We start from the raw sequence: 224,784 nt of genomic DNA, 5'->3' as shown, positions 1-224,784 counted from the left end.
TGTCGCCAGTGGACTGATCGGCCGTCCCGCCGCGGCGGGCACTGTATAGCGACGAGACCACTCTGCCTCGGCCACCCATATCGGAACCTTAGCCGTTGCCGGGCGCATCCGAAAGGTGCGCGCGTAGTGCGTACGGTGCCCGCACGCGGGCATCATCCCCGATGCCCAGCGCTAGGCGTTCAACGCCCGGTCACCTGGTAGACGGTGAGGACCGCCGCGCCGCCAAGCCCGAGATTGTGCTGTAGCGCGGTGCGCGCCTTGGGTACCTGTCGGGCGCCCGCGGCGCCTCGTAGCTGCCAGCACAGCTCAGCGCACTGGGCGAGTCCGGTAGCACCGAGCGGATGGCCTTTGGAAATCAAGCCACCCGACGGGTTCACCACAGGTCCGTTCCCGCCGTAGGTGGTGGCTCGCGTCTCGACCAGCTTGTGCCCCTCGCCTTCCGGCGCGAGGCCGAGCGCCTCGTAGGTGATCAACTCGTTGGTCGAGAAGCAGTCGTGCAGCTCGATCACGTCGAGATCACTCGGCTCGATCCCGGCGGCGGCGTAGACGTTGCCGGCTGCCTCTAGCGACATGTCGTAGCCCACCACGGTGCGGCAGTTCGCCGTCGTATCGAACGTCGATGTGGTGTCGGTGACCATCGATTGCGCGGTGATCTCGACGGCATTGGCCCACAGGTCATTGGCATCGACGAAGCGTTCCGAGGCCAGGACCGCGCAAGCCGCGCCGTCCGAGGTTGGCGAGCACTGGAGTTTGGTCAGCGGGTCGTGAATGACCTTGGCCTGCTCGACTTCCTCCAGCGTGTACTCCTGCTGGAACTGCGCGTAGGGATTGTGCACCGAATGCTTGTGGTTCTTCCAGCCGATCCAGGCGAAGTGGTGCGGCGCCGAACCGTACTCTCGCATGTGTTCGCGTCCCGCGTTGCCGAACATCTGGGGAGCAAACGGGACATCCTCCGGAGTGACAAGGCGTTGCAGCGCCTCAATGTGCCGATCCATCGGGCTGGCGCGGTCCGGGAACTTGGCGCCCAGTGAGCCACGCTCCATCTTCTCGAACCCGGCGGCCAGCGTACACTCGGCAAGCCCGTACTGGACGGCTTCGCGCGCCAGGTACAGCGCGGTCGAACCGGTGGCGCAAGCGTTGTCGACGTTGATGATGGGGATACCCGTCAGCCCCAGCCCGTACAGCGCCCGCTGTCCGCTGGGCGAGTCGCCGTAGACATAGCCGACGAAGGCGCGTTCGATCTGCTCGTACCGGATCGTGGCCTCGGCCAGTGCGGCGGTGCCGGCCTCGGTGACCCAATCCGGGTAGTCACCCTCCTTGGTGCCCGGCTTGGCGAACGGGCTCATGCCCACGCCGATGACGAATACTCGATTACTCATGATGCGCTCCAGGAATCGCTGCGGTACGGATCTCGTGCACGGTGCGCGGGACACTCCTGCTCAGGCGGTCATCCCCAGCGGCAGGCCACCGCCGACATTGAGTACTTGCCCGGTGACGTGGTCGCTCCACGGCGAGCACAGGAACGCGATCCCGCCGGCGGCCTCCTCCGGGGTGGCGCTCCTGCCCAGTGGCACGAGTGAGCTCATCATCGAGCGCAGCTGCTCGGGCACGCCCACGTGTACCTCTTTGTCACCGATCGCGATGACCGAGTCCTTGGTTTTGGCTTGGGTAAGCCGGGTATCGACCAGTCCAAAGGCGACGGCGTTGACGTTGACCTTGAACGGTCCCCACTCCTTGGCCAGCGTCTTGGTCAGGCCGATGACGCCGGATTTGGCCGCGGAATAGTTGGCCTGGCCCGCATTGCCGTAGGCGGCCATCGAGGTCACGTTGACGACCTTCCGGAACACCTCGGTCCCTTCTGCCTTCTCCCGCTTCGCGGGTTCGCGCAGGTGTGGTGCGGCGGCGCGCAGGACCCGGAAGGGCACGACCGTATGAATGTCGATCATGTCCTGGAAGTCCTGGTCGCTCAGCTTGTGCAGGGGGCCGTCGGTGATGTACCCGGCGTTGTTCACGACGATGTCGAGCTTTCCCCACTCGTCGATCGCGGCCTGGATCAGCGCATCTGGTTCGCCCTCGTCGCACAGGTTGCCGGCATGAGTCGCGGTCTCGCCCGCGATCGCCTCGGAGGCAGCCTTCGCGGCGTCCGCGTCGAGGTCACTGATCAGTACCTTGGCGCCGCCCGCAGCGAGCGTCTCGACCGCCGCCCGACCGATGCCGCGTGCGCCTCCTGTCACGACGGCCACCTTGCCCTCAAACATCGATGCTCCGTTCTGTTGCCTGGCGGATGCCGGCACCGTAACATAAAAATCCATCCGGATGGATTTTTTAGGAGGATCGATGGTCGACACTGGAATCGTCGGCCGGGAGTTGGGCACGGTCCGCTTCCCGGTCGAACGCAGCAAGCTCGCCGAGCTGGCGCGCTCCTTCGGTAGCACGGACCCGTTGTGGAGCGACCACGATGCCGCCGCCGAGGCGGGTTTCGACGATATTCCGGTGCCACCGACGGTCACGGTGCTCGCCGACCTTTGGCGGGAACACGGCGCGTTGGACGGTGCGGTACGGCTGGGCCTGGACCTCGCCCGGCTACTGCACGGTGAGGCCAGCTGGACAATGCTGCGACCGATTCGCTGCGGCGACGAGCTCACGGCACGCAGCTCGGTGCTCGATGTCGCCGAACGCGTGGGCAACCGCGGCGGGTCGATGACGCTGGTGACGATCGAGACCGGTTTTACCAACCAGCACGGCGACAGCGTGGCCACACGCCGCGACGTGGTGATCGAGACCGCAGGACCGACAGGGAAGGAGCAGTCGTGACCGTCGCAGGTAGCAAGATCCCAGTAGCACCGGTACCGATGGCCGAGGGCGACAGCATGGCCGAGCACGAGTTCGGTCCACTGACCAGGACGCATATCGTCCGGTACGCCGGAGCGAGTGGCGACTTCAACCCCGTCCACCACGACGAGGAGTTCGCCAAGGAAGCGGGACTACCGGGCGTATTCGGCATCGGCATGATGCACGCCGGGATACTCGGGCAGCGGCTGGCCGCCTGGGTGGGTCCGGAGAACGTGCGATCCTTCTCGCTGCGGTTCACCGGCCAGGTGTGGCCGGGCGACGTGCTGACCTTCCGCGGGGTGGTCACCGGGGTGGAATCCGCCGAGAGCGCGGACCCGGTCGCACGCATCGATCTCACCGTGACACGCCAGGGCGGTGGGTGTGTACTCACCGCGGCAGCGACCGCGCGAGTGGCGCCGGCGGGCGATGTACCCGCCGGCGACAGGTGAACCGTGGTCGGACAGGTGCGGCTAGGATCGGTGGTCCGATGTCCATCCAGTTAGGCTCGAACCAGGAGCCCCCTAAACAAGAGCGCAGCGCGGAAACTCGCAGGCAGCTGCTGGACGCTGCCGCGGACGAGTTGCTGGACGGTGGTTTCGCGCGGTTCACCACACACGGTGTGGCACGCCGGGCGGGCATCTCCCGAGGCGCGCAGCAGCATCACTTCCCGCACAAGCATCGCCTCGTCACCGCGGCGGTGCATCACCTGGCCGAGCGCAGCCTGCAGCAACTGGAAGGCATCACCAGCGACGGCAGCCTGAACTCAACTCGCCGGGTTCTCGACGCCCTGTTCGAGCAATACGCCGGCCCGCTGTTCGCGGCGATGCTGGATCTGTCGCTCGCGGCGCGTGCCGATGAACAGCTCCGCGACGCGGTGCAGCGCGAAGAGCACACGGTCAACCGCATGATCGACGAGTGGGCGCATCGCAGGCTGACAGGATGCGACGATGCGCCGGCGGACTTCGATGAGCTGTTCGCCATGGCGATCAGCACGGTGCGCGGGGTGGCGGTCCTGCGGCTGCTCGGACACTCGCAGGAAAGCGTCCAGCGGCAGTGGAAGTACACGCGTGATCAGCTGTTACGACTGCTGGTCGAGAACAGGAGTTGAGTGTGGTTGCGCCGCGAATCATCGTTCCAGCGCGAACGCGCCCGGTCGCGGATGCGGCGGGACGAGTGCGTGCCTGCCCAGTCGATCCGCGACCGAAAAAGCCGGAGCGACTCCGCTGAGGGCATGTCCTTGCCTGCCGGATTCCACGCCAAGAACGGCCGTCCGGCGACCCGGTGGCGCGTCATCCACCTCATCGAGAGACACCGACCACGCCTGGATGTCACGTTGCTGCGCAAGGAGAACGCCTTGCCGAAGGTGCGGCTCCGCGTCGCCGAAAGCGATGGCATCTGCTGTACCAACTCGCCTGGTTCCTGCACTTCAACTTCTCTCCGAGTACGTCCTGCCGAAAGACGTGAAGACGTTCGTCATCGGCGGCTCCCTTGGGAGCCCAAAGCAGGCGAAGGCTGCTCGCGCAGCTTTGCATGAGTGATGCGAACAGGTCGGAGACGGCCGCGACTCCGTACTCTGCCGGTGGGAGAGCAAGGTCAACTAATGTGGGAATTTCTCACAAACTGCCGGGTGTGGTCGGAGAGCTCGTCGGTGGCGTGTTGCTCTGGTCCACCTAGTTCGGCGAGGCGCATTCCGGGTTCCTCCTTCCCGCCCACATCCTCCCCCCTGCTCAACGCGCTCGCCAACGTCGGTATCGCGTTGTTCATGTTCCTCATCGGGTTGGAGCTCGAACGGCGGCTCGTGCGGGAGCGCGGGCGGGGCGTCGTGAGCGTGTCGCTCGGATCCGTGCGCGTAGCCTTCGCGCTCGGTGTGCTGCTCGCGCTCGGGTTGTACGACGACAGCGATCGGCTCGTCTTCACGCTGTTCCTCGGCGTCGCCATGTCCGCGACCTCCTTTCCCCGTCCTGGCAAGGATTCTCGCCGATCGCTGGCTCAGCGACAGTAGGCTCGGCGGCCTTTCGATCGCCAACGCCGCCGTCTGCGACAGGACCGTCATCGTCGCCGGGGTGCTCGCCTCGTCGGCGCTCACCGAGTGGATGGGACTGCGCCTCGTCTTCGGGGCTTTCTGTTCGGCCTCGCGCCCCCCGCACGGCGGCCACGCCGGACCTCACCACCAGGATCAGTCACATCGACGGGCTCCTGCCCGTGTACTTCTTCGTCGTCAACATGAAGTCGGCTTGTCGACATTTGCTCTCGCAGCACTGCTCGGGCTGCTGTGCTTGTCGCGGTTGATGGCAAGTTCGCAGGCCTCTACGGCCCCGCGCGCCTGCATCGCATCGACCGCCGCGAGTCCGCGTCACCGTCCGCGCGGATGAACACCAGGGGACTCACCGAGTTGGTTTGAAATCGGCGTGCTCGACCAGCACTTCTACTCGCTCATGGTGGTCATGGCCATCCTGACCACGTTGATGACCGGCCCGCCGCTCAATCTCCTCGGCACGAGAACCTTGACAGTCGCTGACAGGGTTTCGGCGTAGCGTCCGCACCCATGGCCACCTGGAAAGAGTTCGCTGACGCCGCACCACGGACCGCCGGGGTGTTCGCCCGCCGCCACGCCGCCACCGGAAACCTCTGCCTGCTCGCGACGCTGCGTTCGGACGGGTTCCCCCGCATCAGCCCGCTGGAGCCGCGGTTCTTCGAGGGGCAACTCTGGCTCGTCGGCATGCCCGGCACCACCAAATTCCGCGACCTCGCCCGCGATCCCCGCTTCTGCCTGCACACCGCGACCGTCGACACCGAGGTCAAGGAGGGCGATGCGAAGCTATGGGGCGTGGTCGAGGACGTCCGTGACCGGGACCTGCACCAGCGCTGGGCCACCGCGCTGTACGAGGAGACCGGGTTCGACCTGCGTGGCCAGGAGTTCGACCACTTCTACGCGGCCGACATCGTCGGCGGCTCGGCGGTAGAGGTTCGCGGCGACCACCTCGAGATCACGGTATGGAAGCCCGGCGAGCAGGAACGGGTGGTCGAAAAGCGGTGAAACCGCGGTGAATCCAGCCCGCCCATCCTCGTTCCCGTCGTGGCCGCCAGAGGCCACCGGACGAGACGAGGAGACCATGACCACCGTTTCTACCCAGCGGCGATCGCGGTGAGCGCGCTGCGCAGGTCGTACGGCGAGCACCGCGTGCTCGACGGCATCGACCTGCACGTCCTAACGGGCACGACCTTCGCGCTGCTCGGCCCCAACGGACCCGGCAAGAACACCACGGTCCAGATCCTGTCCACCCTGATCGGCGCCGACGATGGCACCGCACCCGGCGCAGGCAGCGGGCCGCGGCACTGCTGGAGCGCTTCGAGCTCACCGACGCCGCGTGGAAGCCCGTCGCCACGTCCGCTTCGAGCACCGCGCGCTGCCGAGTGCGTCGGCGGAGCCGCCCGGCATCACCATCGGCTAGGGCGGCGCTGGAGATCGGCAGCCCCGTGCGGCTCGGGACAGGCTGACCGGCCCCCAAGGCCACCTTTGTTGCGTTCAACGCAACAAAGGTGGCCTTGGGGGCCTAACGAACCAGGTGGCGGTGGTGGCGCGGCTGAACAAGTCCGAAACGTCCTTGAAGCTCTCTCAGCACAACCGCGCTCCACGATCCAGGCGCAAAGCGCCACGGGTGGGTCGACGAGCCCGTAGCCGATGGTCTGCGGCTTGATGGATATCTCCGCCGCGTAACCGGACTTCCGCCGGCGGCGCGCTCCGGTGCGGGAAGCGAGGCCCGCCTACGGGCAGGTCGATTCCCGCGGAACGGCTTCGACCTCACCATGAAGGCGAGGCACCAGAGGAGGATCCCATGAAATACGTGCTGATGATCTACAGCTCCCCGGCGTCGTGGAATGCCCTTTCGCAGCAGGATCGGGACCGGGTCGGGCGGGAGCACGCCGCGCTCGGCGAGGAGCTGCGGGAATCCGGTGAGTGGGTGGGCGGCAACGCGCTGGCCGACCCCTCGCGTTCGGTGGCCGTCCGCGTGCGCGGCGACGTGGTGACGGCGACGGACGGGCCGTTCGCCGAGGTCAAGGAGCACATCGCCGGCTACTACGTCGTGGAGTGCGAGACCCTCGACCGCGCCGTGGAGATCGCGGCGAAGATGCCCGACTCGAAGCTGTGCCACGTGGAGGTGCGTCCCGTGATGCGCCCCGGCGGGCTGGAGATGTGACCGCTCAGCGGTGGTGCACGGGCTCGCCCGTGTGGAGGGTGGGCTCCGACCTCGCGATCCGGCGAGCTGCTGGGCAGCTGGGCACTAGGCCTTGTCCGAGTCGCCGTTGCCGGTAAAGCGGCCCCAGACCTTGCCCGCCGCACCGGACACGGCCTCGCCGACGTCGGCGAACACCTTCGCGAGCGGGTCGGCCGATGCGGTGAAGGTGTCCTTGTACGACCTCGCGGCCGACTTGACGTCGGAGGCCCAGGTCGCCTGCGGCTCGTCGCCGTCGCGCCTCGGGTAGTCGCCGCCCAGAACCGCGCGGTACTCCGGCGACGCCGCCCACTTCTGCAGCTCCGCAGCGCGGACAACGGCGAGCGGGTGGGACATCAGCTCGATGTTGCGCAGCTTGAGCAGGCTGTCGCGAATGCCCTCCACGTTCTCGTACTCGGCCGCCTGCTGCAGGAACGACGGCACGTCGACCTGCGCGGGGTCCACACCACCGGCCAGCAGGACGTGCGCCCGCAGCGCGGCCTGCGGGTCCTGCCCGCACAACAGCCCCGCCCGGTCGCACGAGAGCTCCGCCTTGCGGAACCACTCGTTGAGCGCGGCGACCACCGCGCGCAGACCGAGTGCGCTCACCGGCGTCCACGACATGCTCAGCTGCAGCTTGATGAGGCGCAGCAGCATGGTCCGGTACACGGCGTGACCGGAGAGGACGTGCCCCATCTCGTGCCCGATCGCGAACCGCAGGCCTTCGGCGTCGAGCAGCTCGACGAGCCCGGTGGACAGCACGACGAACGGCTCGTCCATGCCGATCGTCATGGCGTAGGCCTCCGCGCCCCGCGCGACGAACACCTGGGGCACCGGGTCGACATCGAGGGCCTCCGCGCACTCGCGGCGCAGCCGGTCGATCTCGGGGTACTGCGCGGATCCCACTCGGATGGCCGAACCGAGCGCCATGAGCCGCTCGCCGCGCTCGTGGAAGAACCCCGCCATCGCCTTGAGCACCTCGGCGAAGCCCGGCGCCATCCGCAGGGTCGCGAGCGCGCCGCGGTCCACCGGGTGCTCGTAGGCCCTGGGACTGATCCCCGGAAAGCGCACTCTGCCCGTCGAAGCGGAAACCTCCGCGCTTTCCTCCACCCCAGCCCCTTTCGTTGTGGCGTCAGCGTAACGGACATTCCTGACACACAGCCATCAGGCGCTGGCGGAAACGGTGCTCCCACGAATCGACCCCGGCTGCGACGTCCAGGACACCGCGCTGATCAGCGAGCCGTCGCGGCGAAAGGGCAGCGAGACGACGTGCGAGGCGGCGCAACGCCTCGTGGCTGGTGCTACCAATGGCAGCGCCAGCCGTTCATGCAATCCGGATGGAAGCCGACCCTGCCAGGCGCGGCCGGTCACACCAGGCCCTGGCGGGCCGCCCACACCACGGCCTCGATGGGGGTGCGGAACCCGAGCTGGTCGCACATCGCCCGCAGCCTCCTGCGGATGGTGCGTTCCGAGAGCTGGAGTCTTCTTGCGATGGCCTCGATGGGCAGCCCACTGGCCAGCAGCCGGAGCAACGTCAGTTCATCTCTGCTCAGCGCAACGCCTTCGTTGGCAATCACCACGCCGCTCTCCCTGGCCGAGTCCGCTAAATCGTTTCAAACTCGCGCTGCAAGCCTGCGGTGTGCGCTCCCGGGTGTCAAGGGTTCCGGCTCGTGAACGTCCACTCGCCATGCCCGGCGGAGTACACCGCAAAGCCGGGTTCTGTCCGCGCGAACCGGGTCCTCGCGGCGCATGAACGTCGTCGCGGGCCGCCGGGGGCACGTGCGCCCCGGCCGTCACGCCCACCGGCAGGACCACGGTGAGCCGTAGCTCGCCGTCGAGGCGCGCCCATCCCGCGCTCACCTCACCGCGCACGGTCTCGAGGGACGTGCGCGCCCACGGCACGCGCGTGCGCCCGGCCGAACCATGAACCGCGCGTAGCCCGCGTCGCCTGGCAGCAAGCCGCCCACGTTCTCGTGGAGTCACTGCGAGCTGAGTCGCGATGGCGTGCGCGACCTCGGCGTGGCCGTGCCCGCTGAGCACCCGCAGCAGCACACTCGTGCCGAGCACGCCGGTGTTGAGATGGTCGCCGCGGGCGCGGATGTCGACGGGGAGGCTCGCCACCACGGACGCCTCGCTGCCGGGCGGCACGAGCCCGAACACGAGCGGGCACCGCGTTGAGCGTCTGCCGGCAGTCCGGATCCTTCGCGGTGCGGTAGTGACCCTCCGGCGAGGAACGCGGTGTTGAGCGCGGCCTTCAGCCCGTCGGCGACGGCCGGCAGCGCGTCGCCACGTCGCGCTGCCCGAGCAGGTCGCCCAGCTCGGCCGTGCCGAGCAGCGCGTTACAGGTAGGCGGCGGTGAACCGCGTGTCCTCCGGCGGGTTGCCGCCGTAGCCGGGCGGCAGGAGTCACCGAGCGCGGTCACGGCGAGCCACCTCGATGGGCCAGTGGTCCTGCGCGCAGCACGCCCGTCGGCGCGGCCGACAGATCGGGCGGCGCCTGCCAGTCGCCGTCGTCGAAACCGGGCTCGGTCCAGCCCCTCGGCGGGAGGCGGCGAAGCCGGGGTCGAGCACCTGGGCCTCGTAGCAGGCAAGCCCCACGAGAGGCGCGGCTCGGCGGGATCGGCGCCCGCCAGGGTGGGCGCGTACTCCACCGTGGTGCACTCGACCCGCGGCCCGCAGGGCGGCGCGGCTTCCGCCTGCGCGGCGGGGAGCGTGAACGCCGCCGACGGCCGAGCCCGTGGACGAATTCCTGCGGCTCGAGGCTTGAATCTGAATCGTTTCAAGTCTGTCACGTGCCGGAGGTTGGTCCGACTTCCCCACAGGACCGCCGAGACACGCACCGAGCCCGACAACAGAATCAGTCTTGACAATAAAAGTTGTCGGTGCGACAGTTCTCGTGTCCGACACGACAGGAGAGCTGACATGGGCCACCGATTCGAGAAGCACGACGAGGTCACGCTGGACGCGACGCCGGAGCAGGTCTGGGACGCGATCGCGACCGGCCCCGGCATCGACTCGTGGTTCATGGGCCGCAACGACGTCGAGCCCGGCGAGGGAGGCACCGTCCGCACGCTGTTCGGCGGGTACGCGCCCGAGTCGCCGATCACCTCGTGGGAGCCGGGCAAGCGGCTGGCCTACGGAGGCGAGCAGGCCGAGGACGGCCGGTTCGTCGCCTACGAGTTCCTCATCGAAGGCCGGGGCGGCGGCAGCACCGTCCTCCGCATGGTGACGAGTGGCTTCATCCCCGGCGACGACTGGGCCGACGAGTTCGAGGCCATGAGCAAGGGTGGCGCACTGTTCTTCAGCACCCTGGCCACCTACCTCACGCATTTCGCGGGCCGCGTCGCGACCCCGCTCACCGTCTTCGGCCCTCCGGTCGGCGACTGGGAGCGCACCTGGAGTGCCGTGCGCGCGGCACTCGGCCTCGGTGAGCACGTCTCCGAAGGCGACGCGGCGCGGTTCACTGTGGACGGAGAAGTCGTCGAAGGCGTGGTCTACTCCGTGAACTCGCAGACGCTCGGCATCCGCACCCCCGACGCGCTGTACCGCTTCCTCCAGGGCTTCCACGGCTCGCTCGTGGCGGGCCACCACTATTTCTCCACTGTGGACACCACACGTACCGAAAACGTCTGGCAGGCCTGGCTGGCCGGCCTCTCCCAGGAAGGCAACGACAGATGAGCACCGTGACCTCCGCCGACGGCACCAGAATCGCCTACGACCGGATCGGCGGCGGCGAACCGCTGATCCTCGTCGACGGCGCCATGTGCTACCGGGGACAGGGACCCATGACGGCACTCGCCAAGGAGCTGGCGCCCTCGTTCACCGTCTACACCTACGACCGCAGGGGCAGGGGCGAGAGCGGCAACACCGAACCGTACGCCGTGGAGCGCGAGCTGGAGGACCTCGCGGCACTACTGAAGGAAGCGGGCGGATCCGCGCACCTCTTCGGCGCCTCGTCGGGCGCGATGGTGGCACTGGAGGCGGTGAACAGCGGCCTGCCGGTGCGCAGGCTGGCGATGTACGAGCCGCCGCTGATCGTCGACGGCAGCAGGCCGCCGATCCCGGCCGACCTCGCCGCGCAGTACGAACGGGCGCTCGCGCAGGGCAAGCCCGGCGACGCCGTCGCGAACTTCATGCGCCAGGTCGAGGTTCCCGGTTTCATGATCGCGCTGATGCGGCTGATGCCGGTGTGGCGCAAGCTCAAGGGCGTGGCGCCGACGCTGCCCTACGACGCCGCGTTCGTGACGCCGTACCAGCAGGGCGAACCGCTGCCGGAGAACCGGTGGACGGGCGTCGGAGTGCCCACGCTCGTCGCCGACGGAGGCAAGAGCCCGGCGTGGATGCGAAACGGCGTCAAGGCGCTGGCCGACCTCCTGCCCGGCGCCGAGTACCGCACCCTCCCCGGTCAGACCCACATGATCAAGGCAAAGGTCCTGGCCCCGGTGCTCGCCGACTTCCTCTCGAAGCCCTGACCAACCGCAGTGAAGGCCACCTTCACTGCGTGGAATCAGACACAGCGGCGCGCAGCGCCTCCGCTTGGGCGGCGGTGGGAGACGGGCGGGCGCAGTGAAGGTGGCCTTCACTGCAGCCGCGGCACCGGGCGGCGTCGCCGCTTCCGTAGGATCGCGGGGGTGACTTCCCCCGAGGTGTCCGAGACGCTGCAGGTACTCAACCGGGTCTTCGGCTACGACTCGTTCCGGCAGGGTCAGCAGGAGATCGTCGACCACGTCACCTCCGGTGGCGACGCGCTCGTGCTCATGCCCACCGGCGGCGGCAAGTCACTGTGCTACCAGATCCCGGCACTCGTGCGGCAGGGCGTCGGCGTGGTCATCTCACCGCTCATCGCCCTCATGCAGGACCAGGTCGACGCGCTGCGGGCGCTCGGCGTGCGGGCGGGATTCCTCAACTCGACGCAGGATCCCGACGAGCGTCGCATGGTCGAGGCCGAGTTCCTCGCCGGTGAGCTGGACCTGCTGTACCTCGCGCCGGAACGGTTGCGGGTGGAGTCCACGCTGCAGTTGCTCGACCGCGGCAAGGTAGCGCTGTTCGCGATCGACGAGGCGCACTGCGTCTCCCAGTGGGGGCACGACTTCCGGCCCGACTACCTCGCGCTGTCCGACCTGCACGAGCGCTGGCCCGACGTGCCGCGCATCGCACTCACGGCCACGGCCACCAAGGCCACGCACGCGGAGATCGCGTCGCGGCTGAAGCTCGAGGACGCCCATCACTTCGTCGCGAGCTTCGACCGCCCCAACATCCAGTACCGCATCGTCCCCAAGAACGAGCCCAAGAAGCAGTTGCTGGACCTGCTGCGGAGCGAGCACTCCGGCGACGCGGGCATCGTCTACTGTCTCAGCCGCAAGTCGGTGGAGGAGACCGCGGACTTCCTGGTACGCAACGGGATCGAGGCGCTGCCCTACCACGCCGGACTCGACGCGCGAACCCGCTCCGAGCACCAGGCGCGGTTCCTGCGGGAGGACGGGCTCGTGGTGGTCGCCACGATCGCGTTCGGCATGGGCATCGACAAACCGGACGTCCGTTTCGTCGCCCACCTCGACCTGCCGAAGTCGGTGGAGGGCTACTACCAGGAGACCGGGCGCGCCGGGCGCGACGGCCTGCCCTCGACGGCGTGGCTGGCCTACGGCCTGCAGGACGTGGTGCAGCAGCGCAAGCTGATCGACGGCTCCGAGGGCGACGCGGCACACCGGCGCAAGCAGAGCGCCCACCTCGACGCGATGCTCGCGTTGTGCGAGACCGTCGAGTGCAGGCGGGTGCAGCTGCTCGCCTACTTCGGTCAGGACGGCGCCGCGTGCGGCAACTGCGACACCTGCCTGGCGCCGCCGGAGTCGTGGGACGGCACGGTGGCGGCGCAGAAGCTGCTGTCGACGGTCGTGCGGCTGCGCCGCGAGCGCAGGCAGAAGTTCGGCGCGGGCCAGATCATCGACATCCTGCTCGGCCGCAAGACCAGCAAGGTCGTCCAGCACGACCACGACTCGCTGAGCGTGTTCGGAGTCGGCACGGAACTCGCCGAGAGCGAGTGGCGCGGCGTGGTGCGGCAGCTGCTCGCCAAGGGCCTGCTCGCCGTGGAGGGCGACTACGGGACGCTGGTGACCACGCCGGGCAGCGACGAGGTGCTTTACCAGGGCCGTCAGGTACTCCTGCGCCGCGAGCCCAAGCGGGCGGCGAAGGCGTCCACGCGCACGCGCCGGGCCGAGACCGCCGAGTTGCCAGAGGAGGCGGCACCGGTGTTCGAGAAGCTGCGCGCGTGGCGGGCGGCGACGGCGAAGGAGCAGGGCGTCCCGGCGTACGTGATCTTCCACGACGCGACCTTGCGGCAGATCGCCACGGAACGGCCGAGCACGCTCGCCGAGCTGGGCGGCGTGAGCGGGGTCGGCGAGAACAAGCTGGCCAAGTACGGGGAGCAGCTGCTCGAGGCACTCAGCGCGTAGCGTCCCCCGCGTCCTTCGTCTCCCGGGTTCTGGCCCGCCTGCGCCGGACCACGATCACCACGGCGGCCACGGCCACGACGACGCCGAGCACGATCCAGCCGCCCGCGCCGACAGCCTTCTCGATCTGCCTGGCCGCCTCGCCGGCGGCGACCCCGATGCCGATGTGCAGCGCACACCAGGCCGCCGCGCCGACCACCACGGCAGGCAGGAACTTGCGCAAGGAAAGCCTGGCCGCGCCCGCGGCGGCGGGCATGAGCGTGCGCAGCACGGGCAGAAAGATCGCGATCAGCACGGCCCACGCACCACGCCTGCGCAGCACGTCGGTGGTGCGGTCCCAGCCGTCGGCTCCGTGCCTGCGCACGACCTTGGTCTGCCGCAGCTTCGGGCCGAGCTTCCAGCCGATCAGGTAGCCGACCGAATCGCCCGCGATCGCGCAGGACGTCGTCACCGACCACATCAGAAGGAACTCGGGCACGCTGCCGACGGTGGTGCCCAGGATGAACAGTCCGGTCTCGCCCGGTGCGACGAAGCCGAGCCCAAGGGTGCACTCCCCGAACACGAGCAGGCCCGCGGCGGCGACCAGCCCGGCGGGGGGAAGGCCCCGCAACCAGTCGAGGACGTCGGTCAGCAATGGCGATTCCCCTTCGAATCGGGACCCGGAAGTCGCATTTCTTCATCCTATCGGGCCATTTGGCGTGTCGCCCTTTATTACCCCTTGCTCACCCGCCACCACCAATGCAGGTGGCCACCCCATTCACGCGCTGGCAATGACCCACACCCAGAGTGAACGACTGAAAATGGCGTTGTCGCTCCTCGTCGGATTAGGCGGGCACTAAACATCGATCATATGTGATCTGAATCACAACCAAGTCGGGTGAGAAGATCCGCAAATGCGCCGCTGTACACAGGCTCGCCAACGAGTAACTTCGTCGCCGGTTGCGGTGATCACGCGGCCGAAGCAAAACCGAAACCGAGTCGATTGGAATGGTTGAAGTGTTGAAGAAATCTGCATTTGTCGCCGCGGCGGCGGCCGGACTGATGATGATCGGCTCGCCCGCGTTCGCCGGCGGTGAGATCGACAAGGACAAGGAGCAGAACCACACTGGCCAGATCGGCCTCGTGAACGTCAACGATGTCCTCAACGACAACAACGTCGGCGTCTGCGACAACCACGTGAACGTCCTCGGCGTCCAGGTCGCCGACGCGCTCAACGGCCTCGGCGTGCCGCTTCTCTCCCCTGCGGCCGAGACCGAGGCGGCTGCCAACGACATCTGCGTCGCCGAGTCCGAGGACTGATTCGCCGGAACTTCAGCGCGAACACACACATACACACACTCGAGCGCGGGTGGGGCGGACGCCCCGCCCGCGCTCGATGCGCTTTCTTGATCCTTTTTGGATTCGACAATAGGGCGACTCGACGGCCGATCGTTGTCGAAAGCCGGACGGGGTCAATCCAGCAGCGCGGAATCCGTCGCGACGGAACGAAGCCGGACCAGTAACGCGGTCCGCACGCGGTCATACAGTTTTGGATCATCGTGCAGCAGCGCGTCCTGGCCGCCGCCCCTGGCCAATGCGTCGAGTTCGAACGCCAATTGCGCGGCATCGGTCTCCGGCGTGATCTCCCCGAGTTCCCGAGCCTCGTGGATGGTCCGTTCGTAAAGGCGCTGCCAGTCGCGGCGCGCCGCGGCCACGGCGTCACGAACCCGGCCCGGCCTGGCGTCGAACTCGGCCGCCACCGACAGGAAGAAACAGCCACCGGGAAACACCGGTTCCGTGGCGTACGCGAGCCAGCACTCGCACAGCGCGCGCACCCGCCGGATCCCCGCTGGCGCCCTCCGCGCCGGCCGGACGACCTTGTCGACGTAGACCTCGACCGCGGCGCGCACCGTCGCGAGCTGCAGCTCCTCCTTGGATCCGAACTGCGCGAACACACCGCTTTTGCTGAGTTCCAGCTCGGCGGCGAGGCGCCGGACGGACAGGCTCTCGAGCCCTTCGACAGAGGCGATGTCCATGGCCCGGTCGAGGATCGCCCTGCGGGAGTGCTGCCCGCGCTCGACGCGCTTGTCGACCCGCGGCCCGGCCATCACGACACCTGCCCTTCGCTTCTCGCCCCAGCCTAAAGCATAGGACGACCGTCCAAGAAGTGAAGCTCCATTGGACGAGACATTGACTCTTCAACTGGGAAAGTTTTACTGTACGACCGTCCACCTACTTCGAGGTGATGAGATGAGCCTGAGCGAGCACACCGATCCGCACTGCCTGACCGACGAGGTCCTGTTCCCCCTGCTGTCCGGCGCGCCGTGGCGCCGGTTCGCGGTGCTGGGCGACAGCGTCGCCGAAGGCGTCGGCGACCTGCTCGACGGCTACCCGCCGGTGCCGTGGGCCGACCGGGTCGCCGCCGCGCTGCGCGCGCACAACCCCGTGCTGGAGTACCTCAACCTCGGCAAACGCGGGCTGCTCGCCGAGGAGGTGAGCCGCTTCCAACTGTCCCCGGCACTCGCGTTCGAACCCGACCTTGCGGTGGTGGCGTGCGGCGGCAACGACATGCTGCGCCGCTCGTACGACCCCGGCGCGGTGGAGGTGGTGCTCACGGGCATCGTGCGCGCGCTGCGCGAGTCGGGCCGCGCGGTGGTGACGGTCGGCCTGTTCGACATCACCAGGTCACCGGTGCTGGCATCCGAGGTGTCCGGTGGGCTCGAGGCTCGGCTGCACGACCTTTCCGACCGCACGCGCGCGATCGCCGAGCGCGAGGGCGCGTGGCATGTGGACCTGACCTCACACCCAGCCTCGGCGGATGCGTCGATCTACAGCGCCGACGGCATCCACGTCAACGGCAGGGGCCACGCCATCGCGGCCACCGAGACCGTCCGCCTCCTTGCCGCCCACTTGCAGTGAAGGTGGGTGAGCTTGACTGCCCAAGGTTGACTGCCCCCCAAGGCCACCTTTGTTGCGTTGAGCGCACCAAAGGTGGCCTTGGGGGCAGTTGCAGCGGCAGTGAAGGCCACCTTCACTGCGTTGAACGCAGGCAGGGTGGCCTTCACTGCCGTCGGGCATCCAACCGGATCGCCTTCAGGAGCCGGTCGGCGAGTTCGGGCCTGCTGATCACCAGATCGGGCAGGTACGGGTGGGACTCGTTGTAGCGCAGGGGAGAACCGTCCACGCGGGACGCGTGCAGCCCGGCCGCTAGCACGACGCCGACGGGCGCGGCGGAGTCCCATTCCCACTGCCCGCCGGCGTGCACGTAGGCGTCGGCCTCGCCGCGCAGCACCGCCATCGCCTTCGCTCCCGCCGAGCCCATCGGCACGAGGTCGGCGTCGATCCGTTCGGCTACCGGCGCGGCGAACGCGGGGGGCCTGCTGTCGCTGACGAGCACCCGCGTGCGCCCGGCGTGCCCAGGTCCGGACGAGGCTTCGTCGCTGGCATGGACCACTCCGAGCGCAGGTTGGGCGACGGCGGCCGCCGTGATGCCCCTGTCCCGTTCCCACAGCGCGACGTGCACCGCCCAGTCGGCGCGGCCCGGCTTGCTGAACTCGCGGGTGCCGTCGAGCGGGTCGATGATCCACACGCGGTCGGCGTCGAGGCGCGCCGGGTCGTCGGCCGACTCCTCGGAGAGCACGGCGTCGCCGGGTCGCTCGGCCGCGAGCCTGCGCAGCAGTAGCGCGTTGGACTCCGCGTCACCCCGCTTGCCGAGCGCTTTCGGGTCCAGGTCCGCCCCGTTCTCCCGCACGGAGAGCAGCAGGTGTCCGGCTTCGTCGGCGAGCTGGGCGGCGAGTCGTGCGTCGGTGGTCACCGGTCCAGCAAAGCAAGAACGTTGCCGGCGAGTGCGGCCGGGTCGCCGTCGCCGGGGTGGAGGACGAGGTCGGGGGCCTGCGGGGGCTCGTAGGGGGCGTCGATGCCGGTGAAACCGGTGAGTTCGCCGGCGCGGGCGCGGGCGTAGAGGCCCTTGGGGTCGCGGGCCTCGCAGACCTCGAGCGGGGTGTCGACGTAGACCTCGACGAAGGGCAGCCCCGCGGCCTCGTGTGCGGCGCGGACGCGGTCACGGCCCGCGCGGTAGGGACTGATCAGTGAGACGACGGCGACCACACCGGCGTCGGCGAACAGGCGGGCGACCTCGCCCGCGCGGCGGACGTTCTCGGTGCGGTCGTCGGCGGTGAAGCCGAGGTCGGCGTTGAGGCCGTGGCGGAGGTTGTCGCCGTCGAGCAGGTAGGCGGGGCGGCCGATCGCGACGAGCCTGCGTTCCAGCTCGACGGCGATGGTGGACTTGCCGGAGCCGGACAGGCCGGTGAGCCAGATGGTGGCGCCCTGGCTGGGCCGCTGCTCGCGGGTGACGGCGGCGGACTGCCACACCACGCCCGCGCCCGGCTGCCGCGGGCCGGTGATCATGCCTGCGGCGACGGTGTCGTGGGTGGCCGGGTCGATGAGCACGAAGCCGCCGGTGGCGCGGTTGCGGCGGTACGGGTCGAACAGCAGCGGTTGCCGGGTGCGCAGCCGGACGCGGCCGATCTCGTTGAGGGCCAGCCCGGTCGCGGTCTCGTCGCGGTGCAGCGTGTTGACGTCGAGCCGGTAGTCCAGCTCGGTCACCGTGGCGGTGGTCTCGCGGGTGGTGTGGCGCAGCAGGTACCGCCCGCCGGCGTCCAGCCCGGCGCGCTCGGAGAACCAGCACAGCATCGCGTCGAGGTCGCTGCCGGCGTGCGGGCGGTTGCCGGGGCGGCAGAGCAGGTCACCGCGGCCCACGTCGAGCTCGTCGGCGAGCTCGACGGTCACCGCCTGCGGAGGGAACGCCTCCGCCACCGGCGTCCCGCCGGGGCCCCACACCGCGCGAACTGTGGTGGAGAACCCCGAGGGCAGGACCAGCACCTCGTCACCTGGCTTCAGCACGCCGCCCGCCATCGTGCCCGCGTAGCCGCGGAACTCGCCGTCGCGGATCACGTACTGCACCGGCAGCCGCACGTCGATGAGGTTGCGGTCGGAGGCCACGTGCACCTGCTCCAGGTGGTGCAGCAGCGACGGACCCTCGTACCACGGCATCGCCGCACCCCGGTGCACCACGTTGTCGCCGTGCAGCGCCGAGATCGGCACGAACGTCAGATCGTGCACGTCCAGCCGGGTCGCGAACCGGGCGAAGTCGTCCTTGATCTCCTCGAACCGCTCTCGCGACCAGCCCACCAGGTCCATCTTGTTGACGCACAGCACCAGATGGCCCACCCCGAGCAGGCTCGCCAGGAACGCGTGCCGCCTGCACTGCTCCACCACGCCCTTGCGCGCGTCAACCAGGATCAGCGCCAGGTCCGCGGTGGACGCGCCGGTGACCATGTTGCGGGTGTACTGCACGTGCCCTGGCGTGTCGGCGAGGATGAACTTCCGCGCGGGCGTGGCGAAGTACCGGTACGCCACGTCGATCGTGATGCCCTGCTCGCGCTCCGCGCGCAGCCCGTCGGTCACCAGCGCCAGGTCCGGCCCGTCCCCACCACGTTCCCGGCTCGTGCGCTCCACCGCCGCCAGCTGATCGGTGAACAACGCCTTCGAATCGTGCAGCAACCGGCCGATCAGCGTGGACTTGCCGTCGTCCACACTGCCCGCCGTGGCCACGCGCAACAACGGAGGCACTAGAAGTACCCCTCCTTCTTGCGATCCTCCATGCCCGCCTCGGAGATCCGGTCGTCCGCCCGCGTCGCGCCCCGCTCGGTCACCCGGCTCGCCGCCACCTCGGCCACCACCTGCTCCGGCGTCGCCGCCGACGACTCCACACACCCCGTGCACGTCGCGTCCCCCACCGTGCGGAACCGCACCACCGCCTCGTACGGCTCCTCCCCCGGCCGCGGAGCCAGGTGCGGCGAGCACGCCAGCAGCATCCCATCCCGCTGGAACACCCGCCTGCGATGCGCGAAGTACAGCGACGGCAACCCGATCCGCTCCGCCGCGATGTAGGACCACACGTCCAGCTCGGTCCAGTTCGACAACGGGAATACCCGGATGTGCTCGCCCCTGCGGTGCCGCCCGTTGTACAGGTTCCACAGCTCCGGTCGCTGTCTGCGCGGATCCCACTGCCCGAACTCGTCGCGGAAGCTGAACACCCGCTCCTTCGCCCGCGCCTTCTCCTCGTCCCGGCGCGCCCCGCCGAACACCGCGTCGAACGAGTGCTCCTGGATCATCCGCAGCAACGTCACCGTCTGCAGCCGGTTGCGGCTCGCTCCGGGTCCGGTCTCCTCCACCACCCGCCCGGCATCGAGGTCGTCCTGCACGCGCCCCACCAGCAGCCGCACGCCCAACTCCCGCACCAGCCGGTCCCGGAAGTCGATCACCTCGGCGAAATTGTGCCCCGTGTCCACGTGCAACACCGGGAACGGCAACGGCGCGGGCCAGAACGCCCGCACCGCCACGTGCAGCATCACCACGGAGTCCTTGCCGCCCGAGAACAACAGCACCGGCCGCTCGAACGTCGCGGCCACCTCACGGAACACATGCACGGCCTCGGCCTCGAGCACACCCGACTGCGAGAGCTCGTAGCCCGTCATTCGAGAAAATTAGAACAAGTTCTTGAATCTGGTCAAGGGTGCGCGGAAGCTGAAGGCCATGGACATCGCCAGCCTGGAAGAGATCAAACGCGTCAAGTACCGCTACCTCCGCTGCGTGGACCTCAAGCGCTGGGACGAACTGGAGGACGCGCTCGCCCCCGACGCCACGGCCCAGTACGGCACGCCGTCGGGCGGCGGCCCGCTCCGCTTCACCGGCCGCGACGCGATCGTGGACTTTCTGCGCAACACGCTCGGCCCCGGCATCATCACCGTGCACTCGGCCGGGCAACCGGAGATCGAGATCGACGGCGACACGGCCGAGGGCACGTGGTCCTTCGAGGACACGGTGCTGGCCACTGAGCACAACCACACGATGATCAAGGGCGCCGCGTTCTACGAGGACCGCTACACGCGTGGCGCCGACGGCGTGTGGCGGATCCAGCACACCGGCTACACGCGCACCTACGAGTACCTGGTGCCGCTCGGCGACCTGCCCGGCTTCAAGCTCACGGCCAACCGCTGGACGGAGGACGCTCCGTCGACGTCATTGACCGGAAGATAGAACACGTTCTACTCTCGGTCGGTGCTCACCCAGCCGTTCGCCGACGCCGTCGTCGAAGCAGAGAAGGTCATCGCCGAGGCGCCGCACATCCAGACCGAACAGGATCTGATCGAGGGCTACGACTACCTCGCGGGCAGCATCAGGGCGTCACTGCAGCTCGCCTGGGCCTACGAACGGGACTTCCCGTACTTCGTCACGTCCACGGGGCCCTACACGAAGATGGGCCTCGACAACCCCGACGCGCTGTACTTCCATTCGTACCTGCGCGACGACGCCGAGTACGTCGTCACCGGCACCCGTGGCACCACGCGGGATCTGAGCTTCCAGGTGCTGAACGGCGACTACTCGCCGGTGGAGGTGCCCGACAGCCTCGCGGCGTTCGACGACCGTGAGCTGGAGATCGGCGACGACGGGCGGTTCGAGCTGCGGTTCGGCCCCGACCGAGGCAAGGCCGGACCCGGCTACTTCGTGCTGGGCAAGGGATCGGCGATGCTCGTGGTGCGCGAGGTGTACAGCGACTGGGCCACCGAACGGCGCGGCACCCTGCGCATCCACCGGGCGGACCGCCTCGGCGCCGCGCCGGAGCCGAAGGACCGCACGGCCCTGGAGAAGCGCTACGGGGTGGCGGGCAAGATCCTGCTCAGCAGACTGCGGACGTTCCTCGCGTTCCCGGAGTGGTTCTACCTGAAGCTGCCCGTCAACACGATGACCGAGCCGAGGCGCACGCCCGGCGGGCTCGCGACACAGTTCTCCTCGGCAGGCCACTACGACCTGGCCGACCACCAGGCGATGATCGTCACCGTCCCCGCGTCCGACGCTCCGTACCAGGGCATCCAGCTCGGCAGCCGGTGGTACGTCTCGCTCGACTACATCAACCACCAGACGAGCCTCACCGCCGATCAGGCGCGCGTGGACCCCGACGGCAGGCTGCGGTTCGTGATCAGCGAGCGCGACCCCGGCGTCGCCAACTGGCTGGAGCGGCTCGGGCACGCCCGCGGCTACGTGCAGATCCGCTGGCAGCGGCTGTCGCGCGACCTCACGCCGGAGGACGGTCCCGAGGTGGAGGTGGTGGACGTGAGCGAACTGCCCGCGAAGCTGCCCTTCTACGAGCACGCCAGGGTTTCGCCCGAGGAGTGGACCGCGCGCATCGCGGCAAGGCAGAGCGCCGTCGCGACGAGGATGCTCGGCTGATGTTGTTGCGGGACAAGGTGGTGGTGGTGTCCGGCGTCGGGCCGGGCCTCGGCCGCTCGATCGCGATCCAGTGCGCGAAGGCGGGCGCCGACCTGGTGCTAGCGGCCAGGACGGAGAAGCGGCTCGACGAGGTGGCCAAGGAGGTCACCGAACTGGGCAGGCGGGCCGTGACGGTGCCGACCGACATCACCGACGACGACTCGGCGCAGCGGCTCGCCGAGACCACAGTGGACGCCTACGGGCGCATGGACGCGCTCGTCAACAACGCCTTCGCCATTCCGCCCATGACCGACCTGCTCGACGTCGACCTCGACGCGGTGCGGACCGGCTTCGAGACCAACGTGCTGGCGGCACTGCGGCTCACCCGCCTGTGCACGCCCGCGCTCGCCGAGACCGGCGGCGCCGTCGTGATGATCAACTCTGCGGTGCTGCGGCACTCCCGGCGCACGTTCGGCGCGTACAAGATGGCCAAGTCGAGCCTGCTGTCCCTCGCGCGGAGTCTGGCCACCGAACTCGGCCCGCGCGGCATCCGCGTCAACTCGGTGGCGCCCGGCTACATCTGGGCGGGCTCGCTCAAGTGGTACTTCTCCCACCTCGCCAAGGAACGCGGGGTGGACCCGCAACAGGTCTACGACGAGACCGCGGCGACCATCGACCTGCGCAAGCTGCCCGAACCCGACGAGATCGCCGATGCCGTGGTGTTTCTGGCCTCCCCGCTCGCACGGGCGATCACCGGCCAGTGCCTCGACGTCAACGGCGGCGAGTACCACCACTGAGGGGAACCCGATGAGCGTTGGCACCGTCGCCGATCTGCACGCCTCGGCAACGAAGATCACCGGACTCGACGACTTCGGCACCGACGACTACACCGACGGACTCGCGGTGCTGCTTGAGTCCTACGAACGCGAGGCGGGCCTGACCCCGCTGGGCCGCAAGGTGAAGCGGGCGTTCCTGCGCAGCGCGCTCGTGGCGCGGCTGCTGAGCGAGGCCGCGTGGAAGGCCCGCCCCGAGCACGCCGACGTCGCGATCGAGCGGCCGATCTTCGTGACCGGCCTGCCGCGCACCGGCACGACCGCACTGCACCGGCTGCTCACGGCCGACCCCGCCCACCAGGGGCTGGAGGTGTGGCTGACCGAGGTGCCGCAGCCGAGGCCGCCCCGGGAGACGTGGGCGGACGACCCGGTGTTCCAGCGCATCCAGGCAGGCTACGAGCGGTACCACGTCGAGCACCCCGAGTTCCTCGGCGTGCACGCGATGTCGGCGGACGAGGTGGAGGAGTGCTGGCAACTGCTCCGGCAGTCGCTGCGCTCGATCTCGTACGAGTGCCTCGCGCATGTCCCGACGTACTCGGCGTGGCTGTCCGAACAGGACTGGACACCCGCCTACCGCAGACACCGGCGCAACCTGCAGCTGATCGGGCTGCCCGACGCGGGCAGGCGGTGGGTGCTCAAGAACCCCAGCCACCTCTTCGCGCTCGACGCGCTACTCGCCGTGTACCCGGACGCGCTCGTGGTGCAGACCCACCGCGCCCCCGAGGTCGCGGTCGCCTCGGTGTGCAGCCTCAACGCGCAGGCGAGCGCGCAGTGGTCGGAGACCTTCCGCGGCGAGACGGTGGGCCGCGACCAGCTCGAGTTGTGGGCGCGCGGGCTGGAGACGTTCACCGCCGAGCGGGCCAGGCACGACCACTCGCAGTTCTTCGACGTCGACTACGACGACTTCGTCGCCGACCCGATCGGCACGGTCGAGTCGCTGTACGCCCACTTCGGGCTACCGTTCACCGATGGGGCTCGGGCGGCGATGCGCACGCTGCACGCCGAGAGCACCACGGGAGCCCGCAAACCGGCCCACCGCTACCGCCTCGCCGACTTCGGACTGTCCGAAGGGGACGTCGCCGAACGGTTCAGCGCGGTGGGCATGGCCCCCTGAGCCTCCCGCGAGCACCGCACCGGGCCCGCTGGCTGCGCCCAGCTTGCGCAGCGCCACGGCTCCGACCCGCCCGTTCCAGCCCGTGGGCAGGGACGTCGCACCACGGGCAGCACGAACAACCGCCCGGTCAGCGACACGAGCCTCCCGCCGCCGAGCGCGGCACCGCACCGAGACCGCGGCCGACGAGCGCGGCCACGGCCGGAATCGGCGCCGACGCGAGCTCGTACGGCACACCGTCGGCAAGGGAGGGCCACGGCGCGATGGGCGCGGCCGGTCGCCCGCGAGCACGCCGGGCTCGACGGCGTGACCGCGCGCGAGCGTGGGGTGCTCACCCTCGTCGCGACCGGGCCGTCCAACACCGAGCTGCCCGTCAGCCTGGCCACGGTGAAGACCACGTCGGCGGGTTGCTCACCAAGCTCGCCGCGTGCGACCGGGCGTAACCGGTGATCGCGGTCCACGAGAGCGGCATCGTCTGCGAGGTAGCGCCTTGCAACTAAAATTGCCTCGTATATCATTGACGCAACCAAGGGAGGCAATCTCAGTGATCAGGCACTCGGCGACCCTGGCGATCAACGAGAAGCTGCAGGCGAAGCGGGCTGCGGGCGAGCAGGTGCTGCACCTCGGCTTCGGGGAGGCCGGGCTCCCCGTCCTGCCCGACGTCCGGGACGTGCTGGCCGGGGCAGCGCACCGCAACGAGTACGGCGCCGTCGTCGGTTCGGCCGAGGCCCGGCAGGCGGCGGCCGGCTACTTCAGCAGGCGCGGTCTGCCGACCGAGGCGGACGACATCGTGCTGGCCCCCGGCAGCAAGGCGCTGCTCTTCGGACTGCTGGCCGTCCTGCCCGGCGACGTCGTACTCCCGCGGCCGTCCTGGGTGAGCTACGCCGCGCAGGCTGCCCTGCTGGGCAGGCGGGTGCTCGGCGTGCCGGTGCCGGGCGACGCGGGCGGCGTGCCCGACCCCGAGCAGCTCGACCGGGCGTTGACCAGCGCGCGCAAGGACGGCGCCGAGCCGGGCGTGCTGATCTTGACCGTGCCCGACAACCCCACCGGCACCCTCGCCGGTGCCGAGCTGGTCAAGGAGGTCTGCGCTGTCGCCGGCGCGCACGGGCTGACCGTGCTCTCCGACGAGATCTACCGCGACCTCGTCCACGACTCGGCGGCCGTGCACAGCCCGGCGGCCGAACTGCCTGAGCACACCGTTGTCACCGCCGGGCTGAGCAAGAACATGGCCCTCGGCGGTTACCGCATCGGGTTCGCACGGGTGCCACTGCCCGAGCAGCGCGCCGCGCTCGTCGGCGCGGCGAGCGAGGTGTGGTCGAGCCTGCCCGCCCCCATGCAGGAGGTCGCCGCATACGTGCTGGCGGAGCCGCCCGAGGTCCGCGCGCACATCGACGCGAGCAGGGCGCTGCACGCCGCCGTCGCGCGCGCCGTGCACGCCGAGTTCACCGCGGCAGGGGCGGCCTGCCGCGCACCGCGGGCGGGTTTCTACCTGTACCCGGACCTGGAACCGTTGCGCGCCAAGGGATTCGCCACCGGCGCCCAGCTGGCCGAACACCTGCTCGACCGGCACGGTGTCGGTGTGCTGGCTGGTGCCGAGTTCGGTGACGACCCCGCCGCGCTGCGGTTCCGCGTGGCCACGAGCCTGCTATACGGCGACGACGCCGAGCAGCGCTGGACCGCGCTGCGCAGCCCCGATCCCGTCACGTTGCCGTGGATCGCGCGATCACTGGGGCACCTGCGTGACGCGCTGTCCGCCGTTTTCGACGGCGAGTAGCCGTAGGAGGGCCCCCGGCGGCACTTCGAGCACCTCCTCGAGGTACCTCAGTGCGGCCAGGGAACCGGGGCGCTCTGGGCGGCAACGGCCGGACTGCCAATGGCTCAGCGTCGCCAGACTCACCGGCACGCCGCGCCGGCGCAACCGGTATTGGATCCGCTCGAGCCCCAGGCCCCTGGCACGTATCGCCGCTCGTAACGCCACGGCGAAAGGTCCGGTCGCCAGTAGCGACTCCACCTCGCGCGTAGCGCTCTGCCCCCGGTCCATCTGTTGTGTTCTCTGACCGGTCATCGCAGCTCCGCTCATCGAGGAACCGGTGCAGCGTATGGGCAAGGCGCGAGGCGCAGGAAGAGGCAAAGGTCCCTTGTCAGCGTTCCCGCGCGAGTCCCCCGCTCTCGCCCGCGAGTCCCCCGCTCTCGACGCCGAGTTGCCCGCTCTCGCCCGCGAGTTCCCCGTTCCCGACGCCGAGTCGCCCCTTCCGGACAACGCTCCCCGCGCCGGAACGCACCATCCCGCTGTCCTGGACGCAAGACTCGGCAGCCGGAGCGGGCAACTCGCGCGCCGCAGCGGGCAACTCGCGCGCCGCAGCGGGCAACTCGCGCGCCGCAGCGGGCAACTCGCGCGCCGGAGCGGGGGACTCGCGCGCGGCGTCAGCGGACGGCTACCGACAGCGCCTGCGCGATCTCCGTGCCCAGTGCGTGGGTCTCCGCACGCGCCGGAGGGCCCACCTTGACCACCACCGGGCCACCGAAGGGCTGCCGCTCGACCACCTCGATCCGGTCACCCAGGGTGATCGAACGCTCCGCCAGGTAGCGCAGCAGATCCGGATCGGTGTCCCACACGCGCACGATCTCGCCGACGGATCCGGCGGGCAGCTCGTCGAGCAGGCGGGTCGACAGCTCCTCGACGCTGCCGTCCGCCGCGGGAATGGGGTCGCCGTGCGGGTCGCGCACCGGGTTGCCGAGCTTCGCCGCGATCCGCTCCACGAGGAGGTCGGACACCACGTGCTCCAGCAGATCGGCCTCGCTGTGCACCTCGTCCCAGGTGTAGCCGAGCTCGGAGACCAGGTACGACTCGATCAGCCGGTGCCTGCGCAGCACCGACCTCGCCAGCTGCCTGCCCGCGGGCGTGAGCTCGATGCCGCGGTACGGCACGTGCGCCACCAGCCCCTGCTGCGACAGCTTGGTCACCATTCCGGACGCCGAGGACGGGCTCACCTCGAGCCGCGCCGCCAGCGACGTGTTGGTGACCGGCTCACCCCGCTCGACCAGGCCATAGATAGCCCGCACGTAGTCCTCGATCGAGGACGAACGCCGGTTGGAGCCATCTGCCATGCCCTCCACGATACGGACCTCACTTCACGCACCATCAGGCCAGGTCAGGACGCCAACGATACCGAATCCACCCGGGCACGGGCTCCGCGCCGAGATCCGCGTAGAACGCCGCCGCCCGCTCGTTGCCCTCCTGCATGTCCCACTCGACGCGCCCGCTGGTGCGCTTGCGCAGCTCGTTCAGCAGCTCCCGGCCGAGGCCGTGCCGCCGGAACGCCGGCCGCACGAAGATGTCGTCGAGCCAGATGCCCGGCCGCGCCTCCCACGTCGAGAAGTTCCACGAGCAGAACGCCATCCCGGCCACCTCGCCGCCGGACTCGGCCATCAGCACCCACGCCTTCGGGTCGGGCCCGAACAGGTGCCGCGCCATGTCCGCGCGGTCGAGCACGAGTTCCTCGTTGCCCTCGTAGCGCGCGTGCTCCTCGATGAGGGCGCAGATCTCCTCGACGTCGGCGGCCTCCGCATCACGAACCGGCATGCAGGAAGACTATCGATCGATCGATCGGTTCGTCTAGACTCTGGGCCATGGGCACCGTGGAGCTGACCGTCGCCGAGGGAGTCGCTCTCGTCTGGTTGAACCGGCCCGACCGGCTGAACGCCGTGTCGCCGGAGCTGGTGGACGATCTGCTGGGTGCGCTCGACGCGATCGCCGCCGACGAGAACGCCCGCGCGGTGGTGCTGGCCGGACGCGGCCGGGCCTTCTGCGCGGGGCACGACCTCAAGGAGCCCGCGGGCGACGGCGACTCCCGGGTGCGACTGGAACGGCTGCAGGACGTCACGCGCAAACTGCGGGGCCTGCCGCAGCCGGTGATCGCCGCCGTCCACGGCTACGCCATCGGCGCGGGCGCGGAGTTCGCGCTCGGTTGCGATCTCGTGGTCGCCGCCGACGACGCCGTGTTCGCCTTCCCAGAGGCGACGCTGGGACTGAGCGTCACGGGCGCGGCGTCGCGCCTGCTCCCGCTGCTGATCGGGCCCGCGAAGGCCAAGGAGCTGGTGCTGCTCGGGGAGCGGGTCGACGCCGCGGCGGCGAAAGGTATGGGCCTGGTCAACAAGCTCGTGGCCCGCGACGAGCTGCTGGAGTTCGCGTTTGCCTGGGCGAGGAGGCTGGCCGAGCAGCCGCCCGCCGCGGTGACACTCGCCAAGCGCGCCATCGACCGGGGTGTCGACAGCGCGGTGGAGACGGCGCTGGAGCTGGAGATCAGCCACGCCCTGCTCACGGAGCACACCCCGGAGGTCGCCCGCACCACGGCGGAGTTCCGGACCCGTGGCTGATCTCGTCGCACTCGTCACCGAGGCCGCGCGGCGGCGGCCCGGCCGCACGGCGTGGGTGTTCGACGCCACCGGCGAGCGGCTGACTTTCGCCGACGTCGACCGCCGCAGCGACGAGCTCGCCTCCGCACTCGCCGCACTCGGCACGCGCCGGGGCGACCGGGTGGCGGTGATGTTGCGCAACCAGCCCGAGTTCCCGTTGCTGTGGCTGGCGCTCGCCAAGCTCGGGGCGGCGCTGGTGCCGGTCAACACCAACTACCGCGAGCTGGACGGGGAGCACGTGCTCGCCCACTCCGGCGCGCGGTTCGCGGTCACGACCGAGGAGTTCACCGGCCTGCTGACCACGATCGCCCCTCGAACGTCGGTGGAACGGGTGCTCACGGTCGGCGAGCTGCGCCCGGCAGGACCGCCACCCAAGCCGGAACGCGCACCGGAGCTGCCCGTGAACATCCAGTACACCTCGGGCACCACCGGTGCGCCCAAGGGCTGCGTGCTGCCGCACCGGTACTGGACGACGCTCGCCGAGGGCCTCGTCACCGAGTTCCCGCACTTGAGTGACGACGACGTCCTGCTCACGGCGCAGCCGTTCCACTACGTCGATCCACAGTGGAACGTGGCTGCCGGGCTCGCGAGCGGCGCTACCCTCGTGGTGCTCGACAGGTTCCATCCTTCGACGTTCTGGGCGAAGGTGCGCGAGCACGGCGTCACGTGGTTCTACTGCCTCGGCCTGATGCCGACGCTGTTGCTGCGTCAGCCGGAGTCGCCGGAGGACCACATGCACCGGGTGCGGGCTGTCAGCGCGTCGGCCATTCCGCGGGAGCTGCACGCCGCGCTGGAGAAACGCTGGGGCGTGCCGTGGTTCGAGGCGTTCGGCATGACGGAGACCGGCGGCGACCTGCGGGTCGGCCCCGCCGACCACGACGAGCTGGTGGGCACCGGTTGCATCGGCACGCCGACGCCCTCGCGCGAGGCGATGATCGCGGACGAGGACGGGAAGCCGTTGCCCCGAGGGGAGACCGGCGAGCTGCTGGTCAGGGGCGTCGGCCTGATGCACGGCTACCACGACGACCCTGAGGCGACGGCGAGTGCGTTTCGCGGCGGCTGGTTCCGCACCGGCGACCTGGCCTGGATGGACGAGCACGGCCGGGTCTTCTACGCCGGTCGCACCAAGGACATGATCCGTCGCAGCGGCGAGAACGTTTCCGCCGACGAGGTGGAGCGGGCACTGCTGCTGCATCCCGCGGTGCGCTCGGCGGCCGTGCTCCCCGTGCCGGACGCGTTGCGGGGCGAGGAGATCCGCGCGTACGTCGTCGCTGACGGTGAGCCCGATCCCGAGGAACTGGCCGGGTTCTGCGGCGAACGGCTCGCCTACTTCAAGGTGCCCCGCTACTGGTCCTTTGTGGACTCGTTGCCCATGACGCCGTCGGAGCGGGTCGCCAAGGGCGAGCTGCGCAAGGCCGCCGAGAAGCTCACCGGATCCTACGACCGGGTGGAGCGCACATGGCTGTGAGCACCGGCGAACGCGTGCGCCGCGCGGCGGTGAAACTGTTCGCCACCAAAGGTTTCCACGGTACCGGCATCAGGGACCTGGCGCAGGCCGCCAAGCTCTCGTCGGCCAGCCTGTACCACTACATGGGCACCAAGGAGGAACTGCTCGCCGGGATCATGCGCGACTGCCTGCAACGCCTGCTCGACGACGCGACCAAGGCCGTCGACGGCGTCACCGATCCGGTCGAGCGCATCCGCAGGCTCGTCACACTGCACGTCACCGCGCACGCCAGGCAGCCGAACGAGACCAGGGTGGTGGACGACCACGTCGAGGTGTTGTCGCCCCGGCTGCGCAAGGACGTGGTCCAGCTGCGGGACGCCTACGAACAGCTGTGGTCCGACACGATCGAGGCGGGCCGGGAAGAGGGGGTTTTCGACACCGCTCAGCCCGCCGTCACGCGGATCGCGGTGCTTGACATGTGCAACGGAGTGGCCCGCTGGTACTCGCCTCGAGGTGCGTTGACCCTGCATCAGGTGGCCGACCACCACGTCGAACTCACCCTGCGTGCGCTGGGCGTTCCCGCCCCCGGACGCTGTGGTCTGGCGAACTCCTGACACCCCCAAGCTTGCCCCGGAGCCGCCGCTGAGGGACGCTCGTGGGGTGAGTGAGGAAACAATCCAGCTGGAACTCGACGACGCGGGTCTCGCTCCGGGCCTTCCGACGCCCTCCGACCCACGGGATCAGGTACAGGACGTGCCCTACCGCCCGGTCGAATTCCGCGATGACGATCTCCCGGCCGCGCTGGAGCGCTGCGCCGGCTGGCTCCGGCAGGCCCAGCAGTGGCTCGGCGAGCCGGTGGACGTGCTCGCAGTCCACCTCGACTATGACGAACGGGACGGCTTTCCGTACTACGACCTGAAGATCCTCTGCAACGAGGAGGACCTCGCAGGCGTGCCGCTGGCACTACGGCAGAAGGGCGACACCGCCCGTTCCTGAGTAGAACCACCCCGCTGTGGTGGCAGGGCTTCGCGCCCTGCCACCACAGCGCGAGCTCGCGGGCCGGCCTCAGCCAAGGGCTCCTCCCAGCTTCACGTGGCCCCGCAGCAGGTTCCGGGCGATGGTCCTGCGCTGGATCTCGTCGGTGCCCTCGTAGATGCGCAGCAGCCGCAGCTCGCGGTACCACCGCTCGATCGGCAGCTCCCGCGTGTAGCCCATGCCGCCGTGGATCTGCAGCACGCGGTCGACGATCTCGTTAGCCTTCACGCCGCCGTACAGCTTGGCGATCGACTGCGCGTGCCGGGAGTCCATTCCGGAGTCCACCTGCCACGCGGCGTGCAGCACCAGCCAGCGCAGCGCCTCGAGCTCCACGCCGGAGTCGGCGATCATCCACTGGATCGCCTGCCGGTCGGCAATGGGCGCGCCGAACGTCTCCCTGGTGTTGGCGTGCTCGATGGCCATGGACAGCAGCCGCTCGCACGAGCCGATGGCGCGGGCCGGCAGCAGGTAGCGGCCGCGGCCGATCCACTGCATGGCGAGGTTGAACCCCTGGCCCAGCTCGCCGAGGATCTGACTCTCGGGCACCCGGACGTCCTCGAAGACCAGCGCCGCGGGACCCCATTCGCCCATCGTGTCGATGTACTCGGAACGCCAGCCCATCTCGCGGTCGACGAGGAAACACGTCACCCCGCCATTGGCGCCCTTCTCGGGGTCGGTGATGGCGAAGACCATCGTGAAGTCGGCCTCGTTGCCGCCCGTGATGAACGTCTTCTCGCCGTTGATGACCCAGTCGGCGCCGTCCTTGCGCGCGGTGGTCCTGATCGCCTTCGCGTCGGAGCCCGCGCCCGGCTCGGTGATGGCGAAGCAGGACTTGCGCTTGCCTTCGATGGTCGGCAGCAGGTATCGCTGCTTCTGTTCCTCGTTGGCGTAGAAGAGGATGTTGTCGGCCGCGCCGCCGAAGCGGAAGGGCACGAACGAGCGGCCGAGCTCGGCCTCCAGCAGCGCCGTCATCACCGCGGAGAGGCCCATGCCGCCGTACTCCTCGGGTGTCTGCACGCCCCAGAAGCCGGAGTCACGCGCCTTCAGCTGGAGCTCCTCCAGCTGGTCGGAGGGCAGTCCTGGCTGCCCGGCCCGCTCCCTGCGCAGCACCTCCTGCTCCAGCGGGACGAGTTCCCGCTGCACGAAGGTACGCACCCAGTCACGAATCTCGCGCTCCTCGACGCTGAGACTGAAATCCATCGCCGCCGACTCCCTCGTTACTAAGCGGTTGCTTAGGACAAAGGTAACGCACGAACGGCCTGGCGGCACCTGCCGGGCGCCCCGTAGATTCGCTACGTGATCGACTGCGCGGTGTGGTGGGCGACCCCGCTCGCCGAGAGCGGCGAGCACCTGTCGCTGCTCGGCCCGGCCGAGCGCGAGCGGCACGCCGCGTACCGCCGCGACGAGGACAAACGCCGGTTCCTGACGGGCAGGGTGCTCGCCAAGACCGTCGCCGCCGGGCACCTCGGCAGCACGCCCGCCGAGGTGGAGTTCGACGCGACGTGCGACGACTGCGGCAAGCAGCACGGCCCGCCGCGCGTTCCCGGAGCGAAACTGGCGTTGTCGATCTCCCATTCGGGCGAGCGGATCGGCGTCGCGCTCACCGGTGGCGCCGCGGTGGGCCTCGACGTCGAGAGCGCGACGAGGAAGGCCGACGACTCGCTGCTGGATTACGCGCTCAACGACGCCGAGCGCGCCGCGCTGGAGGACCTGTCCGAGCGGGAGCGCGCCGACGCGTTCTTCCGGTACTGGACGCGCAAGGAAGCCGTCATGAAGGCCACCGGGCGTGGCCTTCGGATCCCGCTGACGAGCCTCACGATGTCTCCTCCCGGCGAACCCGCGCGGCTTGCGGGTTCGGCCGACCCCGCGCTGTCGCCGGAGCGCACCCGCATGGCCGACCTCGACCCCGGCGACGGCTACCGCGCCGCGGTGGCGGTGCTGACGGCCTTGCCGGGCGAGGAGATGGAGGTCACGCAGCACTGGTGGTCTCCGGGCCGCTGAACAGGCGGACAATAGTGCGATATGGACGCCGCGCGACTGCTCGAGGACTACGCGCGAGGGGACTTCTTCCTCGCCACGGCGCACCGCACGATCCTCGGCTCCGGCGCGGACACCGAGCTGACGGGCACCGACGAGGCCCGGCTCGCCGAGCGCGTGCGCAGGGCGCTGACCGACGCGCGGACCCCGATCGCCGCGGGCGTGCTGCCGTTCGACAGCGCCGCCGGCGGCGGAACCCCGGCCCGCATCGTGATCCCCGAGGACGTGCGTTTCGCGGGCAGGCCACACCCCGCCGTCGACCGCCTCCCCCGCCGCCACGTCGGCCTCCCCGAGCGGGTCTCCCCGGTTCCCGAAGGGCGACGGCACGTCGAGGCCGTGGCCGACGCCGTGCGGAAGCTCGGCGAGCGGGGCCTGCGCAAAGTGGTGCTCGCGCGAGCGCTCGACCTGGAGTTCACCGAGCCGGTGCCGCCGGAGGCGGTCCTGCACAACCTGGTCAAGGACAACGACCGCGGCTACACGTTCGCGGCCGGCCTGCCCGGCGGTCGGACGCTCGTGGGCGCGAGCCCCGAGCTGCTGCTCTCGCGTCAGGGCGACCGCGTGGTGTCGCACCCGCACGCGGGGTCGATGCCGAGATCGGCCGACCCGGTGACCGACCGGGACAACGGCGAGGCGCTACTCGCCTCGCGCAAGGACCACATCGAGCACGCGGTGCTGGCCGAGGCCGTGGTGGAGGCGCTGCGGCCGTTCTGCCGCAAGCTGGACGCGCCGGAGGAGCCGGAGCTGGTCTCGACGCCGACGATGTGGCACCTGGGCACCACGATCACGGGAGAGCTGGCCGACCGGGACGTCACCGCGCTGCACCTCGCGGCGGCATTGCACCCGACGCCCGCCATCTGCGGAACGCCGACCGAGTCGGCACGCGAGCTGGTGACGGAGCTGGAGCCGTTCGAGCGCGGGTACTACGCGGGCGCGGTCGGCTGGGTGGACGCCGAGGGCGACGGGGAATGGGCGGTGACGATCCGCTGCGCCGAGGTGGCCGAGCGGTCGCTGCGGCTGTACGCGGGGGGCGGGATCGTGCCGGAGTCGGACCCGTGGGCAGAGCTGGACGAGACGTCCGCGAAGTTCGCCACCCTGGCCGAGGCCATGGGGCTACCGCGTGGGTGGCTGGCCGAGTTCTGACCCGGCCGGCCACCCACGTCGGGTGAGCAGCCCGGAGGAGCTACTTGAGCGCGTTGATGAGGGCTTCGCGCTGACGCTCGCCGAGGCCGGCGGCCCGGCGGTCCGGGTCGATGCCTGCCTGCTCGAGCAGCGCGGCCACCTTGACGGTGCCCAGGCCAGGCACGGCCTTCAGCAGCTGCGTGACCTTGGTCTTGCCGACCGTCTTGTCTTCCTTCGCCCGGTTCAGCACCTTGTCGATGCTCTCCTTGCCGGACTTGATCGACGCGAGCAGCTCCGAGCGCGCCTTGCGAGCCTCGGCCGCCTTGGCCAGGGCTTCCGCCCGCTGTTCCGGGGTCAACGTAGGCAAAGCCAACGTACTAATCCTTTCTTCTCGGGTGCCGCGTGAGAGCGGCGACAACCCGGGTCCCCAGGTGCTTGCCCGAGCAAGCGCTGGCCAGGCCGTCACTTACCACGGGCCCCAGTAAACGCCAAGAGGACCGAGACCGCGAAATCGACACGCAATGTCCCCTCAACCGGGTCATGCAGGTCAGGGGGCCACTACCGCGGTGAGGGGGCCCAGCGGGGGTGCGTAACGGTTGTGCACTCAGCACATGCCGATGCCACTTTTCCCGCACTAGGCTCGCGCGTAATCCAGTTCACAGTCGAGCGGACCCGCGGGAGAGAACACGATGTTGAGCACCATGCAGGACGACCAGCTTTCCCTCGCCGACCTGCTCCGGCACGGCTCCACGCTGCATTCCGAGAGCGAGGTCGTCACGTGGACCTCCTCGGGCCCTAGGCGGGCGACCTACGGCCAGGTCGGCAAGCGCGCCGCCCAGCTCGCGAACGCGCTGCGCGGCCTCGGTGTGACCGGTGACCAGCGCGTGGGCACGTTCATGTGGAACAACGCCGAGCACCTCGAGGCCTACCTCGCCATCCCCGCGATGGGCGCCGTGCTGCACACCCTGAACATCCGGCTGTTCCCCGAGCAGCTGGTGTTCGTGGCCAACCACGCCGAGGACCACGTGGTGATCGTGGACGGCACGCTCGTGCCGTTGTTCGCGAAGCAGCTGCCGCAGCTGAAGACCGTCCAGCACGTGATCGTCGCGAACGGCGACCCCGCGTCGCTGGAGGCCCCGGAGGGTGTGCAGGTGCACGCCTACGACGAGCTGCTCGCGGCCCAGCCGGAGACGTTCGACTGGCCCGTCGTGGACGAGCGCTCCGCGGCCGCGATGTGCTACACCTCCGGCACCACCGGCGACCCCAAGGGGGTCGTGTACTCGCACCGGTCGATCTGGCTGCACTCGATGCAGGTGTGCATGAGCGACAGCATGCGGCTCGACCAGTCGGACAAGGCGCTGGTGATCGTGCCGATGTTCCACGCGATGTCGTGGGGCATGCCGTACGCGGCGTTCATGGTGGGCGCCTCGATGATCATGCCGGACCGCTTCCTGCAGCCGGAGCCGATCGCGCAGATCCTCGCCGCCGAGCGGCCGACGTTCGCGGGCGCGGTTCCGACGATCTGGCAGGGCCTCCTCCAGCACCTCGACGCGAACCCGCAGGACATCTCCCACCTGCGCGAAGTCGTGGTGGGCGGCTCGGCGGCGCCGCCGGCGATGATGCACGCGTTCGAGGAGCGCTACGGCGTGCCGATCCTGCACGCGTGGGGCATGACGGAGACGTCGCCGCTCGGCAGCGTCGCCCGCCCGCCCGCGTCGGCGACCGGCGAGGAGGCGTGGCAGTACCGCTACACGCAGGGCCGCTTCCCCGCCTCGGTGCGGGCGCGGCTCATCGACGACGACGGCAACGAGGTCCCGTGGGACGGCGAGAGCGTCGGCGAGCTGGAGGTGCGCGGCCCGTGGATCGCGGGCGGGTACTACGGCGACGCGGACCCGGCGAAGTTCCACGACGGCTGGCTGCGCACCGGTGACGTCGGCAAGATCACCCCGAACGGCTACCTGACGCTGACCGACCGCGCCAAGGACGTCATCAAGTCCGGCGGCGAGTGGATCTCGTCGGTGGATCTGGAGAACACCGTGATGTCGCACCCCGCCGTCGCCGAGGCGGCGGTGATCGGGGTGCCCGACGAGAAGTGGGACGAGCGCCCGCTGGTGGCCGTCGTGCTGCGCGAGGGCGAGCAGGTGAGCGCCGACGAGCTGCGGACGTTCCTGCAGGACAAGGTGGCCAAATGGCAGCTGCCGGAGCACTGGACCTTCGTCGAGGAGGTGCCGAAGACCAGCGTCGGCAAGTTCGACAAGAAGCGCCTGCGCGCCGCCCACGCGGAGGGCAAGCTCGACGTCGCCCACTTCTGACGCCGACGCTCCCCAAGGCCACCTTTGTTGCGTTGGACGCAACAAAGGTGGCCTTGGGGAGCGTTACCCCCGAGGTAATCGACTCCGCGTTCCCGGTGCGAAAGGGTGGGTGGCATGGACGCTGAGGGCACCGAGTTGTTCCACAAGACCATGCCGTTCACCGAGCGGCTCGGGCTCGAGGTGCTCGCACAATCCAGGGAGCTCGTGCGCAGCCGCCTCGCGTGGGACCCGACGCTCTGCACGCTCGGGGACACCATGCACGGCGGCGTGCTCATGTCGATCGCCGACTCCACTGCCGCCGTCTGCGCGTTCCTCAACCTGCCCGAAGGCGCGCAGGGCACCACGACGATCGAGTCGCGCACGAGCTTCCTGCGCCCGATCCGCGGCGGCCACGCCACCGCGTCGGCGAGCCCGCTGCACGTGGGCCGCAGGGTGATCGTGGTGGAGACCGAGGTCCACGACGACGACGGCCGTCTCGCAGCCAAGGTCACCCAGACCCAAGCCGTGATCTGATCGGACGAAAGCGGTTTACACGCAGTCCAGCCGAAGGCGAAAATCTTTTGCCATGCGTGGACGTCTCTGCACGGTCGTACTGGCGGTCATCGCGGCTTCCACGGTCGCTCAGCCGCCCGCGGTGGCCCAGGAGGACGAACGGATCGACTACCACTCCTGGGATGCCGACCGCGGCTTCGCGGGCGAGCTCACCGGCGTCGAGGCCGGTGAGAACGGCCTGCGGATCGGCACACCCGCCGGCGTCGACGACGGGTACGAGTACGGGCGCTGGACCTCGCCGGTGCGCTCACCCGGCTTCGACGCGAGCGAGCTGATCGCCTCCTGGACCGCCGACACCCCGCCGAGGACATGGCTGCGGGTCGAGGCCAGGGCGCGGACGGCGTCCGGCGCCGACACGGCCTGGTACGTCCTCGGCGACTGGGCGCACGACGACGCCGACCTCCGGCGCACATCGGTGCCGGGACAGGACGACGCGCACGCGAGCGTCAACGTCGACACCCTCGTGGCCAAGCCGGGCGTGCGCCTGCGGTCCTACCAGCTGCGGGTCAGCCTCTACCGCGAGCGCGGCAGCTCGGCCACGCCCGTGCTGCGCACGGCGGGAGCGATGACGTCGCTCGTGCCCGACCGCTTCGAGGTGACCGTCTCGCGGCCGGGCCCGGCCCGCGGGATCGAGCTGCCGGTGCCGCGCTACGCCCAGAACGTGCACCGGGGCAGCTACCCCGAGTACGGCGGTGGCGGCGAGAACTGGTGCAGCCCCACGTCCACCGCGATGGTGCTGGAGTTCCTGGGCAGTGGTCCGGGCGAGCGGGAGCTGTCCTGGCTGCCGAAGGACTATCCCGACCGCGCCGTGGCGCACGCCGCGCGCTTCACCTACGACTACGCCTACGAGGGCACCGGCAACTGGCCGTTCAACACCGCCTACGCCGGGAACTACGGGCTCGAGGGCCACGTCACGCGGCTGCACTCGCTGACCGAACTGGAGGACTACGTCGCCCGCGGCATCCCCGTGATCACGTCGCAGTCGTTCCTCGCGAGCGAGCTCGACGGCGCCGGGTACGGCACGGCGGGCCACATCATGGTGGTCGTCGGTTTCACCGAAGACGGCGACGTGATCGTCAACGACCCCGCGGCCGACAGCGCCGAGGGTGTCCGAAAGGTCTACGACCGCGCGCAGTTCGAGACGATCTGGCAACGCACCAAGCGCCACGACGCCGACGGCAACGTCGCGAGCGGGCCCGGCGGCGTCGTCTACCTCATCACACCCTGACCCATGCGCAAGTCGCGATGAGCGCATGATCCGTGGCAAGCTGCGGCTCTGGGCAACGCTGCGGAAAGGACGAGGAGCCAATGCCGTACGAGGTGCAGGGCGTGGTGTCGCGCGCGCAGGGTGAGCCGGTGTCGCTGGAGACGGTGCTCGTGCCGGATCCGGGGCCGGGCGAGGCGGTGGTGTCGGTCAGGGCGTGCGGGGTGTGCCACACCGACCTGCACTACCGCGAGGGCGGCATCAACGACGAGTTCCCGTTCCTGCTCGGCCACGAGGCGGCCGGCTACGTCGAGCAGGTCGGCGAGGGCGTGACGGGCCTGGAGCCCGGCGACTTCGTGGTGCTGAACTGGCGGGCGGTGTGCGGCACGTGCCGGGCGTGCGAGAAGGGCAAGCCGTGGTACTGCTTCTCGACGTTCAACGCGCGGCAGCCGATGACGCTCGCCGACGGCACGGCACTGAGCCCCGCGCTCGGCATCGGGGCGTTCCTCGAGAAGACGCTCGTCCACAGCGGACAGTGCACGAAGGTGAACCCGGCCGCGGAGCCCGCTGTGGCCGGTCTGCTCGGCTGCGGCGTGATGGCGGGTATCGGCGCGGCCGTGAACACCGGCGCCGTGACGCGCGGCGACTCCGTCGCCGTGATCGGCTGCGGCGGCGTCGGTGACGCCGCGATCGCGGGCGCGCGCCTGGCCGGGGCGACCACGATCGTCGCCGTCGACATGGACGACAAGAAGCTGGAGTGGGCCAAGGAGTTCGGCGCCACGGCGACCCTGAACGCGCGCGGCAGGAGCCAGGACGAGATCGTCGAGGCGATCCAGGAGCTGACCGGCTCGTTCGGCGCCGACGTGGTGATCGACGCGGTGGGCAGGCCCGAGACGTGGAAGCAGGCGTTCTACGCGCGCGACCTCGCGGGCACGGTGGTGCTCGTCGGCGTGCCGACTCCGGACATGCGGCTCGACGACATGCCGCTCATCGACTTCTTCTCGCGCGGCGGTTCGCTCAAGTCGTCGTGGTACGGCGACTGCCTGCCGTCGCGGGACTTCCCGATGCTCGTGGACCTCTACCTGCAGGGCAGGCTGCCGCTCGACAAGTTCGTCACCGAGCGCATCGCGGTGGACGGCGTCGAGGAGGCGTTCGCCCGCATGCACAAGGGCGAGGTGCTGCGCAGCGTGGTGGTGTTCGACTGATTCTGTTCACCGACGAGGAGTTCCCCGAGAACCCCTACCCCGGTGCGCGACCGGATCGTTCGTTCGTGCACCGGGACGGGGCGGGGTACGCGCTGGGCACCGCACCGGCCGGCTGGCGCACCGGGCGCGTTCCGGTGCTGGCCTACGGCTCCAACGCGTGCCCCTCGAAGATCACGTGGCTGCGCGAGAACCTGGGGCTCGGCGCGGAGCCGGTGGTGGTGGCGCGGGCGGAGTGCCACGGTGTCGCCGCGGTGTGGGCGGCCGGTCTGCGCGCGCGGGACGGCCAGCGCACCGCGACGCTCGCGGCCGCGCCGGGGGTGACGGAGTGGCATGCCGTGTGGTTCGCGACGCCCGAGCAGGTCGAGGTGCTCGACCGGTGCGAGGGCCGGGGCGTGCGCTACGACCTCGCGAGGCTGCGCACGGGCCGGGTGCGGCTGGAGGACGGCTCGGTGGTCGAGGACGTGCTCACCTACGTCGGCGCGGGGCCCGCGCGGATGCCGCTGCTGGTGGACGGCGCTCCGGTGCGCACGGCCGACGTCGCCCAGCACGAAGCCATCCGGCTGGAGGGCACCCCGGCCGGCACGCACGGCCTCGACGCGGAGCCGATCCCGCTACTGCAGTGAAGGCCACCTTCACTGCGTTGAACGCAGTGAAGGTGGCCTTCACTGCGGCTGGGGTGGCAGGAGTTTGCCCGGGTTGAGGATGCCCGTGGGGTCCAGTGCGGACTTCGCCGCTCTGAGCACGTCCACGCCGAGTTCGCCGATCTCCGCCGCCAGGTAGGGGGCATGGTCGGTGCCGATGGCGTGGTGGTGGGTGATGGTGGCGGGCACATCGCCCGCGATCGCCTCCGACGCCGCGCGTTTCGCGCGTTCCCACTGGCCGATCGGGTCGGCCTCGTCGCGCGTGGCGAGCACCGTGAAGTACAGCGACGCGCCGGTCTCGTAGGCGTGCGAGACGTGGCACAGCACGTGTGGCCGGTCGAGCGCACCGTGCAGCGCGGCCCGCACCCGCTCGTACAGCGGCCCGAGGTCGCCCCAGTGCGCCGCCGTCTCCAGCGTTTCGACGCACACGCCGAGGTCGAGCAGCGCGTCCCGCTGCCTCGGGCCGGCGAACCGGTTCCTCAGCCACGCGTGTCCCGGCGCCGTGCCCAAGCCGACCGCGCCCGCCGCCCTGAGACTGCGCACGGCCTCCCTGCGCCGGTGCACGGCGTCGCCGTACCAGCCGAGGATCAGCAGGCACGGATCGGCGATTCCGCGCGCGCCCAGGTACCGGCGCAGCAGGGCCGTCTTCCAGCTGCCGGCCAGCGCGAGCGTCGACGCCGTCTCGTCCACATCGGATAGCCGCGTGACGTCGGCGAGCAGCCCGCGCTGGGCGAGGTGACGGACCGCGAGCGTGCCGCGCTCCCAGCCGTCGAGCGCGAACGCCTCGAACCGCTCGCGCTCGGGCAGCGGACGCACGCGCACGGCGACCTCGGTGATCACGCCGAGCGTGCCCTCGCTGCCGATGGCGAGCTGCCGCAGGTCCGGCCCCGCCGCCGACGCGGGCGCGACGCCGAGCCGCCACTCGCCCCGCGGTGTCGCCAGGCGCAGCCCGGTCACCATGTCCTCGAAGCGGCCGTACCCAGACGACGCCTGGCCCGCGGAACGTGTCGCGGCGAACCCGCCGATGGTCGCCCGCTCGAACGACTGCGGCACGTGGCCGAGCGTGAGACCGTGCACCGACAGCAGGCGCTCGGCGTCGGGACCGCGGACCCCGGCCTGCAGCACGGCGACGCGCGAGACGGGGTCGACGGACACGAGCCGGTCGAGCCGCTCCAGGTCGAGCACGAGCACGCTGTCCTTGTCGCCGCGCAGCGCGGTGACCCCGCCGACGACGGAGGTCCCGCCACCGAACGGCACCACGCCGATGTCGTGCTCGACGCACACGTCGAGCACTCGCTGCACCTGCTCGGGATCGCCGGGCAGCACCACCGCGTCGGGCACGGCGGGCGGTGAGGACGGGTACCGGCGCCGCAGGAGGTCGAGGTAGGACAGGCCGCCGCTGCGCCCGAGCCGTTCGGCCGCCTCGTCGAGCACGTGCTCCTCGCCGACGATCGCGACGAGTTTGGCGTGCGCGGCCTCGGGTATCCGGGACGGCGCCACCGCCATGGCCGAATCGGGTGCGACAGGAGCGTTCGCGGTGCATTCGCCGATACGCTGCGCGAGCCAGCGCACGGCCTTGGGAGCGAGTTCGATCTCGCTCGCGCCCTCGGGTGTCCACGAACCCCGCAGCCGGTGGTCAACACTGTCGTTCACCACTAAAGTGTGACACATGAAGGCCGAACGTCACACTGCCGTGCGGGTCAGAAGCGCGCTCGCCGAGACCCGCGACCGGCCCGCCGCGAGCCGCGTGTCCGACGACGACCTGCTCGACGCCGCCAAGCAGTGCGTCCTCGCGAGCGGCGTCCGGCGCACGACACTCGCCGAGATCGCCCGCACCGCGCACGTCAGCCGCATGACGCTCTACCGAAGGTTCCCCGACGTCCGCAGCATCCTCGCGGCGCTGATGACGCGGGAGTTCGGCGCGCTGCTCCACGCGGTCGCCTCGGAGGTGCGTCCTGCGAGCTCCGCGCGCGAACGGCTGGTGGACAGCGCGGTCGGGGGCGTGCGCGCGCTCGTGGCCGACCCGCTCATGCGCACAGTGCTCGACCTCGACGCCGACCTGCTGCTGCCCTATGTCACGCAGCGGCTCGGCGCGACGCAGCGGCTGGCGGAGGACGTCGTGCGCGCGCTGGTGGAGACGGGGCAGCGCGAGGGCTCCGTTCGCCACGGTGACGTCGCCGCGCAGGTTCGCGCGGTCCTGCTCGTCGTGCAGTCGTTCGTGCTGTCGCTGCGCCCGGCGACCGTCGACGTCGGTGAAGAGACCCTGCTCGCCGAGCTGCGGCACGTCCTCGACGCGGCGCTGGCGCCGTGATCAGGGCGTCGCTGTCCGCGCGCAGGCGGACGAGGGAGCTGGCCGAGCTGGCTACGGGCGAGCGCGTGGACGTGCTCGTGGTCGGCGGCGGCGTCACCGGGGCGGGCATCGCGCTCGACGCGGCGTCGCGCGGGCTCTCGGTCGCACTCGTCGAGGCACACGACCTCGCGTTCGGCACCTCGCGGTTCTCCAGCAAGCTCGTGCACGGCGGGCTGCGCTACCTCGCGCACGGCGACGTGGCGCTGGCCAGGGAGAGCGCGGTGGAGCGCGGCATCCTCATGACCCGCACAGCGCCCCACCTGACCCGGCCGCTGGCGCAGCTCTTCCCGCTCTACGCCACGACGCCGCGCTCGGCGAGGCTCCTCACCGCCGCCGGCCTGCACGCTGGCGACGCACTGCGCAGGACCGCGGGCACGCCGTCGTCGTTGCTGCCGAGGCCCCGTTCGATACCTGCCGCGGAGGCGCTGGCGCTCGCACCGGGACTGCGCCGCACGGGCCTGCGCGGCGGGCTGCTGTCCTTCGACGGCGCGCTGACCGACGACGCCCGCCTGGTCGTCGCACTGGCCAGGACGGCGGCCGCGCACGGCGCCCGCATCCTCACCAGGGTGCGGGCGACGGACCTTCGTGCCGACCACGTGCTCGCCCGCGACGAGCTGAGCGGCGACGCCGTGGAGCTGCACGCCCGGCAGGTGATCAACGCGGCCGGGGTGTGGGCGGGCGCCCTCGTGCCGTCCGTGCGGCTGCGGCCGTCCCTCGGCTCGCACCTCGTGCTCGACGCTGGCCGCACCGGGCTGGGCGAGACATCGGTGATGGTGCCCGTTCCCGGTTCGCACAGCCGGTTCGTCTTCCTGCTTCCCCAGCAGGACGGGCGGATCTACCTCGGGATCACCGACGAGCCCCTCGCCGGTGACCCGCCCGACGTCGCGGAGGCCCCGCAGTCCGATGTGGACTTTCTGCTGACGGTCGCCTCCGCCGTGCTGGAGCGGGAGCTGCGGCCCGGCGACGTGCTCGGCTCTTTCGCCGGGCTCCGCCCGCTGCTGGCCGCCGACGGCACCACCGCCGACCTCTCCCGCAGGCACGCGGTGCTCACCGACCCGGCAACGGGCGTGCTCACGGTGGTCGGCGGCAAGCTCACGACGTACCGGAAGATGGCCGAGGACGCCGTGACCGCGGCCGTGCGTGCCGCGACTTTGCCCGCAGGCCCGGCGCGCACCGCGAACCTGCCACTGCTCGGTGCCGCCGACCGCGCCGCGCTGTCCACAGTGGAGGCGCCGCCCCGGCTGGTCGCCAAGTACGGCACGGAAGCGCCGCGCGTGGCCGCGCTGGCCGAGGTGGACGACGAGCTCGGCAGGCCGCTGTTCCCGGGCTGTGAGGTCACCGGGGCGGAGGTGGTCTGGGCCGTCCGGCACGAGGGCGCCCTCGACGCCGACGACGTGCTGCACCGGCGCACGCGGCTGGGCCTGGTCCCTGGCGAGGCCGCCGCCGCGCGCGAGCGGGTGGAGGACCTGGTCGCGCGCACCCTGCATGGGCTGGCCGAGACGGCCTGACGGCAACCGGCACACCGCGTACCCTCTCCCGTGAACGTGGGGAAGAGGGGAAGCAGGCATGGGCGAGGGGACACTGGAGATCGACCGCGTGTCGAAGCGCTTCGGTGATGTCGGGGCCCTCGACGCGGTGACGTTCGACGTCCGTCCCGGGGAGCTGTTCGGCTTCGTCGGCAGCAACGGCGCAGGCAAGACCACCACCATGCGGATCGTGCTCGGCGTGCTCGCCGCCGACGCGGGTGAGGTGCGTTTCGACGGCGGCCCGGTGACTCACGAGACCCGCACCCGAATCGGCTATCTGCCCGAGGAGCGCGGCCTCTACCCGAAGATGAGGGTGCTCGACCAGCTCGTCTACCTCGCCCGGCTGCACGGCGTGCCCGCGATCGAGGCGCACCGAAGCGCGGAGCTGTGGATCGAGCGGCTCGGCCTCACCGAGCGACGACGGGACGAGGTGCAGAAGCTGTCGCTGGGCAACCAGCAGCGCGTGCAGCTGGCGGCCGCGCTCGTGCACGATCCCGACGTGCTGGTGCTCGACGAGCCGTTCTCCGGGCTCGACCCCATCGCCGTGGACGTGATGAGCGACGTGCTCCGCGAGAAGGCGGCCACCGGGGTGCCCGTGGTGTTCTCCAGCCACCAACTCGACCTGGTCGAGCGGCTGTGCGACCGCGTCGGCATCATCCGCAATGGACGGATCGTCGCGTGCGGTTCGGTGGCGGAGCTGACCTCGGGCGCGGCGGTGCGGATCACCGTACGGGCACCCGCGGCCACCTGCGGCTGGGCGGCGGCGCTGCCCGGCGTTCGTGTGGTCGCCGAGAACGGCGACGACACGGTGGTGGAGCTCGCGCCCGGCACCGACGACCAGGACGTGCTGGCCGCTGCGCTCGCCACCGGACCGGTCCGCGAGTTCACGCGGCACCACCCGTCGCTCACCGAGCTGTTCCGCAGTGCGGTCACCGAAGGAGCTGACAAGTGAGCGGCCTCCGCCGTCCCATCTCCCCCGCCGCGGCGGTGCGGCTCGTGGCGCAGCGGGAGCTGGGCGCCCGGCTGCGCACGCGCGGATTCCTGATCGGCACGGCCGTGATCCTGGCCGTGCTGGCCGGCTACCTGCTCTTCCAGACCGCGCTGGTGAGCAACGCGGAACGCACGACGGTCGGACTCACCGGACAGGCGGCCGCGATCGCGGAACCGCTCCGGGCCGGCGCCGAGGGGCTCGGGCTCGACGTCGAGACGCGCCGGGTCGCCGACGCCGCGGAGGGCATGGCCGACGTCGAGTCCGGTGACCTGGACGTGCTGGTGTCGGGCAGCCCGGCGAGCCTGCGGGTGCAGGTGAAGTCCGAACTGGACCAGCAGCTGGAGGCGGTGCTCACCGGGATCTCGCGGCAGGAGGTGCTGAGCGCCAAACTGGTGCAGGCGGGGCTGAACCCGGCCGAGGTGATGCGCGACGTCGACGCGGCGCGGATCCAGGTGACCTCGTTCGAGGAGCACGACCCGGCGCAGGGGCAGCGGATCGTGATCGCGCTGGTGATGATGTTCCTGCTGTACATGGGCATCACGGCGTACGGCTCGCTGGTGGCGCAGGGCATCGTGGAGGAGAAGTCGAGCAGGGTGGTGGAGATCCTGCTGTCCACCGTGCGGCCGTGGCACCTGCTGCTGGGCAAGGTGATCGGGCTCGGGCTGACGGGCCTGGTGCAGCTGGCGATCCTCGGCGTGGCCGGGCTCGCGATGGCGAGCGCGACCGGGGCGCTGACGATCACCGGGGTCGCGACGACGACCCTGCTGTGGGGCCTGGTGTGGTATGTGCTGGGCTTCTTCCTCTACGCGACCGTGTTCGCGGCGGCGGGCTCGCTCGTGTCGCGGCAGGAGGACGTGCAGACGGTGCTGACGCCGGTGTCCATGGTGCTGCTGGTGGGCTTCATCGCGGGCTTCACGGTGGTGCAGGAGCCGGAGGGAACGACGGCGACGGTGCTCTCGCTGCTGCCTCCGCTGTCGCCCATCCTGTTGCCGAGCCGGATCGCGACGGGCTCGGCAGGCGCATTGGAGATCGTGGCCGCGCTGGTGCTGACCCTGGCCGCTATCGCGGCGCTGACGTGGCTCGGCGGGCGGGTGTACCGGGCGGCGATCCTGCGCACGGGCAGCCGCATCCGCCTGAAGGACGCCCTCCGGGCGTGACGCCCCTCGCGAGTCCCCCGCTCCAGCCCGCGAGTCCCCCGCTCAGGACCGCGAGTTCCGCGGTCCCGACCGCGAGTTCTGCGCTCAGGAGCGCGAGTCGTGCGCTCGGGACCGCGAGTTCTGCGTTTCCGGCAGCGCGGAAGGGAGCAAGGGAGCTTTACTACCGGAAAACGGGAGTAAAGCTCCCTTGCTCCCCTCGAAGCGCCGGGCCGGGGCGAGCCGGTCAGCTCGCCGGAGCCATCCGGCCCGGCTCGGGAGCCGAGACCGGCGAGCGGGCCTCCAGGTACCGCCACAGCGCGTCGCCGCCGTTGAAGCTGCTGCGGTCCTGGTTGCGCGCGGTGAACAACGCCGTGAAGCTCGGCGTCGCGTTCTTGGCGAAGAAGTTGTTCGCCAGCGTCGCGATCCGGTAGTCGGCGTTCGGTCGCAGCGGCCTGCCGTCGAGCCGGACGTCACCGGGGTCGACCCGCGACCCGACGGGTTTGGCGAGGTCGTACGTGTAGCGCACGTTGCCCGAGAAGGCCAGCGGCCGGAACGTCACCGACCCGTCGGCGGCACGCTGCCACTGGCTCTCGATCAGCTCGTCGACCTGCCTGCCCTTCACCGAGCCACGCACGAGCCCGACGCCGATGCCGCTGTCGTAGACCGTCCCGACCGCCAGCTCCGAGAACAGCACCCGCCCGTCGGCGTCGGCCGGGCTGCCCGCCGCGGCGGCGTGGGTGACGTCCCTGCGCAGGATGTCCGGCATGGCAACGGCGAGGTCCGCGCGGCCGTCCCGCCTGGCCGCCCAGAGGAAGGCGTCGGCCGTGAGGTTGTAGAGGCTCGACTCGCCCGCGGCGTCGCGAGTGCGCGTCAGGTCCTCGGTCACCGTCGCGACCGGAGTGTTCGCGCGCTCGGCGAGCCGCTCCTTCCAGTACGCGGTCATGCCCAGGATCTCCGGGTCGGGCGGCACGTCCCGCGTGTTCGGGTGGTTCACCGACCGGGTCAGCTCCCGCACCACCTCACCGGTACGCGCATCCAGCCGCAGCTCGATCTCGTTGATCAGCTTGCCCGCATCGCCCGCCTCGACCACCGGCCTCGGGTTGCCGGCAGGGTCGGGCAGCATGCAGTTGACCTGCGCGTGCCAGTGCCCGGTGACGATCGCGTCCACGGCCGGATCGATCTGCTCGTTCAGCTCCACCACGGGACCGGACGGTGAGTCGCAGTCGTTGTAGCCCGCGCCGCCCCGCTGGCTGAAGCCCTCGTGCACCACCGCCACGATCGCCGAGACACCCTGCCTGCGCAGGATCTTCGCGTAGGCGTTGATCGGCCCGGCCTCGGGCAGGTACTCGATACCGCGCGGGGTGTATGACATCTGCTCGCTGGAGGTCAGGCTGGTCGTGGTGTGCACGAAGCCGACGGGCAGCTTCCGCCCGCCGCCCGCGTCGACGTACTCCACGTGGTACGGCCGCACCACCGGCGACGCGGTGTGCTCGCGGACCATGTTCGCCGAGTAGTACTCGTAGTCGGCGCCCCGGAACCGCCTGCCCGTGGAGTCGGTGAAGCACAGGTCGTCGTCTGGCCTGCCCTCACACGTGCCGTCCATCATGTGGCGGAGGAACTCGATGCCCCGGTCCATCTCGTGGTTGCCCACCGTGGAGAAGTCGAGCCCGATCCGGTTGAGGTACTCGACCGTCGGCTCGTTCCAGAACCACTCCGTCTCGTCCGGCCAGCCGGAGAAGTCGTCACCCGCGGAGAAGAGGATCGAGTTCCGTTCGCCCTCGCGCAGCCGGTCGAGGTGCGTGGCCAGGTACGCACCGCCGCCGACGGTCTCCGCGGGCGCGCCGGCAGTCGGGCGCACGGTGGCGGTGTACTCGCCGAAGTAGCCGTGCAAGTCGGTGATGGACAGCAGTTGCACCGGCACGGTCGAGGCCAGCGGCTCGGCGGTGGCGGCAGGCGTGAGCGTGCCGAGCAGTACGGCAGCGCTCAACGCGGCGGTTAGGCGGGGAAGCCGGGGACGAGGCACGGACGCGTTCCTCTCGCGATGTGCGGCCAAGATCGACACATCGTTACCCGCTCAGGCGGCTCCCGCCGAACGCCCAGTTGAACACCAGGCGACTTCTCACCCACCCCCGGACGCAGTGAAGGCCACCTTCACTGCGTTGGATCAACACAGTGGCGCGCAGCGTCTCCGTTTGGGTGGTGGTGGGAGACGGGTGGGCGCAGGCAAGGTGGCCTTCACTGCAGAGGGACCGGCCTGAGGGATCAGCGCTCCGTGACCGGCTTGTAGTCGCGCTGCTTCTCGCCGGTGTAGATCTGGCGCGGGCGGCCGATCTTGGTCTGCGGGTCCTGGATCATCTCCCGCCAGTGCGCGATCCAGCCGGGCAGGCGGCCCAGCGCGAAGAGCACCGTGAAGTACTTCGTCGGGAAGCCCAGCGCCCGGTAGATCAGACCGGTGTAGAAGTCGACGTTCGGGTAGAGCTTGCGCTCGACGAAGTAGTCGTCGGAGAGCGCGCGCTCCTCCAGCGCCTTCGCGATGTCGAGCAGCTCGTCACCGCCGCCGATCTTGGTGAGGATGTCGTCGGCGGTCTTCTTGATGATCTTCGCGCGCGGATCGTAGTTCTTGTAGACCCGGTGCCCGAAGCCCATGAGCCGGACGCCCTTTTCGCGGTTCTTGACGCGGTTGACGAAGTCGTTCACGTCGCCGCCGTCGGCCTTGATGCCGTCGAGCATCTCGAGCACCGCGCTGTTGGCGCCACCGTGCAGCGGGCCGAAGAGCGCCATGATGCCGGCCGAGATGCTGGCGAACAGGTTGGCCTCGGACGAGCCGACGAGCCGCACCGTCGACGTCGAGCAGTTCTGCTCGTGATCGGCGTGCAGGATGAAGAGCAGGTCCAGCGCCTTCGCGACGTCCGGGTCGATCTCGTACGGCTCCGCGGGCAGCCCGAAGGTCATCCGGAGGAAGTTCTCCACGAGCCCGAGCGAGTTGTCCGGGTAGAGGAACGGCTGGCCGATCGACTTCTTGTAGGCGTAGGCGGCCAGGGTCGGCACCTTCGCCAGTAGCCGGATGGTGGACAGCTCCACGTTCGGTTCGTCGAACGGGTTGAGCGAGTCCTGGTAGAAGGTGGACAGCGCCGAGACGGCACTGGAGAGCACCGGCATCGGGTGCGCGTCACGCGGGAAGCCGTCGAAGAACCGCTTGAGGTCCTCGTGCAGCAGCGTGTGCCGGTTGATGCGCGTCGTGAAGTCCTCCAGCTGGGCGGCGGTCGGCAGCTCGCCGTAGATCAGCAGGTAGGAGACCTCGAGGAAGTTCGAATGCTGAGCCAGCTGCTCGATCGGATAACCGCGGTAACGCAGCACACCCTGGTCGCCATCGATGTAGGTGATGGCCGAGGACGTCGACCCGGTGTTCACGAACCCGGGGTCGTAGGTGATGTAGCCGGTCTGGGCCAGCAGCTTCCCGAGCTCGATTCCGGGGGCGCCCTCGACGGCGCGGACGACCTTCAACTCGTGTTCGCCACTCGGCAGGCGGAGCACGACGTTCTCGCCCCCGGACTGCGCCGCAGTCGCGTCGGACATGCACATGCCTCTCACGGTCACACGGGCCGGTGGTGACAGCAGGTTTCGCTGGTCACCGCATTCGTACGCGAAGGGCCCTTGAGCCTCGTCGCACACCGCCCCGCTGGGGTATTTATTCCTCCTTACGCTAGTCCAGAGGACGCCTTCTTCGCAGCCGTGGTGTTACCCACAGCTAATCGTTTGCGATCAGGTTCACACGGTCATCGGGGTCTGCCGTGACGAATACCTCATGCGGTTACAGAAATTGCGCGAGCTCGTCCGCGGTGGGCGGCTCCGCGCCGCTCCGTGACACCGTGATGGCGGCCGCGCGCGCGGCGTAACCGAGCGCCTGGCCCCAGTCCGCGGGCTCCAGGTCCGAGGGCCGCTGAGTGTCCTGCTGGACGAGCCAGGCGAGCAGCGCGCCCTGCACGGTGTCGCCGGCACCGATCGTGTCGACGACATCGACCGGCACGGTCGGGGCGCTCGCCACCTCGCCATCGGCGGTGACGACCGAGAGCCCGTCGCCGCCCTTGGTGAGCACGACGGCCTCCACCCCGGCGTCGAGCCAGCCCTTCGCGGCCTCCAGCACGCCGGCGCCCTCGGCCAGCCACTCGGCGTCGTCCATCGACAGCTTGAGCAGCCGCACGTACGGCAGCCACGACGCGAACCGTGCCCGGTAGGCGACGGCGTCGGTGATCATGTCCGCACGGATGTTCGGGTCCAGCGCGGTCAGCACGCCCCGTTCCGACTCACGCCGCAGCACCGCCTCGTACGCGCTCGCGCCGGGTTCGAGCACCATGCCGAGCGTGCCGAGCGACAACGCGGTCGTGTGCTCGGGCAGCGGGCCGGGGTCTGTCACGAGCCGGTCGGCCGTGCCCTCGGTGTAGAAGCTGTACCGGGCGCTGGAGTTCTCGTCGAGCGCCACCACGGCCAGCGTCGTCGGCTCGGGCCCGCGCTGCAGCAGCGAGGTGTCCACGTTGGACGCCTCCAGTCGCTCGACGAGCGCGTCGCCGAACCGGTCGGTGGAGATCCGGGAGAGGAACGCCGTCGGCACGCCGAGCCGTGCCGACGCGAGCGCGACGTTGTAGGGCCCGCCGCCGAGCCGGGGGGCGAGCAGGTCCACTGTGGACTCGGCAGGGACGAGGTCGACGAGGGCTTCACCGCCGGAGACAATCACGGCCGCGATGCTATCCCACCCGCCGCTGTATCCCTCCCAACAGGAGTTCTGCGAGCGCCGTGAACGCCTCCGCGTCCGAGACCCCGGTGCGGGCGCGCACCACACCGGTCTGGATGCCCTCCACGAGCAGGCTGGCCAGCTCGGCGACGAGCGTCGCGTGGACCTCCCGGAAGACGCCGTCGGCGACACCCTTGGCGATGAACGACCGGATCCGGGCCGCCGCGGCCTGCGAGTTCATGCGGTACGTCGCCCGAGCCGGCTCGAACGCGGCAACGTCGGCCATGAACCGGTCGGACGCTCGCTTGAGCTCGTCGGCGACGCCGGCGAGGTAGACCTCGATGATCTTGCGTGCGTCGTCGATGCCATCGATGCGCTGCTCGATGCGGTCGGCGGCGCCCTTGAAGAAGTGGGCGACGACCTTGACCGCGAGCTGTTCCTTGCTGGCGGCGAGCGTGTAGAGGGTCGACTTTGAGCAGCGCAGGCGGGCGGCGAGGTCGTCGAGCGTGAACTCCACGAAGCCCTCCGCGAGGAACAGCTCCTCCAGCTCACCGAGCAGCGCGCGCTGACGCGCGGTGGGCTGCTTGCGGGCGCGGAGCTGTTTCGGGGGCATCCTGCTACCGTATATTAGTACTGCGAATGCCACCACAGTACTGATTTCAGTACGGAAGCCGGAGACGACGATGCCTGCGGAACGACTGCTGCCCACCACCGAGGCCGAGGACCTGATCTCGCTGACCAGGGAGATCGCCCGGGACGAGCTGGCTCCGCTCGCGGCGGAGTACGAGGAGGCGGAGCGCTTCCCGCGCGAGCAGTTCCGGCTGCTCGGCAAGTCGGGCCTGCTGGGCCTGCCGTACGCCGAACGCTGGGGCGGCGGCGAGGTGACCTACGAGGTCTACCTGCAGGTGCTGGAGGAGATCTCGAGCGCGTGGATGTCCGTGGGCGTCGGGCTCTCGGTGCACACGATGTCGTGCTTCGCCCTCGCCCACTACGGCACCGAGGCGCAGCGCGAGCGGTGGCTGCCCGCGATGCTCGGCGGTGACCTGCTGGGGGCGTACGCGCTGTCGGAGACCCACGCCGGCTCCGACGCCGCCGCGCTGTCGACGCGGGCGCGCCGCGAAGGCGACGCGTACGTCGTCAACGGCGCGAAGGCGTGGATCACGCACGCCGGACAGGCGGACTTCTACACGACGATGGTGCGTACGTCCGACGAGCCGGGCGGCGCCGGCATCAGCTGCCTGCTCGTCGACGGCGCGACGCCGGGCCTCGCGGCCGCCCCGCCCGAGCGCAAGATGGGCCTCACCGGGTCCACCACGGCGCAGTTGCTCTTCGACGACGCGCGCGTGGAAACCGACCGGCTCATCGGCGCGGAGGGTGAAGGACTCAGGATCGCGCTCGCGTCGCTCAGCTCGGGCAGGCTCGGGATCGCGGCGTGCTCCGTGGGGCTCGCGCAGGCGGCGCTCGACGAGGCCGTCACCTACGCCAAGGGCCGCAACCAGTTCGGCAAGCCGATCATCGAGTTCCAAGGCGTCGAGTTCCTGCTCGCCGACATGGCGGCGGCGGTGGAGTCGGCGAGGGCGACCTACCTCGAGGCCGCGCGGCGGCGTGACCGCGGGCTGCCGTTCCAGCGTCAGGCGTCGATCGCGAAGCTCGTGGCGACGGATGCGGCGATGAAGGTGACCACCGACGCCGTCCAGGTGCTCGGCGGCGCCGGCTACACCCGCGACTTCCCCGTCGAGCGGTACATGCGCGAGGCGAAGGTGCCCCAGATCTTCGAAGGCACCAACCAGATCCAACGCATGGTGATCGCCCGCGAACTCCGAAAGGGGTAGCCACCTTCCCCCAAGGCCACCTTTGTTGCGTTGAACGCACCGAAGGTGGCCTTGGGGGACGTTACGGCGGTTACTCGCGGTAGCGGCGGTCGGCGACCACGCCCTCGCCGGTGGCCTCGTCGAAGTGGTAGACCTCGCGGCCGCGGACGAACACCCGCATCGCCCGGTTCATCACGTCCAGCGGGTCGCCCGACCAGATCACCACGTCGGCGTCCAGGCCCGGCTTCAACGCGCCGATCCGGTCGTCGAGGCCCAGGATCGACGCCGGGTTGACCGTCAGCGACCTTAGCGCCGTCTCCGGGTCGAGCCCCTCCTTCACCGCGATCGCGGCCTGGTAGACGAGGAAGTTGATCGGGATCACCGGGTGGTCGGTGGTGATCGCGATCTTGACGCCCGCCCGCGCCAGGATGCCCGCCGAGCGCAGCGTGCGGTGCCGCACCTCCACCTTCGAACGGGACGTGAACAGCGGACCGAGGATCACCGGCACGTCGCGCTCGGCGAGGAAATCGGCGATCAGATGCCCCTCGGTGCCGTGGTTGACCACGAGCTTGTAGCCGAACTCCTCGGCCAACCGCACGGCGGTGACGATGTCGTCGGCGCGGTGCGTGTGCTGGTCCCAGTACAGCTCGCCGTCGAGCACCTTCGCGAGCGTCTCCAGTGTGAGGTCGACGTCGTGTGGCTTGCCCTCGCTCAGGGCGTGGTCGCGCTGTGCGGCGTAGTTGCGGGCCTTGGTGAACGCTTCCCGCAGGATCGCCGCGACGCCGAGCCGGGTCGCCGGTGTCTTCTTCTGCTCACCCCAGATGCGCTTGGGGTTCTCGCCCAGCGCGCTCTTCACGCTGATGCCCTCGGCGAAGAGCATGTCGAGCACCGTGCGGCCCCACGTCTTCACGCCGACCGTCTGCCCGCCGATGGGGTTGCCGGAGCCCGGTTTGATCACCACGCTCGTGACGCCGCCCGCGAGCGCGTCGTCGAAGCCGACCTCGTACGGGTCGATGCCGTCGATCGCGCGGAAGCGGGCACCGTTCGGATCGGTCATCTCGTTGGTGTCGTTGCCCGACCAGCCCTCGCCCTCCTCGTGGACGCCGAGGTGCGCGTGAGCGTCGATGAAGCCGGGCAGGACCCACGAGCCGGACGCGTCGATCAGCGTCGCGCCGTCCGGTATGTCCACATCGGCCTCGGAGCCGACCGCGACGATCCTGCCACCGTCCATGAGCACCGTGCCGCCGTCGATCGGATCACCATCAACGGGCACCACGTAGCCACCGGTGATTGCCTCAGCCATGGTTCGTCAGCCCCTCCCGTCGCCCGGCCACCGCCCCCAACGAGGCGCTTCCCCCCGTTGTACTTGATTGTCCCGGACCTGAATGCCCCAGCTACCCTGCCATTTCTCACCCGGCTCCAGGATGATGAGGTCGGTGCCCGAGTTGAGCGCGTCGGCGGGACACGTCATGGGCTCGATCGCAATGGCCCGGCCCCGCCCGGTGAGATCGGTGGGCGTGAACACCTGCACCCAGCGGAAGTCCGCCTCCGTCCACACGTCCAGCGTCGTGGTGCCGTGGGTGAGCAGCACGTGGTGCCTGCCCTCCTCGTCCGCCGTGAGCCCACCGAACGCCGTGTCGAGGTCGAGCTCCCCGACCACGCGGCCGGAGCGCAGGTCGTACTCGGTGCCCTCGACGTCCCGTTCCTCGGCGTAGGGCAGCTGCTCCTCCTCGGCGTATGGCCGCACGCGCGTCGCCGGAAGCGTCAGCGTCAGCTCGTCGGTCGGCACGTCGCCGATGCGGAAGTAGGGGTGCGTGCCCACGCCGAAGCCGATCGCGCGATCCCCCTCGTTGCTCACCTCGTGCGTGACGGTCAGCTCGCGGGGCGCCAGCTCGTAGACGATGCCGGTACGCAGCGGCACGGGCCAGCCGGGCTCGTCGGCGATGTCGCAGGCGAGCGTGATCGAGCACTCGGCGTGCTCCAGGAGTTCCCACTCCTTGTGCCGCGTGAGCCCGTGGATGGCGTTGCCACGCTTGGCCTCGGTCACCTCCAGCTCCTGCGGCTCGCCGTCGAAGGTCCATCGAGCGGCCTTGGTGCGGTTGGGCCACGGCACGAGCACCTGACCGGCACCCTTCGGCGGCTCGTCCTCGGCGGCGAACGGCTCCAGGTACGGCACGCCGCCGATCTCGAACGCGCGCAGGCCGGCCCCGATCTCGGTGACGACGGCGCGCGCGTTGCCGCGGATGAGCTCGAACTGTTCCCCAGTCGGATTGACCATGGCCGCACTGTATCCCTCCCAAGCGGCGGGGCACAGCTCGCGGCCGAGCTGCTCGCCATCCCCGGCGGACGCCTGCACGACGTGCTGCGGCAGATCTGGAGGCGGCGGACGGGCCCGGTGCCGGCGATCGAGAACCCCGTCGGCCACCACACCGAAATCCCTGCCGTTTCGGATTTCCATCGCGGCCGTCCACTGTCGACGGTCCCACGGTTCAACGCAGTGAAGGCCACCTTCACTGCGTTGAACGCAGGCAAGGTGGCCTTCACTGCAGCCGGCCTCACGACCGAGCTGGCTCGCCTACTCTGCCAAGGCCTTCTCGTCCAGTTCCTTCTGCTCCGCACCACGCATGAAGAACCAGTTGACCACCCACAGCACCAGTCCGACGGCGAGCAGGATCAGCGCCACGACGTAGTCCCTCGCGGGACGGCCGGACAGCGGGCTCGCCAGGTAGATGCAGAAGATCGCCGCCAGCACCGGAATCACCGTCGGCGCCCTGAAGTGCTTGTGCTCCACCTTCTCCTTGCGCAGCACCAGCACGGCGATGTTGACGACGGCGAACACGGCGAGCAGCAGCAGCGCCGTGGTGCCACCGAGCACGCTGATGTCCACGGTGGACACCAGGACGATCGCGATGGCGCTGGTGAACAGGATCGCCACCCACGGGCTGCGGCGGAACGGGTGCACGGTACCGAGCTGCTTGGGGATGATGCGCTCGTTGGCCATGCCGTAGATGAGCCTGCTCGCCATGAGCATGTTGATCAGCGCGGAGTTGATCACCGCGAAGAGGCCGATCGCGGAGAAGATCTCCCTCGGCATGCCAGGGGCGCCGATGTCGATGACCTTGAGCAGGGCGCTGCTCTCGGCGGCCTCCAACTCGTTCGCCGGCACCAGCAACGACGACGTCACCGACACGAGAATGTAGATCGTGGCCGCGATGACCATGCCCCACAGCATCGCCTTCGGGAAGATCCGCACCGGGTCCTTGCACTCCTCGGCCATGTTGACCGAGTCCTCGAAGCCGACCATCGCGAAGAACGCGAGCGAGGTGGCCGACGTGATGGCCACCAGCCACGTCTGGTCCTGGGTGTTGAACTCGACCAGCCGTGAGGGCTCGCCGTCGCCGTTCAGCACGGCCCACACACCGACGCCGATGATGATCAGCAGGCCGGCCAGCTCGATACAGGTGAGCACCACGTTGGTGGTGACCGACTCCTTGACGCCGCGGAAGTTGATCGCGGCGAGCATGAGGATGAACAGGATCGCCACGAGCGGCATCGGCGAGGTGATGAACTCGGCGAGGTAGGTCTCGCCGAACGCGACGGCCGCCGACGACGCCGACGTGATACCGGAGCACATCACCGCGAACGCCACGAGGAACGTGAGGATTCGGATGCGGAATGCTCGGTTGGCGTACAGCGCGGCCCCGGCCGCCTTCGGGTATTTGCCCACCAGCTCCAGATAGCTGAAGGCGGTCATGAACGCGACGATGAACGCCAGCAGGAACGGCAGCCACAGCGCGCCGCCGACGCGCCCGGCCACCTGGCCCGTGAGCGCGTACACCCCCGTGCCGATGATGTCACCGACCACGAAGAAAAGGAGAAGCTTCGAGCCCATGACCCTGCGCAGCGCAGGCTGCCCGCTGCCCGAGGTGTCGGGTGTCGTCGTTGTCGCATCCGCCATGCGGCGAGTGTGCCGCATCACGTCGGTGACGGAAACACCACCATGCCTAGCGTTGTGTTAAGACTTCTCCCCCTCGGCTCCAGCCGCCCGGTAGTACCAGAACGCGGGCAGCAGCAGGGTCGCCACGACGACGAGGACGATCACGAGCAGGCCCCCGCCCGTGGCGGCGACCGCGGTGCCCGTGCCCGCCGCGACCCAGCCGTGCGCGAGGTCGGCGATACGCGGCCCGCCCGCGACGACGACGGTGAACGCCCCCTGCGTGCGGCCGCGCATCTCGTCCGTCGCGGCGGACTGCAGGATCGCCATGCGGTAGATCGCACTCACCATGTCCGCGGCTCCCGCGATCGCGAGGAACACCACCGCGAGCCACAGCGACGGCGCCAGCCCGAACCCGGCCACCGCCGCGCCCCAGACGCAGATCGCCACCACGACCGCGACACCCTGCCTGCGCACGCGGCTCACCCAGCCCGACGTGAGCGTGATCAGCATGGCGCCCAACGGGATCGCGGCGTACAGCCAGCCCAGAGCGAGCCCGCCGCCCGGCGGGTCGCCGAACGTGCGCTCGGCCATCTCGGGGAACAACGCGCGCGGCATCCCGGCGACCATCGCGACGATGTCCACGACGAACGACGCCAGCAGCACCTTCTGCGCGCCCATGTAGCGGAAGCCGTCGACGATGTCGCGCAGCCCGGCCCTGCGCACCTGCCCGGACAACGGGGGCAACGGCGGCAGCCGCCACACCGCCCAGAGCACCACCACGAGTGCGACGGTGTCCACTAGGTACAAAGTGGACAATCCGACCACTGGCATGAGCGCGCCGGCGGCGAGGGGGCCGAAAACGGCGCCGAAGGTGTTCATCGTGCCGGTGAGGGCCGCCGCCGATGGCAGCAGGTGCTCGGGCACGAGCCTGGCGACCACGGCGTTGCGGGTGGGCATGTTGACCGCGTAGAACGCCTGGTTCACCGCCAGCAGACCGAGCACGAGCCACACGGAGTTCAACTCGAGGAACGCCTGCGCCCACAACACAGCCGCGGTGACGGCGATGCCGGTGTTGGAGACGATCAGCAGCTTGCGGCGGTCGACGGTGTCGGCGATCGCGCCGCCCCACAGCCCGAAGACGAGCAGGGGCACGAGTCCGAAGGCGCCGGTCAGCCCGACGTAGGCCGACGAGCCCGTGATGTCGAAGACCTGCTTCGGCACGGCGACCGCGGTGAGCTGGCTGCCGATGGCGGTGACCATCGAGCTGACCCACAGCCTGCGGAAGCCGGCGATCCGCAGCGGGCGGCCGTCGACGACGATCGAACCGAGGAGCCTGCGCCCTTTCGACGGGGCCTCCTCGGTTCGGTCGCTCACGACCATTTAGCTTAGGCGCGCTAACGAACTGCGCGCATGTGAGTTTCACCGTCGAGCCCCACCGAGCCCGACTGTGCCCCACCGAGCCCGACCGCAGTGAAGGCCACCTTCACTGCGTTGAACCACGCACAGTGACGCGAAGCGTCTCCGTTTGGGCGGTGGCGGGAGACGGGTGGGCGCAGGCATGGTGGCCTTCACTGCAGTTCTTCCCTGCAGTTCGTCACTGCGTTGGGGCGGAGACGGCGCCTACGGCGCGACGCGGTCGATCCGCCAGCCGTCCTCGGTGCGCACGTAGCGGAGCCGGTCGTGTAGGCGGTCCTGCCTGCCCTGCCAGAACTCGACCGTGTCGGGGCGGATCCGCCAGCCGCCCCAGTGCGGCGGCACGGGCACCTCGTCGACGCCCTCGAACCGGCGCTCGATGGCGCTCAGCGCGTTGTCCAGCGCGCGGCGGCCGTCGACCACCCGCGACTGCGGGGAGGCCCACGCGCCGAGCTGCGAACCCCTCGGCCGGGAGGCCCAGTACTCGGCGACCTCGGCCAGGTCGACCTTCTCGACCTCGCCGCGCACGGTGACCTGCCGGTGCAGCGTGTACCACGGGAAGGTCACCGAGGCGTAGCGCGTGACCGTGAGGTCGTGGCTCTTGGCCGAGGTGTAGTTGGTGTAGAAGACGACGCCGCGCTCGTCGAGGCCCTTGCACAGGACCGTGCGCGAGGACGGCAGCCCCTGGGCGTCCGCCGTGGCGAGCACCATGGCGTTGGGCTCGGGCAGCCCGGCGGAAACGGCCTGGTCCAGCCACCTCTGCAGCTGCTCGGTCCAGGTCTCGGCGAGCGAGGACTCGTCGAACGCCTCGCCGTTGTAGGCGACCCTCATGCCGGGCAGCCGGACGGTGACGTCCGCGCTGCCCGCTACCTCGTTGTCCAGTTTGTCGAGTTCCGGCATGCCGCAACCTCCGCGCGCCCTTGTGGGGCCTCACCCCGCCTGATTCAGCCGACGTTAGGGGTTCCGTGAACGGGGCGAAACCGTCTGATCGGTGACGGCCGCCACTGGATCGTGACACCCGGGCACCCATCCTGTGTGGCGCCGCGTGGCGACCGCCAGTTCGGCCGCCGCGGCGACGGCGCCGGGCGCGGGCGTGGTCACCAGCCAGCAGCCCGGTGCGCTCCTGAGGGCTCAGCCGCGGGGACGGATGTGGATCACCGGGAACACGCGGGCCCGGCCACCGGAAACAAAGGATTTACGCGAGGGACGGCCGTCTCGCTGAATCGTTCTCGTAATCGTGACCGAAACCACCGCATCTTTCGATTGATACCGGCGGTTAACAGGAGGAAAGTTGCCCCAACACCGTGCGAGGAGGCACCCGTGCGTGGGCCTCGTACGGGTTGAGACCTGTCGGGGAACGCGCTTGGAAAGGTCCATTCCGGTGACATCGACGATCAGCAAGGCCCAGACCCCCTCCGAACAGCCCGACGACGGTTTCCGCCCCGGTCTGGAGGGCGTGGTCGCCTTCCGCACGGAGATCGCCGAGCCCGACCGCGACGGCGGCGCCCTGCGCTACCGCGGTGTCGACATCGAGGAGCTCGCGGGCAAGGTGAGCTTCGGCGACGTGTGGGGGCTGCTCGTGGACGGCCACTTCCGCAACGGGCTGGCGCCCGCGGAGCCGTTCCCGATCCCCGTACACACCGGTGACGTCCGCGTCGACGTGCAGGCCGCGCTCGCGATGCTCGCCCCGATCTGGGGGTACCAGCCGCTGCTGGACATCTCCGACGAGACCGCGCGCGAGCAGCTCGCCCGCGCCTCGGTGATGGCGCTGTCCTATGTCGCGCAGTCGGCGCGCGGCGTCGGCGTGCCCGCGGTGCCGGAGTCGAGGGTCGACGAGGCGAAGACCATCACCGAGCGGTTCATGGTCCGCTGGCGTGGCGAGCCGGACCCGGCGCACGTCAAGGCCGTGGACGCCTACTGGGTTTCGGCCGCCGAGCACGGGCTCAACGCCTCCACGTTCACCGCCCGCGTGATCGCCTCGACGGGCGCCGACGTAGCGGCGTCGCTCTCGGGGGCGGTCGGCGCGATGTCCGGCCCGCTGCACGGAGGCGCGCCCGCGCGGGTGCTGCCGATGATCGAGGAGGTCGAGCGGACCGGCGACGCGCGCGCGTACGTGAAGGGCCTGCTCGACCGCAAGGAGCGGCTCATGGGCTTCGGTCACCGCGTGTACCGCGCGGAGGACCCGCGCGCCCGCGTGCTGCGCCGCACCTGCCGCGAGCTGGGCGCGAGCCGGTACGACGCGGCGGCGGCGCTGGAGGGGGCCGCGCTCGCCGAGCTGCGCGAGCGGCGTCCCGACCGGGCGATCGAGACCAATGTGGAGTTCTGGGCAGCCGTGATCCTGGACTTCGCGCAGGTGCCGCCGCACATGATGCCCGCGATGTTCACCTCGGCCCGCACGGCGGGCTGGGCCGCGCACATCCTTGAGCAGAAGCGCACCGGCAGGCTCGTGCGACCATCGGCCAAGTACGTCGGCCCCGCCCCGCGCAAGCCCTCCGAGGTCGAGGGGTGGGACGCACTCGCGAGTCGTTCGTGAGTCGTTGACGGGGGCAGGCCAGCCGTCCCGAGCCCGAGGCGCCGCATGTCGGCGCTCGAAACCGATTCTCGTTCGTGCCCGTGTGCGCGAACGGGCGCCCTGCGAAGCGCTGCGCTGAGAACTCACTCAGCCAAACTTGTCACTGCCTAAATCTGGCGCGCATACTTATCTAGTCACCGTAAAGATTGGAGCGCGCCATGGAACCCTTGATCGCACTTGTCGTCGTCACCTCGGGCGTCCTCGTTGTGGGCAGGCTGTGGGTACCCCGGCTGCGGCCGCTGCCCGTGGGCCTGCGCGGCGGCATCGCCGCGATGTTCCTGCTCACCGGCATCGCGCATTTCGTGGGCATGCGCGAGGAGCTGATCGCGATGGTCCCGGACGCCCTCCCGGCGCCAGGCCTGCTCGTGACGGTCACCGGCGTGCTGGAGCTCGCGGGCGCGCTCGCGATGCTCTACCGGCCACTCGCACACTGGGCGGCAGCAGGGCTATCCACACTGCTGGTCGTGATGTTCCCCGCCAATGTCAACCTCGCGCTGAACGGCACGGACCTGCCATGGGACGACACGCTGCTGCCGCGCACGCTGATGCAGGTCGTGTTCCTCGCGGCGACGGTCACGGTCGCCGTGCACGGGTTCCGCGCGCGGGCCGGGCGCGCTACTACCGCCGATCCGGTTCCGGCCGGACGGTGATGGCGAACTTCCGGAAAGTCGCCCAGCACCGCGTCGAGCTGACTGTCCCTGCAGGTCAGAGTCCGGGCGCCGGGCCCGGACGTGCACGGCGCCGCCCGCCTCGCCGAGCCTGCGCGCCGCGTCGCCAGCGATGGTCTCCAGCGTCGCGTCGTCGGTGCGGACCTGGCCCGCCTTCTCCGAGCAGGGCCGGCGACAATGTCGACAATGTCAAGGACGCCGTCGCGCCGGATGAAGAGCCGACGAAACAGCGGTGTCCGGATCGTGTCGTTCGGTGGCGCCGATCATGGCGACGAGCTGATCGACGAGCCAGCCGTCGAGTTTCCCTTGCTCGAGGCCGCCTTCTCGCAGCCACGTGAGCAGCGCTCCTTCGACCACCACGGTCCAGCAGCGCAGCGTGGTCAGCAGCATCGGTGACGGGTCGGTGATCCCCGCGTCGGCCAGGATCACCCGCACGGCGGCCTCCCTGACCTCGTCGACGATCGCGTTGGTCTCCGGTGTCGCGATCGCGGAGCCGCTGCGGACGAGCGCGACGTAGCCGGCCCGGTGTTCGGCGGCGACCTCGGCGAGCGCGCGCACGGCCGCTCGGAGCCGCTCGTGCGGCGTGCCCTCGGCGCGCGCGGCGAGGCGGGCGAGCAGCCCGTCCACCACCGACCGCAAAGCGGCGACCTGCAGCTCACGCACACTCGGGAAGTACCGGTAGAACAGCGCCCGCGACACGTCGGCCCGCGTGGTGACGTCCTCGACGGAGACGTCCTCGGGCGCGCGCGTGCTGAACAGCTCCAGCGCCGCGGCGATGAGGTCGTCCCTGCGCGCCTCGCGGGTCATCCGGCGCGGCTTGCGCTCGGTCACCGCGCGATCGCCCGCAGCAGGCCGGGAGTGAGGCGGGACAGCGCCAGCGTCACCGAAGCCTCCGGAGTGGACGGTGCGAGCGCGACGTCCCGCTCGACGGCGCGCAGGATGTCGGCGGCCACGCGCTCCGGCCCGAAACCGCGCCGGGCGAACAGCTTGGCGCCGTTACGCCTTCGCTGTGCTTGTTCCTGCTCGCTCGCCCCGGCGAACACGGTGCGCTCGGCGATCGGGGTGCGCACGATGCCGGGGCACACCGCGGTGACGCCGACGCGGTGGCTCGCGAGCTCGGCGCGCAGGCACTCGCTCAGCATCAGCACCGCGGCCTTCGTCGTGGAGTACGCGGGCAGCACCTTGTTCGGCACGTACGCCGCCATCGACGCGAGGTTGACGATGTGCCCGCCCTCGGCGCGCTCGGTGAGCATCGGCACGAACGCGCGGCAGCCGTGGATCACGCCCCACAGGTTCACGTCGATCACGCGCTCCCAGTCGGCGGCGCTGGTGTCGGCGAAGGTGCCCGCCACTCCGATCCCGGCGTTGTTCACGACGATGTCGGGCACCCCGTGCTCGGCCCGCACGGCGGCGGCGAACGCGTCGACGGCCGCGCCGTCACTGACGTCCACTGTGTACTCCGCGGCGGCCGAGCCCGTGGCCCTCACCAGCTCCGCCGTTCGGGCGGCGGCCTGACCGTCGATGTCGGCGACCACCACGTCCGCGCCCTCCTCCGCGAACGCGAGCGCCGTGGCCTGCCCGATGCCGCTGCCGCCACCGGTCACCACCACGAGACTGCCGGGGAACCGCTGGGGCGACGGCGGGTTCACGCGCGCGCGGCGCAGCCCCCTCGCCTCCGGCCCGCCCTCGACGTGGTCCACCAGCTCGGCGACGGCGTCGGCGACTACACCGGGCCGCTGCCTCGGCAGCCAGTGCCTGCCCGCGACGTGCCGGACGCGCAGGTCGGGCACCCAGTCGGCGAGCTCGGTCTGCAGCGGTGCCGTGACATAGGCGTCGCCCGTCGGTGCGAGCACCTGCACCGGCACGTCGGTGTGCGGGCGCGTCGGCGTGCCCAGGCGGGTGAGCATGTTGGCGCGGTACAGCTCGAGGCCGTACCGGCCGTCGGAGGCGTTCGGCCTGCCGACGCCCGGTTCGAGCCTGCGCAGGACCCGGGGCAGCAGGCCGGTGCGCCAGACCAGCTCGGGAATGCGGGGCAGCTGGAAGAACGCGATGTAGGTGGAGTGCAGGAGCTGACGCAGCGCGTTACGCAGGCGGCGCGGCGTGGGCTTGCACAGCTGTGCGCGCAGCCAGTGGGAGGCATGGTCGAGGCTGGGCCCGGAGATCGAGGTGTAGGACGCGACGCGTCCGTCCAGCCACCCGCCGGTGACGGCGTGCCAGGTCTGGATCGAGCCCCAGTCGTGGGCAAGCAGGTGGACCTTCCCTTCCGGCCGCACCGCGTCGACGACGGCCGTGAGGTCGGCGGCGAGCCGGTCGAGCCGGTAGGCGGCGCGGTCGGCCGGTTTGTCCGAGGCGCCCGCACCCCGCACGTCATAGGTGACCACGCGGAACCGCTCGCCGAGGCGCGCCGCGACGTCGTCCCAGAGCGCCGAGTCGTCGGGGTAGCCATGCACGCAGACGAGCGTGGGCGCGTCCGCCCTGCCGCTGCTGCGCACGGAGAGGCGGACACCGTCACCGGCCGTCACCCACTGATGAGACATCTCGTCATGGTAGACAATTTGTCAATAGCGATGCCGCCTCCACAGCACGCTGCCCCAGGTCCACACCGTGTCGGCGAGGAAGACGTAGCACCAGATCCGGCTCACGTCGCGCAGCCAGTGCCCGGTGGAGTTCACGAACCAGTTGACGTCGTGCGGCCCGCCGAACACCGCCTCGACCGGCCAGCCGTAGCCGAGCAAGGCAAACACCGTCTGCGCGAGCACGAACACACCGACGTGCACGTACCAGTTGCGCAGGCCGGAGCCCTTGGACTCCTTGGATTCCTCGGGCTCCGGTTCCGGCTCCGGCTCTGGCTCCGGTTCCGGCTCGGCCGGGTACTCCACCACCCCGAGCGCACGCACCGCGGGCCGCACCAGCGCCGCGCCCGCCAGCAGCAGCGCCCCCGCGCCGATGCAGGCGATCTGCCACCCGCTGCCCGCCGAGTACAGCAGCCCCGCCGTGAACGTGCCGACGGTCGCACCCAGCAGCGTCGCGCTCTCGTAGATGCCCATCCCGCGCCCGAGGCTCACTCCCGCCGCCTCGGCCACTATCGACTGCTGCACCGGGATCGCCGCCGCGAACGCCACGGCCGAAAGCACCCACATCCCCGCGAGCACGAACGGGTTCGGCGCGAACGACAACCCCGCCGCGAACGCCGCGCTGCACACGAGAGCCACCGACAGCACCCGTGTCCGGCCCATCCGGCGCACGATGCGGTGCAGGTAGTCGGGCAGCGTGCTGTAGACGATGAACCCCGGCAGGAACACCGCCGCGATCTCCCCCAGTTCCAGCTGATGCCCGCGCTGCAGGTGCAGCAACAACAGCAACGCCACGCCCGCCTCGGCCAGCGCCGTCAGCGCCACGAGCCCGAGTACCGGCCGCATGCGCCTGCCGAGCTCGGTGAGCTTCGGCGCCCGCTCGCCGGCTGCCGGGCGCCGCCCCGACGGCACCAGCAGCACCGCGGCGGCCACAGCGCAAGCGGCCGCGCCGAGCCAGAACACACCCCGGTAGTCGATGCGCGACACGAGCGTCATCGCGACGACGAACGCGATCCACGTACCGGCGCCCTCCGCGGCGAACAGCTTGCTGAACACCCCGCTGTCGTCGGCGAGGCCCTCGCCGACCCGCGCTCGCAACGCGACCCAGAACAGCGCTCCGCCCGCGCCACCGAGCACGGCCGCCCCGAACGCCGGGCCGATTCCCGGCGTCACCGCGTACCCGGCGAACGACAGTCCATAGAGGACGGCACCGAGCGCGGCGAGCCTGCCGCGGTCGAACCGGTCGGCCAGCACCCCCGAGACCGGCCGCACCAGGAGCGACACGAGCGTCTCGAGCGCGGTCAGCGCACCGACCTGCGCCGGCGTCGCCCCGAGCGCGCTGCCGGCCCACAGCGGCAGGAAGAAGTCGAGCACCTCCACCGGCCCACGCGCGAGCGCCGCCGCGAGCTCGTTCTGTCCCCTGCGCCGCTTCGCGGCCTCGGTCGCCACCATCAGACCCCCCTTCCCGACAGGGAGCGTAGAAACGGACCCGACGCGTGGCGTCATCCTTTCGACGGACACCCGGTTCCACCGCCCGGTCGTCCCGCCGTCCCAGCGGAAGCGGCGATGATCGAGAACGTGAACGCGGTTGAGGTGCACGGGCTGCGCAAGGACTACGCCGGCGTGAGCGCCGTGGCGGGGATCGACCTCGACATCAGGCGGGGCGAGATCTTCGCCCTGCTCGGCCCCAACGGCGCGGGCAAGACCACCACGGTGGAGATCCTCGAGGGGCATCGAAGGAGGACCAGCGGGGAGGTCCGTGTGCTCGGCGAGGATCCCGGCCGCGCGGGAGGGGCGTGGCGGACGCGGATCGGCATCGTGCTGCAGACAGCCTCCGACGCGGCCGAGCTGACCGTCGCGGAGAGCCTGCGGCACTTCGCCGGGTACTACCCGCACCCGCGCGACCCCGGCGAAGTCGTGCACCTCGTCGGACTGGAGGAGAAGGCGGGCTCGCGCATCCGCACGCTGTCCGGCGGTCAGCGCCGCAGGCTTGACGTGGCGCTCGGCATCATCGGCAGGCCGGAGTTGCTGTTCCTCGACGAACCGACCACCGGCTTCGACCCCGAGGTCCGGCGCCGGTTCTGGGCACTGATCGAGCGGCTCGCCGCCGACGGCACCACGATCCTGCTCACCACGCACTACCTCGACGAGGCCGAGGCGCTCGCCGACCGCGTCGCGGTGCTCGCGGGCGGGCGCGTGGTAGCCGAGGGCACTCCGGCCACGCTCGGCGGGAGGGCCGAGGCGGAGGCCGTCGTCCGCTGGACCGACGCCGAGGGCGTGCACGAACGGCGCACACAGCGGCCGACCACGCTCGTCAACGAGCTCTCCGCTGGGGGTGGGGAGCTCGCCGGGCTGACGATCACGCGGCCGAGCCTGGAGGACACCTACCTGGAGCTGATCGGGGAGCGCTCATGACCGCGGTGACCGCTCGCGGCGCCCTCGCCATCGGGCTCGCGCGAGGCGCCGTGGAGCTCAGGCAGTTCTTCCGGCAGAAGGAGACCGTGGTCTTCACGTTCTCGCTGCCCGTGCTGCTGCTGGTGCTGCTCGGGTCGGTGTTCGGGGACGTCTACCCCGAGACCGGTCTGCCAGCGAGCCAGCTCTTCGCCGCGGGCATGATCGGCGCGGGGATCATCTCCACGTCGTTCGTGAGCATGGGCATCGGTGTCGCGCTCGACCGCGAGGACGGCACGCTGAAACGCCTGCGCGGCACGCCGATGCCCGCGCTGTCGTACTTCCTCGGCAAGATGGTCCTGGTCGCGGTGTCGAGCCTCGCGCAGGCGGCCCTCATGCTGGCGATAGCCGTGTGGTTGTTCGACCTCACGCTGCCCACGGCGCCGGGGAAGTGGCTGACCTTCGCGTGGATCTTCGTGCTCGGGGTCACCGGCTGCGCCGCGCTGGGCGTGGCGGCCAGCTCGCTGGCTCGCTCGGTGAACGGCGCCGCCGCCGGGATGAACATCGTCTACCTCGCGCTGCAGTTCATCTCGGGCGTTTTCATCACGCCCGTGTCGGCCCTGCCCGCGGCTATGGTGAGCGTGTCGTCGTTCTTCCCGGTCAAGTGGATGTGCCAGGGCCTGCGCTCGGTGTTCCTGCCGGACGAGGCGGCCCGATACGAGATTGCGGGGCAATGGGAACTCGGACTGACGGCGCTGGTGCTGGGCGCCTGGTGCGTGGCGGGGCTGCTGCTGTGCCGGCTGGTGTTCCGGTGGACCAACCGCCGCGAGTAGGCTTCGAGGCGCTGGTCACCCGCGGGATGCTGCGGTACTGGGAGCTGTTCTACCTCCTGGTCTACACCGGCGCGATCGTCACCGTGTGGGTGCAGCGCGACGACCCCACGTGGGCCAAGGCGGCGTCGACCGCGCTGCTCGTCGCGCTGGGTGCCTGGTACCTCGGGCACCGGCCGCACCACGACGGCCATCCCGAGCTGCCCGCCGGTGTCGCGCTGCGCTGGCTCGCCGGTGAGCTCGTGCTGTTCCTCGGGGCCATCGCGTTCGTCGGCGACGCGGCCTGGGTGACGCCAGCCGTGATCTCGCAGACGTTCTGGCTGCTGCCGCCGCGCTTCGCGGCGCCGGCCGTGGTGGCGTTCAGCTTCGCGCCCGTGGCGCGCGACGGGCTGCTCAGCGACGACTCCTTCGGCACGGTGGTGCGTGAGCTCGGCCCGTCGGCGGCGGTGTTCTGCGTGATGGGCCTGCTGCTCGGCTACATCATCACCAAGCTGGGAGAGCAGAACGAGCGGCAGGCGCAGCTGATCGCCTCGCTCGAGGCAAGCCGCGCCGAGGTGGCCCGGCTCTCGCACGAGGCGGGCACCTCGGCCGAACGCGACCGGCTGGCCAGGGAGATCCACGACACGCTCGCGCAGGGGTTCACCAGCATCGTCGCGCTCACCCAGGCCGCCGAGTCCGAACTGGACACCGACCCGCCCGCCGCGCGCAGGCACCTCGAACTGGCCACCACGACGGCGAGGGAGAACCTCGCCGAGGCCCGCGCGATGGTCACGGCGCTCACCCCGTCGGCCCTGCATGCCGGTTCGCTCACCGACGCCGTCCGCCGCCAGGTGGAGCGTTTCGGCGAGGAGACCGGCATGGGCACGGCATGTGAGATCGAACCGCTGCCTCGCCTGGTCACCGCCGTAGAGGTGGTGCTCCTGCGCGCGACACAGGAGGCGCTCGCGAACGTGCGCAAGCACGCGGACGCCACGGCGGTGACGGTTCGTTTGTCCACTACGGACTCTGGTGTCCGGCTGGCGGTCACCGACGACGGCGCGGGGTTCCGGCAGGGAGCGGCCGAGGGCTTCGGGCTGCGCGGCATGCGGGCGCGGGCAGAGGACGCGGGCGGCACCCTGAGCATCCACACCGGACGCGGGGAGGGGACCACGGTGGAGCTGGAGGTACCCGCGTGATCCGGATCGTGCTGGTGGACGACCACCCGGTGGTCCGTGAGGGCCTGCGCGGGATGCTGGAGGCGGAGGCCGATCTCACCGTGGTGGGCGAGGCGAGCTCCGGCGACGAGGCCGTCGCGCTCGACCGCGTCAAGGAACCCGACGTGATCCTCATGGACCTGCGCATGCCGGGGCTCGACGGGGTCGGCGCGATCAGGGCGATCCTCGCGACCACGCCGGGGCGACGGATCGTGGTGCTCACGACCTACGAGACCGACGCCGACATCCTGCGTGCCGTGGAGGCCGGGGCGGCGGGCTACCTGCTCAAGGACGCCTCGCGCACCGAGCTCGCGGAGGCGGTAAGGGCGGCGGCGCGAGGCGAGACCGTGCTGGCGCCGTCGGTGGCGGGACGGCTGATGAACCAGGTGCGCGCTCCCGCCGCCCAGCCCCTGTCCCCGCGTGAGCGGGAGGTGCTGCGACTGGTCGCGAAGGGCGGCACCAACGCCGACATCGGCAGGGCGCTGCACATCAGCGAGGCCACCGTGAAGACGCATCTGCTGCGGGTGTTCAACAAGCTCGACGTGTCCGACCGGACCGCCGCGGTGACCACCGCGATGGAACGGGGCCTGCTCACCTAGCCGCCCACCCAACCGCAGTGAAGGCCACCTTCACTGCGTTGAACGCAGTGAAGGTGGCCTTCACTGCGGGCTGGCTAACATGGCCGCCATGCTCCCTACCACCGAACTCGTCCTCCTCCGCCGGATCGCGACCGAGCAGGTGAGCGGCCGCGCACCGTCGCTGGCCGCCGCGGTGGTCCGGGACGGCGAGATCGTGTGGTCGGGCGCGCGTGGCGCCGTCGACGGAACGCCGCCCGACAACGCGACGCAGTACCGCATCGGCTCGATCACCAAGTCGCTCGTCGCCACCGTGGTGCTCCGGCTGCGCGACGAGGGCAGGCTCGACCTCGCCGACCCGCTCGACAAGCACGTGCCCGGCACAAGCTTCGGCGGGTCGACCATCGCCCAGCTGCTCTCGCACACCAGCGGACTCACCTCCGAGTCGCCCGGCGCGTGGTGGGAGCGCTCGCCCGGCGGCACGTGGACCGACCTGAGCGCGAGCCTCACCGCGGAGGAGGTCAAACACCGGCCCGGCCGCCGATTCCACTACTCCAACGTCGGGTACGGCACGCTCGGCGAGCTGGTCGCCAGGCTGCGCGGCACGAGCTGGCTCGACGCGCTACGCGCCGAGGTGCTCGAACCGCTCGGCATGACCAACACGACGGCGGCCCCCAGCGGCAGGCACGCGGAGGGCTGCGCGGTACACCCCTTCGCCGACGTCGTGCTGCCCGAGCCCGCGTACGACGCCGGGGCCATGGCGCCGGCGGGACAGCTGTGGTCGTGTCTCGACGACCTCGCGAGCTTCACGGCGTTCGTCGGCGGACGCACCGGCGACGTGCTGAGCCAGGACACCGTGGCCGAGATGCGCGAGGTGGCGACGGTCGACGACGGCGACGTGTGGAACGCGGGCTACGGACTCGGCCTCCAGCTCGTCCGCGTGAACGGCAAGCGGCTGGCCGGGCACACCGGTTCGATGCCCGGCTTCCTGGCGTGCACGCTGATCGACCCGGCGACCCAGACCGGCGCGGTCGCCTTCGCCAACACCACCGCGGGCGTCGGCATCCTCTCCCTCGTCACCGACCTCATCTCGATCGCCGACGACTACGAGCCGCCGTTGCCCGCCGAGTGGAAGCCCGCCGACATCGACCGCTCGCTGCTGCCGCTCACCGGGCTCTGGCACTGGGGCCCGGCGCCGTACCACTTGCGTGTGCTGGGCAACGGCTGGCTCGACCTGGTACCGGCGACCGGCGCGGGCCGCGCCTCGCGGTTCCGGCCGCTCGGTGAGGACCGCTGGCTCGGCCTCGACGGCTACTACGCGGGCGAGACCCTCACGGTCGGCAGGGCCTCCGACGGCACGCCGACCCACCTCGACCTGGCGACGTTCGTGTTCACGCGCACCCCATACGACCCATCGGCACCGGTGCCCGGCGGCGTGGACGAGGCCGGCTGGCGGGCGTGAAAGACTACGGGCATGACCGAAGCCGCTGAGTTGACCCTTCCCGCAGAGCTCAAGCCCTCCGACGGCCGGTTCGGGTGCGGACCGTCCAAGGTTCGCCAGGAGCAGCTCGCAAGCCTCGCCAAAGAGGGTGCGAACGTCCTCGGCACCTCCCATCGGCAGAAGCCGGTCAAGTCCCTCGTCGGCAGAGTGCGCGCCGGCCTGACCGACCTGTTCGGCCTGCCCGAGGGCTACGAGGTGGTGCTCGGCAACGGTGGCACGACGGCGTTCTGGGACGCGGCCGCCTTCGGTCTGGTGCGCGAGCGGGCACAGCACTTCACCTACGGTGAGTTCTCTTCGAAGTTCGCGACCGTGACGAACAAGGCGCCGTTCCTCGGCGAGTCGATCGTCGTCAAGGGCGAGCCAGGCAGCGCGCCCGAGATCGCCTACCAGCAGGGCGCCGACCTCGTCGGCTGGGCGCACAACGAGACCTCGACGGGTGTGGCCGTTCCGGTGCGGCGGCCAGAGGGTAGCGAGGGCGCGCTCGTCGCGATCGACGCGACGTCGGGCGCGGGCGGCCTGCCGGTGAAGGCCGAGGACTTCGACGTCTACTACTTCGCGCCGCAGAAGTCGTTCGCCTCGGACGGCGGGCTGTGGATCGCGCTGATGTCCCCCGCCGCGATCGAGCGCGTCGGCGAGATCGGCTCCTCCGACCGCTGGGTGCCGGAGTTCCTTTCGCTGCCCACCGCGCTGGACAACTCGCGCAAGGACCAGACGTACAACACGCCCGCCGTGGCGACGCTGTTCCTGCTCGTCGACCAGATCGAGTGGATGCTGGCGAACGGCGGACTCGACTGGACCACCTCGCGCACAAGGGAATCCTCCGGCCGCCTGTACGAGTGGGCCGAGAAGACGAGCTACACGACGCCGTTCGTGAGCGACCCCTCGCTTCGCTCGCAGGTCGTCGGCACCGTCGACTTCTCCGACGACATCGACGCGGCCCTCGTGGCGAAGACGTTGCGCGCCAACGGGATCGTGGACGTTGAGCCGTACCGGAAGCTCGGCCGCAACCAGCTGCGCGTCGGCATGTTCCCCGCCATCGAGCCGGACGACATCACCGCGCTGACCAAGTGCGTCGACTGGGTCGTCGAGCAGCTCGCCAAGTAGGCGATCCCCTTGCAGTGAAGGCCACCATCCCTGCGGTCAACGCAGTGAAGGTGGCCTTCACTGCGTCTGTGGGCCTTTCGCCGGGCCGGAAATCACTGAGATGGATGTGCGCGGGACTCGGCGCGCCTCGCCGGTCAAGGCGACGCGCCGTTCTACCGTGGACACCTATCACGGTGAACGCGCTATGGGAGGCGGGAATGCGAACGCTACGGGTGGTGGGGCTACACGAGGACGGTAAGTCCATCGTGTGCGAAGACCCGGCACGCCGCGAGCGTTTCCTGCTGCCTGCGGACGAACGGCTGCGCGCGGCCGCCCGCGGCGACATCACCCGCCTCGGCCAGATCGAGATCGAGCTGGAGAGCCACATGCGACCACGCGAAATTCAGGCCCGGATCAGGGCGGGCGAGTCGGTGGAGCAGGTCGCCAGCACCGCCGGAGTGCCGCTCCAGCGCGTCGAGCGCTTCGCCTACCCGGTGCTGCTGGAGCGATCCCGCACCGCCGAACTCGCTCAGCAGGCACACCCCGTGCGCGAGGACGGCCCCGACGTGCAGACGCTCGGCGAGGTCGTCGCGTACTCCTTCGGCGTGCGCGGGCAGGACTACTCACAGGCGACGTGGGACTCGTGGCGCGGCGAGGACGGCAGGTGGGTCGTCGGGCTGCAGTGGATGGCGGGCCGGTCGGAGAACCGGGCGCACTGGGCGTTCTCCCCCGGCGCGCACGGCGGCACGGTGACCGCGATCGACGAGCTCGCCGAGGCACTGCTGGACCCGAACTCCTACCGCGTGCCGAGGGCCGTGGACCGGCCGGACGACGACGAGCAGCCCACGCTCGACTACCGGGCGGACGCGGGGGCGAAGGTCATCGAGGCGCCGATCCCGGAGCCGAGCGACGACGACACCACGGAGATGCCGCGCGTCGCGGCCGAGGACCCGGACGCGCTGCTGCCGGAACCCGAGCCGCAGGCCCGCCCGGCGAAGCCGAAGCGGAAGAAGAACCACCCCGCGGTGCCTGCGTGGGAGGACGTCCTGCTCGGCGTCCGCAGCCAGCGGGGGTAACGACGCCAAAAGCACCCAAGGCCACCTTTGTCGCGCTGAACGCGACAAAGGTGGCCTTGGGGAGCTTCAGGCGATCAGCTGTTCTTCGGGCTGGCCCACTTGACCTTGGGCAGCATGTTCTCCATGTTCACCCGGTGCTTGTTCTCCTCGACGATGGGGAACAGCGACTCGATGAGCGTGTCGGAGAGCAGGTGCGGCTTGAGGCCGAGCTCGATCAGACCGGTGTGCTTGACGTTGTAGTAGTGCTCCGCCAGCTCCCAGCGGGGGTTCTCCAGGTAGTCGATCTGAACCGGACCGGGGAAGGTCTCGGCCACCAGCTCGGCGACCCCCTTGACCGAGAAGCTCTCGGTCATCTGGTTGAACACGCGGAACTCACCGCGGTCGGCCGGGTTCTCAACCGCGAGGCGCAGGCACTCGACGGTGTCGCGGATGTCCAGCATGCCGCGCGTCTGGCCGCCCTTGCCGTACACGGTGAGCGGCTGGCCGAGCACGGCCTGGATCACGAAGCGGTTCAGCACGGTGCCGAACACGGCGTCGTAGTCGAGGCGGGTCGCCAGGCGCGGGTCGCGGACCGTCTGCTCGGTCTGCTGCCCGTACACCACGCCCTGGTTGAGGTCGGTGGCGCGCATACCCCAGATCCGGCAGCCGAACTCGATGTTGTGCGAGTCGTGCACCTTGGACAGGTGGTAGAACGAGCCCGGCTTCTTCGGGTAGAGCATCCGGTCCTTGCGACCGTTGTGCTCGATCTCGATCCAACCCTCTTCGATGTCGATGTTCGGCGTGCCGTACTCACCCATCGTCCCGAGCTTCACCAGGTGGATCTCGGGGTTGATCTCGGCGATGGCGTACATGACGTTGAGGTTGCCGACAACGTTGTTGTACTGCGTGTAGACCGCGTGCTCACGGTCGATCATCGAGTACGGTGCCGCCCGCTGCTCGGCAAAGTGGACGATCGCGTCCGGCTGGAACTCGCGGACCATCTGGTACACGAAGTCCGCGTCGACAAGGTCACCCACGTACATGGGCATCTCCTTGCCGGAAACTTCCTTCCACGCCGCCACACGGACGCTCAGGTCCTCGATGGCTACCAGGCTCTGGGAGCCCAGCTCTTCATCATACTTCCTGCGGGCGAAGTTATCGGCCACAGCAACCTCATGGCCACGGTCCGAGAGGTGAAGCGCCGTCGGCCACCCCAGATATCCGTCACCACCGAGAACGAGGACTCGCACGACTCGACTTCCTCCAGATCGTTACCTGACCGTGTACCGGATTTGATCTCCGGCACCCCCGGTCTCTTGTCCGGTCCACCTTGTCTTAATAACGGGCTGACATCAACCCGCGGTAAGAATAAGGACGCTGTTGCCACCACCCGAAAGGCGGTTGGCACAATGGGGTGTGTGAGCACCGTAACCGCAACCGCGCCCAAGCCGCCGCAGCCGCACGCTGGCCAGCCGCGGTTCTTCGCTCGCCTGGTCAGGGCGGGTGCCAGCTCCGTGCTGGCCACCGCGGCCAGCCAAGTCACCCTGATCGGACTGCTGTGGTGGGGCGCGAGCCCGACGGCCGCGAGCGCGGTCGCCTTCGTGGCGGGCGCGATCCCCAACTGGTTCGTCGCACGGCGCTGGGCCTGGGGACGCAAGGGCAAGCCCGACTTCAAGCGGGAACTGCTGCCCTACCTGGTCGTGATCGGCCTCGGCGCGGTCGCCTCGGTCGGCCTCACCACGATCGCCGGCATGATCACCGAACCGCTCGAGATCTCCGGCTTCACCCGCATCGTCGTGCTCGACGTCGCCTACCTGAGCAGCTACGCGATCGTCTTCGCGTTCAAGTTCGCGCTGCTCGACCGGCTCGTCTACCACCGCGGCAATGTCCCAGCGACCGCGTCGCAGTAAAAAAGCGCCTCAGTTCAACGAGAACGGCCCCAGGCTCCAATCCGGAGCCTGGGGGCCGTTCTTCTTGTTACGTCTGCGAGCGGGACGCTCAGGCGGTTTCGCGTGCGTCCGTGGCCGTCCGCACCGGCCGGGGCGCCGCGGCTCGCCGCTTGCCGCCCCTCAGCACGTACTCCCGCAGCCACGTCCCGGTCATCACCCTGGCGTAGTTGGCGCCGTACTTGAGGCTGCGGCCCTTCTTGCTCTGGCCGTTGTTGCGCAGGTGCATCGTCATCGGCACCTCGAGCACGCGCGCGCCCCTGGCCATCACGCCGAGCAACAACTCGGACGACTGATACTGCGGTTCACGCAGTGTTACCGCAGTGGCCAATTCCGCGGTCATCGCACGGAACCCAAAGGAAGTGTCCGTTATCTTCCGCATTGTCAGAATTGAGGCGAGAACGGCGAAAACGCGAACGCCGAGCCAGCGGACCTTGCTGTCGTACTGTCCCGTGCCGAGCCTGCGGGAGCCCGTCACGAAGTCGGCGCTGCCGTCGAGCAGCGGCTTGACGAGCATCGGCATCTCGGCGTTGTCGTACTGACCGTCGGCGTCGGTGGTGACGATGTACTTGGCGCCGTACTCGGCGGCGAGGTGGTAGCCGAGCCGCAGCGCGCCACCCTGGCCGCGGTTGCGCGGGGCGACGCACACGTACGCGCCGTTGTCCTCGGCCACCTCGGCGGTGTTGTCGGTCGCGCCGTCCACCACGACCAGCGTGGAGACCGAGAGGTCGCCGCAGTGCGTCGGCATGTTCCGCAGCACCGGCCCGATGCCCTTGGCCTCGTTGTAGGCGGCGATCACCACGACGAGCGGGGTCAGCGGCGCCTCGCCGTACCGGGCCCGGAAGTCGGCGACGGCGCCGTCGTCGACCTCGTCGGGGTAGTCGGCCATTTTCGGCCTGCGGCCCCCGGAACCCGGATCACGCTTGGCGAGCCCGAACATCGCGGCGAGGCCGAGCGCGCCGCCGAGGGGCAGCAGCACCAGCGCCGGCAGCTGGTAACGCCACGAGAACTCGAACGCGGCGGAGCCGAGCAGGACGATGAGCCCGCTGCCGGTGGCGAGGAACGCCGCGGCGCGCAGGCCCGACCTGCGGGCCTTGCCGACGCCGAGCGCGCCGAGCAGGCCCAGCACCCCGGCGAGGGCCAGTACGGGGCCCCACGTGTAGCCGCCGCCCAGCTGGTAGTCCCGGAGGAAGGCGGCGAGCTCGACGTTCACGCTCGGCAGCACGCCGTCGTAGGCAAGCGTCGTCGCGTTGTAGATTTGCACGCTTTCTGCCCCAATGTCGTGATACGGGTAGATTGTCTGGAATTGCCAGCGCTCGACTGGCACGTCGTTGGGGGCCGTCGTCTTGACCGGCGCGAAGTTCTTCGAGAAGTCATGAAGGATAGCCGTCACGAAATCGACAGGTTGATTCCGGATGACCGTCCACGCGAACTCGTCGGCCAGCTCCTCTTTGGTGCGGTCGTCGGGCAGCGGCACGTAGGGCCAGTTCGGGTCCCCGTACCGGAAATGCGTGTAGTAGTCGATGCTGAGCCGCTCGTCCAGCGGCTCGGGAGGACAGAAGATCAACAGACCCGCGTCACCGGTGGGCAGCTCACTGCAGTCGGCGATCGCCGCGGTGCGCCCGTAGAGGACGTTGCCCTGCGCCCCGGTCAGACCCCACCGGCCGGCCTGCGAATTGAAGTACGCGGCGTACGCGACCAGCGGGATCAGGAACCCGAGCGCGCCCGCGAGGGTCCGGACGCCGATGCGTTTCCAGCCCGCGCGGCTACGCCACGCGCCACCAGCCAGCACCAGGTACAGCGCCATCGGCAACACGACCGTGATGCCGATGGTCCGCGTGAGCACCGCGGCGGCGACCAGCACGCCGGCCAGCGCCACCCGCCACCACCTCGGCTCGCCGCGCGAGAGCAACACCCAGAGCGCGCCGACGAGGAGGGCCTGGAACCACACCTCCGACATGACGTTCTCTTCGATCTGGAGCTGGTAGGCGTCCAGGAGCACCGGCGCCGCCACGATCGCGGCGAGCCACGTGCGGGAGGTGTAGCGGCGGGTGAGCGAGTACAGCGCCAGCGCGATGAGCACACCCACGACGTGCTGCACGGCCGCGACGAACCCGAACCCGCCGAGCGACAGCAGCCCCTTGAGGACCACCGTGTAGCCGAGCGGGTTCAGATCGGTCGGCCGCAGCGCCTCGAGGTTGTCGAGGTAGCGGAACGTGTCTATGTAGAGCAGCGCGGGCTGGTACGCGAGCCACGTCAGCACACGGAGGGTGATGCCGCCCGCGAGCAGGAGGAGCAGAAGCCAGTGGCGGCGCAGGAACCCGGTCACTCAGCGCACTTTCTGCCTGTCGTGGTCGAGGAAGTACTGCCAGGTGGCAGCCAGGCCGGCCTTGAGGTCGTAGGCGGGCGTGTAGCCGATGGTGTCGGCGCTGCGCGAGATGTCGACGACCACGGCGGGCATCTCCCCGCCCGGCGCCGGCACGTGCTCGACCGGGATCGGGCAGCCGGTGACCTCCCGAACCGTCTCGATGAGGTCGAGCACGGACACGGACCGGCCCGCGCCGACGATCGCCCTGCCGACGTGACCGGAGTCGAAGGCGAGCAGGATGCCGCGCACGACGTCGTCGAGGAACACCAGGTCGCGCCGCTGCTCACCGGTGCCGTAGACCTTCACACCCGATTCGGTCAGCGCGGCCCGCATGAGGCGCGGCACGAAGCTGTCCTTGTGTGACATCCCGGGCCCGTAGACGTTGGTGAAGCGCAGCGCGCACGTGGTCATGCCGTAGGCGCCCGCGTAACCCGACATGAGCATCTCGCAGGCCGCCTTGGTGGCGCCGTACGGGGTGAGCGGGGCAAGCGCGAGGTCCTCGGTGATCGTGCTGGTGCCCACGTCGCCGACCACGGCGTTCGTGGAGGCCAGGATGAACTTCGGGACGCCGTGCATCCGCGCGAGCTCGAGCAGCTCGTGGGTGATCGCGACGTTCTCCGAGTACGTCTTGGCGGGCATCTCCCTGGACTTCAGCACCGAGGTGATGGCCGCGAGGTGGACGATGCCGTCCGTGCCTGGCAGGATGGCCCGCTCCCGGATGGCGGGGTCTGCGAGATCGCCCTGGATGTGCGTGACGCCCTCGTCCTCGACGGTCCCCGGTTGACGGTCGACGACCGTGACGCGGGCACCGCGCTGGCGAAACGCCGCCACCAGAGCGCGCCCGATGAAGCCGCTACCGCCCGTAACCACGACATTGCACACGTCTGGTGTGATCGACGAAGCCATGGCCGCCAAACTACCTGTCGCCCGAATGGAGCCTTTCAGGGTGTTCCATATTACGTTGCCGACCTGGAGAAACCCACTATTGGTCCAACTGGGCCACTAACCCCTTCGGGGCAACTTGCCGGTAGGCGTCGGTGACGATTTCGGCGATCTCCGCCCAGTCGACGGTCACGTCCAGCCACACCCCGAGCCACCCCCGGTGGCCGACGTAGGGCGGCCGGAAGAACCGGCCGGGATCCTGCGCGACGAGCGCCTCCTGCGTGCCCGGCTGCGCGGCGCACCAGAACGCCACGCGGTCGTCGTGGTGGTGGTCGGCGTAGGTGACGAACGTCTTGCGGTCCCGCACGAACCACGTGGGCTCGCCGTGGCTGAGCCGCTCCGTGGTCTCCGGCAGCGACAGGCAGATGGCCCGCAGCCGTTCCAACGGATCCGTCATGTCCGGATTGTGCCCCTCAGAACACGATGATCAGTACCCCGATCCAGGACAACGCGACGCCGGACGCGACGCCGAGCACCACCCAGCGCACGATCGGCAGCCTGCGCCCCAGCCACAGCGACGGCGCGAGGCCCGCGCTGACCACGAGCGCGGCCACCAGGCCGACCCACTCGGTCGTCTCCGTGGCGAGCGTGCTCACCAGCGCCAGCATCGCCACGATCACGAAGACACCGAGGAACACGGCCACGATGAGGCCCGTGCCCCACGGAGTCCGCTCGTCGACACCCGGCCGTGAGCCGATCAGCCGTGTGAGCCGGGAAGCCCGGGGGGCCACCGGCTCGCGCTCGGGAGCGGGCACCACGAGCGTCCGGTCGGTCACCGGGTCCCAGTAGCTCACCGAGACGCCCAGCGACTCCGCGACACGGCCGGCGAGCTGCCTGCCCCGGCGCGACACCACGTCACCGCCCTCGCCGCTGCCCGTCCTGCGCACGGCGGAGGCCACGCGTGCCCACTCGTGCAGCGCGTCGGCGAGGTCGGCGTCGAGCGCGAGCGAACGCGGGTCGACCTCGTGCGCGTTCACTCCACCCGCCAGCATCGCCCGGTCGCCCCGTACCCGGAGCTCCACCTCGGCGCCCCCCGCCACCTCAACCCCGCCCTGTCACCTCGTAGAACGCCACGGCCGCCGCGGTGGCGATGTTGAGCGAGTCCACCCCGCTCGCCATCGGGATCCGCACGGCCAGGTCGGCCGAGGCGAGCGCCTGTTCCGAGAGGCCGTGCCCCTCGGAGCCCAGCATGAGCGCCACCCGCTCGCCCGCGACCGACGGCAGTTTAGTGAGTTCGACCGCGTCGGGCCTCGGGGTCAGCGCCGCGACCCGGAAGCCGTGGTCGCGCACGATGTCGAGCGCGCCGGGCCAGTCGTCGAGACCGGTGAAGGGCACCCGCAGCACGTGCCCCATCGACACGCGCACGCTGCGCCGGTACAGCGGATCGGCGCAGCCGGGGCCGAGCAGCACGCCGTCGACGCCCAGCGCGGCGGCGTTGCGGAACAGCGAGCCGAGGTTCTCGTGGTCGCCGACGCCCTCCAGCACGGCGAGCACGCGCGCCCCGGCGAGGATCTCCTCGAGCGGCGGCCGCGGCACGCGGTCGGCGACGGCGAGCACGCCCCGGTTGAGGTGGAAGCCCACGACGTTCGCCATCGTGTCCGCCGACGTGACGTACGCGGGCGCGGTGACGTCCGCGAGGTCCTCGGCGAGCTCGGCGAAGCGCCGTTCGACGCCGAGCAGCGCCCGCACCCGGTACCGGGACTCGATGAGCCTGCGGACGACGACGGTGCCCTCGGCGATCACGAGACCGCGGCCGCCGGGCCGGTCGGGCCTGCGGTCGGCGGTCGTGAGATCACGGAACTCGTCGAGCCGTCCGTCGGCGGGATCCTCGAGGTAGATCAACGGCGCCACCTGCCGAGTCTCCCATCCGCCGCACGCCGAGGCGTCGGTGCTCCGAATGCTGGGTACTTCTCTGGTGCGAACAGGTGTTGCTTGCGCTCCGTTAGCAGGAGGTGACGGACGGCACTAGTTTGGCCGCTAGCTCCGGCCCCCCTCATATGCCAACGTTTTCGCCTGGCAGGGACAACGCCGGGGCGTTTCGGGGAGCCGTGGCCGAGGTTGAAAAGGGATACGCCATGGGCAAGGACGTGTCACCGGACTCCTTCAACCCACGGGACAGGGGGCGATACCGCCGCAAGATGCAGCGCTGTCTCGACACCCTGGCGCGGATGCTCGCGGACGGCAGTTTCTCCTTTCCCCGCAAGCACATCGGGCTCGAGGTGGAGCTGAACCTCGTCGACGCGGCGATGCGGCCGTCGATGTCGAACGCCGCCGTGCTCGAAGCACTCGACGACCCGTCGTTCACCACGGAGCTCTCGCAGCACAACCTGGAGCTCAACGTGCCGCCGCGGCCGCTGGACGGCGACTCCGCGCTGCAGCTGGAGGACGACCTGCACGCCTACCTCGGCATGGCGAACGCCAAGGCGGAGGAGACGGGCGCGCACCTCGCCGTGATCGGCATCCTGCCGACGCTGAGCAACGAGCACTTCGACCAGAAATGGCTCACCAACAGCGCCCGCTACTCCTTGCTCAACGACCGGATCCTCGCCGCCCGCGGCGAGCACACGCTGCTCTCACTGGAGGGCACCGGGCTGCCGGGGCAGCAGCCGGAGCGGCTGCGCACCTACGCCGAGTCGATCCTGCCCGAGGCGGCGTGCACGTCGGTCCAGCTGCACCTGCAGGTGGCGCCCGAGGAGTTCGCCGCGCACTGGAACGCCGCGCAGTGCCTGGCTGGCGTGCAGGTGGCGCTCGGCGCGAACTCTCCGTTCCTACTCGGCAAGGCGCTGTGGCAGGAGACGCGCATCCCGCTGTTCCTCCAGGCCACCGACACGCGCCCGGAGGAGCTGAAGAACCAGGGCGTGCGGCCGAGGGTGTGGTTCGGCGAACGCTGGATCACGTCCATTTTCGACCTTTTCGAGGAGAACGTCCGCTACTTCCCAGGGCTGCTGCCGGAGACCGACGAGGAAGAGCCGATGGAGGCGCTGGAGTCGGGGCTCGCACCGAAGCTCTCCGAGCTGCGCCTGCACAACGGCACCGTGTGGCGGTGGAACCGGCCGGTGTACGACGTCGTGGACGGCAAGCCGCACCTGCGCGTCGAGAACCGGGTGCTGCCGGCGGGCCCGACGGTGCTCGACATGATGGCCAACGCGGCGTTCTTCTACGGCGCGCAGCGGGCTCTGGCGGAGCAGGAGCGGCCCGTGTGGACACAGATGTCGTTCCAGGCGGCGGAGGAGAACCTGTACGCGGGAGCCCGCAACGGCTTCGACGCGCAGCTCTACTGGCCCGGCAACGGCTGGCTGCCGCCCGACGAGCTGGCGCTGCGCGTCCTGCTCCCCCTCGCCCGCGAGGGGCTGCGCAACTCGGACGTCTCGGACGCCGCGGCCGACCGCTACCTCGGGGTGATCGAACGTCGCTGCGTCACCAAGCGGACGGGCGCGGCGTGGCAGCGGGAGACCGTCGCGAACGCGCAGGCCAGGGGGATGGACCGGGACACGGCGCTGGCCACCATGCTGGCGAGGTACCTCGAGCTGGCGAAAGCGGGCGAGCCCGTGCACGCCTGGCCGGTAACCTGACCCTTCACGGGAGGTGCGCGGATGCCCAAGATCATCGGTGGCTCGCTGCACGAGCATCGCGAGCAGGTCCGCACGAGGGTGTTCGACGCGCTGCGCAACCAGCTCTACGAGCGCGGGTTCGACGCGATCACGCTCGCGGGCGTGGCCGCGGAGGCCGGCGTCGGCCGCACGGCGATCTACAACCACTTCCCCGACAAGGAGCACCTGCTCGTCGCGTTCGTCGAGCAGGAGGCCGCTCAGTACGTGACGCGACTGAGCGAGGCGGTGGCCGCGGCGCCGGACCCGGTTGAGAAGCTCGCGACGTTCGTCCGGCTGCAGCTGCGTTCGCTCGCCGACCACCACCTGCCGCCGGGCAGCACGCTGGCGTCCGCGCTCGCGCCGTCGTCGTACCGCCGGATCGCCGCGCACGCCGACCCGATCACCGAAGAGCTGCGCGGGATCCTGGCGGAGGGCGTGGCGAGCGGGGTGTTCCCGGAGCAGGACCCCGCGATCGTCGTTCCCATGATCACCGCGGCGCTCGGCGCGCGGCAGGTGGTGGACGTTCCACCGGAGGAGCTCGAGGCCGCCATCGGCACCGCGTTGGCGTTCATCCTGCGCGCGGTCGGAGTAAAACCCGCCGGTAGCCCGAAATAAGGGTAGCCTAACTACGGAGTTTCGCCTACGCTCGTTCTGACAACGTGTCAGAACGAGGAGGGCGTGATGACGGTGACGGCGTTCTCGCAGACACTGCGCGAGTCCACGAAGCAGGTGCACGACCGCGCGCACGGCTCGGTCTACATGGGCGCCCTGCTCGACGGAGCGCTGAGCCTCGAGGGCTACACCCGGCTCGCCGCGCAGTACTACTTCATCTACTCGACTCTCGAAGCGGCGTCCGACGCGATGGCCGACGATCCAGTCGGCGCGCCGTTCGTGATCGACGAGCTGCGCCGCACCCCCGCACTGGTGGCCGACCTCGAGTTCCTCGCGGGCCCGAACTGGCGGGCCGAGATCGAGCCCGTGCCCGCGACCGAGGAGTACGTGCGCAGGCTGCGCTCGGTCGCGTTCGACTGGGCGGGCGGCTACGTCGCGCACCACTACACGCGCTACCTCGGCGACCTCGCGGGCGGCCAGGTGGTCGGCTCCCTGCTCAAGCGCACCTACGGCGTCACCGGCCCCGGCGCGCTGTTCTACGACTTCGCCACGCTCGGCAGCCCGTCGGTGTTCCGCAAGCGCTACCGCGCGCTGCTGGACGGGGCACCCTGGGACGAGGCCGAGCGCCAGCGCGTCGTGGACGAGACGCTGATGGCCTTCGAGCTCAACATCGCCGTGCTGGCCGACCTCGCCCGCACGATCGAGGACCACCGGGCCGCGTGAGCGTCGTAACACCCTCTTGACCTCCAGTTAGCTCGACATAGCAAGGTCAACTGGCAGCGGCCCGGTTAGCCAGCGAATCGGCTGGCTACTAGGTTTGCAACCTGAAGGACTTGTGTCGAAAGCACGGAAGAAGGAGGGCTAATGCCCACGTACGAGCTCCCCGATCTCGACTACGACTACGGCGCCCTCGAGCCGCACATCTCGGGTGAGATCAACGAACTGCACCACAGCAAGCACCACCAGACGTACGTGAACGGCGCGAACCAGACCCTCGAGAAGCTCGCCGCCGCGCGGGACGCCAACGACTTCGGCTCGATCGTCGGCCTCGAGACCACGCTCGCGTTCAACCTCGCCGGTCACGCCAACCACGTCGTGTGGTGGAAGATCCTGTCGCCGAACGGTGGCGACAAGCCGACCGGCGAGCTCGCCGCGGCGATCGACGACGCGTTCGGCTCCTTTGACAAGTTCAAGGCGCAGTTCACCGCCGTCTGCACCACGATCCAGGGCAACGGCTGGGGCGCGCTGTCGTGGGACCCGATCGGCAAGACGCTGATCACCCAGCAGCTGCGCGACCACCACAACAACCTGATCCTGCCGACCACGCCGATCCTGCTGGTTGACGTGTGGGAGCACGCGTTCTACCTGCAGTACAAGAACGTGAAGCCGGACTACGTCAACGCCCTGTGGAACGTCTTCGACTGGGCCGAGATCGGCAAGCGCTTCGAGGACGCCAAGGCCGGCCGCAACGGCCTGCTCCTCCCCTGACCCCTTCGCGGGACGGAGGACCTGACGGCCCCCAAGGCCACCTTTGTTACATTGAGTGCACCGAAGGTGGCCTTGGGGGCCAGTTCGTATACAGGTGCGGACAGGAACGGGGCCCCGGGTCGGTGTTACCNACCCGGGGCCCCGCCCGTTCCCGAACTGACTGCCGCTCCCACCACGAAGCGGACATGTATGAGGTTAGCCTAACCTCATCCCGCTACGCAAGGGGGTCCGTCGCGCACGGTAGAGGACCACCGCGCACACCACCACCGCGAGCGCAGCGATCGCCCCGCCGAGGTAGAACGGCGAGCGCCCGCCGAACGTCTCGGCCATCCAGCCCGTCATCGGCCCGCCGACGGGGTTGCCCCCCATCAACACCAGCACGTACAGGCCCATCACGCGGCCCCGCATCTGCGGGCTGACCGACGTCTGTACGAGCGCGTTGGCCGTGTTGAGGAATGTGATCGTCGCGAACCCCAGCGGCACCAGCGCGAGACCGAACGCCAGGTACGTCGGCATGAACGCCGTCCCGAACTCGATCGCCCCGAGCGCGAACGCCGACAGCAGCAGCACCCGCACGCTCGGCTTGCGCCTGCTGCCCCTGCGCGCCGAGGCCAGCGCGCCCGTGAAGGTGCCGACCGCGAGCAGCGTGGAGAGCATGCCGTAACCGTCGGCCTCGGTCCCGAAGACGTTGCCCGCCACGATCGCCAGTGACGTGAAGAACGTGATGCCGAACGTGCTCACGAAGAAGACGAGCACCATCACCGTCATGAGATCCGAACGTCCGCGCACGTAGCGAAGGCCCTCGCGAAGCTGCCCCTTCCCGCGCTCGACCGCCGGTCCCCGGAAGAGCTGGTCGGCCTTCATGAGCGCGAGCCCGGCGATCACGGCGAGGGTGCTCACCGCGTTGGCGACGAACAGCCAGCCGGTGCCGACAGCCACGATCGCGAACCCGGCGATGGCGGGCCCGACGATCCTGGCCATGTTGAAGATCGACGAGTTGAGCGCCACGGCGTTGGCGACCTGGTTCTTGCCGACCATCTCGGCGACGAACGACTGCCGCGTCGGCACCTCGAGCGCCGAGAGGATGCCGAGCACGAAGCACAGCAGGTACACGTGCCACAGCACGGCAACGTCGGTGAGCACCAGCACGCCGAGCACGGCGGCCTGCACGAGCGTGCCCGCCTGAATGGCGATGAGCAGCTTGCGCTTGTCGACACGGTCGGCGAGCACCCCGGCCCACAGCGACAGGAGCAGCGTGGGCGTGAACTGCAGTGCGACCGCGATGCCGAGCGCGACCGGGTCGTAGCCGCTCAGCGTGAACACGAGCCAGTCCTGCGCGATTCGCTGCATCCACGTGCCGACGTTGGAGATGATCTGGCCGGAGAAGAACAGCCGGTAGTTGCGCACTCGCAGGGACGCGAACATGCCGCTGCGCGGTTTGTCCGGTCGGGCGGCTACGGCTGATGGCGTAACGGGTTCGGGAACAGATGTCTGAGCTGCGCTACCCGTGATGCTCACGCCGTGTTGTCGCCTCCCGCGACGAGGGTGGGGGCGTCAGCCGTGGCCCGCCATCCTGTCGATGATCTCGGCGGCTCTGGAGAGCACTTCGCGCTCCTCGCCGCTCAGTTCCGCCAGTTTTCCGTCCAGCCAGGCCTCACGCGCGGAGATCGTCGCGTGCACGTACTCGAGCCCCTTGTCGGTGATCGCCACGATCGCCTGGCGGCCATCGGTGGGATGCGGCGTGCGCTCGACGTAGGCCAGTTCTTCGAGCGCCGCGATCACCCGCGTCATCGACGGAGGCTGCACGCCTTCCTTCGCGGCCAGCTGACCCGGGGTCATCGCGCCGCACTTGTGCAAAGTGGACAGCGCGGAGATCTGGGTCAGCGAGAGGTCCTCGCTGGTTCGCTGTGCCCGTAGCCTGCGGTTCAACCGCACGACCGAGAGCCGCAGGTGGCTCGCCAGCGACCGGTCTTGGGCAGGGTCGGACACATGCTTAGCATACCTTACGATCTGGCCGGACCTGCGTCGATGGTGAGCAAGGCAACGACTGTCACCCGATCAGCCGCTGCACGTCGGAGTACGAGGGCGCCGCGAGGGCCGGTTCGGAACCGTCGCGGATCGCCACGGCGGTGTCGACCGTGGCCCCCAGCGCCGTGCGGAACAGCAGCGAGCCGGTGCTGACGCGCCGCACCCCCAGCTGGCCCAGCTCCGCCACCGAAGGGCCGCCGGGCAGGTAGAGCACGTTGAGCGGCAGGTCGACGCCCTCGGCCACGGCCGCGATGTCCGGCAGCCTCCCCGGCACGAAGATCCCGTCGGCCCCGGCGTCGGCGTACCGCCGCGCGCGGTCGAGCGTGGGCGCGAGCGAACCGGTGTCGACACCGAGCCAGTAGGTGTCCACACGGGCGTTGACGAACAGCCCGGGCACCCGGTCCTTGATCGCCGTGATCAACCCGGCCTGCGCGCCCGGATCGGCGAGTGTGCCCTCACCCCGCCCGTCCTCGATGTTGACGCCCACGACGCCCGCTTCGGCCAGCTCCAGAGCCAGCTCGGAGACCTCGCCGGCGTCGCCGCTGAACCCGCCCTCGACGTCCACCGTGAGCAGGCACGGCAGCTGCGTCAGCCGCCGCGCCAGTGCCACGGTCTGCTCGCGGGTGCGGCCCTCGCCGTCGGGTAGACCGTGCGCGGCGGCGACGCCGAGGCTCGTCGTGCCGATCGCGGGGAAACCCGCCGCGACCAGCGCGGCGGCGCCGGCGTGGTCCCAGGCGTTGGGCAGCAACAGCGGCTCAGCGCCGTGGTGCAGGTCGTGAAAGGCGGCGAAGTCGGCGGTGCTCATGGCATTCACGGTAGGAGCGCGACTCTTCGGTGTGGGCCGAACCGTCGGCGGCGGAGAATCGTGGCCATGGCCCGCCCGTCCGAACTCGCCGCGCTGGCCCGGCTGCTCGGCGACGACACGCGCGCCCGGTTCTGCCTCGCGCTGCTCGACGGGCGCGCGTGGACGGCCGGTGAGCTGGCCACGCTCGCGGGCGTCAGCCCGTCCACGGCGAGCGAGCACCTCGGCAAGCTGGTCGGAGGAGGGCTGCTCGTCGAGCGCAGGCAGGGCAGGCACCGCTACGTCCAGCTCGCTGGCCCGAGGGTCGCCGAGCTGCTCGAAGGGCTCGTCGCACACCTCGAACCTGCGCCCGAGCACCCGGCGTCGCTGCGCACGTCGCGGGTTTCGGCCGCGCTCGCGCGGGGCCGAACGTGCTACGACCACCTCGCGGGCAGGCTGGGCGTGGCGATCACCGACGCGCTCGCCGCGCGTGGCCTGCTCGACACGACGGCCGGGTTCGCACTGACCAGCGACGGCGTGGACTGGCTGACCGGCCCGCTCGGCATCTCGCCCGAGGACCTGCGGAGCAGCCGCAGACCGCTCGCGAAGGCGTGCCTCGACTGGACCGAGCGCCGCTCGCACCTGGCCGGCCTCGCGGGCGCCCAGATCTGCGACCGCCTGCTGGCCACGGGCTGGATCAAGCGCATCGGCACCCACCGCGCGGTGACCGTCACCCCGGCCGGCACCGAAGCCCTGCGAACCCTGCTGGACCTGGACCTCACCCAACTGCAGTGAAGGCCACCTTCACTGCGTTGAACCAACACAGCGGCGCGCAGCGTCTCCGTTTGGGCGGCGGCGGGAGACGGGCGGGCGCAGGCATGGTGGCCTTCACTGCAGTTGGGCGCAGGCATGGTGGCCTTCACTGCAGTTGGGCAACGGCCTCAGCTGAGCGCGGCCTGGATCGGGCCGATCGCGAAGTAGACGACGAACGCGACCGAGACGATCCACATCAGCGGGTGGACCGTGCGTGCCCGGCCCGTCGCGGCCTGGAGTACCACGTAGCTCACGAACCCGGCGCCGATGCCGTTGGCGATCGAGTACGTGAACGGCATGACCACGATCGTCAGGAAGGCGGGCAGCGCGACGGTGAAGTCCCGGAAGTCGATCTCGGTGATCTGCCTGATCATCAGCGCACCGACAACCACGAGCGCGGGCGCCGCCGCCTCGATGGGCACCACCTCGTAGAGCGGCGTGAAGAACATCGCGGCGATGAACAGCAGGCCGGTCACCACGTTCGCCAGGCCCGTGCGGGCCCCCTCTGCGATACCGGCGGCCGACTCGACGTAGACGGTGTTCGAGCTCGCCGAGGCCGCCCCACCGGCGACGGCGCCGAGCGAGTCGACGAACAGGCCCTTGCCGACGTTGGGCAGCTGGCCGTCCTTGTCGGCGAGCCCGGCCTCGCGGCCGAGCCCGGTCATGGTGCCGATCGTGTCGAAGAAGTCGGTGAGCACCAGGCTGAACACCAGCAGCGCGGCGGTGATCGCCGGGACCTGCACCCAGGCGTCGAAGTTCACCTCGCCGAGCAGCGAGAGGTCAGGGATGCCGAAGACCTCGCCGGGCAGCGCCGGGTAGCCGAGGTTCCAGCCCGTGGCGACCTCACCGTTCGAGGGTCCCGCGTTCACGATCGCCTCGACGACGATCGCCAGCACCGTGCCGAACAGCACGCCCAGCAGGATCGCGCCCTTGATGTTGCGCGCCACCAGGATCGCCATGACCACGAGCGTCACCACGAAGACGGCCGTGGGCCACGACGCGATGGACCCGTTGATGCCGAGCTGCACCGGCGTGCCAGAGCCTGGCGTGACGAACCCGGCGTCCACGAGGCCGATCAGCGCGATGAACAGGCCGATTCCGACGGCGATGCCGACCTTGAGCTGCGGCGGCACCGCGTTGAACACCATCTTGCGCACGCCGGTGATCACGAGCAGCAGCACGACGAGTCCGTTGACGAGCACGAGCCCCATCGCGGCGGCCCAGGTCATCTGTGGCGCGATCGTGTACGCCACGAGCGCGTTGATGCCGAGCCCCGCCGCCAGCGCGAACGGGAAGTTCGCGACGACGCCCATGAGGATCGTCAGCACCCCTGCGACGAGCGCCGTGACGGCCGCGACCTGCGGGACACCGAGGATGGCCCCCGTCGAGTCCGTCTTCGCGCCCGGCCCCTCGGCGCTGAAGCTGCCGAGGATGAGCGGGTTGAGCACGATGATGTAGGCCATGGTCACGAACGTGACCAGTCCGCCGCGCACCTCTCTGCCGACCGTAGAGCCGCGCTCACTGATCTTGAAGAAGCGGTCGAGCGGCTTCGTCGTCGGCTTCTCGGTGCTCGTCCGTGCCATCGTCACCTGCCTTCAGTCGTACCGGCAGCGGTAGCCTGTCCCACGTGGACGAAGCCAGCAACTCCCCGGGTGTTACAGGTCAGTTTCGCCCGCCGCCGGACCTGCCGAAGGTGCTGGTGGGTCTATGGGCGCCGGTGATCACAGGGACAGTGATCTGGCTCATCGCGTTCGCGGCGATGCTGATCGCCGGCGTCGACGGTGACTGGCTGTGGACCACGCTGGCGGGCGCTGGCCTCGGCTGCGTCGGTTTCGTCATCATCGCCTGGCAGTCGGCGGCCTCCCGCCGCGGCTCCCGTGGAGCCCAGCGCGTCCTCTGACCACCCGCAGTGAAGGCCACCTTCACTGCGTTGAACGCAGTGAAGGTGGCCTTCACTGCGGCTAGGTGAGCAGGGTGCGCGGGTCGGGGTCGTCCAGCAAGGCCTCGATCGTGAGCCGCTCGGCCCAGCGGTCCGCGGCCCAGGCGAACGCCCTCGCCAGTCCCTCCGAGGTGTCGGCCGCGTGCAGGGCGCCGTCGAACCACCACGGCACCGCGCCCGCGCCCACGGTCAGCTTCTCGTGCACGACGACACCGCCGTCCGGCAGCTCGACACCGAGCAGGTCGGCGACCTCGCCGATCGCGGGCAGGTCCCGCCACGCGGCGAGCTCGCCCTCGCTCGTCACCTCGGCCGTCGTGACGTCACCGGCGAGCGGCAGGTCGAACAGCTCGGCCAGCGCCGGGGCGTCGGCGTAACCGGGCAGCGCGACGAGCCGGTTCGCCTGCCACGCCGCCGCCAGCCACGGCGCGTCCAGCACCGCCGCGTCCGCCGCGTCGGCGACGGAGCCGTCGAGCGCGCGAACGCGCGCGGGCGGGTCGACCTCCTCGGCGTACTCCGGCGGCAGGCCGGCCAGCGCCGCGTGCGCCCTGAGCACGAGCCCCGGCGGCAGCACGCGGTCGGGGTCGGCCAGCCGCGCGCACAGGTCCTCCGCGTCCTCGGCTGCCCTCGGCGTCAGGTCGCGGCGCACGCCGAGCGCCTCCAGCAGGTGGGTCGGCAGTCCGACGTCGGGCACCGGCTCGTAGAGCCCCGCCAGGTGCTCGGCCTCCGGCAGCCGCCACTCGCCGGGCGCGCGGTCTTCGAGCAACGCCGCGCGCGCGAGCCACCAGCGCGTGTGCCCTTCGGGTTCGCTCAGCGCACGCCACGTCTCCGGTCGCGCCGCGAGGAGCCGCACGGTGGCGGGCCAGGCGTCGTCGGCGACCAGGTCGAGGTCGCGCACGGCGAGCACGCGCGCGGGCGGCGTCTCGCGGGAGTCCCACCACTCGTCCTCGTCCGGCAGGTCGTGGTCGGGTCCCGAGGGCTCCTCGTCGTCGACGACCACGAACGTGTCGAGCACGCCCACGCCCGTCAGCACGTCGTCCGGCCAGCGCCGCGCGAACCCGGCGTCCAGCACGTCGAGCGGCGCCTCCTCGCCGAGCGCCTCGGGATCGAGCACGTCCAGCAACGGGGACTCCGGGAGGACGAGCTCGTCGGCCCGCCGCCAGCCATCGCGCGCAGGCAGCGCGAGCGCGCCGAGGTCCTCACCGGAGGTCCCGCCAGCCAGGCGCAGCACGGTCTCCACGAGCGGCAGAACGTCCACTCCGGACAGCGCGTCCTCGACGCTGCGCTCCACGGCCTCCCCCAGCGCGGGCGCGGCCAGCAGGTCTCCGGGCCCGGCGAGCGTGGCGCCGAGCCGCCGCAGCAGCGGGTGCACGGCGTCGGGATGGACGATGTGCAGCCCGACGATGTGGGCGTCACCGACCGGTTCGGGGTCGTCCACCAGCAGCGAGCCCCTCGGCCCCGGCACCGTGCGGCCGTCGGCGAGCGGCACGGGCAGCGCGCCCAGCTCGTGGGGTGCGATCGCGTGCCGCTCGACGGCGTCGAACAGCACGGCGTAGAGCGCGTGCCACCACGAAGGTTCGCGCGTGATGCCGGTGACCGCCTCGACCAGTTCGGCGACGCCCACGGTGCTCGCGCCCACGCTCGCGAGGACCTTCGCGATCTCGGGCCCGCACAACGGGGCGGCGACGAGGCCGGGCAGCACGTCGGCCAGCAGCTCGGTCAGTCGGGGCTCGTCGGCGCCGAGCACGCGCGCCCGCTCGCCGGGCAGCTCGGCGCCCGAGGCGGCGGGTATCCACGAGTCCTCTGTGAGCCGACGCGTCACCAGCTCGCGCAGCTCGGTGTCCACTTCGGACATCGGAAACCCGGCTCTGGGCACGAGGGCGAGCCGGTGCCGGGGCGCCACGCTCCGGACGAGTCCCGGGTAAGCCCGTGCCGCCGCGGCGAGCGCGTCACGAGTGGAGGTACCGGCGAGCACCCGGCGGCGCGAGGGCTCCACCGGCACCGAGGCCAGCAGGCGGGCGGGCAGCGAGAGCCGCTCGTCGGTGGGCGTCGGCGTGTGGAGCACGTCCTGCTCGACCGGCCGCGGCACCCCGTCGGCGTCCACCGGGACCGCCCACACGCAGGCCTCGCCGGAATGCGTGAGCCAGCGCGTGCCCTGCCCGTCCGGTGCGGTCAGCTCCACGACGTCGCCATCGGCCGAACGCCGCCAGACCTCGCCGTCGACGTCGATCTCCGCGAGCCACGGCAGCGCCAGCAGCAGATCCGGCACCTCGGTACGGATGCGGTCGAGCACCTCGGTGTGCCCTTGGGTGCCCGTGCGCAGCGGCAGGCGCACCTCGGTGTCGAAGCCCTCGGGCACGGGTGGTTCGCCGGCGGGCACCGGCCACGGCAGCCGCAGGATCGGCACGGCCCCGTCCCGTCCGGACTCCGCGCGCGTGCGGTCCTCGGAGAACGCGACCCCGCCGGTGCGGGACACCACGCGCGGCGCCGACGTCACCGCGAGCACCGCGGCGAACCCGACACCGAACCGGCCGACCGCGCCCTCGCGCTTGCCCGACGCCCGCAGCGAAGCGAGCGCGGCCACACCCTCGGCGTCCAGCGGAGCCCCGGTGTTCGCGACGCGCAGCTCACCGTCCACAACGGAGACCCGGATCCGCCCGGGCTCGCCGGAAGCCGCTGCCGCGTCGGCGGCGTTCTGGGCCAGCTCGACGAAGAGGCGGTCGCGGTAGCCGCCCGCCCTCAGGTCACGCTCGGCGTTGGTGTCCTCGGTGAACCGGGTCGGCGAATCCCGCCAGGCCCGCAGGACCGACGAGCGGAGCGCACCCGTCGCGAAGGGGTCAGGACTCGGCGGGCTGCTCACCGGCCGCCGGTTCCATGTCGAGCAGCGAGTCGTCGTAGACGAGTTCGGCGACCGGCACCGACGACGTCACCTCCACCTCGACCTCGGAGTGCGCGCCGCAGCCGTACTCGGTGTGCACCACGTGCCCGTCGGCTGGCGAGATCTCGTTGCCGCACACTCCGAAGGCCGCGCGCAGCGAGCCGCCGAGCTGGAGGTAGAAGCCGCACGTGCCGCACACGTCGGGGGCGCTGCGCGCCATGTCCGAGCGGGGCCCGAACTCACTTCGGTGCCACCTGGTCGCGGCCTCCTCGCGGCCGTAGCGCGAGAGCACCCGCACCCGGCCGAGACCCAGCTCGTGGGCCGTCTCCTCCACCTCGGGGTCGTCGGAGTCGAGGTAGGCGGGCGCGAGCCGGAGGTCGTCGGCGTCGGTCGGGAAGATGTCGCCGACCCCGAGGTCACCGGGACGCACGCGGTGCTCCCACGGCACCCACCGGGGGGCCACCAGCGCGTCCGGCCCCGGCCGCAGCACGACCTCGCTGACCGTCACGGGCTCGTCGACCCCGGCCGTGGCCACGGTCACCGACCAGTGCCAGCCCCGGTATCCGGCGAGCTTGGAGTCGAACAGGTGGGTCGCCGACACGGCGTCCTCGTGCTCGACGGCGACGTGCTCGCCAACGTGCTCCGCTCCCGCGTCGAGCACGGCGGCCTCACGCGCCAGCTCGACCGCATCGACCAGCTTCTGGCGAATCGCGCCGTCGTCGAGGGTGAGCAGCAGGGTCATAAGCACCAATTGTGCAGCACGTAACCCAGCGCGTTCGTGTCAGGCTGGTGACGTGAAGCGCGTCATGATTGTCGTCGCCGTCGTGGGGGCCGTCGGAGCCTGCGGAGCCGCCGCTGAGGACCCCGCTCCCGGCCCTGGCTCCGCCGAACGGCTGCGGGTCGAGGTGGTCGAGGAACTGCCCCACGACCCCCAGGCGTTCACCCAGGGCCTCGAGTTCGCGGGCGACACCCTCTACGAGGGCACCGGCCTCGTCGGCCGCTCGTCGCTGCGCGCGGGCCCGGCCGGTGGAGAGCCGACGCGGCAGGTCGCGCTGCCCGAGCCGCTCTTCGGCGAGGGCATCACCGTGGTCGACACCACGATCTGGCAGCTGACCTGGCAGAACGGCGTCGCCATCGAGCGCGACGCGCAGACGCTCGCCGAGCGGCGCCGCGTCGAGTACTCCGGCGAGGGCTGGGGAATCTGCCACCAGCCGGACCACGACCGGCTCGTCATGAGCGACGGCACGTCCACGCTGACGTTCCGCGACCCCCGGACCTTCGCCGAGACGGGCTCGGTGACGGTCGCCGACGCGGGCCGTCGGATCGAGGACCTCAACGAGCTGGAATGCGTCGGCGACGCCGTCTACGCCAACGTCTGGCAGACCGACGAGATCGTGCGGATCGACTCCAGCACCGGCGCCGTGACCGCCCGGATCGACGCCTCCGGGCTGCTCGAGCCCGGCGAGGAGGAGGGCGCCGACGTGCTCAACGGCATCGCCGCGTATCCGGGGACGGACCAGTTCCTGATCACTGGGAAGCTGTGGCCCAAGATGTTCAGGGTGAATCTCGTCCCGGTGTCCTGATCGCGCAGCGCGGGACGCCCTGAGTACGGCAGGATTGGGTACATGCGTTCGAGCAGGAGGGGCAAGCGGAAATGGACGCCCGAACCGGGGGCGAACCAGCCGCCTGCTGAGCGCACCCGCGTCAACCCGCCGCCGAGGCCGACCAGGGCCTACCGCCCCGAGCCCGCTCCGCAGCCGACCGCCGACGACGCCCCGACCGGGGCCGTGCCGGTGCAGACCCCGCCCGCTTCGTCGCAGTCGCAGCCGCCACCCCACCAGCCGCCGCCGGGACCACACCGGGGCGCCCGCCCGTACCCGCCGCCTCCGCCGAGGCCGTGGAACCAGCCGCCACCCCCGCCGCAGCCCCCTCGGAACTACGAGCGCTACGACACCGGCGGCTACGCGCCCGGCCAGCCGAGGGACAGCGACGACCCGGGCAGGCAGGCGGACGACGACAAGACCCGCGCCGAGCACCGCTTCGACGGCGCCGACAACAGCCTGCCGAAGCTGCCGAAGAAGCTCACCGTCACGCGCGTCGCCGCGTTGCGCAGCCGGCAGCTCTCGGGCCAGGCCGTCGACGCCTTCCGAAGGGCCACCAAGGCCGACGGCGCGGAGAAGTCAGGGCTCACGTCGCTGACCTACGCGGTGATGCTCAACTACGCCAGCGACGCCGCCATGGCCGTCGCGCTGGCGAACACGCTCTTCTTCGCGGCCAGCAGCGGCGAGAGCCGCGGCAAGGTCGCGCTGTACCTGCTGATCACCATCGCGCCGTTCGCGCTCGTCGCTCCCGTGATCGGCCCGGCGCTCGACAAGATCCAGCGGGGCCGCAGGCTCGCGATGTGCGTGGCGTCGGCGGGTCAGGCGCTCATGTGCGTGCTGATGGCGCTGAACTTCGACTCGTGGGTGCTCTACCCCGCCGCGCTCGGGAAGATGGTGCTCTCGAAGTCGTTCATGGTGCTCAAGGCTGCCGTGACGCCACGCGTGCTGCCGCCCGAGATCACACTGTCGAAGACCAATGCGCGGCTCGCCGTGTTCGGGCTCGCAGCCGGCGGCGCGTTCGGCGCCGTGGCCGCCGGCATCAACTCCGTCATCGGCTCGGCGGGCGCGCTCTGGTTCACGGCCGCCATCTGCGTGGCCGGCGCGGCGCAGGCGATGCGGATCCCGTCGTGGGTCGAGGTCACCGAGGGCGAGGTGCCCGCGTCCCTCAGCCAGCGCATGCCGGTGCAGAAGAAACGCCAGCCGATGGGCAGGCACATCGTGGTCGCGTTGTGGGGCAACGGGACCATCCGCGTGCTCACCGGCTTCCTGATGATGTTCGCCGCGTTCGCGGTGAAGGCGCAGACCGAGGAGGGCAACTACAGCCCCTTCATGCAGCTGCTGCTGCTCGGCATCATCGGCGCCGCGGCCGGTGCGGGCGGCTTCCTCGGCAACGCGCTGGGCTCGCGCATGCACTTCGGCAAGTCCGACCAGGTGGTGCTCGGCTGCGTCGCGGCGACGCTCGCGTCGACGATCCTCGCGGCACTGCTGGCCGGGCTCGCGACCGCGGCCGTGGTGGGTCTCGTCGGCGCCACCGCGAGCGCGCTCGCCAAGAACAGCCTCGACGCCGTGATCCAGGACGACCTGCCCGAGGAGTCCCGCGCGTCGGCGTTCGGCCGTTCCGAGACGGTGCTGCAGCTGGCGTGGGTGTTCGGCGGCGCGGTTGGTCTGCTGCTGCCGCCGACGTACTGGATCGGCTTCCTGGTGGTGTCGGTCCTGCTCGCGCTCGGGCTCACGCAGACCTACCTCGTGCGCAAGGGTTCCTCGCTCGTCCCCGGCCTCGGCGGGGACCGGCCACTGCGCCCCGATCCCGCCGGTGCCAGGCGGGGACCGTAATCTTCGGGCCATGCGACGTGCGGTAGTGGCGGTCCTCGGTGCCGCGGCGGTGGTTCTGGCCGGCTGCTCCGGCACCCATTTCCCGGAGGTCACCTTCTACGCCGACGGCGAGTCGGTGGCAGCCGAGCCGATGGACCAGTACTGCGACGGCATGTTGAAGGAATGCGAGCCCGCAGGTGAGCGCGTGTCGCTGAAGGTGCGGCCAGGCAAGTCCGTCCAGGTGTCGCTGCCCTCGGAGGTCACGAGCACCGTGTGGACGCTGTACGCGGAGTACCGCGACGCGTCCGGCGCCGTGAAGTTGCTGCCCCCGCGCACGTTCACCGACCGCGACGATCCCCAGCAGGCCGTCACGGTCACGCCGGAGAACCCGACCGACCAGCTGCTGACGGTGGAGATCCAGCAGCTCGGTGGCGTGTACGCCGCCGATCAGCAGGGCAACCCGATCCTCGACGAGAACGGCAATCCCCAGCTGCTCGCTCGCGGCGTGTGGTCGCTGAAGATCGACCCGGCCTGACCCCGTTGACCCGCTGAGCCCGAAGCCCGCAGTGAAGGCCACCATGCCTGCGTTGAACGCAGGCATGGTGGCCTTCACTGCGGCTTGGGACAGCTGAGGGCTGAGCGGGTTAGGGGTCGAGGTCCCTGGCGACGGCGCGCATGACCTCGGCGATCCGCTTGATGTTCTTGCGGTCCGGGTAACGGCCACGGCGCAGGTCCGGCTGAACCCGCATCTCCAGCAGCTTGATCATGTCCTCGATCAGGCCGTGCAACTCCTCGGCGGGGCGCCTGCGCGCCTCGGCCACCGAGGGCGGCGGGTCGAGCAGCCGGACGGAAAGTGCCTGGGGCCCGCGCCTGCCGTCGGCGACGCCGAACTCCAGCCGCTGCCCGGCCTTGAGGGCCTCCACCCCCTGCGGTAGCGCGGACTTCCGAATGTAGACGTCCTCTCCGCCATCCTGCGTGACGAAGCCGAACCCCTTGTCCGCGTCGTACCACTTGACCTTGCCGGTCGGCACTGCCCTCACCCGTTCCTTCGCTACTCCTGCAACGCGCCCGGCCGCAGTGGCCGGCCCCGCACGACGAACGCGCCCCAGGTGCGTACCCAGGACGCGTATCCACCAAGCCTATCTCGCCACACACCGTACGGAGAAGGACATAACGCGCTCTAAGATGGCGACATGGAGACCGCCGTCCGCGACACCGCCCGTAAGTCCTGGTTGATGAGGCTCGGCATCGCGCTGTTCGCCCTCGGCATGCTGGCCGTGATCGTCGTGTTCGTACTCTTCGCCGCCGGGCTCGAGGACCTGCCCGTGTGGCTGTCGGCGGCCGCGGGCGTGATCACGCCGCTCGGTCTCGGCCTGGGCCTCATCGCGCTGGTCCGCGAACACCGCCAGCGTTAGTCGCTGTTCGCCGCCAGCCAGTCCGGGAACTCGGCGAGCGAGCCGAGCACCACGTCCGCGCCTGCCGCCAGCAGTTGCTCACGCGTGCACGGTCCCGTGACGACGCCGACGGCGAGCGCCCCCGCGGCCTTCGCGCCCTCCATGTCCCCGGTGTAGTCGCCGACGTAGGCCACCGCGCCGTGTTCGGTGAGCGCCACCGCCTTGCCGGTCGCCCACAGGTCGCCCTCGAGCGCGTCGACATCGAACGCGAGCGCCTTCACGTGCAGTGCCGCGTTGGGCTCGTACTTGCCCGTCACGACCAGCGTCGTGCCGCCGAGCCGGTGCACGGCTTCCAGCGACTCGGCGGCGCCGGGCAGCGCGACCGTGCGTGGGACCACCACGTCCGGGTAGATCTCGCGGAACCGGGAGACGAGCTCTGGAATGCGCTCCTCCGGGGTCTCGAACCCGCGTAGCACGTGGTCGAGCGGCGGACCCAGGTTGGCCGCGAAGTACTCGCCGTCGAGCGGGTAACCGCTCTCCTCGGCGAGCTCGCCCATGGCCGCGATCATGCCCGACCGAGGGTCGATCAACGTCATGTCCAGGTCGAAACCGACACACCCCACACGTATCCCCACCAGCTCACCGTATCGGGTCGCCGCGTTTGACATCCGAACGGAGTATGTCGAGCTTCTTGACACCAGACGTGTCTGTGTCAAGCTGAATACGTGTCGCAGGTCACTTCATTCACCGAACGCACGAAGGCGTCGCTGCGGGAGCAGCTGCTCGACGCCGCCACCGACCTGCTGCCCGCACGCGGGTACGCGGGGCTGCGGATGGCCGATGTCGCGGCGAAGGTGGGGGTGAGCAGGCAGACCGTCTACAACGAGTTCGGCAGCAAGGCCGCGCTCGTGCAGGCGGTGGCACTGCGCACGATGGCCGAGTTCGCCGAGGGCATCCAGCAGCGGCTCGACGCCGCGGCCGACGTGCTCACCGGTGTCCACGACGCGACCGTGTTCACCATCGAGCACGCGCGGCGCAACCGGCTGGTCGCCGCCGCGCTCGGCACCGAGGCAGGCGAGGACCTGCTGCCCTACCTCACCACGCGCGGCGAGCCGATCCTGCGCGCCGCGGGTGAGGTGGCCGTGGCCTACCTGCGCGACCGGCTGCCCGGACTGTCCGATCCGGACTTCGTCGCCGAGACCCAGATCCGGCTCACGCTGAGCTACCTGGTGTTGCCCACTCACACGGCCGAGGAGGCGGCGGACGGAGTCTGCACCGTGCTGACGGCACTGATCCATTCGTCCACAACGGAGTGAAACGGAAGGGATGACCATGACCGGAACCATCGCACCGCACCGGAAAGGCTTTCAGTCACTGCGCCGCGGTGGGCTCAACTGGGAGTCGTTCCCGCTGCGCCTGTTCGTCAAGGGCAACAAGAAGTTCTGGAACCCCGCGGACATCGACTTCAGCGCCGACCGCGCCGACTGGGAGTCGCTGAACGACGAGGAACGCCGCTCGGCGACGTACCTGTGCGCGCAGTTCATCGCGGGCGAGGAGGCGGTGACCGAGGACATCCAGCCGTTCATGCAGGCGATGGCGGCCGAAGGCAGACTCGCCGACGAGATGTACCTGACGCAGTTCTGCTTCGAGGAAGCCAAGCACACCGAGGTGTTCCGGCGCTGGATGGACGCCGTCGGGCTCACCGACGACCTCCATCCCTATGTCGCCGAGAACCCCCACTACCGCAAGCTCTTCTACGAGGAGCTGCCAGAGTCGCTGCACGTGCTGGCGAGCGATCCCAGCCCCGTCAACCAGATCCGCGCGAGCGTCACCTACAACCACGTCATCGAGGGCAGTCTGGCGCTCACCGGGTACTACGCGTGGCAGAAGGTCTGTACCGTGCGCGGCATCCTGCCCGGCATGCAGGAGCTGGTCCGCCGCATCGGCGACGACGAGCGCAGGCACATGGCGTGGGGCACCTTCACGTGCCGCAGGCACATCGCGGCCGACGACTCGCTGTGGGAGGTCGTCCAGCAACGCATGGGTGAGCTGCTGCCGCACGCGCTCGGCATGATCGAGTGGGTCAACGCCCAGTTCGAGGAACCGCCCTTCGGCATCGACAACCAGGAGTTCGTCCAGTACGCGGCCGACCGGGCACAGCGCAGGCTCGGCGCGATCGAGTCGGCGAGGGGCGCCGACGTCGCCGCCATCGACGTGGACTACTCACCGGAGCAACTGGAGGAGACCTTCGGTAGCGAGGACGCGAAGGCGTTCGCGGAGGTCGCTGGCTGATCATCGGCTAGGCTGCGCGGAAAAGGGGCGAGAACTCCGGGAGAAGCGTGCCGTTCCTGCTGTCGCGACTGCTTGCCAGGTTCAGCGTGCTCACGAGCTGGGCCACGCCCGTCGCGGTGATCCTGTTCGTCTTCGGGACGAGCTGGCCGCTCATGGCGCTGGCCGAGCCCGCGGGCAGCGAGCTGGTGCGGCCCGGCAACTACTGGTGGTACTTCGTGATCACCACGTCGACCGTCGGCTACGGCGACTTCTTCCCGGAAACGGTGCCCGGCCGCGTGGTGGGCGCCTACGTGGTCGTCGGCGGCATCACCGCGCTCACAACGGTGTTCACCAAGATCGCGTCCGTGCTCGAACGGCGAAGGGGACGGCGAATGCAGGGTTCCGGGACCGTCGACGCGGCAGGTCACGTCGTGCTCATCGGCTACACCCCCGGCCGCACCGAGCGCATCGCGGCCGAGCTGCTGGCCGATACCACGGCGAGCAGGCTCGTGCTGTGCGCTTGGGACGACGTCGGCGCGCACCCGATGGCCGACCAGCCCGTCGACTACGTGCGGGGCGACCTCACCGACGACGACGTGCTGCGCCGGGCCGGCGTGCACCGCGCCGCCGGGGTGCTCGTGGACGCCCGCGACGACAACGAGGCGCTCGCGATCGCGCTCGCGGTCGACCACCTCACCCGCGAGGCGCACACCGTGGTGACGCTGCGGGACCTCGCGCGCACGTCGCTGCTCGGCTACATCGGCGAGCGGATCCGCTGCATCCAGTGGCACACGCCCCGGATGATCACCGAGGAGCTGCAGTCGCCCGGCATCGCGGAGGTGTACGCGGAGCTGATGACCCACGGCGGCGCCAACACCTACTCGGTCACGATGCCCGAGGCGGCGGGCGCGGTGCGGGCCGGGCACCTCCGCACCGCGCTGGGCCGCCGTCACGGCGCGACGCTGCTCGCCGCCCGCACCGGAGGCCGGCTCCTGGTCAACCCCGGCTGGGACGACGAGCTGACACCGGGCGCGGTGCTGTACTACGTCGGCTCGCGACGGCTGACACCCGAGGAGGTCGCGGACGCGTTGCGTGCCTAGGAGCGCTGAACAACCGTTGCCCTGCGCGACGCCCAGACGGCGCCTCGCCGCGTTGCCGGAAATCCCGAGCACGACCCGATAGAGGGCTTCCCTCCGCCTTGCTGGGCTCGGGTGCCCGGTGTCCCGCAAGGACCTCGGGTGGCGAGTGTCCCGCAAGGACACCGCCGCCTGATCGCCGCTCACTACGGGCGGGGCTCTTCAGCACACTCCTAGGCGTGCTTCAGCCGCGCGATGTCCTCGAGTCCCAGCAGTTCCACGGACTTGGCGCGCATCTCGACCTTGCGGACCTTGCCGGTGACCGTCATCGGGAACTCCTCGACGACGTGGACGTAGCGCGGGATCTTGTAGTGCGCGAGCTTGCCTGCGCAGAACTCGCGCAGGCTCTCGGCGGTCAGCGCCTCGGCGCCCTCCCGCATCCGGACCCACGCCATCAGCTCCTCGCCGTACTTGGCGTCGGGCACACCGATCACCTGCGCGTCGATGATGTCCGGGTGCGTGTAGAGGAACTCCTCGATCTCCCTCGGATAGATGTTCTCGCCACCGCGGATCACCATGTCCTTGATGCGACCGGTGATGTTCACGTAGCCCTCGTCGTCCATCACCGCGAGGTCGCCGGTGTGCATCCAGCGCGCCGCGTCGATCGCCTCGGCCGTCTTGTCCGGCTGCTCCCAGTACCCGAGCATCACCGAGTACCCGCGCGTGCACAGCTCGCCCGGCTCCCCGCGCGGCGCGGTGAGGCCCGTCTCCGGGTCGACGATCTTGACCTCGAGGTGCGGACCGACCCGGCCGACCGTCGAGACGCGGCGCTCGATCGAGTCGTCCGCGCGCGTCTGCGTGGACACCGGCGAGGTCTCCGTCATGCCGTAGCAGATCGACACCTCCGCCATGCCCATCCGCTCGATGACCTGCTTCATCACCTCGACGGGGCACGGCGAGCCCGCCATGATGCCGGTGCGCAGCGACGAGAGGTCGAACGACTCGAACGACGGATCGGACAGCTCGGCGATGAACATCGTCGGCACGCCGTACAACGACGTGCAGCGCTCCGCCTGCACGGCCTCCAGCGTGGCCTTCGGCTCGAAGGACGGCGCCGGGATCACCATGCACGCGCCGTGGCTCGTGGCCGCGAGGTTGCCCATCACCATGCCGAAGCAGTGGTAGAAGGGCACCGGGATGCAGATGCGGTCGGCTTCGGTGTAGCCGCACAGCTCGCCGACGAAGAAGCCGTTGTTGAGGATGTTGTGGTGGCTGAGCGTCGCGCCCTTAGGGAAGCCCGTGGTGCCCGACGTGTACTGGATGTTGATGGGGTCGTCGGCGCTGAGCGTGGCCTGCACCTCGGCGAGCCGCGCGCGGTCGGCCTGCCGCCCGGTGTCCAGCAGCGCCGTCCAGTCGCCGCTGCCGAGCAGGATGACGTCGGTCAACGCCTCGCAGCGCGGTCGGACCTCGGCGATCATGCCGGCGTAGTCGGAGGTCTTGAACTTCTCCGCGGCCACCAGCATGCGGATGCCCGCCTGGTTGAGCACGTACTCCAGTTCGTGCGAGCGGTACGCGGGGTTGATGTTCACGAGAATCGCGCCGATCTTCGCCGTCGCGTATTGCGTGAAGGTCCACTCGGCACAGTTCGGCGCCCAGATGCCCACCCGGTCGCCCTTGCCGATCCCCTTCTCCAGCAGGCCGAGCGCGAGCGCGTCGACCTCGGCGGCCAGTTCGCGGTAGGTCCACCGCTGCCCCTTCGGCCGGTCGACGAGTGCGTCGCGGTCGCCGAAGCTCTGGACGGTGCGGTCGAGGTTGTCGCCGATCGTGTCGCCGAGCAAGGGGACGTCGGAGACGCCGGATGAGTAACTGGGAACTGCGGGCGCGTGCGGCATGATGCCCCTCCTCCACGTCGGCTATGACGGCTCGGTCGAAGTCTAGGAACGCCAGGTGGAACCGGCCATCTGCAAATGGAGGGGATCGCGCCACCCGATCGACCTATTGTCGGCGTATGCGCCTGTACCTCGTCGATGCCTTCACCGACCGGCCCTTCTCGGGCAACCCCGCCGGCGTCGTGCTGCTGGACGAGCCCGCCGACGCGGGCTGGATGCAGCACGTCGCCGCCGAGTTGAAGCACTCGGAGACCGCGTTCGTGGTGACGGAGGAGGAGGAACCGAAGCCGCTGCGCTGGTTCACGCCCACCACGGAGGTCGACCTGTGCGGGCATGCGACGCTCGCCACGGCGCACGTCCTCGGCGGCGAGCAGGTGTTTCGCACCCGCTCCGGTGAGCTGCGCTGCACGGCGGCGGATGGCCGCGTTTCGATGGAGTTTCCCGCCGATCCGCCGAAACCGGCCGAGGTGAACGTGTCGGCGGGACTGCCAGGGCTCACGCCCGAGCACGTCGCCAGGGGTGTGTCGGATGTGCTCGTGGTGGTCGGAGACGCCGCACTGGTGCGCGGCGCCGAGCCCGACCTCGGCGCGCTCGCGGAGGTGGACGCGCGCTGCGTCATCCTCAGCGCGCCCGGCGACCGGCCAGGGATCGACTTCGTCAGCCGGGTGTTCGGCCCCGCGGTCGGCGTGCCGGAGGACCCGGTGACGGGCTCCGCGCACTGCACGCTCGCTCCCTACTGGACGGAGCGGCTGGGCCGCACGGAGCTGGTGGGCGAGCAGGCGTCGGCACGGGGCGGCACCGTGCACACGGCTCTGCTGGGTGAGCGGGTCCGGCTCTCGGGCTCCGCCGTCACCGTCGCCGAGGGCGAGCTGCTGGTCTGATGCGTCTCTACGTCGTCGACGCGTTCACCGACCGGGCCTTCGCGGGCAACCCGGCCGGGGTGGTGCTGCTGGACGAACCGGTCGACGCCGAGTGGATGCGGCACGTGGCCGCGGAACTGCGGCACGCCGACACGGCGTTCGTCGTGCTCGGCGAGGAGCCGAAACCGCTGCGCTGGTTCACCCCGCTCGCCGAGGTGAACCTCTGCGGGCACGCGACGCTCGCCACCACGCACGTGCTCGGAGGGTCGCACGTCTTCACCACCCGCGTGGGCGAGCTGCGGTGCGAGTCGCGCGACGGCTGGGTGCACCTCGACCTGCCCGCCGACGTGCCGGTGCCCGCGAGTGACGACGTCTCGGCACTGCTGCCGGGCGTCGGGATCGAGGACGTCACCCGCACCTCCGCCGACATTCTCGTGCGGGCGGCCACGGCCGGGCAGGTGCGGGCCGTCGAGCCGGACCTCGCGGGGCCGGCCGTGCTCGAAGTGCCGTGTGGGGTGACGGTGACCGCGCCGGGCGACCGGCCTGGGCTCGACTTCGTGAGCCGGGTGTTCGCGCCCAAGGTCGGCATCCCCGAGGACCCGGTCACCGGTTCGGCACACTGCGCCCTGGCGCCGTACTGGGCGGAGCGACTGGGCCGCACCGAGCTGGTGGGCGAGCAGGCGTCCCCTCGCGGCGGCATTGTCGGCATGCGCCTGCGTGGTGACCGCGTACACCTGTCGGGGCAGGCGGTGACGGTCTTCGCGGGGTCACTGAACTGCTGAGCCGCCGCGACCGGCAAACCGGGCACAATGGGCTCATGAGCTTGTTGCTGAACGTGATCTGGCTGGTGCTCGCGGGTTTCTGGATGGCCGTCGGTTACGTCGTCGCCGGGATCATCTGCTGCATCCTGATCATCACGATCCCGTTCGGGCTCGCCTCGTTCCGCATCGCGAACTACGCGCTCTGGCCGTTCGGCCGCACGCTCACCGACCGCCGCGACGCGGGGGCGTTCTCCCTGCTCGGCAACATCATCTGGATCGTCTTCGCCGGCTGGTGGCTCGCGCTCGGCCACCTGGTCACCGGCATCCTGCTGTGCATCACGATCATCGGCATCCCGCTGGGCATCGGAAACCTCAAGATGATCCCGGTGTCACTGGTGCCGCTGGGCCGCGAGATCGTTCCCGTGCGCGACTGACGCCGGCTCCGCCCTGCCCGCGTCGTAGGCTGCCCTCGCGCCGAGCACCTCGGGCATGCTCGACTCCACGAGCATGATCAGGTCCACGAGCTTCTCGGCGGTCCGCCTGCCCAGTGGCGTGAGGCTGTACTCCACCCTCGGCGGGATGCTCGGCTGAGCGTCGCGGTGCACGAAGCCGTCGCGCTCGAGCGCCTGCAACGTCTGGGCCAGCATCTTCTCGCTCACGCCGTCGACACGGCGGCGCAGCGCGTTGAACCGGAACGACCCTTCATGCAGCGCGGCGAGCGCGAGGATTCCCCACCTGCCGGCCACGTGTTCGACGACACTGCGCGACTCGCACGCGCGCGCGAACACGTCCGGCAGCAGCCGATCCACGTCCTCCATGTCACGAAGATAGCACTAACTCCTGGGTTGCACTTTCCAGAAGTTAGTACACACTCGTAGGTGAGCATTCAACTACCCGCGAGGAGTGAACCCACGTGATCGTCGTGACGGGTGCGAACGGGCACCTTGGCCGCCTGGTGATCGAGGCACTGAAGCAGACCGTCCCCGCCGGCCGGATCGTCGCCGCGGCGCGCCGTCCGGAGAAGGCGGCCGACCTCGGCGTCGAGGTGCGCGAGGCCGACTACGACCGGCCGGACACCCTCAAGACGGCGTTCGACGGCGCCGAGAAGGTGCTGCTGATCTCGGGCAGCGAGGTCGGCAAGCGCGTGCCGCAGCACACCGCCGTGGTCGAGGCCGCCGAGCAGGCGGGGGTCTCACTGCTGGCCTACACGAGCGCGCCCAAGGCCGACACGAGCCCGCTGATCCTCGCGCCGGAGCACAAGGCGACGGAGGAGGTCATCCGCGACTCGGGCCTGCCGTACGCGATCCTGCGCAACAACTGGTACATCGAGAACTACGAGCAGAGCATCCGCCAGGCCGCCGAGACCGGCGCCTACGTCGGCAGCGCCGGCGAGGGCAGGGTCGCGGGCGCGACGAGGGCCGACTACGCGGCGGGCGCCGCAGCCGTGCTCGCGGGCGAGGGCCACGAGAACAAGGTGTACGAGTTCTCCGGCGACACGGCGTTCAGCTACGCCGACATCGCGGCCGCGGTCGCCGAGGCGACCGGCAAGGACGTCACCTACCAGGACCTGAGCCCCGAGGACCACAGGGCGGCGCTGCTCGCGGCCGGCCTGCCCGAGGAGACGGCCGGGTTCCTCGTCGCGCTCGACGGCAACACCCGCGACGGCCTGCTCTCCGAGGCCACGGGCGAGCTCGCGCGCCTCATCGGCCGCCCCACCACACCCCTGCGTGACGCGGTGGCGAAGCTGCTCGCGTGACACGCCGCCGACCGCGGTGCCCAACTGCAGTGAAGGCCACCTTCACTGCGTTCAACGCAGGCATGGTGGCCTTCACTGCAGTCAGTCCTGCGGTTCCCAGGGGAGCTTCACGACCAGGCACGGCCCGCCCACGAAGAGGCCGCCGTCGATGCCGAGCGCCTTGCCGCCCGCGTAGAGGAACGGCGCCTCGATCTGGGCCGGATGGATGCCGAGCTGGTCGGCGATGACACTGTGGCCGTGCACGATCCGCTCGCCGCCGAGCTGGTCGAGCAGGGTCTCGGCCGCCTGCTGCCCGTGCGGGCCGCGGAAGGCGTACCGGGTGGTCATGCGGCGCCAGACGTCCCACCACTGCGCGAGATCGTCACCGGCGAGCACCTCGCGGACCGCCTCGTTGATCTCCTCGGTGGTGTCGCCCCACTCCAGGTACTCCAGCGTGTCGGAGTGCAGCAGCAGGTGGTCGGCCGTGTTCGCGGCGACAGGGCGCTCGCTCAGCCAGCTCACGAGCTCGGGGGTGAGGTCGTCCTGGTCGGCGAGCTGCCCGCCGTTGATCTCCCAGCTGCGGGCGAAGCTGCGCGGACCGAAGTCGGACGGCACGGCCGTGTCGCCGAAGTGGTACATGCCGAGCAGCAGGATCTCGTGGTTGCCGAGCAGCGTCTCCACGGAGCCACCCGCCTGCTCTGCCTGCTCCTGCAGCTTCTTCACCAGCTCGATCGCGGCGACCCCGTCAGGTCCCCGGTCCACGAAGTCGCCGAGGAACCACAGGTGGGCCTCACCGCCCGCCCAGTCGTCGGAGTCGTCGACCAGCTCGTGGTCCCGCAGGGCGTCCGCGAGCTCGTCGCGGTAGCCGTGGACATCGCCGACGACGAACGTGGGATGGTCCGTCACCTTTCCGACGATAAGGCCTGGCCGCCGGGCCGGAAGATCAGGCCGCCCCGAACGGGTCCTTCGTGCGTCCCACGAGGTCGGCGATCGAGTCCACCACGAGCGTCGGCCGGAACGGGTAACGCTCGGCCGTCTCCCGCGTGGAGATGCCGGACAGCACGAGAATCGTCTGCAGTCCCGCCTCGATCCCGGAGTGCACGTCGGTGTCCATGCGGTCGCCGATCATCAGGGTGTGCTCGGAATGCGCGCCGAGCGCACGCAGCGCCGAGCGCATCATGAGCGGGTTGGGCTTGCCGACGTAATAAGGAGACTTGCCGGTGGCCCGCTCGATCAGCGCCGCGATCGAGCCGGTCGCGGGCAGGATCCCCTCGCGGCTGGGTCCCGTCGGGTCCGGGTTCGTCGCGATGAACCGGGCGCCGCGCTCGATCAGGCGGATCGCCCTCGTGATCGCGGTGAAGCTGTACGTGCGCGTCTCGCCGAGCACGACGTAGTCAGGGTCGCTGTCGGTGAGCACGTAGCCCACCTCGTGCAGCGCCGTGGTGAGCCCGGCCTCGCCGATCACGTACGCCGAGCCGTTCGGGCGCTGGGCCTGCAGGAACTTCGCCGTGGCGAGCGCGGAGGTCCAGATCGCCTCCTCCGGCACGTCCAGTCCCGTGCGCAGCAGCCGCGCACGCAGGTCACGCGGCGTGTAGATGGAGTTGTTGGTCAGTACGAGGAACGCGGCGTCGCCCGCGCGCAGCTCGGCGAGGAACTCGTCGGCGCCCGGCACGAGGTGCTCCTCGTGCACCAGCACACCGTCCATGTCGGTCAGGTAGCTCCACCGCTGATCGCTCATGGCCCTAAGCCTATTTGCCGAACGCGGGATGGATCGCCACCGCGGTCGCCTTCACCGCGAGCCGGATCGGCGTGCCGGGTTCGAGCGCCAGCTCGGCGACCGCCGCCGGGGTGACGTCGGCGGACAGTCCCTCGGCCCAGCCGTCCCCGTCGACCGTGCGCAGCCGCACCACCGGACCGTGCGGCTCGAGCGTGCCCACCGCCGCGGCGACGGTGTTGCGCGGGCTGCCCGCCGGGGTGTCCTCGGCCGGGTACACCGCCACCGATCCGGGAGCGAACACGGCGACCGCGGGCTCCCCCGCCACCACGTCGGGCGAGGGGATGCCGCTGATCAGCCCGCCGTCGGCCGTGCGAACGCCCTGTCCCTCCGCCGTTCCTGCGACCAGGTTGAGCCCGGCGATCCGCGCGGTGAACGGCGTCCTCGGCGCGGACAGCACCTCCCGCGTCGCCCCGCGTTCCACGACGCGTCCACCGTCGAGCACCACGACGTGGTCGGCCAGCGCGAGCGCGTCGAGCGGATCGTGGGTCACCAGCACCGTCGACCTGCGGTTGCCCGGCGAGCGCAGCACCCTGCGCAGCAGGCCCCGGATGGCGGGCGCAGCGTCCACGTCCAGCGCGGCGAGCGGCTCGTCGAGCAGCAGCAGGTCCGGTTCCCCGGCCAGCGCGCGGGCGACGGCGACCCGCTGTGCCTGCCCACCGGACAGCTGAGCGGGCTTGCGGTCGGCCAGCTCGGCGGCATCCACTTCGGACAGCCAACGACGCGCGGCGGCCCGCGACTCCGCGCGGGAGGCGCCCCGCGAGCGGGGCGCGAAGGCCACGTTGTCCACGACGGACAGATGCGGGAACAGCAGCGCGTCCTGCGCGAGCAGGCCGACACCCCGGTCGTGCGGCTGTACCTGCAGGCGTGGGCTGCGCGTCAGCGTCCGCTCCCCCAGCGTCACCACGCCGTCGTCGGGCACGAGCAGTCCCGCGAGGCACCCGAGCAGCGTCGACTTTCCCGAACCGTTGGGCCCGAGCACCGCGAGCACCGTGCCCTCGGGGACGTCGACGGTCACGGACAGCGAGAAGGAACCCCTGCTCAGTTCGAGCTCGGCACGCAGCGTCATGGCCTGCCCTCCAGCGCACGCGGCCTCGCCACGGCGATCACCACCACCGCGACCACGACGAGCAGCAGCGCGAGCGCCACGGCACTGTCCACGTCGGCCTCGGCCTGGTTGTAGACCTCAAGCGGCAGCGTCCTGGTCACGCCCTCGAGGCTGCCCGCGAACGTGATGGTGGCACCGAACTCGCCCAGCGCCCTCGCGAAGCTCAGCACCGCACCCGAACCGAGCGCGGGCAACAGTAACGGAACGGTCACCCTGCGAAACACCGTCCACGGCCTGGCGCCCAGGGTCGCGGCAACGCGCTCGTAGCGGTCGCCCGCACCGCGCAGCGCGCCCTCCAGGCTCACCACGAGGAACGGCATGGCCACGAACGTCTGCGCGATCACCACCGCCGTCGTCGTGAACGGGATGCGCACACCGGCCGTGACGTCGAGGAGGTAGCCGAGGAAACCGTTGCGCCCCAGCAGGAACAGCAGCGCCAGGCCGCCGACCACCGGGGGCAGCACGAGCGGCAGCAGGACCACCGCCCGCAGCACCCGCACGCCGCGGCTCCGCGAGCGCGCGAGCACCACGGCGAGCGGAACGCCGAGCAGCACACACAGCACAGTGGACAGCACGGCGGTGACCAACGAGAGCCGCAGCGCGTTCAGCGACGCGCTCGACGTCAGCAGCTCGGGCAGCCGGGCGTAGTCCGTGCGCGCGAGCAGGCCCACCACGGGCAGCACCACGAGCGCGAGCGCCAGCCCGGCCGGGATCCACAGCACCCACGGGACGGAGCGGCTACGGCGTGCCAAAGCCCACCCTGGCCAGTTCCTCCCGGCCGGCCTCGCCGAGCACGAGGTCCCGGAACTGCTTGGCCAGCTCCGGCTCCCCGGCCGCGGAGAGCGCCGCGATCGGGTAGTCGTTGACCGCCTGCTCCGATTCGGGGAACTCCACGGACTCCACCTTGTCTCCCGCCGACGTCACGTCGGTGACGTAGACCAGGCCGGCGTCGGCCTCGCCGAGCCGCACCTTGTTGAGCACTGCCTTGACGTCCTGTTCCTCGCTGGCCGGCGCGAGCGTCACGCCGGTGGCCTGCTCGACCTCCTCGGTCGCCGACCCGCACGGCACCTGCGCCGCGCACACCACCACGGTCAGGTCCTCGCGCGCGAGGTCGGCGAAACCCTCGATGCCCTTGGGGTTTCCCGGTGCGACGGCGATCGTCAGCTCGTTGGTCGCGAACGTCTCAGGCCGCCCGTCGACACCACCGGCGTCCACCACCTTGTCCATGTTCTTCTCGTTGGCCGAGGCGAACACGTCTGCCGGGGCGCCCTCGTTGATCTGGCTGGCGAGCTGCGACGAACCGGCGAGGTTCAGCCGCACGTCGACCCCTTCGTGCTGGGCCTCGAACCGCTTCTCCAGCGCGCCGAACGCCTCGGAGAGCGAGGCGGCGGCGAAGACGTTCAGCGTCCGGTTGCCGTCCCCCTCGCCGGAGGACGTGCCGCACGCGGAGGCGAGGAGCAGGCAGGCGAGTGCCGAGGGCAGGAGCTTCCTCACTGTTTGCCTCCGGGCGTCTCGACGATGACCTGAGTGGCCTTGACGACGGCGACCGCGAGCACGCCGGGCCGCAGCCCCAGTTCCTCCACGGCCTCCGAGCTCATGAGGGACACCACGCGGTGCGTCCCGCACTGGAGCTCCACCTGCGCCATCACCTTGTCCGTCACGACCTCGGTGACGAGTCCTACGAAGTGATTGCGGGCGGAGCGGCCCACCTCGGTGGGGTCCGGTGACTCGGCGGCCTGCGCCCTGGCGAACCCGGCCAGCTCGGACCCTTCGACGACCTTGCGGCCCGAGGAGTCCTCCCCGGCACGCAACTGCCCGGCCTTGACCCAGCGGCGGACTGTGTCGTCGCTGACACCCAGCAGCCGGGCGGCTTCTGAGAACCGAAAATGCGGCATGAAGTAGAGATTATCTCCGCAGGTGCGCATTCAGCCATGCCGCTGCCGATTCGGTATGCAAGCAAGCTCACAACCGCCGCGCATCCCGCATTAGGCTGGGACCGATGACAGCGGTAGATCTCGGCACCCCCAGGGTGCCCGGCGCACGCACGACGTCCGGTGCACCGCGCCCGGACGATCCCGCCCTGATCGACACCTTCGGCCGGGTGGCGACCGACCTGCGGGTCTCGCTGACCGACAAGTGCAACCTCCGTTGCACCTACTGCATGCCGGCGGAGGGCCTCGACTGGATGCCCGGCGAGCAGCTGCTCACCGACGACGAGCTGGTGCGACTCATGCGCATCGCGGTGTCGCTGCTTGGCGTCACCGACATCCGGCTCACCGGCGGCGAACCGCTGTTGCGGCCCCGGCTGGAGCAACTGGTCGCGCGGATCAAGGCCCTCGACCCGGCGCCCCGGCTTTCCATGACCACCAACGGTATCGGCCTCGCCAAGCGCGCACAGGCGTTCGCCGACGCGGGCCTCGACCGGATCAACGTCTCGCTCGACTCGGTCGACCGCGCGACGTTCGAGCGGATCACCCGGCGCGACCGGTTGCGCCACGTGCTCGACGCGCTGGCGGCCGCGAGGGATGCCGGGCTGAACCCCGTGAAGATCAACGCGGTGCTGATGCGGGGCATCAACGAGCACGAGGCGACGGCACTGCTGCGCTTCGCGCTCGACAACGGCTACCACCTGCGGTTCATCGAGCAGATGCCGCTCGACGCCCAGCACGGCTGGAACCGCAAGGAGATGATCACGGCCGACGAGATCCTGGAGCTGCTCGGCGCCGAGTTCACGCTCACGCCGAGCCCGGCCGAACGTGGCGGCGCCCCCGCCGAACGCTGGTTGGTCGACGGAGGACCCGCCGAGGTGGGCGTGATCCCCTCGGTCAGCAGGCCGTTCTGCGCCGCGTGCGAGCGCACCAGGCTCACAGCCGACGGGGCGATCCGCTCGTGCCTGTTCAGCACCGAAGAGACCGACCTGCGGGCCCTGCTGCGCGGCGGGGCCGGTGACGACGACATCGCCGACACCTGGCGCGCCACCATGTGGGGCAAGCTCGCGGGCCACGAGATCAACGAGGCCGGCTTCGCCCAGCCGATCCGGCCGATGAGCGCCATCGGAGGCTGAGCAGTGGGATCGCCGTCGTCCGGGCAGGTCGCGGACACGCAGGGGGAACAGCACGCCACGACGGTGCTGGTGCGGTACTTCGCATCGGCCCGCGCGGCGAGCGGGATCGAGGAGGAGGTGCTGCGGCTGCCCGCGGGCGCGTCGGTGAGCGAGGCCATCGACGAGCTCCGGAAGCTGCACCCGGCCGAGCTGCCGCGCATCCTGGACGCGGCGAGCTTCCTGCTCGACGGGATCGCCGTGCGCGACATCAGCAGGCAGCTGCCGGACGGCGCCGAACTGGATGTCCTGCCGCCGTTCGCGGGCGGCTGAGACCGGACTTCGCCTGCTCTTGACCGGCTGGTGCCGGTCCGTTCACCCGGTGGTCGGCCGGGCGGCAGAGGCTGGCCTCCATGCCGCTGTCGCGCCGCTCGTTCACGATCCTCACGGCTTCGACCGTCACCGCCGGCCTGCTCGGCGCCCCTTCGGTCGCACAGGCACGCCTTCAGGCGCCGGTGCGCCCGCTTGCCAGGGCGCACGCGCACAACGACTACGAGCACGAGCGCCCGCTGTTCGACGCACTCGCCGAGGGCTTCACGAGCGTCGAGGCCGACATCCACCTGGTGGAAGGCGAGTTGCTCGTCGGGCACGACCCAGAGGACCTCACCCCGTCTCGCACGCTGGAATCGCTGTACCTGGAGCCCCTGCGCGAGCGCGTCCTCGCCAACCACGGGGGCGTCTACCGGCGCCGGGCGGACTTCCAGCTGCTGGTGGACATCAAGACCGAGGCGGAGAGCACGTACGCGGCGCTGGAGCGGCGGCTGCGGCACCCTCGTTACGAGTTCCTCTTCTCCGCGTACGCGCGCGGGCGCGTACGCGGAGGCGCCGTGACGGTCGTGCTGTCCGGCAACCGCCCGAGAGCCGCGCTGAGCGCCCAGAGCCACCGGCTCGCGTTCTACGACGGCCGGATCGCCGATGCCACCGACCTCGGGCCGGGCTCCGACGCACGGCTGACGCCACTGGTGTCGGACAACTGGACGAAATTGTTCACCTGGGCCGGTGAAGGTCCCTTCCCGGCCGCCGAGCGAGCGCTGCTCGAGGAGGTCGTGAACAAGGCGCACGCAGCGGGCCAGCGCGTGCGGTTCTGGGCGACACCCGACACCCCCGGCAGCGCCCGAACGGCGCTCTGGAAGGCTCTCGTGGAGGCCGGAGTGGACCACATCAACACGGATGATTTGCCCGGTTTGGCCGCCTTCCTCCGCTCCAAGTGGTAGTCACAAACGGAGCATTCGCGCCGAATCCACGTGACACAGACCTCACTTACCGTGAAATATCTCGAGAAGGAAACGGCTGGATAACGGCCTTCTGACCAGCGCAAACACTGGAATCGCTCGAGGTTGCGTGGTGTTACTGTGACCTAGGTCACAGGCTTGATAATTTCCGATCACGGGTGTCGTTACGTACCGTCGCTTCTCGGTTGGCCCCGACCGACCAGAGCAAGACCGGGACTCCCGTAGCGCCGAACCCAGTCCGGCGGGAGACCCGGACCAAACCCCGAGCGAGAGAGACTTCCGGACTGGGACGAGAGGAAACGGAGCCTGACGGCGATGTGAGCCGGCTTGGAGAGCCGGCCAGGTCCATGCGGCCTGCCTCGCTGCACGGAGGCGCGGAAGACGAGACCGAGTCAAAAATGGCTTATCGAGGCAAGCACCGTAAGACCTCCGCCGCTTCCCGCACCTTCGCCCGCGTCGCTGTCGCGGGTCTTGCTGTGGGTGCCCCGCTGGCGATCGCTGCGACCCCCGCGCAGGCCGACAGCGTCAACTGGGACGCCATCGCGCAGTGCGAGAGCGGCGGCAACTGGAGCATCAACACCGGCAACGGCTACTACGGCGGTCTGCAGTTCTCCCCGAGCACGTGGCAGGCGTACGGCGGCACGGGCTCGGCCCACGAGGCTTCCCGCGAGGAGCAGATCGCGGTCGCCGAGCGCGTTCTCCAGGGCCAGGGCATCGGCGCGTGGCCGGTGTGCGGCGCTCAGGCCGGCTCGAGCGCGAGCTACTCGGGCAGCAACACCGCGGGCGCCGCGGACACGAGCACCTCGTACGAGAGCGCCCCTGTCGAGCAGTCGGCTCCGGCCCCGCAGGCCCCGCCGCTCACCGGTGTCGCGAAGTCCAACCCGAAGGGCGACTACACGGTCGTCGAGGGTGACACCCTCACCAAGATCGCCGAGAAGAAGAACGTTCAGGGCGGCTACACCAAGCTGGCCGAGCTGAACAAGGACTTCATCTCGAACCCCGACTACATCGTGGTCGGCCAGAAGATCGCCACCAAGTGACCCGCTGACGCGGACTCACTCGCCCCTGACGGCGCGGATGCTGGGTCCGCGGGCCATCCCGAAGGCTTGCGGACCCAGCACACAGGGCCCCACCGTGTCCCCCGGACGGTGGGGCCCTTGTGCCGTTCGCGAGTCGCGCGCTCAGGACCGCGAGTTCCGCGTTCCCGTTCGCGAGTCGCGCGCTCAGGACCGCGAGTTGCCCGTTCCCGTTCGCGAGTCGCGCACTCAGGACCGCGAGTTCCGCGTTCCCGTTCGCGAGTCGCGCACTACGGCGAGTTGACCCACTCGTCGGTGCCGTCCGTGAACTTCTGGTACTTCCACACCGGCAGGCGGGCCTTGACCTCATCCACCAGCTCCGCGCAGGCGGCGAACGCCTCGGCCCGGTGGTCGGCCGCGACCGCGCACGCGAGTGCCACGTCGCCGATCTCCAGCGCACCCAGCCGGTGGCTCACCGCGACGGCACGCAGCCCGGACCGGTGGGTCGCCACCTCGGAGACCACGCGCGCGAGCACGTCGCCCGCGCTCGGGTGGCCCTCGTAGTACAGAGAGGTCACCGACCGGCCGTCGTCGTGGTCGCGCACCACCCCGCCGAAGGTCACCACGGCGCCCGCGCCCGCGTCGCGCACCAGCTGGGCGTGCTCCTCGACGGACAGCTCGGTCTCGGTCACCTGCGCCAGTGCCACACGCGCGGGAGCACCGCCGTCGGCATCCTGGGCCGGCTTGGCGTGACCGGAGCCGTGCCGCGGATGGTCTCCGCCCGCGATCTGGTCCACGGCATGGTCGAGCACCGTGTCGAGCACGTCCAGGCCGTCGTTCACGCCGCCCCGCGAGCCGGGCAGGTTCACCACGAGCGTGCGGCCCGCGATCCCGGCGAGCCCGCGCGACAGGATCGCGGTGGGCACCTTGTCCTGCCCCGCTGCCCTGACGGCGTCCGCGAGGCCGGGCAGCTCGAAGTCCAGCAGCGGCGCCGTCGCCTCCGGCGTGCGGTCCGTCGGCGAGATGCCGGTGCCGCCGGTGGTGATCACCACGTCCACGCCGCCAGAGAGACAGCCGCGCAGCGCCTGCGCCACCGGCTCGCCGTCCTCGACGACGATCGGCTCGGGCACGTCGTAGGAACGCTCGGTCAGCCACTTGGCGATGATCGGACCGGTCTGGTCGGCGTAGACGCCGGTGGCGGCCCGGTTCGACGCCACAATCACCCTCGCCGTGCGTGTCATCGGTTCTCCTCCCGGCGCCAACTTCCCGTCTTGCCGCCGTCCTTGGTCTCGAGCCGGACGCCGTCGAGTGTGGCGGCCGGGTCGACCGCCTTGATCATGTCGTGCAGCGTCAGTCCGGCGACGGCGACCGCGGTGAGCGCCTCCATCTCGACGCCCGTGCGGTCGCTCGTGCGCGCCATCGCCTCGATGCGCACGCTGTCGGTGCCGAGCTCGAAGCTCACGTCCACCTTGGTCAACGCGATCTGGTGGCACAGCGGGATCAGCTCGGAGGTGCGCTTGGCACCCATCACGCCCGCGATCCGCGCCGTGGCCAGCGCGTCGCCCTTGGGCAGGCCGCCCTCGGACAGCAGCCCGATCACCTCGGCCGTGGTGCGGACGTGGCCACTGGCGACCGCCGTGCGCGCGGAGACGGCCTTGCCGGAGACGTCGACCATGCGGGCCGCGCCCGCCTCGTCGACGTGGCTCAGTTCACTCACGACGTCGAGGCTACTTCTTCCTTCCTTGCGGCCGTCTTCACGGCCTCCGCAACGGCGGGCGCGACGGCCGCGTCGAACACGCTCGGCACGATGAACGAGGCGTTGAGCCGGTCGTCCACCACGTCGGCGATCGCGTTGGCCGCGGCCAGGAGCATCTCGTCGTCGATGTGGTGTGCCTGCGCGTCCAGCAGCCCGCGGAACACACCGGGGAAAGCGAGCACGTTGTTGATCTGGTTCGGGTAGTCGCTGCGGCCCGTGGCGACCACGGCGGCGTGCTTCTGCGCCTCCAGCGGGTCGATCTCCGGGTCCGGGTTGGCGAGCGCGAACACCACGGCGTCGTCGGCCATCGTGGCGACCTGCTCGGCGCCGAACAGATTGGGCGCGGACACGCCGATGAACACGTCGGCGCCGACGAGGGCGTCGTGCAGGGTGCCCGACACGCCGTCCTTGTTGGTGTGCTCGGCGACCCAGCGCAGGTTGTCGTCGAGATTGTCCCGGCCGCTGTGCACGATCCCGTCGATGTCGGCGGCGACGATGTCGGCGGGGCCCTTGCGCTGCAGCAGGCGGATGATCGCCGAGCCGGCCGCGCCGACCCCACTCACGACGATCTTGCACTTCTCGATGGGCTTGCCGACCACTCGCAGCGCGTTGCGCAGCGCGGCGACCACCACGATCGCGGTGCCGTGCTGGTCGTCGTGGAAGACGGGGATGTCGAGCTGCTCGCGCAGGCGCCGCTCGATCTCGAAGCAGCGCGGCGCGGCGATGTCCTCGAGGTTGATCCCGGCGTAGACGGGGGCGAGCGCGCGCACGATCCGGATGATCTCCTCGGTGTCCTGGGTGTCCAGGCACACCGGCCAGGCGTCGACGCCCGCGAACTTCTTGAACAGCGCCGCCTTGCCCTCCATCACCGGTAGCGCCGCCGACGGGCCGATGTTGCCAAGACCCAGCACGGCCGAGCCGTCGGTGACCACGGCGACCGTGTTGCGCTTGATGGTCAGCCTGCGCGCGTCCTCCGGGTTGGCCGCGATCGCCTGGCAGACCCTGGCCACGCCGGGGGTGTAGGCGCGGGAGAGGTCGTCGCGATTGCGGAGCGCGACCTTGGGGCTGACCTCCAGCTTGCCGCCGAGGTGCATGAGGAACGTGCGGTCGGAAATCTTCCGCACGTGCACGCCGGGCAGCGTGTTGAGGGCCTTGGTGAGGTCCTCGGCGTGATCGGCCGAGGAGACGTTCGCCGTGATGTCGACGACGATGGCGTCGCTGTGCGATTCCACGACGTCGAACGCGGTGAGCACGCCCCCCACCTGCCCGACCGCGGTGGTCAGGTCACCGGCGGCGCTGGCCGAGGGCGGTGCCTCCAACCGCACGGTGATCGAGTACCCAGGACCGGGAACGGGCATCGGACTACCCCCGTATCGAAATTCGACCTATACGGGTGAGAACACTAGCCCCGTGACCGCCGCCACCAACGGTCAGGATCGGTGACCGGCGAGTAACAAATCCCGAGGTCCAGCGCCTCGTCAGCCGCGCTTGTTGATCTCGGTCTCGGGGTGCTCGTAGGGCACGGTCTCGAGTGGGAACGTCATTTCGCCGAACGGGGAGAGGGCACCCTGCCGGTCCGCTGCGAGCTCCGAGACGGGGTGCTCGCCCGCGGGCACCTCGGGCCACGTCGGATCGATCCGCTTGCTCTTCCGGCTGTCGGCCTTCGCCACGTCGTCCTCCACAACTCGACCAACGGTGCCCTCAGTGTGCCCGATGGCGAAAAGCACGGGATATCGTGGTCAGCGATGGCCGCCCTTTCACTCGCGGACTGGCTGCGCTCGCTGCCCGACGACGCTTTGAGCGGTCTGCTGCGCGCCCGGCGCGATCTCGCGACGCCCCCTCCGGCCGACTCCTCGGTGCTCGCCACTCGTGCCGGCACGGCGGGTTCGATCGCGCGTGCCTGCGAGAACCTCGACTCCGCCACGCTCGCCGTGCTGGAGACGCTGGTGGTGGCCGGGGCCGACTCCGGGCCGGTGAGCCGCGAGGAGGTGACCGAGCTTCTGGGCACCGACGTGGGGACGGCGCTGGACCGGCTCCGCGGCCTGGCCTTGGTGTGGGGCGACGACGACGCGCTCGCCATCGCACCGGCCGCCCGGGAGGTGTTCGGCCCGTTCCCGGCCGGCCTGGGCGCGCCCGCGGGCTCGGTGCCCGACCTCGCGGCCGTACTCGCCGAGGTGGGCGAGGACGAACGCGCGCTGCTCACCAAGCTCTCGGCGGGCCCGCCGATCGGCCGGACCCGCGATGCCGCCGCGGACGTGGCCCTGGAGGAGGCGCAGACGCCGGTGCAGCGGCTGCTCGCCCGGGGGCTGCTGATCCGGCGTGACGACCAGACCGTGGAACTGCCACGCGAGGTCGGGCTGGCGCTGCGCGGCGGCGCGGTCTACCCGAAGGAGTCGTTGAGCGAGCCGGAGCTGCCCACCAACCCGCACCAGCCGTCCACTGTGGATCAGGTGGCGGCCGGTGAGGCGATGGAGCTCCTGCGGCACCTGGAATCCCTGCTGCACCTGTGGTCGGCGCAGCCGTCGCCGGTGCTCAAGTCGGGTGGACTCGGCGTCCGCGAGCTGCGCCGCATCGCCAAGGAGCTCGACGTCGACGACACCAGGGCCACGCTGCTCGCCGAGCTGGCGCTCGGCGCAGGTCTGGTGGCGGCGAGCGACGACACCGCGCCCGAATGGGTGCCGACCACGCTCACCGACTCGTGGCTGTCGTCGCCGCCCGCGCTGCGCTGGCTGGGAGTCGCGCAGGCATGGCTGGACCTGCCCCGGCTACCCGGCCTTGCCGGCCAGCGGGACGCGCGGGACAAGGCACTCGCCCCGCTGTCGGAGGACCTGCGCCGCCCGCTGGCGCCGAGTGCGCGGCGCCGAGTGCTGGGTGTGCTCGCCGAGCTGCCGGGTGGCACGGGTGTGAAGGGTGTCGACGAGCTCGTGGCGCTACTGGCCTGGCGGGCGCCCCGGCGCGGTGGGCGGCTGCGCGACGAGCTCGTCCGCTGGACGATGGCCGAGGCGTCGGCGATCGGCATGGTGGCACTCGGAGCGCTGACGTCGGCGGCGGGCGCGCTGCTCGAGGATGATCCGCACGGCGCCGCGAGCGCGATGGCCGACGCGCTGCCGCGGCCCGTCGACCACGTGCTCGTGCAGGCCGATCTGACGGTAGTCGCGCCGGGCCCGCTGGAGGCAGATCTCGCGGCCGCGATCACGGCGGTGGCCGACGTGGAGTCGGCGGGCCACGCGACGGTGTACCGGGTGACCGAGGCGTCGGTGCGGAGGGCGCTGGACAGCGGGCGCACCGCCGACGAGCTGCACGAGCTGTTCCGCACCCGCTCGGCGACGCCGGTGCCCCAGTCGCTGACGTACCTGATCGACGACGTCGCCCGTAGGCACGGGCGGCTGCGTGGCGGGGCGGCCTCGTCGTTCCTGCGCTGCGACGACGAGGTGCTGCTGGCGGAGGTGCTCGGCACCCCGGCGGCGCAGGAGTTCGAGCTGCGCAAGATCGCGCCGACCGTGTTGGTGAGCCCCTATCCGCTCGCGGACATGCTCGACGGGCTGCGCGCGGCGGGCTTCGCCCCGGCGGCGGAGGACGCGGCGGGCCGGATACTCGACCTGCGCCCGAGCGGACGCCGGATCGCCGCGCGGGGCCGCCCGGTGCGCAGGACGGCGCCCCAGCAGAGCCCGATCAGCCCCGAGCAGCTCAAGGCCGTGCTGGCGCACATCCGGGCGGGGGACCGCGCCGCGACGACGAGGCGCGGCAAAACCGTGCGCCTGCCGGCGGGCGGTGGCTCGGACACGTCGGCCACGCTGGCACTGCTCGCCCAGGCGACCCGCGAGCAACGGGAGGTGTGGATCGGCTTCGTCGACTCCCACGGCACGGCGAGCCAGCGCGTGGTGACGCCGGTCCGGGTCGGCGGCGGCATCCTGGAAAGCTCGGACAACGAGCGCTACCCGCTGCACCGCATCACCTCGGCGGCCCTCGTCGAAGACTGACCTCCCGCCCGGCCCAGAAGGGAGCAAGGGAGCTTTACTCCCGTTTTCCGGGAGCAAAGGTCCCCTGCTCCCACTCAGAACCGCACGTGTGGGTGACGGGTCAGAGTGCGCGGAGCCCGTCGAGGATGCGGGTCATGAAATCGCGCGACGAGCGGTCCGTCAGCAACATGCCCGGCTGCTGGATCTCCACAGCACCGGCCGCGGCGAGGTCGTCGACGATCACCTTCGCCACGTTCAACGGCAGGCGCGAGTACGCGGCGACCTCCGCCACCGAGCGGACCTCGACACACAGGTCGCAGATGAACCGCTGCACGGTGGTCGCGGCCCCCAGGTAGCGGCGGCCCCGTTCGCTCGTCGTCACAAGCGACTCCAGCTGGAGGTCCTGTCCCGGCCTGGTCCGGCCCCCGGTCCGCGCGTACGGCCGCACCAGCGAACGGTGCTCGAACCGGGCCGGTCCGCGCGCGGGCTCCCGGCGAGTGAGCTTCGGCAGGCTCGTCAGATCGAACCGCTCGGGCGAGTCGAAGCCCTCACGGCCGGTCCCCTGGTGCAAGGCGTCCCATGCGTCCACGCGTTATCCACGCACCCCGCCCTGCAGCTGCGCCCGCAGTTCGGGCGTGAGCTGCTGGCCGACCCGATCCACGAGCAGCGTCATCTCGTAGGCGACCGTGCCGATGTCGGACGTGGGCGCGGCGAGCACCGCGAGACAGGAGCCGTCACTGATCGACATGAGGAACAGGTACCCGCGTTCCATCTCGACAACCGTCTGATTCACGTTGCCTGCCTCGAAGCATCGCGCGGCACCCAGCGTCAACGAGATCAGGCCGGAGGCGACGGCGGAGAGCTGGTCGGCCCGGTCCCTCGGCAGGCCGTCCGACGCGGCCAGCAGCAACCCGTCCGCGGAGACGACAACGGCGTGCGCGGCACCCGGCACCCTGCGCACGAAGTCGGTGATGAGCCAGCCGAAGCTGCCCTGCTGGGCCGAAGCCGTCACTGTCCCCTCCTCGCCTGCGCACACTGTTCCAGCGGCCAGACTATTAGCCAGGTCAAACCGGTCGCGGACAAGTCCCCCGTACGCGCGTGCGGTTCACGCGGGCGGCGGCACGACCCTGTGACCTGGCCCGGGGACTAACCGGCTTGCAGCGCGCTGTCGTGCGCGATGGCGTGCTGGACGACCGAGATCAGCACCTGCTTCGCCGACTCCCTGTCCCTGGCGTCGCACGCCATGATCGGCACCGACGGCGAGATCGTGAGCGCGTGGCGCACGTCCTCGATCTGGTGGTGGAGCAATCGGTCGAAGCAGTTGATCGCCACGATGTACGGCAGCTTCCGGTTCTCGAAGAAGTCGATGGACGGGAACGCGTCGGCCAGCCGCCGCGTGTCCACGAGCACCACCGCGCCGATCGCGCCGAGCGCGAGGTCGTCCCACATGAACCAGAACCGGTGCTGACCCGGCGTGCCGAAGACGTACAGGACCAGGTCGGAGTCGAGCGAGATTCGCCCGAAGTCCATCGCGACCGTGGTGGTCATCTTGTGCGGCGTGGCGGAGAGGTCGTCGACCGACAGACTCGCCTCGGTCATCGACGCCTCCGTAGTCAGCGGGGCGATCTCCGAGACCGCGCCGACCAGCGTGGTCTTGCCGACGCCGAACCCACCGGCCACCACGATCTTGGCCGACGAGGTCGGGCCGCTAGCCGCAGACGTAGTCGCGTCGGAGTCAAATTCTCCGAAGGCCACTGAGCACCCTTTCCATGAACTCGATACTGGGCCGGTCCCCCACCATGGAGGTCGCGGAGTGCACGAGCACCAGCCCGAGACCGGCAACGTCACCAACCAGAACACGCACCACGCCCAGTGGAAGCTTCAGGTGCGCGGCCACCTCCGCGACCGACCGGGTGTCCAGGCACAGCCCGCAAATCGACCGGTGCTCCGGCACGCGGACCCGCTCGAGCCTGCGACCCTGGTCGCTGGTCGAAACCAGTGCCTCAAGCGCGAGGTCGTAGGCGGGCTTGGTCCTGCCCTTGGTGCGGAAGTACGGCCGGACCAGGCCGGACGTGGTCTCGACAGGCCGTTCCGGCTCCACACTCGCCTGCCTCGGCACCGGGGACGGCACGAGGTCCTGCGAAGGCGGGCCGCCGTCGAGCGAACGCTCGGCGAACGCCGAGAAGGCCGCTGACTCGTCCGGCTCGACGAGCCCGCCGCCGCCCATGCCGTAGAGCTCGGAGCCGGGGCCGCTCATCAGCCGCTCCCGGTACTCGCTCACGTCGAAATCGGCAGGGCCCTGCGTGCCCGTGTCCAGCGGGCTGAGCCATTCCCCCGAATCCGTCGGCCGCCCGCTCGCCGGACCGTCGAACCGTGCGGGGCGCCAATCACGCTCACCCCGGTCGTCCCGATCGCGGTACGCCACGTCGTTGTCCGACTCGTCCGGCCAGCGTCCGGCCGGTCGGCCTCTGTCTAGTCGGCGGTCACCCCGCGAGTGCCCGGAATCCACGGCGGTCTCCTCAGTGTTTTCTCACTGTGCCTGTCGGACGCGTCGTCGCCGTGCGATCTGGCTGCACCGGCTCACCGCCGCACCGCACCCTGAAGCTGAGCACGAAGCTCCGGCGTCATCTGCTGGCCGACCCGATCGACCAGCAACGTCATCTCGTACACGACCAGCCCGATGTCACTGTCCGGCGAGCCGAGCACGGCGAGGCAGGACCCATCGGACACCGACATCAGGAACAGGAAGCCGTTGGCCATCTCGACCACCGTCTGCGCGACCGCGCCACCCTCGAAGACCTGGGCCGCGCCCCGCGCGAGGCTGGTCAAGCCCGAGGCGACGGCGGCGAGCTGGTCCGCCCGGTCCTTCGGCAACCCGCGTGATGCCGCGAGCAACAGGCCGTCGGCGGAGACCACGACGGCGTGCGCCGCGCCCGGCACGCGGTGCACGAAGTCCGTGATGAGCCAAGCGAAGCTTCCCTTCTGACCGGAGCCGCCCTGCTTCGGCGCCCCCGGCTGCGCTGCACCAGCCCGTGTCAACTCTTACTCCTTCGCCCCGTTGTCGGTGGACCGGTCGCCCGACCCGCTCGACGTAACAGAATCGAACTGTGTCCCTTCGGCCGACGGCTCCTTCAGCGCGTGGCGGCCACTCTGGTACCCGCGCTGGAAGCTCATCATGCGGTTGCGTGCCGCATCGGCCGATCTGGCGATGGCACCCTGCCCGGGCTTTCCGACCGTGGTGTCCCTGAACGCGTCGCCCTCGGCCGGCCGGATCGAGCCCGGCACCAAGTATGCGTTGGGCACCCTCTTGGGCAGGCCGGCGGGCGTGATCTCCTCGTCCTTCGACTCCAGCAGGGCGTGTGCCGCCTGCCACCCGCTGTCGGAGACACTCCGCCACTCGTCCTCGGAAGTGGCGGGTGGCTCCTCGGCATAGCTTTCCGGCTCCACTTGCTGCTCCGGTTCGGGCTGCTCCTGCTCCGGCTCTTCCTCGCTGAACCAGCGCGAGAGTACGGACTGATAGATCGGCAACCTCCGGGTCGGGACGTCGTCCTCCAATGCACTGCCGTCACCCCCGGCGGGTTCATGCTCGGCCGGTTGTTCCGGTGTGACCGGAACGTAGCGTGGTTCCCGCTTCGGCAGGGCGAGCGTGTAGTCACTGTCACCTGGCCCGTGCCCGCGGCCGTTGCTGGTCTCGGCTTCCGGCTGGTCGACCGGCCATTGAGGTTCCGGCTCCCGCTCCGGCGCGGGTGGCGGCTCCGGCGGCGCGGAGCTGACGAACGGGCCCGCCGCCCTGGTGGCGCCGCCGACCAGGTCGTCGAGGCTGATCGGCTGGTCCAGCGGCACCAGCCCGTTCGCGTCGCGCTGCGGCTCGCCCGAGGACGGCGAGGCCAGCGCCTGGGGGTTGGCAGGCGCGGGCGACGTCGAGGGCAGCTGGGTGGTCTCGGCCGGATCGGTGAGGCTCGTGATCGGCGGCAGCGACGGCGACGAGATGTCCTCGTGGGAGCCGTTGCGCTGGGCGCTGATCCTCGGCGACGCGACCGGTTCCTCCGCCTGCGGCGGGCTGGTGAGCAGCTCGGTCGGCACCACGACGCGCGCGATCACACCGCCCTCGATGTCCTCGTTCTCCCGCAGGCGGACCTCGATGCCGTGCCGTTTGGCGAGGCGTGCGACCACGTACAGACCCATGCGCCTCGTCACCGACACGTCCAGGTCCGGCGGATCAGCCAGCCGCTCGTTCGCCTCGGTCAGCTGCTGCTCGGTCATGCCGACACCGCGGTCGGTGATCTGGATGGCGAGCGCGTGCCGCCTCGTCACGACCGCGCGAACGCTGATCCTGGTATCGGGCTCGGAGAAGTACGTCGCGTTGTCGAGCAGCTCCGCGAGCAGGTGCACGAGGTCGTGGATCGCGCGGCCCTGCACCGCAACGTCCGGGATGGTCCCGACCTCGACCCTGGCGTACTGCTCGATCTCGGACACGGCGGCGCCGACGACATCGGCGGCGGGCACCGGCCGGGAGACCGACTTCGCGAGACCGGCGCCGGAGAGCACCAGCAGGCTTTCGCCGTTGCGCCGCAAACGGGTGGCGAGGTGGTCGAGCTCGAAGAGACTCGCGAGCTGGTCCGGGTCCTGCTCGTCGGCCTCGAGCTGGTCGATGACGCCGAGTTGCCGTTCGACCAGGCGCTGGCTGCGCCGGGACAGATTGACGAAGATGCCGTTGACGTTCTCGCGCAGGAGCGCCTGCTCGGCCGCCATCCGGATCGCCCGCTCGTGCACCACGTCGAACGAGCGCGCGACCTCGCCGATCTCCTCCCTGGTGTACACGGGCACCGGCGCGATGGCGTTGCGGGACGCCTCGATCGGGTTGGGGTCGGCGAGGATGCGCCGGACCGTCTCGGGCAGCCGCACGTAGGCGACCTCCAGCGCGCTGCTGCGCAGCACGCGCAGCGGCCCGAGCATGAGGCGGGCGATGGCGAGCATCAGCAGGAGCGCGGCGGCGAGCGCTGCGAGCACGATGCCCGAGTCGCGCCACGCGGCGGTGGTGGCCGAGTCGGCGAGGCTGCCCGCGTGGGCCCGCAGGTTGTCGAGCAGCTGCGACTCGACCGTGCGGAACTTGTCGAGCGTGACCGTCGTGTTGTTCGCCAGCTCGTTGCTGTTGATGAACAACGGCTCGTTCAGCTCGGCGCGGACGAAGGACTGTTCCCTGATCCGCTGCCGCCCGTCGACCTCCGGGCCGCTGACGGTGTCGGAGAACAGCTGGCGCTGCTCTGGTGAGGAGAAGGCGTTGAACGTCTCGACGGCCGCCTCACCACCGGCGAACGCGGAACGTGCCTGATCGAGCAGGTCGGCGGGGAACTCGTTGTGGAGAGCGGCGATCTGCAGCGCGGCGTCCTGCCGGGCGACGAACTCCTTCGCCTCGCTGACCGCCTGGATCGTCGTCCCCTCGCGGAGCAGGTCCTGGTCGGTGACCGCGGTGTTCACCTCGCGGCCGAGCCGGACCAGTTCGTCCAAAATCGACGAATAGGTGGACAGCGCGGAAACATCCGAGAACGGCGAGGAGTTGATGGCGTTGCGAAGGGGCGCCAGCGCGTCGAGCCGCTGGATGCCCCGGTCGTACCGGTCCCTGGCGGAGGGGTCCTCCGTTTCGATCTCGTCCGCGACGCCGCGCAGCTGCGACACGGCCCGATCGACCTGCAGGATCTGCGCGTCGAGGGCGCCGCGCCTCCTAGGGTCGCCGTTGGAGGCGACCGTGGCCACGGCCAGCGTGCGCTCGGCCTGCAGCTCGTGCACGACGGAGGTGATGCTGATGGCGAGATCCACCTGCTCCGCCGTCTGCTGGAACTCGTCGGCCCTGTCCAGCGCGTCGATCGCACGCAGGCCGCCGAGCACGAGAGCGGTCGCCGTCGGAATGATCAGCACCAGCGCGAGCTTCGAGCGCACGCGCCAGTTGCGTAGTCCCCGGCGAGAGCGCTCCTGTTCCGCGGCGCCTTCCGGGGCCGGCTGGGGAGCATTCGGCGCGGCAGGTGCGCCGGCGCCTGCCGCGCCGAGTCCTTCCTCCGCGTTCTGGTCGAGCACTACGAGCACACTCCCAAGACTCGAGCCAGCAGGTCCTCGGACATCCGCGGCTCGAACGGACGCCATCCACCAGATAACAAGCCTGTTCTCGGCACGACCGCACCACAGGGACAGGGCGACGGGGTTCGCTTCAGCGCCAGCATCGTGTCGGGGCCTTGCCCTTGCTCAACTCGCCGGACTACCTAGCTGACCAGGTAGTAGCTCGTCGCCGCCGTCTCGCCGACGTCTCCGACCTGCGGGAAACGCCCCGTCCGCTCAGCCATCACAGGCACTCTCTCACTGAAGTGGTGGTCTGTACCGAGTTCGCAGAGGCAGAGAGTAGCGAAGACCTCGTGAACATGTAACCCTTACAGGCGAGGGCTGTGCATAAGCACCAACAGGCCTACCGCCAACCGGCGCAACTTTCTTCGCGCCGAGCAGGACGAACACGTTAAGTAGCGCAGCTCACCCATTAGTTCGAACAATCTAGTGACGTGCGCCACTTGACCCGGGGTGGTGAACACCCATTGTGATGTGTTCACTCCGTTCTCTAGAGTGACCGCGTACTGCGATGGTCCGACTTTGAACCATCCTCCAATCCACTCAGTACACAACTACAGTGACCTCTTTGTTCCTCTAGGAGTTGGCCTTGCTTCGACAAACACTCCGCTTGGCACGAGGCTCCAGACGGCGCGCGAGGGTCGGTGTCTTCGCGACCGCCCTCGTCATGCTGGCCTCCACCAGTGGCTGCGGCATGCTGGGCGGATCCGACGACTCGTCGGAGGGCGGCAGCGGAAATCTGGAGAAGTCCAAGATCTCCGTGTCCGTCATGCCGACGATCGACCTCGCGCCGTTCCATCTCGCGATGAAGAACGGCTATTTCAAGGACGAGGGTCTCGACGTCGAGGTCGTCAACGCCCCCAGCGGCCAGGCGTCGCTGACGAAGCTCATCAACGGCGAAGTCGATGTCGCCTACAGCAGTTACACGCCCTTCTTCATCGCGCAGAGCAAGGGCGCGGCGGAGTTCAAGTTCGTCGCTGACGCCTCCTCCGCAGGACCGAAGAGCACCATGGTCGTCACGATGCCGAACTCCCCGGTGAAGAAGGTTCAGGACCTGCCCGGCAAGTCCGTCGCCATCACCAGCGAGAACACCATGTCCGACACGCTCACCAAGTCGGTAATGAAGACCAACGGTGTGGATTTCTCCGACGTGCAGTGGGTTTCGCTGCCGTTCCCGGAGATGGCGGGCGCCCTTCAGCGTGGTGACGTGGACGCGGCGTTCATGACCGAACCATTCATCACCTCCGCGGCCAAGACGATCGGCGCCGTGCCGGTGTTCGACACCGCGACCGGTCCCACCAAGGACTTTCCGACGGCGGGCTACGCGTCGCAGGCGCAGTTCGCCGACGAGAACCCGAACGTCGTCGCCGCATTCCAGCGTGCGCTGGACAAGGCCACCAGGGAAGCCGCCGACCGCAGCAAGATCGAGCCGCTGATGGTCGAGTTCGCGAAGGTGGACAAGGAGATCGCGTCGATGACGAATCTCCTGACTTTCCAGTCCAAGTTGGACGCTCAGCGCCTGCAGCGCGTTCCCGACCTGCTCCTGGAGTTCGGTGGTATCCCGGAGAAGATGGACGCCGCCTCGATGATCGCGCAGCCGGCGGCTGATAGTTAGTGCGCTCCCTGTACCGAAACCTGGCCGGCCTGATCGGCTTCTTCCTGATCTGGGAAGGAGCCGTGAGGGTCGGCCTGGTGCCAGAGCTGTTCGTACCGCCACCGTCCGAGGTGCTGTCGACCACGGTCCAGCTGCTCGGCCAGGAGCCGTTCATCCGGGACGTGATCGCCACGGTGCTGGCGTGGGCCATCGCGCTGGGGATCTCGATCGCCATCGCGGTGCCCGCCGGCCTGCTGCTCGGCAGCATCGCGTGGCTGCGCACGGCGACTCGGGCGATCGTGGAGTTCCTGCGGCCGATCCCGTCGGTGGCACTGATTCCGTTGGTGCTCCTCGTGGTCGGCGGCGGGCCGGAAGCCAAGATCACGCTCGCCGTGTACGCCGCGGTATGGCCGATCCTGTTCAACACGATCTACGCCCTCGCCGAGATCGACCCGGTGCTGATGGACACCGCCCGCGCCTGCGGCACGAGCCGCGCGCGCATGCTCACATCCGTCGCGCTGCCCCACGCGGCGCCGTTCGTCTTCACCGGCATCCGCATGTCCGCGGCGATCGCGCTGATCCTCGTTGTGAGCACCGAATACGTCGCCGGTGCGTCGAGCGGCCTCGGCAACTTCATCCTCGAGGCCAGCTCCGGTGGGACCAACATGGACCAGGTGCTCGCCGGAACGGTGGTGGCAGGCGTGATCGGGTACCTCATCAATGACGGCCTCGAGCGCGTTGGCAGGCGCATGTTCCGCTGGAACGAAGCCGTGGGGGAGGCTGCGAAGTGACCCAGGTGACCGAACGCGCCACGCGGCTTCGCAGCCAGGCGGCCGCCGGGATCTCCGGCTTCGCCCGCAACTGGCTCGTCTTCATCGGAGCCGTCGCGGTGTGGGAACTGGCGACCCGCCTCGCGGCGAGCGTCTTCTTCCCGCCACCGAGCGAGATCGTGGCCACGGCCGGGGAGTTGTGGTTCTCGGGACCCGCCTCGCAGCTGTTCCTCTCCGAGACCGTCTTCGACCACATCCTGCCCAGCATCGGCAGATGTCTCGGTGGGTGGGCCATCGCCGTGGTGCTGGGTGTCGGCCTGGGCACGGCGCTCGGGCGCTCGCGAACGGGCATGGAGTACGTCGGTCCGCTGTTCGCGTTCTTCCGCGCCATTCCGCCACCGACCCTCGTGCCCGTGTTCATGGTGCTGTTCGGGCTCGGGCCAGGAATGCAGGTGGCCACGATCATCTTCGGTGCGATCTGGCCGATCCTGCTCAACACCGTCGACGGCGTGCGCTCGGTGGACTCGGTGAAGGTCGACACGGCACGGTCGTTCCGGACGCCCGCTCCGTACTGGATCGGCATGGTGGTACTGCCCGCGGCACTGCCGAAGATCTTCGCCGGGCTGCGCCTGAGCCTGTCGATCTCGTTGATCCTGATGGTCGTGTCGGAGCTGATCGGTTCGCTGAACGGAATCGGGCATCAGCTCATCTCGTCCCAGCAGCAGTTCGAGTTTCCGCTGATGTGGTCGTGGATCGTGCTGCTTGGCATTCTCGGCTACGGTCTGAACGCGGTGCTGCTCGCCGTCGAGCGTCGCGTTCTCCGCTGGCAACCCACTCGGAACGACGATGCGTGACCGCCCGTTCCGTTTCCTCGCAACCCACAGGAGGCTGACGTGCCGACCATGCTCGAGGTGACCGGCCTCAACCACCGCTACGGCAAGGGCGACGGCGCTCATGTGGCCGTGCGAGAGCTGTCCTTCTCCGTCGACGCGGGCGAACTCGCCTGCATCGTCGGCCCTTCCGGCTGCGGGAAGTCCACGCTCCTGCGGTGCATCGCGGGGCTGATCCCGCCGACCGGCGGCTCGGTGCGGCTGCACGGCGACGAGGTGTCCGGTGTCCCGGACGACCTCGCCGTGGTGTTCCAGGACTACAGCCGGTCGCTCTTCCCGTGGCTCACCGTGGCACGCAACGTGGAGTTCCCGCTGCGCTGGCGGAAGCTGAGCAAGCAGGAACGGGCCGAGCGTGCCCAGGAGGCCCTCGACGCGGTGGGCCTCTCCGGTGTCGGCAAGAAGTTTCCCTGGCAACTCTCCGGCGGCATGCAACAGCGCGTCTCGATCGCCCGCGCTCTCGCCAGCAAGCCGGCTCTGCTGATCATGGACGAGCCGTTCGCGTCCGTGGACGCGCAGACACGGTTCGAACTGGAGGACCTGCTGCGGCGGGTCCAGCGGGAGCAGCAGAGCACGATCCTGCTGGTGACCCACGACATCGACGAAAGCGTCTACCTGGGCGACCGGGTGCTGGTGCTGTCGAAGTCGCCGGCGACGATCGTCGCGGACCTGGCCGTGGACCTCCCCGCAGAGCGGGACCAGATCGCCACGAGGGAGTCCGCGAAGTTCGTGACATTGCGGGGTGAGGTCGCGCGGCTGCTCCAGAGTGGACCGGCGGCACCGGCCACGACGGAAGAGGCGTCCGACGAGGTCACCGCCGCCGCGGACGCCGCTGAATGGGCGGCGACCGAGGAGGAGGCTGCCGAGACCGGCGGCGCCACGAAGGAGGCCCGCCACTGACTGGAACGGCATCACGTCACCCCAGTGCTCCGGCGAGCGCCACGGGGTCGTGGTAATCGCGCGACCACACGATCCGGCCATCGCGCACCCTGACCACGAAGATGTTGTGAACGGAGAGCTCGCGACCGCTCGTCGTGACGGTCACGTCGTAGTCACACTCGGCGACCACCACCTCTGGATCTGTGGTCTCGTACACGACGAGGTCGCGAGCGCGCATCCGCAGCGGAAGACCGGCCGCGCCAGCGAAATGCCTTCTGATCGCCTCGCGCCCTACGAGCCGTACCTCTCGTGGTTTGGCGAAGGGCTGTACCACCACCGCGTCCTCCGCGTAAAGCTCGGGCACCGTGTCCCATTCCTCGCACATGACACCGCACAGCTGCGCCTCGAAAACCTCGCGCGGGCTCCTGACTTCGGCCATCGGCCACCTCCCGGTAGTATCGGAGTCATGACTCCGCTTGAAGAATACGGAGCCGCGACTCCGGTTGTCAACGAGGTGCCGCGATGAGCCCGCGCGCGGACGCGCTTCGCAACAGGGCGAAGGTGCTCACCGCCGCCGACGAGGTGTTCCTCGAGCAGGGCACGACGGCCTCCACCGAGGAGGTCGCCAGGAGAGCAGGAGTCGGCGTGGGCACGGTGTTCCGGCACTTCCCGACCAAGGAGGCGCTTCTCGAAGCCGTCTACCTGGAACGGCTCCGGCAGGTCGGCGCGGACGCCGCCGAACTAGCCGCCGGCGACGACGCCGGAGCCGCCTTCCACGAGTTCTTCGAACGGCTCGTCGGGCAGTCAGGCCCGAAGCAGGCGCTGACGGAAGCGCTGGCCGCGGCGGGTGTGGACGTCGCAGCCACGGACTCCCCCGTGCGCCAGGAGATCCGCGAGTCGCTGGCCACCCTGCTCGAACGGGCCCAGCAGGCGGGCAAGGTGCGCGAGGACGTCGGAGTCGACGAGGTGATCGCCCTGCTCATCGGCGCGAGCCAGGCTACGAGGTGGACCACCGACGTCTCCATGCGGGGCCGCACACTCAACGTCATCCTCGACGGGCTGCGCCCGCACTGAGCACGGTCACTCGGCGCGGGCGTGCCGTCCACGCCGAACGCCGTTCTGCAGGCTGGTCATCCTCGTGCGCACGTCCTCCGGCGAGCGGCTCACCGTCGGGCTCTCGTCGTCCTCGGTCGGCCACTCGACGTGCTCGGCCACCTGGTCCTCGGAGGTCTCGAACCACTGCGTCAGGACCTCCTGGTACGCGGGCAGGCGGTCGGTCGGGGTGTCGATGGCGAGCGCTGGCTGCGGCTCGGTGATCTCCTCGGGCGACGGTTCGTCGGGCTCCACCGGCCACTCCGGTGGGGGCGCCCACTGCACCGCGGCCCGATGCGACACGGCCTGCCCGGGTTCCCGCCACACGTCGGCCGGTTTCGCGGGTACGGGCAACGGCTCCTCCTCCGGCCAGCGCCGGGGCTCGACCCGGGGCCGCCGCTCCTCCGGCTCGGGTTCCGGTTCGGGTTCCGGTTCGGGCTCAGGAGCAGGCGCGGGGGCGGGCGACGGTTCCGGCAGCGCCGGAGCAGCCGTCTCAACCGGCAACGGCGGCGGTACGGGGTCGCCGGGCTGGATCAGGGTAGCCGGCACGACCACCGTCGCGGTCAACCCCCGGATGTCGGCGGCCGAGAGCCGGACGCGGATCTGGTGCCTGCGGGCCAGGCGCGCCACGACGTAGAGCCCCATGCGCCGCGAGACCTCGACGTCGACCTCAGGAGGCTCGGCGAGACGCGCGTTGGCCCTCCGGATCTCGGTCTCCGGCATGCCCGCGCCCCTGTCGGTGATGTCGATGCGCCACTCACCATGCTCCGTCATGGAGCTGACCACCGACACCGGCGCGTCATCACCGGAGTAGTCGGTGGCGTTCTCGAAGAGCTCCGAGATCACGTGCACGAGGTCGCTGACGGCCTCCCCCAGCACGGCCAGTCGCGGGGTCGCGGCGACGTTGATGCGCTGGTAGTGCTCGACCTCGGACAGCGCCGCTCCGATGATCTCGTCAGCCGACACCGAGCCGGGCAGCGGGCGTCCCGCGTCCTGGCCCGCGAGCACGAGCAGGTTCTCGCTGTTGCGCCGCATGCGGGTGGCCAGGTGGTCCAGCTCGAACAGCCCGCCCAGGATGTCCGGGTCCTGCTCGTGCTCCTCCATGCGGTCGAGCACCGACAGCTGGCGTTCGACGAGGTCCTGGCTGCGCCGCGAGAGGTTGACGAACATCGAGTTGACGTTCTCCCGCAGCATCGCCTGCTCGCCCGCGAGCCGCACGGCCTCACCGTGCACCGCGTCGAAGGCCCTCGCCACCTGCCCCAGCTCCTCCCTGGTGAACACGGGCACGGGCTCGACTGCGCGGCGATGGGCGTCCTCGGGCCGCGGGTCCGGGTCGGCGAGGATGCCCTTGACGGCCTCGGGCAGCCGGTGCTGCGCCACCTCGAGCGCGCTGCTGCGCAGGACCCGCAGTGGCCGCAGCAGCGAGCGGGCGATGACCATGGTGAGCACCGCCGCCACGAGCAGCACACCAAGGATCACGGCGCCGTCGGTCATCGCGGACCTTCGCGCGTCGGCGGCGAGCGCGTCCGAACGCTGTTGGATCTGGCCGTACAGCCCGTCCTGGACCTGCTTGACGAGGTCCACGGTCTCGGTCGCGGCCGCGTCCCACTCGTCGGAGTCGATCTCGGGAAAGGCCTCGTTCGCCTCCGCACTGCTGAGCACCGACTCGACCATGCCGTTTCCGGCATCGACAGCGGGGCCGCGCACGATCTCGTCGTACCGCGCCCGCTGGGTCTCGGTCGCGAACTTCGCGAAGTCCTTGTACGCGGCCCCCAGCTCCGCCTCCGCGCCGAGGAGCGCCCGCATCCGGTCGGCCGGGAGGTCCTCGAGCACCAGGGACTCGGCGACGAGGGCGCGCCGAACCGAGAGCTGGTCCTTGACTCTCGCGAGCGCGTTCGCCGCGAGCCACGTGCGAGCCAGGTCCTGGTCGCTGAGGCCGGGAGCGGCCTGGTCACCGATGTCGAGCAGCCCGGAGACGAGCTCACTGTACGAGCGCAGCACGACATCGGCGGGCGATGTCGAGTTCTCGCCGTCGAACCGGAGGTCGGTGAGCACGCCGAGGCGCTCGTCCAGTTGCCGGAAGCCGTCGACGGCCTGCTGCGAAAGGTCCGGGGTCGCCGCGCTCAGGGTGCGGTCGAAGTCGCCGATCGCCGCGTCGACGCGCTCGCGCTGCGCGCGCAGCCCGGCGAGGTCGCCCTGCCGAGCCTCCGCGACGTACCGCACAGTGAGGGCACGTTCCCGTTGGAGCTCGTGCACCACGACGGCCACCGTGGTGTCGACGCGCACCCGTTGGGCGCCGTCGGCGAACTCGTCGGCGCGGTCGAGGTCGGACGCGATGCGGAGGCCCACCAGCACGACGACCGCGAGCACCGGGATGAGCAGCACCGCGAGCAGCCGGGTCCGCAGCTTCCAGTTGCCGAGCCGCCAACGGCCTCCCGCGAGCCCAGGTTCCGTCGCGCCATCCCGACGGGGACGTTTGCTGCGACGGGTCACCTGGCTTCCTTTGCACACCTGTGGGGCTGGTCCCCGGGAAACCACTGGAGGGTAGCGGCACGCGCGATGGCCGCCGACGACGCCCGCAGGTCCAGCAGGGGCTGCCCGGCGATGGTATTGCCTCCCCCACCCCCAGCTCCACAAGAAAGGAAGATCTCTCCCGCCTGCTGGGACTCGAGGGCCGGGCCCTTTCCGGCCGAGGGGAACGTATAAAGGAGGGCGTGACTGATGGCCCCCTGATCGTCCAGTCGGACAAGACCGTGCTGCTCGAGGTCGATCACGAGCGCGCGGACGACGCCCGGATCGCGATCGCGCCTTTCGCCGAACTGGAACGCGCCCCCGAGCACGTCCACACCTACCGGGTCACCCCGCTGGCGCTGTGGAACGCTCGCGCCGCCGGGCACGACGCGGAGCAGGTGGTGGACGCCCTCACGTCGTACTCCCGCTTCCCGGTGCCGCAGCCACTGCTGATCGACGTGGTCGACACGATGGGGCGCTTCGGCCGGCTGCAGATCCAGAACCACCCCGCGCACGGGCTGGTGATGGCGACCACCGACCGGGCCGTGCTCGAAGAGGTGCTGCGCAACAGGAAGATCAACCCGATGCTGGGTGCGCGCATCGACGAGGACACCGTGATCGTGCACCCGTCCGAGCGCGGCAGGCTCAAGCAGATGCTGTTGAAGATCGGCTGGCCTGCGGAGGACTTCGCGGGCTACGTCGACGGCGAGGCCCACCCGATCTCGCTGCATGAGGACGGCTGGGCGCTGCGGCACTATCAGCGTGAGGCGGCGGAGGCGTTCTGGGCAGGGGGTTCGGGTGTCGTGGTGCTGCCCTGCGGAGCGGGAAAGACGCTGGTCGGCGCGGCGGCGATGGCGAAGGCCGAGGCGACCACGCTGATCCTCGTGACCAACACGGTCGCGGGCAGGCAGTGGAAGCGCGAGCTCGTGGCCAGGACGTCGCTGACCGAGGACGAGATCGGCGAGTACTCGGGCGAGAAGAAGGAGATCCGCCCGGTCACCATCGCCACCTACCAGGTGATCACCCGCAAGAGCAAGGGCGAGTACCGGCACCTGGAACTGTTCGACTCTCGCGACTGGGGCCTCGTCGTCTACGACGAGGTGCACCTGCTGCCCGCGCCGGTGTTCCGGATGACGGCGGATCTCCAGTCGCGGCGCAGGCTCGGCTTGACCGCGACGCTCGTGCGCGAGGACGGCCGCGAGGGTGACGTCTTCTCCCTCATCGGCCCGAAGCGCTACGACGTCCCGTGGCGCGACATCGAGGCGCAGGGCTGGATCGCGCCCGCCGACTGCATCGAGGTGCGCGTGACGCTCACCGACGCGGAGCGGCTGTCCTACGCCACAGCCGAGAGCGACGAGCGCTACCGGCTCGCGTCGACGGCGCACACCAAGATCGGGGTCATCAAGTCCATTGTCGACAAGCACGCCGGCGAGCCCACGCTCGTGATCGGCGCCTACCTCGACCAGCTGGAGGAGCTCGGCGCCGAGCTCGACGCTCCCGTCATCCAAGGCTCCACCAAGAACAAGGAGCGCGAGGCGCTGTTCGACGCGTTCCGCAAGGGCGAGATCGACAAGCTCGTGGTGTCGAAGGTCGCGAACTTCTCGATCGACCTGCCCGAGGCGTCGGTCGCGATCCAGGTGTCGGGCACCTTCGGCTCCCGCCAGGAAGAGGCCCAGCGGCTCGGCAGGCTGCTGCGCCCCAAGGAAGACGGCAGGCAGGCGCATTTCTACTCCGTGGTCTCGCGCGACACCCTGGACACCGAGTACGCGGCGCACCGGCAGCGGTTCCTCGCCGAGCAGGGCTACGCCTACCGGATCATCGACGCCGACGACCTGCTGCGGCCGCTGTAGTCAGGTCGTGCCTGACCATGCCGTTGCCGGCTGCGCGGCGCTGCGTTGCCGGAAGTCCCGAGTACGGCCGGAGGGTCTTCCTTCGCCTTGCGAGACATCGCGCTGATCCTCGCTCGCACCGCAGCTTGTCAGCCGCGACCTACCCGCCGAGCGCGGCCAGCACCTGCCGCGCCTGGTTCTCGGCGCCGAGCGCGTTGGGGTGCACCGGCGCCGCGGGGGACCCCGGCAGGATGCCCTCGACCCACCTGACGCCGGCGGGCGCGCACATGTCGTGCCCGATGCTGCTGGTGTAGGTGTCGACGAAGGTGGCGTCGTACGCGGCGGCCTGCTCGGCCAGCACCTCGTTGAGCAGCTTGGTGATGTCGCGCAGGTAGGGCGCGTCGCCGGCCGCGATCGACACGAGCGGCCAGCAACTGGCTCCCGACTCCGGCAGCAGGCTGGGGTAGCCGACCAGCACGACGTGCGCCGCCGGCGAACGGTCCCTTATGCCCTGCAGGACCGCCCCGACCTGCGGGCCGACGGCGCGAACCTTCTCGACGAGCCGGTCGGCGCCTCGGGTGTTGTAGTACGCCTTACACGGCGCACCCTTCGGGGCGGTCGCGCTCAGCCCCGCGCATGTCGTCACCACCTCGACGAACGGGATGTCGTTGCCGCCGACGCCCACGCTGACCAACTCGGTGTCCTGGCGGAGTGCGTCGAACTGCGGCCGGTTGGCGATGCCCCACTGCGGTCGGGTCATGTCCTCCGTGGTCGCGCCGCCACAGCTCACGTCGGTGAACTCCACGGGAGCAAGCGCTTGCGCCACGAGTGACGGGTAGTTGCGGTCCGACCGCGTGCAGGCGAGGTGAACCTGGTTCGGAATCAACGAGCCCGAGGTGTAGGAGTCCCCGAGCGAAACGTAGGACGAGTAGGCCGGTTGAGCCGCGGTCGCGGCGGGCGCGGCGACCAGCAGCACGACGGTGAGCGCGGACAGTACGACAGCCAGGACCCGACGCATGGGGCCTCCTCAACACTGAGCGGCCGGCTACTTCTGAGTAGCCTACTGAAAAGTAACCAGACGTCCTCGGGTCTCGTCAGTCCCCCACCTGAGTGAACCGCAGCCCAGCCTCCGCACTGGGGGCAAAACTGTCGCACCCTCGAACTAGTGTTCGAAGCATCAAAAGATCGCCTGTTCAGAGGGGTTGGCCATGACCGTCGTCCACTTCCGCTCGCGCCGCCTGATTCATCCGTCGTCCGACCTGGAGCTGCCCCCGGGCCGGATGCACAACGACCTCTGGCTCTCGGACGAACCGATCGCCGACGCGAGCTTGTACCTGGCGTGTGTGGCCGCCTACCCGCGAACGGGGCGCTGGCCGGTGCTGATCCCGCGCGACCCTCGCTTCGAGCTGACCGGGGAGGACTGGATCGACGACCGCGGCTGGCTACCACCGGCAGGCGCAGAAGTCGACCACGTCGACGCCGAGCAAGCCCTCGCGAGCTGGTGGGCAGAGCCGTGCTGCGAAGGCAGGTGCCTGCACCCCTTCGGCACCGCGTTCCCCGGCCTCGCCCGCAAGTCGCCCCGCCGGGCCGATCCACTCGCCGAGGCCGGCAACACCGGCTCCATCCTGGCCGCGCGCGGTGACTGCAGGCTCGGCATCGTCGAGTCGCCGCGACCCGCCGACGTCCCGGCGGTGCTCGGCTGGCCGGGCATGCGGAAGCTGACCGAGCAGGTCGCCGCGACCTCGGCGGTGCTGCGCAGCTGGGAGGACCGGTTCGGTGCGGTGCTGATCTCGCTCGGCTTCGACACGCTGGACCTCTCGGTCGCGGCACCGCCGAAGAGCCGCGACCGAGCACTCGTGGTCGCCGCCGAGCACCGCGCCTTCTGCATCGGCAACTTCACCGAGCAGCCGGGAAGCCTGCGGGAGTTCGCCACCAACCTCACCGGCAAGCGCCTGTGGTCGTTCTGGTGGGACTGAGCGAGATGGGCCGGTTCGTGTCAGTCTGGAAGCGGAGTACGCGCGCGGGAAGAGGTGGCGATTCCGGTTCACGGCAAGGGAATCCACATCGGCACGTCGGGATGGCTGTATCCGCCGTGGCGCGGCACCTTCTATCCGAAGGGCCTCGCCCACCGCCGGGAACTGGAGTACCTGTCCAGGCGCGTGAACTCGCTGGAGATCAACGGCTCGTTCTACTCGCTCCAACGGCCGGAGCGGTACCGCGGCTGGTTCGAGCAGACTCCGGACGAGTTCCTGTTCTCGGTCAAGGGCGGCCGCTTCATCACGCACATGAAGCAGCTGCGGGAGGTGGAGGCGGCGCTCGGGAACTTCTTCGCCTCGGGAGTGCTCGCGCTGGACCACAAGCTCGGGCCGCTGCTGTGGCAGCTGCCGCCTCGGCTGAGGTTCGATCCCGAGCGACTCGTGGGCTTCTTCGACCTACTGCCCCGCACGACCGAGGAAGCGGCCGCGCTGGGAAAGCGGCACGACGAGAAGTTGAAGGCCGAGCCCTACCTGCGCATCGACGAGAACCGCCCGCTACGGCACGCGCTGGAGGTGCGGCATCCGAGCTTCGCGAACGCCGAGGCAGTGGAGCTGTTGCGGGAACACGACATCGGCCTCGTCGTCGCGGACACCGCGGGTACCTGGCCGTATCTGGAGGACGTGACGTCTGACTTCGTCTACGTGCGGCTGCACGGCGACGAGGAACTCTACGCCAGCGGCTACACCGACGCCGCGCTCACCGGCTGGGCGCGGAAGGTCAAGGCGTGGCGCGCAGGCGGAAGCCCGCGCACGAGGCACACGGTCGCCGGGCCTGCCGAACGGAAACAGAGGGAGGTGTACGTCTACTTCGACAACGACATGAAGGTGAAAGCGCCCGGCGACGCCATCGCGCTGGCCGAGAAGGTCGGCCTGCGCGTGACATCACCGGACGCGAGCGGGGACGACGGCTGAGACCCGCGTGTCCAAGCGCTACTGGTACTAGGCGCTGCGGGCCTGGCCGGCGTGGGCGCCCTCAGCGATCTCCTCCACCAGCTTGTCGCAGAAGGCCGGCAGGTCGTCAGGCTTGCGGCTCGACACAAGCCCCTGGTCGACCACCACCTCCTCGTCGACCCATTCGGCACCGGCGTTGCGCAGGTCCGTCTGCAAGCTCGGCCACGACGTGATCCTGCGACCGCGTACGACATCGGCCTCGATGAGAGTCCACGGGCCGTGGCAGATCACCGCGACCGGCTTCTGCTTGGAGAAGAACTCGCGGACGAAGCGCACGGTGTCGGGATTGGTGCGGAGCAGGTCGGGGTTGGCGACGCCGCCGGGCAGGACGAGCCCGTCGTAGTCGTCCACAGAGGCATCGGTGACCACCTTGTCGACGGTGAAGGTGTCGGCCTTGTCCAGGTGGTTGAAGGCCTGGATGCTGCCGGACTCGAACGAGATCAGCTCCGGCTGTCCGCCCGCGTCCTGCACGGCCTGCCATGGCCGGGTCAGCTCCACCTGCTCGGTACCTTCCGGTGCCACCACGAAGGCGACCTTGCGGCCGGTGAGCGTGTCGGCCACGTGAATCACTCCTCTCACACTCAGGTCCACCCTGGGTCTACCCCCGGCACACCCGCACCGAAACACGACGAAGGGACGAGACAATGAACAGGTGACAGCCGAGCACGTCTACGCGATCCCGCTGCGCACCCGCTTCCGGGGCATCACCGTCCGTGAGGGGGTACTGCTGCGCGGTCCGGCGGGTTGGGGAGAGTTCTGCCCGTTCCTGGACTACTCGGATGCCGAGTGCGTGCCGTGGCTGGCGGCCGCCGTCGAGGCGAGCGAGCAGGGCTGGCCGGAGCCGGTACGCGACCATGTCGAGGTCAACACCACGGTGCCGGTGGTCGCGCCCGAGCGTGCGCACGAACTGGTCGCCGCGTCGGGGTGCCGGACCGCGAAGGTGAAGGTCGCCGATCCACGATCGTCGCTTGTGGACGATTGCGAGCGCGTCGCCGCCGTGCGCGACGCGCTGGGGCCATCGGGTGCGATCCGCGTGGACGCCAACGCCGCCTGGGACGTCGACACCGCCGTCACGGCCATCGGCGAGCTGGCTCGCGCCGCGGGCGAGCTGGAGTACGTCGAGCAACCGTGCCCGACCGTCGACGAACTGGCGATGGTCCGCCGCAAGGTGGATGTGCGCGTCGCGGCCGACGAGTCGATCCGCCGGGCCGAAGATCCGCTGCGGGTCGCGGTCGCCGGTGCCGCGGACGTGGCCGTGCTGAAGGTTGCGCCACTGGGCGGTGTGCGCAGGGCGCTGCGGGTCGCCGAGGCGTGCGGGTTGCCTTGCGTGGTGTCGTCGGCCGTCGAGACCAGCGTCGGCCTGGCGGCCGAGCTGGCGCTGGCCGGTGCGCTGCCGTCGCTGGAGTTCGCCTGCGGGCTGGGCACGCTGTCGCTGCTGACGGGTGATGTCACGACGGATTCGCTGTCCGCTGTGGACGGTTACCTGCCCGTGCCAGGGCGGGCGCCCGAACCGGATCTCGTCGGCGACGTCGCGGCCGACGACGAGACCCGGCAGCGGTGGCTGAGCAGGCTCGCCCGCGTGCGGGCGCTGAGCGGCTAGCGCGGGGCGGTCAGACGGCGGCCTCGTCGGCGTGCGGGTTCGGCCCGTCCGCGCGCACCGGCAGGGTGTCGAACGCGGCAGGCGGTTCCCGCCACGGCGACGGCAGCCGCCCGGCGCGCGCCTGCTCGACAGCCCGCCAGACGCGCTGCGGCGTCAGCGGCATGTCGAGGTGGCGGACGCCGAGGTGCTTGAGCGCGTCGACGACGGCGTTCTGCACGGCGGGCGTCGAGCCGATGGTCGCGGACTCGCCGATGCCCTTGGCCCCGAGCGGGTTGCGGGGTGTCTCGGTCTCGGTGTTGGCGACCTCCAGGTTGGGGATCTCCATCGCCGAGGGCACCAGGTAGTCGGCGAGGGTGCCGGTGACGGGGTTGCCGTCCTCGTCAAAGGTCACCTGCTCCCACAGCGCCTGCGAGATGCCCTGCGCCGCGCCGCCGTGCTGCTGGCCGCGCACGATGAGCGGGTTCAGGATCCGGCCGCAGTCGTCCACCGCGATGTGCCGGAGCGGGCGGACGTACCCGGTCTCGATGTCGACCTCCACCACCGACACGTGGGCGCCGAACGGGAACGTCGCGCCGTCGGGCTTGAAGTCGATGTTGGCGTCGAGGGTGCCACCGTCCTCCTCGGCGGCCCGGGCCAGGTCGGCCCAGCTCAGGCTCGCGCCGGGGACGCCGACCACACCGAGCTGGCCGTCCTCGGTGATCTCGATGTCCTCGACGGCGGCCTCCAGGCGGGAGGCGGCCAGTTCCTTCGCGCGCCGTACCAGCAGCTCGCTCGCCTCGCGCACCGCGCTGCCGCCGATCTGCAGGGACCGGGAGCCGCCCGTGCCCCCTCCGCGGGGCACCACGGAGGTGTCCGACTGCACGAAGTCGATCGACTCCATGGGGATGCCGAGCGCGTCGGACACGAGCATCGAGAACGACGTGGGGTGCCCCTGGCCGTGCCCGGACGTGCCGACCTTGATCGTCGCCCTGCCCTCGGGGCTCATCTCGACGGAGGCGTACTCGCCGCCGCCCCCGCCGCCGGTGATCTCGACGTAGGTGCTCACCCCGATGCCGAGCAGCGTGTGCTCCCCGGCCTCGACGCGGCGGGCCTGCTCGGCGCGCAGCTCCTCGTAGTCCGCGAGGCGCAGCGCCTCACGCAGCGGCAGGTCGTAGTCGCCCGAGTCGTAGCTCGTGCCGACCACGGTCGTGTAGGGAAACTCGTCGGGCCGCAGGAAGTTCCGCCGCCGAAGCTCCACCGGATCGAGATCGAGCTCCGCCGCCGCCATGTCGATCAGTCGCTCCAGCATGGCGGCGGCCTCCGGCCGTCCGGCTCCTCGGAACGCCCCGGTGGGCGTGGTGTTGGTGAGCACGGCGAGCGCACCGAAGCTGATCTTCGGGATCCGGTAGACGCCCTGCGCCATGGTCCGCGTCGGGCCGAGTGCGAAGCCTCCACCGAAGCCCGCGTAGGCACCCGAGTCGCCAATGATCCGGCAGTGCAGGCCGGTAATGGTGCCGTCCGACTTCAGCCCCAGCTCGGCGTACTGCACCTGCGCACGGCTGTGCGGCATGGCCTGCAGGTTCTCCGAGCGCGTCTCGACCCACTTCACCGGCCGGGACAGGGCACGGGCTGCGCCGATCGCCACCTCGTGCTCGGCGATCAGGCCGAACTTGCCGCCGAACGCGCCGCCGACGTGCGGGGCGACGACCCGGACCCGCTGCTTCGGCAGGCCGAACGCCTTGGCGGCGAAGGACCACACGGCGTGCGGCGCCTGGGTGGAGACATGGATGGTGAGGTCGTAGTCCTCGTCGGGCCCGCCGGGAACCACGGCGATCGCGTTGCCCTCCAGCGGCACCACGGCCACCCGCTGGTTCTCGATCCGCGCGCGGACGACCACGTCGGCGTCGTCGAGGAGCTCCGAGCCGACGGCGTCGCGCTCACCGGCGGCGACGTTGGAGCCGAGGTCGGGGAACTGCAGCGGCGCGTCGTCGGCGAGCGCCTCCTCGGGGTCCACCACCGCGGGCAGCGGCTCGTAGTCCACGTCGACGAGCTCCACCGCGTCGGCGGCCGCGGCCGCGCTCTCGGCCACCACTGCCGCCACCGGGTCGCCGACGAAGCGCACGCGGTCGGTCGCCAGCGGGGGCCGCACACAGTCGGGGTTGATCTCGATGAACTGCCGCACCGGCGGCAGGTTCAGCTCCGCCGCGGTGTACACGGCGACCACGCCGTCCGCCTTCTCCGCCTCGGAGACGTCGATCGAAGTGACCTCGGCGTGGGCGAACGGGGATCGCACGAAGGCGAGGTGCAGGACGCCCTCGACCTCGAGGTTGTCGACGTAGGAACCCTGTCCGCGCAGCAGCTCGGGGTCCTCGACCCGCCGCACCTCGGTTCCGAGCACTGATCCGGGCATGCATCCGACCCTAACCGCGCCACGCGATCATGGACAGTTCGAGTAACTCCAGGACGGTCTCGGGGTCGAAGGTTCCGGGATCACTCCGGGTCGTACCCCGATGTCCCGGCGGTCGCGCCGGCGCAGCATGGAGTCATGACCGACAACGTGACGATCAAGAAGCTCCGCCGCAGCCGCGGCGACCGGATGCTGGCGGGCGTGTGCGGCGGCTGGGCACGCCTGCTGGGCGTCGACGCCGCGATCCTGCGGATCGGCCTCGTCGCCACCACGATCTTCGGCCTCGGAACCCCGATCCTGCTCTACGCCGCCTGCTGGCTGCTGATGCCGGAGGAAGACGCATAAAAAGATCCCCGAGGGCACGGATGCCCTCGGGGATCGAAAAGGGGTTGGACTCAGAAGTCCATGCCGCCCATGCCACCGGTCGGGTCACCGGCCGGGGCCTTCTCCTTCTCCGGCTTGTCCGCGACCACGGCTTCGGTGGTCAGGAACAGGCCGGCGATGGAGGCGGCGTTCTGCAGCGCCGAGCGCGTGACCTTCGTCGGGTCCGGCACGCCGGCCGCGAGCAGGTCCTCGTACTCGCCGGTCGCGGCGTTGAGGCCGTGGCCCTGCGGGAGGGACTTGACCTTCTCCACCACGACGCCGCCCTCGAGACCGCTGTTGATGGCGATCTGCTTGAGCGGAGCCTCGACGGCGATCTTCACGATGTTCGCGCCGGTCGCCTCGTCGCCCTTGAGCTTCAGGCCGGCGAAGGCCGCCTCGGCAGCCTGCAGCAGAGCCACGCCACCACCGGCGACGATGCCCTCCTCGACGGCGGCCTTGGCGTTGCGCACCGCGTCCTCGATGCGGTGCTTGCGCTCCTTGAGCTCCACCTCCGTGGCGGCGCCGGCCTTGATGACCGCGACACCACCGGCGAGCTTGGCGAGACGCTCCTGCAGCTTCTCCCGGTCGTAGTCCGAGTCGCTGTTCTCGATCTCGGCACGGATCTGGTTGACCCGGCCCTGGATCTGGTCCGCGTCGCCCGCGCCCTCGACGATGGTGGTCTCGTCCTTGGTCACGACGACCTTGCGGGCCTTGCCCAGCAGGGAGATGTCGGCGTTCTCGAGCTTGAGGCCGACGTCCTCGCTGATGACCTGGCCACCGGTGAGGATGGCCATGTCCTGCAGCATCGCCTTGCGGCGGTCACCGAAGCCGGGGGCCTTGACGGCGACCGACTTGAAGGTGCCGCGGATCTTGTTGACGACCAGCGTCGCGAGGGCCTCGCCCTCGACATCCTCGGCGATGATCAGCAGCGGCTTGCCCGACTGCATGACCTTCTCGAGCACCGGCAGCATGTCCTTGACGTTCGAGATCTTCGAACCGAACAGCAGGACGTACGGGTCCTCGAGAACGGCTTCCTGACGCTCGGCGTCGGTCACGAAGTAGCCCGAGATGTAGCCCTTGTCGAAGCGCATACCCTCGGTGAGCTCGAGCTCGAGGCCGAAGGTGTTCGACTCCTCGACGGTGACGACGCCTTCCTTGCCGACCTTGTCCAGCGCCTCGGCGATGAGCTCGCCGATGGTGCGGTCGGCGGCCGAGATCGAGGCGGTAGCAGCGATCTGCTCCTTGGTCTCGACCTCCTTGGCGGCCTTGTGGAGCTGCTCGGTCACGGCTTCGACGGCCTGCTCGATGCCCCGCTTGAGGGCGATCGGGTCGGCGCCGGCCGCGACGTTGCGCAGGCCTTCCTTGACGAGGGCCTGGGCGAGCACGGTGGCGGTGGTGGTGCCGTCACCAGCGACGTCGTCGGTCTTCTTGGCGACTTCCTTGACGAGCTCGGCCCCGATCTTCTCCCACGGGTCCTCGAGCTCGATCTCCTTGGCGATGGAGACACCGTCGTTGGTGATGGTCGGCGCGCCCCACTTCTTCTCGAGCACGACGTTGCGGCCACGGGGGCCAAGCGTCACCTTGACGGCCTCGGCGAGGGTGTTCAGGCCGCGTTCGAGACCGCGGCGGGCGTCCTCGTCGAACGCAATCAGTTTGGCCATTGCGGTGTGGTCCTCCGGTAATCGGACACGTCCTCGGCCAGGCTCGGTGCCCGCGACGGACGACCAGTCCGGGATCCCCCGAACGTGGCCTCACCGTCCCGACCTTCAGGCGGCAGGCCCTCGGCCGGCCACCTAGCACTCGACGGTGCCGAGTGCCAATTCCGTGTTTAGCACTCTCCGGGGGAGAGTGCAAGAAACGACGCTCACCCGCCCGTGCCGGGAACCACGGGGATCGAGGTCGGCGGCGGGTTGTTTCCGCCGGTGTCGGCGCTGCCCGTCGCCGTGGGCTCGTTGCCCTGCGAACCAGGGCCGACGGGGATCTCGGGTGCCTGAGAGTTGCCCGTGGGGTCGGCGGGCGGGTTGGTGTTGCCCCCGCTCTCGTCGTCACCGCCCGTGAAGATGATGATCGCCGCGACGGCCGCGCCGATCACGACGACGGCGGCGGCGACCCAGCCGATCCACGCCTTTCCGCCCTTCTTCTGCGGCGGCGGGAACCCGCCTTGAGGAGGCGGGCCGTAACCGGGCGGCGGACCCTGCGGAGGCATGCCCATGGCCTGGGGAGGGTTGCCGTACTGCGGCGGCGGACCCTGCGGCCGGCCGTAGCCGGCCGGCGGGGGCTGCTGGCCGAATCCCTGCTGTGGTGGCGGCTGCTGCCCCGGCTGTCCAGGCTGGCCTGGCTGCTGTCCCGGCTGCTGACCGTAGGGATGCACCGGGCCCCCCTCTCCATGTTGGGCGACCGCGACAGGATGCCTGCCCGGTCGCGGCGCCGACATCGCCGGGTCCGGCTTGACCACGTCGCGCGCGGCCGTGATCAGCTCGACGCAGGTGGCATACCGGTCACCGGGGTTCTTGGCCATGCCCTTGCGGACGACCTCGTCAACGGCGGCGGGCAGCGACGGCACCAGGCGCGACAGCGGCGGCGGGTCCCCGTTGAGGTGGCCCTTGATCACCGTCTGCACGTCGCCCTGGAAGGGCGGCTTCCCGGCCAGGCACGCGTAGAGCATGCAGGCGAGGGCGTACTGGTCGGTGCGCCCGTCGAGCGGCTCCCCGCGCAGGTGTTCCGGCGCGGCATAGGTGGGCGAGCCAAGGAAGTCGCCACCGCGCGTCCGGTGCCCGGTCGCGCCACGCCTGGTCAGCCCGAAATCGGCGACGTACACGTGCTCGCGCGCCGACTCCCGGCTCGTCACGAGCACGTTCGCAGGCTTGACGTCGAGGTGCACCAGCCCGCGAGCGTGCAGAGTGTCGAGCGCGTCGGCCACCTGGTCGAGCAGCCCGATGGCGCGCTCCGGCTTCATCGGAGCGCCGCCGATGAGGCTGGCCAGGTCGGAGCCGTCGACGAGCCGCATGGCGATGTAGAGCATCCCGTCGAGCTCACCGAAGTCGTACAGCGGCACAATGTTCGCGTGATCGATCGCCGAGGTGTTGCGTGCCTCGTCGACGAAGCGCTCGCGGAACTCCGCGTCGGCACCGAGGTGTTCCCCGATCACCTTCAAGGCCACCTTGCGCCCCAGACGCACGTCCGTGGCCTTGTACATCACGCTCATGCCGCCACGACCCAGCACACCGTCGATGCGGTAGTTGCCCAGCCGCCGACCGGTGAGGTCCCCCGACACATCGCCTGTCACAGGGCGCAGCCTAACGCCCACGCCCCAGGTGTAGCGCGAAGTGTCGGTAGTTCAGGTACGCGGTGGTCCCGCCTACTAGACCTTTCGGACGTCAGCGGCCTGACTGCGACCGTCGCGGCCCGCCGTGATCTCGAACTCCACCCGGTCGCCCTCGTCGAGGGTCCGGAAGCCGTCCGCCTGAATGGCGGAGTAGTGCACGAAGACATCAGGCCCCTCAGGGGACTCGATGAACCCGTAGCCCTTTTCCGCGTTGAACCATTTGACCGTGCCGACAGCCACGGCGTCCTCCTTGTACCAAACCAAAACGGTGCAGTCCCGCCTGCCCCGTTCCAAGCCTGGATCACGCTACCGGATTAACAGCGCTCGGCAATGGTCAATTTGCGGTAACTACGACGACCGGCAGCGGTTACTTCCGCGCCTGGACGAGAACGGTTCCCGGACCGGCGAAGTCCAGTGCTAGACCTTCACCGGTTCGCACCGACTGCTGAGCCGCCGGGTCCACCGCCCGTAACCGCACCTGTATCGCGTCGGGGTAGGCGACGAGGAACGCCGGACGCACCGTGATCACCTCGCCGGCCTCCAGCGTCAGCGCGTCGACCGGCCCCCTGCACGCAAGCACGAGCTGGCCGGTTCCGCTGAAATGCTCCAGGAATCCGGTGTCCCCGCCGAAGAGCGCCTGCAGCGCGGGCCACGGCTGGTCGCGCTTGATCGTCGGGGGCCGGGCGAGCACCTTGCCCACCGCCACCGACCAGCCGCCACGGCCGCCGAACTCCAGCGGATAGATGTCGCCCGCGTGCTCCGGCGCGAGGTCGAGCCACCCTCCGCCCGCCGGAGCGGTGAAGATGGAGGGGCCCTTGCCCCGGCCCGGCCGCGTCTCGGTGATGCCGAAGCTGTTCGCGAGCAACGCATCGGCGTCGGCCTGGACGGCTTCTCCTTGCGACAGCACGATCCTGGCCACTCCGAAGGCCGGCGTGTGCCGCGTCTGCACCTGCACGACCGGCTACCGCGACGGCACCTGCGCGACGACCCACGCCGCGAGCGCCGAGGGATTGCGCGTCTGGGTGAGGATCTGCCCTGGGCCCGCGAAGTCGAACACGAAGCCCTCACCGCTCTTCAGCGTCTGGACCAGACCAGAGGAGACCTTCCGCAGCTGTGACTGCACGGTCTCGGCGTAGGCCACGACGTGCCCGGAGTCGATCGTGACCATCTCGCCCTGCTGGAGGTTCACCACGTCCATGGCGCCGTAGCAGGCGACGAGGAGCTGGCCCTGGCCGGTGGCGTGGGTGAGGAAGCCGCCCTCACCTCCGAAGAGCTTGCCGAAGCCGCCCCATTTGGTCTCGGTCTGCACGCCGTAGGACGAAGCGAGCCACGACCCCCTGGTCACACACCAGCCGGTGCGCCCGTCCAGGTTGATCACCTGGATGTCCCCGGGCAGGTGCGCCGCGACGTCGACCCAGCCCCCGTTCTGCGGTGCGGTGTAGGTGGAGATGAACAGCGACTCGCCGGCGAGGAACGCGCGGCCCAGCCCCTTCATGACCCCGCCCTGAGCCTGCGACTGGACGTGCACCCCGTAGCTCGTGGCGGCCATCGCACCGGACTCCACCTGCGCGGGCTCGCCGGGAGCCAGCACGAGCCTGGCGACGGCGAACGACGGCTGGTGCCGGAGCTGTACCTGCATGGACCCTCCCCTGTTGCGCATTTCGGCGGGGAAAGTCTTGCACGGGCGCCGAGCCGGGGGAGGATGGTCCGCGTGATCTCCGTCGACGAACACCGCGCCACCGTGACCGAGCTGCTCGGCACGCGGCCCGCCGTGGAACTGCCCCTCGCCGACTGCGCCGGCCTGGTGCTGGCCGAGGACGTGCGGGCGCAGGTCTCGCTGCCGCCCTTCGACAACTCCGCCATGGACGGTTACGCGGTCCGTTCGGTGGACGTCGCGGGCGCCACTGAGGACACGCCGGTCGAGCTGCCGGTCAGCGAGGACATCCCGGCCGGGCGCACCGACGTGCCCGCGCTGCTGCCGGGCACAGTGGACCGGATCATGACGGGCGCGCCGATGCCCACGGGCGCCGACAGCGTCGTGATAGTCGAGCGCACCGACGGCGGCACCGGCAAGGTCCGGATCTTCGCGAGCGCGGCGCCCGGCGCCCACATCCGGCGTACGGGCGAGGACGTCGCCGCGGGCACGGTCGCGCTAACGGCAGGCACCGTGCTGGGCCCCGCTCAGCTGGGGCTCGCCTCCGCGGTGGGCATGGACCGCCTGGCCGTGCACGCCCCGCCGAAGGTCCTCGTCGTCTCCACCGGCACCGAGCTGGTGCTGCCGCCGGAACCGCTGCGCCACGGCCAGATCTACGAGTCCAACAGCGTGATGCTCGTGGCCGCGCTCAAGGCGCTCGGAGCCAGGGTGGAGTCGGTGCGCAGCGTCGCCGACGACGTCGAGCGGTTCCGCGCGGCCATCGAGCCGAGGCTCGCGGACGTCGACCTCGTGGTGACCTCGGGCGGGGTAAGCGCGGGCGCGTACGAGGTGGTCAAGGACGCACTGACGGGTGCGGGAGTGCAGTTCTCGAAGGTCGCCATGCAGCCGGGCGGGCCGCAGGGCTGCGGGCGCTGGAACGGGGTCCCCGTGGTGACGCTGCCCGGAAACCCCGTGAGCGTGCTCGTGTCGTTCGAGGCCTTCCTGCGGCCCGCGCTGCTCGCCTCGCTGGGGCACACCGGCGTCGACCGGCAGCACGTGCGGGCCAACCTCACCGAGTCGCTGGAGTCGCCCAAGGGCAAGCGGCAGTTCCGCCGCGGCTACTACACCCACAGTGAGGGCCAGGTCACCGGCGTCGTGGGGCCGAGGGGTGGCCCCGGCTCACACCTGCTGGCCGCGTTCACACAGGCCAACTGCCTCATCGTGCTACCGGAGGACATCACGGGGGTGGCCGAGGGCGACGAGGTGGACGTCCTCCTGCTCTGAGCGGTCGGGAACCACCTCATCACCGCGACCGTTTGTAACGTTTACCGCACGCGGGGTTATCTTGGCTGGCCTCCAGGGCTTAGGATCGGCCATCCGTGGCCGGGTGGCGTACGGCGTCGGGGGGCGCACGCCACCCGGCCCGTCCAGTTCTCGATCTTGGCGTAGCGTGGTGCATGGCAGTCCCAACGGACGATATGGGAACTTCGACCGAATGAGCCGCTCCGGCCCGCAGCACGCACCCCAGCGGGCGCAGGCCGTCTGAGCAGCGGAAGAGAAGAGTTCGTGAGCACCTCACACGCATCGCCGGACCGCGAGGCGCAGGGCCACACCCTCGGCCACGCCCTGCAGCTCGCCCGCGAGACCCTGCCGCCCATGCACCCGGCGGGCAGGCCCTTCGTACTCGGTGGCGCCGTCGCCACGCTCGCCCTGCGCAAGGTCTCCAAGCGCCTGGGCCTGCTCGCCGGGCTCGGGACGCTCGCGACGGCCGCGTTCTTCCGCGAGCCGCGCCGGGTGCCCCCCGCTCGCGACGGCCTCGTGCTCGCGGCCGCCGACGGCCTCGTCTCCCTCATCGAGGAGGCCGTGCCGCCCGCCGAGCTTGGCCTGCCCGACGAGCCGAGGACGCGCGTGAGCGTGTTCCTCTCCGTCTTCGACGTGCACGTCCAGCGCGCGCCCGCGACCGGCAAGATCGAGCGGGTCGCCTACCGGCCCGGCAAGTTCCTTTCCGCCGACCTCGACAAGGCCAGCGACGAGAACGAGCGCAACTCGGTGCTGCTGCGCACCGACGACGGCCACGAACTCGTCGCGGTCCAGATCGCCGGCCTGGTGGCCAGGCGCATCGTCTGCCAGGTCGGCGAGGGCGACCAGGTCGCCGCCGGCTCGACGTACGGCCTCATCCGGTTCGGCTCACGGGTGGACATCTACCTGCCGCCGGGCAGCCGCGTCCTGGTCGGCAAGGGCCAGCGCACCATCGGCGGCGAGACGCCGATCGCCGAGCTGCCGTCCGGGAGGAGCTGAGCCATGGCCACGCCCGGCGTGCGGCTGCTACCCAACGCGATCACCGTGCTCGCGCTCTGCGCGGGGCTGTCGTCCGTGCAGTTCGCGCTGGTCGGCAACTACGTGCTGGCGATCGGGGCCATCGGGGTCGCCGCTGTGCTCGACAGCCTCGACGGCCGGATCGCCCGGCTGCTCGACGCGACCTCCAAGATGGGCGCCGAGCTCGACTCGCTCTCCGACGCGATCTCGTTCGGCGTCGCGCCCGCGCTCGTGCTCTACGTCTGGCTACCGGAGTCGAGCCGGTTCGGCTGGGTCGCCGCGCTGATCTTCGCCGTGTGCATGGTGTTGCGGCTCGCGCGGTTCAACACCTTGCTCGACGACACCGAGCAGCCGCCGTACGCGAGCGAATTCTTCGTCGGCGTACCGGCCCCGGCGGGCGGGCTGCTCGCCCTGATGCCGGTGATCCTGACCCTGGAGTTCGGCGAGAGCTGGTGGTCATCGGAGGGCGTGGTCTGGCTGTGGACCGTCGCCGTCGCCGGACTGCTGATCAGCCGCATCCCGACGCTGTCGCTCAAGAAGCTGCGTGCCCCGGCCAAGGCGGTGGCGCCGCTGCTCGTCGGCGTCGGCCTGCTCGCCGCCGCGATCATCCAGTACCCACTGATCGCACTGGCCAGCGCGCTGCTGCTCTACCTGGCTCACATTCCCTACTCGGTGCGCCGCTACCACTGGCTGGCCAACCACCCCGAGGCGTGGGACGTCCCGCCGCGCGAGCGTCGCGCCATCCGCAGGGCCCGCAGCCAGCGGCGGCTCGGCCTGCGCAGGCCGCGGTTCCGCCGGGTCGCCGGTGCGGCGAGGCGGGCGGTCATGCGCCCGCGTACGCCCACGACGCCGCCACCCCACGTGCCGAGGGTCTACGCGCCCGACGCCGCAGGCCGGGCTCCCCGGCGGCGCAACTGGCGGCGGATCGGCCTGCGCCAGCGCGGCGACTGACCGTTCCGCCCTAAGGTTGAGGACGTGACGTCGCCCCAGATCGCATTGACCATCCGGCACACCCCGTCCGCGCTCGACTCGCGCCGAGGGGTCGTCCGCCTCCACCCCGAAGTGCTCGACGCACTGGGCCTGCACGCGTGGGACGCCGTCCGGCTCACCGGGGCGAGGGTCAGCGCCGCACTCGCTGCGCCGGCCACGGGCGAGACCGCACCGGGCGTGGTGCTCGTCGACGACGTCACGATGGCCAACCTCGGCGTCACCGAGGGCGCCGAGGTCGTGGTGGCGCCATGTGACGTCACGGTCGCCCGCACGGTCACGGTCTCCGGCTCACGCATGGCGAGCATGTCGCTCAACCCCGGCACGCTGCGGCTCGCGCTGATCGGCAAGGTGCTGACGGTCGGCGACGCGGTGTCGTTGCTGCCGCAGGACCTCGCCCCGGCGCCCGGCGCCGACATCTCCGCGGTGCGGGGGCAGCTCTCCCGCGCCATCGGGGCCTCCTGGACCAGCGAGCTGCTGACCGTGACGGCCACCGAGCCGTCCGGGCCCGTCGCCGTCGGGCAGTCCACAGTGGTCAGCTGGCGGGGAGCGCCCACGGCCCCCGCTGCCTCGTCGGAGGCGCCCTCCGCCGTCACGCCCGCCCCGGTAGCCGCCGAGATCGTCGCCGAGGAGGCCGAGGAGACCGAGGAGGCGCCCCCGCCGATCGCGGACCTCGCGGGGCAGGGCGCCGTTGCGCGCAGGCTCGGCGAGTGGATCGACCTGGCGTTCCATCGGCCGGACCTGCTCGCCAAGCTCGGCACGTCCGGCAAGCTCGGTGTGCTGCTGTCCGGCCCCGAGGGCGTCGGCAAGGCCACGCTGGTGCGCTCGGTCGCGCACGCGGAGCGGGTCCGGGTCGTGTGCCTTGCCGCGCCCACGGTGGCAGTGCTGGAGCCGGACGCGGCGCTGAACCGCGTGGCGCAGGCCGTCGAGGCCACGGTGTCCGGTGACGGCGCCGGGGTGCTGCTGATCACCGACATCGACGCCCTGCTGCCCGCACACCAGCCGCCGCCCGTCGCGACAGTGATCCTCGACCGCCTGCGCGCGGCGCTCGGCCGGGAGGGGTTCGCACTCGTCGCCACCACCGCGCGTTCCGAGTCCGTCGACCCTCGGCTGCGCGGCGTCGACCTGCTCGACCGGGAGCTGATGCTCGGCCTGCCGGACGCACGGGTGCGCACAGAGCTGCTGCGGATCCTGCTGCGGGACACGCCCGTGGAGTCCGGCGTCGACTTCGGCGTGATCGCCGAGCGCACGCCCGGGTTCGTGGCCGCCGACCTCGTCGCGCTGCGCCGGGACGCCGCATTGCGGGCGGCACTGCGGCATCGCGACGACGACGCAGAGCCGCGCATCGCCGAGCAGGACCTGCTGGACGCGCTGGAGTCCGTGCGTCCGATCTCGATGTCGACTTCGGACACGCTGGCGACGGGCGGGCTGACCCTCGACGACGTGGGCGACATGACCGAGGTGAAGCAGTCGCTGACCGAGGCGGTGCTGTGGCCGCTTCGGTACCCGGACTCGTTCTCCCGCCTCGGGGTCGCCCCGCCGCGCGGCGTGCTGCTCTACGGGCCGCCCGGCAACGGCAAGACGTTCCTCGTACGGGCGCTCGCGGGCACCGGCGCGCTGAACGTGTTCGCGGTCAAGGGTGCCGAGCTGATGGACAAGTGGGTCGGCGAGTCCGAGCGGGCCGTGCGGGAACTGTTCCGGCGCGCCGCCGAGGCGGGGCCGTCGCTGATCTTCCTCGACGAGGTCGACGCGTTCGCGCCCCGGCGGGGGCAGTCGAGTGACTCCGGCGTGTCCGACCGGGTCGTCGCCGCGCTGCTGACCGAGCTCGACGGCGTCGAACCGCTGCGCGACGTCGTGGTGCTGGGGGCGACCAACCGGCCGGAGCTGGTGGACACCGCTCTGCTGCGGCCCGGACGGCTGGAGCGGCTCATCTACGTACCGCCGCCGGACGCCGAGGCGCGCGCGGCGATCCTGCGGTCGAGCGCGCGGAACACCCCGCTGGCGTCCGATGTGGATATCGACGAGCTGGCGGCGAGCCTGGACGGCTACTCCGCCGCCGACTGCGCCGCCCTCATCAGGGAGGCCGCGCTCACCGCCATGCGCGAGTCCATGGAGGCCGCCGAGGTCACGGCCACCCACCTGGCGAAGGCCCGCGACGCCGTACGCCCGTCCCTGGACCCGGCCCAGCTGGCCGCACTGGAGGCCTACGCGAACCGCAACCGCTGACCCCGCGCGAGTCCCCCGCCCAAGCCCGCGAGTTGCCCGCTCAGGTCCGCGAGTCCCCCGCTCAAGCCCGCGAGTTGCCCGCTCGGGTCCCCGAGTTGCCCGCTCGGGCCCGCGAGTTGCCCGCTCGGGTCGGTCTGTTCCGTCCGCGTTCTACCGGAGCGGGGAACTCGCAGTCCGGAACGCAGGACTCGCAGTCCGGAGCGGGGGACTCGCGGGCGGGAGCGGGGGACTCGCGGGCGGGAGCGGGGGACTCGCGGTTACTTGCCCTTGCTGGCGCCCTGGTAGTCCATGGTCACGATCACGATCACGCCGGCGCTGGAGTCCTTGATGCCGTCGAAGCGGGGTTCCACGCGGAGCCCGAACGCCGCGGCCAGCGCACGCGCCGCCTCCTCCTCGCCGGTGCCGGGGCGGTAGTAGGCGGTGCTGGTGGGGATGATGCCCGAGGGGTAGTTCGCCACCTGCACGACGTTCCAGCCCTGCGAGCGGAAGTCGTCGGCCGCCTGGGAGGCCAGGCCCTTGATGTTGCTGTTGTTGTAGACGCGCACACCGACCGACTGCTGCGCGGCGATCTGCTGGTCGTCGCCGCTCTGACCGTTGCCGGTGCCGTCACCGTCACCGTCGGCGCCGTCGCCGTTGCCGCCGGGCGCGGGCGTGTCACCGCCGGGACGCGAGGTCGCCGACCCCGGTGCGGAGGGCTGACCGGTCGTGGTCGAGGGCGACGCCTGGCCCGACGTCGGCTCCGGCCCCGAGGTGCCGTTGCCATCCGTGGGCGACGGCTGTGCCTGCGAGGTGGTGGGCTCCGCGGTCTCGTCGGGCTCGCCGTTGCCGGTCAGCAGCGTGATGCCACCGACGAGGGCCGCGACCAGTGCGACCGCGAGCAGCCCGAGGCCTGCCGCGCGCATCGGCCTGGACAGCCCGTCGAAGATGCTCATGGCAGTTCAATCCCCAACCGCCGTGCCGCGCGGGTGCGCTGCCGTGCGGCGCGCATCTTCCGCAGTCGCTTGACCAGCATCGGGTCCGCGCGCATGGCTTCCTGCTTGTCGATGAGCCGGTTCAGAATCTGGTAGTAGCGGGTCGGCGACATGCCGAACAGCTCGCGGATCGCCTGTTCCTTCGCCCCGGCGTACTTCCACCACTGACGTTCGAACGCGAGCACTTCCTGCTCGCGTTGCGACAGTCCCTCTGCGGGTTCACCGGCTGGGGCGGGCGGGGACGGCTGGCCGTTCTTGGCCATCGACTCCGCGGCGTCCATCTGGCTCCTCGCAATCTCGGCGAAATCACACGGCTGTCGTTCCGCGACGCCATTAGATCACGGGCTCCCCGCTCGCGCCCGTACCATGCCCGGCGCGTCCTGGCCCACGATCGCCTAGCATTACGGCCCGTGACCATCCACGCCATCCGCATCGCCGGCGATCCCGTCCTGCACACGCCCACCCGCGAGGTCGAGAAGTTCGACGCCGAGCTGGCCACCCTCGCCGAGGACATGTTCGAGACGATGTACGCGGCGGAAGGCGTGGGGCTCGCCGCCAACCAGATCGGCATCGACCTGCGGATCTTCGTGTACGACTGCCCCGACGACGAGGGCGTCCGGCACAAGGGCCTCGTGGTCAACCCAAAGCTCGAGACCTCCGAGATCCCCGAGACCATGCCCGACCCGGATGACGACTGGGAGGGCTGTCTCTCCGCACCCGGCGAGTCGTACCCGACGGGACGGGCGAAGTGGGCCAAGGTCACCGGCTTCGACCTGGAGGGCAACCCGATCGAGGTCGAGGGCACGGGCTACTTCGCGCGCTGCCTGCAGCACGAGACCGACCACCTCGACGGCTACATCTACCTCGACCGGCTGGTCGGCCGCCACGCGCGTGCGGCGAAGAAGATGCTCAAGGCGAACAAGTGGGGTGTTCCGGGCAACAGCTGGGTGCCCGAGCCCAGGCCGGTCCCCGAGGACTGACACCCCGGCTTCGCCCAGGGCGAACGCGGGGCACGCCGCCGCGAACCGAGCGCACAATCGAGTGTGTAACGGTGTAATCGAGGGCGGTGGACGCGGTGACCGATGCCGAAGCGTTCGACGCGTACTCCCGCACGGTGAGCGCCGTGGCGCGCACGGTGACCCCGCACGTCGCGAGCGTGCGGCTCGCGCGCGGCGGCGGGTCCGCGGTCGTGTTCGACGAGGGCTACCTGCTCACCAACGCGCACGTGGTCGGCCGCGACCAGCACGGAACGGCGACGTTCATCGACGGCGCCGAGGCTGACTTCCGGGTCGTGGGAGCGGACCCGCTCTCGGACCTCGCGGTGCTGCGGGTGCGTGGGCAGGCGCCCGAGCCCGCTGAGCTCGGTGACGCCGACCGGCTCGTCGTGGGCCAGCTCGTGGTCGCCATCGGCAGCCCGCTCGGCTTCTCGGGATCCGTCACGGCGGGCGTGGTCAGCGCGCTCGGCCGCGCGCTCCCGGTCCGGCAGGGCAGGACCGCGCGGGTGATCGAGGACGTGATCCAGACCGACGCCGCGCTCAACCCCGGCAACTCCGGCGGCGCGCTCGCCGACTCCGCCGGCCGGGTCGTCGGCGTCAACACGGCCGTCGCCGGGTTCGGGCTCGGCCTCGCCGTTCCCGTCAACGCCACCACGCGGCGCATCATCGACACCCTGCTCGTCGAGGGCCGCGTGCGCAGGGCCTACCTCGGCGTCGTCGGCGTGCCGTCGCCGTTGCCGGACGACGTCGCCGAGCGCACCGGGCAGACCGCCGGCGTGCGCGTGGTGGAGGTCGTCGCCGGAGGGCCCGCCGACCGCGCCGGACTGCATTCGGGTGATCTCGTGCTGACGGTCGCGCGCTCCCCCGTCTCCGACGCACAGGGCATCCAGCGTCAGCTCTTCGCCGAGGTCATCGGGACGCGACTGCCGGTGACGGTCCTGCGCAACGGCGCGATGGTTGACGTCTACGCCACACCGACCGAACTTGTGGGTTGAGGTCTGCGTCGCCGCATGGCATGGTCGGTGGGACAACCGAACATCGCGGGAGCTCGCGCCTTGGCGGGCTGAGAGGGCGGCTGGTGTCCATTTCGTGGACCCGGCGCCGCCGACCGCAGGAACCTGACTGGGTAATGCCAGCGTAGGGAGTGACTTCTTTTGACGACCCTGGAGAACAACGCCGCCGTGCAGCCGACCGTCACCACGGGTCCCATCACCGGTTCCCGCAAGGCTTACGTCCACACCGAATCCGGCCTGCGTGTCCCCGTCCGCCGCATCGATCTCTCGAACGGCGAGCACTTCGACGTGTACGACACCTCCGGCCCCTACACCGACCCGGACGCCGTCATCGACGTCCACAATGGACTACACCCGATGCGCTCCGGCTGGATCGACGGCCGTGAGCACCGCACCCAGCTAGGCTGGGCGAAGGCCGGCGTGATCACGCGCGAGATGGAGTTCATCGCCGCGCGCGAGCGCGTCGACCCCGAGTTCGTCCGTTCCGAAGTGGCCAGCGGCCGGGCCGTGATTCCGGCGAATCGCAAACATCCCGAGTCGGAGCCGATGATCATCGGCAAGAACTTCCTCGTCAAGATCAACGCCAACATGGGCAACTCGGCCGTGTGGTCGTCGGTCGAGGAGGAGGTGGACAAGATGGTGTGGGCGACCCGATGGGGCGCCGACACGATCATGGACCTCTCCACCGGCAAGCGCATCCACGAGACCCGCGAGTGGATCCTGCGCAACTCGCCCGTGCCCGTCGGCACGGTGCCGATCTACCAGGCGCTGGAGAAGGTGAACGGCGAGCCGGAGAAGCTCACGTGGGAGATCTACCGCGACACCGTGATCGAGCAGTGTGAACAGGGTGTCGACTACATGACCGTGCACGCGGGCGTGCTGCTGCGGTACGTCCCGCTCACCGCCAACCGCGTCACCGGCATCGTGTCGCGCGGAGGGTCGATCATGGCCGCGTGGTGCCTCGCGCACCACCAGGAGTCGTTCCTCTACACGCATTTCTCGGAGCTGTGCGAGATCCTGCGGGACTACGACGTCACGTTCTCGCTCGGTGACGGCCTGCGTCCCGGCTCGATCGCCGACGCCAACGACCGCGCGCAGTTCGCGGAGCTGGAGACCCTTGGCGAGCTGACCCACATCGCCCGCGAGCACGACGTGCAGGTGATGATCGAGGGCCCCGGTCACGTGCCGATGCACAAGATCAAGGAGAACGTGGAGCTGGAGGAGAAGCTCTGCGGCGAGGCACCGTTCTACACCCTCGGTCCACTCGCGACGGACATCGCGCCCGCCTACGACCACATCACGTCCGCGATCGGCGCGGCGCAGATCGGCTGGTACGGCACCGCGATGCTGTGCTACGTCACGCCGAAGGAGCACCTGGGCCTGCCCAACCGCGACGACGTGAAGACCGGAGTGATCACTTACAAGATCGCCGCGCACGCCGCCGACCTCGCGAAGGGACACCCCTACGCGCAGGAGTGGGACGACGAGCTGTCCAAGGCCCGCTTCGAGTTCCGCTGGCACGACCAGTTCAACTTGTCGCTCGACCCGGACACCGCACGTTCGTTCCACGACGAGACGCTGCCCGCCGAGCCCGCGAAGACGGCGCACTTCTGCTCGATGTGCGGGCCGAAGTTCTGCTCGATGCGCATCACCCAGGACGTGCGCAAGTACGCCGAGGAGCACGGTCTGTCCTCTGTGGAGGCCATCGAGGCCGGAATGCGCGAGAAGTCGGAGGAGTTCGGCGAGCACGGTAACCAGGTGTACCTGCCGGTGGTCGACAGGTAATGAGCGCGACCCCGAAGACCGCCCTCACCATCGCCGGATCCGACTCCGGCGGTGGTGCCGGCATCCAGGCCGACCTGCGCACCTTCTTCGCGTGCGGGGTGCACGGGATGACCGCCATCACGGCGGTCACCGTGCAGAACTCGCTGGGAGTACAGGGATTCAGCGAGGTGCCCGTGGACGTCGTCACCGCGCAGATCAGGGCGGTCGCCGGCGACATGGGCGTGGACGCGGCCAAGACCGGCATGCTCGCAACGGCCGAGATCATCCACGCGGTCGCCGAGACGCTCGACGAGGTCCACATCGGACGGCATCACGAGACGCCGTTCGTGGTGGACCCCGTCGCCGCGTCGATGCACGGAGACCCGTTGCTGCGGGAGGAGGCGCTCGAGGCGATCCGCACCGAGCTGCTTCCCCGGGCGACGCTCGTGACGCCGAACCTGGACGAGGTGCGACTGCTCACCGGAGTTGCGGTGACCGACACCGGCAGCCAGCGCGAGGCGGCAGACGCGCTGCTGGAGTTCGGCTCGCAGTGGGTGCTGGTCAAGGGCGGGCACATGTACGACAACCCCGAGTGCGTCGACCTGCTCTCCGATGGTGTGCAGTACGTCGAGCTGAAGGGGCCCCGGCACGACGTCGAGCACACGCACGGCGGCGGGGACACGCTGGCCTCGGCCATCACGGCGTCGCTGGCAAAGGACCTCGGAGTGCCCGATGCGGTGTCGGCCGGCAAACGGTTCATCGAGCGATCCGTCGCCGAGGCGTACCCGCTCGGCGAGGGAATCGGCCCGGTTTCACCGTTCTGGCGACTGGACCACGAGGCGTGAGGTGCGGGCGGCGACGGTCGCCCACGCCACCACCAGCAGCCCGTAGAGCGCAACGGCGACCAGGCTGAACAGTCCGGAGTGGACCCTGGCGGCCAGCGCGCTCGTGCCCGTGACCACCGTGCCGAGCGGGAACGTGAAGCTCCACCACGTGAGCGCGAAGGGCAGCCCCGCACGGATCGTGCGCAGGGTCAGCGCGGCGGCCAGCACCAGCCACATCATCGCGAACCCCCACGTGGGCACCCCGTAGAGCAGGCCGAACGCGGCCGCCGCCGCACCGTAGGGCGCGGACAGGGCGCTCTCCGCCACGGTGCCGAGCAGGTTCGCCGCGGTCACCGACTGGCCCAGCGGGCCGAGCACGATCCACACGGTGGGCACGGTCGCGGCGGCGCCGGTCTTGTGCTGCACGAGCCGCTGCCACACCAGCGGCAGGAGGCACAGCGTGGCGAACAGGCTGATGCCGAACATCGCGTAGCAGGCCAGCAGCATCGCGGTGCGCGCTCCGCCCGCCGGCAGGTGCGGGACGAGCAGCGCGCCGTTCGCGGCGGAGACCATCGGCGGCACCACCGGCATCAGCCAGCCGGCGAACGTGCTCTGCGGCGTGAGGTCGTGGGTGGTCATCATCCGGTACGGGATCCACACGGTGGTGACGAGCCCGAGCAGCGTGCCCGCGCTCCACAGCACCCAGTCGATCGCGAGCGCGGCGCCGAGGCCGAGGATGTCCTGGCCCAGCAGCAGGGTCCCGGCTCCGACGGTCACCAGCGCCATCGGCGGGGCGCCCCAGAACTGGGCGAGCACGGGGTCGTGGGCGAACCCGCGTGCGACGGCGCGGTGCCGCGTCCAGAGCACACCCCACGCCGCAGTGAGCCCGAGCAGCACGAGTGCCGCGAGCACCCAGACGACGGTGGCCACGGCGCGCAGCCCTGGGAACTGGGCGGGCAGGGTCACCGCGGCGTTCGCCACGATGCCGGTGCCCATCACCGAGGCGAACCAGTTGGGCCCGAAGCCCGTGACGCGGGAGGCCCGCGGGGCGGGCGGCGCGGCAGGCGGGGCGGGGAGGGTGCTCGTCACCCCTTCACGATGCGGTCACCCTGCCCAACCTGGTAGTCCCCGATCAGCGATGGATGCATAGGCTACGGTTATGCCTTTGCCATCGAGAGTGACCGACCTGACCAGCTTCGACCTGCTGCTGAGCGTCGCCGAGCTGGGCAGCATCGGCCGCGCGGCGAAGGCACACGGCATCTCCCAGCCCGCGGCGAGCGCCCGGCTGCGGCAGCTGGAGCGGCAGGTGGGCGTGCCGCTGCTCGAACGAGCCACTCGCGGAGCGCGGCTGACGACGGCGGGTGAGCTGGTGGCCGGCTGGGCGCAGCCGGTGGTGGAGCGGGCCGCCGACCTGGAGGCCGGGATCGCCGCGCTGCGCGCCGACCGGCACACGCACCTGCGGATCGCGGCGAGCCTCACCGTCGCCGAGTACCTGCTGCCGCGCTGGCTGATCGCGCTGCGCGCGGCCGATCCGGACACGGTGACCGCGCTCAGCTCGGGCAACTCGCACGAGGTCGCCGAGCAGGTGCTCGCGGGCGATGTCGACCTCGGCTTCGTCGAGGGTCCCGAGCTGCCGCCCGGGCTGCGGGCCGCCGACGTGGCGACCGACGAGCTGGTGCTCGTGGTCGCCCCGGGCCACCGCTGGGCGTCGCGACGACGCCGCCCGCGCGCCGCCGAGCTCGCGGGAACCCCGCTGGTGAGCAGGGAACCGGGTTCGGGCACGCGGCAGGCGTGGGAGTGGGCGCTGCAGGCGTGCGGGGAGACCGAGCTGGCGGCGCCGCTGCTGGAGGTGTCGTCCACCACCGCGATCAAGGCGGCGGCCATCGGCGGCATCGCCCCCGCGGTGCTCAGCGCGCACGCGGTGGTGCCCGAGCTGGACGCCGGAACGCTCGTGCGCGTGCCGGTACCCGACCTCGACCTGCGCAGGAGGCTGCGCGCGGTGTGGCCGTCAGGGCAGACGCTGCGCGGGCCCGCCGCCGACCTGCTCACCATCGCGCTGCGCAGCCGGACCGAGGGGTGAACGCCCGATGAACGAATGGGTCTTCCCGGCAACACCGGCATGATCCGCTCCTAGGCTTGTTGATCCACAGCGAGCCGAGGAGTGAGCGCCGGGAATGAGTCTCGGACAGAGGTTGGAGTCGATGGCCGAGCTGCTCCTCTCCAACCAGGGCAGCCTCGTACTCGGGATCGCGGCACTGCTCGCCGTCGTCGCACCGTTCGCCGACCGCTACGTCATCCGGCGCAAGCGCCTGTACTACCGCGTCCAGTACAACTCGAAGCTCGGTCTCAGCCCCGTCGACCTCAAGGACGCCGACAACACCGTCAAGCACGCCGACACCGAGCTCCAGCCCATCGCGGAGCTGCTGGACCGCATGAGCATCGTCGTGATCCGCGTGCGCAACACCGGCATCGACGACATCACAAAGGACGACTTCGACGGCACCCCGCTGGAGTTCACCTTCGGCGGCAGGGTCATCTGGAACGCGCGGATCTCCGAGCCCTCCGTGGAGACCCACCGCAAGCAGCTCACCGACGGCCTGGAGTTCTTCAGCACCACAGAGTCGAACGGCGCCAGGGAGCAGCACAACTCCCTCGACGCGGTGCGCACCACGCTCCGCCAGAAACTGCTGGCCTGGTGGCGCAAGCCGCCGGAGCAGCGGGAGCCTGCCCCGCCCGCGCAGGCCCCGCAGTGGGACGGCGTGCGGCTGCTGGACCTGAACCTGGTGCGCAAGGAGAAGTTCAAGCTCGTCGTGGTGCTGCGCGAGCCGGACCACAACCGCAAGGGCCCGCTCACCAAGGCCGTCGAGTGCTCGGGACACGTCTCGGGCGGGCGGATCCTCGATGAGCGCACGCAACGCAAGGCCACGTGGCCGCGCGTCACGGCGACGCTCGGCATGCTGCTCACCGGGGCGCTCATCGCAACCCTGATCGCCGGCGCGTCCCGCTCCGAGACCGAGCCCGGGCTCGCGTGCGCCGACGGAGCGCTGCGGATCGTCGGCTCCAGTGCGTTCTCCCCCATCGCCGCCAACATCGCGCAGGGCTACACCCACGCGTGCGGCGCGGCCGAGGTGAGCGCCGTGGCGACGGGCAGCATCAACGGGGTGCGGATGCTCGCGGCCGCCGACGAGGACGAGAGCGAGGAGCTCGCCGCGCTGTCGGACGGCGAGACCGGCGTGGCGACCGACGAACTCGTGCCACACGCGGTGGCGGTGATCGTCTACACGGTGGTGGTCAACGACTCCGTCGGCGTGGAGACGCTGACGCGGGAGCAGCTCGCCGGGATCTACTCCGGTCGCTACCGGGACTGGAACGAAGTCCGCGCTGGACCGTCGCTGCCGATCCGCATCGTGGGGCGTGGCCAGGAGTCCGGGTCTCGGCAGACGTTCGAGCGCACGGTGCTGGGCGCGTCGGAGGGCGGCCTGACATCGGACTCCTGCGAGCGGGCCGACCGGGGCGCGCCCGCGCCGACGATCCGGTGCGAGCGCGGCACCGAGGCCGAGGTGGTGGGCGAGATCGCGGCCACGGGAGGGGCGATCGGCTATGTCGACCTTCCCTCCGCCAACGACGCGCAGGCCGACGGGCATCCCATCGAGATCGTGGAGCTGGACGGCGACTACCCCGACGCGAGCACGGCCTCGCAAGGCTATCCTTTTTGGACGATCGAGTACCTCTACACCAAGGGCGTTCCCGCCGAAGGGACCGTCCTGCGGACGTTCCTCGACTACCTGCGCAGCGGCACCGCGCGGGCCGAGCTGCGCGACGCCGGCTACACGCCGTGCGTCGGCAAGGACGGTGACCTGCACGAGCTGTGCCGCTGAGCCCATTACCCCGGGGGTAATGGTCAGGACCCTTCTCCGTGGTCAAGATCGACCCCATGCCGACGACGACCACACACGACGTGGTGACCGAACTGCTGACACGCATCGGCGAGGGCGACCCCGCGCGCATCGCCGAGCTGTACGCCGAGGACTGCGACTGGAAGCTCAACTGGCCCGAGGCCGAGCACGGACGGGCCGCGACGCCATGGATCCGCCACCGCTCCACCCGCGCCGACGCCGCCGCCCACTATCGCGAGCTGGCCACCCACCACGTGCCCGAGGCCATGGACACGCGGATCGAGCGCGTGCTCGTCGACGGCGACGACGCCGTGGTGCTCGGCGAGATCAGGCAGACCGCGCGGTCCACCGGTGTGGCCTACCGAGCCCGGTTCGCCCTGCACCTCACGGTCGGGCACGGCCTGGTGACCCGTCACCACGTCTACGAGGACAGCCTCGCCGTGGCCAAGGCCTTCGGGGGTGAGCGGGCGCTGTAGGCGACACTGGAGGCCATGAGCCAAGCCCGACCACCGGCCGCGCTGACCATCGCCGGATCCGACTCCGGCGGTGCCGCGGGGCTGCAGGCCGACCTGCGGACGTTCCTGACCTGCGGCGTGCACGGCCTGGTCGCCGTCACAGCCGTGACCGTGCAGAACACGCTCGGCGTGCACGACCGCACCGACATCCCCGCGCGCATCGTCGCGGCCCAGATCGAGGCCGTCGCCGACGACATGGGGCTGCAGGCGGCCAAGACCGGGATGCTCGCCTCCGCCGAGATCATCCACGCGGTCGCGCGGGCGTGCGACAAGGCGGGCATCGGGCGCGACGCCGAGGTGCCGTTCGTGGTCGACCCGGTGGCGGCGTCCATGCACGGCCACCCGCTCTTCGACGACGCCGGCCTCGCCGCGCTGCGGGAGCAGCTGCTGCCGCGCGCGACAGTGGTGACGCCGAACCTCGACGAGGTGCGCCTGCTCACCGGCATCGAGGTGACCGACCGCGAGCGCATGCGTGAGGCGGCCGTCGCCCTGCACGGGCTCGGCCCCCGGTACGTGCTGGTCAAGAGCGGCCACCTGGTCGAGGACCCGGAATGCGTGGACGTGCTCTACGACGGCGAGACGTTCACCGAGCTGCCCGGCCCGCGCTTCGCGACGCCGCACACCCACGGAGCCGGTGACGCGATGGCGTCGGCGTTCACCGCCGGACTGGCGCGCGGCATGGAGGTGGCGGAGGCCGCGCGGTTCGGCAAGTGGTTCGTCAGCAACGCCGTGGAGCACTCGTATCCGATGGGCGCCAAGGTGGGCCCGGTTTCCGCGTTCTGGCGTCTGGCACCTGATCGTTTTGCCTAGGATCGCCCGCGTGAGTATGCGCGAGCGGGTGCGGCGGATCGTCGAGGACAAGAGGTTCCAGAACTTCATCATCGCGGTGATCATCTTCAATGCGGGCACGCTCGCACTGGAGACCTCGCGGAGCGTCCTGGCCGGCTACGGCACCCTGCTGCACACGCTCGACTACCTCGCGCTCGCGATCTTCGTGGTGGAGCTGCTCGCCAAGTTCTACGTGTATCGCAAGGACTTCTTCCGCGACGCGTGGAACATCTTCGACGTCGTGGTGGTCGGCATCGCGCTCGTCCCCGCCACAGGACCCTTCGCGGTGCTGCGGGCGCTGCGCATCCTGCGGGTGCTGCGGCTCGTTTCGCTGGTGCCGTCGATGCGCAAGGTCGTGGCGGGTCTGCTGGCCGCTGTCCCGGGCATGGCCTCGATCGCCGCGCTGCTCGGCCTGATCATCTTCGTGGCCGGCGTGATGGCCACCAAGCTCTTCGGCGCCATCGCGCCCGAGGACTTCAGCGATCTCGGCACGTCGCTGTTCACGCTGTTCCAGGTGATGACCGGCGAGGCGTGGCCGGACATCGCCGAGCGCGTCATGGAACAGGCGCCGATGGCGTGGATCTTCTTCGTCGTCTACATCCTCGTGTCCAGCTTCGCGGTGCTGAACCTGTTCATCGCCGTGGTGGTGAGCGCCATGGAGGACCAGCTGCGCGACGAGATCCGCGAGGAGGAGGGCAAGCACGCCGCCGAGCAGGCCGCCGTGAGCGCGGAGATCCTCGCCGAGCTACGAGCCCTTCGCGCCGAGGTCGCCCACCTCCGCGAACGCCAACCCGACCCGAGCTAGCCGAGCCGCCCAACTGCCGAGCCGCCCAACTGCAGTGAAGGCCACCTTCACTGCGTTGAACGCAGTGAAGGTGGCCTTCACTGCAGGGGGCGAACGGGTCAGTCCTCTTCCGTTAGGAGGGCCTCTAGGGCGGGCAGCGCGGCGGCGAGTGCCTCGCGGTGTTCCGGGGAGAGCCGGTCGATACGCGCGCTCAGCTCGTGGATGCGGGTGGAGCGCACCCCGGAGAGCGCCCGCTCGCCCTCCTCGGTCACCGTGGCCAGCCACGCGCGCCGGTCGACCGGGTCCGACTCCCTGCGCACGTAGCCGGACTCGACGAGCGCGGCGACGATGCGAGACATCGTCGCCGCGGCCACGCCCTCCTTCGCCGCGAGGTCGCCCAAACGCAGCTGGCCGTAGGCGCTGAGCGTCGCCAGCGCCGAGATGGCACCGTGACCGGGCCCCGGCGAGCCCGCCTGCCGCAGTGAGCGCGAGAGCCTGCCGATGGCGAGGAACAACCTGCCGGGGACGTCTTGCGACGACGTGGTCACCTAACGCTCCTTCGGGTACGCGCGCGCCGGAAATTGCGGTTCACCATACGTTGTGGCAGGTGCGGGCGCGCGTGAACCCGTCAGCGTGGCGGACTCGACGCGTGTGCCCAGAACCGCTGCGGAATGCGGCCTGCCGCACGGGCCAGCCTGCCCGCGGAGACGGCCGAGCGCATGGCGCAGGCCATCCGTTCGGGGTCCTGCGCCCGGGTGACGGCGGTGGACAGCAGCACGGCGTCGCAGCCCAGCTCCATCGCGAGCGTCGCGTCGGAGGCCGTGCCGATCCCGGCGTCGAGGATGATCGGCACGCTCGCGCGGGCCACGATCAGCTCGATGTTGTGCGGGTTGCGGATGCCGAGCCCCGTGCCGATCGGCGCGCCCAGCGGCATCACCGCCGCGCAGCCCGCCTCCTCCAGGCGCAGGGCCAGCACGGGATCGTCGTTGGTGTAGACGAACACCGTGAAGCCGTCGGCCACCAGCCGCTCGGCGGCGTCCAGTGTCTCGACGGGGTCGGGCAGCAGCGTGCGGTCGTCGGCGTGCACCTCGAGCTTGACGAGATCGGTCTCCAGCGCCTCGCGCGCGAGCTGAGCCGTCAGCACCGCCTCCGCCGCGCTGCGGCAGCCCGCGGTGTTGGGCAGCAGCGTGATGCCGAGCCGCCGTAGCAGCTCCAGCACACCGGAGCCGCCCTCGGCGTCGGCCCTGCGCATCGCGACCGTGGTCAGCTCCGTGCCCGAGGCCACGAGCGCACGCTCCAGGACGCTGAGGTTGGCCGCCCCGCCGGTGCCGATGATGAGCCGCGACGTGAGCTTGTGGTCACCGATCACCAGGTGATCGCCTTCGTCGATCATCTCTACCCTCCTTGCACGGCTGTGAGGATCTCCAGCCGGGCGCCGTCCGGCACGACGACCTCGGCCCAGTTCGCCCTGCGCACGACCTCGCCGTCGAGCGCCACCGCGACGCCCTGGCGCGGCGTGCCCAGCGCGGTCAGCAGGTCGGCCACCGTGCTGCCGTCGGGGAACTCCCGTTCCTCGCCGTTGATGTGGATGTGGATGTGCATCAGACTCGTTCCTCGCTGCGAATCCGGTTTGGGTGTGCCGCCGCGGCTCCCGGAGGCAGGGGCGCGTCCGCGAGCAGGGCGAGCACCGCGTCGGCGGTGACGGGCGCGAGCAGCAGCCCGTTGCGGTGATGGCCGGTCGCCGCGAGCACCCCGGAGCCGAGTTCGCCCAGGTAGGGCAGGTTGTCGGCGCTCGCGGCGCGCAGTCCGGCCTTCGTCTCGGTGAGTTCGTACTCGGCGACGGCGGGGAAGATCCGTTCGGCGCCCTCCAGCAGCTCGCGCACGCCGCGGGCGGTGGGGGCCGGATCGAACCCGGCCTCGTACTGCGTGGCGCCGAGCACCAGCTCGCCGTCGGCGCGCGGGACGAGGTAGACGGGCCTGCCCTCGACGAACGCGCGGACGGTGCGCTCCGGCGGCGGCAGGGTGGTCCGGCGGGCCCGCAGGCGCAGGATCTCGCCCTTCAAGGGGCGGACGTGACCGGTCAGCTCGGGGGCGAGCCTGCCGCTCCACGCACCGGCCGCGAGGACGACGGTGTCGAAGCCACGCTCTCCGGAGGCGGTGCGCACCGAGTCCTCGGTGACCTCCTCGGCCGCCTCGGCGACGAACCTCGCACCGTGCCGCCGCGCCGCGCCGAGCAGCGCGTCGAGGAGCCTGCGGTTGTCGACGGCGAGGTCGCCTGGCACCACGAGCCCGCCGCGGACCGCACCGGACAGCCCGCCCTCGGTGCGGCGCAGCTCGCGGCCCGTCACGTAGGTCGCCTCCCGGCCCAGTTCTCGCAGGTACTCGCCGAGGACCCGCAGCTGTTCGGCGTCGGCGTGGTCGAACGCGGCGACGATCGTGCCCGAGTACGAGAGCCCGGGGTCGAAACCCTCGGCGGCCAGTTCGCGGGCGAAGGCCGGCCACCGCCGTAGCGACTCCTCCCCCAGTTCGAGCACGGCCTCCTCACCGGGCCAGGCCTCGGTGACCGGCGCGAGCATCCCGCCTGCGACCCACGAGGCGCCACGGGCGGGATCGGGGTCGAACACCGTCACGCGGTGTCCGGAGGCAGCGGCACGCCACGCGATGGCCAGGCCGATCACACCGGCGCCGACGATCGCGAGGTTGGGGTTGCTGGTCATTGGAATCACGCTCCCTGCGCCGGCATGATCCGGATCAGGTTCCACGGTCGGAGCGGCGGCTCCCTCTCAGCCCGTGCCTCGGGCTCCCGTGCGGACGTCCCCCACCGTACAGGGCCGTACTACGGTGACGCCATGCCCGGCCTCAATGGTGATCAGATCCGCCAGCGCCTCGCGGACGCCCGCCTCTACCTGTGCACCGACGCCCGTCTCACGCGCGGCGACCTCGGCGAGTTCGCCCGCGCGGCGCTTGCGGGTGGTGTCGACATCATCCAGCTGCGTGACAAGACCGGCGGCGCGCCGCTTGAGGCGCGCCAGGAGCTGGCCGCGCTGGAGGTGCTCGCGCAGGCGTGCGCGGAGTACGGCGCGCTGCTCTCGGTGAACGACAGGGCGGACGTCGCGCTCGCGGCGGGCGCCGACGTGCTGCACCTCGGGCAGGACGACCTGCCGGTGACGGTCGCGCGCCGCGTGCTCGGCGACGAGCCGGTGATCGGCCGCTCGACGCACTCGGCGGAGCAGGCGCGTGCGGCCGCGGCGGAACCCGGCGTGGACTACTTCTGCGTCGGGCCGTGCTGGCCGACCCCGACGAAACCCGGCCGTGAGGCTCCCGGGCTCGACCTGGTGCGGTCCGTGTCGGGCGGCATCGACACGGACCGTCCGTGGTTCGCCATCGGCGGCATCGACCTCGGCAGGGTGCCCGAGGTGCTGGCCGCGGGAGCCGACCGGGCCGTCGTGGTCAGGGCCATCACCGAGGCCGACGATCCCCGTGACGCGGCCGCCGAGCTGCGGAAGGGACTCACGGCACCGCTTCGGGCGTGAGCTCGAGCCCGCCGCCGCCCTGCCCGCCCTGGTCGCCGGGCAGGTCGCCGGGCAGGGGCAACTGCTCCTCCGTCGGGGTGGGCTCGGAGGAGCTGCTGCTCGGCGATGGCTCAGCCGGCGGGGGCTGCTGCTCCTCGGTCGGGCCGGGGGTGCTCTCCTGCGTGGGCGTGTTCTCCCCGGTGGTCTCCGTGGAGCCCGTCGGCTCCTGCTGCTCGGTGCTGGGCTGCTGACCCGGCTGCTGCTCCCGGTGCTCGGTCTGGCCGGAGGTGTTGCCGACCAGTTCGTTCACCGTGCTGCGCCCGTTGCCGGACAGTGAGCTTCCGGTCGCCAGCTCGAAGCCGGTCACCACGAACATCCCGATCACGAACGCCGCGACGCTCGTGCCGACCAGCAGCGGCCAGCGGCGCTTCCACCACGCCCGCCGTTCCTCGGCCGGGGGCTCGTCGCCCCCCTCGCCCGGTTTGGGGAGGAACACCGTCTTGGTCTCGTCCGGCTTGGGCAGATATCTCGTTCGCTCGTCACCGGGCACCGGCATCCGGGTGGTGGGCACGGTTGGCTGGTCGGCCACCGCCGTCCGTTGCTGCACCTTGGTCTGCCAGCCGCGCGCGTCGGTGATCGCGGCGGCCATCGCCTTGGCCTTTTTGGTGGCTTCCTTCGTGGTCTTCAGCGACCGCAGGTAGACCTCACTGCCCACAGTGGTCACGATGCTGACCACACCGGCGCCCAGCACGGTCCCGTACACACCCAGCGACGACCCCAGGAACGCCGCCGTGATCGCGGCAAGTGCGGCCGCGATCACCTGTGCGGGCTTGAGGCCGGACTTCTCCGTTTCCTCTTGCTCTTCTTTCTGCTTCTCCCTAGTCATGATTCCGATCGCTCGCGCGGACTCGCCGTCTCCAGAACCCTCAACGTATTTATCGCCGGAAACGATCCCGGCGTTGCCAAGAGTGAGCACGGACACGGCGATCCACAATGGACTTTCTTGATCTCACACTGAATTCACGTGAGACCACGAAGATCACCGCGCCGTCCCGAAAACCGCCAAGGCCTACGCGTACCCGGCGGCGGGTCCGGTCAACCCGCTCGCCGGGAAATCGATCAGAACTCAGGGCCTGCTGAGCGTGGTGACGAACTTGTAGCGGTCACCCCGATAAATCGAACGCACGAACTCCACCGGTTTGTCGCCCGCAAAGGAGTGCCGGGAGAGCAGCAGCACCGGCATTCCGACATCGGCGCCGAGCAGCTCGGCCTCCTGGGGCCCGGCGAGCGAGGTCTCGATCGTCTCCTCCGCGCGGTCGAGCACCACTCCGTAGCGCTCTCGCAACGCAGCGTAGAGGGACCCACCCTCGGCGATCTGTTTGCGCAGGCCACGGAACCGGGCGAGCGGTAGGTGGGTGGTCTCCAGCGCCATCGGCTCCCCGTCGGCGAGCCGGAGCCGCTTGAGCTTCAGCACCTTCGCGCCGGTGCGGATACCGAGCAGCTTCGGCAGCTCACCCTCCGCGACGATCTCGTCGATCTCCAACAGCTTGGACGACGGCTCGCGGCCCTGCGCCCGCATGTCCTCGGTGTAGGACGACAGCTGGAGCCGCTGCGCGACCTTCGGCTCCGCGGCGAACGTCCCCTTACCCTGGACGCGGTGCAGCCTGCCCTCGGCCGTCAGGTCGGCGAGCGCCTGACGGACCGTCGTCCTCGACACGCTGAAGTCACCGGCGAGCGCCCGCTCGGTGGGAATGGGTGAACCCGCGGGTAGCGCCTCGAGCAGATCGAGCAGATGCTGTTTGAGCGCCCAGTACTTCGGCTCGCGCTGGCCACGTGTGCCGGATACCGAACCCGACGAACCCCCGGAAACCGTCTCCAACATGACCGACTCCTTACCGGAACGCCTCACTGCCTCACACCTCACTTGCAAAACTACCCTGCGCGCCCGCCGATGGACCCGTCTACTATTGGTCTAGACCTCGACGGGTGACGAGAGGACCATCGTGATAGAGGGCAAACCCGGCCGGAATATGACGGCCGAGATCGATGAGCAACCCGACATTCTCGCCGGGCTCGTCGAGCACCGGGCCGACATCGCCGAGACCGCCCGCGCGATCGCCGCCACGCCGCCGAGGTTCGCGTTGCTCGCGGCCCGTGGTTCGAGCGACCACGCGGCGTTGTACGCGAAGTACCTCATCGAGGTACTTCTCGGGCTGCCGGCCGGGCTCGTGTCGCCGTCGGCGACCACCCTCTACGGCGCCCGGCCCGACCTGCGCGACGTGCTGCTGATCTCGGTGAGCCAGAGCGGCGGCTCCCCCGACCTGCTGGAGGTCACCGAGTCGGCGCGCAAGCAGGGCGCGCTGACCGTGGCCGTGAGCAACACGCCGTCGTCGCGGCTGTTCTCGGCCGCCGAACTGGGCGTCGACATCCGCGCGGGCGAGGAGCACGCGGTGGCCGCCACCAAGACCTACACGGCGACGCTGCTCGCGTTGTACCTGCTCATCGACGCCGTGCGCGGCGGGACCGGCGAGGACGTCCGTGACATCGGCGAGCTGGCGAGGCGGACGCTGGAGGAGTCGCAGGCCGGTGTCGGCCGCGCCGTGGACCGGTACCGGTTCGCCGACCGGGTCATCGCCGCGGCGCGCGGCTACTCCTACGCCACGGCGCTGGAGGCGTCGCTCAAACTCGCCGAGACGAGCTACCTGGCCACCCGCGCCTACAGCGGCGCGGACCTGCTGCACGGCCCGGTGGCCGCCGTCGACGAGGAGACCGCGGTGCTCGCGGTGACCAGCAGGGGCCGGGGCGGCGCCGCGATGGGTGACGTGCTCGGCGCCGTCGCCGAGCGGGGCGCCGACGTGCTGACCGTGGGGTCGGCGGCCTCCGACATGCCGGGTGCGCTGCACGTGGACGTCCCTGAGACGGTGGAGGAGGTGGCTCCCGTGCTGGAGGTCCTGCCGGTGCAACGGCTTGCGCTGGGCCTCTCACTCGCGCGAGGCGGCGACCCGGACAACCCGCGCGGACTGCGGAAGGTGACGAAGACCCGGTGAGGTACGTGGTGGGCGTTGACGCGGGCGGCACTGCCACCCGCGCGCTGGCGGTCGGCGCCGACGGCACGGTGCTCGGCACCGGCAGGGCGGGAGGCGCCAACCCGAACTCGCACCCGCCCGAGCAGGCCGCCGCCGCCATCGCGGGGGCCGTGACGGCCGCGCTCACCGGCCTCGGGCCTTCGGAGCCGAGCGCGTTCGTGATCGGCATGGCCGGCGCGAGCAAGCTGACCGATCCCGCCGTCGCCGAGGTCTTCGACCGGGCGTGGCGTGGTGCCGGTTTCGGCGTGACCCCGCGCGTGGTGTCCGACGCGGAGGCCGCGTTCGCGTCGGCGACCGAGGACGCGGACGGCACCGTGCTGGTCGCCGGAACGGGCTCCATCGCGGGCCGCATCCGCAAGCGGCGCATGGTGTCGGTGGCAGGCGGTTACGGCTGGCTGCTCGGCGACGAGGGCTCCGGGTACTGGATCGGCAGGGAGGCCGTGCGGGCCGCGCTGGACGTGCTGACCAGGGGCGGCGAGGCCGGGCCGCTCGTGCGGGCCGTGCTCGCCGAGACCGGCGTCGAGGAGGACCAGCCGAAGGCACACCACCGGCTCATCACCGCGGCCAACGCCGAGCCGCCGGTGCGCCTGGCGCGCTTCGCGCCGCTGGTGAGCGAGGCCGCCGGGACCGATCCGGTTGCCGACGCGATCGTCGGAAGGGCCGCCGCCTGCCTCGTCGAGCTCGCCCTCGCCGCGAGGGAGCCGGGCGAGCGCACCCCGGTGGTGCTCGTCGGCAGCGTCCTCGGCGAGAACGGCCCGGTGGGAGCCGCCGTGCGCGAAGGGCTCAGCGGGCTCGACGTGCGCAGTGACACCGACGGCGTGCTCGGCGCGGCGTGGCTCGCGGCGGTGGACGCGTTCGGCGAGCACGCACCGCGTCCGAAACGGGTACCGTAGGCAACGGGGCCCCCGGACCTCCCCCTCGCCGGGGGCCCTCGCTCACTGCGTCTGGGGATGCCGCAGCCCGGGATGGCTCTCCGGGAGCGTCCGGTACAGCACCCAGCCGCTCACCGCCACCGTCAGGGCCACCAGCGGCCACGACAGCACCGTGCGCGCGACGCCCAGTGCCACCACCTCGCCCGCCCACCACAGCGAGCCGTACACGAGCACTCGCAACGTGTACTGCAGGAACACCCAGATCCAGCTCGCCCGGGAATAGGCCCTCAGCAGTGCCGGATCCTTGCGCCACCTGGTCTTCTGCCCGAGCGCGAAGCCCACGACAACGCCGAGCAACGGCCACCGCACCACGATGCTCGCCGCCCACAGCAGCGCGCTGGCCACATTGGACAGCAGCTGGATGAGGAAGAAGTCCTGGGCCCGCCCGGTGTGCAGCGCGATGAGGGCGGCGGCGACCACGGCGGCGAGGCTCACCACCACCGCGCGGGCCTTGTCCCCGCGCACCAGGCGGAACGCGCCCACCGCGACACTCACCGCGATCGCGGTCAGCGCGCCCCAGCCGATGGAGGAGCCGGTGGCGAGCCAGCCGACCACGAACGCGACGGGCGGCAGGCTCGCGTCGATCGCACCCTTGCGCCCGCCCAGCAGACTCGCGAGCGACTCGCGGGAGGGGGCGGGTTCGGTCGGGGTGTCAGTCACGTGTCCAGCCTGCCTCATTCGCGAAGTTAGGTCACCCTTCGCAGGTTACATTCGCCACACGCCTGAGCACGATCTTGTAATACGCGTGCGTAGGTGGCCGACGAAGGAAGACACTATGACGTCCGATCAAAGATCCGGACACCGTAGGTGGGACTGCGGGCGGGCGTCCGGTTGTTGATCGACACGAGAAGGGGTTCACAGGGCGTTGTCGGAGGGAGACCTCGTGACCGGGTACAACAGCTACGTCGCGATCGGAGACAGTTTCACCGAGGGGCTCAACGACCCCTTGCCGGACGGCAGCTTCCGAGGCTGGGCCGACCGCCTGGCCGAGATCCTCGCCGACGGACGCTCCGAGTTCGCCTACGCCAATCTCGCGATCAGGGGGAAACTGCTCGCCGAGATCATGAGTGAGCAGTTGCCGATCGCGCTCGAGACCCGTCCCGACCTGGTCACGGTCTGCGCAGGCGGCAACGACATCATCGTGCCCGGCGCCGACGTCGACGCGGTCGCGTCGGCCTTCGAGGAGGGCATCGCGGCGCTGCGCGCGGCCGGGATCGAGGTCGTGATCTTCACCGGCCCCGACACCAAACGCATGTCGGTGATGAGCATCCTGCGGGGCAAGGTCGCCATCTACAACGCACACCTGTGGGCCATCGCGGAGCGGCACGGCGCGAAGGTCGTCGACCTGTGGGCGATGGACGCGCTGCACGACGTCCGCGCGTGGAGCGACGACCGCCTGCACTTCACGCCAGAGGGCCACCGGCGGATCGCCCTGCGGACCGCCGAGGTGCTCGGGGTGCCGACCGCAAGCGACTGGCGTGAGCCGTGGCCGGAGACCGACGGGCACCCGAACTGGCTCATGCTGCGCCGCTCGGACCTCGAGTGGACGAGGGTGCACCTACTGCCGTGGATCCGCAGGCACCTGCGCGGCGAGTCGATGGGCGACGGCATCACTCCAAAGCGCCCGCGCCTGACCCCGCTCGCCGAGCGCCCCGCCGGCACGACCCTGATCGAACCCGCTGAGAACTAGGCGACGGCCGGCCACCGAACTGCAGTGAAGGCCACCATGCCTGCGTTGAACGCAGTGATGGTGGCCTTCACTGCGGCCGCGGCGAGCCGGCACGTTTCGCGCTTCCGCGAGCGCGCGTTTACAGTCGGTTCATGTCCGGTGGTGGAGGCCGGCCGTGGCTGGTTCCGCTCGCGCTGCTGGTGACGGGCGCGCTCGCCTTCCTCGCAACTCGATTCGAAGCCGATGGGATCGAGTCGGATCTGCTTGCCCGGTCACGGTCCGCACTCGCCGACGCCGGGCTGCCCGGCGCGTCCGTCAGCTTCGAGGGCAGGGACGCGACCGTTTCCGGACTGTCCGCCCGCGAGGCCGAGTGGGCGGTGGGCGTCGTGGCAGGCGTGGAGGGGGTTCGCGCCGCCGATGCGGCGGAGTCCACCCCGCGGCGCGAACCCGGGGTACCCGAGGATGCCCGGCAGCGGCTGCAAGCCGAGCTGGACGGCCTGCTGGCCACGCAGCCGATCTCGTTCCAGCCGGACACCGCCGTGCTCACCCCTGAGGGCGAGAGCGCGATGACCGCGGTGCTCGAACTGCTCGGCACCACGCCCACGGACATTCGCTTCGAGGTCGGCGGGCACGTCGCCCGCCTGCCGGGCGGGGACCCGGCCGGCGCGCGGGCGCTCTCGCAGGAGCGGGCCGACGCGGTGGCCCAGCGGCTGATCGCGTCGGGCATCGCCAACACGAGGGTCACCGCCATCGGCTACGGCGACACACGTCCGCTCAGCCCGAGCGGCGACACCGGCGCCGACCGGCGGGTGGAGATCACGGTGCGGTGAGAAGGGGGAGAGCGATGCTGTGGTTGTTCGGGCAGATCTGGCTCTGGCTGCTGATCTCGTTCGCGCTCGGCGCCGGGCTCACCGCCCTGCTGTTCCGGCGCCCTGCGCGACAACGCCCGCCCGAGCGTCCCGTCCCGCCTCCCGCGGCGCCCCCACCGGCCGAGGCCGAGGAGACCCGGCATCTGCCTGCCACCGGCGCGCTGCTTCCGGAACCCTCGCCTGACCACAGCCATCAGGAGGGCACGCTCCCGCCCCGGCGGGCCTGGCACGTCCGCAACGAATGGCCCGACGAGCAGGACGCGGCGGCGAGCGAGGACCAGGAGTCCCGGCGAGGCGGCTGACCCGCCGCTCACCCGCTGCTGATAAATTCGCTGCACCCGGTCACCCCCTGCCAGGCGGGTGTGGGTCTCCGGGTGCGTTCGAGGACGAGGTAAGGAACGTTGATGCCGCTCCCGCACTGGACCTCGGACAACGTGTTGCCACCCGGCCGTCACCCCGCCGATCTCTCCGACCTCTACGAGCGGTTCGTGTGGGACGCCCCGCACCGCAACGAGCGCGAGGTCCTCTTCAGCGCACTCAGTGGCTACCTCGGCGTCGTGACGCGGCTGATCCCGTCCGGGCGAGCCTGGATCAGCGGCACCATCACCGTGCGCAGCGAGCAGCTGCCGCAGGACGTCGACGTGGTGCTGATCCCCGACGACTGGGGCAGCCTCAAGCGGCTCGGCGGCCCCGCCCGCGCGGCGCTGTACGGGCAGCTCACGCTGCGCGGCGTGATCGCGGAGCAGCCCGCGATGTACCTGGAGCAGGTGCAACCGGTCGGCGGTCTGCTCGACGGGTTCCTCTGCCATCCCGGGGACGAGGAGGCGTGGGAACAGACGTGGTCCCGCGGCCCGGCCGACGGCATCGTCAAGGGCTTCGCGGAGGTGACCTGGTGAGCGTCTTCCGTGGCGTCGCCGAGAACATTCCCGGCGGCACCTGGCTCGACGACCTGGCGAGGGCGTCGGCGATGGCCGCGCATGCCAAGTTCGAGCGCACGTGCCGCTCGCCGCTACTGCGGGTGTCGCTGCTCGGGTCCTCCCAGCTCGACGCGTACACCTTCTCCGACATCAGCAAGGCGCTGCAGGACGCGACGGCCAAGATCGGCCACATCGTGCGCAACCCGCAGCAGGAGATCACCTACGTGCAGCCCGCCGACCGCGAGAAGGCGCCGCTGATCCAGCGCGGGCAGGCGGGCAACGCGATGTTCTTCGGTTTCCCTGAGACGGCCGCGCCCGACGCGCTCATCAACGACGGCATCGAGACGCTGTCGGAGCGGGCGGTCAAGGAACTGTGCGACTTCCTGCCTGCCAACGGCTCCGACGACGGCGCGCTCGATGCGGTGCTGCTGCAGCGCGACACCGTGCGCAACGCCGTGAGCGACATCGTCAACGCGGTGATGAAGACGTCGAGCCTAGGGCTGTCGCTGACCCCGACGAGCGGCGACGAACTGATGCGCAGCATGACCACCGAGCAGGCGCGCGTGCTGCAGAGCAGCCTGCGCGAGTCTCGCGAGGACGTCGGCTACGAGACGGTGACCGGCAGGCTCGACGGCGTGCGGACCCGGCGGCGCATCTTCTACCTCGAGCGCGACACCGGCAGCACGATCCAGGGCGCCGTCGCGCCGGACCTGCTCGACGAGATCAAGCTCAACCTCGACCGCCCGGTCACGGCGCGGCTGCGCGTGGTCAGGACGACGACGATCGACGGACGGCGGGGCCGCCCGGTGTACGAACTGCTGGAGATCCACTCGGAGACGAGCCTCTTCGACTGAGGCGGCTCGTCACCCGCCATCCGCGGGCAGGATGCGGAACGAGCGGAACCGGGGCGGCAACGGGGTCATCGCCCGGTAGTCGCGCTGGTGAGCGTGAAGACGCGGTCGGTGTGGTACCGGTGGGCGAGCACCAGCGGAGAGATCGCGAGCGTCTCGGTCTCGGGCGGACATGAATACGGCCCCGTGCCACCAGTCCCGATCTGGTGGCGCGGGGCCGTACTCACTCGTACTCGCTTCGTGACCGACGGCGCGGACTCACCCCGAGCAAGGAGCCACCCGCGCCACTGAGGCCACGATCACCTCATCGGTAACGCGACGAGGTGTGCGACACGGTAACAGGCCGCGCCGAGGCGGCTACAACCACCCCGGCACGCCTTGTTACCAATCGCTTACCCGGAGGCCACGGGTCAGCGAGTGACGGGGGTGAAGTCCCTGCTGCCGATGAAGGTCGGCCGGGGCTTGCTGGCCGCGAACGGCTCCTTCAGCGCGTTCTCGACGCTGTTGAACACCAGGAAGATGTTCGAGCGCGGATACGGGGTGATGTTGTTGCCCGAGCCGTGCATGATGTTCGAGTCGAAGAACAGCGCGGAGCCCGCGGGACCCGTGAACTGGTCGATCCCGTACTCGGCGGCGAGCTTGGTGATGTCATCCTCGCTCGGGACGCCGATCTCCTGCTCCTTCAGCGACGCCTTGTAGTGGTCGTCCGGCGTGGCGCCGACGCACTGCACGAACGTGCGCTGCGAGCCGGGCATCACCATCAGGCCACCGTTGAAGGGGTAGTTGTCGGTGAGCGCGATCGAGCAACTCACCGCGCGCGGCTTCGGCATCCCGTCCTCGGCGTGCCACGTCTCGAAGTCGGAGTGCCAGTAGAAGCCCGAGCCCTTGAACCCCGGCATGTAGTTCACGCGGCTCTGGTGGATGTAGACCTCCGAGCCCAGGATCTGCCTTGCCCGGTCCAGGATGCGCGGGTCGCGCACCAGTTCGCTGATCAGCTCGCTGATCTTGTGCACCTCGAAGATCGACCGGACCTCGCCGGACTTCTTCTCGGTGATCACGCGCTCGTCGGCCTTGAGCTGGGAGTCCGACGAGAGCCGTACGAGTTCCTGCCAGTAACCCTGCACCTCGGCGGGCGACAACAGGCCCTCGATGATCGTGTAGCCCTTCGCCTCGTGTGAGGCGAGTCCGGCCGCGTCGAACGGCCCGTCTCCCTCGGCGCCCCACACTGTGGGATCAGCCCGTTCGAGCAGCTGCGCCTCACCGACCACACGGGTTGGATAACTGTCCTCAATCCGGCTCTCTGCGAGAGTCAAAATACTCGCCTCCTACGAGTGCCACTCTTTTGTTTGTTTTCTGTGCCCCCTCGGGGTTCGCGATGCGGCGTGCCGGGGCCGCTCGACCCCGGCACGCCTATCGCGACGTCTCGGCAGTCAGTCAGTCTTCCTCGACCACGAGCGGGTACACGCCGTTCTCGTCGTGGACCTCGCGCCCGGTGACCGGCGGGTTGAACACGCAGACGGTGCGCATCTCGGTCTTCGGCCGGACCTGGTGCTTGTCGTGGTCGTTCAGCAGGTAAAGCGAACCGGGCTTGAGCTGATGGGTCTCGCCGGTCGCCTTGTTCGTGATCTCGCCCTCGCCCTCGACGACGAAAACGGCCTCGATGTGGTTGGCGTACCAGAAGTCGTTGACGGTACCCGCGTACAACGTGGTCTCGTGCACCGAGAAGCCCGCCTTGTCCTTGGCGAGCAGGATGCGCTTGCTCCGCCAGTTCGGCGTCTTGATGTCGGCGTCGGTGTCGGTGACCTCGTCGAGTGTGCGGACGATCAAAACGTACTCCCTTTCTCCTGTACGAAAACTGACTCAGCGCGACAGCACGGACTTCACGGAGTCCGTGATGATCTCCAGGCCCTGCTCGATCTCGGCGTCGGTGGTGGTCAGCGCGGGCAGCAGCTTGACGACCTCGCCGTCGGGACCGGACGTCTCCATGAGCAGGCCGCGGTCGAAGGCCGCCGCGCAGACCTTGCCCGCCACCTCGCCGGTCGGGAACTCGAGGCCCCTGGCGAGGCCGCGGCCCTTCGCGACGAGGTTCGCCTCGGGGTGATTCTCCACCAGCTCGGTGAACACGGCGCCGACGCGCTCGCCCTTGGCCTTGGTGGCCTTCTCCAGCTCGTCGTCGCGCCAGTAGGTGCGCAGGGCCTCGGTGGCGGTGACGAACGCCGGGTTGATGCCGCGGAAGGTGCCGTTGTGCTCACCGGGCGACCACACGTCGAGGTCGGGCCGGATGAGCGTGATCGCGAGCGGAAGGCCGTATCCGCCGATCGACTTCGAGAGGCAGACCATGTCCGGTTCGATGCCTGCCTCCTCGAAGCTGAAGAACGGGCCGGTGCGACCGCAGCCCATCTGCACGTCGTCGAGGATCAGCAGGATGTTGTGCCGCTTGCAGAGCTCGGAGAGGCCCTGCAGCCACTCGAGCCGCGCGGCGTTGATGCCGCCCTCGCCCTGCACCGTCTCTACGATCACGGCGGCGGGCTCGTTCAGGCCGCTGCCGGAGTCCTCGAGCAGGCGCTCGAAGTAGAGGAAGTCGGGGTAGGCGCCGTCGAAGTACTGGTCGTACGGCATCGGCGTGGCGTGAACCAGCGGGATGCCCGCGCCGCCGCGCTTCATCGAGTTACCGGTCACCGACAGCGCGCCCAGGGTCATCCCGTGGAAGGCGTTGGTGAAGTTGATGACCGATTCCTTGCCGGTGATCTTGCGCGCGAGCTTGAGCGCGGCCTCGACCGCGTTGGCGCCCCCGGGGCCGGGGAAGATGACCTTGTAGTCCATCGAGCGCGGCTGGAGGATCACCTCGTTGAGGGTCTCCAGGAAGTCGCGCTTGGCAACGGTGAACATGTCGAGCGCGTGGGTCACGCCGTCGCGCGAAATGTAGTCGATCAGTGCTTTCTTCAGCACCGGGTTGTTGTGCCCGTAGTTGAGCGCACCGGCTCCGGCGAAGAAGTCAAGGTACGCTTTGCCGTCCTCCGCGTAGAGCCAACTGCCTTGCGCTCGATCGAACACGGTCGGCCAGCCACGGCTGTAGCTGCGCACCTCGGATTCGAGCGTTTCGAAGATGCTCACCTTGCTTCGTCTCCTGCTTTATCGGGCGAAAACAATTGTTGGGTTTTCGCTTTCTAGCGCCCAGTCTCGTCGTGGGCTCGCACGAGCGGACCGATGCGGAACAGGTCCTCCGGCTCGTGCTCATCGGGAAAATCACTCGCCGCGAACAGCTCGGACCGCTCGAGAGGGGCGTTCCATCGCTTGGCGAAGGAACCGAACAGCCGGATCGACGCTTCGTTGTCCGGCGTGATCGTGGTGTCCAGGTAGCGCACTCCGTCGGCGACGAGGCGGTTGAACAGCGCGTCGAGCAGCTTTCCTGCCAGGCCGCGGCCACGCTGGGCGTCGTCGACCGCGACTTGCCACACTAACGCGGTGTCGGGCGCGTCGGGCCTGCGATAGCCGATGACAAACCCCACAGTATTTCCATCGACCTTGGCGACAACAGAAGTCTCAGCGAAATCGCGACACCACAACAGGTACGTGTACGACGAGTTGAGGTCAAGTTTTTGCGAATCACGCGCTATTCGCCACAGGGCGGCACCATCAGCTCGGGATGGCTTTTCGATCACCACGTGGCCCGCCGATTGATTATCGCCGTTGGCACGGATTGAGTGCTTTCCGGACATATTCAAGCAACGTAACAGAGTGCGTTACGCCGCTCAGCCCCAGATCGATGCGGACCCTCCGCCTACCTGCAACGACACAGAAACACATGTGACAATGCCGACAGAAATGTACCGATCATGGCGTCAGGTGTGCTATAAGCGCAGCACGTCCGGCCGCTGAGCTCTCAGCGGCTCACGTCTAGCACGGTAGTGGCACACGCCGTCGCACGCGAGGGGTCAGCCGAGCGCGACTCTGCGTCACCCTGTGTTCCGGCCAGGTTCGGCTCGAAGTCGGGGATTCGCAAACGACCGGTTCGAAGATCAACCGGTTCCGATCCCCACCGAAAGGTTTGCCGTGAACCGACGCCTGCGCAGCCTCGGCGTGCCGCTCGCCGCCGCGGTGCTCGCCACCGCCGCCGTCACCACGATCACGACGCTCGGACCCGTTGACGCCGACACCACCTCGGCTGCGAGTCCGGGCAAGCACCGCCAGGCGGTCGTCGCCGCCCACCGCGGCTCACCCGGCCTCGCGCCCGAGGAGACGCTCGCCTCCTACCAGCGCGCGCTGGCGGAAGGCGCCGACGTGCTCGAAGGCGACGTGCAGCTCACGGCCGACGGCGAGCTCGTGCTGGTGCACGACGACACGCTGGCCCGCACCACCGACGTCGAGACCGTGTTCCCCGAGCGAGCGCAGGGCCTGGTCGGCGACTTCACCCTCGCCGAGATCAAGCGGCTCGACGCGGGTTCGTGGTTCGACCCCCGTTTCGCGGGCCAGCGCGTGCCGACCGTGCGCGAGCTGCTGGAGCTCAACCGCGGCCGCGCAGGGCTGACGCTGGAGCTCAAAGCGCCGCAGAACAGCCCCGGTGTCGGTGCGAAGCTCGCCGAGGAACTGCGGGCGGCCGGGCTCGCCGACGGCGCGATCCTGCGCTCCGGCGCCTACCGCGTGAAGGTCCACTCCCGCGACGAGACCGCTCTGCGGGAGTTCCACGCGGTCGCGCCCAAGGTGCAGCTGGCGGTGCTGACCGGCGGCAAGATGCTCGACGACGCCATGCTCGACGCGCTCGCCGGCTGGACAGTGGGAGTGTTCGCCCACCCGCGCGTGACGACCGCGGCCGACATCGACCGGGCGCACGCGCGCGGGCTCAAGGTGTTCAGCGACCCGGTGGACAGTCCCGCGCAGATCGAGATGGCCCTGCACCAGCGGTACGACTGGGTGGTCACCAACCACCCGGAGACGGCGCTGCGCGTGCGCGCGGGCAAGGACGCGTTCCCGGGACAGGGCGCCGTCGTCGTCGACCACGTCTTCCCGAACCCGAGCGGCGACGACGTCCAGCCGGAGACCGGCGAGCACGTCACCCTGCGCAACACCACGGCCAGGCCGATCGACGTGAGCGGGCACTACGTGCGCGACGCGGCGAGCAACCTGTTGCGCATCGGCGAGGGCTTCACGATCCAGCCCGGCAGCCTGCTGCGGGTCTACCCCGGTCCGGGAACGAACCGCCCGGACGCCGTCTACAACGGGCTGACCGCCGGGTTCCTGAACAACACCGGCGGCGACACGGTGACCCTCTACTCGCCGGGCCACCGGGTGCTCGACACCCACTCCTACATCGTCCCGTGACCGGTGGGGTGCGGCGTGACCCCACGTCGCACCCCGGCCCGGTGCCCCGTCACGCCTGTCCGGACGACCTGGACACCGTGGTGATCCGTCCCGCCATGGGCGGACATCTGGCCGCTGCCGCCGACCCTCGCCGGCGCTGAGCCCTGGAGGACCGGCGAACGCTCGCGGCGACCTTTCGAGCGCCAGTGCCGTGCCGGTGTGCGCGGCACGGGTTCGCCGTGTCGAGCCGCCTCCTCTCCGGGCCGGGTGCCCGCGCGCATAGGTCCGCGTCCACGCCACGTGCGACGATGGAGCCATGCCCAAGAAGCTGCGCCTCACCGGCGACGCCGAGGCCGACAAGCTGCTCAGCAGCGACCCCTTCGCGCTGCTCACCGGTCTGCTCCTCGATCAGCAGTTCCCGATGGAGCACGCGTTCATGGGGCCGAAGAAGATCGCGGACCGCATGGACGGCTTCAGCATCACCAAGATCGCCGATACCCCTGTCGAGGAGTTCGTCGAGCTGTGCGTGGAGCCGCCTGCCATCCACCGCTACGGCGGATCGATGGCTCGGCGAGTCCACGCTCTGGCGAATCACGTCCTCGAGCACTACGACGGCAAGACGGACAGGATCTGGAAGTCCGGCAAGCCGGACGGCAAGGAACTGCTCCGGCGGGTCAAGGCACTGCCGGGCTACGGCGACCAGAAGGCCAGGATCTTCGTTGCGCTCCTCGGCAAGCAGCTGGGCGTGACGCCGGAGGGCTGGCGCGAGGCGGCGGGCGCCTACGGCGAGGAGGGCTCGCGCCGGTCGATCGCCGACGTCACCAGCGCCGAGACCCTCGCGGAGGTCCGCGACTTCAAGAAGGCGGCCAAGGCCGCGGCCAAGGGCGCCGGCTAGCTCGCGAACCGCTTGCGGTACTCCGTCGGGCTCAGCCCGGTTCGCCTGCGCAGCCGCGCCCTCAGGTTGGCCACGCTGCCCAGCCCGCTGCGGGAGGCCACGACGTCGAGTCGCTGCTCACCACGCTCGATGAGCCTGCACGCAAGGTCCACGCGTTCGGCCGTGAGCCAGCCGAGCGGCGTCGTGCCGAGTTCGGCGCGGAACCGGCGGTGCAGCGTGGCCTGGCTCATGGCTGCCCGAGCGGCGAGGTCGGCGACCGTCAGTGGCTGGTCCAGCCGCGCCTGAGCCCAGGCGAGCACCGGTGCGAGCGACGCGTCCGGTACCTCGGGCACCGGCCGTTCGATGAACTGCCGCTGACCGCCGTCCCGGTGCGCGGCGAACACCAGCCGCCTGCTCACCGCGTTCGCGATCTCGGCACCGTGGTCGCGCCGGACCACGTGCAGCCCGAGGTCGAGTGCGGCGGCGCTGCCCGCCGCCGTGAGCACGTCACCGTCGTCGACGAAGAGCACGTCCCGTTCCAGCCGCACCGACGGGAACCGGGCGGCGAAGACCTCCGCCCACCGCCAGTGCGTGGTGGCCCTGCGCCCGTCGAGCAGACCCGCCGCGGCGAGCGTGAACGCGCCGGTGCAGAAGCTCAGCAACCGGGCACCCCGGTCGGCCGCGGCGCGCACGGCGTCGAGCACGGCGGGCGCGGGCTCCACCTCGGGATCAGGCCGGTTCGGCACGAGAACCGTGTCCGCGGACTCCACCGCGTCGAGCCCGGCGACCTCGGACAGCGTGAACATGCCCAGGTGCATGCGAACGGCCGGCCGCGCCGAGCAGAGCACGAACTCGTACCAGTCCCGGCCGAGCTCGGGCCTGCGCAGCCCGAACAGCTCCGTCGCCACGCCCAGCTCGAACGGATTCGAGCCGTCGTCGACGATCGCCACAACGCGGTGCGGCGCGTGCGAGGAATCAAGCGACATATGCGATTCCTAGCACCCACGTGTCGGGCTCCGCTGACGAGGATGGAGCCATGACCGAACCGATCGAACTGACCGCCGCGCTCTCTACGTTCGACCAGCTCTGGAGCCCGCGCATCGTGACACAGGTGAACGACTACGACGTCCGTGTCGCCAAGGTCGCGGGCGAGCACGTGTGGCACGCACACGACGACACCGACGAGTTCTTCCTCGTCCTCGACGGCGAGCTGACGATCGCTCTGCGCGAGCAGTCCGGCGAGCGATCCGTCGTGCTCCCCAAGGGCGCGGTGTTCGTCGTGCCCCGCGGCACCGAGCACAAACCGTTCTCGAAGGACGGCGCCTCACTGCTGTTGTTCGAGCCGACCGGCACCCTCTCCGTCGGCGACCGCCACGACGAGCTGCCCGGCCACGTCGACGCCACCACCGGGCACGCGCTCAGCGGCTAGGAACGCCGCCGCTCAGCGGAGCACGATGCCGCGCACGAACGCGGCCTGCCCGACGTGCTGCAGGTCGTCGCCGATGACACTGACGAGCCGGACGCCCAGCGTCACCGGAGGGTCCCAGTTCTCGTCGACGACGACCTCCAGGTCATCGTCAGAGAGCCCCTCCACGTAGCCGATCGTCTGCTCGCACACGGCGTCGTGGTAGTCCACGAGCAGTTGCGGCGAGCCGACCCGCACCTTCGCGACGTCGGCGCTCGAGTGCCCATAGCCGATGTCACCTGCCGGGAACGGCAGACCGAACCGGTCGGCCCAGCCCTTCGCGGTCCAGACCTGATCGAGGCCGGCGACGTCGGCGACGTGATCGTCCTGGACCCGCGTCAGGTGCCACACGAGCCACGCGATCGAGTTCGCGTCCTTGTCGACGCGGTGGGCCAGCTGCTCCCCTGTCAATCCGTCGACAGCGGCGTGCACCTCCTCCCGGATGCGGCCGAACGCGTCCTTCAGTAGCTCCACACTTCCCATGGCTCAATTGTGTTTGATCGGGACGCGGGCTGCCGCACACTTCAGGACGTGCCCCGCTCGGTCCCCGCTTGCGGTTCACCGCCCTCGCCCGCTCGTCGCCGTGGCGCCGGCGGACCCTGCGGTTCACCGGGTGCTCGCGGCGGCCGAACGGGGCGGAGCGCGAGGTCCGCGCGTGGTGCGCGACCCGACGGTCTCCGGATCGAGCCAGGACGGGACGCCGCTCAGCGCGGCGGTCGCGACGCGGCCGTGGGCCACCACGCCGACCATCACCACCGAGGGCACCCGCGTCGAGCGGCCCCGTTCGACCCGCTCGCCCCACGCGCCAAGCGGCCCGAAACCGACACCGACGGGCTCGCGGTCCGCAGTCCCACCGAAGGCTGCGCCGCACTGCCACGATCCGATGTACGTCGACTACCGCTCGGTGGCGATGCAGGACCCCGTCGAGCTCGCCGACGCCGAGTGCGGGTTCAGCGCTCCCACACCGGATTCGGTCGAGATCAACGACGGTCGGCGAGGCCTCTCACGGCAGGCGGGCGTGGCAGACGACCCCTGCGCTCGACCCCGCCTACGACCCCCTGTTCGTCCCGCGCGTTGCTCTTCTCCGCCGGCGTCCGAGGACAGGCCCGAGGCCGCTCGCCCACACGCGCGACCGGCAGCTGGGTCTGCGCTGCGCCGGCGCACCCCTGGTGCGGCCGGACGTGGCGACCGGCGTGTGTGTCTGCGCCGAGGAGCTCGGCGGATCGCGAGCGAGCGGCGGCCCCGACGTCGCGATCGAGGCCGTCGACGAATCCATGCCAGACGAGCTGCTTGCGGCCAGAAACTGGCCGGAATCACGCATAGCGTGGTCGCACCGACAACGACAAGGAGTGGTGACCATGGACTTCAAGCTCGAACTCGTCAGTGTTCCGGTGTCTGATGTGGACAAGGCGAAGGCTTTCTATGTGGAGAAGGTCGGCTTCAACGCCGATCACGATCACACCGTGAACGACGACATTCGCTTCGTGCAGCTCACCCCGCCCGGCTCCGCCTGTTCGATCGCCATCGGCAAGGGGCTCTCGAAGATGCGGCCGGGTTCCGCCGAGGGTTTGCAGGTGGTGGTCTCCGACATCGAGGCGGCACGCGCCGAGCTCGCTGGCCGGGGTGTCGACGTCAGCGACGTGCAGGACTTCCCGTGGGGCCGGTTCGTGTTCTTCTCCGACCCGGACGGCAACTCCTGGGCTGTGCAGCAGATCCCCGCTCGTTCCTGAACCTCCTCTCGCTTCGTGAGCGCCTAACGCACCGCCGGCCGGGGAAACAGCTCGACGAAACGCCGAGCGGTCTCGTCGTCGCCCTCGACCTTGGCCTCTCCGTGACGCTGCGCCTCGGTGAGTTCCCGGCCCCCGAACACCACCGAGCGCAGCGTCGCGGCACCGGTCTCGATGACGGCGTCGGGCTCCTCGGCCGACCCGCGCCCCATGGTGAGATCCCCCTCGGCGACCTCGGCGTGGAACACGTCGCCGCTGACCCGCAGCTCCACCCCCAACCGCAGCCCCGCCGCGGCCTGCACGTCGAACGTCGTCCTCAACGCGAGCACGAGCGCATCCGGACTCAGTTCGGCGTCCGACGTCATCGGCGTGCGACTACCCCACCTGGCCAGCGCGAGCAGGGCGGGCTCGAGCCCCTGCCCGCGCTCGGTCAGTTCATAGGCCCACGCACTCGCCGGCGGCCCCAGCCTGCGCCGGCGCACGATCCCGGACTCCTCGAGCTCCCGCAGCCGGGTCGAGAGCACGTTCTGGCTGGCGTGCGGCAGCCCTTCACGCAGATCGGTGAACCGCTTCGGGCCGTTCAGCAGCTCCCGGACCACGAGCATGGCCCAGCGTTCCCCGACCAGGTTCAAAGCGCGGGCGAGGCCGCACGGGTCGTCGTAAGTGCGCTTGCCTGACATGCCTCCGAACTTACACTTCACAATCAGGACTGGCTAGTGCTAATTTAGGACCACAAGCCAGAGGAGGCGTCATGACCACACCGCGAACCACCGAGATCGAGACCCTGCCCCAGGGCGACGTTGCCCTGCTGGAGAGCGCGGTCGCCCAGCGGTTACTGCATTCGACGGAGCTCGCCCGGCTCGGCTATACGGCGAGAGACGGCACACCCCGGGTGCTGCCGATGCTGTTCCACTGGAACGGTGCCGAGGTGGTGATGTCCACGTTCGCGGGCGCACACAAGATCGCGGCCCTGCGAGAACGGCCGGACGTGGCGATCACCATCGACACGGCGACGGTTCCCCCGGAGATACTGCTGATCAGGGGCAGAGCCGAGGTGACCGATGTGGACGGTGTCGTCGAGGAGTACGCCCTGGCACACCGGCGCTACTACGGTGAGGAGCAGGCGGCGGCGACGCTGGCCGAGGTCGACCGGCCGGGCACGCGCATGGCCAGGATCGCCGTCTTGCCGACCTGGGTCGGGGTCCTGGACTTCCAGACCCGCGTTCCCGGCGTGCTGGGAGGTGTGTCGTGAGTGCGACGTTCGTGCTGCTGCCCGGCGCGGGCACTGACTCGTGGTACTGGCACCTGGTGGCCCCGCCGCTGCGCGCGGAGGGCTTCGATGTCCTGACCCCCGACCTGCCGTGGACGGACGACGCCTCCGGGTTGGCGGAGTACGCCGACGTGGTGGTGGAGGCGATCGGCGACCGGAAGGACGTCGTGCTCGTGGCGCAGTCGATGTCGGGTTTCGTCGCCCCGATGGTGTGCGAGCGCGTGCCGGTCAGCCTGCTCGTCCTGGTCGCGGCGATGACGCCGAAGCCGGGCGAGTCGCCTGGCGAATGGTGGGCCGCCACCGGTCAGGAACGTGCGCAGCGAGAGCAGGCCGAGCGCGACGGCAGGACCGTGGACTTCGATCCTCTCGAGCTGTTCTTCCATGACGTACCTGCCGACGTCACCGCGGAGGCGTTCGAACGGGGCGAGCGGAACCCGTCCGACACGCCGTTCGAGAAGCCGTGGCCGCTGGCCGCGTGGCCGGACGTGCCGACCAGGTTCCTGCTGTGCCGCGACGACCGGCTGTTCCCCGCTGACTTCCAGCGCCGCGTCGTCCGGGAGCGACTGGGGATCGTGCCCGACGAAATGGACGGCGGCCATTTGCCCGCGCTGGCCCGGCCGCACGAGTTGACGAGGAGGTTGCTCGACTACGTGCGCTCCGGCTGAGCCGGCGGCAGGTTTGCCACCATCGCGTCGACCGTCGCGGGGGACAACATCTCGTCGGCCACGAGACCGGCGAGGCCGACGAAGGCGCCGTTCTCGCCGAGCTGGGACGGTTCGATGTCGAGGTTGCGCAACGCACTCGCATGGGCGTTGGCCTCAACCGTGCGCCGTAGGGCCTCGAGAAACGGCGGCAACACTCCGATCGCGCCACCCACGCGCACGTAGCGCGGGTTGACGATGGTGACCATCGTGGCCACCACCGTGCCAACGAGGCGGCCGGCCTCCGCGGCGGCGCGGACGGCGTCGCCACGACCCTCGCCAACCCTGCGGACAACGTCGGCCAGGGTGCGGACACCGGTGGAGCGGAGGTCTCGGGTCAGGGCCTGGCCACTCGCGCTGGCGGCGACACACCCTCGGCGGCCGCAGCTGCACCGCTGCTCACTGCCCTCGATGCGCATGTGGCCGATCTCGCCGGCGGAGCCGCTTTCACCGCGGTGGATGCGGCCGGAGATCACCACGCCCGCGCCGATCCCGGTGCCGACCTTCACACCGATCAGCGCGGAGTCCGGTCGGCCCATGGCGTAGTAGTCGCCGAGGGCGAGCGCGTTGGCGTCGTTCTCGAGCAGCACCGGCACGCCGAACGCTTCGGCGAACGGTTCGCGCAGGGGCTTGCCGTTCCAGTCGGGCATGGTGGGCGGCGCCACGGTGACGCCACGCTCGTGGTCGATCTGGCCCGGCACGGAGAGCGCCATGGCGCACAGGGTGTCGGCCCTGTCCGTCCGGTTCAGGAGGTCGCGGCCGGCGTCGAGCAGCACCGGCACCACCTCCTGCGGACTGTGGCGCACGGGCAGGCGATGGTCGTCGCGGGCGAAGACGGTGCCGCGCAGGTCTGTCACGGCGAGGGTCGCGTGGCTCTGGCCGAGGTCGGCGACGAGCGCGGTGCGGCCGGTGTCGTTGACCTCGAGCACCTCGGCACGTCTGCCGCCGCTGGATTCGCGGTGCCCGGACGCGCGGACGAGACCGAGGCGGCGCAGCACGTCGAGCCGCTCGACCATCGTCACCCGCGACAGGCCGACCCGTTCCTGGAGTTCCTGGCGGGTCAGCGGTCCCTCTGCGCGCAGGACGCCGAGAACGCGTCCCGGCGAGGTGGGACTCGTCTGCGTCGACTTGGTCACGAGCACGTTGACAATATCCCTCAGAGAACTTACGTTAACCAACCTGACAAAAGTTCGTAACGTCGCGGGAGGGCATACATGCCGGGGACCGGCCTCGACCGCCGTGCCTTCCTGCGCGCCGCGGGTCTCGGCGCGCTCGCTCTGTCCGCCTCCGCCTGCACCGGATTCGCGACCACCGGCAACGGCGGCATGATCTTCCTGTCGACACAGTTCCGGCCGGTCGACGAAGCCGAGGCGTTCCGCTCGCTGCTCGGCGAGACGGTCGCGGGAGTCAGCTACGTGACCATCGAGGACGGGCCGTTCGCCGGTCAGGTCCGCAGCCAGATCGACGCAGGCTCAACGCAGATCGGCCTGCTCGGCGGACTGCACGGCGACCTGGCCCCGCTCGCGGACGGCTACCTGGAAGACGTCACCGACTTGCTCGCCGGACTCGGCGACCGGGGCTGGCCCGCTGAGTACCTCGAACTCGCCAAGGCGGGCACCGGCCGAACCTGGTACATCCCGTGGGCCAACGCGAGCTACGTGCTCGCCGCGCACGCCGACGCGCTCCAGCATCTGCCTGCGGGCGCCGACGAGAACGCGCTGACGTACGACGACTTCCTCGACTGGGCCATCGCCGCGCGGCGCGCCAACGGCAACCGGCCCATGCTCGGCCTGCCCGCGGGCCCGAAAGGGCTGCTCCACCGGTTCACGCAGGGCTACCTCCTCCCGTCGTTCACCGGCGGCCAGATCACGACGTTCCGCTCGCGCGAGGCCGCCACGGCGTGGGAGTACCTGCGCGAGCTGTGGGCCAACTGCGGCCCGGCGAGCACAACGTACGACTTCATGCAGGAGCCGCTGGAGACCGGCGAGGTACGCATGGCGTGGGACCACGTGGTCCGCCTGGTCGACGCGCCGGAGCGAGACCCGCGGAACTGGCGAATGCTGCCCTCACCGCGGGGTCCGCACGGGCTCGGCTACATGGCCGTGGTCGCCGGGCTCGCCATCCCGAAGGACAGCACCGACCCCGACCTGGCCCGGCGCACGATCGACGAGCTGAGCAAACCGCACACACAGGTGGAGCTGCTGCGCTCCAACAGCTTCTTCCCCGCCGTGGCGGCCGAGATCCCGGAGGACCTGCCTCCCGCGATCAAGCTGGAGGCCGAGGCCGTGAAGCGACAGCAAGAGGCCGCCGACAGCATCCTGTCCCTGCCACCGGTCGGGCTCGGCACCAGAGAGGGCGAGGTGAGCAAGGTCTTCCAGGACACCTTTCGGTCCATCGTGCTCGACCGCGCCGACATCCGGTCCACCTTGGACGGCCAGGCACGGGTGCTGCAGGGCATCCTCGACGACCTGAAGGTGCCGTGCTGGGCCCCCGACCCCGCCGCCGAGCGCTGCGAGGTGATGTAGGTGCGCCTGCGCTCGCCGTGGTTGCTGCTGCTGCCGTCGATCGTGCTCATGGTGGCGCTGTTCGGCTGGCCGCTCGTGCAGGGCGTCCTCTCGGCGTTCACCGGCGCCGACGGCTTCACCCTCGCGCACTGGGAACGCCTCTTCGGTGACCCGTACTTCCTGCGCGCGCTGCGCAACACGCTGCTGCTCATCGTCATCGTGGTGCCCGTGCAGGTGGTGCTCGCCGTCGGCATGGCGCTGCTGATGCAGGCGCGGCCACGGTTCGCGAGCGGGCACTTCTACCTGTGGTGCGTTCCGCTGGCGATCTCGGAGCTGGCCGCGGGTCTCGTGTGGTTGTCCATCTTCGACAACCGGGGCTACCTGAACTCGCTGCTGGTCTCGCTCGGGCTGTCCGAGAACGGCGTGCAGTGGCTGAACTACGAGAACACCGCCACGATGCTGCTCACCGTCGTGATCGCGGAACTGTGGCGGGCCACGTCGCTGGTGTTCGTGATCGTGGTCGCAGGCGTGCAGATGATCCCGCGCGAGTACGACGAGGCCGCGCAGGTCTTCGGCGCGACTTTCTGGCAGCGGCTGCGGCACGTCACCCTGCCACTGCTCGGCCCGAGCCTTCAGGTGGCGCTGATCCTGCGCACGATCCTCGCGTTGCAGGCCTTCGCCGTGGCGCAGGCACTCACCGGACGCGACTTCCCGCTGCTCGTCGGCGAGACCTACGAGTGGTACGTGGTGTTGCAGAACCCCGCGGTCGCGAGCGCGGTCGCACTCGTGGTGCTGGTGATCTCGCTGGGCACCGCGGTGCTGTACCTGCGCACGGTCCGCCAGCCGGAGGGGGCGCGATGAGCACGGAGACGCGCCCGGCCGAGGCCGCCGGGCGGACCCTGCCGCCTGTCGACACGGCACCATTGAAGCGGCGGCGCAGGCAGGCGGCGTGGGTGCAGGCCGCCTGCATCGCGGTGACGTTGTTCATGGCGTTGCCGATCGTGCTGATCGGGCTTTCGGCGATCTCCTCCCGGGATGCGCTCGCCGAGTTCCCGAAGCCGTTCCTGCCCAGCGAGTACTCCTTCGAGACGCTCCTGGCGTTCTTCGAGGCGACCGGCACCATTCCGGCGCTGGGCAACTCCGTGCTCGTCGGCGTCTACACGGTGTTCTGGTCGCTCGTGGTCGGCGCACCGGCGGGTTACGCGCTCGCCCGCCACGCCTTCCGGGGCAAGGACTCCTACCAGGTGTTCATCCTTCTGGTGCGGGCGCTGCCGATCGTGGTGCTCTCGGTGCCGCTCGCGACGATGTTCCTGCGGCTCGACGTCTACGACACGGTGTTCGCCGTGACGCTGGTCCACACCACGCTCGCGCTGCCGACCACCGTCCTGATCACGGCGAGCATCTTCGTGGCGGTGCCGACCGACCTCGAGGAGGCCGCGCAGGTCTTCGGGTGCACGCGCTGGCAGGCCGCCCGCAAGGTCGTGGTGCCGCTCGCGCTCCCGGGGCTCGCGGCGTCGTCGATCTTCACGTTCGTCCTGTCCTGGAACGAGATCCTCGGCGCGACCGTGGTGACGCTCAGCCACCGCACCCTGCCTGCGCAGGTGCTCACCGCACTCGATGAGGCCTCGACCGCCTACCGCTTCGCGGGCGGCTTCGCCCTGATCCTGCCCGCACTGGTGTTCATCGCCGTGATGCGGCGCTATCTCGTGAACATGTGGGGAACGACGCTGCGATGAGGGAGACCGACCATGGCTGAGGTCGTCCTGCGGGACCTGGTCAAGACCTACGCGGGGGCGACGGTGCGCGCGACCGACGAGGTCTCGCTGGAGGTCGCCGACGGTGAGTTCATGGTGCTGCTGGGCCCTTCCGGCTGCGGCAAGACGACTCTGCTGCGGATGGTCGCCGGGCTGGAGCTGCCGGACTCCGGGCAGATCGTCATCGGCGACCAGGACGTCACCTACCTGGAGCCGAGGCGGCGCAACCTGTCGATGGTGTTCCAGTCCTACGCCGTGTTCCCCAACAAGAATGTCGCCGAGAACATCGGCTTCGGCCTGCGCGTGCGTGGCACACCCGCTGCCGAGGTGCGCCGCAAGGTCGAGTGGGCCGCCGATCTGCTGCAGCTGAGCCCCTACCTCGACCGCTACCCCGCCAAGCTCTCCGGGGGACAGCGGCAGCGCGTCGCGGTTGCCCGTGCGATCGTGATGGACGCGGACGTGCTGCTCATGGACGAGCCGCTGTCCAACCTGGACGCGCTGCTGCGGCTGTCCTTCCGCGCCGAGCTGAAGAAGCTCGTCGGCGAGCTCGGCACCACCACGCTCTACGTCACCCACGACCAGGTCGAGGCGCTGTCGCTGGGCGACCGCGTCGCGGTGATGCGCGAGGGCAGGATCGCCCAGTGCGACGCGCCGACCGCGGTCTACGACGACCCCGCGAACGAGTTCGTCGGCGGCTTCCTCGGCAGCCCGCCGATGAACTTCCTGACCGGCACGGTCGAACGGGACGGCTCCAAGCTCGATCTCGGCGGGCAGTCGCTCGCCGTGCCGCACGCGCTGTCGACCTTCGCCGGCCGGACCCTGAAGCTCGGCGTGCGACCGGAGGCCATCGAGGTCGCGGGCGGCGACGGCGCGTTGCAGGGCGAGCTGCAGGTGCTGGAACCGCTCGGCTCCTCGGCGTTGCTGACCACGGAGATCTGCGGCCAGCCGGTGAAGGTGCAGGCGCCGCCGACGTTTCGCGCCGAGCCCGGCGGGAGCCTGAGCCTGCGCATCCCGCCCGAAGCGTGCCGCTGGTACGACCCCGAAACGAGTCTGCTCCTGGAGGTCCGGTGATCACCGCCGCGGGCCACCGCGCCGTCCACTTCCACCCCGCGAGCCTGGCCGCGAGGGCCGCGCTCGTGCTGCGCGACAACGACACCGGCAGCCTGGTCACCGCCTCCCCCAAGCTGTACCCGCACATGTGGAGCTGGGACGCGGCGTTCATCTCGATGGGCCTGGCCTACCTCGACGTGCGCCGCGCGGTCGCCGAGCTGGACACGCTGCTGGCGGCGCAGTGGCGCGACGGGATGATCCCGCACATCGTGTTCACCCAGGACACCGACTACTTCCCCGGACCCGACCGCTGGGGCACCGACGCGGCGCCGCAGCGCCCGCACGGCGTGCGTACCTCCGGGATCTGCCAGCCTCCTGTACATGCGATCGCCGTGCGGCGCATCGTCGAGATCGCGCGGAAGACCTCGCAGGACGACGCCGAGGTGGCCGAGGCGTTCGCCGAGCGGGCGTGGTCCTCGCTCTACCGCTGGCACCGCTGGATCGTGCGGCACCGGATGCCGGACGCCAGCGGGCTCGTCGCGATCGTGCACGGCTGGGAGTCCGGAATGGACAACTCGCCGCGCTGGGACGAGCCGTACGCCGCGGTGCTGCCCGGCCCCGATCTGCCGCCCTACATGCGGCTCGACCTGCTGCAGGTGGACGACCCCGGCGAGCGGCCGAGCGACGACGAGTACGACCGCTACCTGTGGCTGATCGAGCAGATGCGGCGCGCCGACTACCACCCCGACCGGGTCGTGGAGACCTCTGGCTTCCTCGTCGGCGACGTGTTCGTCACGGCCGTGTTCGCGCTGGCATGCGACACACTCGCCGGCCTCGGCGAGGAATTGGACCAGAACGCGGAAGAGATCGCCGAGCTGCGGATGTGGGCGACGCGGGCCCGGGCCGCCGTGGCGCTGAGCGCGCACCCCGAGACCGGCATGGCACGAGACCGCGACATCCGCGGTGGGCGGTGGCTCTCGGCCGAGACCATCGCCGGGTTCTCGCCGCTGCTGTGCGGCGGCCTGCCCGCCGACGTCGAGTCTCGCCTGATGTCCACGCTGGACAGCCCCGCGTGGTCGGGGCACCCCGACCTGCTGGCCGCTGTGCCGCCGTCGGTTTCGCCGTCGTCGCCGGACTTCGACGCGAAGCGCTACTGGCGCGGTCCGCAGTGGCCGGTGGTCACGTGGCTCTTCGGCTGGGCTTTCGAGCAGCGCAACTGGCCTCGCCACGCGAGCGAGTTCCGGGCACAGGGCGTGCACCTGGTCTCCGACGGCTCGTTCGGCGAGTACTACGAGCCGTTCACCGGCAAGCCGCTCGGCAGCACCAACCAATCGTGGACGGCGGCCGTGGTGCTCGACTGGCTCTGCGGGGTCTGACTACGTCGTCAGCTGCAGCACGAGCTGCACCTGCAGCTCACCGCACGCCGCGCCCAGCAGCGCTCCGGTGAGGATGAGGATCCACTCGTCCTGCTGGAACGCCGGCCGCAGCAGGCCCTCGAACTCGTCGGCGTCGAGCTGCTTCATCTTGGTCACCAGCGTGTTGCGGATGTCCATGGCGTCCTCGGCGTAGTCCTCGATGTAGTGCAGCGTCTCCGGCAGCCGAGCCATCACCTGATCGGCGATCCGCTCCTTCATCTCCTGATAGCGCCTGCTGCCGATGGCCATGACCACGAGCGGCTTCGCGAAGCTCGCCTGCTTCGCCAGCTCCGCGTCGACCTGCCGCTGGATCAACGTGACCACCTTGTCCGAGAACGGGCCGCGCAGCACGGCCTCGATCACGTTGTGCGGGGTGATGATCTCCCTGGCGATGAGCGCGGCGTAGGCCTCGGAGACCTCGGCGCGCCGTTTGATGAACAGGCCCTGCCATTCGAACAGCCCGAGGTAGCGGGTCGGCTCCTTCGGCCGGAAGATCATCTTGAGGGCGAGCCAGTCGGTGAACCAGCCGATGAACAGGCCGAACAGCGGCATGATGAGCGGGATCCGGAACACGAGCCACACGACCATCTGCACGATGCCGATCAGGCCGCCGAAGAGCAGTCCGGAACGCGCGATGAAGCGGAACTCCTTGTGCCCCGCCTCCTGGAAGATGCGGTTGAGCAGCGCCTTGTCCTTGACAAGGCTCGTCACGACCATGTCCTTGAGGTCGAACACGGAGTCGACGTCGTTCTTGATCGCCTCCATGACCGAGGCGACCATCTTCGGCGCCTCGGCCTGCACCCGCCTGACCACGAGCTTGCGCACGCGTTCGGGCAGCGCGTCCCAGAGCCCCGGCTGGTACTCGGCCGCGATGTCGGTGACGATCTCCTCGGTGGCGGCGAGCAGCGGCCGCTCGATCTCCTTCGCGATGCGCTCGGGGTCGAGCCGCTCCACGACCTCGCGCGGCGTGACCAGCTGCTGGGTCATCGTGTCGCACGCGATGCTCGCCATTCGCGCTGCGCGCTTGGGGACGATGCCCTGCCAGCCGAGGAACGGCTTGCCACGCAGCCGCAGCCCGGTGAAGTTCAGCGGCTGGAACATCATGCGGATCGCGACGAGCTTGGTCACGTAGCCGATGAGCGCGGCGACCACCGGGATGGAGCAGTACACGGGCCAGTACCGCAGGAAGTCGTCGGCGATTCCCCGCAGGTACTCGTCCATCACGCACCACCAACATCCTCACCGATGTGGGTGACCATGATCACATGACGGCCACCGGATCGCACCCGCACTCAGTTCGGCGCGCAGGCCTGCCAGAAGCTCACCCCGAGCGGCGAGATCCGCACGGTGCGCCGGACAAACCGCGGCCGCTTGACCAGCTGCTCGGCCACCCGCACCGTGTCGTCGGTCAGCAGGATCTCGTACTGCGTGCTCAGCGCGGGCGCCTCCTCGTCGATGTCGGCCAGGCCGAGGCCGACGAGCCGGGTGACGTAGGCGGGCACGTGGTCGAGCAGGGTCACCCCGGCCGCCTTGCCGACGGTCGAGGCGTTGCGGAGCACGACCCGTCCCGCGCCGCCGAGGCCGGTGCGCTCGGCGACGTCCACCAGCGGGAACGGCGAACCGTCGGCGAGCGCGGCCAGGATGCGGGCCTCGTCGGGCGTCAGCTGGCGGAGGATGACCGCGTAGAGGTAGTCGCGGGAGCGGTCGCGGTCGAGGCCGGTGGACCGGTTCAGCAGCTCGGCCATGGCGACGCGCAGCGGCTCGTCGGGCGTCACGACGGTGACCGCGCGGCCCTTCACCTGGCCGTTGGTGAGGTTTCTGCCGGTCGACGGCGCCTGGTTGAGCGTGGCGAGGTAGGGGTCGCCGGCGCCTTCGAGGCGTCGGCGCAGCTCCCCGAGGGCCTTCTGCTCGAGCGTCCGCAGGCTCCGTTCGGCGCTGTCGGCACCGGGCAGCCGCCTGCCGAGCGAGTAGCCCGTGCGCGCGGCCCAGCCCGCGATCCTGCCGGCACGTTGCACCAAGTCTTCCGAGTCCACGCAGGGGATGTTACTTGCCCGTACTACTTCGGACGGTCCTGCTCGCCGTCGAGGAAACCCCAGTTCCGCAGCGCACCCTTGATGAACTCGGCGCCGATGCTGTTGGCCTCGTCCGCGTTGCCCCGGACCCGGTCGGGGGTGGTGTCCGGCTGTTCGACCACGCGGTCGCGTTCGGCCTCTGGGTGTTTCCAGTGCTCGCCACACCCGTGGGGGCAGGGCATCTCGATCGTGCGGAGCACGCCGGAGGTCGGCTGCGGCTGCTGCCAGGACAAGGTGCCGGTGTCGTGGCAGAGCGGGCAGTCCTCGCCCGCGCTACTTCGGGACCTGCCCGAGTCCTCCGCAGTTGCCACAAGGGTCCTTTCGGTTGGGTCCGAGCCCCGAGCCGTGGCAGCGCGGGCAGTCGACCATGTCACCGAAGTTCATCGTGCACCTTCCCCCGAGCCTCCGAAAGCGTAAACAGCATAGTTCGCGAAAATGCAGCGGCCCCGAATCGCGCATTGCCGCTTAGTCCGTTGAGCCGCACCAATTCGGACATTCGCCCGGAATGCGAACCGCGAATGGATCATGCTCGGGTGGGTTAACCCAAATGCAGTGAAGGCCACCATCACTGCGTGGGAATCAACACTGCGGCGCGCAGCGTCTCCGTTTGGGTGGTGGTGGGAGACGGGCGGGCGCAGGCATGGTGGCCTTCACTGCAGGGGCGAGGACCTGGCTCAGGGGGTCAGCCAGGTCCTCGCGGCTTCGAGGCCGGCCAGGGTGATCTGGTGGCCGCCGTGATGCCAGTTCTCGGTGACCTCCGCGGAACGTTCCCGCAGCAGCGCCACGAGCCGCTCACTCGACGCCAGCGGGGCCATCGGGTCCTGCCTGCCGTTGGAGAGGAAAACGCGGGTTCCGCTCAGGGGACGGGAAGGCGGATCGGGCACCGGGAGCATCGCGGCGAACAACGCCGCCTCGGTCAGCACGTCCGGCCGCAGCAGCGTCACCGCCGCCGCGATGTTGGCGCCGTTGGAGAACCCGGCCGCCACCAACCTGCGGTCCCCGAACCCGTACTCCCGCCGGGCCGCGAGCACGAACTCGGCGAGCTGCTCGGCCCGGAACAGCACGTCCTCGGTGTCGAAGACACCTTCCGCGAGCCTGCGGAACCAGCGCGCCGCGCCGTGCTCGGACACCGGGCCCGCCGGTGCGAGCATCGGCGACGACGGGCTCAGCTCCTTGCCGAGGGCGAGGATGTCGTCCGGGTTGCTGCCCGTGCCGTGCAGCAGCAGGAGCACCGGCGCGTCGTCCTCGCCCTCCACGAACCTGTGGTCGAGCGACAGCGCGGTCATACCCGCACCGGGTTGTTCTCGCTGGGCAGGTCGAGCTTCGGCAACGTCGCCTCGATCTGCTCGCGGTTGGGCTCCAGCCACGGCGGCAGCTTGAGCGCACGGCCCAGCTCCAGCAGCGGCTCGTCGATCGAGAAGCCCGGCTGGTCGGTGGCGATCTCCAGCAGCGTGCCGCCCGGCTCACGGAAGTAGATCGACCGGAAGTACTGGCGGTCGAGGATGGACGTGACGCCCACCCCGCGGTCGACCAGGGCCTCCCGCCAGCCGACCTGGGTCTCCTCGTCCGGGGCCCGCCACGCGACGTGGTGCACGGTGCCCGCGGCGACCAGGCCCTTCGGCGCGTCGGGCGTCACCAGCACGTCCACCATCGCGCCCGGGCCGCCGTCGCCCGCGGTGAACCGGAAGCGGTTGCTGTCCTGCTCGGAGAACGTCAGCCCGAGGTCCTCGGTGAGCGTGCCCGCCGTGGCGTCCTCGCGCGACACCGACATGGTCACGGAGTGCAGGCCGCGGATGGCGTGCTCACCAGGCACCAGCGCCGTGTCCCACGGGTCGCGGGGGTCGCCCTGCTGGTGGGCGACGAGCGCGAGCTGAAGGCCGTCGGGGTCGCGGAAGGTGAGCACCTCCTCCTCGTCGCGACTGGTGACCTCGCTCGTCGTCACGCCGGAGACCTCGAGGTGCTGCTTCCACCAGCCGAGCGAGTGCTCGGGCACCGAGAACGACGTGGTGGTGGCCTGACCGGTGCCGATCCGGCCGCTGGGCGCGTCGCGCCAGGGGAAGAACGTGAGCAGCGTGCCCGGTTTGCCGGACTCGTCGCCGTAGTAGAGGTGGTAGGTACCCGGGTCGTCGAAGTTGACGGTGGTCTTCACCAGCCGCAACCCCAGCGTGCGCAGGTAGAAGTCGGCGTTGCGCTGCGGGTCTCCGCCGATCGCGGTGACGTGGTGCAGGCCGCTGGTCTTGAACGACATGGCGTCCCTCCTTGGGAGCGGGTGCTTCAAAGCTAACTCCATAACATCTCGCGCGCAAGATATATTTCCGGAAGACAACTGCGGTACACTCGGGGCGTGCCGACCGAACCCGACGACGACGAGATCGTGACCTGGTGGGGCCTGGTCATCGAGGGATACCTGGCCACCCAGGACCGGCTGATGGGCGAGATCGCCGAGCAGTTCGGCCTCGCCCCGGCCTCGTTCGACATCATCCTCAGACTCATCCGTTCCCCCGATCACCGCATGCCGATGACCCGGCTCGCCAAGGAGGCGGCGCTCTCCAGCGGCGGGTTCACCAAGGTCGCCGACCGTCTCGCCGCCGCCGACCTCATCTGCCGGGTACCCAGTGCGGACGATCGCCGCGTCACCTACGCGTGCCTCACCGAACACGGGCTCGATGTCGCCGAACAGGCACGCAAGGCGTGCGCCGACGTCCTGCGCAGGACCGTCCTCGAACCGCTCGGCCCGCAGGCATCCGAGTCACTCGCCGAAGCCATGCGAACGCTGCGCGAGGTCAACGGCGCCGACTGAAAAACGCACCGGGAACAGCCGTTGTCACCAGCGGAAACGGCGGCGGAGCATGGCGGCGAGGAGGTCATCATGCTCACCACATCGCCCGTCACGACACTGCTGCCGGTGACCGACGTCGAGCGCGCGGGCCGGTTCTACGCCGAGTCGCTGGGACTGAAGCGCACCGGCACGGGCCCCGACGGCTCGGTCTACTTCGCCGCCGGGGCCGGCGACGTGCTCGCCCTGCGGCCCATGCCCGAGGGCACGCAGAGCGAGCACACCGCACTCAGCTTCGAGGTCACCGACCTGCCCGCCGAGATCAAGGAGCTCGAGCGTCACGGCGTCAGGTTCGACGACTTCGACAGCGACGACCTCAGGACCGTGGACCACATCGCGACCATGGGCGACGAGCGCGCCGCGTGGTTCCACGACACCGAGGGCAACGTGCTGTGCCTGCACGAGGTGCTCACGAGCTGACGCCCACCCGCTCGTCGTGCTCCAGCCGGACGTTGGGCAACGCCCGGTCGAGCCGCCTCGGCAACCACCAGGCCCGCTCGCCGAACAGGCGCATCACTGCGGGCACGATCAGGCAGCGGATCACGAACGCATCGAGCAGCACCGCCACGGCCAGGCCGAGCCCGAACTGCTGGAGCATCCGGTCCGGGCTGAGCACGAACGCGCCGAACACCACGATCATGATCGCCGCCGCCGCGGTGATGACCCCGCCGGTGCCGGCGAGCCCCTCTCGCACGGCGTGTGCCGCGTCGCGCGTGCGCCGCCACTCCTCGTGCATGCGGGCGACGAGGAACACCTCGTAGTCCATCGAAAGCCCGAACACGATCGCGAAGATCATCACCGGCACGAACGCCTCGATGGGGCCCTCCTGCACGCCGAACAGCCCCTGTCCGAACACGAGCGTGACGACGCCGAGGCTCGCGCCGATGCTGAGCAGGTTCAGCACGGCCGCCTTGAGCGGGATCAGCAGCGATCGGAACACCGCCGCGAGCAGCAGGGCCGACAGGCCCACCACCACGAGAATGAACAGCGGCAGCCGTTCGCTCACCTCGCCGGCGAAGTCGTCGGCCGCCGCCACCGACCCGCCGACGAGGTAGGACGCGCCGGTCCGCTCGGCGACGTCAGGCAGGACGTCGGTGCGCAGCCGCTCGACGAGCTCATGCGTCGCCGCGTCCTGGGGTGCGCTGTCGGGGAACACGAGCATCGTGGACACGCCGCCGGACAGCGACTGCGGCGGTGTCGCGCTCGCGACGCCCGGCGTGGATTCGACCGCCTGACGTAACGATCCACTGTCCCCTTCGGACACGACGATCAGCGGCCCGTTGACGCCGGGGCCGAAGCCCTCGGCGAGCAGGTCGTACGCCTCGCGGGTCGTGGATCCCTCCGCCTCCGTGCCCGCGTCGGCGAAGCCGAGCCGCATGTCCAGCGCGGGCAGCGACAGCGCACCGAGCAGGGCGACCGGCACCACCAGCGACACCACGGGCCGCCGCTGCACCGCACCGGCGAGCGCCCGCCACCGCTGCCCGTGGACACGGCGGCTCGCGCGGGACCTGATCCTGCGCTCGATGCGCCGCCCGAACACGGTGAGCAGCGCGGGCAGCAGCGTGACGGACGCGGCCATCGTGACCAGCACGGTCAGCGCGACGGCGAAGGCGACCCCGCGAAGCGAGCCGAGCCCCAGCGCGAGCAGGCCGAGCAGCGCGATGATCACCGTGCAACCCGCGAAGAGCACCGAGCGGCCCGCCGTGTCGAGCGCGACGCGCGCGGCCTGCTCACGGTCCCGGCCCGACAGCAGCTCACTCCGGTAGCGCGAGAAGATCAGCAGCGCGTAGTCGATGCCGACCCCGATGCCGACGAGCATCATCAGCGGTGGCGCGTAGGACGGCATGTCGACGACCCACGAGACGAGCGCGATCGCGCCGATGGTGCTGCCGACCGCGAGCACCGCGGTGACGATGGGAACGGCGGCGGCGAGCAGCGAGCCGAACATGAAGACCAGGATCACCAGTGCGGCGAGGATCCCGGCGCCCTCGGCGGCGCCGCCTCCTCCCTCCTCGGCCTCCCTCACCGGGTCGCCGCCGAGGGCGACCCGCAGCCCGTCACCGGCCGCACTCTGCCCGGTTTCGATGAGCGAGCGGACGTCCTCGGCAGGGGTGTCCGGGTCGAGCGCGACGGTGGCGTAGGCGACGGTGCCGTCGGGCGATACGGCCCCGGGCGTGGTGAACGGGCTCTGCACGCCCGCGACGTGGGGCAGCCGGGAAACCTCGGCGAGCAGCGCGTCGACGCGGTCGCGCTGGGCGGTGACGCCCTGGTCGTGGGCGAGCACGACCTGCACGGTCTCCCCCCGCTGCGCGGGCGCGTGCTCCTCGAAGGTCTCGATCACCTGCTGCGATTCGGTTCCGGGCAGCGAATGGTCGTCGTGGTAGTCCGCGCCGACCACCTGTGAGGTGACGGTGATCGCGGCGAGCACCACGAGCCAGAGGCCCAGTGCGAGCCAGTGCCGCCGCTGTGCCCAGGCGGCGAGCCGGGTGAGCCGGCTCGGTGCTGACGTTGGTGTGTTCATGCGGGGCAGCGTCCGCCGACGGTATGCCCCGGCGCGTCCGGCACCGGTGCCGAACCGGCGTACCACACAGGTCGTCCCCTGCGGGAGATCCCGTACTACCTGGGTTGATTCAGCCAACCGGGAGTGATCATGGCCGACTCGTAGGCGAGCACCACGAGCTGCGCGCGGTCGCGGACGGCCAGCTTGGTCATGATGCGGCTGACGTGGGTCTTGGCGGTCGCGGGCGAGAGCACGAGGCGGTCGGCTATCTCGTCGTTGGACAGTCCCGCGGCGACCAGCGCCATGACCTCGCGCTCGCGCTCGGTCAGCGAGTTCAGCCTCGGGCTCGGCTCCGGCCGCGAGACGCGCCCGGCGAACTCCGCGATGAGCCTGCGGGTCACCGAGGGTGCCAGCAGCGCGTCCCCTCGCGCGACCACGCGCACGGCCTGCAGCAGCTCGACGGGTTCGGTGTCCTTGACGAGGAACCCGCTCGCACCGGCCCGCAGCGCGCCGTAGACGTACTCGTCGACGTCGTAGGTGGTGAGGATGACGACCTTGACCCCGGCGAGCCGTTCGTCCCCGGCGATGCGGCGCGTGGCCTCCAGGCCGTCGGTGCCCGGCATCTGGACGTCCATGAGCACGACGTCCGGCCGGTGCTCGCGGGCGAGCCGCACCGCGTGCTCCCCGTCGGCGGCCTCGGCGACGACGGAGATGTCGTCGTCACCGTCCAGGATGGACCTGAAGCCCGCACGCACGAGCGTCTGGTCGTCGGCGAGCAGAACGCGGATCATACGCCCGCTCCCTGCGGAAGCCGTGCGCTCACCCGGAATCCGCCGCCTGCCTGGCCGCCCGCGGTGAGGTCGCCGCCGAGCGCACGCACGCGCTCGTTCATGCCCCGCATCCCGTGGCCGGGTTGGGCGCGGCCGCCCCTGCCGTCGTCGGTGACCTCGACGCGCAGGTCCCGCGAGGTGTAGCTGATCCGGACGGTCGCCGTGCTCGCGCCCGAGTGCCTGCGCACGTTGGTGAGCGCCTCCTGCACGAGGCGGTAGGCGGTGAGGTCCAGTTCGGGCGGCAACGGCTTGCGTTCGCCGTCCACCTCGGTGACCACGGTCAGCCCGGTGGCCCTCGCCTGCTCGGCCAGCTCGTCCAAAGTGGCCAGTCCAGGCGCAGGGGCGGAGGCCCCGCGCAGCACGCCGAGCGTCGAGCGCAGCTCGCGCAGGGTGTCCTTGCTCGACCGCTTGATCACCTCGAGCGCGGCGCGCGAGGTCTCGGCGTCGGGGCGGTGCAGTGCGGCGCCCGCCTGCACGTTGATGAGCGAGAGGTTGTGGCCCAGCACGTCGTGCAGCTCCCGCGCGATGCGCAACCGCTCCTCGGTGGCGGCCCGCTCCTCGGCCTCCCGCAGGTAGGCGAGGTGGGTCCGGCGGGCCCGGCCGAGCGCGATGCTCGCGACGAGCCAGCCGGTGAGCATGGCGAGCCCGGCGTTGCCGACGTGCTGCACCGGGCTGAGGTACTCCCCGTACGCGGTGGCGGCGAGCGCGACGAGGCCGAGCCCCGCCGCCACGAGCACGCGCCCGCACGCCGCGAGCGTGTAGAGGGCGACGACGAACGTGACCACGATCGGCCCGTCGGGGCCGACGAACGGGTAGTAGAGCCCCGAGGCCACCAGCGTCGTCACGGCCACCGCCACCGGGTACCGGCGGCGCACGACGAGCGCGGCGCAGGCGACGAGCAGCAGTGCCCACGACCAGAGGGTGAGCCTGCCCGGGGAGTCGTCGGCCGCCACGTGCACGAGCGTGCCGCCGACGACGATCGCCGTGATCCCGAGTGCGAGGCCCGCGTCCCGCGCGCGCGGGAACAGTCCGATCGGCATGCTCAGACCATGGCAGAACCGGTTTCCGGCCGCATCAGGGGAAGACCCGGCCGTTGCCCCTAGGGGTCCCCGCGCGCATCGCGAGCGTCGAGCAGATCGCGGCGAGCAACCAGAGCAGCGGCCCTGAAAGGCCACCCGCCAGGTCCACGTGGCCTGGCAGGACGAGCACAACGAGGAACGCGAGGTCGACCGCACCGAGCACCGTCAGGTTCAGCCAGTGGCCGACGCGGTCGTTGACCCGGTTCAGCGTCACCGCGACCACCACGGCCTGCGCTCCGAACACGATGGCGCAGAGAAAGAACATCAGGCTCTCGGCTGCCGTCTCCTCATCCGGCAGCCCTGCGGACAACCCGCCGGCGACCATCGTGACCCCGAGACCGACGTGCAGCACGCCCCACAGCGCGTAGAGCACCGCCGCGGCGGTGGCCCAGCCCGTTCTGGCCGGTGTGGCAACCATGTGCGCCCCCGCAGATATAGTCAACAACATTGAATGTACACGCCGTGAACTACTTGGGGGGTGGATGAACGGACCCGGCCCGGCCGAGGCGATCCGGGCGGCCAGGGAGCTGCACTCGGCCACCGAGCTGCTCCTCGACGCCGTCGCGGCGCGGTACGGCATCAACCGCAACGACCTGCACTGTCTGGAGATCCTCGAACGCGAAGGGCCGATGAACGCGCGGCGGCTCGCCCGGCTCGCCCACCTCAGCCCCGCCGCCGTCACGAAGGTGGTCGACCGGCTGGCGCGGGCAGGCTACGCGCGCAGGAGGCCGAGCAGCGACGACCGGCGCGCGCAGGTCATCGAGACCACCGCCGAACACGGTGAGCTGCGGGAGTCGGTGTGGCACCCGGTCTCCGACGACGCGACGGCGGCGCTCGACGGACTGCCGCCGACGGCGTTGCGGCAGTTCACCGGCATCGCGCGGCGGCTGGCCGAGGTGACCCGCGAGCATGCCGACCGGCTCGCGTGATCTTGGTCGCACTGCAGCGCTAGGCTCCGCCCCCGTGACGCCACCTTCCGTGCCGCCGGCACTCGCGACGCTGCCCGCCCTCTACGGCCCTCGGTTCCAGAACGAGCCGGCCCGGCTCTACCGCGAGATGCGCGAGCAGTACGGCCCCGTCGCGCCGGTGCTGCTGGAGGGCGGCGTGCCCGCGTGGCTCGTGCTCGGCTACCGGGAGCTGCTGCACGTCACGAACAACCCCGAGCTGTTCGCCCGCACGTCGCGGCACTGGCACGGCTGGAGCCGCGTGTCTCCGGACTGGTCGTTGCGCCCGTACGTGGAGTACCAGCCCAGCTCGATCCTGAGCGACGCCGAGGAGCACCGCAGGCTCTCCCCCGCCCTGCACGAGGCGCTCACCGCCGTCGACCAGGTGGAGCTGAGCACGCAGGTGGAGCAGATCGCCGACCGGCTGATCGACATGTTCGCCCCCAGGGGCGAGGCGGACCTGATCGCGCAGTACACCCACCAGATCCCGCTGCTGGTGCTCGCCAAGCTGTTCGGCCTTCCCGACGCCGAGGCACCCGAACTGGTTCGCGACGTCGCGGCCTCGGCCGACGAGGGTGACGAGGCCGTCCGCGCCCACGAGCGCATCGTCGCGCGGATGCTGCGGCTGGTGCGGGACAAGCGCGTGCGCCCGGGCGAGGACCTGCCCTCGCGAATACTCTCGCACCCGGTGGTGGAGCTGACCGACGAGCAGATCGCCACCGACCTCTTCCTCACGATGGGCGCGGCACAGCTGACGACGGCGGACTGGATGGGCAACGCGCTGCGGCTCATGTTCACCGACGACCGCTTCGCCGCGACCCTCGCCGGCGGACGCCGCAGCGTGCGGCAGGCCCTGAACGAGGTGCTGTGGGAGGAGACGCCGACCCAGAACTTCATCGGCCGCTTCGCCACCAGGGAGACCCACCTCGCCGGCAGGCGGATCCACACGGGCGACCTGGTGGTGCTCGGCCTTGCCGCGGCCAACACCGACCCGCTGGTGCACCCGGAGCCCGGCCGTGGCTCCGCCGACAACCAGGCCCACATGTCGTTCAGCCACGGCGAGCACGGCTGCCCGTACCCGGCTCAGGAGATCGCGGCGACCATCGTCGAGTCCGCGATCGAGGTGCTGCTCGACCGGTTGCCGGACGTCGACCTCGCGGTGGCCCCGGAGGCGCTGGTGTGGCGGCAGTCGGTGTGGATGCGCGGGCTCACCGCGCTGCCGGTGCGGTTCACACCCACCTGCACCAGCGGTTTCTAGGCGTTCCTCCAGGGGCTACCGGCAACGCTTGTGGGGCTACCCGATCTTCGTGTTTCCCACCGCGCGCGGTGGCGACCTAGCGTCGGTGCCGCGATCACGAGGAACGAAGGGAGCGCGAAGCATGACTGAGCGGACGTTGCGGAACAAGGTCGTCGTCATCGGCGGCGGCGCGAAGAACCTGGGTGGGTTGCTGTCCACCAACTTCGCCGAGGCAGGCGCGAACGTGGTGGTCCACTACCACAGCGACGCGTCGGCTGGGGACGCCGAGAAGACCGTCACCGCGGTCAAGGACGCCGGGGCCGACGCGATCGCCGTGCAGGGGGACCTGACCCGGGTCGCCGACGTGCGCGGGCTGTTCGACACCGCCGTGGACACGTTCGGCGGAGTCGACGTCGCGGTGAACACCACCGGGATGGTGCTGCGCAAGCCGATCCTGGAGACCACCGAAGACGAGTACGACCGGATGTTCGGCATCAACGCGAAGGCGGCGTACTTCTTCATCCAGGAAGCCGGACGGCGGCTCAACGACAAAGGCAAGATCATCAGCCTGGGCACGTCGCTGCTGGCGGCGTTCACCGACGGCTACTCCACCTACGCCGGCGGGAAGGCTCCGCTGGAGCACTTCACCCGCGCCGCGGCCAAGGAGTTCGCCGACCGGGGCATCTCGGTGAACACCGTCGCCCCCGGCCCGATGGACACCCCGTTCTTCTACCCTCAGGAAACACCGGAACGGGTCGAGTTCCACAAGTCGCAGGCGCTGGGCAACCAGCTCACCCGCATCGAGGACATCGCCCCGATCGTCACGTTCCTCGCCACCGAGGGATGGTGGTTCACGGGACAGACGTTGTTCCCGAACGGGGGCTACACCACCCGCTGAGCGTCGGACGGGGGCACGCATGGGACTGGACCTGCACAAGCTCGAACACCTCATCGCGGTGGCCGAGGAGGGCACGTTCACGCGGGCCGCGCGGCGCCTTCACCTGTCCCAGCAGGCACTGTCCAGCTCCATCCGCGCACTGGAACGCGAGGTGGGCGTGGACCTGCTCGACCGCAGCGGCAACACCATCACCGTCCTGCCCGCGGGGGAGGCGCTGATCGCCGACGCTCGCGTGCTGCACGGCATCGCTCGCTCCGCCGTGCGGCGCGCTCGCCGCATCGGCCGGGGTGAGGCGGAGACGTTGCGCATCGGGCACACCCCGGCGGTCACCGGCGACGAGGTCACCGCGCTGATCCGCCGGGTCCACGCCACCCAGCCCGAACTGGCCACGCAGGTGAACCAGCGCTATCCCGGAGAGCTGACCGAGCAGTTGCTGGCAGGCGACCTCGACCTCGGGCTGTGCCGGGCCATGACGCCCATCCGCGGGCTGACCCGCAGCACTCTGGGGAGCCAGCGGCTGCAGGTCGCCGTCGCCGCCGGCCATCGCCTCGCCGATCACGACTCGGTGCGGCTCGGTGACCTCGCCGACGAGCCGATCATGGTGTGGGGGCACCCCGGCCGGTCCGGCTACACCGAGCTGCTACTGCACCTCTGCCGCCAGGGCGGCTTCGAGCCGCGCTTGGAACGCAACCCGATCCAGGGCACCCCGCCGGAGACCGCCGTGATCGGCACCGACCACGTCGCGTTCGTCACCGCGCCTCCGGGCCTCGCGGCCGGCGGCCGGGTGCGCGTGCTCGTCCTCGAGCCGCCCTCCCACGTCCCGCTGCACGCGCTGTGGCCCCGGCACGTCGGCTCGGAGACCCGCGAGGCCTTCCTCCGCGCGGCCAGCGGCTGAGCCACTGGGCTCCCGCCACGGCCGCAGATACGCCTCCGGCCGCCGCGATCGCCCAGCCGGGCCCGAGCAAAGTGTTCTCCTGTACGTACGCATCCCTGGCGGCCAGAACGAGGGCGAACATCGCGCCGCTGCTGATCACCACCAGGGCCGTCGCGCGCCGGCCGCTCGCTCCCCCGCTCGGCCCGAAGGCCCGGTCCAGCGCGCTCGCCGCGCCGATTGCCCCGAGCGCGACCGCGACGAAGGCGGTGATGCCACCCGGTGGACCGCCCAGCAGCAGCGCGATGATCACCACGGTCCTGGCCACAACGACGGCCACGACACCCAACACCGCCGCGCACAGCACGTGCAGCACCGGCCGGTTCGGTCGCGGGCCGCCCACGTCCGAGGGGGCCTGCCGCCAGAGCAGCACCAGCCCGGACACGGTCAGGGCCGCAAGCAGCACGATGACGACGGTCAGGACGACGGTCTCGAACAGCGGGAGGTAGCCGACCGCGCGGTCGCCCTCGTAGAAGCACGTCGCGCTCGGCGGGAAGTAGTCCCGCTCGACGCCCGTGGCGCCGGGACAGGAATCGTCGAGATTGAACCACGACGGCATCGCCGCCTCGACGAGCACCGACCACACCAGGCATCCCACGAGACCGGCGCCGACGAGACCACGCGCCCCCCGCCCCGTCAGCTTCACCCGAACGATTTTGCCCTAGGCGTCGTAGTCGACGCTCACCGTGTCGGTGACCGGGCGCGACTGGCAGGTGAGCACGAAGCCCTCCGCCACCTCGTCGCCCTCCAGCGCGAAGTTGCGGCGCATGTGGACCTCGCCCTCGAGCACCTTCGCGCGGCACGTGCCGCACACGCCGCCCTTGCACGCGAACGGCAGGTCGGGCCGTACGCGCTGCACGCCGTCGAGGACCGCCGTGGACTTCGGCACCAGCGCCGTGGTGATGCGGCCGTCGAGCTTCACGGTCACCTCGCTCGTCTCGCCGACGAGCGCGGGCTCGGCGTGGCGCACCGGATCGGGTGGCACGTCCTCGACGAAGAACAGCTCCTGGTGCACGCGCGACGAGCCGACGCCGTGCCGTTCGAGCACGTCCTGCGCGTCGGTGACCATGCCGAACGGTCCGCACAGCCACCAGTGGCCGACCCGGTCCGGCTCCGGCACGAGGCGCAGCAGGTCGGTGAGCTTCTCCGCGTCGAGCCGTCCGCTGAACAGCTCCACCTCGCGTGGCTCCCGCGAGAGCACGTGCACGAGCTCGAACCGCGCCGGGTAGCGGTCCTTCAGATCGGCCAGCTCGTCGGCGAACATCACGGTGTCGGTGCGCCGGTTGCCGTAGAAGAGGGTCACCGTCGTGGCGGGGTTGCGCAGCACGGACGCCACGATCGACAGCACCGGCGTGATCCCTGAGCCCGCTGCGACGAGCACGTGGTGGGCGGGCGCCGCGAGGTCCGGCGTGAAGTTCCCGGTGGGAGTGCCCACCTCGATCACGTCGCCGGGCCGGACGTCGCGCACGAGCCACGTCGAGAACAGGCCGTCGGGCACCTCTCGCACACCCACTCTCGGCCGGTCGCCCGCGGGCGCGCAGATCGAGTACGACCGGCGCTCCTCGCGGCCGTCGACCGTGCGCCGGAGCGTCAGTGACTGGCCGGGCAGGAAATCGTACTCCCGCGCCAGTTCCGGCGGGACGTCGAAGGTGACCGCCACCGCGTCGTCACAGAGCCGCGTGACGTCGGCGACCGTGAGCGGGTGGAAGGTCGTTCGGGACCTCGGCCTCGCCGGAGCGCTCATCCTCCGACCCTAGGCGCCGTCGTGGCCAGGGACAACGGGACGCCAGCGCAGCGGCAGGTGCGTGATGCCGTTGATGAAGTTCGACGTGAGCCTCCTCGGCTCGCCGTCGAGCTCCACAACGGGCAGCCGCGAGAGGAACTCCCGGAAGAAGATCCTCAGCTGCAACCGCCCGAAATGCGCGCCGAGGCAGAGGTGCGGGCCGTCTCCGAACGCCAGGTGGTCGTTGGGCTCGCGCGTGATGTCGAACGTGCCGGGGCGGGCGAACACGCGCTCGTCGAAGTGCGCCGAGCAGTGGTACACCACCACCTTGTCGCCCGCCCGGATGTGCGCGCCGCCCAGTTCGACGTCGCGCGTGGCCGTGCGCCGGAAGCTCAGCACGGGCGGGTGCCAGCGCAGGATCTCCTCGACCGCGCTGGGAAGCAGCGCCGGGTCCGCCCGCAGCCGCGCGTACTGCTCCGGGTGGTTCGCCAGCGCGAGCACCCCGCCGGGCAATGCGCTGCGCACGGTGTCGTTGCCCGCGATCACCACGAGGAAGAAGAACATCTGCAGCTCGGCGTCGTCGAGCGCCCGGCCGTCGACCGACGCCCGCACGAGCGCGCTCATCAGGTCGTCGCCGGGTTGCTCCCGTTTGGCTTCGGCCAGCCGGAGGGCGTAGCCGAACATGTCCCGCAGCTGCGCGGGCGAACGCGGGTTCACCGGCTTGCCGTCAGGGCCCCGGACGATCTCGGCGTGCTCGGGGTCCTGGTAGCCGATCACGCGGTTGGTCCAGCGCAGCAGCAGTCCCCGGTCCTCAGCCGGCACGCCGAGGAGGTCGGCGAGGTTGGCCAGCGGGAAGTCGTCGGTGACGTCGACAGGCAGGTCGCAGCGTCCGCGCGGGGCGACGGCGTCGAGCAGAGCGCGGGCCCGCTCGGTGATCCGCTCGGCCGAGCGCTCCAGCCTGCGCCGGGTGAACACGCCGGAGACGATCCGGCGCAGGCGCTGGTGCTCCGGCGGGTCCATGTTGAGGATCATGCGGCGGATGAAGGCCAGGTCGTCGGGCTCCGGGTCGCGGATCTGCGTGGCACCGAGCCACGACGAGAACACCTCGGGCGTGCGCAGCACGTGCCGGACATCGGCGTGCCGCGTCACCGCCCAGTAGCCCGGGCCTTCGGGCCAGCCGAGCACCTCGGGCTCCTCCTGCCAGCTCACCGGTGCGGTGTCCCGCAGTACGCGGAACCGCTCGTGCGGCAGGCCACGCGCGAAGACGGTCGGATCGAAGACGTCGGGCACACTCATCGGCTCTCCCTTGACACCGACTGCTCGGCAAACCCAGTATTAACCGTCCATTCGGTCAGTTGGCAAGGGTGTGGCTGGTGCAGGGCAACGCTGCTTTCGACATGTTCGCCGTTGACGAGGCGTCGAAGACGCTCGGCATCGAGCTGCGGGAGGCCGGTGGCGGGCACGCCGTCGCGACGATGCGGATCACGCCGACGATGGTGAACGGCCACGACATCGCCCACGGCGGCTACGTCTTCCTGCTCGCCGACACCACGTTCGCGTGCGCGTGCAACAGTCACGGCCCCGTGACCGTCGCGGCGGGCGCCGAGATCTCGTTCGTCGCCTCCGCCCGGCTCGGCGACCACCTCGTCGCGACCGCGCAGGAGCGCACGCGGTTCGGGCGCAACGGCATCTACGACGTCACCGTGCATCGCGAGGGGCCCGAGGGCCGCACCGTCATCGCCGAGTTCCGTGGCCGCAGCAGGGTCATCGACAGGGAAGTCACATGACACAGGACACCGCCGAACGGCTCAGCGTCGACGAGCTCCGCGCCCTCCAGCTGAAGCGTCTGCAGTGGACACTGCGGCACGCCTACGACAACGTGCCCTTCTACCGCCGCCGGTTCGACGAGGCCGGTGTGCATCCCGACGACTGCCGGGAGCAGGCCGATCTCGCGAAGTTCCCCTTCACCACCAAGGCCGACCTGCGCGACAACTACCCGTTCGGCCTGTTCGCGGTGCCGAAGTCGCAGGTCCGCCGCATCCACGCCTCCAGCGGCACCACCGGTCAGCCCACCGTGGTCAGCTACACCGAGACCGACATCGACAACTGGGCGACGCTCATGGCGCGCTCGATCCGCGCGGCGGGCGGACGACCGGGCGACACCGTCCACGTGGCCTACGGCTACGGCCTGTTCACCGGCGGACTCGGCGCCCACTACGGCGCCGAGAAGCTGGGCTGCACGGTGGTGCCCGCGTCGGGCGGCATGACCGCGCGGCAGGTGCGGATCATCACCGACTTCGAGCCCCGCGTGATCATGGTGACGCCGTCATACCTGCTCACGCTGCTCGACGAGTTCGAACAGCAGGGCATCGACCCGGCCTCGACGTCGCTGCGGGTGGGCATCCTCGGTGCCGAGCCGTGGACCGAGCAGATGCGGGCCGAGCTCGAGAGCCGCATGGACATCGACGCCGTGGACATCTACGGACTGTCCGAGGTGATGGGCCCCGGCGTAGCGCAGGAGTGCGTGGAGACCAAGGACGGGCTGCACATCTGGGAGGACCACTTCCTGCCGGAGATCGTCGATCCCATCGAGGGCACCGTGCTGCCCGACGGCGAGCTGGGCGAGCTGACGTTCACCTCGCTCACCAAGGAGGCGCTGCCGATCATCCGGTACCGCACGCGTGACCTCACCCGGCTGCTGCCCGGCACCGCACGGCCGGCGCACCGGCGGATGGAAAAGGTGACCGGCCGCTCCGACGACATGATCATCCTGCGCGGGGTCAACGTGTTCCCGACCCAGATCGAGGAAGTCGTGCTGCGCGTCGAGGGGCTCTCCCCGCACTTCCAGCTCGTGCTGTCCAAACGCGACCGCCTCGACCACATGACGGTGCACGTCGAGGCGGAACCCGACGCGCCCGCAGAGCGCAGGAAGGCGGCGGCCGACGAGATCGTGGCGCTCGTCAAGGACGGCGTGGGCGTGAGCGTCGACGTCGCCGTGGTGGATCCCGGCACCCTGGAGCGCTCGGTCGGCAAGATGCGCCGGGTGATCGACCGGCGCGAGACCTGACCGGCCATCCCGATGGCCCGCAGGGGACGGCCCGGTCACGACCTCGAGTCGGTGCTGCGGTGCGCGGTCGCGCTGTTCAACGAACGCGGTTACGACCGCACCAGCATGGAGGACCTCGCCCGCGGGCTCGGCATCACCAAGTCGGCGATCTACCACCACGTGCCTGGCAAGGAGGAGCTGCTGCGGCTCGCCGTGAACCGGGCGCTCGACGGGCTGTTCGCGGTCGCCGACGAGGCGGCCTCGGTCGAGGGCCGCGCCGTCGAGCGCCTGGAGTACCTGGTGCGCGGCAGCGTCGGACTGCTCGTGGAGCAGCTGCCGTTCGTGACGCTTCTGCTGCGCGTGCGCGGCAACACGAGGGTCGAGCGCGCCGCGCTGGCGCGAAGGCGCGAGTTCGACCGGATCGTCGCCGAGCTGGTTGCCGAGGCTGAACGCGAGGGCGACCTCCGGCCCGACGTCGATCCCGCGGTCACCGCGCGCCTGCTCTTCGGTCTCGTGAACTCACTGATCGAGTGGTATCGCCCGGCTCGCGCGAGAACGGACATCTCCGAGGCCGTGGCGAGAATCGCCTTCGAAGGGATCCGCCTGCGGGCCTGAGCAGAGGTCACCAACACAGTGGACCCGGCCGGGAACTGGGGGTTAGCGAGCGAAAACGCCGGGTAGCAACACAGCCGAGACTCCCGATGAGTCTCGCGTAAGGAAAACGGGACCTGGCCTTCGGTGCCAGGCAAAGCGATGAAGACCAGGTCCCATCTCTGTGCGAACACAGAGAAAGGATCATCTCATGCGCACAGTTCGACGGACCATGGTCGCCACTGCGCTGGCGTTGCCCCTCGCGTTCGGGTCGGCCGGCCTGGCCTCCGCCGACGAATACGGCTCGGAGACGGCCGTTGTCGGCCCCGACGGCGTCGCGACCGAGCAGGTGGCGGCGAACGCGGGCAGCCAGGAGCAGGGCGTCTCGTACGTCACCGAGAGCCAGTACGCCGGGCCCGCCGGTGCGGCCTCCGACCTGACCTACGCCGGTACGGACGGCGATGGTGAGGCGGCCTACTACACCGAGAGCGCCGCGGCGAGCGAGGACGGTGCGGCGTCGAGCAGCACGTGGGCGGCCACCGACGACGAGCAGGCCGAGCCCTCCGACGTGTACGACGAGGACTGGCTCGTGACCGATGATGATGACGACGACGACGAGGACGTAGCGGCCTCGACGGACGGCTGACGGCCGGTTGGCCCGGACCTGGTGCCCCGGGGACCCCGCGCCCCCGGGGCACCAGCCTGTCCGGTGACGGCGGGTGTCGACGCCCTCATCGACAGTTACAGCTCTGGTAAGGTAAGACTTACCTTATAGGGGTGCGACCTGCCGAGCCGAGGAGTCCAGTGACCACCGCTTCGTCCGTGGCCGAGTCCGTCGGCGAATCCGTCTTCGACTGTGTCGGCAACACTCCCGTCGTCGCCCTGCGCCGCCTCTTCCCCGAGCGGGGCGCCGAGGTGGTCGCCAAGCTGGAGCTGCTGAACCCCAGCGGGAGCATGAAGGACCGGTCGGCGCGCTACATCGTGGAGAGCGGGCTGCGGGACGGCTCGATCCGGCCGGGCGCCAGGCTCATCGAGAGCAGCTCCGGCAACTTCGGGATCGCCCTCGCAGTGGCCGCCAGGGTGCACGGCCTGCGGTTCACCTGCGTCGTCGATCCCAAGACCACCACGGCCAACCTCGCGCTACTGCACCGGCTGGGCGCCGAGGTCGAACTGGTGTCCGAGGTGGACGACGCGGGCGGTTACCTGCAGAGCCGCCTCCGCCGGGTTCGGGAGCTGCTCGCGCGCACCCCCGGCGCCGTGTGGGTGAACCAGTACGCCAACGACCGCAACTGGCAGGCGTTCTACCACGGCACCGGGGCCGAGCTGACCGAGCAGCTGGTGCGCCCGCCCGACTACCTCTTCGCCGCGGTGAGCACCACCGGCAGCATCCTCGGCTGCTCGCGCAGGCTGCGCGAGCGCTTCCCCGCCCTGCGGGTGGTGGCCGTCGACGCCGTCGGGTCGGTGATCTTCGGCGGCGCTCCGGGCAGCCGCGAGATCCCCGGCATCGGCTCCAGCCGCGTGCCCGAGCTGTGCAGCCCCCAGGAGATCGACCAGGTCGTGCACGTCGACGACGTGGACGCCGCACATGGCTGCCGCGAACTGCTCGCCACGGAGGGCATCTTCGCGGGCGGCTCCACGGGCTCCGTCGTCGCCGCGATCCGCCGCACGCTGCCGTCGCTGCCGAGGCCGTGCCGGGTGGTGGCGATCTTCCCCGACCGAGGCGACCGTTATCTCGACCTCGTCTACGACGACGAATGGCTCGCCGCAGCCGAATCCCGCCGCGACAACGCCTGAGGAGCATCCACATGTCCGAGCCCCGCATCCGTTACCTCACGCGCGGCGACGTCGCCGCCGTCGGTGGCGACCACTCCGATCTCTACGTCGACGCGCTGCGTTCGGCGCTCGTCGCACACGCGCGGGGCCTGACCGTGCAGCCGCTCAAGCCGTACCTGCGCGTCGGCAGGGGCCACATCGCCGACCGGATCATCGCGATGCCCGCGCACGTCGGCTCCTCGGGCGAGGCCGGAATGTCGGGCATCAAGTGGGTCGGCAGCAAGCACGACAACCCGGAGTCGGGGCTCGAGCGCGCGAGCGCGGTGATCGTGCTCAACGACCCGGAAACCAACTACCCGGTGGCGATCATGGAGGGCGGGCTCGTCAGCGCCTGGCGCACGGCGGCGGTGACATGCCTGGCGGCGCGGCACCTTGCGCGGCCGGACTTCACGGACATGTCGCTGATCGGCTGCGGCCTCATCGGCACGACGCAGGTGACCGCGCTGCTGCAGCAGTTCCCCTCCCTCACCACGATTCACGCCTACGACGTGCGCGAGGACGCCGCGCGGGCGCTGGCGGAGCGTGTCGGCGACCGCGCGACGGTGCGGGTGGCGGCGAGCGCGGAGGACGCGGTGCGCGCGGGCGACGTCGTGGTGCCGTGCACCGTCACCGACCAGCCGTACATCGCGTTCTCGTGGCTCAAGCCGGGCACGTTCCTCGCGAACGTGTCCATCATGGACGTGCACAAGGACGTCTTCCTTGGCGCGGACAAGGTCGTCGTGGACGACTGGGAGCAGAGCAACCGGGAGAAGAAGATCATCAACCAGCTGGTGCTGGAGGGCTCGTTCTCGCGCGAGCAGCTGCACGCCGAGCTGGGTGAGATCCTGTGCGGCACCCGGCCGGGGCGGGAAACGGACGACGAGATCATCCTGCTGAACCCGATGGGGATGGCGGTGGAGGACATCGCGTGCGCGGCCGAGATCTACCGCCGCGCCGAGTCCCGGAACGTCGGCACATGCCTGACCCTCTACTGAGCGACCCCGACTGCCCCCAAGGCCACCTTTGTTGCGTTGAACGCAACAAAGGTGGCCTTGGGGGACTACTCGAACAGGTCATGGGGGATCTGGTGGACGCGCTCGTTCGGGAAGGGGTTTGCGGGTTTGGGGAGGGGGTCCTCGATGGCGAGTGGTACCGCGTCGGCGACGTGAGATTCCGGGTGCGAGACGGCGGCGCGTTGCAGCGGGTGCGCTTCGCTGGAGGGCCGGTGCTGCACGGCTCCACCGGGGTCACGCCCGACGAGCTGATCCGCGTCGTCGCCGGCGGCGAGCCCTTCGCCGAGCAGGTCGCCCGCGACCTGCACACGGCCGTCGAACACGGCGAGGTGACGGCCACGCCTCACCACAGCGCCATCGGCGGCACGCTCGGGATGCTCGCCGGGGAACGGTTCGCAGCGAGCCGCAACCGCCCGTTCCACCCCACCGCGCGCGCCGCCGCCGGCTGGTCGGCCGCCGACCTCGCCCGCTACGGCACCACCCGCACCGACCCGCTCCCGCTCGACTGGGTCGCCGTGCGCACCGGCCACCTCCGTTTCGGCTCCGGCGCAAGGGATCTCGCAGGCCTGCTCCTCGGCGAGGCCGCGCCGGAACCGCCCGAGGGGTTCCACCTCCTGCCGGTGCACCCATGGCAGTTCGAACACGTGCTGCCGAGGGAGTTCGCCGCCGAGCTGACCAGCGGCGACGTCCGTCCGTTCGCGCGCGGGCTCGGCGAGTTCCGGCCGACGTCGTCGCTGCGCACGCTCGTCGCACCCGGGCAGGCGCGCCACGTGAAGCTGCCGCTTGGCATCGCCACGCTCGGCGCGACCCGGCTGCTGCCACCGCGCTACCTCGACAACGGCGAGCGCGCGGAACGCACCATGCGCGCGATTCTGGCCCGCGATCCGGACCTCGCGGCGCTGGTGACCGTGTGTGACGAGCGCACCTGGTGCGGCTGGGCCGGTGACGACGAGTTCGCCGACCGGCCGGGCCACCTCGCCGCGCAGGTGCGCACCTACCCCGCCGACGTCCTGGACGCCGTGCCCATGGGCGCGTTCGCCGCACCCGCACTCCACGCGAGCGGCTGGCAGTGCGATCCGGTGCCGTTCTTCACGGCGCTCGCGGAGGCGTTCTGCGCGATGGCGCTCGGCTTCCTCCGCTACGGCGTCCTGCCCGAGCTGCACGGCCAGAACGTCGCCGTGACACTGGCCGGCGGGCTGCCGGCCCGGTTCGTGCTCCGCGACCACGACACGTTGCGGGTCCATCCACAGTGGATGCGGGCCGCGGGGGTGGAGCAGCCGCGCTACCGCGTCAAGCCGGGTGCGCGGCAGTCGCTCGTGCTCGGAGAACCGGAGGCGCTCGTCGGCTACTTGCAGACGCTGGGCCTGCAGGTCAACCTCTACGGCATCGCCGACGCACTGTCCCGGCACTACGGCATCACGGAGAAGCTCCTGTGGAAACAGCTCCGCACGGCACTGACCACCTGCCTCGACCGCACGAGCCCGCCCCCAGAGGTGGAGCGGCTGCTCCTGCGCTCGCCGACGTGGCCGAGCAGGCAGGTGCTCGGCCCGCTGCTGCGCCAGGGCTCCTCGGCGGGAGTGAGCATGCCGGCGAGCACGGGACGAGTCCCGAACCCGCTGCTGTTGTAGCCGCCGAGCACGCCGCCCGAACCCGGCTGCTCAACGCCTACCTGCGGGAGACCGGCGTCCACGATGTCGCACCCGGCGAGCTGCTGGTGCGACTGCCCGCGACGGGCCGGACGCTGCGCGCCGAGGTACGGCACCGCTCTCCGTGCGGCCACCACCGCTACGCCGAGCACACCACGCCGGGCCACGCCGAGTTCGTCGCGGCGCTGCTCGCCGAGCTGGAGGCCACCACGGGGTGCGCCGGTGCCGCCGAGCTGGCCGCGCAGATCGGCAACAGCGTCAGCCGCACGGCCCGCTACCTCGGCCATGGCAGGCGTCAGCCGGGCACCGGCGCGCACGCGCTGACCCGCCACGCTGAACAGAACGTTCTGCTCGGTCACCCGTTCCACCCGACGCCGAAGAGCGCCGAGGGGTTCACCGATGCCGACCTCGGGCGCTACTCACCGGAGCTGGGCGCGGAGTTCGTGCCCTACTACCTCGCCGTGGCGAGCGAGGTGGTGGTGGACGTGCGGGTGGCGCCGGGCGACTGGGTGCCCGACGAGGTCGCCGCACAGATCCCGCCGGGGTACGAGGCACTGCCGGTGCATCCGTGGCAGGCCGGATACCTGCGAGGGCTGCCCGAGGTGACCGCGCTGATCGAGCAGGGCGCGCTGGTGCCGCTGGGCCCGCTCGGCAGGCCGGTCTACCCGACGTCGTCCGTGCGAACCGTGTGCGACCCGGAGTTCCCGGTTTCGTGGAAGCTCCCGCTGCACGTCCGCATCACCAACTTCGTCCGCAACAACCCGCTCGAACACCTGCGCAGGGCGGCCGACGCTAGCCTGCTCGCCGCGCGCCTGCCCGCACTGGACGGGTTCGGCGTGGTGCTGGAGAGCGGCTACCGCACCCTCGACCCGCGCGTGGTGAGCGACGGGCTGGCGGCCGACCTCGCCGTGCTGTTCCGGCGGAATCCGTTCGCCCGCAACGGGCAAGCGCCGAGGGTGCTCGCCGGGTGGCTCGAGGATCCGCCGCGAATCGAAGGGCCTGCGGAGGAGTGGCTTCGCCGCTACCTCGACGTTTCGCTGCTGCCGCTGCTGTCGGCGTTCGCCTCCGACGGCGTGAGCTTCGAGGCACACGTGCAGAACTCCCTGCTGTGCACGCAAGACGGCCGGCCGACGGGGTTCTGGGTGCGCGACCTGGAGGGCGTGTCGGCGAGCCGCACGCGTGCCCGGCACGAGCTGGTCGCGCCCGACAGCCCGGTGCTCTACGACGAGGACGAGGCGTGGCTGCGGCTGCGCTACCACGCGGTGACCAACCAGCTCGGGCACGTCGTGCACGTGCTCGGCCTGCACACCGGCGCCGGGGAGGACCGCCTGTGGCGGGTCGCGCGTGAGCACCTGACGGGCAGGCCGGAGGCCGGGGACCTGCTCGCCTGCCCCACGCTGCCCGCCAAGGCCAACCTGTTCAGCCGCTTCACCGGTCGTGGTGAGCGGCCCCACTACGTCGACGTCCCCAACCCGCTGCGGGAGCTGCCATGACCCACGAACTCGTCCAGCACGCGCTCACCGCGCCGACGACGCGGACGGTGCGGCGCAGGCTGCTGCGACAGCTGCTGGAGTCGCTGCTCTACGAGGGCGCCGTGCGCACCAGCGACGACATCACGATCGCGGGCGCGGGCGGCGTGACCTACACCTTCAGTGCGAGGCGGCGGTTCACGTTCGACCGCGTGACGGTGGACGAGATCCTTCGCGACGGACGGGAACCGGAGTCGGTGACCCGGTTCCTCGGCGAGATCTCCGATCGCCTCGACGCCGATCCCGAATGCCTCGCCCGGTTCGCACGGGAACTCGAGCACACGCTGCTCAACGACGCACTCGCGCAGTACTGCCGCCGCGGCGTGCTCGCAGGGTCCGGCTTCGACGCGCTGGAGGGCGGCGTCACCGACGGGCATCGCTACCACCCCGCATACAAGTCCCGCATCGGCTTCGACGTCGCCGACAACCTGGCCTACGGCCCCGAGTTCGCTCACCCGATCCGTCCACTGTGGATTGCGGCGCGGCGGGACATCACCGAGGTGACCACGTCGGCGACGGTCGAAGAGCACACCTTCCTGCGCGGGCAGCTCGGCGAGGCCGTCACGACACCCTGGCCGGAGTACACGCTCGTGCCCGTGCACCCGTGGCAGTGGCGTCAACACGTCGCGAGAGCGTTCTCCGGGCAACTGCGATCGGGCGAGCTGGTGGTGCTCGGGGAGGATCCGCACGAGTTCCTGCCGCAGCAGTCGATCCGCACGCTGTCCTGTGTGGACCAGCCGAACCGGCCTTACCTCAAGCTCGCGATGTCGCTGCTGAACACCTCCACCAGCCGGGTGCTCGCGCCCCATACCGTGCACAACGCTCCGCTGGTCTCCGACTGGCTGCGAAGCGTCGTCGCATCGGATCCCTTCCTGGACGACGAGCTGCGCACCGTGCTGCTCGCAGAGGTCATGGGAACGGCCGTGAACCCCGAGCCCGCCGCGGAGTTCCTTCGCGAGGACGGCTACGGCACGCTCGCCTGTATCTGGCGCGAGAGCCTGCACCCGTTCCTCGACCCCGGCGAGCGGGCAGCGCCCTTCACCGCGCTCACCGCCCGCGAGCGGGACGGGACGCCTTTCCTCGACCCGTGGGTGCGCGAGCACGGCGTGCGGGCCTGGGTGCGCAGGCTCGCCGAGGTGGCCGTGGTGCCGCTCGTGCACCTGCTCTGCCGCCACGGCATCGCACTGGAGTCGCACGCGCAGAACATGGTGCTGCTCCACCGCGACGGCCTGCCTTCGCGCGTCGCGCTGCGCGACTTCCACGACGGAATCCGCTTCTCGCGCGAGCACCTGGCCGAGCCGTCGCTGTGCCCGGAGCTGCGGGGAACGCCGTCGTACCACCGAAACCGCAACTCCTTCATCGAGACGGGCGACCCCGAGCTCGTCGCCGACTTCATGCTCGACGCGTTCCTCTTCGTCAACATCGGCGAGCTGGCGATCTTCCTCGCCGACGCCCACGGACTGTCCGAACGCGACTTCTGGGCCATCGTCGGCGAGGTGGTGCGCGAGCACCACGAGCGATTCGGTGAGCCGCTGTTCGACGTGTTCAAGCCGGAGGTCGCCGTCGAGAGGCTCACGACTCGCCGCCTGCTGCCGGACACGGAACTGCGGCTGCACCGCGTCCCCAACCCGCTGGCGCGCTCATGACCGCGCCGGAGCCGGTGTGCCGGTACGTCTACGACCTGGGCGCACTCGCCGAGCACGCCGGCAAGGTGGTCGCCGCGCTGCCGGAACGCTGCCGCATGTTCTACGCGATGAAGGCCAACAGCGCGGAGCCGGTCCTGCGCACGCTCGCGCCACTCGTGGCCGGGTTCGAGGTTGCCTCCGGTGGTGAGCTGGCCAAGGCGAGGGCCGTGGCGTCCGACGGCGAGGTGCTCTTCGGAGGTCCGGCGAAGACGCCGGCCGAGATCGAGCAGGCGCTCACGGCCGGGGTCGCGCGGCTGCACGTGGAGAGCGTGCTTGAACTGCACCGGATCTCCGAGGTCGCCACGCGGCTAGGCCGGACCGCTGCGGTGCTGCTACGGGTGAACCTCGCCTGCCCGTTCCCGAGCGCCACCCTCGCGATGGCGGGCCGTCCCACCCAGTTCGGCATCGACGAGGCGCGACTTCCCGAAGCGGTGCGGGCGGCCGTCGAGCTGCCCGGCGTCGCGTTCGCGGGCTTCCATCTGCACTCGCTGTCCAACAACCTCTCGCCCGAGGCGCATCTCGCGATGCTCGACCTCTACCGGCGCAAGATCACGAGCTGGGAGGAGGCGTTCGGGGTTCACTGCGAGGTCGTCAACGTCGGCGGCGGGATCGGTGTGAACTACGCGGACCTGACGGCGCAGTTCGACTGGGACCGGTTCACCGAAGGGCTCGCCCGGCTCGCCGGGACGTTTCCCGGGCACTGGAGGGAGATCGACTTCGAGTGCGGGCGGTTCCTGGTCGCCGCCTGCGGCAGCTACCTGACCGAGGTGCTGGACGTCAAGAGCAACCACGGTGTCCACTATGTACTCGTGCGCGGCGGCACCCATCACTTCCGGCTGCCCGCTTCGTGGCAGCACAGCCACCCCTTCAGCGTGCGCTCCGTCGAGGCGTGGCCCGCTGCCCTGCCGAGGCCGGGCGTGCACGGCGAGCCGGTGACGGTGGTCGGCGAGCTGTGCACGCCGAAGGACGTGCTCGCCCGGGACGTGGTGGTGGACGGGGTGCGGGCGGGCGACGTGCTGGAGTTCCACTACGCGGGCGCGTACGGCTGGGAGATCTCGCACCACGACTTCCTCAGCCACCCGCACCCCGAGCACGTGTACACGCCGAGCGAACGCCGTCGGTGAGACCTTCGAGTCCGTCGTGACAGTCCTGGTCCACACCAGGCCAGCTGCTTCCTACAGGCCCTCGACGGTCGCGAGGAGGTTGTTCATGATCCCGACCGCGTTGTCCTCGGCCGCCTGGGCGGTGTCGGCGACGTACCGGAGGGCCTCACCGTACTGCCGGAGAGAGTCGACCATCGTGTCGTGCTTGTCGACGGCTTCCTGCCCGAGGGACACAGCCCTGCTCCCGAAGTTCTGACCAGCGAGGGGAATGGCCGGAAAGCCCGAGGACGAACCCCAGTCGGCAGCGGCGATCGTGTCGACGCCCGCCTAGTACTCCCGACTGTTCGCGGCAAGGGAATCGACCTTCGGATCCAGCCAGCGGCTCACCCCGCTCTTGAGCTGGCCGGGGACGATGTTGCGCCCGTGAGGCGGGATGTCCTTGATCGACTCGTCGAGCGCGGGCGGATCCATCGAGTGTCCGTTGCGGATCTCGGCGATCCGCGTGCCCAGGTTGTCGCGAACGCTGTCGATCTCACCGGCGAACTGGTTCAGCTGCCGGGTCACCTCCTCGCAGAATCCGTTGAGGAGGTGGCTCCAGCGGCCGGGGTCCACGGCTTCGTACTCGGCCGGCGACTTCCCGGCCTGTTCCTGGAGGGCGGCGGTGGCGGCCCCGATCGCGCCGGCGGACACCAGCCACGGCAACGTCGACCCTCCGGTCACGATCGTGACGCCGACGACCCCGGCTCCGGCGAGCAGAGCGGCGAACCAGTTCGGACCGGCGGCCGGCGCCTCGGCCGGCGAGGTGGTGATCTTGGCCTCGAAGCGTTCGATCAGGCCCTTCACCGCCTGGTCCAGCGCGCGCCGGGCTTCCAGGTACACCGCTTGGTACAGCGCGAACGCTTCGGCGACGGCGAGGAAGGCGTTCTCGTTGCCGACGGCGAACCTGATCCACCGCTGTTCCCAGTCGTGGGCTCTGGCGTTGCCGTCCTCGATCCAGCCCTTGCGCATCTGGCGCGAAGTCCGAGTTCAGCGGGAGCAACATCGGGTACTCGGCCCCGGTCGCCTCACCCGTCCGCTCTCCCGTGTCTCCGGTGCCCCCGACGCAGAGGTAGCCGGTCGCGAACCCGTCGTACGCCGTCCCGAGCGCGGCGGGACTGCACCTGGCGAGGGCAAGGGCCGCCTCGAAAACGGTGGAAGGGTCGGCCCCGTCGATGACCGAACCGATGACCTCGTAGTGCTCGCCCTCCCTGATCAACGGTTGGTCGGTGGGCTTGTTGAGATCGACCTCGGTTCTTCCGTCCTCGAGGTGTTCACCGTTGATGAACCGGATGCGCCGGGGTGCGTCGTGCTCTCGGTAGCCGGTCAGGTAGTCGATCCATGCGGCGTACTCCGCCATGGTGCCTTTCAGGTCGTCGTCCCTGAGTGCGGTGGAGGCGGGGTGGTCGGCCACTGGTGCGAGTCCCGGAGGAGGTGCCATGACTTCGCTGTGCCTTTCTTCTCGGCGCGGCGGTGCTCGTACTGCGCACAACGCTCGCGCCTTGGAACGGCCGGGCACAGGTAAAGCGGGCGGTCATCGGTGGCCGGTGGTGGAGACCAGCGCGAACGCCGTTCTAGTGGCCGGGAGCGAGGCCCCGTGACCGGCGGCTTCCGGGGGCCCGGCGAACCTGGCACAGTCGTCACCGTGCCGTCGGAGGAGCTGCCGGACTGGCTGCCGGCCTGGTGCGTGGACCGGCTGGGCCACGAGCCGGCCGGCGTGTTGTTCGAGCAGCGGAGCATCTCGGCCGTGTTCGGGCTGCGGCTGTCCGATGGGCGCGAGGTGGTGCTGAAGGCGCGCGAGGACGACGGCCGGGCATCGTCGTGTGTCGCCGCGCAGGCCCGGTTGGCGGAGCGGGGCTTTCCGTGCGCCCGGCCGCTCACGCCCCCTGTCGCCGTCGATGGGCTCGCCGTGCACGCCGAGGAGTTGCGGCCGGGCGGTGAGCTGATGCGCGGGGACTCGCCGGACGTCGCCGTACGCTACGCCGCGGTGTTCGCGCGGCTGATGGCCGAGCTGGCCGACGTGACCGTCGCGCCGCCGTTGCCGAATCCGCGCTGGGCTCGATGGGACCACGCCGATCCCGGCTTGTGGCCTGCGATCGGGTTCCTCGACGAACGGGACCAGAGCGCCGTGCCCGCGTACGTTGTCGACACGGCCGCCAGGGTGCGAAGGCGACTGCTGGCCGCCGACCTGCCGTGCGTGCTGGGGCACGCCGACTTCGAGGCGCAGAACCTCCGCTGGCACGACGGCGAGGTGTGGGCCGTGCACGACTGGGACAGCCTGGCGTGGCAGCCGGAGGCGGCACTGGTGGGCGCGGCGTGCGGCGCGTTCGCGAGCGCCTCACCTCCCACGCTGGCGCCGGTCGAGAGCTCCGCCGCGTTCCTGGCGGCGTACCTGGACCTACGGGGACGCCGGTTCACCGCCGAGGAGTGGGAGATCGCCTGGGCGGCCAGCCTCTGGGCCGCCGTGCACAACGCCCGCTGGGAGGCGCTGCACGGAGACCCACCAGTGTCCGGTGAGGCCGTCCGCGCACAGGCCGCCGAACGGCTCCGCCAGGCGAACGCCTAGGTCCTACCAGGTTGCGGCCAGGCGAGGCGAAGCCGATGTGCCCGAAAAGTCTCGCCCAGTCTGGAGATCCGGGGCGTGGGTGCCGGCGGAAGGGGTGGGGGTCGCGCCGACGGTACCGACACTCGCTGATCGCCGCGCCTCGGGCCACAGCATCATCGGCCTGGCGTTGTTCGGCCAGTCGGCCTTGCGCACCCAGGCCGTCGGCCGCTGCTGGTCGCGGGGCAGCATGCTGGCGTGGCTGGCCTAACTGTCGGCCTCCACGGCGGTGCCAACCAGGATGTCCTGCACGAACCCCACCATCGCCGTCCACACGCCGGGAATCAGCAGCACCGCGAGCACCGCGAACGCGGGGAAGACGAAGCCGTTCTCGAAGCCCTTGCCGGTGCGGAACCGCAGCCAGCTCGGCGGGCGCAGCTCGTACCACGTCTCGCCCGCGATCGGGAGCGGGAAGAGGAACGGACAACCGGACTCGGTGAGCGCGTCGCCGAGGCAGTGCGTGAAACAGCCCAGCGCCACCGCGATGCCGAGGAGCCCGGTGACGGCGTCGAGCTCGGCGAGCGCGTTGGGGTTGTTCTCGTAGACCCACCACACCACCGCGCCGCCCGAAACGGGCAGCAGCCAGTCGCCGAGTGCGTCCTCCGCCAGCAGCAGCCCGAACAGGACCACGCCCGCGACCGCCCACGGGCCACCGGCCTCGGTGCCCGCCGACGTGGCGAAGCCGAGCGCCACGGCGAACAGCAACGTGTGCGACAGGTGCCGGTGGGTGCCCTTGCCCCGCTCGTCGCGCGGCCCCTTGGTGACCGCGTAGAGCCAGGCCGATGCCTTGCGCAGCAACCACGACAGCCCGCCGGTGAGCGGGCCCAGCAGCTTCGAAGCCCGCGCTCCGGGATGGTCGAGATCCGGCAGGAGCGCGAAACCGGCCGTCGTCGCCGCGAACACCAGCACCTGCGCGAGCGTGGTGACCCCGGCGAAGGGGGCGACGGCGAGTCCGGCGCACCAGCCGGTGAGCGCGTG

Annotated in this window: 228 protein-coding genes and 2 riboswitches (1 of these 230 only partly in view); of the genes, 123 read left to right on the top strand and 105 right to left on the bottom strand. The window is 70.5% G+C overall.

Annotation, left to right across the window (positions count from 1 at the left end):
* From DI005_RS37805 to DI005_RS37795, 3 genes are all read right to left on the bottom strand, one after another.
* On the bottom strand, window positions 1–61 hold the beginning of the coding sequence (locus DI005_RS37805; protein ID WP_158559954.1) for a helix-turn-helix transcriptional regulator. 2,909 nt of this gene lie to the left of the window's left edge; 61 of the gene's 2,970 nt are visible here — the first part of the coding sequence; the start codon lies at window positions 59–61; its stop codon lies beyond the left edge, outside the window.
* A 118-nt stretch (window positions 62–179) separates the two neighbouring features.
* Window positions 180–1,379 (bottom strand): beta-ketoacyl synthase N-terminal-like domain-containing protein, encoded by a 1,200-nt coding sequence (locus DI005_RS37800; protein ID WP_113645180.1) that lies wholly within the window; start codon window positions 1,377–1,379, stop codon window positions 180–182.
* A gap of 60 nt (window positions 1,380–1,439) precedes the next feature.
* The gene (locus DI005_RS37795; protein ID WP_199543556.1) at window positions 1,440–2,348 is read right to left on the bottom strand and encodes an SDR family NAD(P)-dependent oxidoreductase; all 909 of its coding nucleotides are present in this window, start codon (window positions 2,346–2,348) and stop codon (window positions 1,440–1,442) included.
* Between DI005_RS37795 and DI005_RS37790 the strand changes: the two genes are divergently transcribed.
* The 6 genes from DI005_RS37790 to DI005_RS37750 all read left to right on the top strand — a co-directional run bounded on the left by DI005_RS37790 (window position 2,338) and on the right by DI005_RS37750 (window position 7,031).
* Window positions 2,338–2,814, top strand: a complete 477-nt coding sequence (locus DI005_RS37790) for a MaoC family dehydratase N-terminal domain-containing protein (protein WP_113645178.1) — start codon at window positions 2,338–2,340, stop codon at window positions 2,812–2,814. The two genes, DI005_RS37795 and DI005_RS37790, sit on opposite strands and share 11 nt — an antisense overlap.
* Window positions 2,811–3,281, top strand: coding sequence for a MaoC/PaaZ C-terminal domain-containing protein (locus tag DI005_RS37785; RefSeq protein ID WP_199543554.1), 471 nt, complete (start codon window positions 2,811–2,813; stop codon window positions 3,279–3,281). The genes DI005_RS37790 and DI005_RS37785 overlap by 4 nt, the downstream gene beginning before the upstream one ends.
* 38 nt (window positions 3,282–3,319) lie before the next feature.
* Window positions 3,320–3,940, top strand: coding sequence for a TetR/AcrR family transcriptional regulator (locus DI005_RS37780; RefSeq protein ID WP_113645176.1), 621 nt, complete (start codon window positions 3,320–3,322; stop codon window positions 3,938–3,940).
* Between the two features lie 429 nt (window positions 3,941–4,369).
* On the top strand, window positions 4,370–4,834 hold the full coding sequence (locus DI005_RS39570; protein WP_113645175.1) for a cation:proton antiporter: 465 nt from the start codon (window positions 4,370–4,372) through the stop codon (window positions 4,832–4,834).
* A gap of 543 nt (window positions 4,835–5,377) precedes the next feature.
* On the top strand, window positions 5,378–5,869 hold the full coding sequence (locus tag DI005_RS37765; RefSeq protein WP_113645174.1) for a pyridoxamine 5'-phosphate oxidase family protein: 492 nt from the start codon (window positions 5,378–5,380) through the stop codon (window positions 5,867–5,869).
* A gap of 799 nt (window positions 5,870–6,668) precedes the next feature.
* Window positions 6,669–7,031 (top strand): YciI family protein, encoded by a 363-nt coding sequence (locus DI005_RS37750; protein ID WP_112276410.1) that lies wholly within the window; start codon window positions 6,669–6,671, stop codon window positions 7,029–7,031.
* An 84-nt stretch (window positions 7,032–7,115) separates the two neighbouring features.
* Here the strand turns inward: DI005_RS37750 and DI005_RS37745 are convergent, their stop codons facing one another.
* The 4 genes from DI005_RS37745 to DI005_RS39375 form a co-directional block, all read right to left on the bottom strand.
* The gene (locus DI005_RS37745) at window positions 7,116–8,156 is read right to left on the bottom strand and encodes a M48 family metallopeptidase (protein ID WP_369973664.1); all 1,041 of its coding nucleotides are present in this window, start codon (window positions 8,154–8,156) and stop codon (window positions 7,116–7,118) included.
* A gap of 257 nt (window positions 8,157–8,413) precedes the next feature.
* Window positions 8,414–8,626: a response regulator transcription factor gene (locus DI005_RS37740; RefSeq protein ID WP_369973663.1), complete on the bottom strand. Its 213-nt coding sequence runs from the start codon at window positions 8,624–8,626 to the stop codon at window positions 8,414–8,416.
* The gene (locus DI005_RS37735) at window positions 8,586–9,206 is read right to left on the bottom strand and encodes an alpha-L-rhamnosidase C-terminal domain-containing protein (RefSeq protein WP_233520456.1); all 621 of its coding nucleotides are present in this window, start codon (window positions 9,204–9,206) and stop codon (window positions 8,586–8,588) included. Before DI005_RS37735 ends, DI005_RS37740 begins: the two co-directional genes overlap by 41 nt.
* A 94-nt stretch (window positions 9,207–9,300) precedes the next feature.
* Window positions 9,301–9,468: a hypothetical protein gene (locus DI005_RS39375; protein WP_206077962.1), complete on the bottom strand. Its 168-nt coding sequence runs from the start codon at window positions 9,466–9,468 to the stop codon at window positions 9,301–9,303.
* Window positions 9,469–9,967: 499 nt separating this feature from the next.
* Here DI005_RS39375 and DI005_RS37730 point away from each other — a divergent pair, with 499 nt between their 5' ends.
* The 3 genes from DI005_RS37730 to recQ all read left to right on the top strand — a co-directional run bounded on the left by DI005_RS37730 (window position 9,968) and on the right by recQ (window position 13,494).
* Complete coding sequence (locus tag DI005_RS37730) at window positions 9,968–10,723, top strand: SRPBCC domain-containing protein (protein ID WP_113645173.1); 756 nt, start codon at window positions 9,968–9,970, stop codon at window positions 10,721–10,723.
* Entirely contained in the window at window positions 10,720–11,517 is a 798-nt protein-coding gene (locus DI005_RS37725) for an alpha/beta fold hydrolase (RefSeq protein ID WP_113645172.1), read from the top strand. Before DI005_RS37730 ends, DI005_RS37725 begins: the two co-directional genes overlap by 4 nt.
* Window positions 11,518–11,676: 159 nt before the next feature.
* Entirely contained in the window at window positions 11,677–13,494 is a 1,818-nt protein-coding gene (gene recQ, locus DI005_RS37720; RefSeq protein WP_113645171.1) for a DNA helicase RecQ, read from the top strand.
* On the opposite strand, the gene DI005_RS37715 is transcribed toward recQ, so the two are convergent.
* Window positions 13,484–14,125, bottom strand: a complete 642-nt coding sequence (locus DI005_RS37715; RefSeq protein WP_112276402.1) for a DedA family protein — start codon at window positions 14,123–14,125, stop codon at window positions 13,484–13,486. The two genes, recQ and DI005_RS37715, sit on opposite strands and share 11 nt — an antisense overlap.
* A 362-nt stretch (window positions 14,126–14,487) precedes the next feature.
* Between DI005_RS37715 and DI005_RS37710 the strand changes: the two genes are divergently transcribed.
* Window positions 14,488–14,790, top strand: a complete 303-nt coding sequence (locus DI005_RS37710; RefSeq protein ID WP_199543549.1) for a hypothetical protein — start codon at window positions 14,488–14,490, stop codon at window positions 14,788–14,790.
* A gap of 152 nt (window positions 14,791–14,942) precedes the next feature.
* On the opposite strand, the gene DI005_RS37705 is transcribed toward DI005_RS37710, so the two are convergent.
* Window positions 14,943–15,578, bottom strand: a complete 636-nt coding sequence (locus tag DI005_RS37705) for a TetR/AcrR family transcriptional regulator (protein WP_112276398.1) — start codon at window positions 15,576–15,578, stop codon at window positions 14,943–14,945.
* A 142-nt stretch (window positions 15,579–15,720) separates the two neighbouring features.
* Between DI005_RS37705 and DI005_RS37700 the strand changes: the two genes are divergently transcribed.
* Window positions 15,721–16,389 carry an SGNH/GDSL hydrolase family protein gene (locus DI005_RS37700; protein WP_113645170.1) on the top strand — a complete coding sequence of 223 codons (669 nt, stop codon included), beginning with the start codon at window positions 15,721–15,723 and terminating at the stop codon, window positions 16,387–16,389.
* 142 nt (window positions 16,390–16,531) lie between these two features.
* Here DI005_RS37700 and DI005_RS37695 read toward each other — a convergent pair whose 3' ends face one another.
* Genes DI005_RS37695 through cysD form a run of 3 tightly spaced genes read right to left on the bottom strand, consistent with a single transcriptional unit; the run spans window position 16,532 to window position 20,009 of the window.
* The gene (locus DI005_RS37695) at window positions 16,532–17,284 is read right to left on the bottom strand and encodes a 3'(2'),5'-bisphosphate nucleotidase CysQ (RefSeq protein ID WP_113645169.1); all 753 of its coding nucleotides are present in this window, start codon (window positions 17,282–17,284) and stop codon (window positions 16,532–16,534) included.
* Window positions 17,281–19,101 (bottom strand): adenylyl-sulfate kinase, encoded by a 1,821-nt coding sequence (gene cysC / locus DI005_RS37690; RefSeq protein ID WP_113645168.1) that lies wholly within the window; start codon window positions 19,099–19,101, stop codon window positions 17,281–17,283. Before cysC ends, DI005_RS37695 begins: the two co-directional genes overlap by 4 nt.
* A complete protein-coding gene (gene cysD, locus DI005_RS37685) occupies window positions 19,101–20,009 on the bottom strand; it encodes a sulfate adenylyltransferase subunit CysD (RefSeq protein WP_112276389.1) in 909 nt (302 codons plus the stop codon). The genes cysC and cysD overlap by 1 nt, the downstream gene beginning before the upstream one ends.
* A 58-nt stretch (window positions 20,010–20,067) precedes the next feature.
* Between cysD and DI005_RS37680 the strand changes: the two genes are divergently transcribed.
* The 5 genes from DI005_RS37680 to DI005_RS37655 all read left to right on the top strand — a co-directional run bounded on the left by DI005_RS37680 (window position 20,068) and on the right by DI005_RS37655 (window position 25,459).
* On the top strand, window positions 20,068–20,571 hold the full coding sequence (locus DI005_RS37680; protein WP_113645167.1) for a nuclear transport factor 2 family protein: 504 nt from the start codon (window positions 20,068–20,070) through the stop codon (window positions 20,569–20,571).
* A gap of 21 nt (window positions 20,572–20,592) precedes the next feature.
* Window positions 20,593–21,762 (top strand): hypothetical protein, encoded by a 1,170-nt coding sequence (locus DI005_RS37675; protein WP_113645166.1) that lies wholly within the window; start codon window positions 20,593–20,595, stop codon window positions 21,760–21,762.
* On the top strand, window positions 21,762–22,538 hold the full coding sequence (locus DI005_RS37670; protein ID WP_113645165.1) for an SDR family oxidoreductase: 777 nt from the start codon (window positions 21,762–21,764) through the stop codon (window positions 22,536–22,538). Before DI005_RS37675 ends, DI005_RS37670 begins: the two co-directional genes overlap by 1 nt.
* Before the next feature lie 10 nt (window positions 22,539–22,548).
* Window positions 22,549–23,688, top strand: coding sequence for a sulfotransferase (locus tag DI005_RS37665; protein WP_113645164.1), 1,140 nt, complete (start codon window positions 22,549–22,551; stop codon window positions 23,686–23,688).
* A 541-nt stretch (window positions 23,689–24,229) separates the two neighbouring features.
* Window positions 24,230–25,459: a pyridoxal phosphate-dependent aminotransferase gene (locus tag DI005_RS37655; RefSeq protein WP_113645163.1), complete on the top strand. Its 1,230-nt coding sequence runs from the start codon at window positions 24,230–24,232 to the stop codon at window positions 25,457–25,459.
* Here DI005_RS37655 and DI005_RS39370 read toward each other — a convergent pair.
* From DI005_RS39370 to DI005_RS37635, 3 genes are all read right to left on the bottom strand, one after another.
* A complete protein-coding gene (locus DI005_RS39370; RefSeq protein WP_113645162.1) occupies window positions 25,409–25,750 on the bottom strand; it encodes a transcriptional regulator in 342 nt (113 codons plus the stop codon). The two genes, DI005_RS37655 and DI005_RS39370, sit on opposite strands and share 51 nt — an antisense overlap.
* A gap of 359 nt (window positions 25,751–26,109) precedes the next feature.
* Window positions 26,110–26,793 carry a metal-dependent transcriptional regulator gene (locus DI005_RS37640; RefSeq protein ID WP_112264372.1) on the bottom strand — a complete coding sequence of 228 codons (684 nt, stop codon included), beginning with the start codon at window positions 26,791–26,793 and terminating at the stop codon, window positions 26,110–26,112.
* A 34-nt stretch (window positions 26,794–26,827) separates the two neighbouring features.
* Window positions 26,828–27,268, bottom strand: coding sequence for a GNAT family N-acetyltransferase (locus DI005_RS37635; RefSeq protein ID WP_112264374.1), 441 nt, complete (start codon window positions 27,266–27,268; stop codon window positions 26,828–26,830).
* A 47-nt stretch (window positions 27,269–27,315) separates the two neighbouring features.
* Here DI005_RS37635 and DI005_RS37630 point away from each other — a divergent pair, with 47 nt between their 5' ends.
* Genes DI005_RS37630 through DI005_RS37615 form a run of 4 tightly spaced genes read left to right on the top strand, consistent with a single transcriptional unit; the run spans window position 27,316 to window position 30,544 of the window.
* Window positions 27,316–28,062, top strand: coding sequence for an enoyl-CoA hydratase/isomerase family protein (locus tag DI005_RS37630; RefSeq protein WP_113645161.1), 747 nt, complete (start codon window positions 27,316–27,318; stop codon window positions 28,060–28,062).
* Window positions 28,055–29,569 carry an AMP-binding protein gene (locus DI005_RS37625; protein ID WP_113645160.1) on the top strand — a complete coding sequence of 505 codons (1,515 nt, stop codon included), beginning with the start codon at window positions 28,055–28,057 and terminating at the stop codon, window positions 29,567–29,569. The genes DI005_RS37630 and DI005_RS37625 overlap by 8 nt, the downstream gene beginning before the upstream one ends.
* Window positions 29,560–30,162: a TetR/AcrR family transcriptional regulator gene (locus DI005_RS37620; protein ID WP_113645159.1), complete on the top strand. Its 603-nt coding sequence runs from the start codon at window positions 29,560–29,562 to the stop codon at window positions 30,160–30,162. The genes DI005_RS37625 and DI005_RS37620 overlap by 10 nt, the downstream gene beginning before the upstream one ends.
* A 46-nt stretch (window positions 30,163–30,208) precedes the next feature.
* Complete coding sequence (locus DI005_RS37615; protein ID WP_112264382.1) at window positions 30,209–30,544, top strand: hypothetical protein; 336 nt, start codon at window positions 30,209–30,211, stop codon at window positions 30,542–30,544.
* Between the two features lie 69 nt (window positions 30,545–30,613).
* Here the strand turns inward: DI005_RS37615 and DI005_RS37610 are convergent, their stop codons facing one another.
* The gene (locus tag DI005_RS37610) at window positions 30,614–31,783 is read right to left on the bottom strand and encodes an acyl-CoA dehydrogenase family protein (protein WP_112264384.1); all 1,170 of its coding nucleotides are present in this window, start codon (window positions 31,781–31,783) and stop codon (window positions 30,614–30,616) included.
* A 96-nt stretch (window positions 31,784–31,879) separates the two neighbouring features.
* Here DI005_RS37610 and DI005_RS37605 point away from each other — a divergent pair, with 96 nt between their 5' ends.
* Both DI005_RS37605 and DI005_RS37600 read left to right on the top strand, forming a co-directional pair.
* On the top strand, window positions 31,880–32,584 hold the full coding sequence (locus tag DI005_RS37605; protein WP_112264386.1) for a 4'-phosphopantetheinyl transferase superfamily protein: 705 nt from the start codon (window positions 31,880–31,882) through the stop codon (window positions 32,582–32,584).
* A 21-nt stretch (window positions 32,585–32,605) separates the two neighbouring features.
* Window positions 32,606–33,760 (top strand): isochorismate synthase, encoded by a 1,155-nt coding sequence (locus DI005_RS37600; protein ID WP_113645158.1) that lies wholly within the window; start codon window positions 32,606–32,608, stop codon window positions 33,758–33,760.
* A 40-nt stretch (window positions 33,761–33,800) separates the two neighbouring features.
* Here DI005_RS37600 and mihF read toward each other — a convergent pair whose 3' ends face one another.
* Window positions 33,801–34,112 carry an integration host factor, actinobacterial type gene (mihF, locus tag DI005_RS37595; protein ID WP_168214177.1) on the bottom strand — a complete coding sequence of 104 codons (312 nt, stop codon included), beginning with the start codon at window positions 34,110–34,112 and terminating at the stop codon, window positions 33,801–33,803.
* Window positions 34,113–34,428: 316 nt separating this feature from the next.
* On the opposite strand from mihF, the gene DI005_RS37590 reads away from it, so the two are divergent.
* The 5 genes from DI005_RS37590 (at window position 34,429) to DI005_RS37570 (ending at window position 39,635) form a co-directional block, all read left to right on the top strand.
* Window positions 34,429–36,051 (top strand): long-chain fatty acid--CoA ligase, encoded by a 1,623-nt coding sequence (locus DI005_RS37590; protein ID WP_112264390.1) that lies wholly within the window; start codon window positions 34,429–34,431, stop codon window positions 36,049–36,051.
* Window positions 36,052–36,165: 114 nt separating this feature from the next.
* Window positions 36,166–36,564: a PaaI family thioesterase gene (locus tag DI005_RS37585; protein WP_112264392.1), complete on the top strand. Its 399-nt coding sequence runs from the start codon at window positions 36,166–36,168 to the stop codon at window positions 36,562–36,564.
* Between the two features lie 52 nt (window positions 36,565–36,616).
* On the top strand, window positions 36,617–37,831 hold the full coding sequence (locus DI005_RS37580; RefSeq protein WP_113645157.1) for a peptidase C39 family protein: 1,215 nt from the start codon (window positions 36,617–36,619) through the stop codon (window positions 37,829–37,831).
* Between the two features lie 80 nt (window positions 37,832–37,911).
* Window positions 37,912–39,012, top strand: a complete 1,101-nt coding sequence (locus tag DI005_RS37575) for an S-(hydroxymethyl)mycothiol dehydrogenase (RefSeq protein WP_112264395.1) — start codon at window positions 37,912–37,914, stop codon at window positions 39,010–39,012.
* A 65-nt stretch (window positions 39,013–39,077) separates the two neighbouring features.
* On the top strand, window positions 39,078–39,635 hold the full coding sequence (locus DI005_RS37570) for a gamma-glutamylcyclotransferase (RefSeq protein ID WP_233520455.1): 558 nt from the start codon (window positions 39,078–39,080) through the stop codon (window positions 39,633–39,635).
* Window positions 39,636–39,674: 39 nt separating this feature from the next.
* Here the strand turns inward: DI005_RS37570 and DI005_RS37565 are convergent, their stop codons facing one another.
* Window positions 39,675–41,306 carry an FAD-binding oxidoreductase gene (locus DI005_RS37565; RefSeq protein ID WP_113645202.1) on the bottom strand — a complete coding sequence of 544 codons (1,632 nt, stop codon included), beginning with the start codon at window positions 41,304–41,306 and terminating at the stop codon, window positions 39,675–39,677.
* Window positions 41,307–41,322: 16 nt separating this feature from the next.
* Here DI005_RS37565 and DI005_RS37560 point away from each other — a divergent pair, with 16 nt between their 5' ends.
* Genes DI005_RS37560 through DI005_RS37545 form a run of 4 tightly spaced genes read left to right on the top strand, consistent with a single transcriptional unit; the run spans window position 41,323 to window position 45,677 of the window.
* Window positions 41,323–41,964, top strand: a complete 642-nt coding sequence (locus tag DI005_RS37560; RefSeq protein ID WP_112264399.1) for a TetR/AcrR family transcriptional regulator — start codon at window positions 41,323–41,325, stop codon at window positions 41,962–41,964.
* Window positions 41,961–43,511: a glycerol-3-phosphate dehydrogenase/oxidase gene (locus tag DI005_RS37555; protein ID WP_113645156.1), complete on the top strand. Its 1,551-nt coding sequence runs from the start codon at window positions 41,961–41,963 to the stop codon at window positions 43,509–43,511. The genes DI005_RS37560 and DI005_RS37555 overlap by 4 nt, the downstream gene beginning before the upstream one ends.
* Before the next feature lie 58 nt (window positions 43,512–43,569).
* Complete coding sequence (locus tag DI005_RS37550) at window positions 43,570–44,481, top strand: ABC transporter ATP-binding protein (protein ID WP_113645155.1); 912 nt, start codon at window positions 43,570–43,572, stop codon at window positions 44,479–44,481.
* Window positions 44,478–45,677: an ABC transporter permease gene (locus DI005_RS37545; protein WP_113645154.1), complete on the top strand. Its 1,200-nt coding sequence runs from the start codon at window positions 44,478–44,480 to the stop codon at window positions 45,675–45,677. Before DI005_RS37550 ends, DI005_RS37545 begins: the two co-directional genes overlap by 4 nt.
* Before the next feature lie 223 nt (window positions 45,678–45,900).
* Here DI005_RS37545 and DI005_RS37540 read toward each other — a convergent pair whose 3' ends face one another.
* The 4 genes from DI005_RS37540 to DI005_RS37525 form a co-directional block, all read right to left on the bottom strand.
* Window positions 45,901–47,643 carry a bifunctional UDP-sugar hydrolase/5'-nucleotidase gene (locus DI005_RS37540; protein WP_233520454.1) on the bottom strand — a complete coding sequence of 581 codons (1,743 nt, stop codon included), beginning with the start codon at window positions 47,641–47,643 and terminating at the stop codon, window positions 45,901–45,903.
* A gap of 275 nt (window positions 47,644–47,918) precedes the next feature.
* Window positions 47,919–49,232 (bottom strand): citrate synthase, encoded by a 1,314-nt coding sequence (locus DI005_RS37535; protein ID WP_112264698.1) that lies wholly within the window; start codon window positions 49,230–49,232, stop codon window positions 47,919–47,921.
* A 235-nt stretch (window positions 49,233–49,467) separates the two neighbouring features.
* Window positions 49,468–50,388 (bottom strand): carbohydrate kinase, encoded by a 921-nt coding sequence (locus DI005_RS37530; RefSeq protein ID WP_113645153.1) that lies wholly within the window; start codon window positions 50,386–50,388, stop codon window positions 49,468–49,470.
* A gap of 10 nt (window positions 50,389–50,398) precedes the next feature.
* A complete protein-coding gene (locus tag DI005_RS37525) occupies window positions 50,399–50,998 on the bottom strand; it encodes a TetR/AcrR family transcriptional regulator (RefSeq protein ID WP_112264412.1) in 600 nt (199 codons plus the stop codon).
* Window positions 50,999–51,068: 70 nt separating this feature from the next.
* On the opposite strand from DI005_RS37525, the gene DI005_RS37520 reads away from it, so the two are divergent.
* Window positions 51,069–52,217, top strand: coding sequence for an acyl-CoA dehydrogenase family protein (locus DI005_RS37520; RefSeq protein WP_113645152.1), 1,149 nt, complete (start codon window positions 51,069–51,071; stop codon window positions 52,215–52,217).
* 70 nt (window positions 52,218–52,287) lie between these two features.
* Here the strand turns inward: DI005_RS37520 and DI005_RS37515 are convergent, their stop codons facing one another.
* The 5 genes from DI005_RS37515 to pdxH all read right to left on the bottom strand — a co-directional run bounded on the left by DI005_RS37515 (window position 52,288) and on the right by pdxH (window position 58,446).
* Entirely contained in the window at window positions 52,288–53,499 is a 1,212-nt protein-coding gene (locus tag DI005_RS37515; protein WP_112264414.1) for an amidohydrolase, read from the bottom strand.
* Between the two features lie 6 nt (window positions 53,500–53,505).
* Window positions 53,506–54,474, bottom strand: coding sequence for an aldose 1-epimerase family protein (locus DI005_RS37510; protein ID WP_113645200.1), 969 nt, complete (start codon window positions 54,472–54,474; stop codon window positions 53,506–53,508).
* A 297-nt stretch (window positions 54,475–54,771) separates the two neighbouring features.
* Window positions 54,772–56,154, bottom strand: coding sequence for an APC family permease (locus DI005_RS37505; RefSeq protein WP_112264415.1), 1,383 nt, complete (start codon window positions 56,152–56,154; stop codon window positions 54,772–54,774).
* A 57-nt stretch (window positions 56,155–56,211) separates the two neighbouring features.
* Window positions 56,212–57,507: an MFS transporter gene (locus DI005_RS37500; RefSeq protein ID WP_233520453.1), complete on the bottom strand. Its 1,296-nt coding sequence runs from the start codon at window positions 57,505–57,507 to the stop codon at window positions 56,212–56,214.
* A 246-nt stretch (window positions 57,508–57,753) separates the two neighbouring features.
* Window positions 57,754–58,446, bottom strand: coding sequence for a pyridoxamine 5'-phosphate oxidase (gene pdxH / locus DI005_RS37495; protein WP_112264417.1), 693 nt, complete (start codon window positions 58,444–58,446; stop codon window positions 57,754–57,756).
* A 481-nt stretch (window positions 58,447–58,927) separates the two neighbouring features.
* On the opposite strand from pdxH, the gene DI005_RS37490 reads away from it, so the two are divergent.
* The gene (locus tag DI005_RS37490) at window positions 58,928–60,079 is read left to right on the top strand and encodes a citrate synthase 2 (RefSeq protein WP_113645151.1); all 1,152 of its coding nucleotides are present in this window, start codon (window positions 58,928–58,930) and stop codon (window positions 60,077–60,079) included.
* 197 nt (window positions 60,080–60,276) lie between these two features.
* On the top strand, window positions 60,277–60,768 hold the full coding sequence (locus DI005_RS37485; protein WP_112264419.1) for a hypothetical protein: 492 nt from the start codon (window positions 60,277–60,279) through the stop codon (window positions 60,766–60,768).
* Window positions 60,769–60,975: 207 nt separating this feature from the next.
* On the opposite strand, the gene DI005_RS37480 is transcribed toward DI005_RS37485, so the two are convergent.
* Genes DI005_RS37480 through DI005_RS37470 form a run of 3 tightly spaced genes read right to left on the bottom strand, consistent with a single transcriptional unit; the run spans window position 60,976 to window position 64,811 of the window.
* On the bottom strand, window positions 60,976–61,593 hold the full coding sequence (locus DI005_RS37480) for a TetR/AcrR family transcriptional regulator (RefSeq protein WP_112264702.1): 618 nt from the start codon (window positions 61,591–61,593) through the stop codon (window positions 60,976–60,978).
* A gap of 20 nt (window positions 61,594–61,613) precedes the next feature.
* Window positions 61,614–63,323: an SDR family oxidoreductase gene (locus tag DI005_RS37475; RefSeq protein ID WP_233520452.1), complete on the bottom strand. Its 1,710-nt coding sequence runs from the start codon at window positions 63,321–63,323 to the stop codon at window positions 61,614–61,616.
* A gap of 21 nt (window positions 63,324–63,344) precedes the next feature.
* Window positions 63,345–64,811: an MFS transporter gene (locus DI005_RS37470; RefSeq protein WP_113645149.1), complete on the bottom strand. Its 1,467-nt coding sequence runs from the start codon at window positions 64,809–64,811 to the stop codon at window positions 63,345–63,347.
* Between the two features lie 114 nt (window positions 64,812–64,925).
* Between DI005_RS37470 and DI005_RS37465 the strand changes: the two genes are divergently transcribed.
* The 7 genes from DI005_RS37465 to sepH all read left to right on the top strand — a co-directional run bounded on the left by DI005_RS37465 (window position 64,926) and on the right by sepH (window position 72,008).
* Window positions 64,926–65,774, top strand: a complete 849-nt coding sequence (locus DI005_RS37465) for an ABC transporter ATP-binding protein (protein ID WP_113645148.1) — start codon at window positions 64,926–64,928, stop codon at window positions 65,772–65,774.
* Window positions 65,771–66,583, top strand: a complete 813-nt coding sequence (locus tag DI005_RS37460; RefSeq protein ID WP_113645147.1) for an ABC transporter permease — start codon at window positions 65,771–65,773, stop codon at window positions 66,581–66,583. Before DI005_RS37465 ends, DI005_RS37460 begins: the two co-directional genes overlap by 4 nt.
* Window positions 66,562–67,755, top strand: a complete 1,194-nt coding sequence (locus tag DI005_RS38815; protein WP_233520451.1) for a sensor histidine kinase — start codon at window positions 66,562–66,564, stop codon at window positions 67,753–67,755. The genes DI005_RS37460 and DI005_RS38815 overlap by 22 nt, the downstream gene beginning before the upstream one ends.
* Window positions 67,752–68,372: a response regulator transcription factor gene (locus tag DI005_RS37450; RefSeq protein WP_112264423.1), complete on the top strand. Its 621-nt coding sequence runs from the start codon at window positions 67,752–67,754 to the stop codon at window positions 68,370–68,372. Before DI005_RS38815 ends, DI005_RS37450 begins: the two co-directional genes overlap by 4 nt.
* 88 nt (window positions 68,373–68,460) lie before the next feature.
* Entirely contained in the window at window positions 68,461–69,810 is a 1,350-nt protein-coding gene (locus tag DI005_RS37445; RefSeq protein WP_112264706.1) for a serine hydrolase, read from the top strand.
* A gap of 12 nt (window positions 69,811–69,822) precedes the next feature.
* Complete coding sequence (gene serC / locus DI005_RS37440) at window positions 69,823–70,953, top strand: phosphoserine transaminase (RefSeq protein ID WP_113645146.1); 1,131 nt, start codon at window positions 69,823–69,825, stop codon at window positions 70,951–70,953.
* Between the two features lie 197 nt (window positions 70,954–71,150).
* On the top strand, window positions 71,151–72,008 hold the full coding sequence (gene sepH / locus DI005_RS37435) for a septation protein SepH (protein ID WP_112264425.1): 858 nt from the start codon (window positions 71,151–71,153) through the stop codon (window positions 72,006–72,008).
* A gap of 74 nt (window positions 72,009–72,082) precedes the next feature.
* Here the strand turns inward: sepH and DI005_RS37430 are convergent, their stop codons facing one another.
* On the bottom strand, window positions 72,083–73,237 hold the full coding sequence (locus DI005_RS37430) for an NAD-dependent epimerase/dehydratase family protein (protein ID WP_112264426.1): 1,155 nt from the start codon (window positions 73,235–73,237) through the stop codon (window positions 72,083–72,085).
* A 159-nt stretch (window positions 73,238–73,396) separates the two neighbouring features.
* On the opposite strand from DI005_RS37430, the gene DI005_RS37425 reads away from it, so the two are divergent.
* A complete protein-coding gene (locus DI005_RS37425) occupies window positions 73,397–73,897 on the top strand; it encodes a GtrA family protein (protein WP_112264427.1) in 501 nt (166 codons plus the stop codon).
* Window positions 73,898–73,985: 88 nt separating this feature from the next.
* Here DI005_RS37425 and DI005_RS37420 read toward each other — a convergent pair whose 3' ends face one another.
* From DI005_RS37420 to DI005_RS37400, 5 genes are all read right to left on the bottom strand, one after another.
* A complete protein-coding gene (locus tag DI005_RS37420; RefSeq protein WP_112264428.1) occupies window positions 73,986–76,262 on the bottom strand; it encodes a glycosyltransferase family 2 protein in 2,277 nt (758 codons plus the stop codon).
* On the bottom strand, window positions 76,263–77,207 hold the full coding sequence (locus DI005_RS37415) for an NAD(P)-dependent oxidoreductase (RefSeq protein ID WP_112264429.1): 945 nt from the start codon (window positions 77,205–77,207) through the stop codon (window positions 76,263–76,265).
* Between the two features lie 76 nt (window positions 77,208–77,283).
* The gene (locus DI005_RS37410; RefSeq protein ID WP_113645145.1) at window positions 77,284–77,640 is read right to left on the bottom strand and encodes an MmcQ/YjbR family DNA-binding protein; all 357 of its coding nucleotides are present in this window, start codon (window positions 77,638–77,640) and stop codon (window positions 77,284–77,286) included.
* A 16-nt stretch (window positions 77,641–77,656) separates the two neighbouring features.
* A complete protein-coding gene (locus DI005_RS37405; protein WP_112264707.1) occupies window positions 77,657–78,265 on the bottom strand; it encodes a DUF2537 domain-containing protein in 609 nt (202 codons plus the stop codon).
* Between the two features lie 19 nt (window positions 78,266–78,284).
* Window positions 78,285–79,094 carry an RNA methyltransferase gene (locus DI005_RS37400; protein WP_112264433.1) on the bottom strand — a complete coding sequence of 270 codons (810 nt, stop codon included), beginning with the start codon at window positions 79,092–79,094 and terminating at the stop codon, window positions 78,285–78,287.
* A gap of 224 nt (window positions 79,095–79,318) precedes the next feature.
* Here DI005_RS37400 and DI005_RS37395 point away from each other — a divergent pair, with 224 nt between their 5' ends.
* The 4 genes from DI005_RS37395 (at window position 79,319) to DI005_RS37380 (ending at window position 82,933) form a co-directional block, all read left to right on the top strand.
* Entirely contained in the window at window positions 79,319–80,815 is a 1,497-nt protein-coding gene (locus tag DI005_RS37395; RefSeq protein ID WP_112264435.1) for a glutamate-cysteine ligase family protein, read from the top strand.
* A 21-nt stretch (window positions 80,816–80,836) separates the two neighbouring features.
* On the top strand, window positions 80,837–81,448 hold the full coding sequence (locus DI005_RS37390) for a TetR/AcrR family transcriptional regulator (protein WP_112264437.1): 612 nt from the start codon (window positions 80,837–80,839) through the stop codon (window positions 81,446–81,448).
* Between the two features lie 66 nt (window positions 81,449–81,514).
* A complete protein-coding gene (locus tag DI005_RS37385; protein ID WP_112264439.1) occupies window positions 81,515–82,168 on the top strand; it encodes a heme oxygenase (biliverdin-producing) in 654 nt (217 codons plus the stop codon).
* Window positions 82,169–82,309: 141 nt separating this feature from the next.
* A complete protein-coding gene (locus DI005_RS37380) occupies window positions 82,310–82,933 on the top strand; it encodes a superoxide dismutase (RefSeq protein ID WP_112264441.1) in 624 nt (207 codons plus the stop codon).
* Window positions 82,934–83,128: 195 nt separating this feature from the next.
* On the opposite strand, the gene DI005_RS37375 is transcribed toward DI005_RS37380, so the two are convergent.
* The 3 genes from DI005_RS37375 to DI005_RS37365 form a co-directional block, all read right to left on the bottom strand.
* Window positions 83,129–84,451 (bottom strand): MFS transporter, encoded by a 1,323-nt coding sequence (locus DI005_RS37375; protein ID WP_233520450.1) that lies wholly within the window; start codon window positions 84,449–84,451, stop codon window positions 83,129–83,131.
* A gap of 36 nt (window positions 84,452–84,487) precedes the next feature.
* On the bottom strand, window positions 84,488–84,922 hold the full coding sequence (locus tag DI005_RS37370; RefSeq protein ID WP_113645143.1) for a MarR family winged helix-turn-helix transcriptional regulator: 435 nt from the start codon (window positions 84,920–84,922) through the stop codon (window positions 84,488–84,490).
* Window positions 84,923–84,983: 61 nt separating this feature from the next.
* Window positions 84,984–85,766 carry an isocitrate lyase/phosphoenolpyruvate mutase family protein gene (locus DI005_RS37365; protein ID WP_113645142.1) on the bottom strand — a complete coding sequence of 261 codons (783 nt, stop codon included), beginning with the start codon at window positions 85,764–85,766 and terminating at the stop codon, window positions 84,984–84,986.
* A 66-nt stretch (window positions 85,767–85,832) separates the two neighbouring features.
* Here DI005_RS37365 and DI005_RS37360 point away from each other — a divergent pair, with 66 nt between their 5' ends.
* Window positions 85,833–86,537: a helix-turn-helix transcriptional regulator gene (locus DI005_RS37360; protein ID WP_113645141.1), complete on the top strand. Its 705-nt coding sequence runs from the start codon at window positions 85,833–85,835 to the stop codon at window positions 86,535–86,537.
* 146 nt (window positions 86,538–86,683) lie between these two features.
* On the opposite strand, the gene DI005_RS37355 is transcribed toward DI005_RS37360, so the two are convergent.
* On the bottom strand, window positions 86,684–88,138 hold the full coding sequence (locus DI005_RS37355; RefSeq protein ID WP_112264450.1) for an NCS2 family permease: 1,455 nt from the start codon (window positions 88,136–88,138) through the stop codon (window positions 86,684–86,686).
* A 44-nt stretch (window positions 88,139–88,182) separates the two neighbouring features.
* Here DI005_RS37355 and DI005_RS37350 point away from each other — a divergent pair, with 44 nt between their 5' ends.
* Window positions 88,183–88,455 carry a DUF2530 domain-containing protein gene (locus tag DI005_RS37350; protein ID WP_228714078.1) on the top strand — a complete coding sequence of 91 codons (273 nt, stop codon included), beginning with the start codon at window positions 88,183–88,185 and terminating at the stop codon, window positions 88,453–88,455.
* Between the two features lie 61 nt (window positions 88,456–88,516).
* Here the strand turns inward: DI005_RS37350 and DI005_RS37345 are convergent, their stop codons facing one another.
* Both DI005_RS37345 and DI005_RS37340 read right to left on the bottom strand, forming a co-directional pair.
* Window positions 88,517–91,351: a sacsin N-terminal ATP-binding-like domain-containing protein gene (locus DI005_RS37345; protein WP_113645140.1), complete on the bottom strand. Its 2,835-nt coding sequence runs from the start codon at window positions 91,349–91,351 to the stop codon at window positions 88,517–88,519.
* Window positions 91,329–92,111 (bottom strand): DUF3027 domain-containing protein, encoded by a 783-nt coding sequence (locus DI005_RS37340; protein ID WP_112264454.1) that lies wholly within the window; start codon window positions 92,109–92,111, stop codon window positions 91,329–91,331. The genes DI005_RS37345 and DI005_RS37340 overlap by 23 nt, the downstream gene beginning before the upstream one ends.
* Window positions 92,112–92,175: 64 nt before the next feature.
* Between DI005_RS37340 and DI005_RS37335 the strand changes: the two genes are divergently transcribed.
* Genes DI005_RS37335 through DI005_RS37325 form a run of 3 tightly spaced genes read left to right on the top strand, consistent with a single transcriptional unit; the run spans window position 92,176 to window position 95,317 of the window.
* Window positions 92,176–92,952 (top strand): glutaminyl-peptide cyclotransferase, encoded by a 777-nt coding sequence (locus DI005_RS37335; RefSeq protein ID WP_113645139.1) that lies wholly within the window; start codon window positions 92,176–92,178, stop codon window positions 92,950–92,952.
* Window positions 92,953–92,994: 42 nt separating this feature from the next.
* Complete coding sequence (locus DI005_RS37330) at window positions 92,995–94,803, top strand: MFS transporter (RefSeq protein WP_112264458.1); 1,809 nt, start codon at window positions 92,995–92,997, stop codon at window positions 94,801–94,803.
* A gap of 10 nt (window positions 94,804–94,813) precedes the next feature.
* Window positions 94,814–95,317, top strand: a complete 504-nt coding sequence (locus DI005_RS37325; RefSeq protein WP_113645138.1) for a DUF2771 family protein — start codon at window positions 94,814–94,816, stop codon at window positions 95,315–95,317.
* A 109-nt stretch (window positions 95,318–95,426) separates the two neighbouring features.
* Here the strand turns inward: DI005_RS37325 and DI005_RS37320 are convergent, their stop codons facing one another.
* Complete coding sequence (locus DI005_RS37320) at window positions 95,427–95,813, bottom strand: cold-shock protein (protein WP_110343278.1); 387 nt, start codon at window positions 95,811–95,813, stop codon at window positions 95,427–95,429.
* A 162-nt stretch (window positions 95,814–95,975) separates the two neighbouring features.
* Between DI005_RS37320 and DI005_RS37315 the strand changes: the two genes are divergently transcribed.
* Window positions 95,976–96,197 carry a hypothetical protein gene (locus tag DI005_RS37315; protein ID WP_112264462.1) on the top strand — a complete coding sequence of 74 codons (222 nt, stop codon included), beginning with the start codon at window positions 95,976–95,978 and terminating at the stop codon, window positions 96,195–96,197.
* Here DI005_RS37315 and DI005_RS37310 read toward each other — a convergent pair.
* Window positions 96,194–96,811, bottom strand: a complete 618-nt coding sequence (locus tag DI005_RS37310; RefSeq protein ID WP_255565789.1) for an HAD family hydrolase — start codon at window positions 96,809–96,811, stop codon at window positions 96,194–96,196. The genes DI005_RS37315 and DI005_RS37310 overlap by 4 nt on opposite strands.
* A gap of 90 nt (window positions 96,812–96,901) precedes the next feature.
* On the opposite strand from DI005_RS37310, the gene DI005_RS37305 reads away from it, so the two are divergent.
* The 3 genes from DI005_RS37305 to DI005_RS37295 are packed head-to-tail and all read left to right on the top strand — an operon-like array spanning window position 96,902 to window position 99,547.
* The gene (locus tag DI005_RS37305) at window positions 96,902–97,492 is read left to right on the top strand and encodes a TetR/AcrR family transcriptional regulator (protein WP_112264466.1); all 591 of its coding nucleotides are present in this window, start codon (window positions 96,902–96,904) and stop codon (window positions 97,490–97,492) included.
* Between the two features lie 16 nt (window positions 97,493–97,508).
* On the top strand, window positions 97,509–98,468 hold the full coding sequence (locus DI005_RS37300) for a R2-like ligand-binding oxidase (protein ID WP_113645198.1): 960 nt from the start codon (window positions 97,509–97,511) through the stop codon (window positions 98,466–98,468).
* Between the two features lie 47 nt (window positions 98,469–98,515).
* Entirely contained in the window at window positions 98,516–99,547 is a 1,032-nt protein-coding gene (locus DI005_RS37295; protein WP_113645136.1) for an ion channel, read from the top strand.
* Between the two features lie 209 nt (window positions 99,548–99,756).
* Here DI005_RS37295 and DI005_RS37290 read toward each other — a convergent pair whose 3' ends face one another.
* Window positions 99,757–101,415 carry an AMP-binding protein gene (locus tag DI005_RS37290; RefSeq protein ID WP_113645135.1) on the bottom strand — a complete coding sequence of 553 codons (1,659 nt, stop codon included), beginning with the start codon at window positions 101,413–101,415 and terminating at the stop codon, window positions 99,757–99,759.
* Window positions 101,416–101,531: 116 nt separating this feature from the next.
* On the opposite strand from DI005_RS37290, the gene DI005_RS37285 reads away from it, so the two are divergent.
* Genes DI005_RS37285 through DI005_RS37275 form a run of 3 tightly spaced genes read left to right on the top strand, consistent with a single transcriptional unit; the run spans window position 101,532 to window position 103,467 of the window.
* Window positions 101,532–102,293 (top strand): PhzF family phenazine biosynthesis protein, encoded by a 762-nt coding sequence (locus DI005_RS37285; RefSeq protein WP_113645134.1) that lies wholly within the window; start codon window positions 101,532–101,534, stop codon window positions 102,291–102,293.
* Window positions 102,293–103,054 carry a PhzF family phenazine biosynthesis protein gene (locus tag DI005_RS37280; protein WP_113645133.1) on the top strand — a complete coding sequence of 254 codons (762 nt, stop codon included), beginning with the start codon at window positions 102,293–102,295 and terminating at the stop codon, window positions 103,052–103,054. Before DI005_RS37285 ends, DI005_RS37280 begins: the two co-directional genes overlap by 1 nt.
* 35 nt (window positions 103,055–103,089) lie before the next feature.
* Window positions 103,090–103,467: a YccF domain-containing protein gene (locus DI005_RS37275; protein WP_112264495.1), complete on the top strand. Its 378-nt coding sequence runs from the start codon at window positions 103,090–103,092 to the stop codon at window positions 103,465–103,467.
* On the opposite strand, the gene DI005_RS37270 is transcribed toward DI005_RS37275, so the two are convergent.
* Complete coding sequence (locus DI005_RS37270; protein WP_113645132.1) at window positions 103,423–103,851, bottom strand: helix-turn-helix domain-containing protein; 429 nt, start codon at window positions 103,849–103,851, stop codon at window positions 103,423–103,425. The two genes, DI005_RS37275 and DI005_RS37270, sit on opposite strands and share 45 nt — an antisense overlap.
* Before the next feature lie 95 nt (window positions 103,852–103,946).
* On the opposite strand from DI005_RS37270, the gene DI005_RS37265 reads away from it, so the two are divergent.
* Window positions 103,947–104,789: an SDR family oxidoreductase gene (locus tag DI005_RS37265; protein WP_112264499.1), complete on the top strand. Its 843-nt coding sequence runs from the start codon at window positions 103,947–103,949 to the stop codon at window positions 104,787–104,789.
* Window positions 104,790–104,870: 81 nt separating this feature from the next.
* Here DI005_RS37265 and DI005_RS37260 read toward each other — a convergent pair whose 3' ends face one another.
* The 6 genes from DI005_RS37260 to DI005_RS37235 are packed head-to-tail and all read right to left on the bottom strand — an operon-like array spanning window position 104,871 to window position 109,545.
* Complete coding sequence (locus DI005_RS37260; protein WP_112264501.1) at window positions 104,871–105,674, bottom strand: metallophosphoesterase; 804 nt, start codon at window positions 105,672–105,674, stop codon at window positions 104,871–104,873.
* Window positions 105,675–105,711: 37 nt separating this feature from the next.
* A complete protein-coding gene (locus DI005_RS37255; RefSeq protein WP_112264503.1) occupies window positions 105,712–106,506 on the bottom strand; it encodes an HAD-IIA family hydrolase in 795 nt (264 codons plus the stop codon).
* Window positions 106,507–106,516: 10 nt separating this feature from the next.
* Window positions 106,517–107,611 (bottom strand): sulfate/molybdate ABC transporter ATP-binding protein, encoded by a 1,095-nt coding sequence (locus DI005_RS37250; RefSeq protein WP_113645131.1) that lies wholly within the window; start codon window positions 107,609–107,611, stop codon window positions 106,517–106,519.
* Window positions 107,608–108,402 (bottom strand): ABC transporter permease, encoded by a 795-nt coding sequence (locus DI005_RS37245; RefSeq protein ID WP_113645130.1) that lies wholly within the window; start codon window positions 108,400–108,402, stop codon window positions 107,608–107,610. The genes DI005_RS37250 and DI005_RS37245 overlap by 4 nt, the downstream gene beginning before the upstream one ends.
* The gene (modA, locus tag DI005_RS37240) at window positions 108,389–109,144 is read right to left on the bottom strand and encodes a molybdate ABC transporter substrate-binding protein (RefSeq protein WP_113645129.1); all 756 of its coding nucleotides are present in this window, start codon (window positions 109,142–109,144) and stop codon (window positions 108,389–108,391) included. The genes DI005_RS37245 and modA overlap by 14 nt, the downstream gene beginning before the upstream one ends.
* The gene (locus tag DI005_RS37235) at window positions 109,141–109,545 is read right to left on the bottom strand and encodes a molybdopterin-binding protein (protein ID WP_112264512.1); all 405 of its coding nucleotides are present in this window, start codon (window positions 109,543–109,545) and stop codon (window positions 109,141–109,143) included. Before DI005_RS37235 ends, modA begins: the two co-directional genes overlap by 4 nt.
* A gap of 104 nt (window positions 109,546–109,649) precedes the next feature.
* Here DI005_RS37235 and moaA point away from each other — a divergent pair, with 104 nt between their 5' ends.
* The 4 genes from moaA (at window position 109,650) to DI005_RS37215 (ending at window position 113,022) form a co-directional block, all read left to right on the top strand.
* On the top strand, window positions 109,650–110,714 hold the full coding sequence (gene moaA / locus DI005_RS37230) for a GTP 3',8-cyclase MoaA (RefSeq protein ID WP_113645128.1): 1,065 nt from the start codon (window positions 109,650–109,652) through the stop codon (window positions 110,712–110,714).
* Between the two features lie 3 nt (window positions 110,715–110,717).
* Window positions 110,718–111,023, top strand: a complete 306-nt coding sequence (locus DI005_RS37225; RefSeq protein ID WP_113645127.1) for a MoaD/ThiS family protein — start codon at window positions 110,718–110,720, stop codon at window positions 111,021–111,023.
* 80 nt (window positions 111,024–111,103) lie between these two features.
* The gene (locus DI005_RS37220) at window positions 111,104–111,964 is read left to right on the top strand and encodes a phosphatidylinositol-specific phospholipase C/glycerophosphodiester phosphodiesterase family protein (protein WP_113645126.1); all 861 of its coding nucleotides are present in this window, start codon (window positions 111,104–111,106) and stop codon (window positions 111,962–111,964) included.
* 416 nt (window positions 111,965–112,380) lie between these two features.
* Window positions 112,381–113,022 (top strand): transglycosylase family protein, encoded by a 642-nt coding sequence (locus DI005_RS37215; RefSeq protein WP_112264517.1) that lies wholly within the window; start codon window positions 112,381–112,383, stop codon window positions 113,020–113,022.
* Between the two features lie 266 nt (window positions 113,023–113,288).
* Here DI005_RS37215 and DI005_RS37210 read toward each other — a convergent pair whose 3' ends face one another.
* The 4 genes from DI005_RS37210 to DI005_RS37195 all read right to left on the bottom strand — a co-directional run bounded on the left by DI005_RS37210 (window position 113,289) and on the right by DI005_RS37195 (window position 116,424).
* Entirely contained in the window at window positions 113,289–114,239 is a 951-nt protein-coding gene (locus tag DI005_RS37210) for a molybdenum cofactor biosynthesis protein MoaE (RefSeq protein ID WP_113645125.1), read from the bottom strand.
* Complete coding sequence (gene moaC, locus DI005_RS37205) at window positions 114,236–114,715, bottom strand: cyclic pyranopterin monophosphate synthase MoaC (RefSeq protein WP_112264521.1); 480 nt, start codon at window positions 114,713–114,715, stop codon at window positions 114,236–114,238. Before moaC ends, DI005_RS37210 begins: the two co-directional genes overlap by 4 nt.
* A complete protein-coding gene (locus tag DI005_RS37200) occupies window positions 114,712–116,112 on the bottom strand; it encodes an NAD-dependent malic enzyme (RefSeq protein WP_112264523.1) in 1,401 nt (466 codons plus the stop codon). Before DI005_RS37200 ends, moaC begins: the two co-directional genes overlap by 4 nt.
* Before the next feature lie 120 nt (window positions 116,113–116,232).
* Complete coding sequence (locus DI005_RS37195) at window positions 116,233–116,424, bottom strand: hypothetical protein (protein ID WP_112264715.1); 192 nt, start codon at window positions 116,422–116,424, stop codon at window positions 116,233–116,235.
* Between the two features lie 75 nt (window positions 116,425–116,499).
* Here DI005_RS37195 and DI005_RS37190 point away from each other — a divergent pair, with 75 nt between their 5' ends.
* The gene (locus tag DI005_RS37190; protein ID WP_113645124.1) at window positions 116,500–118,734 is read left to right on the top strand and encodes a helicase-associated domain-containing protein; all 2,235 of its coding nucleotides are present in this window, start codon (window positions 116,500–116,502) and stop codon (window positions 118,732–118,734) included.
* A 100-nt stretch (window positions 118,735–118,834) separates the two neighbouring features.
* Here the strand turns inward: DI005_RS37190 and DI005_RS37185 are convergent, their stop codons facing one another.
* The 6 genes from DI005_RS37185 to DI005_RS37160 form a co-directional block, all read right to left on the bottom strand.
* Complete coding sequence (locus tag DI005_RS37185) at window positions 118,835–119,302, bottom strand: DUF742 domain-containing protein (RefSeq protein WP_112264527.1); 468 nt, start codon at window positions 119,300–119,302, stop codon at window positions 118,835–118,837.
* 3 nt (window positions 119,303–119,305) lie between these two features.
* Window positions 119,306–119,725: a roadblock/LC7 domain-containing protein gene (locus DI005_RS37180; protein WP_110343253.1), complete on the bottom strand. Its 420-nt coding sequence runs from the start codon at window positions 119,723–119,725 to the stop codon at window positions 119,306–119,308.
* A 134-nt stretch (window positions 119,726–119,859) separates the two neighbouring features.
* A complete protein-coding gene (locus tag DI005_RS37175; RefSeq protein ID WP_110343252.1) occupies window positions 119,860–120,468 on the bottom strand; it encodes an ATP/GTP-binding protein in 609 nt (202 codons plus the stop codon).
* Window positions 120,449–121,222, bottom strand: coding sequence for a DUF742 domain-containing protein (locus DI005_RS37170; RefSeq protein ID WP_199543547.1), 774 nt, complete (start codon window positions 121,220–121,222; stop codon window positions 120,449–120,451). The genes DI005_RS37175 and DI005_RS37170 overlap by 20 nt, the downstream gene beginning before the upstream one ends.
* 71 nt (window positions 121,223–121,293) lie before the next feature.
* Complete coding sequence (locus tag DI005_RS37165; RefSeq protein ID WP_110343250.1) at window positions 121,294–121,752, bottom strand: roadblock/LC7 domain-containing protein; 459 nt, start codon at window positions 121,750–121,752, stop codon at window positions 121,294–121,296.
* A 3-nt stretch (window positions 121,753–121,755) separates the two neighbouring features.
* Window positions 121,756–124,851, bottom strand: a complete 3,096-nt coding sequence (locus DI005_RS37160; RefSeq protein ID WP_113645123.1) for a nitrate- and nitrite sensing domain-containing protein — start codon at window positions 124,849–124,851, stop codon at window positions 121,756–121,758.
* 640 nt (window positions 124,852–125,491) lie between these two features.
* Here DI005_RS37160 and DI005_RS37155 point away from each other — a divergent pair.
* Genes DI005_RS37155 through DI005_RS37140 form a run of 4 tightly spaced genes read left to right on the top strand, consistent with a single transcriptional unit; the run spans window position 125,492 to window position 128,975 of the window.
* Entirely contained in the window at window positions 125,492–126,439 is a 948-nt protein-coding gene (locus DI005_RS37155) for an ABC transporter substrate-binding protein (RefSeq protein WP_112264719.1), read from the top strand.
* Entirely contained in the window at window positions 126,439–127,209 is a 771-nt protein-coding gene (locus DI005_RS37150; protein ID WP_112264531.1) for an ABC transporter permease, read from the top strand. The genes DI005_RS37155 and DI005_RS37150 overlap by 1 nt, the downstream gene beginning before the upstream one ends.
* Before the next feature lie 5 nt (window positions 127,210–127,214).
* The gene (locus tag DI005_RS37145; protein WP_199543569.1) at window positions 127,215–128,042 is read left to right on the top strand and encodes an ABC transporter permease; all 828 of its coding nucleotides are present in this window, start codon (window positions 127,215–127,217) and stop codon (window positions 128,040–128,042) included.
* A gap of 48 nt (window positions 128,043–128,090) precedes the next feature.
* On the top strand, window positions 128,091–128,975 hold the full coding sequence (locus tag DI005_RS37140; protein ID WP_199543567.1) for an ABC transporter ATP-binding protein: 885 nt from the start codon (window positions 128,091–128,093) through the stop codon (window positions 128,973–128,975).
* A gap of 16 nt (window positions 128,976–128,991) precedes the next feature.
* Here DI005_RS37140 and DI005_RS37135 read toward each other — a convergent pair whose 3' ends face one another.
* Complete coding sequence (locus DI005_RS37135; RefSeq protein ID WP_113645122.1) at window positions 128,992–129,393, bottom strand: nuclear transport factor 2 family protein; 402 nt, start codon at window positions 129,391–129,393, stop codon at window positions 128,992–128,994.
* Window positions 129,394–129,476: 83 nt separating this feature from the next.
* On the opposite strand from DI005_RS37135, the gene DI005_RS37130 reads away from it, so the two are divergent.
* Window positions 129,477–130,028 (top strand): TetR/AcrR family transcriptional regulator, encoded by a 552-nt coding sequence (locus DI005_RS37130; protein ID WP_113645121.1) that lies wholly within the window; start codon window positions 129,477–129,479, stop codon window positions 130,026–130,028.
* A 6-nt stretch (window positions 130,029–130,034) separates the two neighbouring features.
* Here DI005_RS37130 and DI005_RS37125 read toward each other — a convergent pair whose 3' ends face one another.
* Window positions 130,035–132,539, bottom strand: coding sequence for a nitrate- and nitrite sensing domain-containing protein (locus DI005_RS37125; protein ID WP_113645120.1), 2,505 nt, complete (start codon window positions 132,537–132,539; stop codon window positions 130,035–130,037).
* 221 nt (window positions 132,540–132,760) lie between these two features.
* Between DI005_RS37125 and DI005_RS37120 the strand changes: the two genes are divergently transcribed.
* Window positions 132,761–134,407: a DNA repair helicase XPB gene (locus DI005_RS37120; RefSeq protein ID WP_113645119.1), complete on the top strand. Its 1,647-nt coding sequence runs from the start codon at window positions 132,761–132,763 to the stop codon at window positions 134,405–134,407.
* 139 nt (window positions 134,408–134,546) lie between these two features.
* Here the strand turns inward: DI005_RS37120 and DI005_RS37115 are convergent, their stop codons facing one another.
* Window positions 134,547–135,404: an SGNH/GDSL hydrolase family protein gene (locus DI005_RS37115; RefSeq protein WP_113645118.1), complete on the bottom strand. Its 858-nt coding sequence runs from the start codon at window positions 135,402–135,404 to the stop codon at window positions 134,547–134,549.
* A 190-nt stretch (window positions 135,405–135,594) separates the two neighbouring features.
* Here DI005_RS37115 and DI005_RS37110 point away from each other — a divergent pair, with 190 nt between their 5' ends.
* A complete protein-coding gene (locus DI005_RS37110; RefSeq protein ID WP_112264547.1) occupies window positions 135,595–136,362 on the top strand; it encodes a DUF4253 domain-containing protein in 768 nt (255 codons plus the stop codon).
* 60 nt (window positions 136,363–136,422) lie between these two features.
* The gene (locus DI005_RS37105) at window positions 136,423–137,334 is read left to right on the top strand and encodes a DUF72 domain-containing protein (protein WP_233520463.1); all 912 of its coding nucleotides are present in this window, start codon (window positions 136,423–136,425) and stop codon (window positions 137,332–137,334) included.
* Between the two features lie 27 nt (window positions 137,335–137,361).
* Here the strand turns inward: DI005_RS37105 and DI005_RS37100 are convergent, their stop codons facing one another.
* Window positions 137,362–137,940, bottom strand: a complete 579-nt coding sequence (locus DI005_RS37100; protein ID WP_112264723.1) for a type 1 glutamine amidotransferase domain-containing protein — start codon at window positions 137,938–137,940, stop codon at window positions 137,362–137,364.
* An 85-nt stretch (window positions 137,941–138,025) separates the two neighbouring features.
* Here DI005_RS37100 and DI005_RS37095 point away from each other — a divergent pair, with 85 nt between their 5' ends.
* On the top strand, window positions 138,026–138,973 hold the full coding sequence (locus DI005_RS37095; RefSeq protein WP_113645117.1) for an o-succinylbenzoate synthase: 948 nt from the start codon (window positions 138,026–138,028) through the stop codon (window positions 138,971–138,973).
* Between the two features lie 10 nt (window positions 138,974–138,983).
* Here DI005_RS37095 and DI005_RS37090 read toward each other — a convergent pair whose 3' ends face one another.
* Complete coding sequence (locus DI005_RS37090) at window positions 138,984–141,362, bottom strand: xanthine dehydrogenase family protein molybdopterin-binding subunit (protein WP_113645116.1); 2,379 nt, start codon at window positions 141,360–141,362, stop codon at window positions 138,984–138,986.
* A 135-nt stretch (window positions 141,363–141,497) separates the two neighbouring features.
* Between DI005_RS37090 and DI005_RS37085 the strand changes: the two genes are divergently transcribed.
* A complete protein-coding gene (locus DI005_RS37085; protein WP_112264553.1) occupies window positions 141,498–141,704 on the top strand; it encodes a PspC domain-containing protein in 207 nt (68 codons plus the stop codon).
* Window positions 141,705–141,754: 50 nt separating this feature from the next.
* Here the strand turns inward: DI005_RS37085 and groL are convergent, their stop codons facing one another.
* The 5 genes from groL to DI005_RS37060 all read right to left on the bottom strand — a co-directional run bounded on the left by groL (window position 141,755) and on the right by DI005_RS37060 (window position 146,686).
* Entirely contained in the window at window positions 141,755–143,383 is a 1,629-nt protein-coding gene (gene groL, locus DI005_RS37080; RefSeq protein WP_110343235.1) for a chaperonin GroEL, read from the bottom strand.
* 203 nt (window positions 143,384–143,586) lie between these two features.
* Window positions 143,587–145,008: a serine/threonine-protein kinase gene (locus DI005_RS37075; protein ID WP_113645115.1), complete on the bottom strand. Its 1,422-nt coding sequence runs from the start codon at window positions 145,006–145,008 to the stop codon at window positions 143,587–143,589.
* 75 nt (window positions 145,009–145,083) lie between these two features.
* Window positions 145,084–145,287, bottom strand: a complete 204-nt coding sequence (locus DI005_RS37070; RefSeq protein WP_110343324.1) for a cold-shock protein — start codon at window positions 145,285–145,287, stop codon at window positions 145,084–145,086.
* A gap of 127 nt (window positions 145,288–145,414) precedes the next feature.
* Complete coding sequence (locus DI005_RS37065; protein WP_112264557.1) at window positions 145,415–146,002, bottom strand: AIM24 family protein; 588 nt, start codon at window positions 146,000–146,002, stop codon at window positions 145,415–145,417.
* A gap of 6 nt (window positions 146,003–146,008) precedes the next feature.
* Entirely contained in the window at window positions 146,009–146,686 is a 678-nt protein-coding gene (locus DI005_RS37060) for a TIGR00266 family protein (protein WP_112264559.1), read from the bottom strand.
* Between the two features lie 72 nt (window positions 146,687–146,758).
* Here DI005_RS37060 and glp point away from each other — a divergent pair, with 72 nt between their 5' ends.
* The 4 genes from glp to DI005_RS37040 all read left to right on the top strand — a co-directional run bounded on the left by glp (window position 146,759) and on the right by DI005_RS37040 (window position 152,209).
* On the top strand, window positions 146,759–147,964 hold the full coding sequence (gene glp, locus DI005_RS37055) for a gephyrin-like molybdotransferase Glp (RefSeq protein ID WP_113645196.1): 1,206 nt from the start codon (window positions 146,759–146,761) through the stop codon (window positions 147,962–147,964).
* A gap of 282 nt (window positions 147,965–148,246) precedes the next feature.
* A complete protein-coding gene (locus DI005_RS37050) occupies window positions 148,247–148,978 on the top strand; it encodes a phosphatidylserine decarboxylase (protein WP_113645114.1) in 732 nt (243 codons plus the stop codon).
* A 3-nt stretch (window positions 148,979–148,981) separates the two neighbouring features.
* On the top strand, window positions 148,982–149,947 hold the full coding sequence (gene pssA / locus DI005_RS37045) for a CDP-diacylglycerol--serine O-phosphatidyltransferase (protein WP_112264564.1): 966 nt from the start codon (window positions 148,982–148,984) through the stop codon (window positions 149,945–149,947).
* 24 nt (window positions 149,948–149,971) lie between these two features.
* Complete coding sequence (locus DI005_RS37040) at window positions 149,972–152,209, top strand: AAA family ATPase (protein ID WP_113645113.1); 2,238 nt, start codon at window positions 149,972–149,974, stop codon at window positions 152,207–152,209.
* Window positions 152,210–152,466: 257 nt separating this feature from the next.
* Here the strand turns inward: DI005_RS37040 and DI005_RS37030 are convergent, their stop codons facing one another.
* Window positions 152,467–153,141 (bottom strand): LytR C-terminal domain-containing protein, encoded by a 675-nt coding sequence (locus tag DI005_RS37030; RefSeq protein ID WP_113645112.1) that lies wholly within the window; start codon window positions 153,139–153,141, stop codon window positions 152,467–152,469.
* Window positions 153,138–153,461 (bottom strand): DUF3263 domain-containing protein, encoded by a 324-nt coding sequence (locus DI005_RS37025; RefSeq protein WP_112264571.1) that lies wholly within the window; start codon window positions 153,459–153,461, stop codon window positions 153,138–153,140. Before DI005_RS37025 ends, DI005_RS37030 begins: the two co-directional genes overlap by 4 nt.
* 129 nt (window positions 153,462–153,590) lie before the next feature.
* Between DI005_RS37025 and DI005_RS37020 the strand changes: the two genes are divergently transcribed.
* From DI005_RS37020 to thiD (DI005_RS37005), 4 genes are all read left to right on the top strand, one after another.
* Entirely contained in the window at window positions 153,591–154,160 is a 570-nt protein-coding gene (locus DI005_RS37020) for a peptide deformylase (protein WP_113645111.1), read from the top strand.
* 95 nt (window positions 154,161–154,255) lie between these two features.
* Window positions 154,256–155,170, top strand: coding sequence for a S1C family serine protease (locus tag DI005_RS37015; protein ID WP_112264725.1), 915 nt, complete (start codon window positions 154,256–154,258; stop codon window positions 155,168–155,170).
* 35 nt (window positions 155,171–155,205) lie between these two features.
* Window positions 155,206–155,335, top strand: a riboswitch (TPP riboswitch).
* Entirely contained in the window at window positions 155,330–156,973 is a 1,644-nt protein-coding gene (thiC, locus tag DI005_RS37010; RefSeq protein WP_304481746.1) for a phosphomethylpyrimidine synthase ThiC, read from the top strand. (Overlaps the previous riboswitch by 6 nt.)
* A complete protein-coding gene (gene thiD / locus DI005_RS37005; protein ID WP_112264576.1) occupies window positions 156,973–157,797 on the top strand; it encodes a bifunctional hydroxymethylpyrimidine kinase/phosphomethylpyrimidine kinase in 825 nt (274 codons plus the stop codon). The genes thiC and thiD (DI005_RS37005) overlap by 1 nt, the downstream gene beginning before the upstream one ends.
* On the opposite strand, the gene DI005_RS37000 is transcribed toward thiD (DI005_RS37005), so the two are convergent.
* The gene (locus DI005_RS37000; RefSeq protein ID WP_233520448.1) at window positions 157,765–158,865 is read right to left on the bottom strand and encodes a TDT family transporter; all 1,101 of its coding nucleotides are present in this window, start codon (window positions 158,863–158,865) and stop codon (window positions 157,765–157,767) included. The genes thiD (DI005_RS37005) and DI005_RS37000 overlap by 33 nt on opposite strands.
* A gap of 70 nt (window positions 158,866–158,935) precedes the next feature.
* Here DI005_RS37000 and DI005_RS36995 point away from each other — a divergent pair, with 70 nt between their 5' ends.
* The 5 genes from DI005_RS36995 (at window position 158,936) to DI005_RS36975 (ending at window position 163,820) form a co-directional block, all read left to right on the top strand.
* Window positions 158,936–159,856 (top strand): LysR family transcriptional regulator, encoded by a 921-nt coding sequence (locus tag DI005_RS36995; RefSeq protein ID WP_199543545.1) that lies wholly within the window; start codon window positions 158,936–158,938, stop codon window positions 159,854–159,856.
* 121 nt (window positions 159,857–159,977) lie between these two features.
* A complete protein-coding gene (locus DI005_RS36990) occupies window positions 159,978–161,654 on the top strand; it encodes a PstS family phosphate ABC transporter substrate-binding protein (protein ID WP_233520447.1) in 1,677 nt (558 codons plus the stop codon).
* Between the two features lie 56 nt (window positions 161,655–161,710).
* Window positions 161,711–162,148: a nuclear transport factor 2 family protein gene (locus DI005_RS36985; protein WP_113645193.1), complete on the top strand. Its 438-nt coding sequence runs from the start codon at window positions 161,711–161,713 to the stop codon at window positions 162,146–162,148.
* 15 nt (window positions 162,149–162,163) lie between these two features.
* Entirely contained in the window at window positions 162,164–162,997 is an 834-nt protein-coding gene (gene thiD, locus DI005_RS36980) for a bifunctional hydroxymethylpyrimidine kinase/phosphomethylpyrimidine kinase (protein ID WP_113645109.1), read from the top strand.
* Window positions 162,998–163,007: 10 nt separating this feature from the next.
* A complete protein-coding gene (locus DI005_RS36975) occupies window positions 163,008–163,820 on the top strand; it encodes an ion transporter (protein WP_112264581.1) in 813 nt (270 codons plus the stop codon).
* A gap of 98 nt (window positions 163,821–163,918) precedes the next feature.
* On the opposite strand, the gene DI005_RS36970 is transcribed toward DI005_RS36975, so the two are convergent.
* From DI005_RS36970 to thiO, 4 genes are all read right to left on the bottom strand, one after another.
* Window positions 163,919–164,347, bottom strand: a complete 429-nt coding sequence (locus tag DI005_RS36970) for a MarR family winged helix-turn-helix transcriptional regulator (RefSeq protein WP_112264583.1) — start codon at window positions 164,345–164,347, stop codon at window positions 163,919–163,921.
* An 80-nt stretch (window positions 164,348–164,427) separates the two neighbouring features.
* Window positions 164,428–165,192 carry a thiazole synthase gene (locus DI005_RS36965; RefSeq protein ID WP_113645108.1) on the bottom strand — a complete coding sequence of 255 codons (765 nt, stop codon included), beginning with the start codon at window positions 165,190–165,192 and terminating at the stop codon, window positions 164,428–164,430.
* 2 nt (window positions 165,193–165,194) lie between these two features.
* Window positions 165,195–165,395: a sulfur carrier protein ThiS gene (gene thiS / locus DI005_RS36960; RefSeq protein ID WP_112264734.1), complete on the bottom strand. Its 201-nt coding sequence runs from the start codon at window positions 165,393–165,395 to the stop codon at window positions 165,195–165,197.
* Between the two features lie 5 nt (window positions 165,396–165,400).
* Window positions 165,401–166,516: a glycine oxidase ThiO gene (gene thiO / locus DI005_RS36955; RefSeq protein WP_112264587.1), complete on the bottom strand. Its 1,116-nt coding sequence runs from the start codon at window positions 166,514–166,516 to the stop codon at window positions 165,401–165,403.
* Window positions 166,511–166,616: riboswitch (TPP riboswitch) on the bottom strand. Its footprint overlaps the gene before it by 6 nt.
* Before the next feature lie 32 nt (window positions 166,617–166,648).
* Here thiO and thiE point away from each other — a divergent pair.
* Window positions 166,649–167,332, top strand: coding sequence for a thiamine phosphate synthase (thiE, locus tag DI005_RS36950; protein WP_112264589.1), 684 nt, complete (start codon window positions 166,649–166,651; stop codon window positions 167,330–167,332).
* Here thiE and DI005_RS36945 read toward each other — a convergent pair.
* The gene (locus tag DI005_RS36945; RefSeq protein WP_146770496.1) at window positions 167,310–168,197 is read right to left on the bottom strand and encodes a hypothetical protein; all 888 of its coding nucleotides are present in this window, start codon (window positions 168,195–168,197) and stop codon (window positions 167,310–167,312) included. The genes thiE and DI005_RS36945 overlap by 23 nt on opposite strands.
* A gap of 240 nt (window positions 168,198–168,437) precedes the next feature.
* On the bottom strand, window positions 168,438–169,193 hold the full coding sequence (locus DI005_RS36940) for a GntR family transcriptional regulator (RefSeq protein ID WP_112264592.1): 756 nt from the start codon (window positions 169,191–169,193) through the stop codon (window positions 168,438–168,440).
* Window positions 169,194–169,341: 148 nt separating this feature from the next.
* Here DI005_RS36940 and DI005_RS36935 point away from each other — a divergent pair, with 148 nt between their 5' ends.
* A complete protein-coding gene (locus DI005_RS36935) occupies window positions 169,342–170,358 on the top strand; it encodes an SIS domain-containing protein (protein ID WP_199543543.1) in 1,017 nt (338 codons plus the stop codon).
* Window positions 170,355–171,290 carry an N-acetylglucosamine kinase gene (locus DI005_RS36930; protein ID WP_113645107.1) on the top strand — a complete coding sequence of 312 codons (936 nt, stop codon included), beginning with the start codon at window positions 170,355–170,357 and terminating at the stop codon, window positions 171,288–171,290. Before DI005_RS36935 ends, DI005_RS36930 begins: the two co-directional genes overlap by 4 nt.
* A 42-nt stretch (window positions 171,291–171,332) precedes the next feature.
* Here DI005_RS36930 and DI005_RS36925 read toward each other — a convergent pair whose 3' ends face one another.
* Window positions 171,333–171,989 carry a DUF3159 domain-containing protein gene (locus tag DI005_RS36925; protein ID WP_228714263.1) on the bottom strand — a complete coding sequence of 219 codons (657 nt, stop codon included), beginning with the start codon at window positions 171,987–171,989 and terminating at the stop codon, window positions 171,333–171,335.
* A 223-nt stretch (window positions 171,990–172,212) separates the two neighbouring features.
* Here DI005_RS36925 and DI005_RS36920 point away from each other — a divergent pair, with 223 nt between their 5' ends.
* The 5 genes from DI005_RS36920 (at window position 172,213) to DI005_RS36900 (ending at window position 175,638) form a co-directional block, all read left to right on the top strand.
* Window positions 172,213–173,019 (top strand): SGNH/GDSL hydrolase family protein, encoded by an 807-nt coding sequence (locus DI005_RS36920; protein ID WP_112264600.1) that lies wholly within the window; start codon window positions 172,213–172,215, stop codon window positions 173,017–173,019.
* Window positions 173,020–173,150: 131 nt separating this feature from the next.
* Window positions 173,151–173,828 (top strand): OmpA family protein, encoded by a 678-nt coding sequence (locus tag DI005_RS36915; RefSeq protein WP_112264602.1) that lies wholly within the window; start codon window positions 173,151–173,153, stop codon window positions 173,826–173,828.
* A 14-nt stretch (window positions 173,829–173,842) separates the two neighbouring features.
* Entirely contained in the window at window positions 173,843–174,169 is a 327-nt protein-coding gene (locus DI005_RS36910) for a hypothetical protein (RefSeq protein WP_112264604.1), read from the top strand.
* Window positions 174,170–174,271: 102 nt separating this feature from the next.
* Window positions 174,272–174,763, top strand: a complete 492-nt coding sequence (locus DI005_RS36905) for a hypothetical protein (RefSeq protein ID WP_112264606.1) — start codon at window positions 174,272–174,274, stop codon at window positions 174,761–174,763.
* Window positions 174,760–175,638 carry a hypothetical protein gene (locus tag DI005_RS36900; RefSeq protein ID WP_369973662.1) on the top strand — a complete coding sequence of 293 codons (879 nt, stop codon included), beginning with the start codon at window positions 174,760–174,762 and terminating at the stop codon, window positions 175,636–175,638. Before DI005_RS36905 ends, DI005_RS36900 begins: the two co-directional genes overlap by 4 nt.
* 407 nt (window positions 175,639–176,045) lie before the next feature.
* Here DI005_RS36900 and thpD read toward each other — a convergent pair whose 3' ends face one another.
* From thpD to ectA, 4 genes are all read right to left on the bottom strand, one after another.
* On the bottom strand, window positions 176,046–176,948 hold the full coding sequence (thpD, locus tag DI005_RS36890) for an ectoine hydroxylase (protein WP_112264608.1): 903 nt from the start codon (window positions 176,946–176,948) through the stop codon (window positions 176,046–176,048).
* Window positions 176,949–177,069: 121 nt separating this feature from the next.
* Window positions 177,070–177,462, bottom strand: coding sequence for an ectoine synthase (locus DI005_RS36885; protein ID WP_110343203.1), 393 nt, complete (start codon window positions 177,460–177,462; stop codon window positions 177,070–177,072).
* Window positions 177,463–177,495: 33 nt separating this feature from the next.
* A complete protein-coding gene (ectB, locus tag DI005_RS36880; RefSeq protein ID WP_113645106.1) occupies window positions 177,496–178,749 on the bottom strand; it encodes a diaminobutyrate--2-oxoglutarate transaminase in 1,254 nt (417 codons plus the stop codon).
* Window positions 178,750–178,802: 53 nt separating this feature from the next.
* Window positions 178,803–179,354: a diaminobutyrate acetyltransferase gene (gene ectA, locus DI005_RS36875; protein WP_112264612.1), complete on the bottom strand. Its 552-nt coding sequence runs from the start codon at window positions 179,352–179,354 to the stop codon at window positions 178,803–178,805.
* Between the two features lie 334 nt (window positions 179,355–179,688).
* On the opposite strand from ectA, the gene DI005_RS36870 reads away from it, so the two are divergent.
* Together DI005_RS36870 and DI005_RS36865 are read left to right on the top strand one after the other, a co-directional pair.
* Window positions 179,689–180,954 carry a glycerophosphodiester phosphodiesterase family protein gene (locus DI005_RS36870; protein WP_147263937.1) on the top strand — a complete coding sequence of 422 codons (1,266 nt, stop codon included), beginning with the start codon at window positions 179,689–179,691 and terminating at the stop codon, window positions 180,952–180,954.
* Window positions 180,955–181,249: 295 nt separating this feature from the next.
* Window positions 181,250–181,828 (top strand): HhH-GPD-type base excision DNA repair protein, encoded by a 579-nt coding sequence (locus DI005_RS36865; RefSeq protein WP_113645104.1) that lies wholly within the window; start codon window positions 181,250–181,252, stop codon window positions 181,826–181,828.
* Here the strand turns inward: DI005_RS36865 and DI005_RS36860 are convergent.
* Complete coding sequence (locus DI005_RS36860) at window positions 181,825–182,793, bottom strand: helix-turn-helix domain-containing protein (RefSeq protein ID WP_113645103.1); 969 nt, start codon at window positions 182,791–182,793, stop codon at window positions 181,825–181,827. The genes DI005_RS36865 and DI005_RS36860 overlap by 4 nt on opposite strands.
* Before the next feature lie 50 nt (window positions 182,794–182,843).
* Here DI005_RS36860 and DI005_RS36855 point away from each other — a divergent pair, with 50 nt between their 5' ends.
* Window positions 182,844–183,236 (top strand): cupin domain-containing protein, encoded by a 393-nt coding sequence (locus DI005_RS36855; RefSeq protein WP_113645102.1) that lies wholly within the window; start codon window positions 182,844–182,846, stop codon window positions 183,234–183,236.
* 12 nt (window positions 183,237–183,248) lie between these two features.
* On the opposite strand, the gene DI005_RS36850 is transcribed toward DI005_RS36855, so the two are convergent.
* Window positions 183,249–183,755, bottom strand: coding sequence for a DUF664 domain-containing protein (locus DI005_RS36850; protein WP_112264622.1), 507 nt, complete (start codon window positions 183,753–183,755; stop codon window positions 183,249–183,251).
* Window positions 183,756–183,878: 123 nt separating this feature from the next.
* A complete protein-coding gene (locus DI005_RS38430; protein ID WP_158303229.1) occupies window positions 183,879–184,028 on the bottom strand; it encodes a hypothetical protein in 150 nt (49 codons plus the stop codon).
* A gap of 425 nt (window positions 184,029–184,453) precedes the next feature.
* Between DI005_RS38430 and DI005_RS36845 the strand changes: the two genes are divergently transcribed.
* Window positions 184,454–185,002 (top strand): glyoxalase superfamily protein, encoded by a 549-nt coding sequence (locus DI005_RS36845; RefSeq protein WP_369973661.1) that lies wholly within the window; start codon window positions 184,454–184,456, stop codon window positions 185,000–185,002.
* A gap of 23 nt (window positions 185,003–185,025) precedes the next feature.
* On the opposite strand, the gene DI005_RS36840 is transcribed toward DI005_RS36845, so the two are convergent.
* Window positions 185,026–185,679 (bottom strand): helix-turn-helix domain-containing protein, encoded by a 654-nt coding sequence (locus tag DI005_RS36840; protein ID WP_112264624.1) that lies wholly within the window; start codon window positions 185,677–185,679, stop codon window positions 185,026–185,028.
* 71 nt (window positions 185,680–185,750) lie between these two features.
* Here DI005_RS36840 and DI005_RS36835 point away from each other — a divergent pair, with 71 nt between their 5' ends.
* Both DI005_RS36835 and DI005_RS36830 read left to right on the top strand, forming a co-directional pair.
* Window positions 185,751–186,251, top strand: coding sequence for a pyridoxamine 5'-phosphate oxidase family protein (locus DI005_RS36835; protein WP_112264626.1), 501 nt, complete (start codon window positions 185,751–185,753; stop codon window positions 186,249–186,251).
* A complete protein-coding gene (locus DI005_RS36830; RefSeq protein WP_113645100.1) occupies window positions 186,248–186,934 on the top strand; it encodes an alpha/beta fold hydrolase in 687 nt (228 codons plus the stop codon). Before DI005_RS36835 ends, DI005_RS36830 begins: the two co-directional genes overlap by 4 nt.
* Here DI005_RS36830 and DI005_RS36825 read toward each other — a convergent pair.
* A complete protein-coding gene (locus DI005_RS36825; RefSeq protein ID WP_113645192.1) occupies window positions 186,916–188,106 on the bottom strand; it encodes an ROK family transcriptional regulator in 1,191 nt (396 codons plus the stop codon). The genes DI005_RS36830 and DI005_RS36825 overlap by 19 nt on opposite strands.
* Before the next feature lie 78 nt (window positions 188,107–188,184).
* Here DI005_RS36825 and DI005_RS36820 point away from each other — a divergent pair, with 78 nt between their 5' ends.
* Genes DI005_RS36820 through DI005_RS36800 form a run of 5 tightly spaced genes read left to right on the top strand, consistent with a single transcriptional unit; the run spans window position 188,185 to window position 193,654 of the window.
* Window positions 188,185–189,495 carry an ABC transporter substrate-binding protein gene (locus tag DI005_RS36820; RefSeq protein ID WP_113645099.1) on the top strand — a complete coding sequence of 437 codons (1,311 nt, stop codon included), beginning with the start codon at window positions 188,185–188,187 and terminating at the stop codon, window positions 189,493–189,495.
* Entirely contained in the window at window positions 189,496–190,335 is an 840-nt protein-coding gene (locus tag DI005_RS36815; protein ID WP_228714261.1) for a carbohydrate ABC transporter permease, read from the top strand.
* Complete coding sequence (locus DI005_RS36810) at window positions 190,332–191,210, top strand: carbohydrate ABC transporter permease (protein WP_112264632.1); 879 nt, start codon at window positions 190,332–190,334, stop codon at window positions 191,208–191,210. The genes DI005_RS36815 and DI005_RS36810 overlap by 4 nt, the downstream gene beginning before the upstream one ends.
* A gap of 12 nt (window positions 191,211–191,222) precedes the next feature.
* A complete protein-coding gene (locus DI005_RS36805) occupies window positions 191,223–192,299 on the top strand; it encodes an ABC transporter ATP-binding protein (protein WP_113645098.1) in 1,077 nt (358 codons plus the stop codon).
* Window positions 192,296–193,654: a glycogen debranching protein gene (locus tag DI005_RS36800; protein ID WP_233520446.1), complete on the top strand. Its 1,359-nt coding sequence runs from the start codon at window positions 192,296–192,298 to the stop codon at window positions 193,652–193,654. The genes DI005_RS36805 and DI005_RS36800 overlap by 4 nt, the downstream gene beginning before the upstream one ends.
* Here the strand turns inward: DI005_RS36800 and DI005_RS36795 are convergent, their stop codons facing one another.
* The 5 genes from DI005_RS36795 to DI005_RS36775 form a co-directional block, all read right to left on the bottom strand.
* Window positions 193,655–194,914 (bottom strand): DUF445 family protein, encoded by a 1,260-nt coding sequence (locus DI005_RS36795; RefSeq protein WP_113645097.1) that lies wholly within the window; start codon window positions 194,912–194,914, stop codon window positions 193,655–193,657.
* Between the two features lie 71 nt (window positions 194,915–194,985).
* On the bottom strand, window positions 194,986–195,726 hold the full coding sequence (locus DI005_RS36790; RefSeq protein ID WP_199543541.1) for an Abi-alpha family protein: 741 nt from the start codon (window positions 195,724–195,726) through the stop codon (window positions 194,986–194,988).
* Between the two features lie 23 nt (window positions 195,727–195,749).
* Entirely contained in the window at window positions 195,750–196,076 is a 327-nt protein-coding gene (locus DI005_RS36785) for a hypothetical protein (RefSeq protein WP_112264640.1), read from the bottom strand.
* A 363-nt stretch (window positions 196,077–196,439) separates the two neighbouring features.
* A complete protein-coding gene (locus tag DI005_RS36780; protein ID WP_113645095.1) occupies window positions 196,440–197,051 on the bottom strand; it encodes an alpha/beta hydrolase in 612 nt (203 codons plus the stop codon).
* Window positions 197,048–198,013 carry a ring-cleaving dioxygenase gene (locus DI005_RS36775; protein ID WP_112264644.1) on the bottom strand — a complete coding sequence of 322 codons (966 nt, stop codon included), beginning with the start codon at window positions 198,011–198,013 and terminating at the stop codon, window positions 197,048–197,050. Before DI005_RS36775 ends, DI005_RS36780 begins: the two co-directional genes overlap by 4 nt.
* Window positions 198,014–198,109: 96 nt before the next feature.
* On the opposite strand from DI005_RS36775, the gene DI005_RS36770 reads away from it, so the two are divergent.
* Window positions 198,110–198,565, top strand: a complete 456-nt coding sequence (locus DI005_RS36770) for a MarR family winged helix-turn-helix transcriptional regulator (protein WP_113645094.1) — start codon at window positions 198,110–198,112, stop codon at window positions 198,563–198,565.
* A gap of 69 nt (window positions 198,566–198,634) precedes the next feature.
* Window positions 198,635–199,021 carry a VOC family protein gene (locus DI005_RS36765; protein WP_113645093.1) on the top strand — a complete coding sequence of 129 codons (387 nt, stop codon included), beginning with the start codon at window positions 198,635–198,637 and terminating at the stop codon, window positions 199,019–199,021.
* On the opposite strand, the gene DI005_RS36760 is transcribed toward DI005_RS36765, so the two are convergent.
* The 4 genes from DI005_RS36760 to DI005_RS36745 all read right to left on the bottom strand — a co-directional run bounded on the left by DI005_RS36760 (window position 199,011) and on the right by DI005_RS36745 (window position 203,428).
* Window positions 199,011–201,122 (bottom strand): MMPL family transporter, encoded by a 2,112-nt coding sequence (locus tag DI005_RS36760; protein WP_113645092.1) that lies wholly within the window; start codon window positions 201,120–201,122, stop codon window positions 199,011–199,013. The two genes, DI005_RS36765 and DI005_RS36760, sit on opposite strands and share 11 nt — an antisense overlap.
* A 95-nt stretch (window positions 201,123–201,217) precedes the next feature.
* Entirely contained in the window at window positions 201,218–201,892 is a 675-nt protein-coding gene (locus tag DI005_RS36755; protein ID WP_113645091.1) for a response regulator transcription factor, read from the bottom strand.
* On the bottom strand, window positions 201,889–202,971 hold the full coding sequence (locus tag DI005_RS36750) for a sensor histidine kinase (RefSeq protein ID WP_112264654.1): 1,083 nt from the start codon (window positions 202,969–202,971) through the stop codon (window positions 201,889–201,891). The genes DI005_RS36755 and DI005_RS36750 overlap by 4 nt, the downstream gene beginning before the upstream one ends.
* Before the next feature lie 34 nt (window positions 202,972–203,005).
* Window positions 203,006–203,428, bottom strand: coding sequence for a hypothetical protein (locus tag DI005_RS36745; protein ID WP_199543539.1), 423 nt, complete (start codon window positions 203,426–203,428; stop codon window positions 203,006–203,008).
* A 64-nt stretch (window positions 203,429–203,492) separates the two neighbouring features.
* On the opposite strand from DI005_RS36745, the gene DI005_RS36740 reads away from it, so the two are divergent.
* The 4 genes from DI005_RS36740 (at window position 203,493) to DI005_RS36725 (ending at window position 206,984) form a co-directional block, all read left to right on the top strand.
* The gene (locus tag DI005_RS36740) at window positions 203,493–203,939 is read left to right on the top strand and encodes a MarR family winged helix-turn-helix transcriptional regulator (RefSeq protein WP_158303228.1); all 447 of its coding nucleotides are present in this window, start codon (window positions 203,493–203,495) and stop codon (window positions 203,937–203,939) included.
* 34 nt (window positions 203,940–203,973) lie between these two features.
* Window positions 203,974–205,212 (top strand): cytochrome P450, encoded by a 1,239-nt coding sequence (locus DI005_RS36735; protein WP_170200636.1) that lies wholly within the window; start codon window positions 203,974–203,976, stop codon window positions 205,210–205,212.
* Between the two features lie 121 nt (window positions 205,213–205,333).
* The gene (locus DI005_RS36730) at window positions 205,334–206,089 is read left to right on the top strand and encodes an SDR family oxidoreductase (protein WP_113645089.1); all 756 of its coding nucleotides are present in this window, start codon (window positions 205,334–205,336) and stop codon (window positions 206,087–206,089) included.
* A 19-nt stretch (window positions 206,090–206,108) separates the two neighbouring features.
* A complete protein-coding gene (locus DI005_RS36725; RefSeq protein WP_113645088.1) occupies window positions 206,109–206,984 on the top strand; it encodes a LysR family transcriptional regulator in 876 nt (291 codons plus the stop codon).
* A gap of 697 nt (window positions 206,985–207,681) precedes the next feature.
* Here the strand turns inward: DI005_RS36725 and paaE are convergent.
* Window positions 207,682–208,764, bottom strand: a complete 1,083-nt coding sequence (gene paaE, locus DI005_RS36715; protein ID WP_113645087.1) for a 1,2-phenylacetyl-CoA epoxidase subunit PaaE — start codon at window positions 208,762–208,764, stop codon at window positions 207,682–207,684.
* 9 nt (window positions 208,765–208,773) lie between these two features.
* Window positions 208,774–210,039, bottom strand: a complete 1,266-nt coding sequence (locus DI005_RS36710; RefSeq protein ID WP_113645086.1) for a cytochrome P450 — start codon at window positions 210,037–210,039, stop codon at window positions 208,774–208,776.
* Window positions 210,040–210,140: 101 nt separating this feature from the next.
* On the opposite strand from DI005_RS36710, the gene paaI reads away from it, so the two are divergent.
* The 10 genes from paaI to DI005_RS36660 all read left to right on the top strand — a co-directional run bounded on the left by paaI (window position 210,141) and on the right by DI005_RS36660 (window position 221,189).
* Complete coding sequence (paaI, locus tag DI005_RS36705) at window positions 210,141–210,530, top strand: hydroxyphenylacetyl-CoA thioesterase PaaI (RefSeq protein WP_112264746.1); 390 nt, start codon at window positions 210,141–210,143, stop codon at window positions 210,528–210,530.
* Complete coding sequence (gene paaK, locus DI005_RS36700) at window positions 210,527–211,810, top strand: phenylacetate--CoA ligase PaaK (protein WP_113645085.1); 1,284 nt, start codon at window positions 210,527–210,529, stop codon at window positions 211,808–211,810. The genes paaI and paaK overlap by 4 nt, the downstream gene beginning before the upstream one ends.
* 12 nt (window positions 211,811–211,822) lie before the next feature.
* Window positions 211,823–212,404 carry a TetR/AcrR family transcriptional regulator gene (locus tag DI005_RS36695; RefSeq protein ID WP_113645084.1) on the top strand — a complete coding sequence of 194 codons (582 nt, stop codon included), beginning with the start codon at window positions 211,823–211,825 and terminating at the stop codon, window positions 212,402–212,404.
* Window positions 212,405–212,591: 187 nt separating this feature from the next.
* Window positions 212,592–213,026 carry a hypothetical protein gene (locus DI005_RS36690; RefSeq protein ID WP_113645083.1) on the top strand — a complete coding sequence of 145 codons (435 nt, stop codon included), beginning with the start codon at window positions 212,592–212,594 and terminating at the stop codon, window positions 213,024–213,026.
* A 158-nt stretch (window positions 213,027–213,184) separates the two neighbouring features.
* Complete coding sequence (gene sbnA / locus DI005_RS36685; protein WP_113645082.1) at window positions 213,185–214,174, top strand: 2,3-diaminopropionate biosynthesis protein SbnA; 990 nt, start codon at window positions 213,185–213,187, stop codon at window positions 214,172–214,174.
* An 11-nt stretch (window positions 214,175–214,185) separates the two neighbouring features.
* On the top strand, window positions 214,186–215,187 hold the full coding sequence (gene sbnB, locus DI005_RS36680; protein ID WP_113645081.1) for a 2,3-diaminopropionate biosynthesis protein SbnB: 1,002 nt from the start codon (window positions 214,186–214,188) through the stop codon (window positions 215,185–215,187).
* A gap of 170 nt (window positions 215,188–215,357) precedes the next feature.
* Window positions 215,358–216,833: an IucA/IucC family protein gene (locus DI005_RS36675; RefSeq protein ID WP_233520445.1), complete on the top strand. Its 1,476-nt coding sequence runs from the start codon at window positions 215,358–215,360 to the stop codon at window positions 216,831–216,833.
* Window positions 216,728–218,344, top strand: coding sequence for an IucA/IucC family siderophore biosynthesis protein (locus tag DI005_RS36670; RefSeq protein ID WP_112264681.1), 1,617 nt, complete (start codon window positions 216,728–216,730; stop codon window positions 218,342–218,344). Before DI005_RS36675 ends, DI005_RS36670 begins: the two co-directional genes overlap by 106 nt.
* The gene (locus DI005_RS36665) at window positions 218,341–220,026 is read left to right on the top strand and encodes an IucA/IucC family siderophore biosynthesis protein (RefSeq protein WP_113645079.1); all 1,686 of its coding nucleotides are present in this window, start codon (window positions 218,341–218,343) and stop codon (window positions 220,024–220,026) included. Before DI005_RS36670 ends, DI005_RS36665 begins: the two co-directional genes overlap by 4 nt.
* The gene (locus tag DI005_RS36660) at window positions 220,023–221,189 is read left to right on the top strand and encodes a type III PLP-dependent enzyme (protein WP_113645078.1); all 1,167 of its coding nucleotides are present in this window, start codon (window positions 220,023–220,025) and stop codon (window positions 221,187–221,189) included. Before DI005_RS36665 ends, DI005_RS36660 begins: the two co-directional genes overlap by 4 nt.
* Before the next feature lie 51 nt (window positions 221,190–221,240).
* Here DI005_RS36660 and DI005_RS38425 read toward each other — a convergent pair whose 3' ends face one another.
* Both DI005_RS38425 and DI005_RS36655 read right to left on the bottom strand, forming a co-directional pair.
* Window positions 221,241–221,402 carry a hypothetical protein gene (locus DI005_RS38425; RefSeq protein WP_158559952.1) on the bottom strand — a complete coding sequence of 54 codons (162 nt, stop codon included), beginning with the start codon at window positions 221,400–221,402 and terminating at the stop codon, window positions 221,241–221,243.
* A 93-nt stretch (window positions 221,403–221,495) separates the two neighbouring features.
* Window positions 221,496–222,176 carry a hypothetical protein gene (locus DI005_RS36655; protein ID WP_113645077.1) on the bottom strand — a complete coding sequence of 227 codons (681 nt, stop codon included), beginning with the start codon at window positions 222,174–222,176 and terminating at the stop codon, window positions 221,496–221,498.
* Window positions 222,177–222,849: 673 nt separating this feature from the next.
* On the opposite strand from DI005_RS36655, the gene DI005_RS36650 reads away from it, so the two are divergent.
* The gene (locus tag DI005_RS36650; RefSeq protein ID WP_113645190.1) at window positions 222,850–223,770 is read left to right on the top strand and encodes a phosphotransferase; all 921 of its coding nucleotides are present in this window, start codon (window positions 222,850–222,852) and stop codon (window positions 223,768–223,770) included.
* A 243-nt stretch (window positions 223,771–224,013) separates the two neighbouring features.
* Here the strand turns inward: DI005_RS36650 and DI005_RS36640 are convergent.
* A partial coding sequence (locus DI005_RS36640) for a metal-dependent hydrolase (protein ID WP_147263936.1) occupies window positions 224,014–224,784 on the bottom strand: 771 nt, incomplete at its 5' end.

This window comes from Prauserella sp. PE36, from assembly GCF_003311655.1.
Taxonomy (GTDB): Bacteria; Actinomycetota; Actinomycetes; order Mycobacteriales; family Pseudonocardiaceae; genus Prauserella_A; species Prauserella_A endophytica.
Note: the sequence above shows the minus strand (reverse complement) of the source record. Positions and strands in the feature narration are given on the sequence as shown.

What these genes read in the sequence shown, in the direction of transcription:
- DI005_RS37235 (WP_112264512.1), bottom strand. Translation starts at nt 109,545, where the DNA reads ATGCCGCATTTTCGGTTCTCAGAAGCCGCCCGGCTGCTGGGTGTCAGC.
- DI005_RS37575 (WP_112264395.1), top strand. Translation starts at nt 37,912, where the DNA reads ATGCCGTACGAGGTGCAGGGCGTGGTGTCGCGCGCGCAGGGTGAGCCG.
- DI005_RS37415 (WP_112264429.1), bottom strand. Translation starts at nt 77,207, where the DNA reads ATGGCTTCGTCGATCACACCAGACGTGTGCAATGTCGTGGTTACGGGC.
- groL (WP_110343235.1), bottom strand. Translation starts at nt 143,383, where the DNA reads ATGGCCAAACTGATTGCGTTCGACGAGGACGCCCGCCGCGGTCTCGAA.
- DI005_RS37135 (WP_113645122.1), bottom strand. Translation starts at nt 129,393, where the DNA reads ATGGCCGAAGTCAGGAGCCCGCGCGAGGTTTTCGAGGCGCAGCTGTGC.
- DI005_RS36945 (WP_146770496.1), bottom strand. Translation starts at nt 168,197, where the DNA reads ATGACTAGGGAGAAGCAGAAAGAAGAGCAAGAGGAAACGGAGAAGTCC.
- DI005_RS36775 (WP_112264644.1), bottom strand. Translation starts at nt 198,013, where the DNA reads ATGTCGTTCAAGACCAGCGGCCTGCACCACGTCACCGCGATCGGCGGA.
- DI005_RS37475 (WP_233520452.1), bottom strand. Translation starts at nt 63,323, where the DNA reads ATGTCTCATCAGTGGGTGACGGCCGGTGACGGTGTCCGCCTCTCCGTG.
- DI005_RS37635 (WP_112264374.1), bottom strand. Translation starts at nt 27,268, where the DNA reads ATGCCGGTTCGTGATGCGGAGGCCGCCGACGTCGAGGAGATCTGCGCC.
- DI005_RS36855 (WP_113645102.1), top strand. Translation starts at nt 182,844, where the DNA reads ATGACCGAACCGATCGAACTGACCGCCGCGCTCTCTACGTTCGACCAG.
- DI005_RS37360 (WP_113645141.1), top strand. Translation starts at nt 85,833, where the DNA reads ATGGCCCGCCCGTCCGAACTCGCCGCGCTGGCCCGGCTGCTCGGCGAC.
- DI005_RS37140 (WP_199543567.1), top strand. Translation starts at nt 128,091, where the DNA reads ATGCTCGAGGTGACCGGCCTCAACCACCGCTACGGCAAGGGCGACGGC.
- DI005_RS39370 (WP_113645162.1), bottom strand. Translation starts at nt 25,750, where the DNA reads ATGACCGGTCAGAGAACACAACAGATGGACCGGGGGCAGAGCGCTACG.
- thiE (WP_112264589.1), top strand. Translation starts at nt 166,649, where the DNA reads ATGCCCGGCCTCAATGGTGATCAGATCCGCCAGCGCCTCGCGGACGCC.
- DI005_RS37470 (WP_113645149.1), bottom strand. Translation starts at nt 64,811, where the DNA reads ATGGTGGCGACCGAGGCCGCGAAGCGGCGCAGGGGACAGAACGAGCTC.
- serC (WP_113645146.1), top strand. Translation starts at nt 69,823, where the DNA reads ATGACCGAAGCCGCTGAGTTGACCCTTCCCGCAGAGCTCAAGCCCTCC.
- DI005_RS37425 (WP_112264427.1), top strand. Translation starts at nt 73,397, where the DNA reads ATGGGGTGTGTGAGCACCGTAACCGCAACCGCGCCCAAGCCGCCGCAG.
- sbnB (WP_113645081.1), top strand. Translation starts at nt 214,186, where the DNA reads ATGTCCGAGCCCCGCATCCGTTACCTCACGCGCGGCGACGTCGCCGCC.
- DI005_RS37330 (WP_112264458.1), top strand. Translation starts at nt 92,995, where the DNA reads ATGCGTTCGAGCAGGAGGGGCAAGCGGAAATGGACGCCCGAACCGGGG.
- DI005_RS37325 (WP_113645138.1), top strand. Translation starts at nt 94,814, where the DNA reads ATGCGACGTGCGGTAGTGGCGGTCCTCGGTGCCGCGGCGGTGGTTCTG.
- DI005_RS36795 (WP_113645097.1), bottom strand. Translation starts at nt 194,914, where the DNA reads ATGGACGAGTACCTGCGGGGAATCGCCGACGACTTCCTGCGGTACTGG.
- cysD (WP_112276389.1), bottom strand. Translation starts at nt 20,009, where the DNA reads ATGACGGGCTACGAGCTCTCGCAGTCGGGTGTGCTCGAGGCCGAGGCC.
- DI005_RS36905 (WP_112264606.1), top strand. Translation starts at nt 174,272, where the DNA reads ATGCCGCTCCCGCACTGGACCTCGGACAACGTGTTGCCACCCGGCCGT.
- DI005_RS37110 (WP_112264547.1), top strand. Translation starts at nt 135,595, where the DNA reads ATGACCGTCGTCCACTTCCGCTCGCGCCGCCTGATTCATCCGTCGTCC.
- DI005_RS36760 (WP_113645092.1), bottom strand. Translation starts at nt 201,122, where the DNA reads ATGAACACACCAACGTCAGCACCGAGCCGGCTCACCCGGCTCGCCGCC.
- DI005_RS37480 (WP_112264702.1), bottom strand. Translation starts at nt 61,593, where the DNA reads ATGACCCGCGAGGCGCGCAGGGACGACCTCATCGCCGCGGCGCTGGAG.
- DI005_RS36660 (WP_113645078.1), top strand. Translation starts at nt 220,023, where the DNA reads ATGACCGCGCCGGAGCCGGTGTGCCGGTACGTCTACGACCTGGGCGCA.
- DI005_RS37610 (WP_112264384.1), bottom strand. Translation starts at nt 31,783, where the DNA reads ATGGATTTCAGTCTCAGCGTCGAGGAGCGCGAGATTCGTGACTGGGTG.
- paaK (WP_113645085.1), top strand. Translation starts at nt 210,527, where the DNA reads ATGACACAGGACACCGCCGAACGGCTCAGCGTCGACGAGCTCCGCGCC.
- ectA (WP_112264612.1), bottom strand. Translation starts at nt 179,354, where the DNA reads ATGTCCGGAAAGCACTCAATCCGTGCCAACGGCGATAATCAATCGGCG.
- DI005_RS39570 (WP_113645175.1), top strand. Translation starts at nt 4,370, where the DNA reads ATGCGAACAGGTCGGAGACGGCCGCGACTCCGTACTCTGCCGGTGGGA.
- DI005_RS36755 (WP_113645091.1), bottom strand. Translation starts at nt 201,892, where the DNA reads ATGATCCGCGTTCTGCTCGCCGACGACCAGACGCTCGTGCGTGCGGGC.
- DI005_RS37285 (WP_113645134.1), top strand. Translation starts at nt 101,532, where the DNA reads ATGCGCCTGTACCTCGTCGATGCCTTCACCGACCGGCCCTTCTCGGGC.
- DI005_RS37640 (WP_112264372.1), bottom strand. Translation starts at nt 26,793, where the DNA reads ATGGCAGATGGCTCCAACCGGCGTTCGTCCTCGATCGAGGACTACGTG.
- DI005_RS36850 (WP_112264622.1), bottom strand. Translation starts at nt 183,755, where the DNA reads ATGGGAAGTGTGGAGCTACTGAAGGACGCGTTCGGCCGCATCCGGGAG.
- DI005_RS37380 (WP_112264441.1), top strand. Translation starts at nt 82,310, where the DNA reads ATGCCCACGTACGAGCTCCCCGATCTCGACTACGACTACGGCGCCCTC.
- DI005_RS36810 (WP_112264632.1), top strand. Translation starts at nt 190,332, where the DNA reads ATGAGCACGGAGACGCGCCCGGCCGAGGCCGCCGGGCGGACCCTGCCG.
- moaA (WP_113645128.1), top strand. Translation starts at nt 109,650, where the DNA reads ATGACAGCGGTAGATCTCGGCACCCCCAGGGTGCCCGGCGCACGCACG.
- DI005_RS37510 (WP_113645200.1), bottom strand. Translation starts at nt 54,474, where the DNA reads ATGGTCAATCCGACTGGGGAACAGTTCGAGCTCATCCGCGGCAACGCG.
- DI005_RS36655 (WP_113645077.1), bottom strand. Translation starts at nt 222,176, where the DNA reads ATGCGCAAGGGCTGGATCGAGGACGGCAACGCCAGAGCCCACGACTGG.
- DI005_RS37445 (WP_112264706.1), top strand. Translation starts at nt 68,461, where the DNA reads ATGCTCCCTACCACCGAACTCGTCCTCCTCCGCCGGATCGCGACCGAG.
- paaI (WP_112264746.1), top strand. Translation starts at nt 210,141, where the DNA reads ATGTTCGCCGTTGACGAGGCGTCGAAGACGCTCGGCATCGAGCTGCGG.
- pdxH (WP_112264417.1), bottom strand. Translation starts at nt 58,446, where the DNA reads ATGCCGGAACTCGACAAACTGGACAACGAGGTAGCGGGCAGCGCGGAC.
- DI005_RS37700 (WP_113645170.1), top strand. Translation starts at nt 15,721, where the DNA reads ATGAGCCTGAGCGAGCACACCGATCCGCACTGCCTGACCGACGAGGTC.
- DI005_RS37460 (WP_113645147.1), top strand. Translation starts at nt 65,771, where the DNA reads ATGACCGCGGTGACCGCTCGCGGCGCCCTCGCCATCGGGCTCGCGCGA.
- DI005_RS37680 (WP_113645167.1), top strand. Translation starts at nt 20,068, where the DNA reads ATGGACATCGCCAGCCTGGAAGAGATCAAACGCGTCAAGTACCGCTAC.
- DI005_RS37800 (WP_113645180.1), bottom strand. Translation starts at nt 1,379, where the DNA reads ATGAGTAATCGAGTATTCGTCATCGGCGTGGGCATGAGCCCGTTCGCC.
- DI005_RS37670 (WP_113645165.1), top strand. Translation starts at nt 21,762, where the DNA reads ATGTTGTTGCGGGACAAGGTGGTGGTGGTGTCCGGCGTCGGGCCGGGC.
- DI005_RS37580 (WP_113645157.1), top strand. Translation starts at nt 36,617, where the DNA reads ATGCGTGGACGTCTCTGCACGGTCGTACTGGCGGTCATCGCGGCTTCC.
- DI005_RS37410 (WP_113645145.1), bottom strand. Translation starts at nt 77,640, where the DNA reads ATGACGGATCCGTTGGAACGGCTGCGGGCCATCTGCCTGTCGCTGCCG.
- DI005_RS37535 (WP_112264698.1), bottom strand. Translation starts at nt 49,232, where the DNA reads ATGTCCGACGCGACTGCGGCGCAGTCCGGGGGCGAGAACGTCGTGCTC.
- DI005_RS36725 (WP_113645088.1), top strand. Translation starts at nt 206,109, where the DNA reads ATGGGACTGGACCTGCACAAGCTCGAACACCTCATCGCGGTGGCCGAG.
- DI005_RS36865 (WP_113645104.1), top strand. Translation starts at nt 181,250, where the DNA reads ATGCCCAAGAAGCTGCGCCTCACCGGCGACGCCGAGGCCGACAAGCTG.
- thiD (WP_113645109.1), top strand. Translation starts at nt 162,164, where the DNA reads ATGAGCCAAGCCCGACCACCGGCCGCGCTGACCATCGCCGGATCCGAC.
- DI005_RS37665 (WP_113645164.1), top strand. Translation starts at nt 22,549, where the DNA reads ATGAGCGTTGGCACCGTCGCCGATCTGCACGCCTCGGCAACGAAGATC.
- DI005_RS37315 (WP_112264462.1), top strand. Translation starts at nt 95,976, where the DNA reads ATGGAGACCGCCGTCCGCGACACCGCCCGTAAGTCCTGGTTGATGAGG.
- DI005_RS37725 (WP_113645172.1), top strand. Translation starts at nt 10,720, where the DNA reads ATGAGCACCGTGACCTCCGCCGACGGCACCAGAATCGCCTACGACCGG.
- DI005_RS37270 (WP_113645132.1), bottom strand. Translation starts at nt 103,851, where the DNA reads ATGGAGGACGTGGATCGGCTGCTGCCGGACGTGTTCGCGCGCGCGTGC.
- DI005_RS36740 (WP_158303228.1), top strand. Translation starts at nt 203,493, where the DNA reads ATGAACGGACCCGGCCCGGCCGAGGCGATCCGGGCGGCCAGGGAGCTG.
- DI005_RS37505 (WP_112264415.1), bottom strand. Translation starts at nt 56,154, where the DNA reads ATGGCGGATGCGACAACGACGACACCCGACACCTCGGGCAGCGGGCAG.
- DI005_RS36935 (WP_199543543.1), top strand. Translation starts at nt 169,342, where the DNA reads ATGACGGCCGAGATCGATGAGCAACCCGACATTCTCGCCGGGCTCGTC.
- DI005_RS36745 (WP_199543539.1), bottom strand. Translation starts at nt 203,428, where the DNA reads ATGGTTGCCACACCGGCCAGAACGGGCTGGGCCACCGCCGCGGCGGTG.
- DI005_RS36940 (WP_112264592.1), bottom strand. Translation starts at nt 169,193, where the DNA reads ATGTTGGAGACGGTTTCCGGGGGTTCGTCGGGTTCGGTATCCGGCACA.
- DI005_RS37160 (WP_113645123.1), bottom strand. Translation starts at nt 124,851, where the DNA reads ATGGCGTCCGTTCGAGCCGCGGATGTCCGAGGACCTGCTGGCTCGAGT.
- DI005_RS36765 (WP_113645093.1), top strand. Translation starts at nt 198,635, where the DNA reads ATGCTCACCACATCGCCCGTCACGACACTGCTGCCGGTGACCGACGTC.
- DI005_RS37335 (WP_113645139.1), top strand. Translation starts at nt 92,176, where the DNA reads ATGATTGTCGTCGCCGTCGTGGGGGCCGTCGGAGCCTGCGGAGCCGCC.
- DI005_RS36780 (WP_113645095.1), bottom strand. Translation starts at nt 197,051, where the DNA reads ATGACCGCGCTGTCGCTCGACCACAGGTTCGTGGAGGGCGAGGACGAC.
- DI005_RS36710 (WP_113645086.1), bottom strand. Translation starts at nt 210,039, where the DNA reads ATGAGTGTGCCCGACGTCTTCGATCCGACCGTCTTCGCGCGTGGCCTG.
- DI005_RS37200 (WP_112264523.1), bottom strand. Translation starts at nt 116,112, where the DNA reads ATGCCCGTTCCCGGTCCTGGGTACTCGATCACCGTGCGGTTGGAGGCA.
- DI005_RS37190 (WP_113645124.1), top strand. Translation starts at nt 116,500, where the DNA reads ATGGCCGCCCTTTCACTCGCGGACTGGCTGCGCTCGCTGCCCGACGAC.
- paaE (WP_113645087.1), bottom strand. Translation starts at nt 208,764, where the DNA reads ATGAGCGCTCCGGCGAGGCCGAGGTCCCGAACGACCTTCCACCCGCTC.
- DI005_RS36835 (WP_112264626.1), top strand. Translation starts at nt 185,751, where the DNA reads ATGACCACACCGCGAACCACCGAGATCGAGACCCTGCCCCAGGGCGAC.
- DI005_RS37780 (WP_113645176.1), top strand. Translation starts at nt 3,320, where the DNA reads ATGTCCATCCAGTTAGGCTCGAACCAGGAGCCCCCTAAACAAGAGCGC.
- DI005_RS37600 (WP_113645158.1), top strand. Translation starts at nt 32,606, where the DNA reads ATGGACGCCGCGCGACTGCTCGAGGACTACGCGCGAGGGGACTTCTTC.
- DI005_RS36990 (WP_233520447.1), top strand. Translation starts at nt 159,978, where the DNA reads ATGGCCGAGCTGCTCCTCTCCAACCAGGGCAGCCTCGTACTCGGGATC.
- DI005_RS37550 (WP_113645155.1), top strand. Translation starts at nt 43,570, where the DNA reads ATGGGCGAGGGGACACTGGAGATCGACCGCGTGTCGAAGCGCTTCGGT.
- DI005_RS37025 (WP_112264571.1), bottom strand. Translation starts at nt 153,461, where the DNA reads ATGGACGCCGCGGAGTCGATGGCCAAGAACGGCCAGCCGTCCCCGCCC.
- DI005_RS36750 (WP_112264654.1), bottom strand. Translation starts at nt 202,971, where the DNA reads ATGCCGATCGGACTGTTCCCGCGCGCGCGGGACGCGGGCCTCGCACTC.
- DI005_RS36965 (WP_113645108.1), bottom strand. Translation starts at nt 165,192, where the DNA reads ATGATCGACGAAGGCGATCACCTGGTGATCGGTGACCACAAGCTCACG.
- DI005_RS37250 (WP_113645131.1), bottom strand. Translation starts at nt 107,611, where the DNA reads ATGACGCTGCGTGCCGAGCTCGAACTGAGCAGGGGTTCCTTCTCGCTG.
- DI005_RS36820 (WP_113645099.1), top strand. Translation starts at nt 188,185, where the DNA reads ATGCCGGGGACCGGCCTCGACCGCCGTGCCTTCCTGCGCGCCGCGGGT.
- DI005_RS37750 (WP_112276410.1), top strand. Translation starts at nt 6,669, where the DNA reads ATGAAATACGTGCTGATGATCTACAGCTCCCCGGCGTCGTGGAATGCC.
- DI005_RS37085 (WP_112264553.1), top strand. Translation starts at nt 141,498, where the DNA reads ATGACCGACAACGTGACGATCAAGAAGCTCCGCCGCAGCCGCGGCGAC.
- DI005_RS37560 (WP_112264399.1), top strand. Translation starts at nt 41,323, where the DNA reads ATGAAGGCCGAACGTCACACTGCCGTGCGGGTCAGAAGCGCGCTCGCC.
- thiO (WP_112264587.1), bottom strand. Translation starts at nt 166,516, where the DNA reads ATGACCAGCAACCCCAACCTCGCGATCGTCGGCGCCGGTGTGATCGGC.
- DI005_RS37385 (WP_112264439.1), top strand. Translation starts at nt 81,515, where the DNA reads ATGACGGTGACGGCGTTCTCGCAGACACTGCGCGAGTCCACGAAGCAG.
- DI005_RS37060 (WP_112264559.1), bottom strand. Translation starts at nt 146,686, where the DNA reads ATGCAGGTACAGCTCCGGCACCAGCCGTCGTTCGCCGTCGCCAGGCTC.
- DI005_RS37590 (WP_112264390.1), top strand. Translation starts at nt 34,429, where the DNA reads ATGTTGAGCACCATGCAGGACGACCAGCTTTCCCTCGCCGACCTGCTC.
- DI005_RS37515 (WP_112264414.1), bottom strand. Translation starts at nt 53,499, where the DNA reads ATGGCTGAGGCAATCACCGGTGGCTACGTGGTGCCCGTTGATGGTGAT.
- DI005_RS37115 (WP_113645118.1), bottom strand. Translation starts at nt 135,404, where the DNA reads ATGCGTCGGGTCCTGGCTGTCGTACTGTCCGCGCTCACCGTCGTGCTG.
- DI005_RS36860 (WP_113645103.1), bottom strand. Translation starts at nt 182,793, where the DNA reads ATGTCGCTTGATTCCTCGCACGCGCCGCACCGCGTTGTGGCGATCGTC.
- DI005_RS36665 (WP_113645079.1), top strand. Translation starts at nt 218,341, where the DNA reads ATGACCCACGAACTCGTCCAGCACGCGCTCACCGCGCCGACGACGCGG.
- DI005_RS37620 (WP_113645159.1), top strand. Translation starts at nt 29,560, where the DNA reads ATGGCTGTGAGCACCGGCGAACGCGTGCGCCGCGCGGCGGTGAAACTG.
- thiD (WP_112264576.1), top strand. Translation starts at nt 156,973, where the DNA reads ATGAGCGCGACCCCGAAGACCGCCCTCACCATCGCCGGATCCGACTCC.
- DI005_RS37705 (WP_112276398.1), bottom strand. Translation starts at nt 15,578, where the DNA reads ATGGCCGGGCCGCGGGTCGACAAGCGCGTCGAGCGCGGGCAGCACTCC.
- DI005_RS36995 (WP_199543545.1), top strand. Translation starts at nt 158,936, where the DNA reads ATGCCTTTGCCATCGAGAGTGACCGACCTGACCAGCTTCGACCTGCTG.
- DI005_RS37390 (WP_112264437.1), top strand. Translation starts at nt 80,837, where the DNA reads ATGCCCAAGATCATCGGTGGCTCGCTGCACGAGCATCGCGAGCAGGTC.
- DI005_RS37355 (WP_112264450.1), bottom strand. Translation starts at nt 88,138, where the DNA reads ATGGCACGGACGAGCACCGAGAAGCCGACGACGAAGCCGCTCGACCGC.
- DI005_RS36910 (WP_112264604.1), top strand. Translation starts at nt 173,843, where the DNA reads ATGCTGTGGTTGTTCGGGCAGATCTGGCTCTGGCTGCTGATCTCGTTC.
- DI005_RS37485 (WP_112264419.1), top strand. Translation starts at nt 60,277, where the DNA reads ATGGAACCCTTGATCGCACTTGTCGTCGTCACCTCGGGCGTCCTCGTT.
- DI005_RS37155 (WP_112264719.1), top strand. Translation starts at nt 125,492, where the DNA reads ATGCTGGCCTCCACCAGTGGCTGCGGCATGCTGGGCGGATCCGACGAC.
- DI005_RS37130 (WP_113645121.1), top strand. Translation starts at nt 129,477, where the DNA reads ATGAGCCCGCGCGCGGACGCGCTTCGCAACAGGGCGAAGGTGCTCACC.
- DI005_RS37630 (WP_113645161.1), top strand. Translation starts at nt 27,316, where the DNA reads ATGGGCACCGTGGAGCTGACCGTCGCCGAGGGAGTCGCTCTCGTCTGG.
- DI005_RS36985 (WP_113645193.1), top strand. Translation starts at nt 161,711, where the DNA reads ATGCCGACGACGACCACACACGACGTGGTGACCGAACTGCTGACACGC.
- DI005_RS37525 (WP_112264412.1), bottom strand. Translation starts at nt 50,998, where the DNA reads ATGCCCCCGAAACAGCTCCGCGCCCGCAAGCAGCCCACCGCGCGTCAG.
- DI005_RS37030 (WP_113645112.1), bottom strand. Translation starts at nt 153,141, where the DNA reads ATGAGCATCTTCGACGGGCTGTCCAGGCCGATGCGCGCGGCAGGCCTC.
- DI005_RS37290 (WP_113645135.1), bottom strand. Translation starts at nt 101,415, where the DNA reads ATGCCGCACGCGCCCGCAGTTCCCAGTTACTCATCCGGCGTCTCCGAC.
- DI005_RS36730 (WP_113645089.1), top strand. Translation starts at nt 205,334, where the DNA reads ATGACTGAGCGGACGTTGCGGAACAAGGTCGTCGTCATCGGCGGCGGC.
- DI005_RS36805 (WP_113645098.1), top strand. Translation starts at nt 191,223, where the DNA reads ATGGCTGAGGTCGTCCTGCGGGACCTGGTCAAGACCTACGCGGGGGCG.
- DI005_RS37395 (WP_112264435.1), top strand. Translation starts at nt 79,319, where the DNA reads ATGGGCAAGGACGTGTCACCGGACTCCTTCAACCCACGGGACAGGGGG.
- DI005_RS37520 (WP_113645152.1), top strand. Translation starts at nt 51,069, where the DNA reads ATGCCTGCGGAACGACTGCTGCCCACCACCGAGGCCGAGGACCTGATC.
- DI005_RS37730 (WP_113645173.1), top strand. Translation starts at nt 9,968, where the DNA reads ATGGGCCACCGATTCGAGAAGCACGACGAGGTCACGCTGGACGCGACG.
- DI005_RS37215 (WP_112264517.1), top strand. Translation starts at nt 112,381, where the DNA reads ATGGCTTATCGAGGCAAGCACCGTAAGACCTCCGCCGCTTCCCGCACC.
- DI005_RS37340 (WP_112264454.1), bottom strand. Translation starts at nt 92,111, where the DNA reads ATGACCCTGCTGCTCACCCTCGACGACGGCGCGATTCGCCAGAAGCTG.
- DI005_RS37300 (WP_113645198.1), top strand. Translation starts at nt 97,509, where the DNA reads ATGACCGGAACCATCGCACCGCACCGGAAAGGCTTTCAGTCACTGCGC.
- DI005_RS37210 (WP_113645125.1), bottom strand. Translation starts at nt 114,239, where the DNA reads ATGACACGCACGGCGAGGGTGATTGTGGCGTCGAACCGGGCCGCCACC.
- DI005_RS37255 (WP_112264503.1), bottom strand. Translation starts at nt 106,506, where the DNA reads ATGAGCGATCAGCGGTGGAGCTACCTGACCGACATGGACGGTGTGCTG.
- DI005_RS37790 (WP_113645178.1), top strand. Translation starts at nt 2,338, where the DNA reads ATGGTCGACACTGGAATCGTCGGCCGGGAGTTGGGCACGGTCCGCTTC.
- DI005_RS37275 (WP_112264495.1), top strand. Translation starts at nt 103,090, where the DNA reads ATGAGCTTGTTGCTGAACGTGATCTGGCTGGTGCTCGCGGGTTTCTGG.
- DI005_RS36915 (WP_112264602.1), top strand. Translation starts at nt 173,151, where the DNA reads ATGTCCGGTGGTGGAGGCCGGCCGTGGCTGGTTCCGCTCGCGCTGCTG.
- pssA (WP_112264564.1), top strand. Translation starts at nt 148,982, where the DNA reads ATGGCCACGCCCGGCGTGCGGCTGCTACCCAACGCGATCACCGTGCTC.
- DI005_RS37280 (WP_113645133.1), top strand. Translation starts at nt 102,293, where the DNA reads ATGCGTCTCTACGTCGTCGACGCGTTCACCGACCGGGCCTTCGCGGGC.
- DI005_RS36840 (WP_112264624.1), bottom strand. Translation starts at nt 185,679, where the DNA reads ATGTCAGGCAAGCGCACTTACGACGACCCGTGCGGCCTCGCCCGCGCT.
- DI005_RS37090 (WP_113645116.1), bottom strand. Translation starts at nt 141,362, where the DNA reads ATGCCCGGATCAGTGCTCGGAACCGAGGTGCGGCGGGTCGAGGACCCC.
- DI005_RS37765 (WP_113645174.1), top strand. Translation starts at nt 5,378, where the DNA reads ATGGCCACCTGGAAAGAGTTCGCTGACGCCGCACCACGGACCGCCGGG.
- DI005_RS37220 (WP_113645126.1), top strand. Translation starts at nt 111,104, where the DNA reads ATGCCGCTGTCGCGCCGCTCGTTCACGATCCTCACGGCTTCGACCGTC.
- DI005_RS37365 (WP_113645142.1), bottom strand. Translation starts at nt 85,766, where the DNA reads ATGAGCACCGCCGACTTCGCCGCCTTTCACGACCTGCACCACGGCGCT.
- sepH (WP_112264425.1), top strand. Translation starts at nt 71,151, where the DNA reads ATGCGAACGCTACGGGTGGTGGGGCTACACGAGGACGGTAAGTCCATC.
- DI005_RS36695 (WP_113645084.1), top strand. Translation starts at nt 211,823, where the DNA reads ATGGCCCGCAGGGGACGGCCCGGTCACGACCTCGAGTCGGTGCTGCGG.
- DI005_RS37585 (WP_112264392.1), top strand. Translation starts at nt 36,166, where the DNA reads ATGGACGCTGAGGGCACCGAGTTGTTCCACAAGACCATGCCGTTCACC.
- DI005_RS36690 (WP_113645083.1), top strand. Translation starts at nt 212,592, where the DNA reads ATGCGCACAGTTCGACGGACCATGGTCGCCACTGCGCTGGCGTTGCCC.
- DI005_RS37465 (WP_113645148.1), top strand. Translation starts at nt 64,926, where the DNA reads ATGATCGAGAACGTGAACGCGGTTGAGGTGCACGGGCTGCGCAAGGAC.